This window comes from Paenibacillus sp. MER 99-2 (assembly GCF_023714095.1).
Lineage (GTDB): Bacteria > Bacillota > Bacilli > Paenibacillales > Paenibacillaceae > Paenibacillus.
Window position 1 is genome coordinate 519,043 of record NZ_JAMAUZ010000002.1, and the last position, 230,686, is coordinate 749,728.

Sequence of the window (230,686 nt, forward strand, 5' to 3'; positions counted from 1 at the left end):
TTGTAGTGGCTACGAGCTATGTGCATAGCTTGGAATAGGGACGAAAGGAGAACGAGACCAATGAGATATTTCTTCGCCTCCCGTACAAACAGACTGTTGTCTTCACCGCTAAGAGATATTCGCAAAATGTCTGACAAGGATTATTTCATCTCTCTAGCGGAGGAATTGCCAGCAGAGGAACTGTTCCCGTTTAAACTGCTGGAAGAAGCGGCTGTGTCTGTATTTAGTTCGGGTCCCTCTGCACTTCAATATGGTGAGCCGGCAGGATACAGACCGCTAAGAGAGTGGCTGGACAAGGACTGGAACACGCGTAAAGGCATCCGAACAATTCCTGAGCAGATCCTGTTAACCACAGGAACACAGCAGGCTATTGATCTCGTCATGAGGCTGCTGTTAGAGCCGGGGGATTCTGTTCTAGTTGAACATCCCACATCTCCAGGCTGCCTCGAAGTTTTGGAGATGCAAGGAGCTACTATTGTACCTGTTATGGGTGACTCTGATGGGATATTGCCGGATCAATTGGAACGCCATATGCAGCAGGTGAGGCCGAAGCTGCTTTTTGCTGCACCTAGTTTCTGTAATCCCACGGGTGCGTTATGGAGCATGGAGCGGCGCGAGGCGGTATTGGACTTATGTTCTCGTTATGGTGTGCTGCTTGTAGAGGATGATTCGTACGGTGAATTGCATTTTGATGGACTGCAGACGGAGGATTTCTATCGCAAGTACCCCTCACTCTTCGCATTGGATACAGCAGATCAGGGTGGACATGTCTTGTACATTGGTTCGTTCAGCAAAACGGTTGCGCCAGCATTACGTACAGGATGGGCAGCAGGTCATCCAGCCTTAATTCAGGCAATGGCATCGGTGAAACGGATTGCGGATGGACAATCCAGCCCAATGAATCAGCGACTGTTGTATCAACTGTTAGCACATTCTCCTTTTCGCTGGACCGATCATTTATCATTATTGAACCGGGAATACAAGACCAGGCTTAAGTTGATGCTGGAATTGTTGAAGAGACCTGGCTGGAAGGGCTCCAACTACGATATACCCCAAGGGGGCATGTATTTATGGGTGGAGTTACCTGAAGGATTAGATAGCGGGGCGTTGCTTAAAGCTGCTCTGTTAAAAGGTGTATCTTTTTTACCAGGCTCTCTCTGTTCTACAGGAGAACAAGACCACCGTCATATTCGATTGAACTTCAGTCATCCTGGTCGAGATGAGCTGTTACTTGGCATGAACCTAATCAGCGAGTCCATTGCCGAATTTACGGCACGTAGTTAATTGAACAATAGAAAATAACCAAATATATAGAAGCAAAAAATTGGATCTGCGCCTGAGATGGTTGTTATACGTACATTTCAGGCTGCGGGTTCTATTCCATATGCGTCCGAAGTAATTACGTTATTGCATCCACTAACATTTTTATATATAATGTGTATTAATAAGTTGTGCCCTTATAAATAGGGCGGCAATTTTAATTTAGTGCCTATAGCACTTATCATTTTAAACTAACGGGGGAAACCAAACATGGCTAATATTTTATTTGTTAAAGCAAACGACCGCCCTGCGGATCAAGCAGTGAGCGTTAAATTGTATGATGCATTCTTGAGTGCATACAAAGAATCCCACCCAGGTGACACAGTAACTGAGTTGGATCTTTACAATACAGATATCCCTTACTACGGTAACGATGTAATCACTGGTGGTTACAAAGCAGCTAACGGTATCGAAGCAACTCCAGCAGAACAAAAAGCAGCTGCACTTGCTGCACAATTGCAAGATCAATTTTTGGCAGCTGACAAAGTTGTATTTGCATTCCCGCTCTGGAACTTCACAGTTCCTGCTCCATTGGTAAACTACATCTCTTACCTGAGCCAAGCTGGTAAAATGTTCAAATACACTGCTGAAGGCCCTGTAGGTCTGGTTGGCGACAAAAAAGTAGCATTGTTGAACGCACGTGGTGGCGTATATTCTGTAGAGCCTATGGCTTCTGTAGAAATGTCCGTTAAATATGTAACCAACGTATTGAACTTCTGGGGTATCCAAAACCCTGAACTGGTTATCGTTGAAGGACACAATGCTTCCCCTGATAACTCCGAAAATATCGTTAATGCTGGTTTGAAACTGGCTGCTGAAGTAGCAAACAGCTTCTAATTCAAACGATATTAATTATAAAGAGCCTGTCATTCCTTATAAGGAAACGACAGGCTCTTTTTATTATAACGCCGCTGCGATAATGCGGGGCTTCTAATCATGGTTGAATACAACGAACGGGCTTGTTCGTCCCGTAGTTCAGTCCTCTTTTCCAGCTATATAGGATAATACCTCTTCAGCAACATGTTCCGGCTCCTGTTCACCCTCATTAGAGAAGGCTCCCCCCGAATCGTTACTCCATTCGAGCTCATTCATGCGACGTTCTAGCAGATCCTGTTGATTAAGCATATGTGCATGCGCTGTAAGAGCCTCAATTCCCTTAACAGTAAGAATGTATTTCCCCCGGGATAATCGTTCGAACCAGCCGTAATAATTTTTCTGCAGAATCGATGCGGTCGAACCGACTCCTGTTTGTTTCACTATCATAGCTGGCGAAGCTTCACCTTCGTTCCTTAATGCAGCAGCAACACGTAATGCTTTTTCGCGGTAAGCTGTAATCAAGGGTTGGCGTGTGCTCCCCCCTGTATTGTAATCCCCGGTACGTTCATCGAATTCCTTTAGAAGCCGCTGTCGTCTTACTCCGCCTTTACGAGAAGCTGAGGGGAGCGCATGATTTAGTGTGAGCGGTTCGCAGAGGACGTCAATCAGAGGCGATTTGGTTTTGTAGAACGTAACAGCGATCAAGCCAAGTCCCAGTTTAGTGCAGACTGCGGTCAGTTCACTCCAGCGCTGATTTACCGCGCCTCGTTTGCTTCGATTACGCTCTACAGCCAAATATACGTTTGGACTTAGTTTTAATCGCTGCATCCCTTGTAGAAGGAGTGACAGGTTGAAGGACTTCTTCATCTCCACAATTAGAGGCACGTCTTCATCAGCCCTGATGCCAACCAGATCACAATGTTTGACTTCAGCTCTCACGGTGTACCCCCGCTTCTCGAAGAATGCTTTTACAGGTGGATATAATTCGGTTTCGTATTGTATGGCCATCCTCGCCGTTCCTTTCCAAAGAAGATCCTTTGCCTTACTAAGTGCTGTCCGGTTTCCTGAATTAGAACCTTTATTATAGCATATTCGTTCTTTTTTTTCTGAGGGTCAAGATGTCTGATAGAACAAGGAAAGGGTAAAATTAAGACCTGAGAATTGAAAAAAAGAGGTCAACTTATCCAATTTGCCGCATAGGTATGTAATACACTTTTCACAACAATATCAGACGTTTGGACAGAGGGTGGCGGGACTAATCCGGACCGCAGATGGGTATTCAAGCAGGAGCCGCAATTCTATTGATTTCTTCATACCATTCGGAATGGTTGACAATCACACTAAAGGAGCCATGGGAGGTACCAAGCATGAATATTTTTGAACGCGTTGCGGAACATCGGGCAGAGAGTGACCGTTTGTCATGGAACGGAACATTTGAGGATTACATCGCACTGCTGAGAGAAGATCCGACTCCGGCAATGACGGCTCACGCACGAGTATATCAGATGATTGAATCGTTCGGCGTGGAAGAAGTGGGTGGACAAAAACGATACAAGTTTTTTGAACAAGAGATTTTTGGCTTGGATCGTTCCATTGAGAAGCTAGTTGAAGAATACTTCCATTCAGCAGCACGCCGATTGGATGTACGTAAACGGATATTATTACTTATGGGACCCGTTAGCGGAGGGAAATCTACGCTGGTGACGTTACTGAAACGTGGCTTGGAGAAGTTCTCCCGTACAGAAAAGGGTGCAGTGTACGCCATTGAGGGATGCCCAATGCATGAGGAGCCTTTACATCTCATTCCACTGGAGCTTCGTCCAGAAGTAGAGAAGGAAATAGGTGTTCGAATTGAAGGCAACCTATGCCCTTCCTGCCAAATGAGGCTTCGTACAGAATATGGTGGAGATATTAGCCGCGTGAAGGTGGAACGAGTCGTCATTTCGGAAGATAACCGGGTGGGGATCGGAACCTTCAGTCCATCTGATCCGAAATCTCAGGATATCGCAGACCTCACAGGAAGCATCGATTTCTCCACCATTACCGAGTTCGGTTCCGAGTCTGACCCGCGTGCTTATCGATTCGATGGGGAATTAAATAAAGCGAACCGGGGGCTCATGGAGTTTCAGGAGATGCTGAAATGTGATGAGAAATTCCTCTGGAATTTGTTATCGTTAACGCAAGAGGGTAACTTCAAGGCCGGACGATTTGCATTGATCAGTGCAGATGAAATGATTGTTGCACATACGAATGAATCAGAGTACAAATCGTTTATTTCCAACAAAAAGAACGAGGCTCTGCAATCCCGGATGATTGTAATGCCGATACCTTACAATCTGAAGGTGTCTGAGGAAGAGAAAATTTATGAGAAACTGATTCAACAGAGTGACATGAAGCATGTTCACATTGCGCCGCATGCTCTGCGAACAGCAGCCATTTTCTCCATACTTACCCGTTTGAAAGAAACGAAGAAACAAGGCATGGATCTGGTTAAGAAAATGCGGATGTATGATGGCGAGGAAGTTGAAGGATACAAGGAAGCGGATCTGCGTGAAATGCAAAATGAGTATTTGGATGAAGGGATGTCGGGAATCGATCCGAGGTACGTCATCAACCGGATATCCAGTGCTCTGATTAAGCAAAATCTTCAGTGCATTAACGCGCTGGATATTCTGCGAGCGATCAAGGACGGTCTGGATCAGCATGCTTCCATCTCCAAAGAAGAGCGTGAGCGTTATCTGAACTTTATCGCTCTGGCTCGCAAAGAATACGACGAGCTTGCCAAGAAAGAAGTACAAAAAGCGTTTGTTTACTCATTCGAGGAATCTGCAAAAACATTGTTTGAGAACTACCTTGATAATATTGAAGCTTTCTGCAACTGGTCCAAAATTCGAGATCCATTAACAGATGAGGAGATGGATCCGGATGAGCGCTTGATGCGTTCGATTGAGGAGCAGATTGGGATTTCCGAAAATGCGAAAAAAGCGTTCCGGGAAGAGATTTTGATCCGAATCTCGGCATACTCCCGCAAGGAGCGCAAGTTCGAATATAGCAGTCATGATCGACTGCGTGAAGCGATTGAGAAAAAGCTGTTTGCTGATCTGAAAGACATTGTCAAGATTACGACTTCAACGAAAACTCCGGATGCGACGCAGTTAAAACGAATGAACGAAGTCATTAAGCGATTAATCGAGGAACATGGCTACACTGCGGCGAGTGCCAATGAGTTATTGCGCTATGTGGGCAGTTTATTGAATCGCTGACCGAATATCAGACCATTCCGGATCAGGCTCTTAATGCCTGCTGTGAGGCTCCTTCACGGCAGGATTGAGAGCCTTTTTACATGATTTACGTAGAAATGAAGTGAGTTTAATCACAATTCAGTACAAATTTATGACAAAATAGTTCTAATGGTTTATGAAAAGGTAGGCCATTTAGTCTATAATCTATACAATATTTAGAAATTAAAGTTTTTTATAGTACGTGTTCAAAAAGATCGGTTTTCAGTACCGAGAAGATGGGATGAAGCTAGAAATGCAGTAGCGGAGCGTAGGCAAACTACGTGAGCAACTACATGTTTCCCAAGGAAACAAGCTGCGTAAGCATCCACTTATTTCGGCTGAATTCCATATTCGATGTTGAGATGCCGCTCGCGCATCATTCGTAATCAAAAGCGGACTTTTTGAACAACCTCTTATAGCTTATTAAGGAGTCGATTACATCACTATGAGTATTGCAGCAGGAAGACAGAAACAACTCGATTATATTGGACTAACAAGCAAGGATTTGCAGTTACTTGCCGCTCACCGGCCTGTTTTTGAGAAAGTAGTCAATGAAGTTGTTGATCACTTTTACAGACATGTAGGCAACTATCCTGAACTGGTGGATCTGATTGCTCGATTCTCGAACATTGACCGATTAAAAGAAACACAACGCATGTATTGGTTATCGATGACAAATGGTGTCGTGGATGACGCCTATATTCATCAACGCATTGAGATTGGGCTGGTACACTCACGAATTGGATTGTCTGAAGATTATTATTTAGGTACATATATGGTCTATCTCGATATTGCGACAACCATTTTCCAGCAGGTCATTCCAGAGTCATGGCATCCCATCATTCAGGCACTTAGCAAAATGTTCAATCTGGATTCTCAGCTTGTACTGGAAGCCTATGAGAAAAAAGAAAAAGAAAAGCTGCATCATCTCGCTGCGGATCAACAAAATACGTTGCTGGCGATTACGCAAATTACACAACAGTTGACAGGTATGATCACTGAACTGAATGAAAATGCACGAGCGATCTCCGATGTAGCTATGCAGACGGCAGCTTCCCAGGATCAAGCACATAAATTGCTGGAAGAGTTAACGGGAGAGATTAATCAGATCGGTAAGATGGGAGAACTGATCCGTGAAATTTCAGATCAGAGTCACCTTGTAGGATTGAATGCAGCAATTGAAGCTGCACATGCCGGGGAGTTCGGTCGGGGCTTCGAGGTGGTTGCGAGTGAGGTGCGTAAGCTTGCAGCGAGTTCTCGCGATGCGCAAGGTAAGATTCAGGCTAATCTAGAACAGATTATGAAGAAGCTCAGCCATGTACAGAAAGAATCAGAACATACATCACAGGGGGCACAGAGTCAAGCATCCCGTTCTCAGGAGCTGGCTGTATTCGCCACAACGATGGAGCAATTGGCAGTAGATCTGCAGAAACTGGATCATTAAGTTGTAGATAATACACCTGTTGGAACCGGTATTACCGTTTCTGGCTGTTTTGAGCTATAATGGGTAGACAAACCTGCCGATGCGTTAGCGAAAGCAGTCGGAGACAGGGGATTTATAAGAGGTTGAGGTGATCAGATGGCTTCTATCCATGATGTGGCCAAAGAAGCGGGCGTATCTGTTGCAACCGTTTCCAAAGTGCTGAATGACTATCCGGATGTAAGTGATAAAACTAGAAAAAAAGTCAATATAGCCATCGAACTATTAAAATATCAACCGAATGTGGTCGCACGTGGATTAGTTAAACGTCGCTCTTGGACAGTAGGTGTTCTCTTAACCGTTCCGTTTACCAATCCATTTGTATCGGAATTACTGGAAGGGATCAAAACAGCGCTGGAGAACAGTGGATATGATCTTGTTCGTTTATCTACACGTTTCGATGACCCTGGCTACTCATTCATCAAGCATTGTCGTAGCCGTAATGTGGATGGTGTTGTTGTATTTGGCGAAGGAAGGGAAAACCAAAGTATTCAAGAACTGATTCATGCAGAGATTCCAACGATGTTTGTGGACACCGATTTGTTTGGCAAACGAGCTGGATATATCACAACAGATAACGCGAATGCTATCGGCATGAGTGTTAAACATTTAGTTGAGCTCGGGCATCGCCGGATCGCATATATTTCGGGTACATTAGGATCGGCGGTAGCGAATCTAAGGCTGGACGGGTACAAAGAAGGACTGCGCCTCTGTGATATCCCATATTCGACCATCTATTTGGAGGAATGTGATTATTCATTTGATGGTGGGGGTAAGGCGGCAAGAAGACTATTAGCCCTGAAGGATCATCCTACTGGCATTGTCTGTGCTTCAGACATGTCTGCATTTGGAGCGATTCAAGAAATTGAACGGCATGGTCTGCGTGTACCTGAGGATATATCGGTTATTGGCTTTGACAATACATACTATGCGCAGGTGTTTAAGCCTGGACTAACGACCATTAATCAAAATATATATTCAATTGGAATTAAGTCGATTGAGTATCTGATTGCAATGGTCGAGAATCCAGACTATACCCCCCCGGTAGTTACGGAGCCTTCCAATCTAGTTATTCGTCATACAACAGCACCTGTGCCTGAATAGGTGGCAATATTAACAAAGAGAGGACAGCCAATGGCTGTTCTTTTTTTGTGCTTGGCAATGGTCATGGTAATCAAAATGAAAGACGATAGATATGGAAATAAGTGTTGATTTTCGTGTGTAGGACGTTTAGACTATATACATCAATATTAAACGGATTTCAGATGTGCATATAGCTAGGGATACGTGATGTATCCGCTCGCTGGAGTTTGTGGTTACAAGTTAAATGAAGTGAAGGGAGTGCCTGTCACCGGGACAGAGCACTCGCTTCTTTTTTTACTTTTAACATACATACAAGACATTTGCCGGTTGAAAGGAAAGACGGAGTGGAGCACATACATGGAACGTACAACTCGGAACTTGTTATTTTATCTTACATTATTGCAGCAGTAGCTTCGTACGCAGCACTTGATCTTGCAGGGCGGGTAAGCTTGGCTAAGGGGATGCCAAGAAACGTATGGCTCACCTGTGGTGCAATGTCGATGGGACTAGGGATTTGGTCGATGCATTTTGTTGGCATGTTGGCCTTCACCCTCCCAATGAACGTTTCCTATTCAACGGGTGGAGTCACACTTTCAGTTCTGCTTGCCATCGTTGCATCTGGTGTGGCTCTGCATATCGCGGGTAGAGAGTCTGTGTCGATGAGACAAATCATTGTCGCGGGCTTGCTTATGACTGTTGGGATTAGCAGTATGCATTATGTGGGAATGGCGGCAATGTCCGCATCAATTACGTATGAGATATCTAAGGTGATTTTATCCATATTGATTGCAGCTGGGGCTTCCTTTGCCGCATTGTGGCTTATGTTTTTTTTCAGGCATCGACATTCACGGTTTACATGGGTGTATAAACTGGGTAGTGGACTCATCATGGCAATCGGTATTACGGGAATGCACTACACGGGGATGTCTGCTGCGCAATTTCATAATGGGCATGTCATGGGAAAACACCCTGGAATGCAGATGAACCCCGACATGCTCGCATATCTAATTGCGGCGGGTACGTTTGTTACATTGGGCTTTACCTTATTCGGTATTTTCTTCAATCAACGTCTCTCTCAAAAAGACCAGCGTATCCATGAGAATGAACAATGGTACCAAGCGCTGTATCATAACCATTCGGATGCTATTATATCTGTGGATCGAGAAGGCTACGTCAAAGGCATTAATGCTGCAGTTACTCGTATAACAGGATTTGAAGAGCAATATGTGATTAATCGACGCATTGATCATACTCTCGATAATGTTGAGATTTATTGGCAAAACGATATTCAGCAAGTGGCTTGGGCAGATGGTTTTCTGGATCAGCACAACTACAACGCAACGATGAGAGTCGTGGATGGCCGATTGCGTGACTTGCATATTAGTGTTGTGCCTGTGATGATCGAAGGTAAACATATGGGGAGTCATATTTTGATCAAGGATGTCACAGAGGAGAAGCAGGCACAGGAGGATATTCTTTATCAAGCTCTGCATGATTCACTTACAGGGTTACCCAACCGGCGAAAGCTGGATGATGTACTGGCGGCAACTTTGGCATCCTCTGAGTTAACAGGTAATAAATTCGCGGTTATGGTGATGGATATCGATCGTTTCAAAATGATTAATGATTCGCTGGGGCACTCCATCGGAGATATCTTCTTGCAAGAGGTTAGTGTTCGGATCATGGATGCGATGCAAGCCTGGGATGCCAAAGCCGAGGATAATGTTATGTTGGCTCGTATGGGCGGGGATGAATTCACATTAGTTGTCGCTAATGATCAGAGAAACGAGATTGGCGTGGCTGAGCTTGCAGAGCGAATCGTCAATGCAATTCAATTACCATATCGTCTTAAAGAGAATGACTTCTATGTTACCGCAAGTATTGGTATTGCGATGTACCCCGATCATGGGACGGAAGCGGATAGTTTATTGAAACATGCAGATACCGCTATGTATGAAGTGAAGAAAAACGGTAAGAACGGCTTTCAGTTCTATACAACCCAACTCGATTCAGAGTTATACGAGCGAATTGAGCTCGAAGGATATTTACGTAAAGCGTTGGAGCGCGATGAGATGCTGCTGTATTACCAGCCTCAGATTCGAACGGAGGACAGCCGGATGATTGGTGTGGAAGCTCTTATTCGCTGGAACCATCCACAGAAAGGCATTCTGGCACCCAATGTCTTCATTCCACTCGCGGAGGAGACAGGCATGATCTATGCGATTGGGAACTGGACGCTAAGGGAAGCCTGCAGACAGATGAAACAATGGCATGAGGCTGGTGGGCCGCTCATTCCGGTCTCGGTTAACTTATCAAGCTTGCAGTTCCACCAGACTAACCTGTTAGAGCAGGTGCAACATGCACTGCTTGAAACCGGGCTGGAAGCCAAATATCTGGAGCTGGAGATTACAGAGAGCATGATGATGGACGCTTCTGTATCTGCGGACATTCTTAATGAACTTACCTCGCTCGGCGTGAAGATTAGCCTTGATGATTTTGGTACAGGCTACAGCTCGCTCAGTTATTTGAAGCATTATCCGATCCATAAGCTGAAGATTGATCGCTCGTTTGTCACCGATATTACGGAGAATCGGAGTGATCAGGCAATTGTCGCGACGATTATTTCAATGGCTCAGCATTTGAAGATGGAAGTTATTGCGGAAGGCATTGAGACCAAGGGGCAGCTGGATATCTTAATGGAGAATGACTGCAAAGAGATTCAGGGTTACTATTTCAGTCGTCCTCTGCCAGCTCAAGAGGTTGAAGATCACTTTTTCGTTCCACTGCGGTTAGAAGAGCAATCTTAAAATTAATTCATGCCAAGCGGCAAGTCCCCGTCATTCTACAGGGACTTGCCGCTTTATTTGTTAAACATACATATTAGATTACATAAGAAACTGAATCATTAAATCCATTCGGATTCATCGAGCCATTCAAGTGAGGATATCTCAGAGAAACTTGCGATGATGCTTCTTGCCATCATAGGTGAACCAGATTGGTTTTTCTTCCACACGGGTTTCCAGATGCACTGTGCGTCCCCACAGCTTGTAGAGATAAGGAAGGGTGCGCTCCATATATTTAAGATCCAGCTCGATGCCTTCATATTGATGTTTGAGGACAAGCTCGCCGGTTCGCAAATAGTCTGCGTCTTGAACAACGAGATAAGGAGAGCCGCCGTTCACGCGTGAGAATACAAGTTGATCCCGTATGTTCTCCCAAGACTTGTCGGTAATTTTCCAGTCTGGGCCCTTTTTCTCAAATACATATAAGTCAAGGTCTTCCGTTAATTGTTTGGTCATGTAATTGCGGATAAACGAGGTGTCTGAATCGAATTCGCGAACCTCGAACATTTTGGCACCACCCATACCCGGTTTGCGTCCCAAACGCTCCTGTTCATCCTTCGATGGATGATCCCATCTACGCTCAATATCCTCAAATATTTTCAGTCCCAGATAATATGGATTCAGGCTTTGTTTGGACGGCTGCACGACAGAGGAATTCAGCTTGGCGAATTCAATGGTATCTTCACTACTTAGATCCAATTCACGTATAATGCGTTGATGCCAGTATGAAGCCCAGCCTTCGTTGAGCTAAGGTTCCCTTGTAAAAGTTTATTTATTTTATGAGAAAGTGAGTTAAACTTCTTGGAAGTATTATTTCCTTTGATGTATAATATTTCTATTAATAAGGGCATGTAGTTCATGTAAGTGACCCTCATGACTCCAACAAGGGGAGAATAATATGATAGTAACTAGATACACATCCAAAAAGTCTGCCAATAATCAGGCTACTTGTTATTTCTGTGGAACAACCCTAAAAGAATATATTGAAAATTTACCAGCAGATTTTATGGAATATGACATTCAAAGAGGTATAGTTACCAATGTATACTTAGACAGAATCGTTGAAACTGTTTTAAACAAGGATCACATCCCACCAATCACTATTGTTACTGAAAGTATCGACAATGATGTTGAAGAAAATAACAGAATGATTATACAAGAATTTAAAATTCTTGATGGTCTCCAGAGAACATTTAGACTAAAAATTTTGTGGGATACAGTTCTATATCTTGAGCATCTTCTTATGGATTATCCAACGTTAGCTGAGTTTTCAAAACTAGAGCTATCTCGTAAGTTTGGCAGGGAACTTAAAGAAATTTCTTCATCAACACTAGTGTTAGAGCGTCTAATAAGCAGTGAGAAAGATATGCACGAAATCAAGGATTGTTTCAATGAAATTCAGTGGATTGAGATTTGGGAAGGACTTAGTCCACATCAGGAAATTGAAAAAATGTTACTATTAAATGCAGGTCATAAACAAGTTTCCTTAAAACATCAATTAGAATTACTGTTTTTAAATCTAGTGTCATATTTTGATGATATTAAGAAGGAGTATCCAGAATTTACATTACTTAGAGAGAAAGAGATTAGCTCAATAAGTTTCAGTAAGGGACGTAAAAAATGGGAGTTTCATTTTTCACACTTAATTACTGCATGTTTGGCATTTTTAGAAAAAGACACTATTACCGCAAATGCATCTTTAATTAAAGGAATTCAGGATGAAAAACTTAAGAATGGTGAATTTGTAGGTATAATATCTTACGAACTCTTAGTTGAACTGATTAACTTTTTAATGAAATTTGATACATATCTTGAAAAAAAGTATACGTTGGATGAAGGTATTCAATGGGTTTCTCGCGATACAGTGACAATAGGATTATTTGCAGCGTTAGGTAAATACTCAGAGGATATTAAAGTAAATAATCCTCAAGATGTTTTCAATCAATTTCTCGTTTCGCTTACATCAAGTAACGATAGTGATGTACTAAACATCAAAGATTATAATAGGGAACGAGCTAACATCAATTTGAGTAAAGTTAATGTAGGGGAATATACAAAAAATGCAGTATATTTGGGGGTATACAATTATCTAGAAAATAAACAGCCAATTATATGGTCGGAATGTTTTAGGAGTGTAGAACATGCAAATAACTGACACATCGAAGAAAGCTATAGAGATTTACTATGATAAGTTGGAATCTTTAATTAATTCTGTTATCGCTGAGTATGAACAAAACTTTGAACGTGAAAAAATTACAGAACTAGATAATTATATTGCTGTGTTAAACGATAGCTTAGACACTGTTAAGGATAAAAGAGCTAGAGAAGAACTTGATTGTGAACTTGATGTGATTTATGGAATTTTTAATAAGCTTAAAGATGATTACCCTGCAATATTGAAGGAAGCAATACATTACTTTAGAATGATGTTTGCGCTACTCTCAAAAATTTCTACACTTGACATCAGTGTAGTTCCTTTAATCCCTTTAATTGAAGAAGATATGTTTAAACTTGTACCATTTGACACTTCTTTTGAAAAATTTTACTTCAGTCCAGAAGATACAAGGAAGGCCATTATTGTATTTTCACTTAATGATTTATCTGGAATAAGTGATTTCTTAAATAAATTTAATGTTGAATTATTATTTCATTTACTTGATAAGTTGAGTTCTACTAATTTTGATAGCGGGACTCAGAAATATTTATTAATTGCTAAGGATAGTTCAGAAAATACAGGTAGCCTAAAATCGTTTATGAATTTGTATGAGGTTTCGGTAGGTAAAGAGATTCATAATGCATATAGATATGATCAAATTCCATTAATAAGATCTGATGTTGAATGGGATTATTTAAAAGGTTATCAACAATTTGATGATACAATTTATATTTTAAGCGAGTACAACTACCAAAAAAATATTATTGATAAATACTTAAAACTTTATCAAGTTATTGAGAACTTTATGTTTAGAGAGCCTATTTGTTCTCTTGTAAACTTAAATGGTGAGGTTATGTTTTCAATAAGGGATTTTCAAAATTTATATAAACGTGTTATGGAGAATGAGCTAGGCGCACTAAAAAAGTTTATGAAGTTAGCATTAAAACTGACATATAAAGAAACAGCTTCTTCCAAATTTAAAGACATAGTGTATTTAAGTTGGACAAAATTGATTGATACACCTGATAAAATTGCTGAAATAAATGGAGCCCTTCGGAAACTGGGATATAACGAAAATCACTCAGAAAATATAAATATCGGAAATATCCAGGATTTCTTCTCAGAGGTGATTTATAAGCTTAGAAATTGTATTGTTCATAATAAAGAAACGGAATTCCATTTGACTTATGGAAATTTTTCTGATTATCCTGCTATTGCAAGATTATTAGAAGAATTTTTAATTGTTTGCTTAGAAGAACTTGTATTTAACATGTTAATTAATAAAAGTCAATTAATATCTTATAATCATCCAAATATTAGGCTTTTTTAGGTGAGTTTAAAATATTTACCGATTATTCGAATGTATTTTTTATATTGCTAGATTATGAGCTACTATTTCAATTTTACGTGATGGTGATTATAAACCTGTCAAGTAGACAGCGTGTGAATGAGAAAAATTAATTACGGAGATTTCCTAGTATTATACTGGGGAATTTCCGTTTGTTTTTTAAATTTGATTTGGTTGTAGAACAATATGTATTCACTCACTTGGTGTTTAGTTCCTGCTTTGTTTTTCTCCTTATTCAAGTATATTTTCTCGGTTTTCAAATGAGAGAAGAGGGAATCTTTGATAAAAGAACTATTTAGACTTTTCTACGCATAGAGTGAATTCCTAGCATGCCGTTTCAGTTTACGGTTAAGGGCTTCTAGGTATATTGAAAGCCTTGGTTGTTTGCAGGATTGCACCATTCAAGTCTACGTGCTAACGAGGTCTATCCAGCGTGATCATGAACCAAGGCTAGGAGATTTTATTTAAGAATGATGCCAAACTACAATTTTTGTTATTGTATCAATTCTGAGTGGCAGAGGGATACAGATAAAATGTACTCTAGTACAAATATAGGAAAGGTAGGTAAGGTCGATGACTACTCATCGTTCCTGGCTTATCTGCCCGAAACCAGTGCACAAGCCGATTTAAGTTCACCATAGAGGTATGTTTTCAAATAATCTAAGTTTCTTTCGGATCACATAACAGATACCTTATTGTTTCGTTATCGTTACACCGTTTTGTAGTTGAATCCATGGCTCTTCCTCCGTAAAGTGAACGAATTTGAAAATAGTAAAAATAAGGATGCAGCAAGGGATGGCAAGATAATGCGATTCTACTTCATATTTCTTATGTTTACGCTCGTTTACCACTGATTTGTTTATTTCCCCCACCTGTATAACCTGAGCCTGAAACCGCAACTAAATACAAGATTCAAACAAGACCATGGCGTGATCGCAGATTCTCAATGACTTAAAATCTGGCAGCCGTTACTTGCTACTACTTATTTAGATAATATAAGTACATCAATGCACTCTCTTAAGTACCGATGGTATTACTGTATCGTGGATCGATACATTGTATCCCAAAAATTGTTGGACAAAGAGGAGAGTTATATAATCACTTCATTTAAGCATACTTCCATGAAGTGTAATCTTAGATATTGATGTAATATATAGTTTCATCATGCCAAGCGGCAAGTCCCCGTCATTCTACAGGGACTTGCCGCTTTATTTGTTGATCATACATATTGGATTAAATAAGAAACTGAATCATTAAACCCATTCGGATTCATTGAGCCATCCAAGTTAGGACAGATCAGAGAAACTTGCGATGATGCTTCTTGCCATCATAGGTGAACCAGATTGGTTTTTCCTCCACACGGGTTTCCAGATGAACTGTGCGTCCCCACAACTTGTAGAGATAAGGAAGGGTGCGCTCCATATATTTAAGATCCAGCTCGATGCCTTCATATTGATGTTTGAGGACAAGCTCGCCGGTTCGCAAATAGTCTGCGTCTTGAACAACGAGATAAGGAGAGCCGCCGTTCACGCGTGAGAATACAAGTTGATCCCGTATGTTCTCCCAAGACTTGTCGGTAATTTTCCAGTCTGGGCCCTTTTTCTCAAATACATATAAGTCAAGGTCTTCCGTTAATTGTTTGGTCATGTAATTTCGGATAAACGAGGTGTCTGAATCGAATTCGCGAACCTCGAACATTTTGGCACGACCCATACCCGGTTTGCGTCCCAAACGCTCCTGCTCATCTTTCGATGGATGATCCCATCTACGCTCAATATCCTCAAATATTTTCAGTCCCAGATAATATGGATTCAGGCTTTGTTTGGACGGCTGCACGACAGAGGAATTCAGCTTGGCGAATTCAATGGTATCTTCACTACTTAGATCCAATTCGCGTATAATGCGTTGATGCCAGTATGAAGCCCAGCCTTCGTTCATGATCTTGGTTTCCATCTGCGGCCAGAAATAAAGCATTTCTTCGCGCATCATACTCATAATATCCCGCTGCCAATCCGTTAACACTTCGGAAAACTCTTGAATGAACCACATCACATCTTTTTCAGGCTCAGGTGGGAAGTGATGAACTTGAATTCCGTCCGCAGGCGTTTCCTCAACCTGTCTGTCATCCAGAGCCCATAAATCATCATACCGTCCTTCAGGTTTAGGTGCTTTGTCTCCACGCTGCTCCCGTACTTTCATTTCCATGTAACGTTGTTTGTCCAAATGACGGGGCTTGATAAGCTGTGGATCAACATGCTCCTGAATGGCAATGACCGCATCGATGAAGGCCTCCACGGCCTCCGTACCATATTCCATCTCATAGTTGCTGATCCGGTCGGCTGTTGCTGCCATGCTCTCGACCATATTGCGGTTGGACTTGGAGAAGCGGGCATTGTTTTTGAAAAAGTCACAGTGTGCAAGCACGTGTGCCACAATGAGTTTATTTTGGATAAGGGAGTTTCCGTCGAGCAAGAAGGCGTAACAAGGGTTAGAGTTGATCACAAGCTCGTATATTTTGCTGAGTCCAAAATCGTATTGCATCTTCATCTTGTGAAAGGTCTTGCCAAAGCTCCAGTGGCTGAAACGAGTGGGCATACCATAGGCACCAAAGGTGTAGATGATGTCGGACGGGCAAATCTCATAACGCATGGGATAATAATCTAGGCCGAATCCATCGGCAATCTCCATAATTTCGGCAATGGCATATTCAAGGTCGCGGATTTCATCGGTCATCCTACACTGCCTCCTTCGCGTTTCTGAAAAAAGCTGCGCAAAGCTTTGTACACTTCGCTTTTTTCTTTGATCACATAATACATGAACTGATCCATCTTGATATGGCGATAAGCAGACATGAGTGTACTGCTTCGATTATATTGATTCACTTCGCCATAACCGAACATGTTGCTTCGTTTCATCAATTCGCCGATCAGCTTCACACAACGCTCGTTGTCAGAGGTCAGATTATCTCCGTCAGAGAAGTGAAACGGATAGATGTTGTAGCTGGAAGGAGGGTAACGAGAATCAATAATATCCAGTGCCTTCATATATACGGAGGAACAGATGGTGCCGCCGCTCTCGCCGCGGGTGAAGAATTCCTCTTCGGTGACCTCTTTCGCTTCGGTATGATGGGCAAGGAATACAATTTCCACCTTCTCATATTGACGACGCAGGAAGCGAGTCATCCAGAAGAAGAAGCTACGTGCGCAATATTTTTCGAAAGAGCCCATCGACCCTGAAGTATCCATCATGGCAATAATGACAGCGTTGGACTGAGGGATGATTTTGTCTTCCCAAGTTTTATAACGCAGGTCGTCGGGACTGATATGATGAATTCCGGGGTTACCTGTTGTTGCATTTCGGCGTAAGTTCTCTAAAATAGTTCGTTTCTTGTCAATGTTGGACTGCATTCCTTTTTTGCGAATATCGTTGAACACGACCGTATGTGTCTCGATGAGATCTTTGTCCTTCTGCTTCAGATCTGGAAGCTCCAGTTCTGCAAATAACATATCTTCCAATTCCTCTATACTAACTTCCGCTTCCACGATGTCATGACCGGGCTGATCGCCGGCTTTTTCGCCTTTTCCTGGCTTCTGCGACGCAGGGTCACGACCGATGACGTCACCGACCTGACTATCACCATCACCTTGCCCCACATGTTTTTGCTTCTGGTAGTTATACACAAAACGGTACTCATCCAGACTGCGGATTGGTACCTTGATGATTTGTTTTCCATCAGACATGATGATGTTTTCCTCCGTGATCAGATCGGGAAGATTTTGCTTAATGACATCTTTAACCTTTTGCTGATGGCGCTGTTGGTCCTGGTACCCTTTGCGGTGAAGCGACCAATCTTCCCGGGATACGACGAACGAGTAAGGCTGGTGTGAATTTGACATGTAGGCACCCCCCATTGATTACGCGGCACAGTTTGGCCTGTCGGTAATTAAGTATATTCACGGGCGGGGACGATATGTGATGCGAGAGCATATAAAATGATACAATTATGAGGCGAGTATCTTTGAATCATTCGGAATAGTCGCACCAGATGGGATGTTAAGCCTGATTTTAGACTATTTCAATTGGAATATATGTTTTTGTATAATTTCTCTGCGATAATTTACAAAAAACGGGAACAAGTATGATAAACTTCCTTTAGAATAGAAAAGTGCGAGTTCAAAAGTTGCGTTGCCATAAGGTATGTTTTGTCAGCCTTTAACAGACTTTTGGAATAACCTCGAAATGCAATTGATCTGGCATCCCATGTGAGGATGCATGCAAAGGAAGGGTTTTATTTGGAGAAACGGGCGGTTAAAGCTTGGATTATGTATGACTGGGCTAATTCGGCTTATGCAACAACAGTGCTGGCGGCAGTACTTCCTGTCTTCTATGCCTCAGTCGCTGCAGCGACACTAGACGCGGATACGGCTGCGTCTTATTTGGCGTACACTCATTCCATCGGTATGTTATGTGTGGCTTTACTTACACCTTTACTAGGCACAATTTCCGATCTGTCAGGACGTAAAGGGGACTTCCTTCGGGTATTTGCCATCATAGGCATACTCGCTACACTTGGATTCAGCATTGTAGGGGAGGGAGACTGGCTCCTGGCATCGGTACTGCTCATTATTTCTACGATTGGTTTTGCAGGCGGTAATACGTTCTATGATGCGATGTTGCCTGATCTAGTGCCGATTGAACGGCGTGAGATGGTCTCTTCCAAAGGATACGCATATGGTTACATTGGCGGAGGTTTGCTGTTAGCAATTAACTTGTTAATGATACAACAGCCAAGCTGGTTTGGCTTAAGTAGCACATTAGCGGGTACTCGGCTTGCCTTTATCTCTGTAGCGATCTGGTGGTTACTGTTCTCTATTCCGATCTTCCGCTTCGCTACGCGCCGTCCTGCGGCAAGAGATTTACCACAATCGTGGACAGGGTACGCTAGAGTAGGCGTGCGCAGACTGCGTCAAACGTTCAAACAGATGTTACGTTTTCCTCAATTGATACGCATGCTGGTTGCCTTTTGGTTTTTTAACGATGGAATTAATACCATTATCCTGATGGCTACCATATACGGGACAAGCATTGGTATTGGAACTACGGATCTTATGCTTGCGCTGTTAATTACCCAATTCGTTGGTTTCCCTTGTACGTTATTACTGGGGGCTTGGGCACAGCGTTGGGGAGCCAAACGAGTATTGCTGGTAAGCTTGTCGGTGTACATATGTATTGTCATTCTCGGTTATTTCATGACAGAGGCGCTTCATTTCTATATACTTGCCGGGCTTGTTGGTGTCGTGCAGGGTGTCAGTCAATCTACGGCACGTTCCTTGTTCAGTAATCTGATGCCTTCTGGCAGAACAGGGGAGTATTTTGGATTCGTCAATATAACAGGTAAGTTTTCCTCTATTTTTGGGCCGTTTGTATTTGGACTGGTGGGTCAATTAACGGGTTCAAGTCGTTGGGGAATACTGTCTTTGATTTTCTTCTTTGTTGCAGGTATTGCTTTCTTGTTAACGGTCAAAGTACAGGAGGGAATCACGGATGCCAAGCTTGCAGATCAGGAGGATCAGAAGCAGTGGGGCGGACGTGTACCCAAGGTTGGATCAGATATAAATGTATCGGGGTAACAGCGATCGGCTGCAATTCATGTCATAACCCTATAGAGCTTCAGGTCAGTTCATTCATTGAACAGATCCTGAAGTTTTTTTATTTGGCTACAAGTCATAAATGAGAAGAAGGTCGGAATAGGTATGGAGGGGTGATTACAACACAGCAGGAACGAAGATTCGCACGGAAATTATGAAAAATTGAAAATAAAAGATTGACATGATACATTTTGTATCATAGAGTAAAACTATGAATACATAACGTATCAAAAACGTTGTCGAAAGTACATATATTGTCTAGGCATACGAAATCACGTCTGATCCTCAAGTTTTGCTGAGTATACCAACTGCATGCTTATTATATAAACAAAAGGAGAGGATGCCATTGGTAGATATTCAAGGTAACGGTCTTGTATTTTTACTTTGTGTCCCCCGCAGTGGAAGTTCACTCTCCACCGTCATGTTACAAAATCACAGCCGCATATTTGCTACACAAGAAATGTGGTTCTTGATGAGTCTGGTCGATCTGGCTAAAGTAGACCCTCGCCCGTATGGTGGCAATGCCATCATTCGTCAGTTCTATAGTGCGATGGTATCTGAGGATGTATTTGAACAAGCGTGTCGACAGTTCGCCCTAGAAATCTATAATGGTTTCTTACAAGGCAGCGGGGCAGACTTCGTTGTTGATAAATCTCCGCGTTACTATTACATGCTGGAATGGCTTGACCGTCTTTTTCCACAGTCCAAGCGAATTCATCTCCAGCGTAATCCACTTTCCATTGCTGCATCGTTCAAAAAAGTTAATCGTAACTCAGGCAATGGATTCGAACTCATTCAGAGTTTACAAAGTCCCGAATTGAATATGAGAGCAATTGACCTAACCTTAGGTTTGCTCAGGCTAAATGATTACTTTGAGGTGAAGCATCCTCAAGCTTATGAGATAAAGTATGAACAACTCGTCGCAAGTCCTCAGGACGAACTGGAGAAGCTGTGCAGCTTTCTCGGAATCGGCTATGAACAGGGCATGGAGCAATATGGACGGTTTGTGGATACGACGAAATCCAATATGTTCTACAGTATGGGTGTAGGTGATCCGTTCTTGTCATCACATCAGGCAGCACACAAGGATTCTGTTAACAACTGGAAAGAGATACTGGATTGTCAGGAAGTTGAACTGTATTGCCGAACCATTGGAGCAGATCTGTTTCATCGAATGGGATATAGCCAGCAATTAGAGGAAGCAGAGCAATGGACAGGTGTGCGTTATGAAGCGAGTGCAGATCAAGAGGTTGTAGATCGACTCACACTTCAATTCACCAAAGCAACCGGATGTGAGTGGCAATCACATTACCGAATAAAACCTGAAGCTGTAACCGTTGATTCCGAGCATGAAAGATCAGATGCCACGGATACACAAGAAGCGTCAGCAACCGATCCGACCCTAGCTGCATTAGCAACGATAAGGCAACTGGAAGCTGCATTACGTGCTGCGGATCACCGGTTAGAGCGAGGTTATAACGAGCGTGAGAGATTAAAGTTACAATTGGCCTCTACGCAAAGCAAGATACAGCGGATCAAATCCTTGATTCCATTTGGTCATCAGCTTAGTGCCTGGGCATCCCAGCGCAAGATTCTACGGGGAGGAAAGTCATGAGCGCTATTGCGGGGATTGTTCACACCGAGGGTCAAGAAGCACTGTGGGAGGATAGTTGGCGTCTGTATGCCAGCCTGGGTCATATTCCAGCAGATACTACTGGGGTGTGGAAAGGCAATGAAGCATTCCTGAGTTGCCATGCGCAGTGGATTACACCCGAATCTGTTCATGAAAAAATACCTCTATATGACGAGGTCAGCGGCCTCTCTATTACGGCTGACGCGATTCTGGACAATCGGGAGCAATTAGCAGACCAATTGCAGATATCGAGAAGAGAATTAGTCGAATTGCCAGATAGTGAGTTAATTCTAAGAGCTTATCAACGATGGCAGACAGACGTGACAAGCAAACTGCTTGGAGATTTTGCATTTGCCATTTGGGATGATCGCAAGCGTACCTTGTTTGCAGCTAGAGATATTACAGGCATGAGATCGCTATACTACCGCCATGATGGACAGCGCTTTGCTTTCTGTACCCTCATGAATCCCTTGCTATCGTTAGAGGGAGTTTCCAAAGAATTAAGCGAATCCTGGTTATCCGAGTTTCTCGCCATCCCTGCAATGCATGGTGCAGCAGATATCCAATTGACTGCATATCGGGGTGTGAGACAGCTCCCACCGGCGCATACGCTGTTATTTCGAGACGGTAAGATCGAGTTGAATCAGTACCATCGTTGGGATGAGGTTGAACCACTTCGCCTCAAATCAGATGGAGAATATGTAGAAGCATTCCGCGAGGTTTTTGCAGAAGCTGTAAGCACAAGGTTGCGGACTCATCGGCAAGTGGCTGCAGCTTTAAGTGGTGGTCTGGATTCAGGAGCAGTTGTAGGCTTTGCTTCAGGTACACTGCGAAGCCAGGGGAAAACGCTGAATGCCTATAGTTATGTACCGGTGTCTGATTTCAAAGATTATACACCCAAAACGTTGCTTGCGGATGAGCGGCCCTTCATTCGATCTACAGTGAACCATGTAGGGAACATCTCGGAGAATTATCTTGATTTTGAAGGTAGAAGTCCCTTCAGTGAAGTGGACACATGGCTCGACATGATGGAGATGCCTTATAAATTTTTTGAAAACTCGTTCTGGATTCGAGGCTTCTATGAAAAGGCTAGCCAGCAGGATGCGGGTGTTCTACTCACTGGAGCAAGAGGCAACTTCACGATCTCCTGGGGGCCGGCACTAGAATATTATGCAAGTTTGATGCGTAGTGGACGCTGGCTGAGGTTGTTAAAAGAAATGAAGCAGTATAGTTCACGTACAGGGATGAAATTTTCACGGATTGCCCGAATCACAGCACAAAAGGCTTACCCAGAGAGGTTTCAGAATTCTCGTAATGATGCAACTCCAAACGCAACCAATCAATTAATACATCCGGAATTTGCACAAAAGACAGGCGTATTGGATCGCTTGGGTTCGCTGGTTGTACTACAGGGTGGAGCCCAGGCAGACGCTCTGAAAGTACGGGCGGAGAAGTTCAACAATCTGGCAATTGCGAGCAAAAATGGAGCGATGGCAACCAAATGCTCACTCCGTTATCGTGCCTGGGAGCGAGATCCTACGAGTGATGCCCGCGTGATACAGTTTTGCCTTTCTGTACCGATCGAGCAATATGTTAATCAAGGCACAGATCGATCGTTAATCCGCCGGGCAACTTCACCCGAGCTACCGGATAATGTGAGACTGAATCAGCGTGTGCGAGGTGTTCAACCAGCCGATTGGTTACATCGCATGATTCCGGATTGGGGAGCGTTCACAAGTGAAATCCGGGCATTGTGTTCTGATAGCCGAGTAGCTGGCATATTAAACACAGATCGAATTTACACGGCTCTTCAAAACATACCCCAGCCTCGTCCGGAGCTTGCATCACATCCTGACTTGCGCTTAATGATGCATAGCCTCATTGTATACCGGTACATTCGTCAGTTCTGATATCCATGTGGTATTCAGAAGAGATGCATGATCCTACATGCGCTCATGAAAGGGGGTGAATACAATGCAAATCGAAAAAAAGCAATGGCAAGCACCAGCACTGGAAGTTTTGGAAGTAAACCAAACCCTCGCAGGTAAAGGTTACAGACAAATCGACTGGATCACAGAACACGATGCTGATCTGTATGATCCGCCTGTTTCCTAAGTAAGAATCAATAAGCTTTGTCATTATACTTAAAAGGGCGGAAAGGCAATAGCTTTCTTTTCGCCTCCGCCCTTATTAAGCCACGAATATAAGGGCTTTTTTACATTTTAAGAGGTTGTTCAAAAAGTCCACTTTTGATTACGAATGATGCCTTGAGGCATCTCAGCATCGAATATGGGATTCAGCCGAAATAAGTGGACGTTTTGAATATTCACTTTCACAAACTTGCCAAGAGGAGGCGTTTACTGTTGTCTCTGCGTTATGAAGCCTATGGATTACACTGGATAAGCCAGATTCACATGCCGGAGCTCCGGATTGTGCCGAGTGGTCATGAACCGAAGACGAAGACCACAGACGTATACATCCAGTCCACCGATTTAACCCCCCTGTGGGAGTCATGGGATGTGGGGGACAGTAACTTTGTATGCAGAGATGGGAGCCTTTTTTTTCGGGTAGCTGGAACAGGTCTCTTCTTGATGGAGCAAGGTCAGCGTATCCTGGTATCTCCTGAACCGGGAGCCGAAGAGAAAAAAGTTCGTTTATACATTCTGGGTACGTGTATGGCAGTAACGATGATGCAGCGTGGTATCCTTCCCCTTCATGGGAGTGCCGTAGTCATTGATGGATGGGCGTATGCATTTGTTGGTCACTCTGGTGCAGGAAAGTCTACACTATCGGCCGCACTCGCTTCACGCGGTTATCCGCTTATGACCGATGATGTGGTTGCATTGACGTGGGATGCAGGTGGAAGAGCGATTGTATCGCCAGGGTATCCGCAACAGAAGTTATGGCAAGCCAGCTTGGATGGTTTTGGAATGAATGAGCAGAACTACGCCACCATTCATGCCGAGGTAACGAAATATGCGATACCTGTTCAGCATTATTTTCATGATCGGGCTGTTCCGCTTGCGGGAGTATTCGAATTAGATCCGAGGCCAGAGGAAGCTTCAGCAAGCATTCAAATGACAGAAGTCATGGGATTGGAGCGGTTGCATCTATTGTGTACGCATACGTTCCGAAGCACACTTGTATCACGTCAAGGACTCGCACAATGGTTGTTCGAGACCGTGTCTAGGTTGTCGGCAAGTATAGAAGTTCACCGAATTACGAGGTCAGGCTCTGATTTTACGGCGTTTGAGATGGTAGATCGGATCATAGACCATGTACGCAAAGGAGTGTATACAGAACAATGAATATGACCCAACCAATCCATGAGCAGGATCGTTTCGTACAGAAGGAAGGCCATCTCGTCAGTGATATGGGCGGCGAGAAGGTGATGATGAGCATTCAAAGTGGCAGGTATTACAATCTGGGCAGTACAGGGGGACATATCTGGGAATTGATTGCGGAAGAGCGGACATTGACTGAGCTGGTTAATACACTCGCCTCGGAATATGAGATCGATCCTGAGGTTTGTCGTGAACAGGTTGTGCTGTTTCTGGAGCATTTGACCCGTGAGGGATTAATTAACATCACTCGTGGAGAATAGAAGATGTTTCGCAAAATAGTTCACAAAATCAAAGCGTACTTCTCATTAACAAGCACGCTGCGTCTTATGTTGTGGGAAGCTTTCTTCTATCTCGGAGTGGCGCGAATTCTTAAGGCTATGCCTTTTGCCAAAATTGCTCCAGGGCTCGGCATCCCCATGCATGAGACCCCGATGACTGGCTTGAATCGTAGTCAAATCGTCACCTTACGGAATGTGTCCAAAGCAATTATGCTCGCAAGCAAAATTACACCATGGCAAAGTCGCTGTCTCGTTATGGCTATTGCTGCAATGAAAATGCTAGAACGTCGCAACATCAGTAGTACGCTCTATATGGGAACGGCTCGGAATAAAGAAGGACAGATGATGGCTCACGCCTGGCTCAGAAGTGGGAAACTAATCGTGACCGGAGCTGATACGATGGATCAATACACCGTTGTTGGTGTGTTTGGTAAACAATGTTCAGAGAAGGGGTCTGGGGAGATTGTCTATGAATCTTGAATTTGAAGATTATACAACGGGGTTCCCGCAGGAACTCAAGCTGATGTTGTTCATGATCCAAAGTGATCCAACATCTCAGCCATCCGTATTGGAAGCGATGGCGGAGAACATCGATTGGAATCTATTTATGCGCTTGGTATACCATCATAGGCTATACTCGGTCATTTATCTACAGATCAAACATGCTAATATGTCATTTGTTCCAGCAAATGTCGTGGAGAGTCTTAGACAGGAGTACACAGCGAATACATTTCGTATGTTACACCTGACAGCTGAGATGGAGCAGGTATGCAGTACCTTGGATGGACAAGGGATTCGTAATATCACGTTGAAGGGACCGGCTCTGGCTCATGATCTGTATGGTGATATATCTATGCGTACATCGAAGGATCTGGATATCCTTATTCCTTTGGAGGATGTCGAAGCCGCTGAGGAAGTGCTGGAGAAGCTTGGATACGTCACGAAGGAAGGGCGACGCATTACTGCAGTCCAGAGCTGGAAATGGCGAGAACATCATGTCTGTTATATGCATCCAGTCAAACGAACACAGGTGGAGGTTCATTGGCGCCTGAATCCGGATTCAGGCAAAGAGTCCGATTTTGAGGTGTTGTGGAAACGAAGCCGGTTGAGCACGTATACTCAAACCCCTGTACGAATGCTGGAGAAAGAAGATCTATGGGTGTATTTGGTGACACATGGTGCACGCCACGGTTGGTTCCGATTACGTTGGCTCTTGGATATTGATCAGATGATTCGAACAATGCAGATAAACACCGATCTTTTAATGAAACGCTTGAAAGCGGAGGGACGAGTGGCGATTGGAACGCAAGCTCTGCGCTTGGTCTTAGCTTTGCTGAATACACCTCTGAGTTCGAGCTACCATAATCTGTTATCTATGAATTCAAAAACAGGAGAGCGGCTTGCAAGACACGGTGTGCTGTTTATGCATGAGATGGTTGAAAGCCCTGCACACGTGAAGAGTTACCAGTCCTATCTGTTTGCGCTGAGAAGCCGGAGACAGAAAATGTTTTTTTTCATTGAGCGATTGTACCCAAGCACTTGGGATGTGGAACAGTTTCCGCTCCCACGTTATTTGCACTTTTTGTATTTTCCGTTACGTCCGTTCCTCTGGTTCTGGCGTCGAATGAAAAGGAACACGATGGCGGAAAGGGGATAACACAATGCTTTCAGAACTTCGGTTTTATATGCGGAAATTACGCAGTGTAACTGGACCGGTACTCTATTGGAATCTACTTGGGATGATCAGTATCAGCTTGATGGAAGGCATCGGCATTTATATGTTGGTTCCCATGCTGAGCTTAATTGGTGTATTTCAGATGAACTCGGCCGGAATTCAGATCCCGTGGATCTCTGATGCCTTAAGCGGGTTATCTCAGAACAATCAGTTGCTGCTAGTGCTTGGTGCTTTTGTCGTCATTCTCTCGGGTCAGGCGTGGTTGCAACGTCTGCAGACGATTCGAAACACCAAAATTCAGCAGCAGTTTATACGGACATTACGCCTGGAAACCTATCGTTCAATTCTCATGGCGGGGTGGCCCTTTTTTCTCCAAAAAAGAAAATCCGATTTCAACCATATATTAACGACTGAACTGGCTCGGGTTAGCCAAGGAACAAACATTATGCTGCAGATGGCTGCCTCATTGATCTTTACGGGCATTCAGATCGGGCTTGCTTTCTGGCTATCCGCCAAACTAACTACACTTGTACTGGTCTGTGGATTAGTGCTGTTCTTTGTTCTAAGGAAATTTGTCAAACGTGCCAAGCAAATTGGAGATAAGACATCTGAATTCTCGCAACTTTATTACCACGGGCTGACAGAACATTTTAACGGGATAAAAGATATCAAAAGCAACATGCTTGAACATTCCCATATTCATTGGTTTGATGGCATGTGTAGACGAATTGAACGTAACGTTATCCAGTTTAGTAAGCTTAATAGTGGAACTCAGTTAATCCACAAGGTATCTTCTGCCGTCATTATTGCTGCATTCATCTATCTCTCGATGCGTGTGCTGAATGTACCCCCAGCGAGCCTGCTGCTTATTATTCTTATTTTCTCCCGTCTGTGGCCAAGATTCACTTCGATTCAGTCTAATCTGGAGTATATCAGCTCCATGCTACCTGCATTTCGGATTGTTCGTGAGCTACAGCTGGAGACGGAGAAAAGTCGTGAAATACATAATACCCTCACAGGTGCGGCAGTTCAGTCTGACTCTGATCCGTCTAGTCCTGGTCCGCGTTCCATGCGGGTGAAAGCGAAAGCCCAAGCCCAGACCCAGGCTCAAGTGAGCACAAGTGGTATGGTGGAGGATATGCGTCCCATTCAGCCCTTGGAATTACTGCGCTCCATTAGCTGCGAGAATGTGAATTATCGTTACGAGGGAAGTAATACGTATGCTCTTCATGAAGCGAATGTCACAGTCCCGGCAAAAGGCATGACGGCTATTGTAGGTAAGTCCGGTGCAGGAAAAAGTACTCTGATTGATCTTATTATGGGTCTGATTCGTCCGGAGAGTGGTCAGATTCTCATTGATGGTGTGCCTCTGAGCGAAAGCTCATTGCTGGCGTGGCGAAGTTCGATCGGATATGTGCCTCAAGATCCATTTTTGTTTCATACCAGTATTCGTGAAAATCTACGTTTGGTTGATCCGGATGCCAGTGAAGAGCAGATGTGGCAAGCGTTACAGTTCTCGTCTTCGGCCTCCTTTGTACGGAAATTGCCACAAGGGCTGGATACCGTTATCGGTGATCGTGGAATAAGGTTATCCGGCGGGGAACGCCAACGGTTAGTGCTTGCTCGTGTGATGCTACGCAATCCTTCTGTGCTTGTACTAGATGAAGCGACAAGTGCATTAGACAGTGAAAATGAACAGCATATTCATGAAGCGCTTGAACGATTAAGAGGACATGTAACAATTATCGTTATTGCCCATCGTTTATCAACTATTCGTACAGCCGATCGTGTCATTGTCCTGGATGAAGGCCAGGTTATTCAGCAGGGCGGTTACCAGCAACTGTCCACGGATCCTGTAGGTACCTTCAGTAAACTGCTTAACATGCAGGCAGGTGTAGTGGGTCAGTAGGTGTAGAGCAATAGGTGTTGGTGATGTAAGCATTGCTTGATGTTATGAAATGCAAAGAGGCGCAGATATTGCTGCGCCCTCTGATCTGTAACACGTGTCTGCGAACTGCCACATACAATGTCATACCTTTTACCTTTAAACTTTGAAAATGAAGACTAACGTATGAACTTATCCAATGCTATTGGTGGTTGTAGAGAGAGGAAGTTGCAGAGAATCCGTCTGTTCTAGATGTTTTACAATTTCAGCTACAGCTTCGTCCAGAGAGAGCAGTTCCGTATCGATAATGAGCGAAGGTTCTTCGGGAACATCATAAGGTGCTGAGATTCCAGTGAAATGTGGGATATCACCGTTACGTGCTTTTTTGTATAAACCTTTGGGGTCACGCCGTTCACATTCCTCAATCGAGCAACGAACATAGATTTCAATAAAATCACCAGGTTCGAATAACTGCTTGACCATCTGTCGATCCTCAGCGTGAGGAGAAATGAAAGCAGAGAGAACAATCAATCCAGCATCCACCATTAGCTTAGAAACTTCACCAATCCGGCGTAGATTCTCCTGACGATCCGTGGTGGTAAAGCCAAGATCCCGGTTAAGTCCATGACGCACATTATCCCCATCCAGCACATAACAACGTATTCCTGCGTCATACAAATGCTTCTCTAACGCAAATGCAAGGGAGGACTTCCCTGCACCAGACAGACCTGTGAACCACAGTGTACGGCTGCGATGACCATTGCGAATCTCGCGTTCTTGTCGATCTAAGCTGGATTGTTGCCAGGTAATATTACGTTCTTCTCTCGTCACAGATATCCGCCTCTTCCTATGTAGTATATGTATAATATTTTAACATCTTTTCAAGATTATAGCATCAAATTATACCTATCAATCATAGGCTATGTAAGGTATTTATTCGCAATCAAGAACCTATTTCTGCATCATAATATGGTATGGAATGGAGAGATCACAGGGAGCATGTTAAGTTCAATTTTGATCGCGCTGCAGGTCGTGATTTTAATCTGGTTTGGGTACTGGTTTATCATCTCATTGTTTGGATTCGGTAAAGCAAAACCGATGGAAATGCGTGCTCCTAAGAGTCGGTTCTTGCTGCTTGTTCCTGCTCATAATGAGGAGGTTGTAATCGGAGATCTACTAGATAATTTGAAGATGATTGATTATCCAGCGGAGCTGTTCGATATCTGCCTTATTGCCGATAATTGTTCTGATCTAACCGCCGATATTGGTCGGGAAAAGGGAGTCATTGTGCTGGAGCACTATTATATGCCCGGTGAACCTAAAGGCAAGCCATATGCAATGAAATATGCACTAGATATGATCGACCTGGATGATTATGAAGGAATTTGCGTTTTCGATGCAGATAACTTGGTAACTCCGAACTATCTCAAAGAAATGAATAACCATCTCATCGCAGGTCACCGGATCATTCAATGTTATTTGGATACGAAGAATCCCAAGGATAATTTTATCACCATGTCTTACGCAACCAGCTATTATATGATGAATCGCTCCTGGCAGTTAGCCAAATCTCGATTGGGTCTGGGAAATGCAATTGGTGGTACAGGATTCTGCGTTGAACGCCAATTGTTTAACGAGATTGGTTGGACTGCGCGCAGCTTAACGGAAGATCTGGAGTTCACGATGCAGGCATTGTTGAAAGGTGTTAAAACCCATTGGTCTCATTACGCCAAAGTGTATGACGAGAAACCAACGAATTTCTGGTTCAGTTGTGTTCAGCGTTTACGTTGGGCAAGGGGGCACTGGGACGTATGTTTCAAATATGCTTTTCCACTGATCTGGAGAGGTATCACGAAGCGTGATATGTCTGCGATCGATGGTGCGATGTATCTGCTTAACCCTGGGAAAGTAGTTGTCGCTACGGCGATGAGTATGATGTTTTATATCTCTCTGGTGTTTGGAGATCAATTGTATGATCCGTTTGTGCCGATGTGGTTATATGGTGCGATGATTCTATTTAATGTCATATATATCGGTATTGCACTTCGAGATGCATCTCACAAGATCAATCTATTTAAATCCTATGCAAGTCTGCTGTTCATTAGTTACTCCTACATTCCTTTATTTATGTGGGCGTTGGTTACCTTTACGAAGCGTGTATGGATTAGGACAGAGCACACCAAGAGCACAAGTTTACAAGAGGTGGAGAAAGCTCAAGTTAGTGCTTAATTAACGAGAAAGAGTCATCGGAATCTCAGGCTCCGAGGGACTCTTTTTTTGCTATACTATGAGGAGGCTGAATCGGTTCAAAGGCTCGCAGCAACAACAGCTTAGGTGGAGGTTTCTTTGTATGAAAGTTAGCATTACGAGGTGGTATTCACAGCAAAATCAAGAAACCTATATGCAGATCGCTCCAATCAAGCGAGGCCTATTGTTTAATCTGGCACATACATACGAAGCTTCACATGCAGCAGATGCATATGCTTTTGTTATGGAGAATAAGCAATTGCAGAAGCTTCAGAGGTTGTTGACCCGAAAGAGGACGCAAGAGCAGAGGTTTCCTTCTTCCCTACGAGTAAAATGCAATGATGACGTTAAACGCAAATTAGTTATTCGAAAAGTAGAACAAGTTCAGCTTGGAATGCAGTTACAAATGGATGACTGTACACTTGAGACAAATGGAGAAGATCTGGCGGCTATTCTTAGATTCATTACGGAACAATTGGCTATGTTAAGTGGACAAGAGGATGAAGACCGTCGCTGCCAAGAACGTGTGACGTTGTATTCTCCACAAACAGCAACACAGTTTGAGTATGAAATTACAGGCCGCGGATTCCATATCGTCATGATGCAGAAACACTTAATAGAGGATCAGGTGCGAGGGGGAGCCATATATGAGTTTCACCTCGATATTCAAGACCTACTCCGGTTGCAAACTTGGATGGAGCACAGTTCCTTTCATCCGCTGAGTGAATCCGGAATGACTATAAGGTTATCCGATGTGATGGATATTGACCTCAACGTGATGTGTTCTGAAGAGATAATTCAATTTACTATGATTAAAAAAGGGGTTAACCAGTGCCAGTTTTCCTTCCAAACCGGTGAGGAAATTCAGCAATTCGGTGAATACATTCACGAAGCGATATATCGTTACTAAGAACCAAAATACATATATTTGCTGTCCCTGAGGCATATTACCTGTAGGTGTTTGTACTTGGAATATAAACAATACTCAGGAACAGGGGCGAATTGGATGAAGCGATTGGTGCTTTACGTGCTGTTAGCAATAGTAGTAGCAACCGGCACGCTGCCGGCACAGATTGAAGCATCGCCGGTGAACGGAGCATATCATTTCGGATTCAAAAAAAGTCAAAATGGGCAGTTGCCTTCAATCGATCAGGAAGGTTTTAAAGCGATCTTGGAGCAGAATGATGCCATTTTCTTGGGAGATACCAAGCAAAAAGAATTGTATCTCACGTTCGATAATGGATATGAGAATGGGTTTACACCAGCAATACTGGATGTACTTCGGGATAAAAAAGTGCCTGCGGCCTTCTTTGTTACAGGACATTATCTGAAGGATCAGTCTGAGCTCGTGAAGCGAATGGCAGCTGAAGGCCATGTGGTCGGCAATCATTCCTGGAGCCATCCAGACATGACCAGAATCTCGAATGATAAGATCCGAACAGAGCTGGATCAGGTCAAGTCTGAGATCAACCGCTTGACTGGACAACAGGTGAGTTTCTTACGTCCGCCGCGAGGTATTTTCAACGCTCGTACGCTTGCAGAGAGTCGCGCACAGGGTTATGTGAATGTATTCTGGTCTGTGGCGTACAAAGACTGGGATACCAATGTACAACGTGGCGCGGACTATGCACGTCAGCAAGTGCTGAAGCAGTTGCATCCAGGAGCGGTTATTCTGTTACACTCGGTTTCCAAAGATAATACAGAAGCACTCGGTTCCATCATTGATGAAGCGCGCCGGCAAGGATATGTTTTTAAACACTTGAATGATCTCAAAACCAAAAGCTACTAATAAACTGTAGTTAAACAAGAGTTTGAAGCGCGATGTTGAAAGAGGCTATGCTTTGTTTTTGGAGCACTTTGCGGTTGTGAGTTGTACCTTAACATAGCGTTCAGCAAAATAGTATATCGTTTAAATGCCAAAGGGCATCCTTAGTTATAGCTAAGGATGCCCTTTAATCTGTAAATATAAAAGCGATATAGTAGCAGCGTTCATTTCATCTGAGATGTAACCTTCGGATGTTACAATGCAGTATTATAAATAATACCAATCGTTTTGGGACCACAATGACTACAGATCACACATCCTGCGGTAGCTAGCTCAACGCGGGCACTGGTCTGTTCCTGAAGTGATTTTTGCAAGTCAAGCGCATCTTCCTCTGCCATCGTATGCACAACGATAATCAGATCCTTATCGATCTGCTCCTTATTGCTTAGCGTTTTCTGTAGCATTTGTTCCAGAGCCTTTTCACGTTTACCACGAACTTTGTAAGCAGGAGCCATTTTTCCATCCGTTACGCGAATCACTGGACGAATCTTCAGCAGACTGCCAATCAGATTTTGCATGCCAGAGCATCGACCGCCCTTATGTAAATACTCCAGGGTATCAATGACAAATTCAGTTCGTACATTGGGCTTGAGAGCCTCGATCAGATGAGTGATCTCCTGTAGCGTTTGACCATTCTGCGCTGCATGAATTGCTTTCATAACAAGCAGTCCGATTCCGGACGAGAGATTCAAGGAATCCACAACAGAAATTCGGCCTTCCGGGAATTCGGAGCTGGCGAGCAGTGCATTTTGATATGTAGATGAAAGTTCGGAGGATAAGCTGATGTACAGAATATCGTCCCCTTGGTCTATGTATGGCTGAAAGGCTGTCATGAAGTCTGCTGGAGAAGGCGCAGCCGTTTTGGGGAGGCGTCCATCCCTACTTACACGTTCATATAGCTGCTCAGGTTTAATCTCAACACCGTCTTTCAATGATTCCTCGCCAAATACAACATAGAGCGGAATAATTCCAACGTCATACGTTTGGATCCACGATGGGGTCAGATCGCTGGTGCTGTCTGTGAAAATTTTGATTCGTGACATGTTGATCTCCTTTGGATATGATAATTTGAACAAACAGTTTATGTCATTCGTTTGATGTTTGCAACATGTATGATGCTGCTTTATGAGACAAGCAATGTCTGTGTGATTCGATTACGTCAGGAACATCCCCGCTACAATCAATCCGGCAAAGGCCAAAATCAAAATACCATTAAGTATCGTTCCGATGATGGCGAAGATTTTCTTCCGATTTTTGAGCACAAGACCAATGACACCAACGATAAGCCCAGCCAAATTGAGGATGAGACAAACCAGGATGGAGAGTGAAGCAAGCACGACCGCAGGATGAAAAGCGATTTCCTCAACATTCGCAGGGGTGAACGAACCAAGTGAGCTGCTCAGCGCCATCGCAGCGAAGAAGAACGTTAAAATATAAGCAAACAGAGCAACTAGTCCAAGTATAAAGCTAGCAATCCCTGGACCGGATTGTTTCAATCGGATGGTGTTCGGTTCTTCTGGGTATGGTGTGAATGAGTTGTTATCGTATGAATGTGGTTCATTCGTATGGTTATTATTCATATTTTATGATTTCCCTCCTATCCTGCTGATTAGTTAATGCATGTTATTACCCTTATTTAAACGTAGTGATTCTTGAGTTGGTTTCAAAAAGCACACCTTTTTACTTTTCCATAAAAGTCGATAAAAATCAAGATATCTCAGCACTTTCGCTAGTGTTATCGAGTGAATTGTTATATACAACCCAATTAGGCGAGTACGTTCAGTTAGCCAGCTAACTGGCAAACGATAGTGAGATTCGGGTACAATAAAACATAGTGCAAACTATGAACTTAAAGGGGAGAGAAAGGGAAATGCAACGTAAATGGATGATGCTGGGCGCGATACTTACGATGCTGTCTGTGGCGATTGGTGCGTTCGGTGCACATATTGTGAAGGAGCATATTGATGCCAAAGCCCTTGCTACCTATGAAACGGGTGTACAGTACCATATGATCCACGCCGTCGCTTTGCTGATAGTTGGACTTACAGCAGGACAACTAGGGGAGTCGACGAAGCTTAAATGGTCGGCACGTCTTCTGCTAATTGGTATCATTGTGTTCTCTGGTAGCTTATATGTACTCAGTACAACCGGGATCAAAATATTAGGCGCCATTACTCCAATTGGTGGTGTAGCTTTTATTACAGGTTGGCTGCTGTTCGCGTTAGACGTGTGGCAACGAGGTAAGGGACGATCCTAAACTACTTAAGGATGCTCCCACGTTTCCCTTGAAAAACCACTGCTAATATGGAATACTTCATTAACTGATGCGCTTACACAATGTTTAAAAAAAAGCAGCCTGCATGGAAATGTTATGGGATTTCCATGCAGGCTGCTTTTGATTATACTTTGTTGTTTTTACAAAAACTCATCAATTTCATTGGTTCTGAATGAATAAACCTGCTTCTCATCAACATGGTAAATGCTTACTATGTTATTATCCCGATCAAAATTTAAAATGCGGCAAGGGATACTTTGATGTTTACCATTCTTGTTGTTTACAACAATGCGTGTCAGGCGATTTTCCTTGATCAGTGTGTCGATCCATTCATCAAACGAGTTTCCGCTCTGAGAAGGCTCGGATGATTCCTTCTTAGGAGTGACATCTTTAGGTTGCTCTTTTTTGACTGGAGCAGAAGAAGCATTCGTTGAAGCGCTTTTCTGTACCGTACTGTCCTGAGCTTTTTTTCGTCCATTGTGTAGAGTCGTAATGGATTCTTTTCTAGATTGAATTGTCGCTTCAATAATCTTGCCAAGCTCTATACCGGATTGAATCCGGAAGTCCGCAATCTGTTCCTCTTTGTTCATGAGCTCCAACAGGGACTGCAGTGCCAGTGCATTTGAGCGGTTCTTAATCAGAATATCGACGTTGAATAGATAGCCGATTTCTTCTTCGTTGGATATGGTTTCTTTCATTCATCCCAGCCCCGTTAAAATATATGTGAATACCGTAATACGTCTAACCTACTATATCATTAATGTGGCAATAATCATAGTGTCAAGGCGGAGAAAATGCTATGGAAGAATCGGTCAGAATCATGGTGATTGAAGGGGCAATTATTTTTACTTTTTAGCCATGTTATTTGTATATAAAGTTTGTAATGACTGGTGATTCAGTAGAGTTATAGATGTGTATAGTAATCAAATTCGAAAGATACGTTTTGAAGACTATGAAAGAACATTTAGAAATTGATGGAGATGAACAGATGAGTTATTACGAATTAGCGGCGAATAGAATTAGAAATATTGACCCTAACCTATATATTGGAATCTCGCAGAAAAGATACGAAGAAGTAAGAACTAAAGGGGAGTATGCTGCAGATGCCACATTGATTGCTGAATACTACCGTAGGGTGGGCGTTTTTTTGCAGCATCTCTCCAAAGAATCCACTAGCATTTATGTGGGAATGGATTGGTTAATTGGTTATCGAATTCCTGATGATGCATGGGACAACTTCGTAGTCGATTTTCCTAATTTTAAAGATATTGATCTTATGATTATAAAGCTATTAAGTATGCATTATCTGCGATGGTGCTCTCTGCTTGATGACAAAAATAGTTTTGCATTACAGTACCCAGACATCTATGAACCGATCATAACATTATTTGAAAGAGGTGGTGGACGAATTAGTACCCATCATCATGAACTGGTTGGAGGATTTGGAGGTTTCCCTAAGACCATCTATGCTACGAGAGGGGACATGAATCCTTTTGACATTAGTGAGGCGGCACTTGAAATGATCATTGAAGAGGTAAAGTTCGCGGAAGCATATCTTCAGGTGTATAAAAATGGGGATCTAACTGAACGGAACTGTATTCGTTGCGGCAATCGTCTATTGATCCATTCACACATCACGGAATATGGTTATCCATGGTATAAAATTAAATGTGAGTCTGAGAACTGTTTTGATAGAAATTTCTCATGATTAATTGATAAAAAGATTAAAAGCTTTTGCTAATTTGAAAGTAAATTGATCTTATTCCTTGTATAAGGAGGGGATTATTATGAAGAAGCATTGGGGAAAGTATCTCATTCTTCTTGCAATTATAGTACCTATAGGAGTTGTTACTATATTTTCGCTCCCTCAAGATCGAAAATATATTACCGTAGCCATATTTCCTCCACTATTCTGTGTCTTGTATTATTCGTGGATTGCTTTAGATAAGAGGAGGAATAGGTGAAATAAAGCGGGATTTTCTCTCACTTCAGTAGCGTTCAAAAGAAAAACCAAATGAATAAAAGTTAACTTCAATCTTGGTTACATAAATAGTAAGATTTACAGTATCTATTTTCTTACCACTCTCAATGTAAGCTTTTAAGTCTTTTTGGAAGTTTTGGCTCTCCATGATGGTGTGCTTAAATAACGGTCCTTCAATGTTAATTATAACCTTATAGTGCTCAATAGCGTAATTTGTTATTTTATCTTGTTTTTTAAGCCATTTTCTCAATACAGGCAAGTGTCCACACGACTCTTCAGGGCGAGGCATACAATTATCTTGACCTGCGGAAGAGGAGGTGGATCGGGAGATTATGGTGACGATGGAGCCGATTGTGGTTGGAGAACATGTGTTGGTGGGAGTGGAAGTGGAAGTGGAAGTGAAGCTACCCAAAACAACGCTGCTTACGATTAATACATCCAAGGGGTATATCATGTGTGGAGCAACTACCGTATCTCATTTTGGAATAGAGTCGCAAAGTGCTGGTACACGTCATGGACCCATATGGGACAAGCTCTCATTAGTTTTCAAAAGTGTTTGAAAGGACTTGGGAAACGCTAAAAAATATCATTTGTGACTCGATTTTGTGACGCTTTTTGTGACGTTTGATAAATGGGGCAGGCTGTTGACTGGTATGGATTTGTAATGTGAATAAATCTTTTTTTGTGACGACAATCATATGTTTTTTCTGATTGTCACTAATTAACTCAAAATGAAGGTCTAAAATTGACACAACTAAGATTACCGCAATTTTTGGCAGTGCTGTAGTTCTTGGAATATTGCTTTATCCAATTCAGAATTTAGATGCTCTCAAGGCATTTGGGATGAGTTGAATGGATTTTTGATCGTATGGAATGGTTTAGTGAATATACAAACTTACTTCCAAAACGGAAACAGTGTGTCCACATTGTAAACTTAAATTGGAGGAGTTGAGGTTTCGAGGTTCTTGAACTTACATTTGATATGAAGTTCAATATACACATCCAGATTGCAAATTCAGAGCTCCGTTACGATTCGACTTTGCCGTATAAAATGATAGAAATAAACTAAAATGTCTAAACGAATATGATGGTAAGCAGCATCATGAACCAATCGAATACTTCGGTGGAGAAAAAGCTTTCAACTCTAACAGAAAAAGGACAAAATAAAAGACGATTACTGCAAAGCTAACAGCATCCCACTAATACGTATCCTTTACTTGGAGTTCAAGAACATCGACTCAATAATCACCGAGCAATTAACTGAATTGGGTGTTCTCTCCACTGCTTTGGCTTAGAAAAGTTCCTCTTTGCAAGAACCTAAATTAAACAAGAACCGGAACAATTAAGTCCGGTTCTAAAAAATGTGATATGGTCTACTCACCCAATTCTTTTAGATGCAGTTTATAAATAGGCCATTCTTTTAGTATTGTTTGTTCTTCTGATGTTAATGCATCAATAGACATACTAACTTCATCCTTATCTTTAAGAAGAATACTCACACAAGCGCAAAGGGTATGTTTGCCATTAACAATCGCATCCCTTCTCATGCCCATCAATAGTCTTCGTTCTTCTTTGGTCAATTCTTCTCCTTTCCAAGCTTTTATTTGCAATTTATTCACAATCATGGATTCCATTTTTTCAACGTCTGTGCCATTCGATTTATCATAGATATAGTTTGCCAATTCTAACAATTCAACTTTTCCAGAAATCGAATAGGCATTAATACACTTAATACAGAAATCATCGGTATAAATGTGAACTGTTTCATTAACAAAAGGATCAAACAGATCAAATGAGTTTTGGACTTCTTCTATATTTAGGTTAATAGCCGTAGCCAGAACAGATTCTTCCAATTTAACAAATGGACTATGTTTGTATCGCTCTCCATTCGTACACCGTATCTCAACATCCAAAGAAGTTACAATTGAGCTAAAGGCGTTGTGTAACTCTCCATTCATCTTTAAAAACACTAGCTTATATTTGTCCAGATCAATAGTGAAGAATCCGAAATTAAAGTTTTTAACGAGACTATAGTCTTTATGAAGAACCAAGTTAACTAAATGATGAAGTTGCCACAAGAGATTTTCATCATATCTCAACTTCAAATTGGGATTAATATTTAAAAAACTAAATGTAGACTGTAAATCATCTAAGAAATCTTGATGTCTTTCCCATTCCTCAATTACTTCAGTAAAAACAGGTAATTCAAAAGATTGACCTAAAAATTGAATCTCTAAACCAGAGAATAGATCAAATAGAAATGGTTGTAGTTTCAATTGTGCTGAAATCGTACGAACTTCCAAATGTCCGTACGTGAATTTCCCTTTATTTATATCAATATTTATTTCAAATGTATCTTCCAGTGTTAAAGTCAAGTTGGAATCTTGAATCTGTATTTTAGTGAATAATTGATACTCCTTGTCTCCTACTTCATATTTTACATTTCGATCAAATGCAATTTCCTCTAATGTGGCAAGTGATAGAGGAATGTGTACATTGTTTTTTATCCCATATAAAGCAAATTGCTCTTTGAACAAATCTTCCTGATTGATGATTCCAAGTGAACTTATCTCATAAGAATTAAAATCAGAAACAGTGTAAGGCTTATGTTGTATTATTGCTAATGGCTGCTGTTGTTGCATTCTTAGAAAATTCAGACATAGATCGTAGAGTTTGGTCTCATCAAGAGGACGCAATCGAATAGTTCTAGACTTTTGCCCACTAAAATCCTTCAAAATGCCACTGATCTCCAGTGGTAAAAGAGGTTTATAGAATAATCTTACCTCCCCATTTTCGTTCACCTCTCCTACAAAAAGAAGGACTCCACCAGTTTTAAAGAAGTTAGCGATATCGGCCATCTCGAAGATATATGTAATGTTACTGTTACTAAACTGCTGTACACCTGTTGACTTCACTTGAACTGGTACTTTTCCAACAAAATTCACTTTTTTTTCACTATTATCAGAAAAAACGTCGATATGTCCGTCAAATGAAACATCCTTATCACCAACTGGTATATTAGGAATTAGATGTGAACTGGGACTAACAGCTAATGTGCTGATTTTATAAACCGTAAGCCTCTCTTTCATTGTGTTAGTGTGCATGAGACCAACCCCCTCTACTAATAGTTACATTATACCATGATTTGGAGTTACTACTTGTTGCTGAATAGGTCTGTTTCGTCTATTTCTTTTAACCATGAAAGCATACTCTCACTAACCTTAGTCTGTGAGGAGAAAAAACTATGATGTTTTATCGAAGACTGTAGGTAGATTCAAGGTAACAATAAACTAATAGAGGATATACTTTAGACAGCTAATAATAGCTGCTCTTTACTTTGCCCAACAAACTTTTATGAACTGAAATATTTAATATCAGCATCTAAGCATAGACATGGAATCGTATCAATTGTCACAAATATTCTTTTAAAAATTTAATAACTGCGAATACAGCCAATTAGCTTATTAGGATTCTTTACCTTACTTAGATTCAGGTGTTTCAACTGGTTCAAATAATTCATCGATCTTTAAGTTTAATGCGTTTGCTACAGCAAATAGGTTCTTGATGTTATGTTGTTCGGACTTATCGAATCTAGAAATGTATGGTTGTGGTACTCCCGCAGCAACAGCCAATTCTGATTGGGTAATTCTTTTTTCTTCACGAATTTTATTAAGTTTGCCTTTATATGTGTTCACGTAACTACCTCCTACTGTGTTTAGATTTATATTATACAGTATTCAATAAATATTGAAAATGTAATTGATAATACAATATTCAGTATTTTATATTTAAGATGATCAAGGGAAACACACAAAAAGAAGACACTGACAATCATTCCATCCATCTCACCAGAAAAGGAGCTATCTATCATGACAACCGAGTATATCAGACCAACTTGGACAATTGAAGAGGTTATCGTTGATTGCAACGTAAGCAAAAAGGCTATTGTTCTCATCGACAATTTTAAGTCTATCTTGGTTACTGAAGAGCTGCGCTATGAATTCATGATGCGAGTTCCGTTTGATCCAAATGGTCATCAAGTATTCAATCTTCTGCACGAAATGAGAAAAGAGCAGCTGCGTCTTAATCCAATGTCAGATGAATCGTTTCTTAATATGTACTACCTAAATCCAATTCAAGCATTACGGCAATATTTCAAACATAGCATTGTTCCTGCTCATGAAGAGCGTATTAAGCAATGGAACATCGATTTAGAAGAGTTGGTCAAACTAAAACAAACGGATTACTCAATTCATCTTAATAGGGCGTTGACAGCGTTGTATAAATAGATTCAATTTTGTCAGTAACAGTTTACTCGAACGGTTAACGTTGTGACTTAAAAATCTCTTATAAATTGCAACAAGATTATACATATGAATTTCAGTGAAATGACGATTTGATTCACATTTATAAGGTAGTACTTTAGTTTTGAAGTAAGCACAGTTTGTGAAGAAAAGGGGATAAACATATGAAACCAATACAATTTATCAAGAACCTAATTAAAGAGTATCGTTACAAGCGTTATGAAGAAGAGTATTACAACTTATCAGAGCAAGAGCAGTCTTACTGGTCACTTGATATGTATCAGATGCAACGTGAAGCACTTGACACATTCTTCAAGACACCCTCACCATGCGCTATGTTTACAATGGCGTTAATGGATCACACAAGACAAACACAGCCGCAATGGACAGTGATGATGAAAGTGATGGATGCTAAGAAGAGAAAATTAGGGAGGTTTAAGCCGCAATCATTTGTACTTGAAACGATGTATTCGGAAATGTTTGATGAAATCATGGCTCCATCGGTGTAGGAAAGAGGAAAATAAAATGATATCTGACGGATCATTATTCGATGAGATCATGAGTTTGAGTATTATGGATATTCCGTATCGCACAGTGGGGAAAGTGAAGTGTCAGAAGAAGATGAGAAAGGCGAGAACCATTACAACTTACTTGGATGGTTTGTATCATGACTTGGTTAAAGAGGGATCATGCTTAGACATTACAATTGAATGTAGGATGGAGATACGCAAGGAGTTAACATTGATCAGGAAGCAGAAACGTTTAATAGATCAGGAAATGAGAAGACAAGATATGTATAGTTGATTGAAGGATAGTGCAACGTTGCTCTGTCCTTTTTCGTTATGGTATCTAGTAATACTTTTACCCTGTTCAAAAAAGCATTTCAAAGATATTCTGTAAATAAAGCGAGTTAACTAACGGGAAATTGTGGAGGTTAATTATGGAATATGATTTTTTGCCAGAGAAACATTGGGATAATCATGATTATCTGTTATACCTTTATGATGTTATTGCTGACATGATTAGAAAATCAGATCAAAATAAATTGACTAGTTTTAAATTACAATTTGACAATGAAGAAACAGCACATTCTTTTGAGAATGAGGAAGATATGTTTAAATGGATGGATGAGAATGGATTTCATGAAACCTCGGTTAAAGTATTCGAAAGTCATGTTTTTTTTAGTCTATTAACTGATTTTTGTTATTATTTATATGAGTCACTAAGTTGTGCTAAAAGAGGAAAGGTTACTGTTGCGTATACTTTGCTTAGGAAACCAATACGTGACAATTTACTTTACTTAGAGTGGCTTTTAGATGATTGCGAAGAGTTCTACAACGCTTTCTTGTATGGCCCCATTGAGCAATGCGATGTGGCAAATTACAAGATATTTGATAAGAAAAGGATTCAAAAAATAGTAGATTCTGCTTCAAAGAAAACGTATATGGGTGAACAACTCAATAATAATAATTTTTTGTACACTCTTAGATTCAATAATAAAGATGTAAGAGGATTACAGCGAATTTGGAATCAGTCAATGCACCTTATTACTACCTCTCCAAATTATTTAACTAACCAAGGTAATCTTAATTTCATTTTCACAGACGATAAAATATGGAGTGATTATTGGAATTATTACTACTTAGTAATGCCGCAGTTAATAACTTATTCACTCGAAATCTGTGAGGCAATTTTCACAAAAATTTCTAAAGTGAATGATTTTGATTTATCCTTCAATCGTAGTGTGCGATACGCAAAATATAATAAGACTCTGCCTAGCTTAGAAAGTATTGCGGAGTTAGAGATTTACCCACATGAAATCCTTAATGTACTCAAAGAAAGTGGTGGGGTAGCGGCCTTAACCTGTGAACAATGCAATCAAAGTATTCAAATTGATGACGAAACAATGAAAAAGATTGTAGCAGGTTGGTTCATCAAGTGTAATAGTTGTGGTGAAGATCATAGTATTTGTAGATATATAGTGGATATCGATGTATTAGCTATTTGAACTGAGTAATTAAGCATCCTTCGGGGTGCTTTCTCATGTATACAATATGAATACCTCTGCTTGAAAATGCAAGGATAGAATAAGTAGTAGTCAAACTGACTACCACTTAACACAGTTATATTCAGAAAACATAGGTAGATAGACACTTCTTGTTGTATAATTGTGGTAGAAAAGTGAGTGTGTTAATAGGGATATATCAATTTAGTTTGCGAAGTTATCTGAGTGAAATAATACTTTCATTAAATGTTCCTTACATATGAATAGGGGTTGATCAAAGTGGAATTAGTTAATTCTTGGGAAGACATTAAAAGTAACATGCAGACATTTGATGATTACAGATGGTCAAAGGATTATATTGAATATTATAGAAAAAGGATAAAGAAGGGTATATGCTTTATAGTTTGCATGGATGACAATGGAAACAGAAATTTCTACCCTAGTAGATTTATTGGATATGTTGACAATTCAGCAGAAAAGCATACGGATCATGACGATAAACATGGGCGTTATACCAATGAGATCATTAACACCATCTTAGGTAAAACGCCTGAGCAAAACGAACAGATACTCAAGTATTTTGAAGAGTTTTGCGGAAAAATAGATATTGAATTTAAAGAGCATGGTGCAGTAAAATCTCCTAGAAAGTTTTGGGTATATAACTAAACGAATTCGAATCAGTAAAAGTAGTCTTTCACTAAAAGGAGTGAGATAAAGTGTTTTCAGAAAACGATATTAAACCGCCAGAATATGACATATATGAATTTAAAAATGGATACCTTATACCTGTTCTGAGCATTAAATATTTTCGTGTGATCAGAGAACATGATTATTACATTTTTATTGAAAAGAACGAACAAGAATATATTTTCGATGTAGATGATTATGAGTTATATAAAAGGGACTTAGTAACAAACAACTTCACTAGATGTAAAGTTATTGATAGCTCTATAGGTAAGTTCTTTTTACATTTAAGAAATGGTCGAACCAAATATGTTACTAGTGATGAGTATGTAGCACATCTAAACAGGAAAATTAAAAGATTCTTTAAAGGAAAGGGGTTTATAAGAGATATTTTGAAATAATTCTTTGTTTATATAAGAGTAGTTTTATCTCAACAGAAAGATGAGGAGCATTCATGAATGTACTAGAAACTATATTAACTGCTGTAGCTTCGTCCGCTGCTGTCTCCGCATTAATAACTGCATTATTTAGCAAATCGAACAATGATAAGAATCAGTCTCTCAAATATGTAACCGAAGAGCGCGGAAAATGGAGACAGTTTATAAAAGAAAGTTCTTCAGTGATATACTCTGGAAACTACAAAAATGAAAAAGAAAAAGTCCAACTAATATCCCAATTCATTTTAAGTTTAAACCCTTTAAATGTTAAGGGTAATAAACTTGACCTCAAAATTATTGAATTGTTGAAACAAATTCAAGATGGGGACAACTCAAGAAAGACACTTGATAATTTTAGAGATTGCATCTCTATACTTTTGAAGCATGATTGGGAAAGATCTAAGTCAGAAGCAGGTAAGAGCCGGCGAAAAATAGATGAAGAAAACCTAAAAAAGGTTTTGGGGACTTTCTACTCACTCCCTGAAGAAAGGGACGAGTCAGTTAATAAATGATAATTTAGGTGAAGCGAATCTTTTATAATAAGTTAAACAACAAACTTAACCAATTCTCATTTTACGGAGGACGAGCGATATGGATATAGTGAAAGTAGATAATCCTACTTGGTCTGGAGACATAAAAAGTATTTTGGAAGATGTAGAAGACGGTATCTTTAATAAAATTGATGCTATAGAAAATGATCGACTGGGTCTCGATTGGTGGCAACTTAAAAGTAATGATGAGGTTATTGATGTTTTGTGGATAGACTGCGGAGTAGACGAAATACTATATGACGATCAAGGAGAAGTTGCGGAAATTTCGTTCTGCTTTAGAAAAGAATATCGCAAAGAGGAATGTTAACTGCACTAATGGAGCAAATAGAAGGATTGGTCAAGAGCACCTACGAAGATGCCACACTAATCTTAGCAGTAGTAAAAAAGACAAACCCTCTTCTTGAAAGTGTAGTCAGAACATTAGAAAAACATGGTTACATATCTATCCATAACAGCAACAACGTATTACTTGAGAAAGAGATTGAAAACTCGGATTAAAAAAGCGCCAATAAGATTTAAAAAGATAAGTGAGTTTGATTAATTTTACTATAGGAGGATTAGTTATGTTTGAAGATTTGCTAACAGATAACGTATCACTAATAAAAAGGGACGGACGTATTTTCAACGATATTCCTGCAAGTGTTCAAACTAAAAAAATATTCATTGAAGCTTCAAAAATACCTGCTGAAGAAGGTGATACAGTTAGTAGAGAGTTGCCTAACGGGTTAATTGAGAGGTATATAATTTTAAATACTGGGTATTTCGGTGGTCATTCAGATATACCTGCTCACTACCAGATGGAAGTGAAAAAGGAAACTGCTATTGATCCAGAGAGGCAGTCATCGATGCAGTTTAATATAGGCACCGTGTATGGGTCTACTATTGGAACACAGGGAGACGCACATGTTGAGAATGTTTTCAATTTCGAAAAAGTTGACCAGCTTATTGAAGATCGTGGTGGAGATGATAAAGAAGCGTTGAGAGATATGATTGAAGAAATCAAAGAGTTTTTTGAAGATTCTGAAAAAGTGAAAAAAGGTTCCCTCTCTAAATTTTCTGAGTTAATGGAAAAGCATAGCTGGATCACAGGGGCTGTTTCTCAATTGGGATTAGGTTTTCTCACGGGAAGTTTATTCAAATAAAAGATGAAAATTAAATGGCTATTTTACATCGTGACTTATAAGGATTAGACGTTGGATCATAATAAGAAATGAAGTTAGCGAAAATCGAATATGACATCGTTTAAAGGGGTTCTCTGTATGGTGTTTATATTTTTAGTTGGCCTCTTTGTAATATTTATTAGTTCGATGAACACATATGGTGCAAAGTGGGCGCATATTACGTTCCCAATATATTTAACAGTGGGCTTGTTATATTTTTCTGTTTTGTGTATTGTCAACGAAAAATACTTTATAGGTAGTATCTGTGTGATTGCTATAATATCTTACTTGATGTACTTGGTGCTCGACTTCAAAATTGGTGAAAGGTCACATAGAGACTATCCCTCCGAGTGGGTATCATATCTTGGGTTGTGTCCAGTATTGGTAGCTGTTATTGCATTGTTGTTCCTACCTAATAATATTGTAGTTCTAAAAGATGAAGAAAGCCCCGTCCAAAGTGACAATGTCTATTATAGTAACTGCTCTGAGGCTAGAAAAGCTGGAGTAACACCTATATATGAAGGTCAGTCGGGTTATAGAAAAGGGTTAGACAGGGACAATGATGGGATAGCTTGTGAGTGATTTAGTGAAAGATGTGTTTCAGATGGAGGGATTTGAAATCATGATTAGAATGGATTTGGCTGAAAATGGAGCTGACTCCTTAAAGGCAGCCTATTTAATTATGGAGAAATTACCTATTCTTGAAGATGGACTTGCTCATAACTTAAAGGATGCGGTTATGTCACTAAATCATGGAATTGAAATACTCTTCAAGTTGCTTCTGAAAAATTATGAAGAATATTTGATTTTTACTGATCTTGACAAATACATGACTGCTAAAAAGAATATGTTAGAGAAGGGCAAGGACAATGTTTTGGATGTTAATCCACTTCTCAGAACGATTGCTTTGAGTGAAGCTATTAGAAGAGCGAAATATCTATGTGGGTATGAAATATCAAGTGATTTTGAGGTCGGTATTAATTATATCAACAAAATAAGAAATCAATTTATGCACTATGAAATCAATCTCTCGGATGAAGAGATGCGAGAATTGCTCGTTAAAATGAGGATAGTTTATGACTTGAGCTATGACTTCTTTATTACTTATATCGATGATCTCTCTTTAATATTGGAGGAAGCTAGGTATGAAATTACTGTCGATGATTATTCTGATGAAATTGCTGAGATGCATCGTAGTTTAATTGAGGAAGATCTTGCTGAGCAGGCATATGATAGATACCTAGAAGAAAAGTACGGGGTATAGACTTGTTGAAATGCCAGTTTAATTAAAATTTTATTAGGAGGTATTCATTTGAAAGACCAATTCCTAAGACTAATTTCATGTTTTACTGAGGAAGATAACCTAAGAGGACACATTGAGAAGCAAGGGAAAGATTTTATAAATATTACTAATAGATTTAACGCGGTATTAAATCTTAAAAACGATGTCGCTTTCGTGAGTGAGTATAAAGGTAAGATTATCGCTCCTGTACCACTTGCTTCAGGAGGCGGTGAAATAAAAATCGTGGTATTTGGTTTAAATCCTCATTTAGATACAAAAGAATCAAACAAAACAATTATTGAAAAGGAATGCGCCGGAGATACGTGGGAGGAATATTCATCTTACTATAACTCTGATGGAGTCTTTAAACATGTGGCATTACCAATTGGAAAGTACTACAGAGAAATAACACCCCTTGTTACTTCATTAATTCAAAAAGAGTACATAAGCTGGCTAGACTTCAAATTACCCAGCAAAGAAGAAACGAGCAAAAAAGTCATTAAGGCACTTGAAAACTTTTGTGCAGCAGAATTCATCCCTTTTCATTCACATAAATTTAAGTCCTCTACTTCAAAGATAGAAAAGTTGTTTGTTACAATTCCTCAATTCAGAGAGTACTTAATATCACTTTTAGAAACCATCCATGACTCCCTTACTGATGATGGCTGGATTGTTTGCAATGGGAGTGATTCTTGTAATACTTTTCTTGATATGATAGAAAAGAATGAAAAGTTGGGAACTCTAAAACTTATAAAGGATTTAAAGAAAGAAAGAGGTTATTCATTTTATTACTGGGGCAATCGTCAAGTAATCTTACTCCATCACTTTTATGCGGCTGCAGGAAAAGGTCTTAAGCTCAGTAGTAATGTTGAGAAAAAGTATATGATTGAAGATGCTATCGCAACCTTTAATCAATATTTATATAAAATATAGATTTGAAAAAGGCACTCAGGTTATTAATTCCTGGATGCCTTTGTTTTGGCTCTTATATTATTGGGGTAAACTTTGATGGGAATTCTCCCTTGAGATATGTACTATAAACTTCCTTTTACGAAGAAATTTTTCAAAGCTTCATTACCTCTTTTATGATCCTCTGGATCACCAGACACTTTGATAGTAATCTTGAATCCTCGGCTATTCTTCTCAGTAGACAAGTGCTTTGATCCGTCAGAATATTCAATATAATCATATAAATCACCATCGAAAATAACTTGCTCTCCGGGATAGGAAACTATAGTTACTGGCTTTTCCATATATTAATCTCCTGAGTATTGTTTGTTATTTTAATATATTCAATATAGGTAGAAATTATGCTAATTTTCTATAATAATTTTGTATTGTAAGAGTACTTTTGGTTTGGATTCAAAATTTACTATGGTCTAGTCTTCCATTATGGTAATTATCGACATTGGTCACAATCAATATAATTATGAGATATTGCTTAAATAAGTCATCATTATAGATAATCCTGTTACGTTGCGATTGAAATTATAAAAAAATGCTAAAATCGCTTGTCCTGTCTAGCTTTTTTTGAAAACCAATCGTTGATTTATAAATTTTTCCAATATAGAAAAATCGTTGATAATACTAGCATTTTAAGGCGTTTCGGAGTATCTACGATTACACTTATGATCTAAGAAAAATCTAATAGCTAAAGAAGTGAAAATGTTGATATGAAAGGATATTTGGGCAGTTGTGGTATCGTTTAAGATTACAAACACGATCAATATGATTGTTAAATATGTTCGAGACCGTATTGGTACGTTTTACTGATTGAATAGATATGGTTAAAAGTATACTTTGCGGTCTCACATACGTTCCGTCATTGCGCTAGTACCCTTAAATAAAAAATTAATTGTTGAAACTTGTGTCTCATATGTATTGCCGCGATATAGATTTGATACTGATGTGCGACTCGAACTAGTGTCTGTTACATTTCAAGGAGTAGTTCCTGTGCTAGGATAATAAGTCTAGCTTGAACTAGAACTTGAAGACCCACCCCCGCACCAATATTCACTCACATAAGTCCCATCTTTACGCTAGTATCCTTTTACATACGTTCTTGCATCCACATGATCTGAGAAATAGAGTAATGCTGGTGAAAGAAGGACTAGACTAAAAGCACTGATAAAAATGTCTTGAAATTTTCAACCTGCTACACCACCTGTTTTTATTTTGAATGAAAATATTCTAACAAAAAGGACTCACGTCGAATATCACTATAATTCTGACCAAAGTCTGATTTTATAGACGCTATAGTTTTTAAGATCGATGTTATAATAAAGAGGATTACAACATTAATTGCTCTTTCTCTACATAAATCCCTTTTGATTAAAGCATAACAAGGATTTATTCATATACACTTAATTTGTTCAACATAAATTACACCTCAATTGATAGTTGTGTCTAATAATTGGTACAGTTCATAATTATTTGATTGTGCTCATAAAGTACTATTTATGAGTATTTTTCAATCAGCAGATGTCCATGCACGGTATTGAACATTGAATTAGATAAGTTAACTTAATTTATTAAGTATAAGTATAAGAAAAAGAGTAAGTTGTTAACAGATAAGTAAATTGAGTTTGATAGAGTTGTTTTTAGTTTAAGGTTAAAAAATCAGTCTAATAAAAAATTAAAGGACTCAATGGACTTCGTCTCCAAATGATGGCTTGTTTTGTTCAATCGCTGCAACAAAATCCTCTTTTTTTGGACGATTCACGTAGAATGGATTTTTTTTCTTTGGTCCAATAAAGTAAATTTTTTCATTGTTTAGGATTGTAGTTTCTTCAATGATAATAAAGCCTTGATCAAATTTATTGTGAGAAAATGTCAAAGATTTAAGCAGTAATTTATTGTTGAATGTAATTTTATGAATCAGCAATGGAACATATTGATATTTCTCGAGATAAATCCAATGATACGTTATATCGTTTTTCTCAGCTAATCTAATATTTATCGGCATTAATATAAGGTAAACTATAAAGAGGAGGAATAGATCGAAATAGCTAGCTATAATATCTTCTTTATTTAATACTAATGCAGTCATGTTTATAAGAAAATATCCTATTATAGTTACTATTATAGATAAAATTATGACTTTAATTAGTTGACGATAAAGAGCTCTTCTCGGAGTGAACAAAATTCTTTCATGTTTGTTTGCCAATAACAAAAGTATACCTGAAATAATGACCAGGGGAGAAAAAGTAGGAATTAAAAATTGTAACCAGTTTTCTTTTAAAACTTCAATCATACGATCACCGCTTTCTTAATTATCAATGTTTTATATCGGCAGATATTAAGATTGTATTAAATAAACGAACATAATTAATTGATATCTGATGGGGAGGATGAATGATGATCTAAATGTAAGACTGGATTAAGATAGTGTTTTAGATATGACTAGCTATGATTGTTAAGAATGTTCTACGGTTAAGATTAAAAGGACTCAAACGGAATATGGTAGGTGATTATACCAGGGAGTTTTTTAATTTTTTTATATAAGATAAATACAGAATCTCTTCTAAATGCTACAACTTAACTAACTACAAGGTCAGATTCAAATAAATAACAATTAACAAGTGGTCGAAATTGAGGTTTTAGTATTACGACTCGAAGTAAATGTTAAGTATAATACAGAGTTTAAGAGTAACAGGATTTAAATAAATATCAATGGATAGACTTGAACAGAATCTTATTTCAAATAAATAATCGAACTGACCATTGAATGGTTTATTAACCCACATTTCTCGACACACGGCAGGTGTCCACACGACTCTTCAGGGCGAGGCATACAATTATCTTGACCTGCGGAAGAGGAGGTGGATCGGAAGATTATGGTGACGATGGAGCCGATTGTGGTTGGAGAACATGTGTTGGTGGGAGTAGAGGTTAAGCTGCCCAAAACAACGCTGCTTACGATTAATACATCCAAGGGGTATATCATGTGTGGAGCACTCGATGTGGGATTACTTAATGAGGTGCTGGGAGATCGCAAAATTATTGCAGCTCGGGCAGTAGGTGTGCGTACACTGGAACAATTGCTGCATGCTCCGATGGAATCGGTGACAACGGAAGCCCAAGCTATGGGAATTAAAGTTGGCATGACAGGTGTAGATGCATTATTGAAAATGATCTAAGCATCGAAATGAACGATCGCATCCAATCCAATCTAATATGATTACCATCCCAATTTCAGTATTACTTCAACCCAACATCAATCCAATATCAAACTAACTTCAATGTTTACACCAAAAAAAGGCTCCCTTCAGGGAGCCACATTTCTTTTTTGAACGAATCGTTTATTTCATTAACTTAATTCAAAAATAAAAATTAAGCTTCATCTTTTGCAAACAATGCAGCCAGATTCTCTTTGAAAGGCGCACGCACGACACCTTTTTCCGTAATGATGGCTGTGACGTATTCGTTCGGAGTGACATCGAAGGCTGGGTTAAATACTTTAACACCCTGCGGTGCGGTACGTTTGCCAAAACCTTCTGTAACTTCCTCTGCTGCACGCTCTTCAATTGGAATAAGATCGCCAGATGGTGTAGACAGGTCAATGGTGGATAGTGGGCTAGCTACATAAAAAGGAATGTTATGTGCTTTGGCAAGCACTGCAACGCTGTACGTTCCGATTTTGTTTGCTACATCACCATTCGCAGCCACACGATCTGTGCCGACGATAACGGCTTGAATCCATCCCTTCGACATGACCATTCCGGCCATGTTATCACAGAGCAGTGTAACGTCAATGCCAGCCTGTTGCAATTCAAATGCAGTCAGGCGTGCACCTTGAAGTACAGGACGAGTTTCGTCCGCAAATACTTTAAGGTTGATACCGCGTTCTTGAGCAAGATACATTGGCGCAGTTGCTGTGCCGTATTTGGCTGTCGCGAGTCCACCGGCATTACAGTGCGTCAGCACACCCATACCATCTTCGAACAGTGGGAGTGCATTTTCGCCGATCATACGGCATACTTCTTCGTCTTCTTTTTGAATGAGAAGAGCTTCAGCTTCAAGAGCTGCATTACCATCCTCAATCGATGTGCCAGCTTCTGCAAGCTCATTGGCCTTTTGCATCATACGATCCAACGCCCAGAACAGATTCACTGCCGTTGGACGAGATGTTGCCAAGTGAGCACAGATGGATTTTACATGATCCAGCCAGCCTGGTGTTGCTAATCCATCATAAGCTTTAGCGCCTAGAACGACGCCAAATGCAGCAGCAATTCCGATCGCAGGAGCTCCACGTACTTTCATGGAATGAATCGCTTCCCATACTTCCTCAGGTGTGTACAATTTGAGCATCAGAATGGTCTCGGGTAGAAGACGCTGGTCAAGCATTTCAAGCTTGTCCTGTTTCCATATAAGGGAGGACAAAGGCTGGTGTTCAGAAGTTGTCATGGGTGTGCCTCCGTTTTTACTAAATTTATGATTTAAGTGCAGAGACAGCTGTAGACACGGTGTCTAACAGTTCTCCGATGGTGTTCAAGCGACGATTGCTCTTAATTAGAGCTTTACCGATGGCGAGTGCTTTGCGCTGTGCACGTTCACGTTCTATTGCATCTTCAATGGTATCGATATCCGCTACGTGTGCAAGACCCACAATACGGCGTACCATTTTCGCACCAGCGAAGCCAGCCGTATCCCGGAAAACCTTTTGTACATAGTGATCTTGATATCCCGGAGCTTTTGCCATAGGGTCGATTAGATCATTCACCCACAGTGCACGGAAACGGCTCTCAAATTCAGTCCACACGTCCCGAACCATGTCTAGCAACAGAGCTTCACGCTCTTGAAGTGCTTGGCTATCTTTGATCGATCCTGGAAGGGAAGCATAATTAAGCAACAGGTTCGCAATCACTGCACCAATATCGAAGCCCATCGGCCCGTAATAGGCAAACTCAGGATCAATGACTTTAGTGGATTCCGGTGTTACAAAAATACTGCCTGTGTGCAGGTCGCCATGAAGGAGCGCTTCACCATGAGTTAGAAATTTCTCGCGCAATAAAGCGACTTCTAAGTGCAGTTCTCCATCCGTACGAAGCGCCTCAGCCTCGTCCTCAATAGAAGGTTCATAATTATTTTTCTCAGCGATCCGATAGGGCTCATCGAATATCAAATCCTCGGTTATTTTACACTGATCTGGATTGATAAATCGACCTTGTTTTTCTTTCTTCAGTTGTTGGTTCATGCCGAGGTCTGAAGTAAAGAAGAGCGTTCTTGCCATAAATTCACCGATGTGTTGTGCGAAAAGCGGATAGCTTGTACCCTCTATAAGACCTTTGCGCATAATCACATGATCACTCAAATCCTCCATTACCGTTAATGCAAGATCGTCATCGTAATGATACACCTCAGGCACCATTCCCGGGCAGAGACGATACTCTTCCTGAAGAATTTCACGCTCAATGCGAGCCCGTACAAGAGACAATGGCCATGATTCTCCTACGACTTTCGCATAAGGAAGCGCCTGTTTGATAATGATACTTTTATCGGAGTTCTGATCTGTGATATGGAAAACCAAATTCAGATTGCCGTCACCGATCTCACGACATTCTAGATTCGAATCTGCCGTAAACGGATCAGGTAATGTTCGCGCCAATTCGATTGCTTCCTGGGGTGTTAAAGGGTGATATTGGGACAAGAATGCCACCTCCATATATATGAAGAAACAGGAAAACCCACTTCTTTGCTTGGTATATGTCAGTATATCGGAATTAGCTCGGCTTTTGTACCCTTTTTTTGATACCGGCGATGTCAATCTTGTTTCACACTTCAGGGACGAGGGTAAAAACAAATAGGCCGGACGGTTGAAGTAAAACGCCCGACAAGGCTTCCCGCAAGCAGCGGTGCCGATTAGCTAAATCTCTGTTATACAGGGGCAGAATGACTCTGCTTTCTCGTATAACGGACTAACTTTAAATAAAGGATGGGATTCAAATGGCTACAACTAACAAAACAAATCAAACAAAAACAGTTGAACAATTACTTAATCGTCAAGTGGCAAACTTGAACGTCCTTTACGTCAAAATTCATAACTATCACTGGTATGTAAAAGGCCCTAATTTCTTCACATTGCACGTTAAATTTGAAGAGTTCTATAATGAAGTGACTGTACAAATGGATGAAATTGCTGAGCGTATTCTTACACTCAAAGGCAGCCCAGCAGCTACAATGAAAGAATATCTGGAGCTCTCTTCTATTCAAGAAGCAGCGGGCGGGGAAGATGCGAAACAGATGGTGCAGAACCTGATCGAGGATTTTGCAACGCTGTCTAACGAATATCAAGAAGGTATTGAAGCGGCAGATGCTGCTGAAGACCAACCTACATCAGATATGCTGACAGGATTCAAAGCAGATCTGGAGAAACATATGTGGATGCTTCGCTCCTTCTTGGGCTAAAACATCGTTTATTAACCATTACTGTAGTACCTGAGTATGTACTAGTACACGAATCGTCGCCTTTCCTACGTTATGGAGAGTTGTCAGGTAGGCGCATTAACGTCTATACTGCTGACAAGACCGATTCGGGGAGGGGAGCATATGATAGGTAACAATATACCGGCATTAAAAGAGTGGGCTTCCACGATCAAGGCTTTAGAAGACGGTCGCCAAATTATGGTGATGCGTAAAGGCGGGATCGTGGAGGAAACTAGACATTTTGAGCTGAAAAGTCCAGCGTTTGTTCTGTATCCGACTTATGAACATCAGCGTAAAGAACTGATCAAGTCCTCTGATCATCCATATGTTGAGGAATCATTGGCCGAATGGGTGCCCGAAGCCTCGACAATCCGCATCACCTCTTATGCCGAAGTGGTGCAAGATGTGGAGATTAGAGATCAGGAGACGCTGGATAAACTTCTAGATTTACATATGTGGACTGCGGATTTTGCCGAAGACCGCCTCAAGTGGAAACGAAAAGATCCGCTCCATGTATTATTGCTGCGTGTGTACCGTTTGAATGAACCGATGGAAATTCCAATTTTGTCAGAATACAATGGTTGTCGTTCATGGATTTCCATTCCGAATGGTTCTTTGCCGAGCGAAATGACGCCGGTGATGGACGTTGCGGATTTTGACGAACAGGTACGGAAGGTTAATGAATTGCTCAAAAATGAAGAATAAAGACAAGAAGGGCTTGTCCATCATATGGATAAGTCCTTTTTTTTGTAGGAGGACATGCTATGACAAAAGATGAGTTACAGTGATTTTTGTCACTGTTTATATACTGTCAAGATGTATTCTCATTTGATTCAAACCTACTTTTATTATAGAATCAGGTAGAATAATGTTTTCTCCAGAGGACAAGAGTTCTCGGAAATGACTTGATAATCAATGAGAATCAGTTTAGAATTATTCTAAAGTGTTCTTGGCTTTACAGATTACAGTACCCTAAGAAATTCAGAGGAAGCTCTGTTCAGATATTAATAGGCGCTTTTTCGTTTTCGACAGCAAACATCAATTTAATCAATGGAGGGAAACAATACACATGGCTACGAATTTCGTCATTGAAGGTCTGAAAGCGACGATCGAAGGTAAGGAAATCCTGAAAGGAATCAACTTGGAAATGAAAGGTGGAGAAATCCACGCAATCATGGGTCCAAACGGAACAGGTAAATCTACACTGGCTTCCGCGTTGATGGGACATCCTAAATATGAGGTAACTGACGGTGTAGTAACACTTGACGGTGAAGACGTACTGGATATGGCTGTAGATGAGCGCGCACGTGCTGGCTTGTTCTTGGCAATGCAATACCCAAGTGAAATTGCTGGTGTTACGAACTCCGACTTCTTGCGTAGTGCAATCAACGCACGTCGTGGCGAAGGAAACGAAATCTCCTTGATTAAGTTCATTCGTCAAATGGAAGGTAAAATGAAAGAGCTCGATATGAATCCTGAGTTCGCTCATCGTTATCTGAATGAAGGTTTCTCCGGTGGTGAGAAAAAACGTAACGAAATTCTGCAAATGATGCTGCTTGATCCAAAAATCGTAGTACTTGATGAAATCGACTCCGGTCTGGACATCGACGCTCTGAAAATTGTTGCAGACGGTGTAAATGCAATGAAGAGCGAAGATCGTGGATTCTTGATCATCACTCACTATCAACGTCTCTTGAACTACATCACACCTGACTACGTTCACGTTATGATGCAAGGTCGCATCGTTAAATCCGGCGGACCTGAGCTGGCTCAACGTCTGGAAGCTGAAGGTTATGACTGGGTAAAAGCAGAACTGGGAATTACAGATGAAACTGTAGGTCAAGAAGCGTAATAGACAAAACGGAGGAGGATCATTTCATGACAACACAAACAATTCTTCCGGTTGAGTCTGAAGCGCTTCGTACCCTGTCGGAGAGCAACAATGAACCCGGCTGGTTGACTGAGCAACGGCTTGAGGCTTTGAAGCTTGCAGGTGAGCTTGCGCTTCCTAAACTGGAAAAGCAAAAAATCGAACGCTGGAATATCAGCGAGTACGGCACATATAAAACGAACGGAGCAATTACTTCTTTGGAAGAAGTACCTGCTTCAATTAAAGAGTTGGTTCAAGACCAAGCTGAAGGTAGTCTGGTGATCCAACGTAACTCTGCTACAATCTACTCCAACCTGTCTGCTGATTTGGCAGCAAAAGGCGTAATCTTCACAGATCTGGCATCAGCTGTTCGTGAACATGGAGATCTGGTAAAACAGTATCTGGGCACAGCAGTAAAAGCGGATGAGCATTCTATTGCGGCACTACATGCAGCACTTTGGAATGGTGGAGTTTTCCTCTATGTTCCAAAAAATGTTGAGATTGAAATCCCATTGCAAGCCGTATTGCTTACAGATGATGCATCTGCAACATTTGCACCTCACGTGCTCGTTGTTGCTGAAGCAAACAGCTCTGTTACTTATGTAGACAACTATGTATCCGGTGAACTGTCCGCACCTGTTTTCCATAATGGAGTTGTGGAAGTATTCGTTAAATCCGGTGCAAAAGTACGCTTCGCAACAGTACATCAGTTGAATGTGAACGTAACGGACGTTTCCTTCCGCCGTGCAGTGGTAGAGAACGACGGCTCGATCGAATGGATCGTTGGTGAAATGAACAATGGTGACACAGCAAGCAACACGATGACTGTGCTCAAAGGGAATGGATCCAGCTCCGATTCCAAAGTAATTGCTGTCGGTTCAGGTTCACAGAAGATCAACTACACGACAGAAGCTCGCCACTTTGGTAAAAACACGCCAAGCCAAATGATTACGCGTGCAGTTATGCGTGAAGAAGCTTCTGCGATTATCAACGGCATTACGAAGATCGAGAAAGGTGCTACAAGAGCGGATGGACAGCAAACAGAGAAAGTACTGATGCTGAGCCCTAAAGCACGTGGAGATGCCAACCCGATCCTTCTGATCGATGAAGATGATGTAACAGCAGGTCACGCAGCTTCCGTAGGTCAAGTGAACGCGGAGCAGATCCATTACTTGATGTCGCGCGGGATTAACCGTACGGATGCGGAACGCCTGATCATTTATGGCTTCCTTGCACCGGTGGTGGCGGATATTCCTTTGGAAGCACTGCGTACCCAATTGCAGTCCCTGATTGAGAAGAAGCTGGGACAATGAACCCATCCATTCGCGAGCAGTTCCCGATCCTCCACCAGGAAATTAACGGACATCCGCTCGTTTATCTAGATAGTGCTGCAACTTCACAGAAGCCTCGTGCTGTGATTGAAGCAGTTAAGCATTATTATGAATATGAGAACTCGAATGTGCACCGCGGTGTTCATACCCTTGGTAGCCGTGCCACAGACGCTTATGAAGGCGCGCGTGAAAAGGTTGCTAAGTTTATCAATGCACGTCGCACGCAAGAGATCATATTCACACGTGGGACTACGACAGCCCTGAACCTAGTGGCTTCATCGTATGCCCGCGCGAATTGCAAAGAAGGCGACGAAATTGTTATTACGCAGATGGAGCACCATAGCAACCTGATTCCTTGGCAGCAAGTGGCTAAGGAGACAGGTGCAACATTGAAATACATTCCACTTCAGCCTGATGGTCATATTGAATTGGCTGATGTGGAGAAGACGATTACGAACAATACCAAAATTGTAGCAATCGCGTACGTATCCAATGTGATGGGGTTAGTCCATCCCGTGAAACAAATTGCTGAAATTGCACACCGCAATGGTGCGGTCATCGTGGTTGATGGCGCACAGAGCACACCGCACATGAAGGTGGACGTGCAGGATCTAGATTGTGATTTCTATGCGTTATCCGGCCATAAAATGTGCGGTCCAACCGGAATCGGTGCACTTTACGGCAAAAAGGCGCTGCTGGAGTCCATGGAACCGGTTGAGTTCGGCGGTGAAATGATTGATGATGTAGGTTTGTATGAATCAAACTGGAAAGAGCTACCTTGGAAATTCGAAGGTGGAACGCCAATTATCGCTGGTGCGGTAGGCTTGGGCGCTGCTATCGATTTCCTAGAAGAGATTGGCATGGATGAGATTGCGCATCATGAAGGCGTGCTGGCAGCTTATGCTACGGAACGTTTGTCCGAAATTGATGGACTTACGATCTATGGACCAGCTAAACGGCATGTCGGTGTCGTAACCTTTAACTTGGGAGATGTTCACCCCCATGATGTGGCAACGGTGTTAGATGCGAGTGGCGTAGCTATTCGTGCTGGACACCATTGCTGTCAACCGCTAATGCGCTGGCTTGAAGTGAGCTCAACAGCTCGTGCCAGTTTTTATCTATACAATAACGAACAAGATGTGGATCGGCTTGTCAGCGCCTTAATCCAGACAAAGGAGTATTTTGGCGATGCAACTTGATGATCTGTACCGGCGTGTCATAATGGACCACTACAAAAACCCGCGTAACCGCGGAACGTTTGATAATGACGCTGTCACGGTGAATTTGAATAATCCAACGTGTGGCGACCGGATTTCACTGCAACTTATGCTGAAAGACGGAATCGTTCAGGAAGCCAAGTATACGGGCGAAGGCTGTTCCATCAGCATGTCTTCGGCATCGATGATGTCTGAGGCAGTTAAAGGTAAAACGATGGAGCAGGCACTCGATATGGCTAACCGTTTTTCCTCACTGATGAAAGGGGAAGAAGTCGATTTCGACGATTATGAAGATCTCGAAGCCCTATCCGGTGTGAACAAGTTCCCTGCACGCATCAAATGTGCCACTCTGGCCTGGAATGCATTACGCAAAGGAATCGACGAAGAGGACAATGTACAATAACGATAGGGAGGTAGAGTAAGATGGCTAAAAAAGCACCAGAAATGGAAGAGTATAAATATGGTTTTCGCGATGAGCACGAATCCATCTTCAAAACCGGTAAAGGTCTGACTGCAGAGATCGTTACTGAAATTTCTCGGATTAAGAATGAACCAGAATGGATGTTGGAATTCCGTTTGAAATCCTTGAAACAATTCGAGAAAATGGCTATGCCTAAATGGGGTGGAGACCTCGACGGATTGGACTTCAACGATATTCAATACTATGTTCGTCCTTCTGATAAGCAAGGGAAAACATGGGAAGAGGTTCCTTCTGAGATCAAAGAAACCTTTGATAAATTGGGTATCCCTGAAGCAGAGCAGAAGTTCCTTGCAGGTGTATCGGCTCAGTATGAGTCCGAGGTGGTATACCACAACATGCAAAAGGAATTGGAAGATCAAGGTGTTATCTTCATGGATACCGATACAGCTCTGAGAGAGCACCCGGAAATCCTGCGCGAATATTTCGCTACCGTTATTCCACCAGCAGACAACAAGTTTGCTGCGTTGAACAGTGCCGTATGGTCCGGAGGAAGCTTCATCTACGTGCCAAAAGGCGTGAAATGTGAAGTGCCTCTGCAAGCCTATTTCCGGATTAACTCCGAAAATATGGGACAATTCGAGCGTACATTGATCATTGCGGACGAAGACAGCTTCGTTCACTATGTTGAAGGTTGTACAGCTCCGATCTACAGCACAAACTCACTTCATAGTGCGGTTGTTGAGATCATCTGTAAGAAAAATGCCCGTGTTCGTTACACAACGATTCAAAACTGGGCACCAAACATCTACAACCTCGTTACCAAACGTGCGGTTGCAGAAGAGAATGCAACGATGGAATGGGTCGATGGTAACATCGGTTCCAAACTGACAATGAAATATCCTGCTGTTGTTCTGAAAGGCCGTGGAGCGAAAGGTTCCGTTCTGTCCATCGCTGTAGCTGGTAAAAATCAGCATCAGGATGCAGGTGCAAAGATGATCCACTTGGCTCCAGATACAACATCAACGATCGTTTCTAAGTCCATCAGTAAACATGGTGGTAAAGTAACGTATCGTGGTCTGGCTTCCTTTGGTCGCCAAGCTGAAGGCGCGAAATCCAATATCAAGTGTGATACGCTCATTCTCGATAATGAGTCCACATCCGATACAATTCCTTACAATGAAATCATGAATGACAACATCATGCTGGAGCATGAAGCGACGGTATCCAAAGTATCCGAGGACCAACTCTTCTACCTGATGAGTCGTGGTCTGACCGAAGCAGAAGCAACACAGATGATCATCATGGGCTTCATCGAGCCGTTCACGAAGGAATTGCCAATGGAATACGCGGTAGAAATGAACAGATTGATCAAATTCGAAATGGAAGGCAGTATCGGTTAATCTTTGTCTGACAAGGGTTAATGGGTAAGATGGGACGCTTGCGTCCTACATCCGTCCTGAATAAATTTGATGTAATGCAGATTAAGATCGAGGATTCTCCTCGGTCTTTTTTTGTTGTCTAAAAGTGTGTTTTATTTTGTGTGAAACGGTCGTAGATGCATGCTAAATGTTGATTTTTTGGTATAAAATAGGATCATTCGCACAAGCCATCTCATAGATTCAAGCATCTATTGATAGAAAAGGATGTGACATGATGAGCTTAAATCCATTTGAGGGATATCGTATTACCAGCTCATTTGGTTATCGTATTCATCCCATCCATGGCGGGCAGACATTTCATCGGGGTATTGATCTGGTCACAGAGCCCTGGAATGGCCCTGTCTATGCTTTTTTGGAGGGAGTCGTACGATTTGCTGGTGAAGGGGTTACAGGCTCAGGATTCGGGGGCTACGGGCTTACAGTAGCGATTGAGGATCATCGAGGTTACTTGCATTGTTATGCTCATCTGTCTAGAATTGCGGTGAAGGTTGGGCAACATGTTCAGCAAAAGCAACTCATCGGCAATCAGGGCAGTACGGGTCAGAGCACAGGACCACATGTGCATTATGAAATACGTAAAGTAAGCAGCCCTTCATATGGATTCACAGCGAGTGAGAATGGTGTTGTCGAGCCAGAAACATATCTGAAGTCCGAATATCGCTCTATGGTGGAGGAAGAGGAGGCACAGCCAATGACAAGTGAGGAGAAACAGAGGTTTGACTCTATGCAGAGAACATTGGAAGCTCAGGCGTCCTGGATCAAGCAGCAGCAAAATCGTGCCAACATGCCTTGTCCCCCCTGGGCAGTAGATGCATACAATTATTACCGTTCATTCATCATGACGGATACAGGGAGTTATGATTTTTGGAGGCTGCTTGTCATCATGTACCGTAAGGAGAAAAATATTAACGTAAACCCGAATGCAACCACTTAAGAACTAAGGAACGACCTTGCGAGCGATCACTCCAACTATGATATACCCATGTGATAATTTAGAACATAGTCTCCAAGCAACTCATCACGTAACTGAATTTAGGCGGATAACTATTTATGGAATATTGCCAATTCGCCCGGTTCAAAAAAACGCGGTTGTCATATGTTAGGGTATACCTGATGAAGAGGAGGCAATCACATGAGCGAAGTAGGATATGGTTGTGGTGGCAACAATGTAGGTGGCGTGGGTGGTTACAACCCATTCACATCGACAGGCGCAATCTTAGTATTGTTCATTCTGTTGGTTATCATCACTAAAGCATTCTGTGTATAATAACTAACTGTTCTTCAAAATACAAAAGGGAGGCCGGTTTAACGGCTTCCCTTTCATATGTTATAAAGACGAATTATGATTACATACTGAGACCCTGAAATGTCTTCAAAAAATCTCGATGTGTCTGTTTTGGTGCCTAATACATGCTACTGAACATAAATCTCAACAATCGCAACATCTCTTTCCTTCGCTAAATCGATAAAGGCAGAGGATGTCTGTACGAGTGGACGGAAGTAATCCGCTGGATTATTCATGACAATTAAGCCGGTCTGACCCGTAGTGAGAAGAACTCGTTTACCAATAAAATTAGGAAGCATATGTTTAATGAGTTCCTGAGTTACTTCTCCGTTTAATTGACCAAAGCTAAGGCTGTATAGCTCGCATAAGACAGAGATCAGCTCTTGTTTGGTCTGATATACCCGATTGGTTGTCATGGCGCTGTACACGTCAGCTACAGCCGTAATACGGGAGTAAGGATGAATCTCATCTCGTTTTAGTCCGTAAGGATAACCGCTTCCATCCTCACGTTCATGATGCTGTAATGCTACGGTTGCAAGAAGTTCATCTTGAGTGGACTCCATAATAATCTCATATCCATATAAAGTATGCTTTTTCATTTCTTCGAATTCTTCCGGAGTTAATTTCCCCGGCTTATGTAACATTTCAGGAGGAATCTTCGATTTGCCGATGTCGTGCAAATAACCAGCTTTGGCCACAGTCAAACACTCTTCTGGATTATACCCCATCCAACCCGCGATATAGAAGGCAAGCATGCCAACTTGTAACGAGTGGGTGTACGTATATTCGTTATCACCATCCATCATGAGAAGAAGGGAAACGACATCTTTTTGTTTTTCAAGCTGAGATGTTAAGTTAATTAAAATATGATCGACCTGAGTCTCATCAATAAATCCCTTCTCCAAGGCTTGCTTGAACAACGTTTCAGTACCTTTGATCGTATCTTCAAACAGGTTAGTTAAAAGACGGGTTTGATCGGAACGTAAGGTTTGTTCATTAGAGTGTGAATCGGATGGTGTATGCTCTACATCTGCGTAATCGATTCCGTGTTGAAGCAATTTGGCAATATCATCTTCGCTAAGCGTGGAACCTTTCACCAGCATGTGGAGACCTGAACTGTTGTATACGTCATTTATTAACAGGTCGCCAGGTTTAAGATCAGTAACATGCACTCTCACGTATAAACCACCTTTTCCTCGACTAATATCGACACATATGATTATAATAACAAGAAAAAAATGGGTTGACAACGACTTATTTACTAATTTAATTAGTAATTCAAGAGGTAGAATAACTAATTATTGTTGTTGTAGAGGGTTCCAAGGACCCAATTGATGACCCTTCCACTCGGAACCATCTTCCCATATTTCTTTTTTCCAAATCGGCACAGTTTGCTTTAATCTCTCGATAGCATAACGACTTGCGTCATAACAATCGCTGCGATGCGGAGAAGAGACCGCAATGACCACACTAATCTCAGCGACATCTACTTGTCCAATTCGGTGGCTTATTGCGCATAAGACTCCAGGCCAGCGCTCAGAAATTTCATCGCCGATCGCTGCCATCTGTGCTAGAGCCATGGGGACATAAGCTTCGTATTCCAAGTGCACTGTCCGTTGTTCGCCCGTCATTTCACGCGTAGTTCCGACAAAAGTAAGAGCAGCACCGTGATTAGCGGTGATGACGAGATTGGTCGTTGCTTCCACAGAGAGAGGGGATGTGGTGATGTGATATCGCCCATCTGGAGTAGTAGAGGAAACCCCGTGCTCGGAATTCCGATCCTCCGTACCGTCACCTCCAGATACAGGAGGTATCAAAGCAATCTCATCTTGAGCCGATATAATAGTATCGGCAGGAGCGTACTGTTGGTTTACAGCAAGAAAGGAAGTACGAATCTGAGAAGCGAGCTCTGGGTATGTTTCAGCTAATTGTTCCTTCAAATGAGCAGCCGTTGGTTCGGCTCCATCGTATTCATATTCAATCAAAGAAGTGCCGAGACGTTCAGCAATACCTGCAAATAGTTGAATGTTCAATTTCATGAGAATGTTCCACCTTTTTTTCAGAATCTAAACCCTTTCAATATATCATAACGAGACGGAAAATGTTATGCTTATCTATTAGAGGAATGAACGTTTTAAACGGAATTAGAAGGAGGCGGTGGGATGAGCACCACGAATACACAAGTGTTAACAATACTGCATACGAATGACATTCATAGTCATTTTGGTGCCATGAGTTCGATCGCCGCCATGATTGAAAAAGAGAGAGAACAAGCTGAGAACGTTTTGGTTCTTGATATAGGAGATCATATGGATCGTAAGGCTGTGGAAACGGAAGGTACACTTGGAGCAGCCAACGTCGACGTGATCAATCTTACTGGGTATGATGCGATTACAATCGGGAATAACGAAGGACTAACTATAACACCTGAACAGCTGGCAATAACCTATTCAGGGCTTCAATGTCCCGTAGTTTGCGGGAATGTTGTCGAACATGACACTGGGCTTGTACCGTCATGGATGCAAACGTCGCTCATCGTGACTAAGGGTGAATTTCGTATCGGTTTGTTAGGGGCGACGGCACCATTCACTACGTTTTATGATTTGTTAGGATGGGATCTGCTTGATCCGATAGAGACGTTAAGTCAGCAAGTCGCTGAATTATCTCCTAAGGTGGATGTCATCATCGTTTTATCCCATTTGGGTCTTTCGACAGATCGGAGATTGGCAGAGCAGGTTGAAGGCATTGACGTGATTTTGGGTGGGCATACACATCATGTACTTGAGGAGCCCCTGATGATTGGCAATACCACCATAGCAGCAAGCGGCAAGTTTGGGGAGTGGCTTGGTAAAGTGGTCTTAGAGCGTCAGAACTCTGCAAGCAAGCCTGTACTAGTAAGCAGTGGATGCGTTCCAGTGACAACAACACTTTTGGAAGAGCAGGTTACCCTGGCGATCGCTACGAATCGTGCCGAGGCAGAGAAATCATTAGAGCAGACAGCTGTAATGGTGGACAAGTCACTTTACGTTCATTATGAGCGTGAATCCCCTTTTGCCAGCTTGCTTGCACAAGCGGTTAGACAGGCTACAGGTACCCAAGTGTCTCTGGTTAATGCAGGACAGTTACTTGGAGATCTTCCACAGGGAGTGATTACCAAAGGAATGTTACATTCCCTATGTCCTTCTCCGATCAATGCTTGTACAATATGCTTAAAAGGAAGCCACATCCGTGAAGCACTTGAGCAATCATTGCTGCCAGAGTTTACGGATAAACCAATCATTGGTTTTGGATTTCGTGGGAAGGTTCTAGGAACGTTATCCGTGGATGGAATGGACATTGAATTTGATCCCCAGAGACCGGCATATGAGAAAATTCGTTCCATACGTATTGCAGGTAGCCCTATCCAGGAGGAGCAACAATATGTGGTAGGTACGCTAGGGATGTTTACTTTCAATGTGGGATATCCTTCACTCGCTCTGGGTACAGAGACGAATTATTATCTTCCAGAATTCTTGCGGGATCTAGTGGAAATAGAATTAAAACGACCAGGAGCGCTGGACGATTGTCTGCGACCTCGCTGGCGAGAAATATAACAAGTACTTGCCTTCTGCTATAGCGGCGGCTAGTTGCAATTACATCTACGGAGCGGGAGAGGATAGGCTGTGCGTTTAGTACATATAAACTTTTTGCAGCCTGGCATGAAGCTGGGGAAACGAATATATAGTGAAGAGGGCTTGGTACTGCTCAGTGAGGATGTTGAATTAACTCAGCGATTAATTTCTCGAATGAAAGATCTGGGGATTGGATATGTCTATGTTAAAGATGCAGCAACAGAGGATATCGTTGTACCGGAAATGTTGCAGGAGGAGACTAAACGTAGAGCACTGGTTGAGATTAAACAGCAGTTCCAGAACATGTCTGGCTTTCGAACGAAAAGCCGGATTCCGCATTTTGGCAAAACGCTGACTGGATTAATGAATACGATTCTGGAGGACATCGGTAGTCAGAAGGAAGCAATGATTATGCTGATGGACATGAATTCTGATTTTGACCTATATAATCATTCATTGAATGTTTGCGTATATACATTGGTTCTCGGGGTAGCATCGGGTTACAACAGACAACAATTAATGGAGATTGGCCTGGGTGCATTGTTACACGATATCGGAAAAACACAGATACCTTCAGAAGTACTGTACAAGCCTTCCAAATTAACTGATGAGGAATTCAAACTTATTCAGCAACATACTACATATGGACATCGTATCCTCAAAGACGAACCGGGCATACCACTTCTTGCTGCACACTGCGCTCTCCAGCATCATGAACGAATTGACGGTAGCGGTTATCCTTTCGGCTTAAAAGGTAATGGAATTCATGAATATGCCAAATGGATTGCACTTGCGGATTCATATGATGCGATGACAACGAATCGAGTGTATCAGCAAGCCTTATTACCACATCAAGCTGTGGAAGTACTCTATACCGGTTCTTGTACGCTTTATGAACAACGGATGCTTGAGAAATTTCGAGATTGTGTTGCAATCTATCCCATCGGAATGACGGTTACGTTAAGTACAGGTGAGGTCGGAGTGGTGTCCTCAATCCATCCACGTTTCCCGCAGCGCCCAGTTATTCGAGTGCTGAAAGATACGGAGGGTCAGGTTTTGCATGCACCATATGAGATTGATCTTTCTACTGCATTGTCAGTCATGATTACAGGTGTGGAGGGCGCGGATGAGATGCCTTCGATGCCAGTTAGTGGACAGTATTTGGATAGTTGACATCCAACTTAATAAGTACCAGGCGCTTCTATCGTGATATCTGGGTTGAATAGACTCAATATACAGGAGCGTTTTTTGTCTTTTAATTGTACCCTTTCCATATAGAGGTTGTGCAAAAGCTTGCTTTTTAATGATGAAAACAAGTCTGGTTGGGTGATCCACATCGAAATGGAACTTACAGAAGAAAATGTAGTCTGCGTAGAGCGGTTTCCTTATAGAGGTTGTTCAAAAAGTCCGCTTTTGATTACGAAGGATGCCTGAAGGCATCTTAGCTTCGAATATGGGCTTCAGCCGAAATGTCCGTTGCTCACGTAGCTTAATCTACGCTCCGCTACTCCATTTCTATCTTCATCCCATCTTCTCGGTACTGAAAACCGACCTTTTTGAACACGCACTTACACGAAATAGACAGACCCGTTCCTCCGAGGGGTTCAAAATTGTGCTATGATAAAAGATAGCTCCAAAAAGATGAAGTCGGAGTATGATGTAAATAAAAATTTTTAGGTTAATAAAAGGAATAAGGTGAAAAACAATGACCATGCTAAATTCAGGATCGGTTCAACCGATGCCTTTATCGCCGACGAATGATCCATGGGATCCAATCGGTTCTTTGCGTACATATGGACGCCATGTACTGACCAGTGTAGAAATGACCGTGACTCATCTATGCAATATGCGCTGTGAGCATTGTGCGGTGGGTGACATGCTCACGATGCGTGAGGCTCCGGCACTTCCATTGCCTTTGATGTTGAAACGTTTAGATGAGGTCGAACATCTGCAAACGATTAGTTTGACAGGTGGGGAACCAAGTTTCAGTCAGAAAACGGTGGATGAGATGATTATTCCACTGCTCAAATATGCGAAGGAGCGTGGCATAAGATCGCAGATCAATTCCAATCTTACGCTAGATCTGAATCGATATGAGAAGCTGCTTCCTTATTTGGATGTCATGCACATTTCCTTCAATTATCTGAATGCAGATGATTTCCATCAGGTTGGATTTGCGAACAGTGGCAGACCGGTTAAACGTGAAGTAGCGGTGAAGATGTACGAGAAAATGATTGAAAACTCACGTGAATTGAGTGAAGCGGGCATGTTTATCTCGGCCGAGTCCATGATTAATTATCGTACGCATGACAAGCTAGAGGGTATCCACCAGTTGATTCGTGAGATGGGCTGTGTACGACATGAAGTGCATCCGATGTACAATTCGAACTTTGCCTCCAGCCTGCCTGTCCTGTCTCTTGATCATATGCGTGCGGCGATTCATCGACTGTTGGACGTGCGTGATAAGGAGATGTGGATGCTGTTCGGTACACTTCCATTCTTCGCATGTAGTGCTGCAGAACAGGATCGTGAGTTGATTAATCGTCTGCACAGTGAACCTAACGTAACAGTGCGTAATGACCCGGATGGTCGTAACCGTGTTAACGTAAATATGTTTACAGGTAATGTGTATGTGACTGACTTCGCGGACATCCCTGCCTTTGGCAACATTCGAGATCGTAAGCTGGATGATGTCTTCCATGAATGGTCTGCAGAGCATCCGCTGAACCAGACAGTGAATTGTCACTGTGATATCGCATCCTGTTGCGGTCCTAATCTGCTGGTGGCAGATATGTATTATAAGGGTGTAGATTTCAAATCAAGAAAGGCAATTACACGCTGATCTTCCAGGTGCATTCCTGAATAGATAGAAAAGGGGAGTTTCGACTTGGATATTCATACCGAATTTCATCTTGGGCAGTTACTGTTTAACTTGGTGTGTGTGTTTCTGCTCGTCTTCTTGAATGGTGTATTTGTCGCAGCGGAATTTTCTCTCGTTAAAGTGAGACAGACCCGGCTGACACAATTACAGAGTGAGGGTAATCGTCTGGCGGGTTATGCGTTAAAAGTGAACGGCAAACTGGATGCCTATCTATCGGCAACCCAGTTCGGTATCACATTGACGTCCCTTGGACTTGGATGGCTCGGTGAACCAGCAATATCTGAATTGCTTGTTCAGCCCCTGATGACCAAGCTTGGTGTGGCGGATACAGCGCTGATATCGACGGTTTCGGTTATCGTAGGTTTTAGTATTATTACGTTCCTGCATATCGTGCTTGGTGAGCTTGCACCTAAATCACTGGCAATTCAAAAGACGGACGGTGTTGCTCTTCTGTTGTCAGCACCGTTGCTCCTTTTCTATAAAATCTTCTTCCCATTCATCTGGGTGTTGAATGCGTCAGCGAATGCGTTGCTCCGTCTTGCTGGAATTGAACCTGCAAGCGAAGGAGAAGCACATTCGGAGGACGAGCTACGCATATTGATGAAGCAAAGTGCGAAGAGTGGTGTTATTGATAAAGATGAGATCAAGCTGATGGATAACATCTTTGACTTCTCTGATATGCTCGCCCGTGAGATCATGTTACCGCGAACAGATATGGATTGTCTTTACACGAATCTGCCTTTGGAAGAGAATCTGAAGATCATCAATGCGACGAAGCACTCTCGTTATCCGGTAGCGGTGGAGGACAAGGATGAGATCATTGGATTTATCCACATTACGGACTTGTTATTGGCTGAACCAGAACAACAGCGTGATCTGGCTGCGCTCGTTCGTCCGATTCTCAACGTTCCGGAATCCATGGAAATAAGTCATGTGTTACGGTTGATGCAGAAGAAACATTCCCAGATGACGTTGGTGGTTGACGAATATGGCGGTACAGCCGGCTTGTTAACAGCCGAAGAGATTCTGGAAGAGATTGTCGGAGATCTATATGATGAATTTGAGGACGAGCGTCCACATATGGAGCGTAACGGTGATTCTTTTTCAATCGATGGTCGATCTCTTATTGAAGAGGTTCATGAATGGACTGGAGCCGTTATCGAGGATGATGAAGTAGATACCATTGGTGGTTGGCTGTTCAAGGAGCTTGAAGGTAGTCCTGTTAAAGGCAAAACACGCGAACGAAACGGATACGTATTCGAAGTGGAGGAAGCCAGTCGATTGCGAATTACCCGGGTGAAGGTATACAAGCGTGCAATAACGCAGGACGAAGACAAACCAGACAATCAAGATAAATAATTAAAGTGAATCCGTGAGATGATTAATCATCAATAATGTTGACCTTTGTGAAGCTGCCCTGTTGGGGGAGTGGAGCGAAGGTCTTTTTTTAGCTTTTACGGAAAAATACGGATTAACCCACATGATTGAGACATATGGTTATAGAGACGGGAAGCGTAGGGATATGAAGAAATGTTGAAAGGAGGTTTATGGTATGAAAGATCCGCAGATTCGTGCTTACAGGCCATTTATTGGGCCATTTGATCCATGCGAGCCTAAGGAGATTCGGACGTATCTGGTTCCTCCCCAATTGTTTATTCCTTTTCAGCCCATGGGTTGGCCTCAGTACAGTCCGGCAGAAGCGCTGAGAGTAGGAACGTTATGGCCTGCATTGTACAGTCCATACACATCGGCGAGAGCTAAGGAAAAGGGGGTGTAATTGATGGAATCTGAAGAGGTAGCGAAGGTTTGTGATGCTAAATATTATGAGTTGCTTGAAGAATTACAAGCGTTAGATTTTGTATTGGTGGAGCTTAATCTATATTTGGATACACATCCTGGAGATTATCAGAGTATTGAGCAATACAATAAGTTTTCTCAAGAGCGAATGCGAGTGGCACAGGAATTTCAGCAATTATACGGTCCATTAATGAACTTTGGCCATGCCTTTTCCAAATATCCGTGGGAATGGTCTCAGACGCCTTGGCCTTGGCAAGTGTAGAAGTAGTGGGCAGAAATTAGATCATGTGCATAATGAGCAATTGAAATTTTTGTTTTGATTGATTTTGGGGATACGAAGATCGAGGCGTTTTGGGAGCCTATGAGCTGGAATGAGAGTTAGATTTGAAACTGAACCAAATGGATGATAAAGGGGGAGCCCTGTGTGTGGGTGTATGAGAAAAAATTGCAGTATCCCGTTCGGGTAAGTAAATGTGACCCTCATATGGCTAAACTACTTATGGAGCAGTACGGCGGTGCCGATGGAGAATTGGCTGCGGCTCTACGATATCTGAACCAACGTTATACGATTCCTGATAAGATCATTGGTTTGTTGAATGACATCGCTACGGAAGAGTTTGCTCACCTGGAAATGATCGCAACCATGATCTACAAGCTAACCAAAGACGCCACCATTGAACAGTTGGATCAGGCGGGGTTAGATGCTCATTACGTAAGCCATGATCGAGCGTTGTTTTATAATAATGCTGCAGGCGTGCCTTTCACAGCCACATACATTCAAGCTAAAGGCGATCCGATTGCCGATCTCTATGAGGATATTGCAGCCGAGGAGAAGGCACGGGCTACTTATCAATGGTTAATTGATATGACCGATGATGTCGACCTGCAAGATAGTCTGAAGTTTCTACGTGAACGGGAGATTGTGCATTCTCTGCGATTCCGCGAAGCCGTGGAGATTCTGAAGGATGATCGGGAGACGAAGAAGATATTTTAGGGGTTAGGTACCGGTTATCAGTAGATTTGAATAAAGAGCCACTCCTTTATTTTGAGGAGTGGCTCTTGGGGTAGAAATAGTTTTTAAGTACATAGATAATTTCTAAATCGATGATGATGTTTTTTTGTCATTCCATTTATAAATAAATATGTTTATATATTCAATTAAGTGTTAGATTTTATAAATAAAATTTATCTATGAAAAATTGAAATTAAATCGTCTTGCTTTTGGAATCACAAGGATATCGTATTTTTATTTGAATTGAAAAAGAGCAATAGGGATACCTCTCTCTTCATTCCTGATTAACTAACCTCTTTGATTAATCCCTCGTTATTATTCCGCACATTCCCTACTGCAGAATCCACCTTATAGGCACTCATTTCAGCAGCGTCATATGGTCTGAGTAGTCCCAGAATGCTATCCTTATTCGAATCCTTATTTAACCATTCCGCTTCATCCTGTGACCGAAGAATGACTGGCATCCGATCGTGAATGTCTGCCATAAGGTTATTAGGTTCTGTAGTGATAATTGTGCAAGTTGACAGCTTATTTCCGTCCTGATCGATCCATGTATCATATAGGCCGGCAAGAGAGAATATTGAATTGTCCTTCATCAGAATCCGCATTGGCTGCTTACTCGAGCCTTCTTTCTTCCACTCGTAGAATCCATTACAAGGCACAATACATCTCTTAGAACTAATCAGTCGCTTATAAGCTGGTTTTTCTGCTAGTGTATCAGCTCGAGCGTTGATCATCTTACTCCCGATTTTGTCATCCTTTGCCCAAGAAGGTACAAGACCCCAACGTAGTGAGCCCAATCGATTCCCTTTACTACTCCCAATGATTGTCGGAATATACTGCATTGGTGCAGCGTTATAGTTTGGCTTATATTCAAATCCTTCTGCAATTGATGCCATATAACGTTCCATGATGTCCTCTAGGGGATCTATTATAGTAAATCTTCCGCACATACTTACTGCCTCCTTTGAGACGATATACTATGTAATTTTACTCAAAATATTGAGATTAGAAACGGGTAATATGTGGAGTTGAATATCCAATATAAAATAAAAATTCAAGAAATTAGATGATTTTTATAGATCAGCAATTTTATGTTTAGACAGCGAAAATAATTAACTTTATGATATGTGGATTAAAACTTTAATGAAAGGAATTATTTTATGAGCAGAAAAATATTGCAAACATGTTTGTTGGGATTTATTTTGTTTTTATTGAGCTTAAATGTAGCATTCGCAGATGAAGGAGAATACTTAACTGTAGAGGGAATGCAGGGAGTATCCCCGCACAAGGATACAGTGATAACTGTAAGTGGTACATATAGTTCGAACTATGGAAAGAATTCTATTGATGGTAAATTAAATACTCTCTGGAATGCAGGGGCTTATAAGGGGAATATTCAATATGTTTTTCCTGAGCCAATTAATTTAAGCTTTATTCAGATAGCCGCATATTCTAATCCTAAATCAAATAATTATTACACGATTTATGGTCTGAAAGATGGAAAATGGACAGCGGTTAGTTCTAAGGTAAGTAGGTATGTAAATGCATCAGTTACAGTAACAGACCCGATTGAAATTAAACCAGGTGAATATGATGGTATTAAAGTAGAAGTAGATGGTGCAGCTTCATGGGCTCATGTTAACGAACTTACCTTAGGCATAATTGAATCTACCAATCCTATTCAGTTTAATCTTCAAGCTACTGGAGGCAATACTCAGGTAGGTTTGAAGTGGGACGAATTTGCTTCTGCTGAAAGTTATACAATAAGATACGGCACTGAGTCAGGGAAGTATACAGAAACAGTAACAGCAACAAAAGATGAATATGGAAATTTCGTTATTCCCGGACTGACGAATGGGACTACGTACTACTTTGTTGTGAGTGCCGTTATTGATGGTGTTGAATCAGAACACTCCAATGAGGCATCTGCAGCTCCTCAAGGGCCGGTCGTTGAACCAGAAGAGCCATCAGGTAACCGAGCGATTCTTGTCGTGACTATGACTACCGGTCTTGAGAAGGAATTCGATTTGAGCATGCAAGAAGTTAACAGCTTTATCGACTGGTATGAAGCGAAACAAGCGGGAAGTGGAAGGGCGTCATATGCAATTGACAAGCATGACAATAACAAAGGTCCGTTCAAGAGCCGGAAGGATTATATCCTGTTTGACCGGGTACTGACATTTGAGGTAAGTGAATACTAAAAGTGATAAGGCTTCATCAGTTATATACTGATGGGGCTTTTTAATTTGAGAACATTCAAGCTAAAGGAGATCCAATTGCAGACGTTAACTCAAGACAAATACATATATAGAACTTACGACTAAACATCTATACATCTATACATCTATACATCTATACATCTATACATCTATACATCACATCGTTTGATCTAACCAAGCAGAATCACTTTATAGAATCTTGACACGAAATTTATATAATGATAGTTAAATAGAAACATCAACAAATGAGCAGAGGAGAGAGCCGATCAATGAGCTATGAGAATGCACTTCAACGTTATATTCATGCGACCAACACACATCAGTTTGAGAATGTTAAACAGTTACTACACCCGAATGCGGTTTATTGGTTTTCAGATCGAACGTGCAAGACGATGAATGAAATTCAAAGTTATTTTGAGAACTCGTGGGAAATGATTAAGGATGAAGTTTACTCCATTTCGGATGTACATTGGCTAGTTACTGAAGAGAATACGGCAACAAGCATTTATACATATCATTATGAGGGATTGCTTAACGGAAAGTTTGTAGCTGGCAGTGGTAGAGCGACAAATGTTTTTGTCAAAATAAATGAGGAAGAGTGGAAAATCATCCACGAACACCTCAGTGGTCTTTAGTGTATATTCCTAACACATAGTCGTAGCAATATCCAACTATAAAAAAATGGATTAATTTATCTAGATGACCACTTAGATCAGAAATATGAAGCAACTTATGACAAACAGAAAGGAAGCTATTTACGAGAACAGAGAACATGATCAAATAGAAACGAACTGGCTACCTTTAAACAGGGTGGATACCATGTGATTCTGTCTTACATTTTATACATATAATTGCTATAATAATACTTATTGTGTTAAATCAAGAATTTCCCTCAAACTTCACAGGATACTTGTATCGCTAACGCTAGACACAATGCATACTTTAGGAGTGAGCGGATGACAAGAAGCATATTTAAGAGCATGCCGATGTGGTTTATACTCGTAGCAATTGCAGTGTTTGTTCTCCTTTCAGTCAATTTCTTTTACTTGAATACTGCGGTTAACATGATTGCATTAACAATCTTGAATGTTGCCAACGCCATTCGATTGTGGAAAGCTGAACGGAGTATGGCCATCGTATTGTTAATAGTGGGTATTGCTTGTGGGCTGTATCTCATCAAGTACTTATTGAATTGAACTCTCAATGAGCACTACAAAAAAATTGGTCGTCCACTTTGGACGGTCTTTTTTTACGCATAATAAAAAAACAACCGCCATTGTAGTTAACCAATGAACGGTTGCCTTCATTTTATTTAATAGTCAACTATTTAATATTCAACGACCATGGCAACATTTTGCCACCCAGCACCGACAGTCCAGAATAACACTTTGTCACCACGCTCAATCTGTCCTGAGGCAATGGCTCGGTGTAATGCAATGAATGGACTGCTCGTGGATGTATAACCGAACTCATCTCCGATGTATACCGCAATGTCATCTGTTATGCCAATGTTCTCCGATACAGCACGGATATTGGCGATGGACAGTTGAGAGAAGCAAGCGGCTTTGATCTCACTCGGTGCAATTTCATTACGCGCGAGCAACGTTCGAATGGATTCGGAAGCGGCATCTACACAGATGGAATCATCGAAGGGGGTGAATTTTACGTGAAAAGCACCCGCATCTACTCCGGTTTTACCCAGTTTCGCTAAGCCTTCAGCAGGAAAGAGAGAGTTACCATACACACAAGTATCTGTCTGATAGATGGAGTCAATGAAACCGACACTTTGTTCTTCGCGCTCCACGATTACGGCTGCCGCAGCATCCCCGAAGTTAGCGAAGTATACCGGATCATCTGGGTTTGCATGAGGAGCTACATAATCCGAACCGATAATGAGCGCGCGACGAATTCGTGGATTGCCTAACATCTGGCGGCTAACCTGTTCGAAGGCAGCGGTCATTCCAGCACAGTTCGCATTGCTATCGATACAGATGGTATGAGAAGCTCCGTTAATCAGACGATGAATCATTAAGGAATTCGTAGGGAAGATATACTCTGGTGTCTGGCTTGCATAAGCAATGAGGTCAATATCTGCACCCGTGAGTCCAGTCTTCTCTAGAACATTGCTAGCAGCTTCGAACGCCATACTGAGTGAGTTTTCATCTTCATTGTCAATCTTATAACGCTGATCGCGCCCAAGTGCTTTTAACAACCCGCGAATATCTACACCTCTCGCATCAAAATGTTCAATATAGAAGTCATTGCCCACCTTGGTTGATGGATGATAGATATCGATGTCTACAATACGAATTCCTGCCATCTTCGTTCTCCTCCTGTGCGGGACGGTGTATCCAGAGCTTGTCCGCCTGGTATTTTAAGTAGTTGTTCAAAAAGTCCGCTTTTGATTACGAAGGATGCCTGACTGCATCTCAGCGTCGAATATGGGATTCAGCCCAAATAAGTGGAGGCTTACGAAGCTTGTTTCCTTCGGAAACAATGTAGTTGCTCACGTAGTTTTGCCTACGCTCCGCTACTCCATTTCTATCTTCACCCCATCTTCTCGGTACTGAAAACCGTCCTTTTTGAACTTGCATTTTAAGTTGTCACAGTAGATATGATTTCGAGGTTGTCCAGACCAACCGAGCGGCCGAGTCGGGATAACTGCATTTTAAGAATAGAATTATTCTCAAGGGTCAGAACGATTTTTTTGTATCCGTCTTTTTTGAACATCGCGAGGCAGCCTTCGAGCAATGGCACAATTTCTGGAGCAGTAACGTTCAGTTTTTTGCAATCAATATTCAAGTTGTACTCTTGGGTGTTAATCTTAGCAATGGTATCTTGATACGCAGAGATTGAACGCAATCCGTCTTCCTGTGAAAATGAACCTTCTAGCTCAATGTTTAATACCTTGTTTGCTGCATCCGTTTTAAGAATAAAACTTCCCATGATTGTTCTCTCCCTTTAAATGAGTTAAGGCTATCCCGATAGCAAATTCACAGACTTTCAGTTCTTGTAGACGACATATGACCTGTGGGCTATAACGAAGGATAATTTAACCATATTATAAAGGGATTGATGTAAGAAGATCAATAAAAAAAGTCGAATCATGTATAAAAATGTAGAAAAGTGAATTACTGGATTTCTTCGAGTGTTGCGAGCAATATATTAAACGCGCTAATGATGCGCGGAGCACCGACACATGGGGCTAAATGTAGCAAAGTTCCTTTGAGTTGATCCACGGTTATTCCAACACTTAGAGCCATTGCATAATGCACACCTAACTGCTCGTATTGTCCCTGTGTAATTAATGAAGAGATGATGGCGACTTCTTTCCACTGATCTGTTATCGTTGTTCGTTGAAAAATATCCCCGTAGGCTGTCCCCATAATGAACTCAGCCAATTCAGGAAACTGTTCCTTGATCGGATTCAGCGCACGCGCACCATATTCTCCGGATAACTTGGTAAAACGTTCTAGACCCTGAGTTACTTGTTCACTCATCGCTGTTCCTCCTAGTTCAAATTAAGTGTACGATGCGCTGTTGGTGGAATCTCATCACGATCTGTAAGCAGTTCAATGACCGTAACTTGATTTAGTTGTTGGGCTTCCTTAAGCGCGACGGTGAATTCGGCCTGTGTCTCTGCTCGGAAGGCCACAGCGCCAAGAGATTCTGCAAACTTCGATGCGTCCATTGGAACCTCGAATAACGTGCCATCAATCCGTCCGGTTGTTTTTTGCATACCTTTGAGTGCCATATCCAATTGCTTGTTGTTCACCACGATGAAAATCACCGGAAGCTGGTTGCAGACGGCGGTATTAATTTCAGTGCCTAACATCATGAAGCAGCCATCACCTGTAATACATACGATCGTTTCTTCAGGTGAAGCGGCTTTGGCTCCGATCGCCATACCGATGGCATTACCCATGCAAGCGAAGTAGGCATCGAATACGAAACTTCCAGGTTTCTTGACTTTGTACCGCTGAACTGCATGGAATCCGTGGCTGCCATCATCCACGAACAAGGTGTGGTCATATGGAAGGATATCGCTCATGTCCTCTAGCACAGATGCCAACGATAACTGAGATAATTCAGGGAGCGGAAGGGAATACTCCGCAGGTGGTGTCTCCCTGTTCAGTGCTTGAAGTTGTTCTGTATGTTCTGTGAGGTGCCCAAGAAGGTAGTTCATATTATCTTTAAGATCGCCGGTGATATGTAAGGTTTTTGAGTTTAGAATTTTACCAACGAAGGTAGGATCACTATCAAACTGAATGAGGTGTGCCGGGTGATTCTCAGGCTTAAGATTACATATCGTCATATCACTTAAACGTGAGCCAAGTACAATAAATAGATCACTCTGATTCATTAGATCATCTGCATGGGGGAAACCTCCGACTCCGCAAGGGCCGTGATATAACGGATGATTCCAGGCAATGGCGCCTTTGCCACCAGGTGAAGTGATGACGGGAATATGAAGTAGTTCTGCCAGATGTAATAGTTCATCATGAGCATGTGCGCGGCTAACGCCTTTACCAGCAATAATTAATGGGTGTGTAGATTGTTGAATTAAGGGGAGGACTCGGTTTAGATTGGTGATGCTAATCATAGGTTCAGGTTCGGGAAGAATGATTCGGCATTGCTCCAAAAGCTCAGTCTGTACATCAAACGGAAGACAGAGATGAACGGGTCCTTTGTTCGGACCCAGCGCAATGGAGATTGCGTGATTGAAAAGTGTGGCGAAATGGTCTCCACGCTCGACTAACTTACTAAACAATGTGGCAGGTCTGAACATCTCAGCTAGATCAGCTAAATAAGAGGAGGAATCCTGGCACTGAGGAAGCCCTAATTCCTGTATGGACTGATGTCCGGTAATGAATAATACAGGCAGGTTGTTCGCCTTCGCATGGGCAGCAGCGGTTAGTAGATTGGTTCCGCCTGGACCTGAGGTTGCAAATGCTACACCCAACTTCCCAGTCTGAAGTGCATAACCTGATGCGGCAAATCCAGAACTGGATTCATGGCGTCCGGGGATGAATTCCAAACCATAATCGACCATCTTCAACGCAGCAGGGCAAATGGATTTTCCGATAATGCCAAAGACATGGGTGACGCCTAGATTACGCAAAGCTTCCGCTAAATAATCTGCAACGGTTCTCATTTCGGCACCTCGCTTCATGAAATAGGTTTGTAGACCTAAAGGCCTGATTCCTTTTATTGAGGGGAAATCACGGTATTGGGTTGTAATAGGAAATAAATGCTTGATACTAGGAAGAGTATCTTTTTTTGTGGTTTTTTGTCAATAGATTTTTAAGATTATTAATTTTTGATTCTTAGGATGGTTGCGCTTAAAGTCTTATCAGATATGAGAAAAAAATATAGTAAAAAAAATCTGGAACAAAATACCTATTATTTTATAATTACATTTAATGTAAAATAATGACTGAAAATGATGGTTTTTAACTGAATTAAACATAAAAACAAGAGCAAGGTATCGCTTTTCGTATCTATGCAAAAAGGAGTGGCGCTTTATCACTTTCTGGTATACTAGAATTCGATTGGAGTGATATCAATGAAAACGATAAAAATGGCTGTAATTGGACTAGGTAAAATGGGCTTACATATAATTCATCAAGCCAAGAACGAGCACGTAGACATCGTTGCCGTGTGTGATAGCAATGAGCAGGCTCTTGCTGATTATGCAGCCTCAAACCCTGAGACAAGTACATATACGGATTATCGCCGTTTGTTAGATGAACACGAGATTGATCTGGTGTACGTTGCGGTGCCACCCAAGTATCATTATGCAGTCGTGATGGAGGTGCTTCAGCGTAAAATCCATATCTTCTGTGAGAAACCTCTGGCTAACAGTGTGGAGGAAGCCGAGGCTATGCTTGCTGCAGCGGAGCAGTCAGGTGTGGTTCATGTCATCCATTTCTCCATGCCTCATGAACCTGCGGTTCTTCATTTGCAGAAGCTAGTACAGGAAGGCACGACGCTTGGTAACATTCGTAAAATCGAACTGATTCTCCAGTTCCCGCAATGGCCGCGAGCTTGGCAACAGAATCCATGGATTACGACCCGAGATCAGGGTGGATTTATTTTAGAAGTGGGTATTCACTGGATTCATGTAATCCAGACGGTGTTCGGAGGACTGAATGTGGTTAGCAGTCAGGTACAATATCCCGATGATTCGAACGGTTGCGAGACAGAGATACATGCTGAAATGCAGCTTGGAGACGGTACTCGGGTAGAGATGAACGGAATCTCACACTTTGCGGGTGAGGAACGCGTATCTATGGTGGTGTATGGAACGGAAGGTACAATCGCACTCGAAAACTGGGATCAACTGATGAGTGGACGAATTGGAGCGTCACTAACACCTGTTACTGTCGACGAATCGTTAAGTGAATTACCTGTGCTGAAACATGTAATTGCACGCATTCAAGACAGACCAGGCAGAATATATGATTTCAGAGCTGGACTTGAAGCACAACGAATTTTGGAGGCACTTCGAAGTAAGTAACTTGAGCGATATGAAGAAATAATTGAAGGGATACCTTCTGGATCTGCTTGATCATAAAATGAACGATACAGAAGGTTTTTCCTCTCTACACAGGGTTTCAATGTGCTCCAAAATCAAAAAAAGAAGCAGTTGCCGAATTCAGGCTGCTGCTTCTTTGTATTTAAGTTTAGTAAATTAACTTCCTCATTACACTCATTAAGCAAGCTTAAATCGGTTCACGAGCTGATCCAACGCATCGGACATTTGGTTTAACTGTTTAGATGTATCGGTCATTTCCTGCAAGGAGGCCAATTGTTCCTCGGTCATGGCGGATACTTCTTCGGTTGCTGATGCAGTGTCTTCGACCACAGCGGATACGGCATGAATAGAAGACATAACAGCTTGACTGCCTGCTGTGAGCTCTTCCACCACAGCGGAGATGTCCACCATTTCCCCACTTAGATTATGAATGTGTTCTGTAATATTAGCAAAGGCATGTCCAGCATCCTCTATTGTTCGTAATCCTTCTGTGACATGAACGGTATTAGAGTCTACAATCTGAACCGTGTTCTGAACGCCTGCAAGTACAGTTTCAAGGATGCTAGTAATATGTTTGGCTGAGGTAGCGCTCTGGTCTGCCAGATTGCGAATTTCGGTGGCGACAACAGCGAACCCTTTACCATGTTCTCCAGCTCGTGCGGCTTCAATTCCAGCGTTAAGAGCAAGGAGATTGGTTTGTCTAGCCGTTCCTGAGATTGATTCTGCAATGGAGATGACCTGATCCGACATTTTAGAGATGTCATTAATGGACTCCTGAACGGAGCGGAATGATTGTTCAATGGTTCCCATTTTACCCACTGCATTATCAATACGCTCTTGTCCATCCAGCGCGATGGATTCCGTTCTTACAGCACGTTCAGCTACATCGGCAGTAGAAGAGGATACTCGGTTTAGTCCAGTCAGCGATTGCCCCATGGCAGCAACCATCGTTTGTGTCAGAACGACTTGTTCATCTGCACCTTCGGCGACTCGTTCCATGGCGGTGGCAACTTCCTTACCTGCAGAGAGATTATCCGACACACCTTTATCCAATCGATCAGAAGCCGTACTCAGGATGCTGGCATTGTTCTGAATCTCAAGCATCATGTGTTGCAATCCGAGCAGCATTGCATTAGCCGCATCTGCGAGTTCACGCGTCTCATCCTTCATATGGGTCGCAATCCGGAGGGTTAGGTCTCCGTTAGATGAGCCAATGTCGTTCAGTGCACTGGTGACGCTACGAATGTTTTTGACAATAGAGCGTGACAGCGTCAGAGCTGCAATGATTGAAATCAAGGCAACAAGGATGAGCGCACCGTATAACTCTATATTAAGTAGCTCGTTTTTTTGTTTGAGTGCTTCGGTACGTTGTTCGGTTAACGCTAGTTCATTAGTGCGGAACGTCATGAGTGAATCACGAATTTGATCCATATCCTGCTTACCAGGATCATTCACGAAGAACGCCTGCACGGTGGACATATCGTTAGCTCGTCGTGAATCAATAACGGGTTCGCCTGCAACCTGTACCCAATTGTTCATAACATTATGTATATTCTCAAGCAAGACGAGCTGTGCTGGATTATCAGCAATGAGTGCTTTGAGTTGTGTGGTGATCGTTTCCTTCTGTTCTAGACCTTCGGTGTAGGGAACGAGATAGCTGTCCTGTCCTGTAATGACATATCCTCTTTGCCCTGTCTCCATATCTACCATCGTTTTTTCCAATTCATACGTCAAATCATGCACTTTCATATCGTGATCGACCAGAAAATCAAGCTCGTGTTGGAGCTGGTTAATGCTATTTTGGATCAATACAATAGAACCGGCTAGAACAGCCAGCACGAGCAAATAGCCCAAACCAATCTTGTAGAAAATTTTAAAGGTTCTGCGCTTTACCATGTTTGTTATTCCTCTCTGTCGGGTATATATATTTGTCGAAAAAACAGGAAAAACATAAAATAGGGACTTTAGATGTAGGGTCTGAATGACTATTTTCAGTATTATACTTAAACTCAATCACTTTGTATATAGTTTGTTTACTTTATGTATAATGTTATCTTTTGAATTGTATAATGTTTGCGAAGTGTGTTTTACATTGTCGGTTTACACTTACAAACGTTTATGTTTATCATGGGGAGGGAAAGATTCCGAATACATATCCCAATCCGAAAGGACGTTTTGATATGACAAAAGAGAAGGCACTGCTTAAACCGGAAGCAATGATATTTGATATGGATGGCACACTATTCCAGACAGAAACATTGTTATTGCCTGCCTATCACCAATTGTTTGATACACTGAGAGCCGAAGGGCACTTCGAAGGAGAGACACCTCCTGAGGAACGGATGCTTGGAAGTCTTGGTATGTTACTTGAAGATATTTGGAAAGTAGTTATGCCTGAAGCATCAGAGGCAGCACATCGCCGTGCGGATGAATTATTGCTTCAATTGGAGATTGAAGGACTCGATCAAGGAAGTTCTACCCTGTATCCTAACGTTAAGGAAACTCTAACAGCGCTCAAGGAGCAAGGGGTGCGGTTATTTGTAGCGAGTAATGGACTTGAGGATTACGTCAAAGGTGTGGCGTTTGCTCATGAGATCATGCCTTTGTTTGAAGGGGTGTATAGTGCCGGTCAATACCAAACGCCTTCCAAAGTTAATCTTGTTCAGATCCTGCTTGAGAAACATCGGATTCAGGATGCGTGGATGGTAGGTGACCGTTCATCGGATGTAGAAGCTGGGAAAATGAATGGGCAGACCGTCATTGGCTGCGCCTATGCTGGTTTTGGTAGGGATGAAGAACTGGCCGGATCGGATGTACTGATCTCTGATTTCACAGAGCTACTTCGTCTGTATAAGGAAGCAGAATAACCGTATAAAACATTTCACATTTTTATTGTTGTTAACAAGGTATAACCTGCATTTCCAATGAAGTTTTGTTGGAGATGCAGTTTTTTTTGTTTTATGCTCCTCATATTCTTTCACATTCTTTCGCATTCGCTCAATTCATTCACTCCCTCACGTTCATTTATCTACAATCTACAATCACTCAGTTACATTCTCCCCTGTAAAAAGTGGATTTCCCCATCCCGCTTCACACGGTGCTCGCTCTATACTTCTTGCAAAAGCTAGTAAGGGGGTCAATGTTGATGAAGCCGAAAAAAGTGCATGCGTACCTGTTCATCTTTCCCAGTCTATTTCTAACTCTCGTGTTTGGGGTGTATCCCCTCTTATGGGCTCTACGTTATATGTTCTACGATTATCAAGGTATTGGAACGCCCGTATTTATTGGACTCGGCAACTTTGCCCGCATTATGCGGGATACACAGTTCTGGTCTTCTGTTGGCAATACAGGCGTCTATGCATTAGGTAAACTCGTGGTCACAATCCCGCTAGCTCTGACGCTCGCGATCATCTTGAATCGCAAATGGAAAGGGCGTTCGCTGCTGAGAGCTGTGTACTATCTTCCAACCATTTTCAGTGCTTCGGTTATGGCGATCGTTTTCTTTATTATTTTTAATTCGTACAACGGCATCTTGAATCAACTACTCGTGAAGTATCATGTGATCTCTGCCCCAATTGGCTGGTTGGATGCGGATCATGCCATGATGACAACCATAATCATTGCGATCTGGGGAGCTGTAGGGAACTATATGTTGCTGTTTATCGCCGGTCTGCAAAGTATTCCTGAAGAACTGTACGAGGCAGCATCGCTGGATGGAGCGAATGAGTTCCAGAAACTTAGAAATGTAACGATTCCACTGCTCGGTCCTGTGCTGCAGATGATTATTATGCTGGCGATTACCACCGCACTCAAAGGGTACGAGAGCATTATGGTATTAACCGAAGGAGGCCCATATGGCAAAACGGAAGTGATGTACTTGTATCTCTTTAAGTTGTTATTTCCGATCTCAGCTGATACACAATCACTCCAGCAACTGGGTTACGGCAGTGCAGTAGGATTCACAACGGCCATTATTGTAGGCGCTGTCACGCTCATTTATTTCTGGATATCCAAGAAGCTTAATGATGTTTATTAACAGCAGACAGGAGGAACCGAACATGTCACAGATTGTTATGAAACCAAGTCTTTCACCCAAATGGATTCAAGGATTAAAGCGAACACTTCTCACGATTTTCCTGCTTCTGATTGCTGTCCTGTCGCTGTTTCCGATTCTATTAGTCCTGCTGGGCTCTTTCAAAACGAATCAGGAATTAACGGGCGGTGCAACGATATTGCCTAAGGTATGGCAGTTCTCTAATTATGCTCAGGCATGGCGAACAGCCAATTTCTCAGGATTCACGCTCAACAGCGTTTTTGTTAGTGTCACTGCAACAACAGGAATGCTGTTGGTTTCATCCATGTCGGCGTATGCCGTGGATCGGGTGAATTTTAGAGGCAAGAAGGCGTACTCCGTATTGATGGCATCTACCTTGTTTATATCCATCGGAGCCGTGGTTCTGCGTCCGCAGTTCGATCTGATGGTCAAACTAGGCCTGAATCATACCCTATGGGGCGTCATCATTATTTTAATTAGCGCCCATGCCGCGACGTACTTCATTTTAGTGGGCTTCTTCAAAAGCATCCCGCGTGATCTGGATGAGGCCGCCATGATCGATGGCTGTAATTTTTACACCGTGTATTGGCGCATCATCCTTCCACTGCTTCGTCCCGGTTTGGCGGTTGCAGGACTTGGAGCATTTCAGAGCTCGTGGAATGAGTACATCTTGCCTTTTGTATTTACGATGAACAATCCCAATTTGCAAACCTTACCTGTAGGCTTGGCGAATCTGCGTTATGGCATCGGAGCTGCCGCTGAGGTTCAACTCATGATGGCTGGGGCGTGTCTATCCATATTGCCACTGCTCGTTGTGTATATTTTTGCGAACAAATCATTTATGCAGGTGACATTAGGCGCGGTCAAAGGATAGGTGTAATTTCCTTAAAATGGGAACGGTATTATGGGATATTCTGCTGTGCTATACTCTTGTTAATCTACAGTGGCAGAGCTGATCCGTATCCGAGGAGTGAACGCCGATGAACATGAACTTCTATAAGATGACTCTGAAAAAAAGGATACAACTGTTGTACATTTTCCTCGTAGTGTTATGCATCAGTGTAACAGGAATTAGCTCGTATTTATTTGCTGCTCGCAGCATTGAACGGAACGCGCTTGAACTGAAGCAGGGAATCCTGAATAAGTCTGTGCAGGTAATGGATGAACACTTAAGGCATATCGTTGTATCTTCATATTCTTTTATGCTGAATGAGACCTTCACTCAGGTGATGCGAGATGTTCGCAACAATAATGACTCCCACTATTATCAGAATCTTTCACTCCTGCAGACGTCATTTACGCAATTGAAGCTTGTAGAGCCCTTAATTGATACGACCTTTTTAACAACACCAATTGGTGATTTTTATTCAACCAAAGATGTACCGAACCGGGATGATGGATTTGATAAGCAATACGGGCAGCTTGTGAAGCAGCAGGGCTGGAATACGATGTGGTTTGGTTCGCATCAAAGTCAGTTGTTCCAGGCGAAGGATCATGTGCTGTCACTCTTACTCAAACCGATTGTGGTTGATAATCACTCATTGTCGAACGTGTATATGGTGGTCAATATGAAGGAAGAAGCGATGAGGGATATTCTGGATCAGGACTTGATGAATAACTCAATTCAGTTGTTTTTGCTGAACAAAAATGGTGCACAGGTCATTCGATCAACCTCCCAGGATGTGAGTTACCTTACTGACCCTGAATTCAGCAGCGAGATTAATCGTGGTACTGGTGGAGATTTTAGGTATACGAGTAGCCAAGGAGAGGACATGCTCGTTAACTATTCTTCGTTATCGATGAATGAGGACTGGGTGATGGTCAGTGTGCAGTCCAAAGCAGATTTATTGTCTCCGCTGCGCAAAATTCGCTGGCTCGTTATTGGCATTATGGGTTTTTGCATTGTGCTCGCTCTGGGGCTGTCGAACTTGCTGGCATCCGCGCTGCTCAAGCCGCTGAATAAGCTACGCCGTTTAATGGTTGAAGTTCAATCGAACGATCTGGATGTACGCTTTCGCAGCAAGTACGATGATGAGGTCAGTGCGGTTGGGCATCGTTTTAATCGCATGCTGGATCAGATTCAGGTTTTGTTCGAGGAGGTACGAGTAACTGAGCGGGATAAACGACGGTTTGAAGTGAAAGCGCTTCAAGCACAGGTTGATCCTCACTTTCTGTACAACACGTTAAATACGATGTTCTGGAAAAGTGAGAGTGGTGAGAAAAAAGACGTTAGTGAAATGATCGTATCATTGTCACTGTTGTTCCGACTCGGGTTGAATGATGGGAAGGACATGACCAATGTAGAACAAGAGATTAGGCACGTGGAGCAGTATCTACAACTTCAACAAAAGTGTTATGAGGATCTATTCATTTATCGTATTGAGGTGGGTGATCCATCCTGTTATTCCGTAGAAATATTGAAAATATTGCTGCAGCCTTTAGTTGAAAACTCGATCTTGCACGGATTTAGGGATAAAGATGAGCTTGGCGTCATTGTGATTAAAATTAATCGAGATGATGACCTGCTGACACTAGAGGTTGCTGATAACGGTTGCGGTATGGAAACGGCTGAGGGGCAGCTCAGGGGAGGAGCCGAAGGCAGACGTCAAGGATACGCGCTCGCTAATCTCCATGGCAGACTAAGCCTATATTACGGAGATGCCGCTTCAGTTGTATTTGAGAGCAGCATAGGCGTCGGAACGAAGGTCATCATCACGATTCCAATCACCTGAGGAGGGGTAGTATGGATCATTTGACGGTATGTGTAATGGATGATATTCAGGCGGTTGTAAAAGGTATATCTTCGACCATTGCTTGGCAAGATCATCAGGTACAAATTGTAGGTACAGCCAACAATGGCGAACAAGGGTGGTCGCTTCTTATCGAGCAAGAGCCGGATCTTGTCATTACTGATATCAAAATGCCCCGCCTCAGCGGGCTTGAATTGATGAAACGGGCATCGGATGCTGGGCTACGCACCAAGTTTATTTTCATCAGTGGATACTCCGACTTCCGTTATGCCCAGGAGGCGATTAAACTAGGGGCTTCCGATTATTTACTCAAACCTTTTACTCCTGATGAAATATTAGGCGCAGTGCTCAAGGTAAGAGAAGTGATTGAAGGTGAGCAGGCACAGTCGAGACAGCTTGAACAATTGGAACAAAAGGTTGAGAGCAGTAGCGTGCATATTCGTCATAGCTACCTTCTGGGACTGCTTCGTCATGAAGTTGGTGGTTTTATGAATGAGAATCGCTGGAATGAACTACAGATTGATCTCGATTCTTCGAATCTTGAGGTTATGGTCATAGAAGTCGACGGGTATACCCGGTGTGAGAATACAATGCACCTGGATGCCGAGATCGTGCCTTTTGCAGTTCAGAATATTGTGGAAGAGACACTAAATCGCCATACCAGAGGTGTTGTATTACGCGAGAGCAGATACCGGCTTGTGGCGATGTTCAATACACCTGCATCCATGACAGCTCCAGAGCTGCTGGAGGAATGTCGGCTCAATGTGCAACAGTTCAGCAAAAAGACGATTTCCATCGGTTTGGGCACGATTGCCCGAAGACCGCAGGAAGTGTGGAATGCATATGCACATGCCGATAAAGCCATTGGCTACCGATTTTATAGTGAGGGAAACTGCATCTTCCAATATGCAATCGTTGAACGTCAGGAGTGGGTAGCCCCTGCTTACCCTTTGGAGAAGGAGAAGGAACTCTTTTATGCGCTTAAGTGCGGCAATGAAAGCACCTGTCACCGGATCATTGATGATATTTTGGAGGAATGGCAGTTTTCGGAGGGGTATCCTGAGCCACTTACGATGATTCGTCTGTTGTCTGGGCTTGCGTTTGCCATCTATCGTGCCTTTTGTGATGAGATTACGGAGGAAGAACGCATGCGTTTAGAAGCTGACCTGATGGTGCTTGAGGAGATGCGCTCGTTGACATTTGACGGTTGGAAAGGGTACATCAAGCATTTCAGCAGTATGGGCTGTGAGATCATGGATAAGAAGCGGCTTACGGATGTGAAGCAGGCTATTCATAAAGCTCAGGAATTTATCAGTATGAACCTGGAAGAGAACCTGACGTTGAATCTTTGCGCTCAATCAGTTCACCTAAGTCCAAGTTATTTTGCCAATGCGTTCAAGAAAGAAACGGGCATGACCTTGATTCAATATATTACGAAAATGAGGATGGAGAAGGCCAAGGATCTGTTGGTTGCAGGCATACAAGTACAGGAGATTTGTCAGATGCTCGGTTACGAGGATCGTCCGTATTTCAGTGGTTTGTTCAAAAAGTATTGTGGTATGACACCTACGCATTTCCGTCAAATGTATCTGAATTAATGAATGCAGGGAACATCATTTGTCCCCCCATTCATAGTTATAATGTCCCTCACATCATCTACATTTGAGCGATTATCATTACGTTATCGGGTAACCTGACAGGTTGTCCAGACAAGCATAGGGGGGCATTTCAATGGTTAAGAAATGGATGATGACTACACTGAGTGCATTGCTCGCATTGAGTTTGGCAGGTTGTTCTACCAACAGTGCAACAACAGCAAGCACCGGAACGGGTGGCAGTGATGGAACAAGTACAGAAGGGAAAACCAAGGTCATCTACTGGACGCCCGATCGCCATGATGCTGATTTTATGAAAACCAAAATTGATGAATTCAATAAAACCAATAAAGATAATATTGAAGTGGAAATGACCGTGATGGGTGACAATTACCCACAGGCGGTAGATATTGCTTTTGCAAGTAAACAAGCACCGGATGTGCTGCAAGTCAATGATTTTCAGACCTATTATCAAAAGGGATATCTTGCTCCAATTGATGGGTATATGAGTGAGGATATGAAAGCTACATTCAAAGACAGCCTGATCGATAACAAGAATACAATAGATGGAAAAATATATACTCTTCCGAATACCGGACAAGTATGGAGGCTTGTGTATAACCAAGATATTTTCCAAAAAGCCGGGATCACAAGTCCGCCTACAACGTTGAGCGAAATGGTGGAGGATGCGAAGAAAATTACGGAAGCTGGGAAAAGTGAAGGAATCTATGGCTTTGCTAGCCCGTTCAAAAGTGGAAGCGGTTTCTGGAGAGCGGCCAACACCATCGCAGGAGCCAGTAACAACTACGGTATCGATGGTTACAACTACCGTACAGGTCAATTCGATTTTGGCATGTACAAGGATGTTGCACTTGCGCTTCGCCAGATGAGTGAGGATGGAAGTATGCTACCAGGGGTTGAAAGTCTGGATATTGATCCGCTGAGAGCGCAGTTTGCACAAGGCAAAATTGGGATGTACATCAATCATTCGGGCGAGCCGGGGGTATACAAAGACCAATTCCCTACCGAAGAGAACTGGGCTGCTGCTCCTGTGCCCACAAGTGATGGAACGATCAAGGGTGCTTCGCAAGTTATAGGCGGTTCATATATCGGGATCAGTGCAGATTCAACGCAAAAAGAAGCGGCGTGGAAGTTTATGGAGTATGTGTACAGCAAAGACCTACAAAGTGAGTATTACGAAAAAGGCTATGGTATCTCCCTGATTCCAGCGGTATTAAGCTCAGGCAAGAAGCCAAACATTCCTGGCATTGAGGGCTTCCTGCCGAAGCGCTATGATGCGATTTTCCCTGCGAATCCAGGGGTAGTAACGGAGAGTTCACTGGAAGGAACCAAATGGACGGATGCATTCTCCATCTTTGTCTTCACGGGCGGCGATATCGATAATGTGATCAAAGATCTGAATAGCAGATACAATGCTGCACTGGAGAAGACCAAAGCGGCAGGGTTAACCAATATAAGCGCCGATCCTTCTTTTGATTCCTCTAAGCTTCAAGGCAAATTATCTACAGAAGAATAGCAGTGTGGTGATAAGTAAATATAAGCGGCCGGTGTCTACGTACTCCGGTCGCTCATTCCAGAGGAGAGGGGCAAAAACAATGATATTGGAAAATGGAGCGATTCCTGAACAAGTCATTAACGCAACGAGCTCTCGTAAAATTTTGGGTATGGGCGGAACATTGATGATGGTAGAGGTGAGCTTTGCGAAAGGTGGAATTGGTGAGGTTCACTCTCATGATCGGCATGAACAGGTAAGCTATATCGTCAAGGGCAGCTTTGAGGTTCAAGTTGGTGAGGATACACGCATCCTGAAAGCAGGGGATAGTTTCTATGCTGGCTATAACGTCCCACATGGGGTGAAGGCACTGGAAGATTCCATCATTCTGGATGTGTTTACGCCATTTCGTGAGGATTTCATTGAGGAGCCCCAATGAGTGATTTCTTCCTTTCGACAGTTGAACTGCATGAAGCGGCTGCTTATTATGAGAAACATTTCCCAGAGGAGGCACGAAATTCGGTAACGATTGCTAATCGTGCCATAATCAATGAATTTATCGTGCCTTATACGAATGATCTGAGTCGCTGGATTCCAATGGGAACCCCTGTAGATTGGCTTCATAATCCAACGAATGATCTGGAATTTACGTGGGGCATGAACCGACATTGGCATATGATTGATCTGGGCAAGGCGTACTTGATGAAAGGCAATCCATTGTATGTGTCCACCTTTATGGCTCACTTTCGAAGCTGGAGAGAACAGAATCCGGTACCTGCTCAAGTGCCTTATGATGAGGCCGTCTTTTTCCAAAAGCCAGGTCCTTGGCGTCTACTAGAGACTGGACTGCGTGTACAGTCATGGGTAGCTGCCTATAAATACATGGAGGATAGTCCACTACTTGACGCCGACTTTCAGGCAGAATTCAGGCAAGGTTTAGAGGAGCACGCCGAATTTTTGACTAGTTATCTAGGAAGCACGGAAATCAATCACGCGATCATGCATATGCAGGGATTATTCATGATCGCAATCTTTCATCATGCCCACCCGAGAGCTGCTTATTGGCGGCAGGTAGCGGTGGAACGACTGGAGTTGTGTCTGCTTCACCAGATTAATTCAGAAGGAATACAAGTTGAACTGACAACTCACTACCATAATGCGAGCATTGAAATGTTTGGAACTCCTTATTTACTGGGGAAAATAGCGGGTCATCCTTTCTCGGCATGGTATGGTGAAGGCCTACGCAAAATGGGTTCGTTTACCGAAGCGTTAATCCGGCCAGATCATCAATCAACCGGAATCGGCGATTCCGACTGGGTCAGCGATGGAAGGCAGCGATTAACCCTGCTCGGTGCTATTCTGGAGGACGATCATTGGATCGGTCGCGGGGCAGAAAGCGCAGAATGTCTCTGGCTTCTCGGCGCAGATCAGTATGAACGATGTATGACACTTCAGAAGGCTAACACGCCTTCATTGTCAAGCTGTGCTTTTCCGCAGACAGGGTATTACGTGATGAGAGACCATCGTCAATATCTCTTCTTGGATGCTGCTTCTATGGGCGGAGCGCATGGACATGCAGATGCTTTGAACATGGAGTGGATGTGGGGTAATCAGCTTTTGTTTACAGATACCGGACGTTATACGTACGAGGAAGGCGAATGGCGACACTATTTCAAAAGCACACGAGCCCACAATACAATTACCGTGGATGGGCTTGATCAGACTCCATATGTATCAACACAGCAATGGGGGGAGCCTGAAGCAGTAGCTACGACATTCCGCTGGGAGAGTAACGAAGGTTATCATTTTGTAGACGCATCACATAACGGTTATAACCGCTTACCCGATCCGGTTACACATCGCCGCTGGATTTTATCAGGCGTGGATGTTCCTCTGCTCCTTGTTGTGGATTGGCTGGACGCGGAAGAAGAGCATGTATTAGAGCAACAATTTCACTTGCATCCAGATGCTCGTCTCACATGGCAAGGTGATGTAGCTGACGAGCGAGTAGCTCACATGACGTATTCAGAAACGGACACCACGCTTTCCATGCAATGGATGACAGCAGGTATACCCGAACATGCATTTCAGCTTACGCAGCAAACGGGCTGGGTATCCGAAATATACGGCTCCAAGCTAGAAACCACGGTGATCCAAGGCAAAGCTTCTTTTACAGGTTCAATCGGCATTCTTACGCTATGTTTGCCCGCCAATCAGCAGACTGACCAGATGACAGAGGTAACCTCGTGTAAACTGGAACCTGAACGGATGCGAATGAAAGTGGCGTACAGGTATGGTGACGAAGGTGGAGTCATCGTAATTGATAACGACACAGTGCAATGGACAGTTGAAAAGGATTCGATTCAATCCCCATGATTGGAATGAGTGGTAACAGAACGGTGAGAAGGAGTGGATGTTCACATAAGTGACATTCACTCCTTCTGCTGTAACCAACCATTTATCTGGTTTTCCGGATTTTTCTCATCCGTGTATTTTTCTTCACCGTCGTTATGATGCTACCTTCTTTTCGAGGGATGCCTGGTTTCTTGTTGCGGTACACCCATAATGCGTAAACCAGAGGCTGCGTAATGGCCTTTTGATATATTTCACGTTCACCAATACGAGCAAATACCTCGCGTGCAGGTTTGGGATTCACCTCAAGCAGATAGATCCGTCCACTTTTATCAATGGCTAAGTCTAGCGCCAGCTCACACAAATCCCCATACGTATCCTCCAAAAAGGAAGCCACATCAATGCCGAATTTCTCAGCGGTTGTGTTAATCTCCATTCGCTGGTCTTCATCCGTAATCCATTGCTTCATCAATCGGTTCATGGCTACCGCCTGACCCCCGCCATGCAGATTGGATGTGACACTTTTCTCCGCTCCCATTCGCCCGGCGCAACCTGTCAGTTCCCACTGACCCTCGCCGTTCTTTTGAACAAGCATGCGGTAATCATGCACACGCCCGTTGGGAAGCTGGAGATGGATACCTTCTTGAACCAGATATTTATCTTTCATGTTCCAGTGCTGGAGCAGGGAGCCAAGTCGAGATAGATGGACTTTACGCGGTGTAATGATCCGCCTTTTCTGATCCCGCCCCTGAACCAAAACCATATTGGGTTCACCTTTGCTACGTTCAATGCGCAGAATGCCACGCCCACCGGTTCCATTAATCGGTTTTAGGTAGATGAGAGAAGCGCTTTTCAACATGCGATTCACGTCGGACATATCCTGGAACAGTACGGTATCTGGCAGATGCTCGCTAAAGGCGGGTTTACCTGAGAGGGTCTGATGAATCGTCCACTTGTTGCGTAATGGACGATTCAAAAATAGGAGATGCCCATATTTTTCGCGAAAAGCAAGAAGCTGCTGAAATCGACGATTACGCTGTATCCGACAACGATCGAAGATCATATCGGGGAAAGGACGCCACTCTCTGGACCATCCTTTCTCCGGATGAAACACCATCGCTTCAATCTGCTTACCTCCAGAATGTACATCCGCAGGTGTGAACACATATATATCGAGTCCTCGCTTGCGTCCTTCGAGGATCATCCTGCGATATATGCTTCGTTCTTCTAAGGCTCGGTGTTCGTTCAGGTATAACGTCATAATGCCTAGAACAGGTGAGGACACAAACAATCACCTTCTTTAGCTTTTATTCCTTTCGAGTAAGTGTTCAAATAAGTGTTATCGTTTAGACTGACGAGCAAGATAGGCACTGTAGTGGAAAATACGTTCCAGTGACCTCCGTCTAATCTGTGGTTCATCGAATTTCATTGGCTTCGCATTGGCTTCAAAAAACCAGATTTCGCCGAGATCGTCTATGCCAAGATCCATGGACATCTCGCCAAGGGTGTGCCCTGATCCCCGCTCAACTTGCCTAGCAATCATCAGTGAGGTGGATTTTACCCTTTTCATCATTGTGCTGGTTAATTCCTCACCGAAGATCTCAGTCAGCAGTTGTTCCGGATCCTCGACGCTACCTCCACGAGGGACATGTGTTGTAATGCTGCGGGAACCGGCCAACCTCGCACCGACGCCCGAAACACTCCATTGACCTTTACTATTCTTCTGCACAAGTACCCGTAGGTCGAAAGGGCGTTTGCGAGAGGAAGCGAGTTCAATGCCTTGCTGCATAATGTACGGGGTGTGACCCGTCTCTCTACGAATGCGAGCCCATAATTTTGCAAGTGTAGCTGTTTTGTATGTGGTGCTTTTTCTGGAACTTTGGACTTTGAGCCGATAAGGGAGCCGATCCTTTTCTTGAAACTTGAGCATCATGATGCCTTTTCCTGCTTTGCCGCTCTCTGGTTTCAAGTACAGATAAGGATAGCTTTTGAGCACTGTAGCAAGTGCGGATGCACTGCGCATACGGCGAGTGTATGGAATTAGGTTTTGAGTCGATTTCGACTTTTTGAGCCACTCGAACAGATTCCACTTGTTGAAGAAAAAAGGATTATACAATTCAATCCCGGATTCCATGCATTCAGCGATTTTACGTTGAACCGATGGTTTGCGCTCATCTTCCCGGCTGGGTATACGGTTATACAGGACATGGGGAAGTGGGAAGGACTGTGAAGTCCATTTTCCACTTCCTTTGTGGTAGGTGTAACCCTTAACGGTAGGACCAGCCACATTCAGATCGCGAACGGTCACGATGTACACCACATAACCCATACTTTCTCCGGTCTGTATAATGTCTTGAAAATTTTGATGATTCCCCCTGAACATCCGTTGATCATCATGCATCGTCAAAACGGCAATGACAGGTTTAAAATCATCGTGAAGGCTCATCAAATGTCGTCCTTCTTCCTGAATTTGCTCAAGTACAGGCAATGTTCCAAGATGTGCTCCACTGATGATTTTCCCTCCACTCGGAGTGAAGGGTGACGGAAAATGGAGCGTCCGGGTTTGGCGTTCGCTTCGAACATCCATACATGTTCCTCCTGATCGATGCCCAGATCAAAGCCAATCTCACCAATCAAATGCTGGTGCTGGGTTTCAATCGCCTGGGCCAGTGTAATAGCGACGGATTTGGCCTGCCCTAGCACTTCTCCCGCGCGGTCACCGAAGTTACGGCTGAGCGCCTGCTCAGGGGTCATTAGAGAGCCGCCGTTTTTGATATGTGTTGTTACGCTACCCCGACCTGCCTTCTTGGCGCCGATACCAACGACGACCCACTGATTGCTGCCGTTTTTGTGCATGTGAAAACGAAAATCAATCGGGCAATCATCTATTTCGATTAGACGGATTCCCTGTTGAACGACGTAACCACGGAGCTGCTTGCCGTGTCTGCCTTGCAACATCCGCATCAAACTATTGAACGAGCCAAAACGCAAAAGTGCATTGCCGCTTTTTTTGCGATAACGTGCAAAATATCCCCGTTTAGGCGAGTAGGTCAGACGATAAATCCCATTGCCGAGACTTCCAGCCGTCGGTTTATAGTAGACAAATTGATGGCGTTCAAGCATTTCCTTCATTTGCTCAACTGTAGGGTTTGTAATGGATTCGGGAATATAACGTCCTGCAGACGGGTCATTCTCCAGCAATTTATAGATGTCCGATTTGTTGAAGAAGCTCCAGTTAAAGAAAGGAATCTTCCGCCGGATGAACCGTTCACGCAGCTGGTTAATTGCAGGCGAAAAATCGGAACGTCGGCTCGGCAACCGATTATATACAACGTCCGGCAACGGTACAGTTTTACGTACAAAGCCCCCGTTTTCATTCAAAAAGTACCCGGACACCGTCTCATTTTGCCAATTAATATCTCTTGGTGTGAAGGCATAAATATAAGATTTACGACTCCCTTCACGAAGCAATTGCTTGATAAAACCGGTACGAGAGCTGAACGGATTCGTACTGGTTCCCGGACCGTCAGACAATACGCCGATCAGTGGTCCAAGCTGAACCTCATCGTTTTGCAGGTTACGCAAGTAGATGCTCCCACGCTTGGGGACATTCATCAGATTGCGGATGCCTGAGGCAAGATAGAGATGTTTACCCGCCTTCTTAATTGGTTTGATCGTAGCGGGTACGCGGTCTCGGCCGAATCGCAGGTTTATCGTTTTTTTGCCAGACAGGTTGAGACTCTTCATTAGTGCGTTGGACACATATACCACCTTATCCGGCTGTTGTGTGAAATGCAGATTGCAAAAGGTCAAACTCATGATTTATCCTCCTATCCTGAAAAGATCCTTCGGCTCCATGGCGAGCGGGCGCTGCAGGCCTTAGCCGCCGTGAATCGGGATGGGTTTCAGGCCAGCTTTGCTGGATGTATTCGGCATTTTCATTGTTGGACGGTAGACGTCCGTGAGCACATGTTGTTGCAGCAAATAATGAGCATAGGCAAGTGGTTCGGTATACGTCATTGTATGCATCTGCGGATTATCCGCCATTGCAAATGCGGATCGACCTGGTTTGGAATTCACTTCGAGCAGCCAGAGACGACCGTCAGTGTCTGCTCCGAAATCAATGCCAAGTTCAGCCAGCCGACCAAATCGGCTCTCCAGCAGAGGAGGAATTAGAGTAGCCGCCTGCTTGATCCTCTCCAGCAAAATAGCGGTATGAGATGAACCATATCGATCCATCAGATAAGACTGCACAGGATGTGCTGTACCTCCACCATGCAAATTAGAAGTGAGCGATCCTTCAATTCCCTCACGCACCATACATCCGGTCAGGGACCAATGTCCGTTTCCGTTTTTTTGTACTAGGGCGCGAATGTCAAATGGATGCCCGTGATGGCTTAGATTAAGATAAGGCTGCATAATCATGCTGTGGCGGGTCATAGCTGATTCGACCCAGTTACGTACCGATTGATGTGTACGAAGTACATAGCTAAACGCCACATTGCTGGAGTCTCGACCATCTACGCTCCATAAGCGGCCCTTTTCTTCTGAAACGAGTCGGAATGTATCTCGTCCGTGAGTTCCAGCCACCGGTTTGAAGAACAGTCCTGATGGCCAGCGATCTAACCAAGGCTCCCACTTCACACCAGGTTGTAGGAGGAGTGTAGGTGTGAGTAAGGAACGGATTGCTGGTTCACGAGATAACGCCCGATGCACCTTCCATTTGCCAGGTAGCGAAGTTGACCAGTAACGCACTCGCTGTCCGCTAGTTGACGCTACAAGATAATGAAGCTGTTGGCGTACTTGTTTGGGGACAGGTCGCAAGCAACGATCCATCAGCAGATGGATCTCGGGAATTGGATCTTTCTTCCATTGCCCGTACCGATACACATATCCATGCGTAGGCAGCTTGCGTGTCACCTCGCTTGATATGACGAGAACAAATATGTTGAGATTGAACTTAGAGCTTTTCAAACTAAGACGCCTGCAGAAGAGTTCATCTGCGAAGGGAGCGGTTCCTTCCTCGCCACGAACCAGTATCGCCATGGTTTTGGGCGGATGCCATGGGAACATTGCTCTACACCTCCTGTTATAGATGACTCTTCAGAATCCGGCGAGATAGCTTGAATATTCCAACATCGCTTTGACCGAAGGTCGGATTTTGCTCTCGCTTAGCGGTGTATTATCATTTTTGGATGGCTTCGAATTGACCTCCAGCAGCCAGACGCGTCCTGAGGTATCCAGAGCCAGGTCAATCCCGAGTTCACCAAAATGCGCGGGAATCGCTTGCTCAATCCCTTTTGCAATATCAAGTGCAGCCGTGTGAAGTCCAGCATAGGCTGAAGCTTTGGCTGCACTGGACAATGCCGTCTTGGCTACAGCTTCCTTGACGGTGCTTAGACTGCCGCCTCTTGCCAGGTTGGAGACATAGTGACTTCCACCAGCAATGCGAGCAACAATGGAAGTGACACTCCATTTGCCTAATTTGTTTTTCTGCACCAGAGCACGGAAGTCTACAGGTCTGCCGCTATTATCGATCAAGGTCAATCCCTGCTGGATCTGGTAACGGGTTGTTTTCATTTTTCCAGACAGACTGGCATACAGTTTATCCAGTGAAGTATAGGTCTGTTTGCGAGTACCTCCAACGCTTGTAGCCAGAGTAAGGAAGCTTCCATCGTTCTGGCGGGAAACTCGAATGATCCCTTTGCCGAGAGATCCGCGAACAGGCTTCAGGAAAACGACGGGATACCGGTTGCACATCGTTTTGAGCATGGAAGAGGTTTTGAGCAGATGAGAATCCGGCATCACTCTTTTGAGCGTTGTAATGGACTTCAGAGCATCGAACACTTCATTTTTGTCCAGAAATTTTTCATTAAAGGTTTGAGTACCGTAGAGCGATTTTACTTCTTTCATGAAATGCTGTACGCTAGGTTTGTTCTCAAGCTTACGGGACGTCAGCCGGTTATTGACGACATCTGCTACAGGCAGAATGGTCTTTTTCCAGCCGTCATCGTACACCCAGCCTCGCATTTGACCTTTGGTCGTTCCAATATCCTCTGGTGTAAAGAAGGATACATAGGCGCCTTGCTTTCGACAGGCGTTCACCAGTTCATGACAGAACATCGTGATGGAGCCGAAGGGTCGATCAGGCTGATCGGGGTAATCCTGGCTCACTAACACACTGATGAAGGGTCCAAGGCGTAGCGTACGACTGGCGGAACGATAAGATACGCTAAGCACAGAGCGGGGCACAAGGCCAGTTTGGCTGGCTACCGTCTGATTGATGCGTAGACCGTCATAGCGTGGAACCGGGATGACGGTAACTTCACGGCGGAAAGAGCCAAATTGTAACTGAAGCGGCCTTCCCGAAGGGATCTTTAATGCTTTGAGTACCCCTTCGCCCAGCATGATGACGTCGTCCTGCAGGATGCCCGAGCCGGTAACCTGAATCGTTACTTTTTTTTTGGACATCACGGATCTCCTTCCGGGCGGCAACTTGATGTCTGATCTCGAATTGAAGTGGCATCTGAACATGGCATGTGCTTCATCATATGAGGACATATATCCCTTGGTGATTGACCCAATTGGATTAAATACATTTCATTTGTGTCAGGTGATGGAGGGCTTGTTTTGACTTGCCTTGTTTGACAGTAGTTATTTACGTGTATTAACACGGATGAACGTTGCGATGAGAATGTGATGAACAAACGAACAACAACTCATATCCGAGGAGGAATTATAGTGAACATTTATGACAAAGCCAATGACTTGGCAAAAGCCCTGAGAGAAAGCAATGAGGTGGAGGAAATTACCTCTGCAATGAAGTTGATTGAAGCTGACCCAGAAGCAAAACGTATGTTGGATGGCTTCCGTGACCAGCAAATGGAATTGCAACAACGTATGATGAGCGGGGATATGCCTGCACCAGAAGAGATGGAGAAAATGGAGAAGCTGTTTGAGGTACTGAGCCTTAACCTGAACATCCGTCGTCTATTTGATGCTGAGCGTCGTCTGAGTGTCATTATTGAAGATGTGAACAAAATTATCGCTGATAGCCTTGGTCACTTGTATGGTGGCTCAGAAGCGTAAGGTGAAATATAGATTGAATTAGAGACTCACTGTTTATAGTTCAATCTGTATAGTAGCTCCATACGCTCGTATATACATCGATTTATGGCTATACGAATGCATTCTAACGATTTGTCCAAACCTTTCATATTACAGCGATCCGGTTCATAGACTAGACATATAGAGTCGATCAAGAACGAAGGAGCTGTGAATAGTGAAAAGGTTGAAAAAAGCAAAACATGTGATCTATCTGTTGATTGCCTTGTCGATGTTAATTATTGCCTTGCCGCGAATTTCCTTCGCAGGTGGGATGGATTGGGTGAACATTTTTGGTATCGTATGGGTGTTATTCTCCCTGTTAATCATCGGTGCTCACTTACATTTCATCCTTGGTGTGGATGAAGAGAAGAAGCGTGCTCTTGAAGCTGTTAGACGCGCCAAGTTGCGGCAATGGGAAATGAAGCTGATGGACAAGCAGGAACAGAGTAAATCGGTATAAAAGTCGTTCACGAACGAACGTATAGTAGATTAAGCATGGTTAGGTGCGTAGTGTAGGATTTGGAGCTACTGTGAAAAGGCCGTATTCTCTTCTAGAGTGAAGAGATGCGGTCTTTTTTGGTGCCCTTTTTCGAAAAAAATGAAGGTGTCCTTGAGCTAATAAAGAGGTTGTATACATAAGGAGAGACAATGGGGTTATTTTCCTCTGCTCGTGTTATAATAGATACAGAATAGTACAGATGCATCTTCGGGGGTGATACAGTTTGGACGGACAGGAAGAGAACGTAACGAAGCATGAACAACTGCTGCAGCATATCGAACAATTGAAGGTTGGCAGTAAAATATCCGTTCGTGGATTAGCAAGAGAGCTTGGGGTAAGTGAAGGGACAGCATATCGTGCGGTGAAAGAGGCAGAGAATTTTGGAATGGTTGTAACCAAGGAAAGAATCGGAACCGTTCGAATCGAGAAGAGACCACGGGGCATGACCGAGCAGCTTACTTTTGCCGATGTGGTGACAATTGTAGAAGGGCATGTGCTCGGTGGTAGTGACGGACTTGCCAAACCGCTCCATAAATATGTTATTGGTGCGATGAAAGAGCAAGCGATGGCTCGTTATATTGATGCAGGAAGTTTGCTGATCGTCGGAAACCGTGATAATGCACACTCACTTGCCCTTGAGCAGGGAGCCGGTGTATTGATTACCGGGGGCTTTGGAACAAGTCGAGAGGTACGTCTGCTGGCTGATGAGCTTGGCCTACCCATTATCTCGTCCAGACATGATACGTTCACTGTAGCTTCTATGATCAACCGAGCGATCTTTGACCGACTGATCAAGAAAAAAATTATGCTGGTTGAAGATATCATCGGCCAGAAACCACGACTTCAGGTACTTAAGGTGACCAGTTCAGCCTCGGATTTCCACAAGCTGGTTGCAGAGACAGGAGAACATCGCTTTCCCGTGGTGGATGAATGGAACCGTGTCATTGGCATTGTGAGTCTCAAAGATGTGAGTGAGCTAAAAGAGGATCAGAGCATTGAAAAATGCGTAGTACGTCGCCCGGTTACGGCCTCATTGCAAACCTCTCTCGCTTCGGCCGCTCAGATCATGACTTGGGAGGGAATTGATTTCTTGCCCATCGTGGATCGGAATCGCAAATTAATTGCCTCCGTCACACGCAAGGAAGTCCTTCAGGCGATGCGGGACGCTCAGAAGCAACCCCAGCTTGGGGAGACCTTCGATCATCTGATCTGGAACGGGTTCGCCGAAGAACGTGGAGAGCAGAATGAACTGATGTTTCATGGATTTATTATTCCGCAGATGGCGACGGATCTTGGAACCATCTCAGAAGGAGTTCTCCTCAACGTCATGACACAAGCTGGACGCCGCGCTGCATGGGATGTGACAGGCAACGACCATGTTGTGGATAATGTGACCACTTATTTTGTCAGACCCGTGCAGATTGAGGATCAGATCCTCGTTCGCCCGATTATTTTGGAGACAAGCCGCCGCACCTGCAAAATGGATATTGTGATTACGCGTGATGGAAATGTCGTATGCAAAGCGGTCATGACCCTACAATCGATTGATCATGCATAGCGTCGTGTTCCCTGTTGTGAGTGGTAGTGGAATGCCGAAGAGGATATCCCCTCATCGTATACATCAACCGTTATGAAGTACGGGATTAGAGATGTATTCGATGTAGTGAGATATCCTCTTTTTTTACTTTAAACGTATGGAATATACTTGGCGGATAATAACTACACGGACGGACTGGATGGATGAGGTGATCTGCCTTCTGCCTGTTGCTGTAGTCGGGCATAGTGACTACGGTTGCGTAAACCGGCAAACAGATTGTATGCACCCACCAGCAAAAATAGCGCTTCCACAACGATGGATAACGTTGAACCGCTAAAGACGAACATGAGGATTAGAGCCAGTACGATAAGCATTGCACCCATCCAGATGTTAGTCCAGGAACGATAGACACCTGTGGTAGCAGGATGTGTGCTTCGGTGGGAACGAATGCTATTTACGGCTGCGCAGACCAGAGTCAATGTAAAGATGGTGATAAGGCTGTATTTGAGTACTTCAATAAACACGAATACCAGGCTCCTTTTCTGGAAAGCATTTACTGCCCTTATTGTATCATGCCATTTGCAGACAAGGGCAGTTTTTTTGCTGCTGTACTCGTGAATTTACATTCTTGAAAATACTTCTGCGGGTCAGGATGGAACATGTTGACGAATCTGAACCCAGACCTGGAGGACACCTTCCATTACTAGCATCGTTTTTACTTGAACGATATAATCTTTCTCTCGAACGGTATAAACCTTTTGATTCAGCATAATCCGGGTCATTTTACTATATTCGTCGATGTTGAAAACGTCTCGTCCACGAAGCGCCTCCAATTCATCTCCGAGTTTCTGCAATAACACTTTTAATGAAGCCTCGTCTGGCCCCTTGTCAGAATCCTCTGCCCGAACTTTAATTTCTTTGATGACGGTTTGGCGTTTACTATATTTTTTCAGCGTTTTGATATCTTTCTCATTCTGATGAAGTTGCAGCTGCAATTCCTGATTGTTCAACCACAATGTATTGTAACTGAGGTGGAATATACTGTTGTAAACAATGGCTCCTGCAATCATGCCAAGAACAAAAACAGCAGTCATTCGCATTAATGGAAGGTAGTTGGAGAACGGCGGAATTCTCATGAACCTTGCCTCGTGACCATATCAGCCACGCCCTCCGCCGCATACCCATTTCACAAACTCGGTTCCCATATGAGCGCCCATAAATGCAGAGATGAGGTACAAGATTTGTTTCACCGCCGGTGATAGATTACCATCAAAGAAATTACTTTCAATGACACGCATAGGATCAATCGTACCTCCGACTGCCGCTGCAAGCGCCCATATTTTTATTTTGCCTGAAATATCTAGCATCGTCTGTGTAGGCGGCTGAAGTGATATGACGGCTCCAATCCCTCCAAGCATTGCACCGCCAAGTACGATCCCAAACGCGATAAAGAAATCAAGAATAGCTTTGGACAAAAATGTGCTCATCTAGCAACACTCCTTCTCAGGCCCTGTACGCGTCTCCAAATCCGAGTTCGAATAGGAAGGCGGCTTGTACTTCTATTGTATGGGCGTGCCCCCGGACGTTATGATAAAATAGAATAATAAAGTATTTGGTCTCTATTGATGCATTAGCGATTTAGAAGAGAGGTAGCAACAGAAATAACTTTTTTATTGAAATGAATTGCATGACTTCTTAAAGGTATTATGAAACCAATTCATTATATGAGTTATTGCGTATTGCAATAATAGCGGCGAAAGGAAGAAATAACATGAGTTCTTTTGTGCATTTGCATGTTCACAGTGAGTATAGTTTGCTGGACGGCGCTGCGCGTATTTCGGATCTCGTGGACAAAGCTGCAGATCTCGGAATGACATCACTTGCGCTAACGGATCACGGCGTGATGTATGGCGCGATTCCTTTTTATAAAGCGTGCGTAGCACGGGGCATTAAGCCGATTATCGGATGTGAAGCGTATATGACTGCTGGCTCTCGCAAAGAGCGGGGGAGTCGCAAGGATCAGCCGATACATCATTTGATTTTGCTGGCGAAGAATATGACGGGTTACCGTAATCTGATGAAGCTATGTTCGATTGGTCATTTGGAAGGTTTCCATTATAAGCCACGAATCGATATGGAGAGCTTACAGGCACACCACGAGGGTATCATTTGTTTAAGTGCGTGTCTGGGTGGAGAGGTTCCACAGCATTTATTGCACGGACGAGAAGAGGAAGCACGGCGTGCAGCGCTGCGTTACAAAAACATTTTTGGAGAAGACTTCTATCTTGAACTTCAGGATCATGGTCTTTCGGAGCAAAAACGTGTGAATCCACAGCTGATCAAATTAGCCGCTGAGCTGGAGATTCCGCTCGTAGTGACGAATGATGCTCACTATCTGTCAGAAGAGGATGCCGAGCTTCAGGATGTGTTGATCTGCATTGGGACAGGTAAAACCGTTGATGATGAAACTCGGCTGCGAATTGGATCGAACCAGCTATATCTGAAAAGTGGGGAAGACATGGCGCGTTTGTTCCCTCATGTGCCTGAAGCTATAGCCAATACCGTTCGCATTGCGGATTCATGTGAACTGGAGCTGGAGTTTGGCAAATCTATTTTGCCTGAATATAGACCTCTTCCAGAGGGGCTAAGCCCGTCTACGTATTTGCGTCAATTATGCGAGGTAGGCATGGAAGAGCGGTACAGTAACACCGTGCGGTGGACAGACAAGGAGCAACGTGCAGAGCTGGAGCAGCGATTGGATTACGAGCTTCGGGTCATTGATAGCATGGGATTCTCTGATTATTTCCTCATCGTGTGGGATTTTATCGCCTATGCTCACCGTCAGAACATTGTGACAGGGCCTGGTCGGGGTTCATCCGCAGGTAGTATCGTCGCTTATACGCTGAAAATTACAGATGTTGATCCTATGAAGTACAACCTGCTCTTCGAGCGGTTTCTGAATCCAGAACGGATCTCCATGCCCGATATCGATATTGACTTCAGTGATGAGCGTCGGGACGAAGTCATTGATTATGTTGCGGCCAAGTATGGAAAAGCACATGTGGCGCAGATTATTACCTTCGGTACAATGGCTGCTCGTGCAGCGGTACGTGATGTTGGACGGGCACTCAACGTGCCATATGGTGAAGTAGATAAGGCCGCGAAGTTAATTCCGGCTCAGCTTGGCATCAACATTCAGCGGGCGATGGAAACGACGCCTGAATTGATGACGTTATATGAGACTAAACCGAAAACGCGTGAGCTGTTGGATATGGCGATGAAGGTAGAAGGTATGCCACGTCATGCCTCCACACACGCAGCCGGAGTGGTCATCTCTCGTGATCCGCTGACAGACGCTGTGCCGCTTCAAGAAGGCAGTGAGGGCACTGCTCTGACGCAATATTCTATGGAGAATTTGGAAGCCATCGGATTGCTCAAAATGGACTTTCTCGGATTACGTACCCTTTCGATAATTGAGCGCTGTCTTCGTTGGATTGGAGAGCATGGAGAAGTGCCAGATTTTCGCCATATTCCAGATGATGATGCACAGACGTATGAGATGCTGGGGCGCGGCGATACGATGGGCATATTCCAGTTAGAGTCTGCGGGAATTCGGCGTGTCATGAAAGACATGAAACCGAGTGTATTCGAGGATATCATCTCCGTTCTGGCTCTGTATCGCCCAGGTCCAATGGAGTTTATATCCAAATATATTCAGGGTAAGCACGGTCAGATTGCAGTGGATTATCCGCATGCTGATCTGGAGCCAATCCTAAAAGATACCTACGGTATCATCGTCTATCAGGAGCAGATCATGCAGATTGCTTCACGGATGGCCGGTTTCTCCCTGGGAGAAGCCGACTTGCTGCGCAGAGCTGTTTCGAAGAAAAAACGGGAAGTGCTGGATCTGGAGCGCGGGCACTTTGTTCAGGGTAGCCTGAAACAGGGATATACTGAAGCTGAGGCAGACTTGGTCTATGATATGATCGTCAAATTTGCAAACTACGGTTTCCCACGTGCCCATGCCGCTGCTTATGGTGTACTGGCTTTCCAAACGGCGTATCTCAAAGCCCATTATCCCGTGCATTTTATGGCATCCATGCTAACAGCAGTGATGGGTAGCCACCGGAAAGTTGCGGAGTATGTCGTGGAATGTCGGCGGATGGAAATAGAGGTATTGCCGCCTGATGTGAACGATAGTGGTATTCTGTTTACACCTGTCTTTACCTCATCTGAGCAGCAGGAAAGTAACGCCACAACACAGACCGCCCAGACTACGGAAGAGGAAGCTATGAATCATCATGATGATGGTTATGACCATTCACATTACGGTGATGCACCTTTGCCAGATGATCCGGGGCCTGAGCCTGGTGAAGAGGGTGCTGCTTATGAATGGCAGGCATCTACTGCAATAACCGAATCTTCTCCGAAGCACGAAGGAACGGGCATTGTCACAGCTTCTACAGCAGAACATACGAAGGATGAAGAAAATCGAGCTTCACAGCCAGCAGTTTCACTCTTAGATGCAGAGACAGCGGTTGAATCGGAAGAGAACGTACAGAGCTCCATGACGTCGGGTGCCATTCGCTTTGGTCTTGCTGCGGTCAAAAACGTAGGTACCCAAGCGATGGAAAGCATCATGATGGTGCGTAAGGAACGTCCTTTTGACAGCTTGCTCGACTTTTGTCGACGTGTGGATCTGCGGGTGTGCAATAAAAGGGTAATTGAATCGCTGATTCAGGCGGGAGCTTTTGATTCGTTGCCTGGTCATCGCGCACAGCTGCTTGCCATGCTGGATGAAACGGTAGAGGCAGCGCTGAAATGGCGTAAGGAACGTGAGGACTTGCAGATTCAATTGTTTGATTTTGTGGAGACACCGAATTGGGAGATTGAATATCCGGAAATTCCGCCTTTCTCTGCCAGTCAGCAGTTGGAGTTAGAGCGTGAATTACTCGGTCTGTACCTCTCTGGACATCCGCTGGATGATTTTGAGAAAATTCTGGAATCCAGCGGTGCAGATCGAATTATGGAGCTGACCGAGGCGGCCGACGATACGATGGCGGTTGCAGCGGGCATGGTTGTGTCTGTGAAGTCGATCACGACGAAACAGGGGAAAGCAATGGCGTTCATGGAGCTCGAAGACCAGATTGAACGCTGTGAAGTGGTTCTCTTTCCCGAAGTATGGCGGCGAAGCCAGCAGGTGATCGGGAAAGGTGAACTGCTCGTCGTGCGCGCCAAGGTGCAGCAGCAGGACGAAGGGTTTAAGCTGCTGGCTGAGGAGGTGGCGCCGCTCACACCGGCGGCACTGGAACAGCAGCTACGCAGTCGTGAACGGCGCGCGAAGCCCGGCAGCGGTGCACGTCCAGCGGCTGCGGCGAAGCAGCCAGCTGGTGCGGGTGTTGGAGCCGGAGCGCAGCATAGCGGCGTAGGCTCTGCAGCAGTGCGCGGTAGCGATGCTGCAAGGGGTGACGCAGCCGGGGCGGGAAGCGCTCCGATTGGACGCCCCGGTGCAGGCAGTGCGGAGCCGGCTCGTCGGCCTCAGGCAGTGGAGCAGCGGGTGTTTGTGAAGATTAGCCCGCAGGCTGAGACTCCGGAGCTGCTCGCGCGATTGAAACAGCTTCTGGAGCAGCATCCAGGACCTGTAGCCACCGTTCTTTTCTACGAGCAGCAGCAGAAGCTGCTCGCACTGAGTGACGGCTACCGGATTAAGCCTTCACCAACCCTCTTTGCCGAAATGGAGAACATGCTCGGTGAGGGAACGGTCAAAATTAAATAAAGGCAGCAGACCACCTGTCTGTCTACACAACATAAGAAGAACCTGTTCGATGTCAATGAACAGGTTCTTTGTATTTTATTTAGTAATAGTTACCAGCTGGATTGAAGTGGTGTGGCTTTTTTTATGAACATTTTGTGAGTATGCTGCATACACTTGAGAACACCGAAGAACCTGGGGTTCTCCGGGGGAGTGAGGCGGGAGGTCGAGATATGTCATATGAAATCGTAGAAGCTATGCTGGCCCGGCGGGGTGTACAGATTGAAGCGATCGCGGAGATTGTATATCATCTGCAAAAAGGGTACCACCCGGAACTGACCATGGATGATTGTGTCATCAGTGTTAAATCTGTGCTGCAAAAACGTGAGGTGCAGTATACGCTGTACACGGGCATAGCCCTTGACGAGCTTGCAGAGAAACGTTTATTGCCTCAGCCGCTACAGGCTATTATGGAAGCGGACGAATCCTTGTACGGAGTGGACGAGACTCTGGCGCTTGGCATTACACATGTATTTGGTATGATTGGTTTAACTAGCTTTGGTTATCTGGACAAAGAAAAAATAGGCATTATTCATGACCTGAATGAGCACGGATCGGCCATTCATGTGTTTCTGGATGATCTTGTAGCAGGGCTTGCAGCTGCTGCTTCCGCTCGTATTGCACACAAAAATATTAAAGCCAAGAAATATCCCAGTGATGTATAAACAAGCAATGACGTATAGGTTGTAATGTTAAGATTTGTCCTTTGTAGAGGTAGAGGTGCAGGTCTTCCATGATGTAGTATTCGCTTGGAAGACCTGTGTATGTGTACAAAACGCTTCAAAATGCAAACATCTCATTGACCGTTTCGGTTGTCTTTAGGGAGCAAATGTCCTTTATAATCCTGTTTTCTACCGATAGATCGCGAACCCTTTCTTGCAGAAAAAAAGTGAGGTATGTTATCATTAGTCCAATATACGGGCTCTGAACATTAGCTTAGGGGGCGGACATGGTATGTGGACGGTGATTTACATTGCACCGACGGCAAAGGTTGCGGACAAGATCAAGACCAAGCTTTCGGAAGAAGGTTTTCTGGTACAGACCCGTCCCATCAGTTTATCCAAACAGCAATTTGAGATTCGCGTTCCTTCAGGGGAACTGGAAGAAGTCCAGGAAGTGCTGAATTCAATTCTGCATTCCTGATCGTTCAACATCAGACACGCCTTGGCGAATGAGAAAGTACCATTGGTACATAGGGCTGACCGCGTAAGCGGAGAGAGAGGAATCGACTTGCATGTGCTGTATGCTGCTGTCCTTCCTTCTTTTTTTGTTAGGACAAGAACCGATCTCGTTGCATTCGGAGACCCTACCAAGATAGATTCAAGCATCTGCGCAACAATCTTTCGGTAATTGCAGGTAACATCAAACGTGCTGACAGAAGCCGCTGATCCTTGCCTTATGCCGGTGGATTTTTTTGTTGTGAGTGCTGGACAAGACCCACGGCAGCTTGTGGGACGTAAGCGGTTTACCGTCGTGCGTGGAGAAGTCGTCATTGACGATAACTGCAAGTTGCGGCTAATCAAATCAACGGCTGGAGAGGTGTAGTTGTGTTCAAAGATATATTCCAGAAGAAAAGGAAGTACGCCACCATACCTTCCGAGCGTGCGCTTCAAGGCGAAGGTCAAGAAGTGAGTGAGCGCCCAAAACGAGAAATACCTGAAGGGCTAATGAACAAGTGCAGCAAGTGTGGCACGATTCAATATAGTAAGGAACTAGAGAAGAACCTGAAGGTTTGTCCTTCTTGTGGTTACCATATGCGTCTTAACGCCATGGAACGTATCGCGATGATTCTGGATGAGCAAGGATTCGTGGAACATGATGCGGATATGGTATCGGTAGATCCCCTTGGCTTCCCAGGGTACAGCAGCAAGCTGGAGCAGCAACGTCTGAAATCCGGCCTGAAAGAAGCCGTTATTACAGGTGAGGGTACGATTGAAGGTTTACCTGTTGTCGTAGCGGTTATGAGCTTTGACTTCTTTACAGGTAGTATGGGTTCAGTGGTTGGAGAGAAAATTACTCGTGCCATTGAATATGCTACTGAGAAGCGTCTGCCTATTATTATTTTCTCTACATCAGGTGGTGCTCGGATGCAAGAGAGTATTCTGAGCTTGATGCAGATGGCCAAGACGAGTGCAGCGTTGTCCAGATTGGATGAACAGGGTGGCCTGTATATTTCAGTAATTACAGATCCGACTACGGGCGGTGTTTCGGCGAGCTTTGCGAGCTTGGGCGATATTAACATTGCTGAACCGGGAGCTGTATTTGGCTTTGCCGGCAGAATTGTTATTGAACAAACGATTCGTCAGAAACTGCCTGATGATTTCCAAACAGCAGAATTTAATATGCAGCATGGACAGTTGGACTTGGTGGTTCACCGGAAGGAACTTCGTACAACCCTTGCCAAGCTTCTAGATATGCATAGTGAAAAAGGAGGGGTCTAAATGGCGGGTGAGTTGCCATATGAAGCGCCTCTGGTTGAGATGCGCAAAAAGATTGAAGAGCTCGTACAGTTCGGACAGGAAAAAGGCATCGACTTCACAGACGAGATTGCGCGTCTGGAGGAGCGTTATCATAGACTGGAAGAAGAAATATACTCTGGGATCACAGCGGCTCAGAAAATGCATCTGGCTCGTCATCAGCAGCGTCCAACAGCCCTCGATCTAATCCAGTTGATTTTCACGGATTTCATTGAGCTGCACGGTGACCGCATGTTTGGTGATGATCTGGCTGTTGTTGGTGGACTAGCGAAGCTGGATGGCAAGACAGTGACCGTCATCGGACAGCAGCGGGGGAAAGATACAAAAGACAATATCGCCCGCTTTTTCGGGAGCGCTCATCCGGAAGGATTCCGGAAAGGGCTGCGCCTGATGAAACAAGCAGACAAATTTGGACGTCCAATTATTACGTTTATTGATACTAAAGGGGCGTATCCGGGTAATACTGCTGAAGAGAGAGGTCAATCGGAGGCTATTGCTCGTAACCTGATGGAGATGGCAAAACTGTCTGTGCCTGTTATTGTTGTCGTTATTGGTGAAGGCGGAAGCGGCGGCGCACTTGCTCTGGCCGTGGGTAACCGTGTGCTCATGCTGGAGCACGCCATCTACTCGGCGATCTCTCCGAATGGAGCAGCTTCGATTCTGTGGAAAGATGCATCCAAGGCAGACCAGGCTGCAGAAGCCATGAAGATTACAGCCAAAGATCTACTTGAAATGAACGTTATTGAGGACATCATACCTGAACCTCGTGGCGGGGCTCACCGGGATTATGAAGCATCTGCGGCTGCCATTCATGAGGCTCTCATCCGTCATCTGGAAGAGATGAAAGGGTGGAGCAGCGACCAGTTGAAGCAGGATCGCTATGAGAAGTTCCGTAAGATTGGCTCGGTCACATTTGAATCTCCAGTCCCAGATCAAGCTCCTCAGCCACCTGTAGAAGTGGATGTTGTGAATAATTTGTCGGGAAATGCTGAATGATGTGACGAATTTCCTATACAAATGAACGAAAGTATAGTAAATTTAATAGTTGGAAAAAGAAAAAGACATATACAGAGAGACCTTTTAAAATCGGAGGAAACCCAAAATGCGCAAAACGAAAATTGTATGTACGATTGGCCCATCCAGTGAGTCACTGGAAAACACGAAAAAATTGATTATGGCCGGTATGAATGTGGCCCGTCTGAACTTCTCCCACGGTGATTTCGATGAGCACGGCGGACGGATCAAAGCGATTCGCCAAGCATGCGAAGAACTGAACAAAACAGTAGCGATCCTGCTGGACACCAAAGGACCGGAAATTCGGACAGGTAAACTCGAAGTTGAACCAATCGAATTGGTTCAAGATGAGTACATCACTTTGACAACAGAAGAGATTCTGGGAACCAAAGAACGTCTTTCCATTACGTATGCAGATCTCCCAAATGATGTTGAGCCGGGATCTACAATTCTGATCGACGACGGTCTGATCGGACTGACTGTGGTGGAAGTGCAAGGCACCGAGATCAAATGCCGTATCGTTAACGGTGGTTCGATCAAGAGCAAAAAAGGTGTTAACGTTCCGGGCGTTGCTATTTCTCTGCCGGGTATCACTGAAAAAGATGCTAATGATATCGTATTTGGTATCGAGCAAGGTGTCGATTTCATCGCGGCTTCTTTTGTGCGTAAAGCTAGTGACGTACTTGAGATTCGTGAATTGCTTGAAAAGCATAATGCTGGACATATCCAAATCATCTCCAAAATTGAGAACCAACAAGGTGTTGACAACTTGGACGAAATCCTTGAAGTGTCTGACGGTCTGATGGTTGCTCGTGGAGACCTGGGTGTTGAGATTCCTGCTGAAGAAGTACCATTGGTACAAAAACGTATGATCGAAAAATGTAACGTTGCAGGTAAACCGGTTATCACTGCTACACAAATGCTGGATTCCATGCAACGTAACCCACGTCCAACACGTGCTGAAGCAAGTGACGTGGCTAATGCAATCTTTGACGGTACAGATGCAATCATGTTGTCTGGTGAGACGGCTGCGGGTAAATACCCAGTTGAATCCGTTCTGACGATGTCTCGTATTGCTGAAAAAGCTGAATCTGCTCTGCCTTACCAAGAGCTGTATCTGAAACAACGTGTTGCTCAACAAACAACTGTAACAGAAGCAATCAGCCAATCAGTTGCATTGTCAGCTCAAGATCTGAACGCAAAAGCGATCATTACTTCAACTGAATCAGGTCATACTGCACGTATGATCTCCAAATATCGTCCAGAAGCACCAATCATCGCTGTAACAACAGAAGACAGAACTTCCCGCCGTCTTGCACTGGCTTGGGGTGTAACACCTGTCAAAGGTAGATTGGTTGATTCTACAGATGCATTGTTTGAAAATGCAATTGAAGGCGGAGTGAAATCCGGACTTGTTAAAGAAGGCGACCTGGTTGTAATTACAGCTGGTGTACCTTTGGGTCGTTCCGGTTCCACGAACCTGATCAAAGTTAGCCAAATTCCTAACCAAGCTTAATGGTTGGATAGGAAATAATGATGTAAAGAATGGCAATGAAGCAATGGGGCGTTATGTCCCATTGCTTTTTTCCATCTATGTAGCAATTGTGCAACCACAACACATTCAGACTCGTATAACGAAGGGAGTAACCTCATGAAGCAAAATGAAACAGGGAATTGGTATGCGGCGAACCTCCGCGTGCGTTATCAAGAGAGTGACCAGATGGGCGTAGTTTACCACGCAAACTATTTAAATTGGTTTGAGATCGGTCGAACTGAGATGATTCGCCAAATGGGGTATACATATCGTAAAATGGAGGAACAGGGGTTACTGCTTCCCGTAACCGGGCTGGATGTGAAATATCATAAACCTGCAAGGTACGATGATGAAATTATGATTTTCACCCGAATTACTGCATTTAGCGGTCTACGACTGAATTATGAATATGATATAAGACGAGTGACTGCAGATAATGGTGTGGACAGCATAGGACAACGAGTGTGGTCATCGGATGAATCTAGGCCAGGAGAACGATTAGTCACAGGCTCTACCCAACATGTATGGGTGAACGGGGACTGGAAGGTAGTAAGGCTGGATAAGGCGGCCTCTGAGCTCTACAGTGCACTTGAGAAAGTGTGGCTCTCAGGAAAGGAGTAATACGAATGCGTAGATGGATGTGGGCTGTACTGCTCATCGTTCCCGTTATTGAACTGTTTGGTTTTATTCTTATGAGCGACTGGATCGGAGCGGGAAAAACACTGCTTCTTATGATTCTCACGTCCTTGATCGGTATAGCAATGCTGCAATTTGAAGGACGGAAAGTGCTTGTGGATGCCAGAAATGAGATGGAACGAGGTAAAGTACCTGGCCGAAAAATGGTCGATGGACTATTTGTTTTCGTTGGCGGCTTTTTGCTACTAATTCCGGGTTTTGTAACGGATATCATCGGTTTTACTTTGGTGTTTCCAGTAACACGTTCGGTGTATCGTCTATTTTTCTTAGGATGGCTTGAGAAAAAGATGAAGAATGGCAGCATCAAATTTTATCGCCGTCCATAATGATAATATGTATTTGAACAAAAAAAGGCTCCACCCGTGCAGATTCATCTGCCGTGTGGAGCCTTTACTCATACTCTAAGTAACCTCACTGTACGCTTCATCGGACCCTTCCGTTGATGATGTATGTTCGCAGATCCCGCAGCACATTGGCTCGATTGAATGCATCGAGAATCACCAGGCTTACCGGCCCAATGATCAAACCAAGCACGCCAAATAGCTTCAATCCTACAAACATGCCCACGAGTGTGGCAAGAGGATCTAGTCCTACACTACTAGCTAATACTTTAGGTTCAATAATCTGTCGTGCAACCAGCACAATCAGATAGATAACAGAAATGCCAATTCCCAGATACAGATCCCCGTTCATAATGAGATAGGCTGCCCACGGAACCATAACTAATCCGACTCCAAGATAAGGTAACAGATCAACAAGCCCGATAAGAAGTGCAATCGTGAAGGCAGACTTGACCTGCAAAATCAGTAATCCAATCATCACAAATACAGCAGTAATGGAGATCATAATGAGTTGTGCTCTTGCATAACCGAACAAAGCTTTCTTCAAGTCATTCCATATATCAGTGATCGGTTTGCGAATGGAGGAAGGCACCCAGCCGGATACAGTGATGCTATGACGGGTCCAGCTTTTGCTTATAAAGAACGTGGAGAGAAGCACAACGATTAGCACTGCACCCATGTTAGGAAGCGAAGTAAGTAGATTTAGAATCATGTTGAAGAATCCAGTGACGAGATCCGTAACCGCGGTTCCGACCGTCTCTGTTGTTTTGCTGATATTGCTGTTGATCGTTTCCTGATAGTTCGGATTTTCTTTGTAAAATTCATTAATCTGTGTAATCAGACTTTGGATCGTATCATTCTCCGTCCAGCGGATAAATACGGCCTTAATTTCATCAACATGGAGATCGAAGCTTGTAGTTAAGGAAATAACCTCTTTCACCATACGGGTTACAGCAGCCGATAACACGAGTACGATAGCCCCGAAATATACGATCAATGATAGAGTGACAGCGAGCCAGCGTGGGAACCGTGCTTTATGTTGAAGTAGCTTAACAAGAGGGTTCATAGCATAGGCGATGATCCAGGCAATTGCAAAAGGATACAACAGGGGAAACAGCAGATAAATGGCCACTGCGATGAGGATCGTCGCAATAATAACCCATAATCCGCGCAGTAGGCGCTTCAATATAATTCTGTCCAAACCTCACGTCTCCTTATCTAATAGTTCATTCAGTTCCATGAAGGTATCTAATTAATATAGAGCAAATAGGACATTTTGAAACGCTGATTTCGTGAAAATGCACAAGATTTGTATTCTTTTGCCTAGAGTATGCCAGATGGCAGGGAAGAATAGCAATAAAAAGAATGGTTTGATCAGCGCTACGTCAAAACTATATATGTAGAATAAAATGTAAACCTTGGTTGTGTAAAGGCTTTCAAAAATGCTTTATCGACCTGATAAATATGTTTGATGTGCAAAAGAGCTTCCGTCATGTTCACATAAACGACAAAATCCAGTATGATTATATAAGTAATTATCGATTGACAGATGAAAAACCCGAATTTTTACTTCTTTACTATTTTATGAAATGTAAATGTTTACAACACCAGGAATGCTTATGGAAAGCTTCATTAGGCTAGTGTTTTTTGATTTCGTTTAATAAAGGAGAGAGTAATATGACAGCTACCAAAGGTCTGGAAGGCATCGTTGCAACAACCTCCTCGATCAGCTCTATTGTAGACGGTGTACTTACATACCGTGGATACAATATTGATGATTTGGCAGAGCATGCAAGCTTTGAAGAAGTTGCTTATTTGCTGTGGTTTGGTAAATTGCCGAACGCAAATGAATTGAAATCCCTTCGTAAAAGCTTGAGTGATTATGCTCCGATTCCAAGTGAACTCGTTGCACAAATCAAGTTGTATCCCAAAAACATGAGCACGATGGCAGCTCTTCGTTCTGCTATTTCTGCCCTAGGATTATATGACGAGCAGGCTGACGAAATGACGGCTGAGGCGAACGAGAACAAAGCGGTTAAATTGCAGGCTCAATTGCCAACAATTGTTGCAGCTATCGCTCGTATTCGTCAGGGTAAAGAACCTGTAGCACCAAAAGAAGGCGCTTCCATTGCCGAAAACTTTTTATATATGTTGACTGGTGAAGAACCGTCAGATACAGCAGTAAAAGCATTGGATCAAGCGCTCGTATTACATGCGGATCACGAGTTGAATGCTTCCACTTTTGCAGCGCGTGTAACGGTTGCGACGTTGTCCGATATTTATTCCGGCGTCACTTCCGCTATCGGGGCGTTGAAGGGGCCGCTACATGGCGGTGCTAATGAAGCTGTAATGAAGATGCTGAATGAGATTGGCACCCCGGATCGCCTTGAAGCAGCAATTCAGGAAAAACTGAATAACCGTGAGAAAATCATGGGCTTTGGACACCGTGTGTACAAAAATGGTGACCCACGTGCGAAGCATCTGCAGAAGATGTCTAAAGAACTGGGCGACATGAATAATGATACACGTCTCTATGATATGTCTGTGAAGATTGAAGAATTGGTTACAGGTCAAAAAGGTCTGAAGCCAAACGTAGACTTCTACTCTGCGTCTGTCTATACACAGTTAGGCATTGAGCACGAGTTATTCACACCAATCTTCGCGATTAGCCGGGTATCCGGTTGGACTGCTCACATTCTCGAGCAGCTCGCAGATAACCGTATTATTCGTCCTCGTGCTGAGTACACTGGACCAACAGAACAGAAGTACATTTCAGTCGAGCTTCGCTAATTACGTCAAAACCAGTATAATAATGAAGGATGGGGCGAAGGGTGCTTTCAATTAACGAGAGTTGGTTGAAAACAAAGACCCTTCCCTCGATTAGACAAGCGGTATGAATCATACCTAAACTCACACAACGATCAAGGAGGAATTGTAACTATGAAATTAGAAAAATTCGCTCATCCAACTGAAGGAGAAAAAATCCAGATCGATAATGGTGCACTGCAGGTTCCTAACAACCCGATCATTCCGTTCATCGAAGGTGACGGTACAGGTCGCGATATCTGGAAAGCTTCCAAACGTGTATTGGATGCAGCAGTTGAAAAAGCATATGACGGCAGCAAAAAAATCGCTTGGTACGAAGTATTTGCTGGTGAAAAAGCATTTAATACATACGGGGAGTGGTTGCCGAACGATACGCTCGAAGCTATTCGTGAGTACATCGTAGCAATCAAAGGACCTCTGACTACACCAATCGGTGGTGGTATTCGTTCCCTGAACGTAGCACTTCGTCAAGAGCTTGATTTGTATACATGCCTGCGTCCAGTACGTTATTTCGACGGCGTACCTTCCCCGGTTAAACGTCCTGAATTGGTTGATATGGTTATTTTCCGTGAAAATACAGAAGATATCTATGCAGGTATCGAATATGCAGAAGGTTCCGATGAAGTGAAAAAAGTAATCCAATTCCTGCAACAGGAAATGGGTGTTAACAAAATCCGCTTCCCTGAAACTTCCGGTATTGGTATCAAACCAGTTTCTTCCGAAGGTTCGAAACGTTTGGTTCGTGCAGCGGTACAATATGCAATCGACCATAACCGTAAGAGCGTTACATTGGTACACAAAGGTAATATCATGAAATTTACTGAAGGTGCCTTCAAAAACTGGGGATATGAAGTGGCTGAAGAAGAGTTCGGCGATAAAGTATTCACTTGGGCTCAATACGATATCATCAAAGATAAAGAGGGTACAGATGCAGCGAATGCAGCTCAAAAAGCAGCTGAAGATGCTGGCAAGATCATCGTAAAAGATGCGATTGCTGATATCGCTCTGCAACAAGTATTGACTCGTCCAGGCGAATTCGATGTTATCGCAACATTGAACCTGAACGGTGACTATCTGTCCGATGCACTTGCAGCGCAAGTGGGCGGAATCGGTATCGCTCCAGGAGCTAACATTAACTATGTAACTGGACATGCGATCTTCGAAGCTACACATGGTACTGCTCCTAAATATGCTGACAAAGACGTCGTGAACCCTGGTTCCGTAATCCTGTCTGGCGTAATGTTGCTTGAGCACCTGGGCTGGCAAGAAGCTGCTAACCTGATCTACAAAGGTATGGAAACATCCATTAACAATAAAACAGTAACGTATGACTTCGCACGTCTGATGGACGGAGCAACTGAAGTGAAATGTTCTGAATTCGCTGATCAAATCATTAAAAACCTGTAAGGGGAGATGTGAATCGTGACTATTCAGCGCAAAAAAATCACAGTAGTCGGTGCCGGTTTTACCGGTGCTACGACTGCACTGATGCTTGCCCAAAAGGAACTCGGAGATGTCGTTCTAGTAGACATTCCTCAACTGGAGAACCCGACAAAAGGTAAAGCACTCGATATGCTGGAGGCAAGTCCTGTTCAAGGCTTCGACAGTCATATCGTCGGAACTTCCAACTATGAAGATGCTGCAGGTTCGGAGATTGTTATTATTACGGCTGGAATCGCCCGCAAACCGGGCATGAGCCGTGATGATCTGGTCAATACGAATGCGGGAATCGTGAAGTCCGTCTGTGAAAATGTGAAAAAATATTGCCCTGATTCGATCGTCATTATTCTGAGCAACCCGGTAGATGCAATGACTTATGCAGCGTATAAAACTCTTGGTTTTCCCAAAAACCGCGTAATTGGTCAGTCAGGCGTACTCGACACTGCCCGTTATTGTACATTCATCGCACAAGAATTGAACGTATCTGTTGAAGATGTACGTGGATTCGTTCTTGGCGGTCACGGGGATGATATGGTACCCCTTGTTCGATATTCAAGTGTTGGAGGCATTCCGATCGATACGTTAATTCCAGCAGACCGAATTGAAGCGATCGTTCAGCGTACACGCGTTGGCGGTGGTGAGATTGTGAACCTGCTTGGTAACGGTAGCGCGTATTATGCCCCAGCAGCGTCCCTTGTGCAAATGACGGAAGCCATCTTGAAGGACAAGAAACGCATCATTCCGGTTATTGCCTATCTTGAAGGTGAATATGGCTATAACGATCTGTTCTTGGGTGTGCCGACGATTCTAGGCGGTGGCGGGATCGAGAAAATATTTGAATTGGATCTGACAGCTGAGGAGAAAGCAGGGCTGGATAAATCTGCTGAGTCTGTTCGAAATGTCATTTCCGTTGTAAATATCTAAGTTTGAAAAGATTTTGAACAAGAATATGGAGAAAACCCCCGAAAAACCGGGGGTTTTCTTTCTTTTGGATAAGTTCCCCAGTATAATGGTATGTGATGTATAGCACACCGAATTTATTGAGGAGGATGGAAATTTTGGGAATGATTATGTATCTGCTTCATATTGTTGGAGCACTGTCGTTAGGCTTCTACCTGATTCTGCCGTTCGTAGTTGGTAGGATCCGTAAGCTGAATGTAGCAGCACAAGAGGGCGCATTCACATCACTTCGATCCTTGAATCGTATCGCTCAGTATGGACTGATTATCCAGCTTCTGACTGGGGGTTACCTGATGACCAAAGGGGAGTACTCTCACTTGTGGATGGGTGTAGTGGTTGTCCTGTTGCTTGCAATGGCTGCCATCGGTGGAATCATGGGGAAACCGCTGCGTTTGGCTGCAGAAGGTGTGAAGAGCAACCGTGATGTAAGTCCAGAACATGGCAAGATTCGTATGTTCAGTACACTACTTGCTGTATTCTTACTTATTATGGTGTATCTCATGGTGGATAGCAGCGTAATCTAAGAATGAATCAGTATTACAATACGTAAAGCGTTCTAACCTGATTTTTTGGCCTTGGTCAATTGTGCCAGCATAATGACGATGGGACAAGTTGAACTGGCTGGTGTCAGGTGCACATACAAACCAAGATGTAAAAAAACAGACAGCCCTCAGACTGTCTGTTTTCTTTTGTTTAAGGTATTCGCAACTCAGATGTATTAACTATTGCTGAGGGACTTAATTATAGATGTGTTCCAGAATGGAGCTGTGTGATGCAATACTTATTATTATTCGGAGTGTTGAAAATCAGTTTAATTTGGCTCGGTCATGTGAATTAAGCGAGACTCGCGCTGTAGGCAAATACAGCATTTCGCCCATTACGCTTCGACTCATATAACGCAAGATCTGCATCTCGTAGTAACGATTCTAATGAATCTTCTTCCCCGCTGTACTGTGCAACCCCGAAGCTTGACGTCAGCGAAATGATTACACCTTCAACCTCAAGCGGCTCATTGAACAACGCCGTTCGTAGCTGTTCAGCAAGCTTTTGTCCATCCTGAAGGGATGCGCCAGGCATCGCAATTACGAATTCTTCTCCACCATATCTGGCAAATAACGTATCAGAGTTCAGATAACGGTTACATACCGTGACAACGTGAATAATCGCTTTATCGCCTACATCATGTCCATAGGTATCATTAATTCGTTTGAAGTGATCGATATCAAACAAGATAAAGGCAGCTGGTCGCATGGTTAATCTGGCATCATTCAGAATTTCCTTTCCCTTATTCAAAAACTGCGTTCGATTATAGATTTTGGTAAGCCCATCAAAGTAAGCCATTTGTTTTAGCTGTTCCTGGAGAAAACGCTGTTCGGTTATATCAATCAGCATAATTAAAATTCCAACGATCTGAGCACCTTTATTAAAAACATAGGATGTTCTAACCTGATAACATACGGTATGTCCTTCTAACTGCCAGTATAAGTCGGTCTGAAGACCTTCTCTACCATACTCCACTGGAAAGGTTTCCCCCGCGAGGCCAAGCCAGATATCGTCCCACCTTTTTCCGATCATACTCACTTCAAGTTCAGGCAACATGAGACACATCGCTTTATTGTAATCCACAAGACGGTTGGAACTATCAAGTACAAGTACACCTTCGCGCATGCTCTCAAATATGCTGTCTTTGGCAATCGGAACGATCGTAAGCAGACGTGAGGATAAAATGGCCCAGATATACATGGCAGATGTGATACACATCAGGACCGGAACGGGATCTAATCCACCCGGAGTAAGACCCAGCAGATAAACGAAGGCAGCGACCATCGGAATAAGCTGTGAGGTGATTAGCGTGAGTAATTGCTTGCGATACATTTTCTTCGTATGTTTCCATTGCCCAACGAGAATAAGACAGGCACAGAGTAGACACGAGAAGGTAAACGCCCCTTGTACAACGTACCACTGGCCTATGGAGATATTCATGAGGGGGACTCCTGAATCGATTTCAAGCCAAACCTGTTTGTAGAATAAATGATGATAATCATTGGTGGCTACCATGAAGAGCGTAATGGAAGGGATGATGAACATGGCAATGGTTGCTTTTCGAGATAAAGTTCTCCCGGTGTATTGAATCATGAGAAGCACGCCGAGTGAAGCGGAGAAAGGCATACCCATATACTGAACAACTGTCCAGAATTTCATCTGCTCCAGTGTATTGCTGGCTAGCTGAATCGCATATCCGAACGTATAAACGCTAAGAGCTGCTGTGTAGAGCATGAATATTTTGGAACTAGGAATTTCAGCTCTTCTAAAATATGAATATAAACACAAAAAGACATTCAAAACGGCTGAAGTGGTCACAAGTGTTATATATGAATCAATGTTTGATCCCATGGTCTGTTCTCCAAATCGTAATGATTTCTAAAAACTTATCTGTATACTGTACATTGTACATCAGCCAAAGCGGCATAGGAATACAAATTACGATATGAAACAGTGCTTTTTTGAAAATAAAACGAACTTTATCGCCTAGTATATGGTTAAACGGTGAAAAACATCGAAAATACATAAAATTACAGTAATATCATTCCAATTCCATACATTTGCTTGTTTAATTCGTAGGCGAAGTGGTAAGTAAATTTAGAGGCAACATGCTGAAGGTTGTCAGGAAGAAGATTGAAGATCAGAATAATCTGTCCTGTTCATGCCATCCTACACAGTGAGACAAGAGTCAATATCCAATTCAGTTTAATGAGAGGAGAATGCTTTATGTCAACGCAAACACAGACCCAAAAAACAATGCCAGCCCAGCATCAGGATCAGCAGCCTGGTATTGAATCAGAAATGCATCCTAGACCGGAGTTTGAAAAACCTGAATATAAAGCAGCCGGAAAGTTGATAGGTAAAGTGGCGTTAATCACGGGTGGAGATAGTGGTATTGGACGAGCTGTAGCAGTTACTTATGCAAAAGAAGGTGCTGATGTCTCGATCGTGTATTTGAACGAGCATCAGGATGCCGAAGAAACGAAGCGACAGGTTGAGCAGGAAGGAAGAAAATGCATTTTGATCGCTGGAGATATTGGTGACAATCAATTTGCTCAAAAATCTGTGCAGCAGACGATTGAGCAACTGGGTAAGCTTGATATTGTTGTGAATAATGCTGCTGAGCAGCACCCGCAGCAACAGTTAGAGGATATAACACCTGAGCAACTGGAGCGTACGTTCCGTACCAATATTTATGGAATGTTCTATATTACTCAGGCGGCTATGCCACATCTCAAAAAAGGCAGCACGATCATTAATACAACATCCATTACGGCTTATCGTGGCAATCCATCCCTGATCGATTACTCATCGACCAAAGGTGCGATTACGTCGTTCACACGTTCCTTATCTATGAACGTTGTGGAGAAGGGAATTCGAGTCAATGCCGTTGCACCTGGTCCGATCTGGACACCTCTGATTCCATCAACGTTTGATGAGAAAAAGGTGAGTGAATTTGGATCAACTCAGCCGATGAAGCGTCCAGGGCAGCCTGATGAACTAGCTCCTGCTTATGTATATCTGGCTTCAGATGACTCTTCCTATGTGAGTGGCCAGGTCATGCATGTCAACGGCGGCGAAGTAGTGAACGGCTAATCAGCCTTAACCCAAGATGAATTAGACATGACGTCCCTTTATCAGCCTAGCTGGTCGGGACGTCTTTTTATATATGATTGAGAATACTTACAAAAAGATCGAAAATCCATGGAGAATTTACATAGAACAGCATCAGACGTAATAGTTACATGATATTTTATTTAGATGTCTATTATAGTTGTCGCTTGTTCCCATTGATCTATAACATAACAGCAATAACTATGAACGAGGGCAATAGTAAAGGAATTTTATAAGTTGATCGTCTGCGTTAATGCCCATATTGTCGAAAGAAATCTGTGATAAGATAGACAAACAGACTTCGATAGGGGGAACCAGCGTGAAAATTAGCAAACAAAATGCATCACATTATATATGGGGGAATCAATGTGACGGATGGCATCTGCTACAGAACGAAGGATTGAGCATCATCCATGAGCGAATGCCAGCGGGAACAGTTGAGATAAGACATTATCACTCGGTTAGCCGACAGTTTTTTTTCATTTTAAGTGGTACAGGTTATATGGAACTCCAAGGTGAGGAATTCGAGCTTGAAACGCATGAGGGGATAGAGATTCCTCCAGGTGAGCCTCATCAGATGCAGAATCGAAGTGCAGCGGATGTTGAGTTCTTGGTCATTTCTCTGCCAGGTACACGTGGAGATCGTATTGAGTTGAGTTGAAGTACGCAAAGTTATACTTTCGATAAATCAACAATAAAGGAAGAGATTGATGAGACCATTTCGAGTTCGCCTATCCATCATCATGATGGTTCTAATCGGAGTATCCGTTATTGTAGCGGGATATACGATGGGCAGAGTGTTTAAGACTACACATACCACAGCGTTGGAACAAACGATGGTGCGTGAGATTAATTTGTTAAAAGCGACATTTCCGTTTCACGATGCAAGCGATCCGACATCTCCAGAGACCAGACAGTATTATTCTGCGCGTGCAATTGAACTCGATCGGCTGACAGATTCGCGAGTAACTTTTATCAATAAGGACGGAACAGTCATCGGTGACTCGGAGAGCGATCCAGCCAATATGGATAATCATCTGGAACGTGAAGAAATCAAGGGTGCGATTGGAGAAGGATATGGTCAGGCCATTCGATATAGTGAGACGTTAGGGCAGGACATGCTCTATGTCGCACTTCCTGTCAATTCCGATCAGAGTGACATGGTTGAAGTACCAGGAGGTAAATTCGACGGTTATATCCGTTTATCCATGAGCCTTGCTGCTGTCGATCAAGGACTTCAACGTGGTTGGGTGATCACATTTACAGCCCTTGGATTGTTGTTTCTCATCGTAGCCCTTGTGAGTTATCGTGTGGCTCGAAGCTTAACCTCGCCGATAGAGCATATCATCAAGGTCGCTCATCGAATTACTAAATTAGAGTACGACGCCAGAGTTGATGTCACACGCCGGGATGAGATCGGTCAGTTGGGGCTTGCGATTAACGGAATGGCCGATAGTCTTCAAACCCAGCTCAAAACGATTCGTGATAATGAGGCATTGCTGCAAAGTGTCCTTGCCAATATGACAGGTGGCATTGTCATGATTGACGCAGGGCAGTCTATTGCACTGGTGAATCGAGAAGCAGAACGGATGCTCGGCATTCAGGCTGCACGAGTTACGGGTAGGCCGTATGTAGAATTAAAGAAACACTATGAGCTAACACGTTCCATTGAGGAGAGTGTCGCTCTGCAAGAACGAATGCATGAGGAAGTCAGTGTATTTAATCCAGAGGAACGATTGATTCGTATTGATGGTGTGCCGATGACCGAAGACGATGGTAGTTACCGCGGAATGTTATTCCTTCTTCAGGATGTAACGGCAATTCGCAGGCTGGAGTCGATGCGAAGTGAGTTTGTAGCCAATGTATCCCATGAGCTGAAGACGCCTGTAGCAGCGGTTAAAGGTTTTGCTGAAACGTTATTAAGCGGTGGTGTGCAGGATAAGGAAACAGAACGCTCATTCCTGAAAATCATCTATGATGAAGGGGATCGACTGAACCGACTAATTGGAGATATTCTGGAGTTGTCCAAAATTGAATCCAAGCGTGCTCCGTTGCAATGTTCACCTGTTCACGTACACTCCTTTTTTGAAATGGTTCTGGGAACACTATCCACCGTGGCTGAGAAAAAACAGATTCGAATGCAGATGGTTGTGCCTGAGGAACTGTATATCGAGGCGGACGAGGATAAGATGAAGCAGATCTTCATCAACTTATTGTCCAATGGCATCAATTACACCCCTGAAGGTGGACGCGTGAAATTACAAGTGACAGTAGAGCATGAGGATGATGAGGAGCAGGTCGTATTTGCGGTATCTGATACCGGCATAGGTATTCCGAAGAACGATTTGCCACGAATCTTTGAACGTTTCTACCGTGTAGATAAAGGGAGATCACGGAACTCGGGTGGTACAGGACTTGGATTATCCATTGTTAAACACCTTGTTGAACTCCACCACGGCAAACTTTCCGTAGAAAGTGAACTCGGTCTGGGAACAACGTTTCGTGTCATTCTTCCGTTAATTCAGGATGAAGAAGTATAGGCCTCTGGAATCGAATTGTAAAAAGGTGTTTATTTCTTTACACTCAGTTAACAAATAGATGATATGATAGGAAATGTGTTGTGGCTATAGAACAACCTATAAGAAGTGAGGTTGTTCTCGAAGTTGGACTGTTTGAACGCGCACTATAAGGAGAGAAGGGGTATCATGGCACAGCGTTTGCTTGTAATTGAAGACGAACCTACATTATCAAGATTACTCACGTATAACCTTACACAGGAAGGCTATGATGTAACAGCAGAGGATCACGGATCTTCTGGATATGATCGAGCATTATCGCAGGAATTTGACCTGATATTGCTAGATCTGATGTTGCCAGGAATGAATGGTCTAGACATTCTGAACAAATTAAGAGTTCAAGGTGTAACGACACCGGTGATCATTCTGACAGCCAAAACCGGTGAAGCTGAGGTTGTACAAGGTCTGAAATCAGGAGCAGATGATTATATCACCAAGCCATTTGGCGTATCGGAATTGCTCGCCAGAGTAGACGCAGTGTTAAGACGATATTCCAACGGTGAGGACTTGCCTCAGCCAGAGGACAAAGAAGGCTCGCGAATTGTATTGGGTGAACTGGAGATTTATCCATTGAAGTATGAAGTAACGCTTGGTGGACAGTCCATTAGTTTGCGGCCGAAGGAGTTCGAGGTGCTTCTCTATCTTGCGAAGAAACCGGGCGTTGTGCTCACTCGCGATGATCTGATGAATGCGGTCTGGGGCTTCGATTATATCGGAGGTCAACGTACAGTCGATGTTCATGTAAGCTCATTGCGGAAAAAGCTAGAGTTAGATCCAGAATCGGTTCACATTGATTCGATTCGTGGTGTAGGTTATAAATTGGTTGTAAAAAGAAAAACTCCCCATCATTCGAGTTAACGATGATTGGGGAGTTTTTTTTACAGTGATTTTACATAAAGAATTATTTTCCTTCATGAATGAGGAGTAGCATAAATTCGAATGAGTGATACTTTATACCTACATAATGCACCGCAGGATGGAGTTCATACGTAAAGGAGAATGCGCATTTATGCCTATGTTGCTTGAAATGAGGCCAATTGACCCGTTAGAACAAGACAGCCATGTACAAGAGAACATAACTGATATGAAGGAAGTTGAAAAGCCTGAAAGGGCACTTCTTAAGCATCCGTTATCCATTCGTGATTACTGCCGTGAAGTTCCGGTTGTATATGTACATACCACTTGTGGGGAAGCGGCTGGCATGTTAAATGCAGATGAGGCATATCCATGTATTGTAATGTGTGATGAACAAATGAAGCCGCTTGGTTTGTTAATGAGGGAGACGTTATATCGACTCCTGAATGGACGTTTTGCAGCAGATTTATTTTATCGTAAAGCAGTCCAAAATGTAGTCGATCCAATGCCGGTTATTGTGGATGTTTCCGCAGACGCGCCGAGCATCATTGATATCGCCCTGAAGCGAGAGGAGCAGCATTTTTATGACTGTATCCTGGTTACGGAAGAGGGCAAGCTAATAGGCGTGCTAACGATGCGGGATATGATGTTTCTATCACGGAAGCTGCAGCATCAGGCAAGTGAAGAACGTGCTAGAACAATCACCGAATCAAGACAGGAGATTGCTCGCATTAACGATTCGGTCACAAGTCTAGTACAGGCTGCAGGACAAGCAGGTGAAGAAGCACAGCGGATTATGCAGTTGTCCGCAGAAGGAGAGCGAAGCCTCACACAAGTCGAAATGTCCTATCAACAGGTCTACAGACATATGGAGGGGCAACGTCAGCATGCAAATGTAATGTTGGACTCGATTCAAACTGGAGCAGGGATGGCAAGTTCAATCCGATCGTTGGCAGATCAAAGTGCATTACTCGCTATGAATGCATCGATCGAAGCTGCCCATGCAGGTGAATACGGTCGCGGCTTCCAAGTGGTAGCCGGTGAAATTAGATTACTTGCCAAGCAGACTCGTGAGGTGGCAGGTAATATGTCGTCTTTGCTTGAAGGTATTGGTGACTTGACGAAACAGACCGTTGAATCGATTCGGGCAAGCGCCGCAGAGATTGATGACAGTTCAACACATGTTACTGCTGGAGAGGTTGCTTTCAGGGATATGAGCAGCGCTGTTGCAGGGATGTCTCGGATTGCAGAGGGGATAGCAGAAGAGGGAGAGAAAGCAGCAGATATGGCTACACATATTCGTACACAGTTAAAAGTGATGGTGCATGCTCAATAAACTTCTCCTTACATATTTTCTTAACATCATAATGGATATAAGGCATCCATCGTTGCTGTGATCAGACCCTGCTGGGTCATAGCGTAGAAGATGTCTTTTTACATTCCGTTAACATGAAAGTGATACGGTTTTTACAATCGGAAGGTAGGATGTTAAAGATGGCCAAGAAGCTTGTTCTGATCATAGTAATTGGGCATCAACGTAAAGGGACTAAATTTCCCTGCAGCGAAGGAGAAGTGAGCATCCATGAAAGACCTCATTCACATTGATAAACTTAATTTATACTATGATACGCATCATGCGCTTAAAAATATATCGATGGACTTGCCGGAGCGAACGGTTACTGCGTTTATTGGTCCTTCAGGTTGTGGTAAATCCACATTGCTCCGTACATTGAATCGGATGAATGACATGATTCCAGGTGTTCGTGTGGAAGGACAAGTTCTGCTGAACGGCTCGGATATTTACAGCAACGAGATCGAAGTTGAAACGTTGCGCAAGCGTGTAGGGATGGTGTTCCAACAGCCGAATCCTTTTCCAAAATCGATCTACGATAACGTATCTTATGGCCCACGCCTCCACGGAGTAACGCAGAAAGCTGAGCTGGATCAATTGGTGGAGCAAAGTCTGACACATGCAGCTCTGTGGGACGAAGTGAAGGATGTACTCAAAAAGTCAGCACTTAGTCTATCTGGTGGTCAACAGCAGCGTCTGTGTATTGCACGTGCACTTGCTGTTCAGCCTGACGTATTACTTATGGACGAAGCAACCTCAGCCCTCGATCCAATTTCTACGCTTAAAATAGAGGAGCTTGTTAAGGAATTGCATCATAAATATACAATTGTTATGGTAACCCACAACATGCATCAGGCCGCGCGGGTATCCGGTCGGACAGTGTTTTTCCTGAATGGTGAAGTGGTGGAAGCCGCGGATACCGAGACATTGTTCTCCACACCGCAGGATTCCCGAACCGAGGATTATATATCCGGTAGGTTCGGTTAAGTAAGCTGATTGGAATGTTCCCGGCATATCCGGAGATGATGGACGAGGGGGATGGAACCTATGATTCAAAGAAAAGAATTTGATCAAGAGCTTGAGGAACTGCGTACATTGCTTCGTGAGATGGGCGAGCACGTAGGAACAGCACTGGATGGAGCAATCGAGAGTCTACAGACGCTGGATGTGGAAAAGGCTCAGGTCATCATCAAGAATGACGCAATTCTGAATGCGTTGGAAGACAAAATCATGGAACTTGGTTCCAAGCTCATTATTACACAGCAGCCGGTTGCCAAGGATCTGCGCCGCATTATTGTTGCTTTCAAAATCTCCAGTGATCTTGAACGCATGGGTGATCTTGCACTGGATGTAGCCAAAGTAACACTTCGTATGGAAGGTCAGCAGTTGATTAAACCTCTTGTTGATATTCCGAGAATGGCAGAGATTGTTAAAGTAATGATCGATGAATCCATCGAATCCTTCTTGAAGGAAAACACAGATCTGGCTTACAAAATGGCTCAGACTGATGATCAGGTTGACCAGCTGTACAGCCACATGATTAGTGATCTATACACGTTCATGACAGATCATCCAAACCGGGCTTCACAAGCGATGCTGTTGATGATGGTAGGTCGGTACATTGAGCGTATCGGTGACCACGCAACCAACATCGGTGAGAGTACGGTATATCTGGTCACGGGCAAACGTCCGGATCTGAATCAGTAATTGTAATTTACAAGCATACGATTGGAATTGGGGACTTACACGCACGGAATGAAGGAGCTTTCTCAGGACACCTATACATATAGGTAGTTCATAGGGAAGGTTCCTTTCTTTTTTGTTGTTGCAGGCGTGTATGGTATCATGAGAGTAGATATAGAATTTGAAGTATGACCATATGATACGTGAGGTGCTGGAATGGACAAGTTTATTCTTATAGATGGAAATAGCATTATATATAGGGCGTTTTTTGCAATGCCACCACTGACCAATTCAAAAGGATTACATACCAATGCGGTGTATGGTTTCACCACAATGCTGTTAAGGCTGCTTGAAGAGCATAAGCCAACACATGTGATGGTGGCATTTGATGCGGGCAAGGTGACTTTCCGCCATGAAGGATATCAGGAGTACAAAGGTGGCCGCGAGAAAACACCGCCTGAATTATCAGAGCAGTTCCCATTGCTAAAAGAATTGCTGCAAGGATTCGGCATTGCACAGTTTGAGCTTGAAGGATTCGAAGCGGACGATATTATCGGAACGTTGACCAAACGTGCGGATGAAGCGGGAAGACAGGTGCTCGTTGTATCGGGTGACAAGGACATGCTGCAGCTTGCCTCAGACCATGTTCATATCGGGTTAACACGTAAAGGTGTAACGGATATTGAATTGTATGACCCTGCCCAGATTAAGGAACGTTATGGCTTGACTCCATTGCAGATTATTGATCTGAAAGGTCTGATGGGCGACACCTCTGATAACATTCCAGGCATTCCTGGGGTTGGAGAAAAAACAGCATTAAAGCTGTTGCATCAGTTCGGTTCGGTGGAGGATGTACTGAATGGCACAGCTGAGCTGAAAGGTAAAATGAAAGAAAAGATTGAAGCTCACGCCGAAGACGCTCGGATGAGCAAGCAGTTAGCCACGATCCACCGCGAGGTTCCACTGGAGCAGACGTGGGAAGATATGCAGTTTGCTGGTTTACAGGAAGAAACAGCAGGGCCAGCACTAGCGAAGCTGGAATTCAAGTCATTGCTTGAACGTCTAAACTTCAGTGGCAAGGTAGACGTAGCAGCAGCTGTGCCAGCAGCTGAGGTCATATCTACCATTGCTACAGAGGAAACGATTGAAGAGCTATTTGCATCGCTTGAGACGATTAATGTTATCCATGTGGAAACGCACGGAGATAATCCGCATCAGGCGGAATTGGTTGGGATTGCATTAGGTGCAGGCGAAGAATATATCTTCTTGTCTCCCGAATTGCTTCAATCAAAGGCGGCATCTTCTGTAAGAGCGTGGCTAGGGAATCCGGACGAGCCGAAGCGAGGGTATGATCTACATCGCGTAGATCTTGCGCTTCATGCGCATGGCATTGAATTTGCGGGAGCAGCTTTTGATGTGCAGTTGGCTGCATATCTGCTTGACCCAACAGAGTCGAACCAGACGATTAGTGGCTTAACTGCCAAATACGGGCTACCTTCTCTGGTAGAGGATGATATCGTTATGGGCAAAGGTGCTAAGTATAAAGTGCCTGAGGCTGAAGTATTAGGTGATTTTCTATGTCGTAAAGCAGCGGCGGTGGCAGCCATAATTCCACTACAGGAGAAGGCGCTAGAGAGTGATGAGATGAATGCGCTGTTCCATGAGCTGGAGATGCCATTATCACGTATTTTGGCTGACATGGAGAAACAGGGGATTAAGGCAAATACGGCTGATTTGCAAGCATTGGGTCATGAATTCGAAGAACAGATTGGTCGGTTGATGTCGGAGATCTATCGCTTATCAGGTACAGAATTTAACCTTAATTCACCGAAACAGTTGGGTGAGATTTTGTTTGATAGATTAGGTTTGCCTGTAGTGAAGAAGACCAAAACGGGTTACTCCACCGATGCGGAAGTATTGGAAAAGCTCGCTCCGTATCATGAAGTAGTGCAGCATATTTTGCAATACCGTCAGTTGGCGAAGCTGCAATCCACTTATGTGGAAGGACTACTGAAGGAGATTTCACCGCGAGATGGCAAAGTTCATACGTATTATCGTCAGACGATCGCGGCTACAGGCCGCCTGAGCAGTCAATTCCCGAACCTGCAGAACATTCCGATCCGGATGGAGGAAGGTCGTAAGATCCGGAAGGTATTTGTTCCTTCCGAGCCTGGCTGGACGATTTTGGCGGCAGACTATTCCCAGATCGAATTGCGTGTACTTGCACATATCTCGGATGACGAGCGGTTAAAGGAAGCTTTTGTACATGATATGGATATCCATACGAAGACGGCCTCTGACGTATTTGGGGTGAAGGCTGAAGAGGTGGATAGTGATATGCGTCGATCAGCCAAGGCGGTAAATTTCGGAATCGTGTATGGCATAAGCGACTACGGTTTATCTCAGAACCTGAACATTACGCGTAAAGAAGCTGCGCAGTTTATTGATCAATACTTTGAAGTATTCCAAGGCGTACGTCGGTATATGGATGATATTGTGAGGGAAGCGCGTAAGGATGGATACGTCAAAACGTTATTGGAGCGTCGTCGTTACCTTCCTGAAATTAATGCAAGTAACTTCAATATACGTTCCTTCGCTGAACGTACAGCGATGAATACACCAATCCAGGGAACAGCAGCAGACATTATCAAGCTTGCCATGGTTCAGATGGATGAGGCGTTACGTGAGCGTAACTTGAACAGTCGTATGCTGCTCCAGGTACACGATGAGCTTGTATTCGAAGTGCCGGCAGATGAACTGGAAACGATGAAAGAGCTAGTACCAGCTGTCATGGAAAAAGCGTTAGAGCTGTCTGTGCCGCTCAAAGCTGAAGTGAGCTACGGGGAGAACTGGTACGAGGCGAAATAATAGATAATGGTTGCATGGAAAGTGGTGGGAGCTACCGATATTTTACAATTGGTTACGCCCATGCTTTTGACACAAGAAAGGGTGCCGCTGAGCCTCATCTTCCGTTATAATATAGGGGAGGTGAGAACATCATGCCGGAATTACCGGAAGTCGAAACAGTCAGAAGAACTTTGAATCAACTTATCGTAGGCAAGACCATTGATCGAGTTACAGTTAGTTTGCCGCGTATTATTCAGCGGCCGGACGATATAGATGCTTTTGCATTAGAACTCGCGGGACATACAGTGATCGGTGTGGAGCGCAGAGGGAAGTTTTTACGTATTTTGCTGGACGGGCTGGTGCTTGTCTCTCATCTTCGGATGGAAGGGCGCTATGGTGTGTACCAGCAGAACGAAGAGGTAGAGAAGCATACACATGTAATCTTCCACTTCACCGACGGAACTGAATTGCGTTATAAGGATGTACGCCAGTTTGGCACGATGCATTTGTTCAATGCGGGAGAGGAGCTTGTCTCCAAACCCTTGTTGAAGCTAGGTCTAGAACCGCTTGATCCGGCGTTTACGGTTGCTGCCTTTCGCGATGCCGTTGGCAAACGGACAACCAAGATCAAGGCGGTATTATTGAATCAGGCATATGTCGTCGGGATTGGGAATATATATGTGGACGAGGCTCTGTTCCGCGCAGGTATTCATCCAGAGACGATTGCCAAAACATTGTCTGAGGCTCAGCTAACGGTGTTGCACGAAGCGATTGTGTCCACATTACAGGATGCGGTTAATGCAGGTGGCTCATCGATTAAGTCTTATGTGAATGGTCAAGGTGAGATGGGCATGTTCCAGCATCAATTGAAGATATATGGACGTAAAGCCGAGCCTTGTCATAATTGCGGTACAATGATTGAGAAAAGTGTGGTGGGTGGCAGAGGTACACATTACTGCCCGAAATGCCAACCTATACTTTAGTTGCATCACTACGCTGAGCCTGAAGTCATCATTACTTTTCGAACGATCTCTTAAACTGTAGCACCCTTGGATTCCTCCTTCCATATACTGATATGGCAGAAATAAGCGGGCGAATACCCATACTGACATCTGTCGGTTGGAATGGATCCGCACAGGGGAGGAATCCGGGGTGCTGCATCATTTTATTTCGTTACTGGCGCTTGCTTTGGCGCTTAGTTTAGATGGTTTTGGAGTCGGGATTACATATGGGCTGCGCAAAACCAAGATTCCGTTGTTGTCCATTGCTGTTATCTCCATTTGTTCGGGATTAGTTATTGCCTTGTCTATGCAGGTGGGAGTGCTTCTCTCACGAGTAGTTTCACCGAATGTAGCATCCGAAGTTGGTGCTGTAATCTTGATTGTGATTGGTGGATGGTCACTATTCCAGCTTATTCGCAAGCAGAGTAAGGAAAAAGCGGAGACAGACGAAGGTACGGAGGAAGACTCGGCAAGTGAGCATGTGGAGCGTAGAGCCATCGGAACATCAGCCTTGACAGAGCAAGACGTAACTTCCAAAGGAAGGAATCAGGTTCTTGCACTGGAACTGGAGCAATCTGCTTCAGGCGGATCTGTGGAGCGGATGGTCTTCACCTTAGAACTTCGAAAATTAGGCGTCGTGATTCAAATACTACGAAGTCCCTCCAAGGCAGATATGGATAATTCGGGAAGCATCTCGACTCAGGAAGCAATGTGGCTGGGGATTGCTCTATCACTGGATGCATTCGGTGCAGGACTTGGAGCAGCATTACTTGGATTTCCAACGTTGTGGACAGCACTTGTCATTGCATTGTTCAGTGGAGCGTTTCTGTCACTTGGGATGAAGGTTGGACTTCGTTTTGCTGCGTTGCAATGGATGCGTCGCTTGTCCGTGTTGCCAGCACTGTTATTAATGTTTATGGGAATAATGAAGCTGTTGTGAGGTGAAATGATGAATATTGGCTTAACCGGCGGAATCGCCACAGGAAAGAGCAGTGTTTCCGCCCTTCTTGCCAGTAAAGGAGCACTGCTCATTGATGCAGACGTTATTGCCCGGGAGGTTATGATGCCCGGGCATCCTGTTTTGGCTGCCGCTGTTCAGCGGTTCGGACAAGCCATTCTTCATGAAGACGGGACGTTGGATCGCAAGAAGCTAGGTAGTATTGTTTTTCAGCATCCAGAGGAACGTAAAGCGCTTGAGGCTATTACCCATCCGGCGATTCGCCGAGAGATGAGAGAACGAGCGGCTGCATATGAGCAGGCACACCCGGATAAGCTTGTCGTATCGGATATTCCGTTATTGTACGAGTCGGGTCTGGAAAAAGGGTTCGATGAAGTCGTCGTTGTATACGTACCTAGAGAGTTACAGCGAGAACGATTAATGAGCCGGGATGGGTTGACTGGTGAGCAGGCTGATGCCCGGATTGCAGCCCAGATGGACATTGAGCAGAAGAAACAGCTTGCCGATATCGTGATTGATAACAGCGGATCATGGGCCGATACAGAGCAACAAGTCATATCTCTCCTTCAAGGTAAGGGTTTAATATGAAATGGCTGCGTAAGAAACGAGTACTGTTGTTGATGTTTGTTTCCTTCGTTCTAGTGCTGTTCCTGAATACGAACTGGATGGCGTGGTTCTACCCGATTCAATATAAGGATGAGATACGGGCACAATCCTATAGCTATGAGGTAGACCCGTTTCTAATTGCTTCGATCATTAAGGTAGAGACTAATTTCAAAACGAGCTTGGAATCCAAACGTGGTGCCATCGGACTTATGCAACTCATGCCTGATACGGCGAATTGGATTATGGAGCAGGCCAAAATTCCGGGTACGTCATTAGAAGAACTGAAGCATAAGCCTGAAAGGAACATTCAGCTTGGTACTTGGTATCTGAAGAACTTGTCCGATCAGTTCGATGGCAATGAAGCGGTTATGATTGCTGCATATAATGCAGGACCTGGTAAAGTAAGTAGCTGGCTCCGAGATGGCGTGTGGGATGGTTCTTTTGATACAGTCAAGGACATTCCTTTTGGGGAAACCCGGCACTATGTACAACGCGTTATTTATTATTATAATCAATATGTTAAGATCTATAATACGTTCTAGTTCGGATATATCGTGGGATGCTGTAGTTAGATGCAGGTGACTTGTGAAAAAAACGAATGGCATCATGCACGGTACAAGAGCCGGTTATAATAGTAGAAGCACAGAGCAGACCGGTTGTTCACCGGTCGCCCCATGCTCCTCTATAATACCGTATTACGATGCAGATATTATTGGTATTGACCTGCCAATTGCTGTTCTGCAATTGTTACCAGACGCTTCGTGATGTATCCACCGATCGAACCGTTCTCGTAAGAAGTCATGTTACCTTGGTATCCGTCTTGTGGGATGCTGATTCCGAGTTCTTGAGCAACTTCGTATTTCAGTTGTTCCAGGGCTGCGGAAGCTTTAGTTACCACCAAGTTGTTGGAGTTACCGTTGCTTTGTGCCATTGCTGTTCACCTCCTCGCGGTTGGTAAAAGTATTATGTGTCGTAGATACCATTTTCATTACAAAATGCTTACAGGGAACTTATGGAAAAAAGTCAAACATGGGAAGTGATCGAAAAATGAAATGTCCTTATTGCGCTTTTATGGGCACCAAGGTGCTTGATTCCCGTCCGGCCAATGAAGCAAAATCCATTCGTCGTCGTCGTGAATGCGAGCAATGTAGCCGCCGATTTACCACATTTGAGATGGTGGAAGAAACACCGCTGATTGTTATTAAGAAAGATGGAAGCCGAGAAGAGTTCAGTCGGGATAAAATTCTCCGCGGACTTATTCGTGCATGTGAGAAACGTCCAGTCTCGGTGGAGACACTTGAGATGATGGTTTCTGAAGCAGAGAAATCTTTGCGTAATACCGCTGATGCGGAAGTGGAGAGTCGTCAGATTGGTGAGTTATTGATGGAACAGCTCTTTCCCGTGGATGAAGTGGCGTATGTTCGCTTTGCTTCGGTGTACCGTCAATTCAAAGACATCAATATGTTCATGAAAGAATTGAAATCATTGCTGTCCAAAGAAGACCTCGAGGATTAGATGCCTAGGCAAAGGGAGAAGAGCAAGCTGGGGTTACGATACGTCATCATGATTGTGTTCCAGATAGGAAGATTGTTCTTCTCCAGATCCTTTGGGCAGCTTTGTAGGAGCAGAAAAAGATATTGACAGTAAAACACCGATTGAATATGATAAAAGGGTCGCCTGCGTAAGGTTGCAGAGGTGGACGAGTTATTATTGTATATCTTGGGGCCTTAGCTCAGCTGGGAGAGCGCTTCGCTGGCAGCGAAGAGGTCAGGGGTTCGATCCCCCTAGGCTCCATACTTAAAGAACCCGCTAAACACAAGGATTTTCTCGTGTTTGGCGGTTTTTTTTATGTTAAATTGCAGTTTTTATATACAAAAAAAATTCAGTGCACACGAAAAAATTTAAAGCTGATGCTTCTATCACTAAAGGAAGCCTTTATTTTCACACTCGTGTGCAGCTCCCAGTACCTTGGTGCCGCACTTCATGGCAAGGTTGGTCAGCTTGGTTAAATATAGTAGAACCCACATAAGGGTTCTGTTATGATGATGGAAGGTTTATAAGTTTATGGCATACAAGCAACTAAATATGATAGTAAAGGAGTGAGCTTTTTTTTAGGTACATCTTACATCTTGCTGGAGAGATACATAGTTAGAGCTAGAGGAACAACCATTTTTTAGATCAAAGACTTCTTATAACAATAGCTACGAAGAGAATGGGGAATATAGAGATATGAAACGAATTGTATTGCGATGGTCTGCTGTGACGATGGCGTGGCTTGTGATATTTATGCTAGCGCCTAATCTGACATCAGCAGCAGGACTTGTTTTTCCAGAACGGGATGAGGTCAAGCGAACATGGAATCAACTGCAGGACATGAATGTTGGATTAAAGACTTATGATACGGAACCTTCCTTTAAAGCACCATATGAGATCGGAAAAGTGAATCAGACAATGCTTGAACAAGCCTTGTTAGCTACGAATCTTGCTCGTGCCTTGGCAGGATTGCCAAGTGATGTACAGTTGGATGACGATTTGAATGCGTTGGCACAGCATGGTGCGGTCTTACTGGCTGCTACCGATAAGCTGTCTCACTATCCTGAGAAACCAGCAGATATGACAGATGATTTCTATAACAGAGGCTATGAATCCACTAAAAGTAGTAACCTGTCAAGCGGAAGAGATAACTTAAGTAGAAATGTATTAGACGGTTATATGCCAGATACAGGTAGGAATGCAGATCGAGTAGGACATCGCCGTTGGGTGCTCAATCCTTCTTTGCAGAAGGTGGGTTTTGGTATCGCTGGTGGATATGGTTCAATGCAGGTGTTCGACAAGTCTCGTGCTGAGGCAGTGAATTATGATTACATCGCCTGGCCGGCAGCAGATTTCCCGCAGCAGTTATTTGGCGGTTCTCACCCATGGTCTGTCACGTTGAATCCCGACAAGTATGAGAAGCCTTCTTTGCAGAATGTAAAGGTACAAGTCACTGATCTGCAAAGCCAGAAAAAATGGGTGCTAGATAGTACAAATAACGATCTAAACAATGATCTATACTTGAATGTGCAGTTAAGTGGGTTCGGCGTGTCTAACGCTATTATTTTCCGTCTGGACGGAGTAGAGGACTACACAGGGAAATACCAAGTTGACATTACTGGCTTGCGTACGTTGGGTGGACAGGCTACCGAGTTATCTTATACGGTAGACTTCTATGATTTATCCCAGCACTTCTATCCGGGCGAGACGGAGAAATGGAACCTGCAATTTTCTGTTGAGAAAGGTTGGTCGTATGAGACACGTACGGGAACGAATTATTTTGATGAAGTGAATCGTCCTTATATTGAAAAAGGAAGCACGCTCGTTCCACTAAGGCTTGTAAGTGAGTCACTAGGACTCGACGTCGAGTGGGATCCAGTTGATCGAGTCATTCGGATCTCAGATGATAAGAAGGAAATTGTTCTGAAGACGGACAGCCAGCAAGTCCGGGTCAACGGGGTAGAAACGACAGTTCCCGTAGCTCCAACTGTTGGTCGGGGTGTTACCTTTGTGCCACTGCGATTTGTTTCTGAACAGTTGGGTCTGTCCGTTGATTTTGAGGAGAGTACCAAGTTAGTACGAATTGAGCGGGAGTACGTGCACTAAGTCGCTCTTTTAATTGTGGCAGTTTTTTGATCAGACTGTACTAATTGTTATGAGAAGCGGAGATTCCCGGCACATATGCTGAGAATCTCCGCTTTTCACTTTGCTAAGAGAGGCTACTAACCGCTTATAATAGCGTTATTCCGTATGTGCTACTGCTCTGATCTCGACTAATTGTTCGGGGAAAGCTAAGTAGGTAACACCAATAAGGCTACCAGCAGGACGATGGTGATCCCCGAGGTATTCTTTAAAAATCTCAATAACTTGCCCTCCATGTTCCTGTGCGTTAGTTAGGTACACTTCAACATAAGCGAGATTGTTTTTCGTAATTCCGAATTCTGCTAACACGTGATCCAGGTTGTCCAGGGTTTGACGCGTCTGGGTTTCGATACTACCAACTCCAACGAACTCACCTGTTGCATTATGGGAGAATTGACCCGAGATGTAGAGGGTACCGTTGACACTGTATCCTTGTGAAATACCGTGATCCCAGAGATTATGATTATACGTTTGAACTGCATTCATATGTTTCTCTCCTTTACTTGAAAGTAAGGCTAAGTATAAACTTGGGACATAGAATAGGATAGTACGCACTTTAAAGATAGGTACTATCTGAAAGGATAGTGTGAAATGATGGGAATATCCGATTTGAACGGCGGAGATACGAATATTGCAGATACACCCTTTGGTTATACGATGTCCCTAATTGGAGGGAAATGGAAAATGATTATTCTCTATCTCTTAGCGGAAAAACAAACGGTTCGCTTCAATGAAATGAAAAGGCAGCTGGGGGGAATCACATTTAAGACGCTAAGCTCACAACTAAAAGAGTTGGAGGCCGATGGGATGGTTCAGCGGAAGGAGTATCCACAAGTGCCGCCCAAAGTCGAGTATAGCCTCACAGACAAGGCTAAGACGTTGTTGCCCGTGTTGGAACAGTTGTGCGATTGGGGAGTTAAGAACCGCAGCTAGAGTTATGGCGAAAGTCTCAAAAGTTTGGTAAGAGCACCGTCACATCATGTGATGGTGTTTTTTAGTTTTTATCATTTTGATAGCTTGAAAGCCTTGAGAACTAGTGGTTTAGCCTATGCTAACATTCCAACCCACGCACCTAAAACTGCATACATGATGCCATTGAGTAGCTTGTGTCTTTGCCAAGAGAGAATAAAAAATCCGTTTTGAGAAAATATATCCTTAAGTTAGACTTGCGCAACTACTCTACTCACTTAAGGAGCATTGAGATGGTCGACATTTTAGATTACCGGGATATGCCCTTCAGCACGGAGCTAGCAGCGAATGTAGACATCATCAAGAAGATTTATAACAATTCATCGGATATTAAAACAAGAACGTTTCCGCTCGCCAGCAGCGTAGATGCTTTTCTAATGTTTATCGACGGAATGGTCAATGAGTCGCTTCTTGACCTGCACGTTCTGGCACCGTTGCTACAAGCGCGTGCTGGTGATTCCCAGATTGACTTTGCCTACATATGCTCGATCGTCACTACAAGCCAGCTAACCATCGTTACGAGTTTTGAAGATCTGCTTAACCACATTTCAAACGGAAGCGTAGCGCTGTTCGTGGATAAGCTGCCATTCGGCATTAGCGTCGGCGTACCTGGTTGGCAGCAACGTGGCATTGAGGAGCCTGCGGCAGAATCGATTATCCGCGGACCTCGTGAAGGGTTTACCGAAACATTAAGTGTCAACACCTCGATGCTGCGGCGCAAAATTAAAGATCCCGCACTGAAGTTAAATCCGATTCAGGTTGGGCGATATACGAAGACCGCTGTCCTGATTGTGCATATTGATGGAATCGCCAATCATTCTCTGGTGGAAGAGGTCAGAAGACGCATTGAGAAAATTGATATTGATGGCGTGCTGGAAAGCGGATATATCGAGGGTCTGATTGAGGATCATCCGTATTCGCCATTTCCGCAGATTCAGGTTACGGAGCGTCCTGATGTCGTTAGTGCCTCATTGCTCGAAGGGAAAATCGGCATTATGGTGGATGGTACACCATTTTGCCTCATCGCACCTACAACTTTTTTTGCTATGCTGCAATCGCCGGAGGATTATTATCAGCGCTATATTATCAGCAGTTTCATTCGCTGGCTTAGATTTCTGTTTCTTATCATCTCGCTGCTTCTACCCTCGCTATATGTGGCGGTGCTGACATTCCATCAGGAAATGGTACCTACCTCACTGCTGCTCAGCATTGCGAAGTCACGGGAAGATATTCCTTTCCCAGCACTTGTGGAAGCACTGCTGATGGAGGTTTCCTTCGAGGCATTGCGAGAAGCCGGTGTACGCTTGCCGAAGCAGGTAGGTTCCGCCGTCAGTATCGTCGGTGCGCTTGTCATTGGACAAGCGGCAACCTCCGCAGGGCTTGTCTCATCACCAATGGTTATGGTCGTTGCCATAACGGGCATCGCTTCTTTTCTACTGCCCCAATACAGCGCTGGTATTGCCATTCGTCTATTGCGGTTTCCCATTATGTTTTTATCGGGGATGTTTGGTCTGCTTGGGCTGATGCTTGGCGTAATTGCCATCATTATTCATCTATGTTCCATTCGTTCACTGGGTGTTCCCTACTTGCAACCACTTGCGCCAATGAAATGGAGTGAGATGTTAGACAGCTTCATGCGGGGGCCGATTTGGAGCAATACGAAACGACCAAGCCTGACTGGGAAGAAAAAAACGATTCGGCAATCCGCTTTCGATCGTCCCGATCAAGGAGAAGAAGGAGCTTCCTCATGAACAGGCGGGTGCGTATTGCCTTACTTTTGCTAGTCGTCCTGTTACTGTGTCCTTTGCTGAGCGGCTGTTGGGATCGTAAGGAAGTCAATGACTTGGCGCTTGTAACAGGTGTAGCCATTGATCAGCGGGATGACAAGACGATTGAAGTCAGTATACAAATCTTCATCCCTCAAGATTCAGCGCAGGGTCAGTCACCTGGGGAAGCGTCAGGCGGGACAGGTACAACTTTTGTACAATCAGCCTCCGGTGTAAATATTGCCGATGCATTGTCCCAGTTACAGATGAAGTTTTCACGCAAAATTTATTGGGGGCATGCTGAAGTATACATATTTGGCGCAGACAAGGTAGAACACGGCATAAAGGAGGATATGGATTTCCTTATGCGGGATTCAGAGCCGCGTGAGCGAGCTTATGTCTTTGTTAGCAAAGGTAAAGCCAAAAAAGTACTGGAGATGCACTCCATTCTGGAGCGAAATACATCTGAAGTTTTGCGTGAGATGGCTGTTAACAAAACGAGCATCACCTCGTCGATGGCACATTTGATGGAGATGTTAGAAGAAGAGAGCAAGACGGCGTTGCTCCCCTGGGTTGAGTTGCTGCAAGCACCTAATCAGGACGACCCTTCAAAAGGCGTCGGTTATATCAATGGAACAGCGATCTTGCATGACGGTAAGCTGATCGGTGTATCCGATACTCGAGTAACCAGAGGTATTCTTTGGGCTATTAACGAAATGGATAATGCGATTATTACCATACGTCCAGAACATTCGGATGGTACGTTGTCGGTACAGTTGCTGCGAAATCGCTCAAGAATTAAGCCTGTTTTTAGAAACGGCGAGTGGTTCATTACAATCCATGTTAATTGCAAGAATCAATTAATTCAGAATACAACGGACATTAACACCGATCAGAGTAGCAAGAGTCTGCACAGGATTGAAAAGCAGCTTGAAGAAAATATTGAGGAGCGTATTTATCTGGCAATTGATGAAGCCAAAAACAAATACAAAACGGACATTTTCAATTTTGCTGGCGCTTTTCACCGTAAATATCCTCGCATATGGAAAAAGCATGAGAAGGATTGGGAGGCTATTTTTCCGCAAATCAAGTTCACGGTTATAGTAAAAGCGGATATTTTACGTCCCGGTATGTTTAGCACCCAACAATCCAAATAGAGAGGAGTAGGCCCCATGAGCAAGGAGAAGATCAGCGGCAATCAAATTTTTTGGATGATCTCTACGATGCAGATTGGTATGACCATTCTACTCACTATCAATCCTACCGTTGCTATTGCCAAGCAGGACGCCTGGATATCCATATTGCTCTCCAGCATGTTCTCCGTGGGGCTGGCCTATATCTTGACTCGCATCAGTATGATGTATCCGAATGAATCCCTCATTACCTATGCACCTAAGATTATGGGCAAGATTCTAGGGCATTTTATCATTTTGCTATACGTTTTGTACTGGTTTACAGTGCTAGCGATCATATTGAGACAATATGGCGATTTTATGATTGGTACGATTCTTCCATTGACCCCAGTCATTATCCCGATTGTTGGTATGATTATTGTGGCGGTTTACGTATCATTCGCTGGGATTGAGGTGCTGGCCAGATGCAGTGAGGTATTGGGACCGCTCATTCTGCTCGGCATTATGGTGCCCTTGTTGCTCAACATGTCACAGGTTCAGGTTCATAATCTGGTGCCAGTCATGGCTGACAACAATCTATTAGTGCTGGTCAAAGGTGCTCTGCCAACTGCGTCCTTTCTAGGGGACAACATATTGCTCATGATGATTTTACCTTTTCTCTCTCATCCACGCGATGGTGTGAAAGGAGCTGTACTCGGATCAGTGGTAGCAGGTCTCTTTACGCTATTGTCTGCAATGCAATGTGTCGCAATTTTTGGCTACTCAACTGCATCCAGACAAACATATCCGTTTCTCAATCTAGTGCGCTTTGTTTCCTTCGGTTTCTTGCAAAATCTTGATTCAATCGTTGTCGCGATCTGGATTATGGGGATTTTTATCAAAGTATCGCTTTATTTGTTTGCAGCCTCTTACGGGACTTCTCAATGGTTGGGCATCAAGCGTTGGCGCATTTTTATATTTATCGCTGCTCCAATTGCGATTGTGCTCTCGATGATACCACGTGACTTCGTGGATAGCTCCATTCTTTTTCCTAAGCTAGTGGCTGTACCGTTTAATCTACCTGTGAACTTTATTCTGCTGCCACTCTTGTTATGGATTGTGGGATCTATTCGGAATCGAAAGAAGAAGAGCGGGGAGCAACAGCGGAATTCAAAGGAACAAGAGGTTTCATAAATGGTTTCGAGTTAAGATAGAGAGTTCAGTTGATTAATATGGTACATCTCTAATACACTTCATCATATAAAATTGAATTTTAATTGGGCTATTATTCTATTTAATGATGAGGGGAAATCGACAAGCATGAGAGGATTTGTGGTTGAACTGCAGAAGGTATGCATTTGCCTGTTTTGTAAGCGCTATAATTTCTCGTAGACAAGGTACATAAGTCGTGATATATTGTTTCCGTAAGAAACAATATTATGTTTAATGAATACAAATTGATGTTGACTTAGAATCATGGATTGTTGATTCACAAGCACTCAAGCTACAACATTTCGATGACTTGAACTCAGTGAAAGGGACGGGATGAATATGAATACGATTGAGACTAAGATTAAATCTTTTGACGGAACTCAGCTTTATTTCAGTAAAAATGTTGTCAGTGATGTGAAGGCCGCGGTCGTTATCGTTCATGGGTTATGCGAGCATGCTGGGCGCTATGATTATGTAACGGAACAACTGAATAAACGTGGGGTTAGTGTGTATCGGTTTGACCATCGGGGTCATGCCAGATCAGAAGGGCAGCGCACGTTCTACAGTGATTTTCATCAAATCATTGATGATGTCAATGTCATTGTTGAAGCAGCATTGCAAGAGAGCGGTGATATCCCGATATTTGTGATTGGACATAGCATGGGCGGCTTTGCAACTTCTGCGTTCGGGACGAAATACCCTGGCAAAGTAAAAGGTATTATCCTTTCAGGAGCACTCACTCGTTACAATACAAAGGTTGCCGGAGAACTGCCGCTTGACCTTCCACTTGGCACGTATTTTCCGAATGAGCTTGGAAGTGGCGTATGTAGTGATCCAGAGGTTGTATCCGCATACAATAATGACCCGCTGGTTGAGAAGCAGATTTCTGTAGATCTGTTCAATAGCTTGGGGTATGGGGTAGCGTGGCTGAAGGAACATGCGAAGCAATTTGTTGATCCGGTACTTGTTCTGCATGGAGCGAATGATGGACTGGTGAGTGAACAGGATTCACGTGACTTTTACGGAGATATTGCCTCGACCGATAAAACGTTGAAAATTTACGCACACCTCATGCACGAGATCTTTAACGAGCCTAATCGTGATGAAGTTATTGAAGAAGCGATAACGTGGATTGAAAAACATATCTGATTTCAGTACATTTAGAGAGAATTTGAAGATGAAAGGGATTACCGATGAAATTGGAATGGATGGGCAACCATCGAGCACTCGTTGAGAAGATTATCAAATATGGCAATGCATATTCTAACACCTATAAGCTGCAGCGAAGTTATGGTACAGATGTGATGTTCTCGGCTTCACAGATTCAGACTTTGGAGTACATTCTTGAAGCTGAGGATAAAGAAGAGAAAATGTCCGAAATGGCAGCACGTCTTGGCGTTAGTCGCAGTACGTTCTCCAAGAACGTGAAAAACTTGACTGAAAAAGGCTTGCTGGAGAAGTACCATCTAAGCGGCAATCGCAAAGACATCTATGTTAAACCTTCTGCAAAGGGACGAGAAGTGTATGCCGAGTACACGGCGTTTGTGCGTAAGCTGTGTTTCGATGAGATTTTTAAATACGCTGATAACATCTCAGCGACTGACCAGGAACATTTTATTCGCATTCTGGATAAGTTAGCTGATGTCTTAGTCTGGTATGGTGAGAAAGAACAGGAGCCACGCAAGCTTGTTAAGATTGACCCAGTTGACGGTTAAACGCATTTTAATCGATCTGTGATGATCATTATATCTCATCGTATAAGGAATTTTCCCAGGTCCAATTGGCCAAGAGGGAAGATTCTTTTTTTGAACTCGCCCATTCCCTCCGCGAATGTCCTTCATACAGTATAGGGTACTTTCGTGGAGTGGGAGTCAACAAATGGTCAATGGGGAGAGTGGCATATGGTGAAATCATCAACAAAGCTTACCGGACGGGTTATTTATAAAGGAGATCCAGGTTATGAGGCGGCACGTAAAAATTGGGATCCTCATACCGACAGAAAACCTAAAGTCTTCGTTTTTGCCCAAAAAACGAAAGATGTATCCAATGCCATCAAGTGGGCTCGTGAAAATAACGTACCTATCAGACCACGGAGTGGAAGGCATGCACTTGAAGTGAATCTATCGCAGGTGAATGGTGGCATTGTTATTGATGTTAGTGAACTGAATACCATTAAGCTGGATACCAAAAAGGGAACAGTCGTTGTGGGCACAGGAAATCGAGTGGGGCGAATCGCACATACGCTGGCGAAAAAAGGCTTCATCGCTCCATTTGGTGACAGCCCGACGGTAGGTATTGGTGGAATTACGTTAGGTGGTGGGATCGGGCCACTCCAGCGCACCATTGGATTAATTAGCGATAACTTGCTCGAACTTGAGATGGTGGACGCTAACGGAAAAGTCATTCGGGCAAGCCGGAATTGTAACGCAGATCTCTTTTGGGCATCTCAGGGAGGCGGCGGAGGTAACTTCGGGGTATACACCAAATACAAATTCAAAGTACGTCGTGCACCGGCAAAGGCTACGGTATATCGGATTACTTGGCCGTGGGCTCAATGGGAGAAAGTTCTGAAAGCTTGGCAAAAGTGGGCTCCGTCCGTGGATACAAGACTGGGCAGTGAGTTGTCCATTGGACCTAAAAAGGGTGGAAATGTGAGTATGGAGGGGTTATTTCTTGGCTCCAAAACAGAAGCACTTCGCTTGTTAAAGCCACTCACCAGTGTCGGAACACCAACGCAAACGATTATACGCTCGGTGCCTTATCCTGATGCTGTAACCTTCCTGTTGCCACCAGATCCGGTACTTACTCAAAGGTATAGTAACCAGTTCTCTTCGGGTTTCGCCAAACGACCATTTCCAGACCAAGCGATCAAGTCGATGCGTAGATTTTTGGAAAATGTAGAAGGGGAGTTTGCGGGATTCTTTTTCCTCAACTGGGGCGGAGCAGTAAGTCGTAAATCACCTAGGTCTACAGCGTTTTTCTGGCGCAAAGCGAAGTTTTATGTTGAATGGAACAGCTCGTGGACGAAACCATCTCAAGCCGCCAAAAATATTGCAATCGTACGTAACACACGCCAAAAATTACAGCCATACATTGTAGGTTCATATATTAACGTACCAGACCAAGGCATCAAGCATTATGGACCTGTGTATTATGGTGCAAACTACGCCAGATTACGGAGAGTCAAAGCCAAGTATGATCCCAAAAATGTGTTCAACAACCCGCAAAGTATTACTCCTGCTCGTCCCATCAAGTAAGTAACTTCAATACTAGTATAGTTGAAAACCAAACTATCTAGTGTATGTGCTGTTTGTTGCAATCTATAAACATGAAAAAGCCACATGAAATCATCATTAGATGAGCTTCATGTGGCTGTACTGTTCTATACATATCGCATGCATAGCTTGAATATGCAACACAGAGGGAATATTAGTGTTTAACAGCTTCTCCAGCAAATACTTCAACATTCATTGGTGCAGCCATGAAAGCTGCAGCTTGTTGAACGAAAGCTTGGAAATGCGCACTTGCGTTATGAGCAGCTGTAGCTGCTTCATCTTTCCACAGTTCAACCATCGTATATTTTTGTTCTTGCTCTGTATGTTTCAACAATTCATAGCTGATGTTGCCTTCTTCTTGGCGTGTTGCAGCGATCAATTCTTTAGTTGCAGCAAGGAAAGCTTGCTCTTGATCCGGTTTAACTTGCAGGTGTGCGTGAATGATAATCATAATAGTCTACCTCCGTTGTAATGTATATTTGTTGGCTCGAATGGTTGTTACTCCTGTAAAGTGGGAAGACAGAGACCATTTTGGCCATATCTAACTAGAATTTAACTAGAACCAGCAATAAATGTAGCTAAGATTATGCCCAAGTTGTGATTGTATCTACAGGCAAACGATAGGAAGGATGACCTTCTTTAGCAGATTTACCAATCGAGATCAGCATTACTGGTTGATAACGTTCTTTGTCCATTCCGAATGTTTCTGCGATTTGATCTTTCTCGTAACCACCGATAGGGTTAGTGTCATAACCGTGTGCACGAGCAGCCAGCATCAATTGCATGGAAGCAAGACCAGCATCAATCAGGTTAACGTCACGCAGAGCTGCTGCAGGCATATTATCATAATAAGGTTTAACAAATTTAACTTGTTGATCTTTGACATCCTGTGGCATGAAACCATGTTCCACAGCTTTGCTGAAGATCTCTTCCAGGTGTTCAACATTGTTCATGTCGATAAATACACCAATGACAGCAGCAGAAGTCAGCACTTGATTTTGGTTGAATTTAGCCAGAGGAGCAAGTTTTTCTTTACCTTCCGGTGTGTCTACAACAAGAAAACGCCACGGCTGCATATTAACAGAAGAAGGTGCACGTGAAGCTTCTGCCAGAATCTCTGTCATTTCTTCACGACTGATTTTAACTTCAGGATCGTAAAGTTTAACGGAGCGACGGCCGTAAGTTATTTCGTTAAAATCATTTGTTTTTTGGAATTTGCTTTCAATTGTACTCATGTATATTTCTCTCCTCTATATATAGGTTGGTTAGAAGTTGTTTTGCATACGTTCCAAGTAATCAGCGAGTGCAAGCACTTCTTCTTCACTAAAATCTTGTAGAATCTGGTTAATAAAATTGGTTTTCTCTGTCTTATAGCCTTCAATCTGCTTGCGACCATGATCTGTCAGACGAACAAAAGTTACCCGGTTATCATCGGGGTTCTTACGTCTGGTCACCATCTGATCCGCTTCTAGTTGCTTTAGGTGGCGTGTAATGGCAGCACTATCGATATTGATGATTTTCTGAAGCATGGACTGATTGATCTCATCGACCTGATCCAATTCATGCAAAATCTCAAAGCGAGAGGAGCTGATACCTGTACAGCGTTCGAACTTGGGACTAATTTTGTTACCCAGTACATTCAGCAGATTGATGATCTGTTCTTCTTTGGAAACCATACGTGTCATGACTAGACCTCCCGGGTGAATCTGAATCATGAACAACGGCGTATGTTAACAAATAATTAAAGTTGCCAGTATACAATGCCATTGCCTAATGATTACTACGTTGGCTGCTGTCGATCATTGATGGATCAATATTTGAGGCATCAATCATTGACGGCTCAATTAATATATCATGCCTTTTATGGATTTGCAACAGGTTAACAAAAGATGGAGTTTGTATAGTACGCAGCTGAAATATCTATGTGGATGTAGTTTATCCGTTTGAAGGCAAACATATTGGCTGTATTTCATTGAGAATTATTATCATTTAAACTATAATAAAAGGAAGTCTATATATTCGAACAATACGTATAGACCGGTTCCTTATAGTTAAGGTATAACGTTAAAAGCTGTGCCTGGACAGGAGAATTTACGAAAAAGATGAATTTAAATGATCATATCCTTCTATGGAATCATGTTTTTATCAAAATTTTGGATGTTCGAAAAAATACTTTAGAACCTGGAGAGAAGCTAAGCCATTATCAATTGCCCGCAAGTACTTACTTATATATGATTGACGGAACCGCAAGGGTAAGAATGGATCAACAGCTTTATATTATCGATGGTTTCCATGTCGTTCATGGAGGTAAGCTTGCCGCGCTAGAGATAGAGACCGATTCAGGTGTTGCTTATTATATGATTTTGTACAAAGCGGTTCTAACATTGCCCTGTCGTATGGAAGTCCAATATCTGATGGAGCATGAGCGTCCATTCCAGGATCAGTTCGCTATGATTCCTGCCAACCCGCTGGATATGTATCAATGTATTGAAGCACTTTATTGGGAGTGGGAGCAGCCTAGCAAACTGGCTAAACTACATGCCAAAGTGTTATTCCAGCAGTGGGTTTACGCTTTATTGGAGGATTTACATAAACGGTCTATTCAGCCTTCCAAACCGGATTTGGTGACAAGAGCGGTCGAATATATGAACACGCATCTACATGAACCTCTTGGTTTGGACAAGATGGGGGAGGAATTGGAATGTAGTGTGGGGCACTTGTCTAGACTATTTAAACAAAAGTTAAATGTCAGCCCTATTCAATATCTGGCACAGAGACGTGTTGAGAGAGCTGCATACCTAATGACTCATACCGATGCGACGTTGCAACAGATTGCCGAACAGGTTGGTTATCCAGACGCCCATTCACTGAGTAGGAGCTTCAAGAAGATCCAGGGACTTTCACCTCTGCAATACAAAAAGAAACAGCGTATGAATGGAGCCAAACAAGCGATTACTTTTCAAAAAAAGCATGATTTGCCCCATTTGATGCAAGAAAATGCCCTTCAACCTCTTAATTCTCACCTTTATAATGATATTGATTATCAATATCATAAGAATGTTGGAGGGGAATTATTTATGCAAGGAAAATTTAAAATGACAGCATTGTCGATGTTGCTATGTTTCACGCTTTTGCTCGCGGCTTGTTCAAGTCCTGCACCGTCTGCAAGCAATACGCAACCAGCAACGACTACATCTACGGCACAATCCAGTAATCAGGCAACGACGGACGGAAAATCAGCTACGTCCGCAGAGACGCGGACAGTGTCAACGTTGCGAGGTGATGTTGTCATTCCAGCCAATCCGCAGCGTGTAGCCTCAGATCAATATATGGGATACTTGTTGAAGCTCGGCATCATCCCTATCGGTGTGAGAACATTTATGCTAAACGAATCGTGGATCGAGAAGTCCGGTATCTCCGAAGATATTATCGCAGGCATTGAAGATTTGGGCGGGGAATTCCCGATGAATCTGGAGAAGTTGGTTTCACTTGAGCCAGATCTTATTATTGGTTCAATTGACAAAAATATCGAGGATTATGAGAAAATTGCGACGACCGTCTTTTTACCTTATTGGGAAGGGGAGACGACCTCAGGGCCACTGGAGAAGCTGCGCCGAATCGCTGGTGTGTTTGGGAAAGAGCAGGAAGCGGAGAAGTGGATTACTGCGTACCAAGAAGACGTCGAAGAAGCGAAGCAGCAGATTGATGGAATTATCAAAGACGGTGAGACCGTATCCATCGTACAGGTTGGTAATAAAGCATTGTATGTTATGGCGGCAGAAGGTGGAAATTACGGCAGTTCTACCATCTATGATATGTTGAAGCTTCCGCCTACTCAGCAAGCGCTAGATATGAAGGAAGGATTCGTGAATATTTCTCTTGAGGTACTGCCCGAGTACATTGGAGATCATGTCTTCATATATGGTTCACAAGATGAAGGGGCTAATGAAGTATTGAACAGTGAAGTATGGAAACACCTTCCTGCTGTGCAGAAAGGACAGGTCTATGCGTATGGCTCCTTCGGAGACAAAGGGGACGAATTCGTGATGGAAGATCCATACTCCCTGGAATTGCAGCTAGATACAATCAAGAATCTGTTACTGAATGCCAAAAAGTAGATTGTTATTCATGGATTAGTGAATTTGATCCAAACAGGAAAGGAAGTCAGCATGGAAGAAATGGATTGGATAAAACGACTGGAGCAGCTGTATTTCTCTGCTGTGCATGTCCGTCAATACGGCAGCAAGCCGGGAGAAATTCAGCGAAGAACCTGGAATAGATTTGCCATATGTAGAGTTATCGCTGGAAAGGGAACTCTTATGATTAATGACGTTGTACATACAGTGTCACAAGAGGAATGGTTCCTGTTAAAGCCTGGCATGCATGTGGAGCTCCAGACGTATACGGAGGCACCCGTCCGATATCAGATCATTTTATTTTCGTGTGTGGCACTTACTCGCAGTCAGAATAATTGGCATGCGTCCACGTTTGATTTTCCTGTTATGGGCAAGCTTCACATGTCTTCCAATACACAAGATATTCATGAGCTTATGAATGAACTGGTAAGTGGTAAACGTCCTACAGAGAGTCCAGTAAATCTACGTAGGAAGCATCTTGTGCACCAGTTATTGATACAGCTAATGAATCAGGTCAAGCAAGCAGCTCCACCTGTCGCAGGTATGGATCTGGCTCTTGAATACATGAAGGATCATTATACCGAAGATCTTCGCATGGAGCAGATGGCCCAAATGGCGGGGCTTAGCATGAATCATTTTACCAGAACGTTCAAACGGCAACTTCATATGACGCCAATGGAATATATATTGAAACGACGTATGGCTAAAGCCAAACAATTGCTGTTCTCCTCCGATAAGATTAAAGCGATCGCAGAGCAGGTCGGTTATAAGGACGAGCATTATTTCAGCAGGATGTTCAAGAAGAAGGAAGGCATTGCTCCAACCCTGTATATGAAAAAGAAAGTAAATCGTATCGCTACCACGTATTACGGGTTGGATGATTACGTCATTACGCTTGGTCTGACGCCGGTATCCGCTCTATCCTACGATCAGAGAGTGGCACATCCAGTTGCTATTCCTATGCTCCAAGCACATCGTCATCAGGGGATTATGTTAAACAGCTTCGATGAGAGTTACGACAAGCTGCGAAGGTTGCAACCAGATTTAATCATTACGAGTGACCGACTAGAGCCTAATGAAGCACTGCATCACATTGCCCCTACGACTCTGCTGGAACACAGTAATCATTTTGATGAAAGGCTTCTGTACATGGCTGACATTATGGGACGAACTGAACAGGCTGAGCGGTGGATTGAAGAGCATGCAGAACTAAGTCAGCTGCTTCGAGGGCGCATTCAATCGAGATGGGGAAAGCAGCGTGTGATGTTTCTTCGGGTGACCGCGAGGTTTTACCGAATGTATGGACGCAATAGCCAGACAGGGGCTTTACTATACGATGATCTAGGGTTTCATTTGCCATATCGATTTCCAGAGAAGCAGTGGGCTGTTGAAACTCAATTTGATGCTTTGCGCTTATATGAGGCAGATCATATTTTTGTCATGGTTGATCCGACGGCTGAGGCTCGCGCTCAATTTCGTCAGTTGCAGAGTTCGGCTGAGTGGCTAGCATTGAAGGCAGTTCAAGAGGGTCGTGTATACAATGCAGAGGATATCTTCTTCAAAACGTTAGGGCCCACAGGTCGCATGTGGTCTATGAGATATGTAGCGGAGCAGCTTGGTATTACTGCACGGTGATATTGTCCAAGTGAAGAGAGTGAAATAATCCATGGTAAGCAAGAACTCTTTTCCCTACTATAGTGATAATGATTATTATTATTAAATAGTAGAGGGGTTTTACTAGAATGTTTAGACAGAGAGCATCATGGATCGTACTGATAACCCTGCTTGTGTTTGTTCTAGCGGCATGCGGGAAAACGTCGGAAGTAGCGGAGACTACACCTCAGGATCAGGACACATCGGCAGAACAGAGTGGTACCCAGTCGATTGAACATCTTAAAGGAACAGCAGTTATACCACAAAAAATTGATCGTATGGTCGTCTTGTCTGCTTCTTATATTGATCACATGTTGACGATAGGTGAGAAGCCAGCAGGTGTTAATGTAGAAGTGCGTTATGGAGGAGATTACCTTCCTTATCTTGCAGATCAGTTGGCTGGAGTTCCAATCGTAGGTTCTGCAGACAGCCCTAACTTAGAAGCTATTCTTCAGATTGATCCAGATGTTATCTTAATTGAGAGCCGAACTGCTGAGAACTCGTATGAGCAGTTGGAGAAAATTGCGCCGACCATCGTACTTGGTACCGAATGGCTGGATTATACGGATGATACCACCTATTGGACACAGGACTTGTTAACTATTGCAGGGATGTATGACAAGGTCGATCTGGCCAAAACAAAAATTGCTGAAGTGGAACAACAATCCAGCCAGCTTAAAGCAAAAATTGAACAAATGGATGAGAAGAAATTAGCTTATCTGCGTGTAAGAGAGAAAACATTACAGATCTATGCGGCAAAAGGACATCCAACCAATACGCTGTTGTATCATGATCTTGGATTTGAACCTACTGGAGTGACACCAGCCGAACAACGTGAGGATCTGTCTATGGAGAAGATTGCAGATATTGATGCTGATTTTGTAGTTCTGGAGGTTGACCCAAACGCTGAGGATTATCTAAATGGCATTAACGAAAGCTCCCTTTGGAAGAGTGTCCCTGCGGTCGTTGCGGATCAGGTCTATACAACGGATTCCTTCTGGTTGTTCAAGGGCTGGGGAGTTATCGGACGTAGTGAGATTATCAACGAAATTGAAGATATGATTCAATAGATGGGACGTTATCCAGGTTCAGATCAAGATTCAGCTCCGAAACACTCCGAGCTAGTTGAGGCATTACAACACTTTTTTGTGACGAAGATTAGAAATTCATGGGAGACTTCCGAGTATTCCTTTACGGTGAAAGATCTGCTCAATGAGGAGCGACGAAAATCGTTTCTACGTGAACAGGCTACACAGCAGGGGCTTAAACTTGGAGGCACGGGAAGTGCTGCTGTTGGCACACTTTTTGCGAAGCGTTATTCGGTATGGGTTCTGGCTGTCGTCTCTGCATTCAGTCTGTATGACACCTTACTCCAAATTGAAAACGATGTTGTACGTGTGGAACTGACTGGATCAGGAAGAATGCGTTATGAGAGTCAGTTGGAGCAGTGCTTAGTTGCAAATGCAGATCTTACTAAGCGAAGATCTCAGCTCACCATGCTTAAAGGAAGACTGCAGCTACATCTGGAAACGATCTTTAAGGGTGTAGCTGATGATACGGGAGCGAGTGAGAAGGTCATGTGGGCACTTATTGCACACAATGTGCAACAGCTGTATGCACAAATGATCCATGATGAAAGCATATGGAAAACGGCTGAACGATTAACACGAATACAAGAGGATCGCAGCGTATGGGTTGCTCCGCAAGGTGATACAGAATCTCCGTTTGCGAGTAAGCTAAAATGTTTCGAGCATCCCAGGTGGCAAGGACAGCCGCTTTTGATACGCCGATATTGTTGTTTGGCCTATCAGGTTGGAAGCGGCAGTCATGCGCATGGATACTGCAACAGTTGCCCGAAGTTAGATTCGGAATCCCGATTGCGCAATCTTCTACAATCGTGAGCTAATACATTTGTACCGCATTGTGCGAATCTGTTTCAACTGCTCCATGTTCTCTTCAAAAGTAATATCTGAGGCTCTAGCCAGACCAAGTCCAAAATCTTTTTTATACTTAAATGGGGCTTCCGGATATAGCGCAATAATATGAAGCTGGTTCCACCAAGGGTAGTCTGGATGATGAGTCCATACCTGTTCAGTCTCCAGTGCGTAGAAGCTATGGCACCATCTTCGTTCATTACAAATAAAATGCATGGCTGGTCCATTTCGCTGCATCATGATGTCGCGGAATTGTTCCAATTTATTGAACTCCACATCAACATATTCAACAACCTGCAGCGGCTTAAGCCAGCGTCTGCGGGTTTGTTCACTTTGAATAGGGAAATGGCTACGTGGCGTACTGGAGAGCAATTCCTGACGAACGACGACAGCTTCAGGAAACGGTTGTATACGATCTAGTTCGTTCTGAAGCGAATCGACTTGCTCGCGATGATGAAGTTGCAGAACATGTAGAATGTTCCATACGGGAAAATCACCGTGTTTTTCAGTCGTTATTTTTTGTGTGTACAATTTATAATCTGAAATCATCGTATTCCGATGGCGCTTATAAACGGGAATAACTTGGGTTTCAAGGTATGTGCGATATGGTTTAAGCCTCTGCTTGGGGATGTGAAAGGTGAGTGCAACGTAATAAATATGATCTAGGGATTCCATGTGAACTGCTCCTTGTCGAGGTTAGATATGATTACAAGTTAAAGGATCTTGTTGATGTATATGTTACATGGTCTGCTGATGCACTTGTTAGCTCAATCGGGAGCTTGAATAGCTGAAAAAGGAGGATGCACATGACGACATTTGATGTTCCAGAACATGTAGGGAGTGGGCTGTTTCAATCGTTAAGGCTGGGATCACAAGCCACATGGTCATGGTCAGATCTTACCCCACGCCGGAATACATTCGTAGACGAGCAAGGTGAACATGCAGGGGTTGTGCTTGCTTTTAACCTTATGGGTGAGCAGAGATGGCGCAATCGAGATACGGGGCGTGAGCATCTTTTACCAGAGAATTATTTCGGGATATACGATGGTGGTGCATATGCGGCGACCAATACATATGAAGAAAATGAGCGCAGTATGCAAATGGGGTTCCAGATCGCTCCTGGATTCTGTTCCATACTGTTCGAGAAGATTCGGGAGACCGGAGCAATTAGCAACTTCAATCATGTGCCTAGAATAGCCGGAATGGACATCCCGCCTGTAGCCCGTCGTGTTATACAGGACATGCTGGGATGTACATATTCTGATGACCTTCGTGAACATTATTTGCAAGCCAAGTTGACGGAATTAATCGTCGTGCTTACTGGAGAGCTGACCGATCGCCCACAGCCGCAATTGCCAGAGATAAAGTTAAGTGATTCCGACCGGGCTGGGCTGAAGGAGGTAAAGCGAATACTAAATGCTTGTTATGCAGATTCACCTACGATTCCGGAGTTGGTTCGACCCGCAATGATGAATGAAAATAAGCTGAAACGAGCATTCAAGCAGCAATACGGGAAGTCCATTCATGCATATGTCATTGAGAAACGAATGGAGAAAGCGCACGAGTTGTTGGAAAGTGGCAAAGTTAGTGTATCAGAGGCGGCTCATCAGGTAGGGTACACGAATACAAGTTACTTCATCAGCAGATTCAGAAAAATGTACGGTACTAATCCGGGCACACTGAAATGATGGAGTATTTTGGTTTTTAATATGAATGACGCACAGAGCAAGTCCCTTGCATAGAGTGTACTATTGCCAAATTCGGAGATTGGACGTGGAGTACAAGAAGGAGGGATGATCTGATGAGCTATTCATATAAAAAGAAGTGCAAAAATGTTTCAAGCCGCCGAGGCAGACGAAAAGTTAAAAAATCAACAGTGCGCTTCATCCAAAAGAAAAAAAAGAAGTTATCTCACGTAAACAGGTGTAAACGTAAAAAGAAGAAAAGCCACAGAATTCTTCTCCTTCGAGGACCACGAGGTTATCCAGGGATTAGGGGAAGTACTGGAGCAACTGGTACTACCGGAAAAACGGGAGCTACAGGCTTGGTAGGTACGACCGGTGTTACCGGCTCAACAGGAGTTACTGGTATTACTGGAGTAACCGGAGCTACGGGCGCGACTGGTACTATAGGTATAACAGGAATCACTGGAACTACAGGCGCGACAGGAACCACAGGTTTAACCGTTGTAACAGGAAGTAGTGGTTCAACAGGTGCCACGGGAGTCACCGGATTAACAGGAACTACGGGTGTGGGTATAACAGGAGCAACTGGTGCAACGGGCACTACAGGAACAACAGGTGTCACCGGGGCAACAGGTAGTGCGGGTGAAAGTATAACAGGAGCGACTGGTGCAACTGGCTCTACAGGAACTATGGGAGTCACCGGAGCAACTGGAAGTACGGGTGAAGGAATAACAGGAGCGACTGGTGCGACGGGCATTACAGGTACAACTGGGGTTACCGGAGTAACCGGAAGCACGGGTGAAGGAATAACAGGAGCGACTGGTGCGACCGGCTCTACAGGAACAACGGGATTTACTGGAGTAACCGGAAGTACGGGTGAAGGAACAACGGGGGCAACTGGTGCAACAGGCACTGCAGGCGCGACGGGAGTTACCGGAGTAACCGGAAGCACGGGTGAAGGAATAACCGGAGCGACTGGTGCGACCGGCTCTACAGGAACAACGGGAGTTACTGGAGTAACCGGAAGTACAGGCGAAAGTATAACGGGAGCAACTGGTGCGACCGGCTCTACAGGAACAACGGGAGTTACTGGAGTAACCGGAAGTACAGGTGAAAGTATAACGGGAGCTACCGGTGCGACTGGAACTACAGGCGTGACGGGAGTCACTGGATCAACAGGAAGTACGGGAGTAGGCACAACGGGAGCAACTGGTGCAACCGGTACTGCAGGCGCGACGGGAGTCACTGGAGTAACAGGAAGTACAGGTGTCGGTATAACAGGGGCAACGGGTGCAACAGGAAGTACTGGAGTCACTGGAAATACGGGTGAAAGTATAACGGGAACAACAGGTGCAACCGGTACTACAGGAACAACGGGAGTCACCGGAGCAACAGGAAGTACGGGCGTAGGAATAACAGGAGCAACTGGTGCGACTGGCACAACAGGGGTTACTGGAGTAACCGGAATAACGGGAGCAACTGGTGTGACTGGAACTACAGGTGCTACAGGTGCGACGGGAGTTACCGGATCAACCGGAAGCACGGGTGTCGGTATAACCGGAGCCATTGGTGCGACCGGTGCTACAGGCGTGACGGGAGTTACCGGAACAACAGGAACAACGGGAGTCACTGGAGTAACCGGAAGTACGGGTGAAGGAATAACAGGAGTGACTGGTGCAACTGGTGCTGCAGGTGCGACGGGGGTTACCGGAGCAATAGGAAGTACGGGTGTCGGTATTACAGGAGAGACTGGTGCAACAGGTACTGCAGGCGCGACGGGAGTTACTGGAGCAACCGGAAGCACGGGTGTGGGTATAACGGGAGCGACTGGTGCAACAGGTACTGCAGGCACAACAGGGGTAACTGGAGTAACAGGAAGTACAGGTGTTGGTATAACCGGAGCCACTGGTGCGACCGGTGCTACAGGCGTGACGGGAGTAACCGGATCAACAGGAAGTACGGGTGTGGGTATAACGGGAGCAACTGGTGCAACGGGCACTGCAGGAACTACGGGAGTCACCGGAGCAACCGGAAGTACGGGTGAAAGTATAACAGGAGCGACTGGTGCAACTGGCGCAACGGGTACTGCAGGCGTGACGGGAGTCACTGGAGCAATAGGAAGTACAGGTGTGGGTATAACAGGGGCAACTGGTGCAACTGGTGCTGCAGGTGCAACGGGGGTTACCGGAGCAACAGGAAGTACAGGAGAAGGGATAACGGGAGTGACCGGTGCGACTGGAACTACGGGTGTTACGGGAGTCACCGGAGTCACCGGAGCAACGGGAAGTACAGGCGAAGGAATAACAGGAGCGATTGGTGCGACCGGCTCTACAGGAACATCAGGAGTCACTGGAGTAACAGGAAGTACGGGTGAAGGAATAACAGGAGCGACTGGTGCAACGGGCACAGCAGGAACAACAGGAGTCACAGGAGCAACAGGAAGTACAGGTGTGGGTATAACGGGAGCTACTGGTGTAACTGGCGCTGCAGGAGCAACGGGATTCACTGGAGTAACCGGAAGTACGGGTGAAAGTATAACGGGAGCAACTGGCGCTGCAGGCGCGACGGGAGTAACCGGAGTAACCGGAGCAACGGGAAGTACAGGCGAAGGAATAACAGGCCCAACTGGTGCAACAGGTACTGCAGGCGCGACGGGAGTTACTGGAGCAACCGGAAGCACGGGTGTGGGTATAACAGGTGCGAATGGTGCGACGGGCATTACAGGTACAACTGGGGTTACCGGAGTAACAGGAAGTACAGGTGTGGGTATAACGGGAGCGACTGGTGTGACCGGTGCAACAGGTGCGACGGGAGTTACCGGAGTAACAGGAAGTACAGGTGAAGGAATAACAGGAGCAACGGGTGCAACTGGCGCTGCAGGTGAGACGGGAGTTACCGGAGTAACTGGAAGCACGGGTGAAGGAATAACAGGAGCAACAGGCGCAACTGGTTCTGCAGGAGCGACGGGAGTCACTGGAGTAACCGGAAGTACGGGAGTAGGAATAGCAGGAGCAACTGGTGCGACTGGCACTACAGGCGTGACGGGACTCACGGGAGCGACAGGAGTTACCGGTATTGCAGGTGCGACAGGAGACACTGGAGCGACGGGAAGTACAGGTGTAGGAATAACAGGAGCGACGGGTGCAACCGGCACTGCAGGAACAACGGGCTCGACAGGAAGCACAGGTTTAACTGGTGTAACAGGAAGTAGTGGTGCAACAGGTGCGATGGGAGTCACTGGAGCAACAGGAAGTACAGGAGAAAGTATAACAGGTGCGACTGGTGTGACTGGCTCTACAGGAACAACGGGAGTTACTGGAGTAACAGGAAGTACGGGTGAAAGTATAACGGGAGCGACAGGTGCGACCGGTATTGCAGGTGCGACAGGAGACACTGGAGCGACGGGAAACACAGGTATAGGTATAACGGGAGCGACAGGCGCAACCGGGACTGCAGGTGCGACAGGAGACACTGGAGCAACCGGAAGTACAGGTATCGGTATAACGGGCACTACAGGAACGACGGGAGTCACCGGAGTAACGGGAAGTACGGGTGAAGGTATAACGGGAGCAACTGGTGCGACCGGCACTGCAGGTGAGACGGGAGTCACCGGAGTAACGGGAAGTACGGGTGAAGGTATAACGGGAGCAACTGGTGCGACCGGCACTGCAGGTGAGACGGGAGTTACTGGAGTAACAGGAAGTACAGGAGTAGGAATAACCGGGGCAACTGGTGCGACCGGTACTACAGGCCCGACGGGGATCACCGGAGCAACGGGAAGTACAGGAGTAAGTATAACAGGAGCGACTGGTGCGACCGGCATTACAGGTACAACTGGGGTTACCGGAGTAACCGGAAGCACGGGTGAAGGAATAACAGGAGCGACGGGTGCAACCGGGACTGCAGGTGCGACAGGAGCGACGGGTGCAACCGGGACTGCAGGTGCGACAGGAGCGACGGGTGCAACCGGGACTGCAGGTGCGACAGGAGCGACGGGTGCAACCGGGACTGCAGGTGCGACAGGAGTTACCGGAGCAACAGGAAGTACAGGTGAAGGAATAACGGGAGCAACTGGTGCAACCGGTACTGCAGGTGAGACGGGAGTTACCGGAACAACAGGAAGTACGGGAATAGGAATAACAGGCCCAACTGGTGCAACCGGGACTGCAGGTGCGACGGGAGTCACCGGATCAACAGGAAGTACAGGTGTTGGTATAACGGGAGCAACTGGTGCAACCGGCATTGCAGGCGTGACGGGAGTTACCGGATCAACAGGAAGTACGGGTGTCGGAATAACGGGCACTACAGGAGCGACGGGAGCCACCGGTGTAACTGGAAGTACGGGAGTAGGTGTAACCGGAGCAACAGGTGCGACCGGCACTACTGGCACGACGGGAATCACCGGAGCAACGGGAAGTACGGGAGCAACTGGTGCAACTGGTACTGCAGGTGAGACGGGGGTTACCGGATCAACAGGAAGTACGGGTGTCGGTATTACAGGAGCGACTGGTGCAACCGGCATTGCAGGTGCGACGGGAGTTACCGGAGTAACGGGAATTACGGGTGTGGGTATAACAGGAGCAACCGGCACAACTGGTTCTGCAGGAGCGACGGGAGTCACTGGAGTAACCGGAAGTACGGGTGAAGGAATAACAGGAGCAACAGGTGCGACTGGCACTACTGGCGTGACGGGACTCACCGGAGTAACGGGAATTACGGGTGAAGGTATAACGGGAGCGACAGGTGCGACTGGCACTACAGGCGTGACGGGACTCACGGGAGCGACAGGAGTTACCGGTATTGCAGGTGCGACAGGAGACACTGGAGCAACGGGAAGTACAGGAGAAGGAATAACGGGAGCAGCTGGTGCGACCGGTACTACAGGAACGACAGGGATCACCGGAGTAACAGGAAGTACGGGAGTAGGAATAACGGGAGCAACTGGTGCGACTGGGACTGCAGGTGCGACAGGAGTTACCGGAGTAACGGGAAGTACAGGTGTGGGAATAACAGGAGAGACGGGTGCGACCGGTATTGCAGGTGCGACAGGAGACACTGGAGCAACGGGAAGCACAGGTGTGGGAATAACAGGAGCAACCGGAGCCACAGGTTTGGTAGGAACGACAGGTGATACCGGCTCAACTGGAAGCACCGGCACAACAGGAGCTACAGGGAGTACAGGAACCACGGGAGGACCAGGAAACACAGGAGCAACAGGAAGTACAGGTGTAGGTATAACGGGAGCGACGGGTGCAACCGGGACTGCAGGTGCGACGGGGATCACCGGAGTAACGGGAAGTACAGGAGAAGGAATAACAGGAGAGACGGGTGCGACTGGCACTACAGGCGCGACGGGAGTCACTGGAGTAACGGGAAGTACAGGAACAACTGGCATCACCGGAGTAACCGGAGAAACTGGAGCGACAGGTGGGGCCGGATCTACAGGCGTGACGGGAGTCACTGGAGCAACAGGAATTACAGGAGAAGGAATAACGGGTTCAACTGGAAGTACCGGAACGACAGGAGTTACAGGGAATACAGGCGTGACTGGACTCACGGGAGTAACAGGAAGTACGGGTGAGGGAATAACGGGAGCGACAGGTGCGACCGGCACTACAGGCGCGACTGGTGCAACCGGCATTGCAGGTGCGACGGGAGTTACCGGAGTAACAGGAAGTACAGGTGTTGGTATAACGGGAGCAACTGGTGCAACCGGCATTGCAGGTGCGACGGGAGTTACCGGAGCAACGGGAAGTACGGGTGAAGGTATAACAGGAGCAACTGGTGTGACCGGTGCTACAGGTACAACAGGAAGTAGCGGTTCAACAGGTGCCACGGGAGTTACTGGAGCAACAGGAAGCACGGGTGTCGGTATAACCGGAGCCACTGGTGCGACCGGTGCTACAGGCGTGACAGGAGTTACCGGAGTAACAGGAAGTACAGGAGTAGGGATAACGGGAGCAACTGGTACAACTGGTACTACAGGCGTGACGGGGTTCACAGGAATAACAGGAAGTACGGGTGAAGGTGTAACGGGAGCGACTGGTGCAACCGGCTTTACAGGCGTGACGGGAGTCACTGGAGTAACGGGAAGTACGGGTGTCGGAATAACAGGAGCAACTGGTGTAACGGGCTCTACAGGAACGACGGGGACCACCGGAGCAACAGGAAGTACAGGTGTGGGTATAACCGGAGCGACAGGTGCGACCGGTACTATAGGAACGACAGGGGTCACCGGAGCAACGGGAATTACGGGTGTCGGAATAACCGGAGCAACCGGTGCAACGGGCACTACAGGAGCGACGGGAGCCACCGGAGTAATCGGAAGTACGGGAGTAGGTATAACAGGAGCAACAGGTGCGACCGGCACTACAGGAACGACGGGAACAACGGGCGCGACAGGAACCACAGGAACCACAGGTATAACTGGTGCAACGGGAAGTACAGGAGCAACAGGTGCGACGGGACCGAACTTTGCCACACAAGGATTCTCTGCATTCCTTGCAACTCTTTCTACAGCAACAAGTACTCAGTTAACCAACTGGACGACTACTAGTCCTTATTACGGCAATGCCAACTTTAATGCAACGACAGGCAATTATACAGTTCCCGTGACGGGAAGGTATTCTATTGAAGCTACAATCAATTATGCAACGACCGCGGCCATAGCCTTATCGTTAGGTGCTGGGGTTAACCCTGCTTTTCTTGTCCAAAGAACATCCCCCACAGTAACGACACTGGTGAGTGGATTATTACCGATTTTGAATGTGGCGGTTACACTACTAACGCTACGCGCGGTCCTAGGAAGCAGTTCGGTTACATTAGCAGTGGAAGTGGAATTAAACGCAGGAGATGTGATTGGGTTGTTCTATGCTGCAAATGGATTGACGGTCACGTTAAATCTAGGTAGCGGTGCAACAAATGGAATTGTATGGTCAGTACACCAGATGACCTGATTACTGCTTCAGAGTCATGAGCCTATAGACAAATCCGTAAAGTTGTATTAACTTAGTTTGAAGATATTCGAAATATCTGTTTGAACATTGCAGTAACAAAAGTGAGGTGAATGTCATGATTCCTATTTTGGGACGTATCAACGAATTAAGTAGAAAACAACGTAGCAGCACTGGGCTGACGCAAGCAGAACAACAAGAACAGCAAGAACTGAGAAAAGAGTATTTGCAGGCGATTCGAGGTCAAGTACTTACAACCATGTTAGGCGTGTCCGTTGTCGATCCACTGGGCAATGACGTGACACCTGAGAAATTAATTATTGAAAAAGTGCAGCGCCGTAAACAGACGGAGCATTGGACTCATAGTGAAGACAGATCAAGGTAATTTCTTGGTCTGTCTTTTTTGTATTTGTAGACTTACTTGTACGAGGAAGAAAAGTAAACCAGCTATCTCCATCTTTGATGAGGTGCTTCGTGTAAATTAACAAGTATGATCCTTATTTTTAGACTTAATGACAAGAAATCTATCATCAACTTCAAATGAAGTATCACAACTCATATAATAACGCTAATCTATTTCCATACGGACATGAGAAATAATGAGGAAAACGAACAAAACGAACAAAACGAACAAAACGAACAATGAATGAAAAATAAACTGACAGTCTTGCACCAGGAAAGGGTTGATGCGTTGTGAGCCTTGAAACATTGAATGAACGTGTTATGCATGATCTTGCTTGTTTGTCATATGGTGGTGCAGACTGGACGTGTACAAGAGAACATACAGAAGGTCATGTGTATGATGTCGTTATTGTGGGCGGGGGACAGAGTGGACTTGGGGCTGCGTTTGGCCTTCTTCGTGAACGAATCTCCAACATCGTTGTTATTGACGAGAACGAAGCTGGATTCGAAGGGCCATGGGAGACTTATGCCCGAATGGTTACGTTGCGTACGCCTAAACATCTGACCTCCATTGATCTGGGCATCCCATCGTTAACCTTTCGTTCCTGGTGGGAAGCGCAGACCGGGCGTGATGGCTGGGAAGAGGTAGATAAAATTCCCCGTGGGGATTGGATGAACTATTTACGCTGGTACCGGAAAGTATTGAAGCTTCCTGTGATGAATGAGGTGAAATTGACACTGGTTGAGCCTACGGAACATGGAGTATACCGACTTCGGGTAAATAGAGCAGGACAGAAAGATATCATCCTTGCACGTAAAGTGGTGCTTGCGACTGGAATTCAAGGGGGAGGCGAGTGGCATGTGCCGCCGATGATTGCAGATAAGTTGCCTCGGGAGCTGTATGCACATACTTCTGAAGTGATTGATTTTGAACGAATGAAGGGGAAAAAGATTGCTGTGCTTGGTGGGGGCGCCTCTGCTTTTGATAATGCAAGCCATGCGCTCGCTACCGGTGTGGCAGAAGCCCATGTATTCGTACGCCGAGAACAGCTTCCCCGTGTGAATCCGATTCGTCAGATGGAGCAGTCAGGCATGATTGAACGTTTCCATGCCCTGCCTACTTCAGATAAATATGCGGTCATCTCACATTTCTTCAAGTTTAATCAGCCGCCAACGAATGATACGTTTAATCGAGCAGCGGTCTGGCCTGGATTCAGACTACATCTGAACTCGCCATGGCAGAATGTCCAGGTTCAAGGCAATGAGGTAATTATCACAACAGAGCAAGGAAGCTTCACGTTTGATTTTCTAGTGATTAGCACAGGCTTAATCAGTGATCCGGCTCTTCGTCCAGAGCTGAAATTAGTGGAAGGGCATATAGCACGCTGGGAAGACCGTTACGAGGCACCTGTAGAACATCGGAATGCTTTACTTGATGCCCACCCTTATTTAACTCCAGGCTTTGCGTTGACAAGTCGAGATGAGGAGGGAGCTTCTCAGTTACACGGACTCTTTGTGTTCAATTATTCTGCACTGGCAAGCTGCGGTTTATCCGCGTCGGCTATATCGGGAACCAGAAGTGCAATCCCGAAGTTAGTATCCGCCATAGCGGATCAGCTCTTTTTGGACGATCGAGATATGATATTACAACGCTTTTTTGCTTATAATGAGCAGGAGTTCACAGCCACATGGGCAGAGAATGCTTCACTGAAATGAAAGTCATTTTGAAGCGATAGGAATTTGTAGAGTGATTTAGGTCTGTTCGAGACTCGAATCATTTAATATTACCCAGTAACTTCAGAATACATTTAGTTGAGTATACTAAACGTGTGCGAGGAATCAGCATACGTTTTTTTGCTTTTTTTGTGCAATAATCTTACACTTCCCGACGATTTGTTGTAAAATGTCGATTGGAACACGTTAGAAGGCAGGTGTATGTACTAGACATGGTTGAGGTTCAAATGAGTTATGAACAATTCAGAGCACATCTAAAAAAAGCTTCGCGGCAGCGTAACGTACCGATTATTAAAATCGTTGCCTTTCAAGAAAAGTATATGAAGATTGAAGAGGTTCAATTTTTCGATGTAGAGAAAAACTACATGAGTGTTCAGGCATGTAATACCGTATGGATGAATCTGGGGAATAAGTCGTTTCACAACCTGGTGTCTCAATACTTGAATGATTTTAAGAATATGGAGAACCTTGGACGAAGTTCATTCGAGAATTTGATCAGAGAATTATATGATACTGCTGTGCCTATACTTATAAACTATGATCCAAATCAATACTACACGTCAGCCCAGTTGGCAGAAATTTTGGCAATCGACGAGGGTAAGCTGATTGAGCAACTGGAGATGGGACGTTACAAAGGTGCGTTCATCAATGAAGAGGGGCAGTGGCTTAAGCCTAAACCGCAGATGAATGGATAAAGGGAAATCCTGTAGTGCAGCAGAACGTTGCATTTCAGGATTTTTATCGTTCTATTATAGAATCTATATCGTTCAGGTTTTGAATGAATTTGAACGTTTGGGGTTATTATGGTTCAATATTGAAAGGTTAGCACGTCGAAATTTGCATGTTTTTGAAGGTTTATAAATTATTTTGAATGAAAATGATTGTTTTTTGCTGGATTTATGATACTATAGAAGCAGTTGGAGGAATGAAGATGCTGACTGAAGAACGATATGCTGCAATTATAGAGCGCTTACATTTACAGGGAATTGTGAAATTACAGGAGCTTGTCGATGTACTTGGCGCCTCTGAATCAACAATCAGGCGTGATCTTATCGATTTGGAAAGTCGTCAGATGCTCAAGCGAATTCATGGCGGCGCTGCATTGGTGAATGAGAAGTCATTGGAACCTGGCATGGAAGAGAAAACGTTCAAAAACATCCAACAGAAGGTGACGATTGCTCGTTTGGCTGCTCAGGAAATCCAAAATGGCGAATGTGTCTATCTCGATGCAGGGACAACGACCCTTGCCATGATTCCATTTATTGAAGCAAAAGATGTCACGGTTGTGACGAATGGACTTTCTCATGTAGAAGCCTTGGTAAGCAAGCGGATTCGTAGCTACCTGCTTGGGGGCATGATGAAAATCCATACAAAAGCTGTGATAGGCAGTATTGCGTTACAGAACATGGATAATTTCCGCTTCGATAAATGTTTCCTTGGAACGAACGGGGTAGATGCCGAAATGGGGTATACAACTCCCGATCCGGAGGAAGCCTTGATTAAAAGGCGTGCACATCAGTTGTCGGGAAAATCTTACGTGCTGGCTGACTCCAGCAAAATCGGGGAAATAACTTTTGCCAAATTGTTTGATTTGGAAGAGGCAGATCTGATTACGGAGCAGTTACCAGAACACTGGCGGCTCTTAATCGCCCAGAAAACTAAAATAATCGAGGGATAACATGATATATACGTTAACACTTAATCCTTCCATCGATTATATCGTGGAAGTGGATGATCTGAAACTTGGTGGACTGAATCGAATGAACCGGGACTTGAAACTTCCGGGTGGTAAAGGGATTAACGTATCCCGCATTCTGAATCAGCTTGGTGCCACAAACACAGCATTTGGATTCCTTGGTGGGTTCACAGGACGTTTCATTAATGATCGATTGCAGGAAGAAGCGATCCGCACTGATTTTGTTACCATTTCAGATGACACACGCATCAATATTAAGTTGAAGCATGGTGAGGAGACAGAGATCAACGGACTAGGGCCTGCGATTAGCTCCGAAGAGTCAGAGCAATTGCTTCAGAAGATGTCAGGACTACAGCAAGGGGATATCGTTATTCTTTCGGGAAGTGTACCACCTGCTCTAGGGTCTGATTTCTATGATCGTTTGATCAAGGTATGTAAACAAGCTGGCGCCGAGTTCGTAATTGATACAACAGGCAAGGCGTTGATGGAGGCTCTTGTCCATGAACCATTGCTTGTGAAGCCGAATCATCATGAACTTGCAGAACTGTTCGGCGTAACGATTGAAACGCGTGAAGAACTCATAACCTATGGTCGCAGACTATTAGAAGCAGGCGCTAAGCATGTCCTTATTTCCATGGCTGGTGAGGGAGCACTATTCATTACGCAGGAAGAGGTTCATCATGCCAATGTTCCAAAAGGTGTCGTTAAAAACTCGGTAGGTGCCGGAGATTCCATGATTGGTGGATTTGTGGGTACTTACGTTCTGAACGGTGATTTGCTGGAAGCCTTCCGTACAGGTGTTGCATCTGGAAGTGCTACTGCGTTCTCTGATGACCTTGCCACTAGAGATCTTATCGATGAATTACGCACGCAAGTCAGCATTACTAAAATTTAGTTGATCTACAGAAGGTTTGCATTGTATACATGATCGGCCTGCGAATGCAGGTCGACTGAACCTAAGGGAGTGTACCAAAATGAGAATAACAGATCTGATGATCCAAGAAACGATGATCATGGATTTACAAGCGACAACAAAAGATGAAGCGATTGATGAATTAATTGCGAGTCTGAACAAAAGTGGACGAATCAATGATCCCGTATTGTTCAAAGAGATGATCTATAAACGTGAAGCTGAATCCAGCACAGGTATTGGCGGCGGAATTGCTATGCCACATGCCAAAACATCCGCAGTTAATGAACCAACGGTTGTATTTGCAAAAAGCCGTAAAGGTCTTGACTTTGCAGCATTGGATGACGAGCCAGCTCATGTGTTTTTTATGATTGCAGCACCAGAAGGTGCGGGTAATACACATTTGCGTACACTTGCTGCACTTTCCAGGTTGTTGATTGATAGCGATTTCATCTCGCAGTTGATGAGCACGGATACACCGGCAGAAGTTAGCGCATTGTTCGATGCCAAGCAAGCTGAAGAGGCGAAGAAAGAGGAAGCTAAAGAGAAAGCAAAAGCAGAGAAAGCGGCCGCAGCGGCAGCTAATGCATCAGCTAACAAAGAGCAAAACTCTGGTGTGATTGTTGGGAATGCTGACTCTGAGGACTTTGTCGTTGCGGTTACGGCGTGTCCAACAGGCATCGCCCACACGTTTATGGCAGAAGATGCACTTAAGAAAAAAGCACAAGAGATGGGCATTAACATCCGTGTAGAGACGAATGGTTCTGAAGGTGCTCAGAATGTTCTGACTGCTGATGAAATTGCTCGTGCCAAAGGCGTTATCGTGGCAGCAGACAAAAATGTAGAGATGGCTCGTTTTGATGGGAAGCCGGTTCTGCAAAGACCTGTAAGTGACGGTATCCGCAAATCCGAAGAACTGATTCGCAAGGCCGTTAACGGCGATGCACCGATCTATCGTAGTCAGGGTGCAGCTGGCAAGAATGACGAAGCCACAGCAGGTAAAATGAGTGTAGGTAGCAAAATCTACAAAGACCTGATGAACGGGATTTCTCACATGCTTCCATTCGTCGTGGGTGGTGGTATCCTGCTGGCGATTTCCTTCCTGATTGAGCAAATTGCAAGCCCGGAAAACCCACTTGTACAATTGCTGCAAACAATCGGTGGTGGCACAGGTGCATTCCACTTCTTGATCCCTGTCCTTGCTGGTTTTATCGCGATGAGTATCGGTGATCGTCCAGCCTTAATGCCAGGTATGGTCGGTGGTTTGATGGCCGTGAACTCTAATGCTGGTTTCCTTGGCGGACTTGCTGCCGGTTTCCTAGCAGGTTATGTCATCATTGGGCTGCGTAAGGCACTCAAAGGATTGCCAAAAGCAATTGATGGTCTGAAACCAATCCTGTTGTACCCGGTGCTTGGTCTGTTGATCGTGGGTGCCGTGAGTTACTATATCTTTGATCCAATCTTCGGTTCCCTGAACACATGGCTTGTTGATGCACTTGGTAATATTGGTACAGGTAATGCAGTACTGCTTGGCTTGTTGCTTGGTGGCATGATGTCCATTGATATGGGTGGACCGTTCAATAAAGCGGCATATACTTTTGCGATTGGTGTCTTCACATCCAGTGGTAACACAGATGGTGCTTGGATGGCTGCTGTTATGGCAGGCGGTATGGTACCACCATTGGCGATTGCTTTAGCAACAACATTCTTCAAATCTAAGTTTACAGATCAAGAACGTAAATCTGGTTTGACGAACTACGTACTGGGATTCTCGTTCATTACAGAAGGTGCTATTCCATTTGCAGCTGCAGATCCGCTTCGTGTACTGACATCTTGCATCCTTGGTTCGGCTGTTGCGGGTGGACTGACACAATTATGGAGTATTAACGTACCGGCTCCACACGGAGGAATCTTCGTTGCATTCTTGGCAAACCATGCCCTGTTGTTCCTGCTTGCAGTAGCAATTGGTGCAGTGATCTCAGGTCTGATTCTGGGATTGTGGAAGTCGAAATTGCCTAAGGTTGTAAAATAATAAAACAAGTTCAACAATAGCTTAATAATTAAATGAGCACTTTCTGAGTAACGTTTACTCGGAAGGTGCTCTTTTTTTGATTGTTACTTTGTTCAGGGGTATGTTATGATTTAGTAGTTAATTAATGAAACTTAGTTTCATACAATGAAACATAAAAGTAGTGAAACAAAAGAAAATGCATTAAGGTGTAAATCCAGCGAAGTCATACCAAACAGAACGGAGGACATTCTATGTCTAATGAGATCAAAGGACAGGTTCAAAAGCAGTTTGCCAGTAATGCATACAAGTATGTAACGAGTGCTCGGCATGCCAAGGGTGAGGATCTAGCATGGCTGGTTGCATCGTCTGAAGTGAACTCTTCGATGAACGTACTTGATATTGCTACAGGTGGAGGACATGTTGCGAACGCATTGGCACCGCTTGTAAGCCGTGTGACTGCATTAGATTTAACCGAGGAAATGTTACAGGTAGCCCAGCAATTTATTCATGGGAATGGACATACCAATGTCGATTTTGTAGCAGGTGATGCGGAGCAGCTTCCTTTCCCGGACAATACCTTTGATCGCGTAACCTCTCGGATTGCTGCACATCATTTTCCGGACGTTGCTGCTTTTGTTAATGAATCATTACGGGTCTTGAAGCCAGGTGGTAAGTTGCTGTTCATTGATAACGTTGCACCTGAAAGTGATGTTTATGACCGTTTTTATAATGATATTGAGAAATGGCGTGATCCAAGTCACGGTCGTGCTTGGCGTAAGTCAGAATGGATCTCGATGTTCGAAAAGGCAGGCTTCCGGATTGACGCTATGGTGACCTTTGAGAAGCCTTTCCAGTTTACGGACTGGTGTGAACGTGCTGCCTTGCCCGCAGAGGCAATGAGAGAGTTGGAATCCAGCATGTTACATGCTGAAGAACAGATTCATAAGTACTTTAAGCTTGAAAAATCAGCGGATGGGAGTTTACTAAGCTTTGAGGGAGAAAGTGTGTACATTCAGGCTCGTAAACCTTAATAGTTTGTAAAGTGAGTTTATTCCACTGGTACACACAGTGATTATACTTTGAGGGTAATCTTAGGTACTTATTCTAGTTTAATTTTCCAAGACAAATAGGTAGACATACCCATCATCTGTATGGGGCGTCTACCTATTTTGGGATAGAGTTCATTTTCAGTTCATGATCTATGTTAAGCTACATCTGATTTACGGTTTTAAGATGACTTTAGGTACACTCGTCTTCATGATCGTTGAAGATTTTGTAGGCTTCGCTGGCATTTTCTAGCGCAATGCGGTGGGAGATAATCTCCGTTGGATCAAACTCTCCAGCCGTGATTTTACGGAACAATTTTGGCATATAGTGAATAACGGGAGCTTGTCCCATTTTTATATTGATGTTTCGTTCAAACAGATTCCCCAGAGGGAACATGTTGTAAGAGGAACCGTAGACGCCGGTAAGGTGAAGAGTACCGAATTTCCGCACGGCCTTCATGCCAATCTCAATGGCTCCGAGCGAACCGCCATGAAGTTTAAGCTTTTGCCCAATTTCCTCTAGCGTCGACTTCTTGCCGTCCATGCCAACACAGTCGATGACAACGTCAGTACCTCCCTGAGTGATTTCACGGATATACTCGCCCATATCATCGTATTCTTCAAAATTATATACTTCTGCATCATTCATGCGTTTGGCCTTGTCCAGTCGGTAGGGAAGACGATCCACAGCGATAACTCGCTTCGCGCCCTTCATCCAAGCGAATTTCTGTGTCATGAGCCCGATGGGACCACTTCCTAACACTGTAACGGTATCCCCAGGTTTTACACCAGCGTTCTCTACACTCCAGTATGCAGTGGGTAGCACATCGGATAAGAACAATAGTGCCTCGTCCTCCAATTCACATGATTCAGGAATAACAAATGGCATGAAATTCCCATACGGTACACGCAACAGCTCTGCCTGCCCTCCGGGATAATTACCGTAACGATCGGTAAAGCCGAGATAACCACCGGTATGAATTTCCGGATTCTGATTGGAATTATCGCATTGGCTCTCCATGTCGTGGTTGCAATAAAAGCAGTCTCCGCAGGAGACGTTAAAAGGCAAGACGACGCGATCTCCTTTTTTCACCTTCGTTACTTCGGAACCAACCTCTTCCACAATGCCCATGGGTTCATGACCGATAACGTAATCCTTTTGCGCGGGGAGAGCCCCCTGATAAATATGAAGATCAGACCCACATATTGCGGTGGAGGTAATGCGAACGATAATGTCATCCTTTTGTTCCAAACGTGGATCTTCAACCTGCTTCACCTGAATATCCTTAATACCTTGAAACGTAACAGCTCTCATTGCAAAATTCCTCCTTAAAGTTGATTTCTCTCTTCTTTACCCAATAATTTCTAATCTAAAAATAATATGATCGTTTAGACGACAGGCCATTTCTGTTTACGTAAAGCATCGAGCAGTTCAGCAGACGCATTCAAATTATCACGCACCAGTTCCCGCGGGGTTAAGGCCATCCATTGATTAAGCGAAATATCTTCGAAACGATCACTTCTGAAAATCTCCAAAAACCATAGTGTGTCCTTACCCGTATTTTGGATATAATGCCCCATGGCTACAGGAACGTACCCTACATCGCCAGCCCGATAGTCAAATGTTCGAGCAACACCATTGCCTGCAAAAACCGTCATTCGTCCTTGTCCGGTCAAATAATATTGCCATTCATCTGCATTAGGATGCCAATGAAGCTCACGCATGCCTCCAGGCTTAATCTCAACAAGTGCGGCAGCTACCGTCGTGGAGATCGGGAAGTTGCTTGAATCCACGATACGTACACTTCCTCCAGGAGTGATGATCGGTGTCTGAGCTAACAAGCGATGTTTGAAGGACAGAGGAACGGTGCCATAAGGTGACTGAACTTCCTGACTTGCGAGAGAACCGGGAATCTGATCTTGAAAAATGTACACCTGTTCTGCTGGCATGCCTTCAAATGCGGCTTCAGGTACACCGAAATTAAGAGACAATACATCAGGCGGTGTGTGTGCAAACCAATCGGAAATGGATAATGTGTTGAGATCTGAGAAGGCTCCATCATCGAATACGAGTAAAAATTCACAGCCCTCATCCAGTCCCTGAATGGAATGAGGTACACCCTTAGGAAAGAACCATAGATCGCCTGGACCAACATCAGCGATAAAGTTGCGCCCATTCTGATCAACGGATGTAATCCGTGCGGTGCCTAGAATCATATAAGCCCACTCCGATTGTTGATGCCAATGCAGTTCCCTTACTCCTCCAGGGGTAAGACTCATATTTACTCCTGCAAGTGTAGTTGCAATAGGAAGATCCCGAACCGTGATCTCACGTGACCACCCGCCATGATTCAACTGCATATGTGTATCGGAGAAGGACATTCTCAGATTAGGTAACAATCCGTTATCTGTAGATGGAGGTACGAGCATATCCGGATTCTGCAGGTCTCGCACCACATCGCGCGGCCCCAGGTCCGGCCCGCCTGCGCCATCTTTTCGTATCGGCTGAGGTACAATGAATGGCTTACCATGCTTCGGTGTTCCTTTGTTCATCACGTACAATCCCTCCTTGAAGTAAGCACATGGAAATTAAACGTTAAGAACCTCATATTCATCTGCTCACCATGTCTTTCTTACACCTATGAAGGAGAGCTTGTTGATTATGTAGGACATGAGTATAAGAATTGAGACACAGACCTCCGCAAAAAAAGTAGAGTTTACTCCAAATGTGATATATTAAGAAGGAACTAGAGCAAGGTTTAGATCGTATGTAGCAAGTAGATTGTAGACGGACAAGAATTCTAGAACAGAAGGGAACAACATCATGGATTACTGGGGCATACTTGGCATAGAACCTACCGAAGATTTGATTGCAATTAGGAAGGCGTACACGGCGCAGTTAAAACATAATCATCCAGAAGACAATCCAGAAGGTTTCAAGGAACTGCGAGCAGCTTACGAGCAGGCGAGAAAGATTGCATCTACGGGTATGATTGCTGCAACAACAGACACATATTTAGAACAGGTTCATACAGATCATGTAGATTTAAACACACCAGATGAAGCACATTCACAGCAAAATATACATACGGAAAACCATTCACATGGCAATGTGAAGCAGGAAGATTCCTTGGTGGAAGCGGTGCATCAATTCATTGATCGAACGATCACGCTTTACGAAGATTTCGATTCAAGACTTCGCTACGATCTATGGTTGGAGCTAGTGGAAGATGAGCAATTCTGGAGCATTCAGATTCGGGAAATTTTGCACACGGAATTGTTAATGGTACTGAGTGAACGTAGCTGGCTGCCAATCTCGGTATGGAGGCTACTAGATGAGACGTTTGAATGGACAGAAAATGAATTTCAGTTAACTGAGCGATTTTCCTCGTCGTTCCTCAGTCATGTTTATTACCAGTGTCATAGCCCTTACGACTTGCAGTTCGAACACTTGCAACAGGCAGTTGCAGAGGGGCTACAGGTAGATGAATATCTATATCTCCGTGAATATGCAAGGCGGGCACTTATCCATCAAGACTTGAATATTGCGCATGAAATGCTGGGCAGAGCATACGAGCTGTACGAACAAGATCCTGTATTGTTACGCTTAATTGGAAGATATTCGATCAATGTGGAGGACTGGGAGACTGCACTCCATATGTATACAAGACTTGCTGTCACATTCCCTAATGATCCGCAGATTCTGCGCCTCTTGGCAGACATGTTGCTGAAGGGTGGGCACACGGAAGAAGCGTTATCTGTAAATATGAAATTATCTGAAGCCGTGGAGCCGGCAATTTACAGTCCAGCATTATCGTCTGCAGCGCAATGTCTGATACTATTAGGGCGCCATCGTGAGGTTATTGATTTATATCAAGCGGCGTTAGAACGCTTCCCGGCGGATTTGGAGCTGAGAACTCGTCTATGGCTGATTCGAAATGAATATGAGCTAGAACGCATTGCAAATTTGGAAGCTGAGCTTCAAGATAACCGTTTCTCTGTAACGGAGCAGGTTGAGGAGTTAATTGAGCTTTACCTTGAACGCAAACAATCAGATAAGGTTTTATCGATGTTTACTCAGTTTGGCTCCGAGGTGAAGTTGAGTAGTAATGCTTGGTTCCAGGCTGCTCGAGCTGCATATGCTACGGATCTTAATCTTGCTCTAACGTATCTCAATCAGGCTATACAAATTGCTAATGCGCAAGCTGTTGTCCATAAGGAAGCTTTGTATTTGCGAACAAAGGTCAATTATAATCTTGATCGCTATGAGGAGATGATTCCTGACGGTTTAACTCTGAAAGAATACATGCCAGAGGAGCCGGAAATCTATTTTCATCTCGGTGAGGCCTATCGTATGGTGGAGCAGTATGAAGTGTCTATCACGAATTATTTGCAGGCAAAATCAATCAAGGGTGGCGCAGGCTACGATTATGGGTTAGCGTTCAGTTACTATCACTTAGAACAGTATGATCATGCTATAGCTTGTTTTGAGTCTTATAGGCATGAAGTTGATGTGAGCGCTAGCCTGTATCATTATCTTGGAGTTTCATATATGAATGTTGACAAGTTCGAGGAAGCTGAGGCGTGTTTCGAAGCCTGTCTGAATATCGAAACTTATCCAAGCACGTTGTATCATTTATTCAATGCCTATAGAAGGCAGGGAAAGATTGACTTAATGCTGTCTACGATTGATCAATATTTGGAAACGGGAGACACTTCTTATCGAGGTGAAGCTCTTGGTGCAGCGGCAGATTTACAATTTGCGAGGAAAAACTGGAGCATTGCCCATGATTTCTTCATTGAATTTCATCATGATATCCCAGAGAGTCTTTATCTTCAGAAAATGATTGCGGTATGCCTGCTTGCAGACCGTAAATTCGATGAAGCTGCGATATGGCTTCGAAAGATCCAACATCAGGAGCCTCAGAATCCGTGGGCACTCCTGCAGATGCTCCGCATTTTAGCGGAACAGAAACGTTGGGAAGAGCTTGATCATGCAATCGTGCATTATTATAAAACGGTAGAACCTACTAAGATCGACGGTTACAGCTACTTTTATGGTGGTTTACACTTGTATGAGGCACGTAAATACGATGTTGCTCGAAAAATGTTCACTCGTGCATACGAATTTGGTTTGCGAGGGGATACCTGTAGTTTGCTGAGCCTAACCTATATGCATCTTGGAGAAGGAGAACAAGCACTTGCTTATGCGCAAGAGGCTGTAACGGATCGACCGCATCATGCGGATTATATTGCACGTCTTCAGGATATTGAAGAACGTCTGAGTCAGCGTGGAGCCTGGTTCAATAAGCTGAAATTCAATCTATTCCAGGGTGGACTGAAACAAACGGAGCCTCTGCAATTCCCGGATCTTTTGAATGATGAAGAGCTTAGACCGTATTATAACGTGGAGGTATTCAACGATGCATTCTTTGCTTGATACAAGACAGCAGTGGACATTGGCAGCAGGCGCCATTTTGCTAGAAGCGAACCATTTGGAATTCGCTGCAGGATACGACATTGATTTGTTAGAGGGAAAAAGAGAAGGGATCACCGAAATGCTTGATCGAGCATGGAGCAGTCGAGATGAAGAATCATTTCGCAGGCAAGTGGAAAGTTTCCGTGAGAACAGGGGGCACGGGGCTGACTTTGACCAAGATCGAGCATTGCTATCTGTCATGAACTACGAGGAGCAGGAAAATTATATTGTTGGCATAATTGATGAGAAGCGCGCTGCACAATTTAGAGTGATACAATTCTATGACAGCCGCCTGAATACAGCAGGAGTCAGCGCTTGGGATTGGGGCAGAGCGATATCGATTACTCGAATGGCAATGCAGATCGGTTATATGGATGAGGAAATGGCCTGGGCATTTATGTTTGAAATGGCGCAGCGGATTCAACGGGCGTATTCAAGCTGGACAGAATTTGCACTCGCATATATCATTGGCCGTCAATATTGGTCAGAGGAGTTCGATGAGGATGGCGCCTTAGAGCACTTCTCTCTGATTGAACATTTATTTGAGCGACCAGACAGTCCTTGGAATCTGATGCGTTGGGAAGAGGAGAGTATTGCTCTGCCGTTTGAATTAGAAAGAGAGGGGTGAAGCGTTGACACTTCAACAATTAAAATATGTGATTGAGGTAGCCACGCGTGGCTCCATGAACGAAGCGGCCAAACGCTTGTTTATATCACAGCCAAGTCTATCGAATGCGATCCGTGACCTGGAACAGGAACTGCGAATTACGATCTTTGAACGAACCAATAAAGGCATCTCATTATCCAAAGAAGGCGTCGAATTTCTAAGTTATGCGCGCCAAGTCGTGGAGCAGGCGGAATTGCTGGAGAATCGTTACCTTAATGCGAAGCCCTCTCCACAGCATTTTTCTGTATCCACTCAGCACTACGCATTCGCTGTGAACGCATTTGTTCATCTGGTTCAGCAATATGGTCAGGAGGAGTATGAACTAGCGTTACGGGAAACGAAAACATACGAGATTATTCAAGATGTCAAAAGTCTTCGCAGTGAAATTGGTATTCTCTATTTGAATGAGTTCAATGCGAAGGTCATTAATAAACTGTTGAAGGATGCAGGTCTCGTATTTACGAGCCTGTTTACTGCGAAACCACATATCTTCATCAGTGTGCAGAACCCGCTTGCGAAGCAATCCTCCGTTGCGATTGAACAGCTTCAGGACTACCCCTATCTGTCATTCGACCAAGGCGAGTACAATTCATTCCATTTTTCAGAGGAGATTCTGAGCACGTTATCTCATCCAAAAAGCATACAGGTTAATGACCGTGCAACGCTATTCAATCTGTTGATTGGCTTGAATGGATATACGATCTCGACGGGTGTGCTTAGTGCGGACTTAAATGGTAATGAGATTATTCCAGTTCCGTTAGAGTGCGAAGAGACAATCAATGTGGGTTGGATTAGTCACAAAAGTACCTCCTTGTCTAATCTGGGCGTTGCATATGTGCAGGCATTACACGAAGCCATTGGACATAATGAAGCTTGAGGTTCATGTAGGCGCTAAAACACCGTTACCGGAGCTTATCCGAGCGGTGTTTTTTTTGTCTTTTAGTTTACTGGATTCGTGCGTTATCGTGATTTGATCTATAATAAGTATTTTATAGGTAATGGAAGGGTGGATATGTGGTGAGAGTTTTGTATCGCAATAAAAGTGAACAACATGAGCTGAAGGTCTACGACACGAAGCGTTTATATGAAGAGCAAGGACATTTTCGAGTGCTGGAGTTCTCCAACGAAGCTGTGCAGGGGGCAATGGATCTTGATCAGCCTGCACGAATGGTATTGGAATATCCAAGAGCTATGGTTCACCTGATGGAACATAATGCATCTAGCTATGAATCAGTGTATATCATAGGACATGGGATTGGTACGTTGCCTTCATATTTGTCGGGTAAGCAGGTGAAGGTAGCAGAGCTTGATGAAGAAGTGGTAGAGATCAGTCGGACATTCTTTGGTTATGAGGGGGATCAAGTAAGTGTAGGTGATGGACGAGAATTGTTGCAGCAGGAGCGTTCTGGAGCATATGATTATATCATTGTTGATGCTTTTACATCTGAAGGAACTCCCAAACAACTCATCTCCATTTCTTTTTTCGAGATTGTTAAGATGAAGTTAAGTGCAGAGGGTATGGTCATAATGAATGTATTTGGCCGTGCAGGCAATGATAGGCTCGTGAATGCAATCCATACAACCTTATGTGAGTTATTTGAGTATACTCGTTCATTTGCATTGCCAGTTGAGACAGAAGACGAGCAGCAGAACAGAATCCTCGTAGCTAGTGATCAGCCAATTGCCTTTCAGGCCAGACACATGGCGGGATTTGTTGAACAGGAACTGGGAGAAGGATACGTGATTCAGGATTAGATTGAAGCCGCATGATCCATTCAATGATTGGATTGGGTTCATTAAATTGTCACTCATTCGTGAGTTATTGTAATTTCTTCACAAACTTTTTATTTCTTCTTAACATCATTCGTATAGAATGGTAGACATATGTCTTTTCAAGAAAAACCGGGGGAAGTAATAATGACCGCACAGAACAAAGTAGCAACATGGAGAAATAAAATAAGAAATGTGAAGAAAATTAGCCTGACGGCCTTATTGGGTGGGCTTGTTACCATTGCTGTTCTAATGACGCTAACCATCATATTTATTTCTTTTTATACATCTCAGAAACAGTCGCTAATTGATAACACACTGGCTAGTAATTATTCTAGTGCTACACAGATGAGTCAGACGCTTGATTCGTTGTTTCAATCGATGCAAAGCAGCCTGGAGTATGCAGCGCAATCGTTCTCTGATGTAGATTATACGGACACTGCTAAAATCGGAGAGACACTTGATCTGATTCGGGGCAGCAGTAACTACTTCAACTCGTTGACGTTTGTGGATGAAACGGGACTTGTTCGAGGTGTCTCGCCAATGGGAGCCAGACTGGGTCAACATATCAGCTCTACGGCAGCTAAGAATGCATTGCACTCCAGAACGCCATATATATCGGAGCCTTATGTCACGCCAATTGGCCAGCGCAGAATTGTATTTCTGAGTCAACCGATCTTTGGTTCGGATCGAACTTTTGAAGGTTATGTGAGTGGAAGTATTTATTTGCAAGAGGGCAACATTTTAAGTCATTCGTTTGGAAGTCAGTTGAAATCAAGCAACGGTTCCTATTTCTTTATCGTGGACTCGAAGGGTACACTTCTATTTCACCCCGATACGGAGCGGATTGGTGAGAATATCAGTAACAATACGGTTGTACATAAGTTGTTAGATGATCAACAAGGGAAAGAACGATACAAGAATCTGTCAGGTCTCGACTCACTTGCGGGTTATACTAAAGTTCCGACTACGGGCTGGGGAGTGGTAGTAGTTTCGCCAACCAAGATTGTATTCGACCAGCTTAGTCATCATATTCGCATGTTGCTGATCTATACATCAGTTCCTTTTGTGGTTCTGACTTTGATTGTCATTCGTGTTGCTCGTAAATTGGCCAGCCCTTTCGTCATTCTTGCAGATTTGGTTAACCGGGTGGATCAAGGCAAAGTGGACTTACCTGTGATGAAGCCACACTGGAATCGTGAGGCGGATCTGCTTACACAAGCTGTACTCGGTGCACTTGCGAGCTTTCGCAAGCAGACGGATCAGCTGACGTACGACGCTAGAACGGATGTATTAACAGGCATGACGAATCGCAGAACATTTGAAGAAGTCATTCAGCATTGGATCGATGAGGAGATTCCTTTTTCACTTATCGTTATCGATATAGACCGATTTAAGTCGATTAACGATACTTATGGGCACCATACAGGGGACATCGTTTTGAAGCATATTGCTGATCTGATCCGACAGGCGGTACGACCTCAGGATGTATGCTCCCGCTTCGGAGGAGAGGAGTTCGTTGTGCTGCTGCGACAAACGAACTCCAGTACTGCTTACCAGGTGGCTGAATATATTCGTTCCAGTGTAGAGAATAGTGCAATGCCTATCGATCGGACTGTCACAATATCGGCAGGTATAGCGGAATATCCTATTCATTCTGCGGCGTCGATGGAGTTATTTCATTTGGCGGACACGGCTTTATATCAGGCCAAAGAAGAAGGACGGAATCGGACGATCACTATTCAATCCGTAGAGAAATAATGCAAATAAAAGAAGCTGCTTCGTATATACGGAGCAGCTTCTTCGTTATTCTGCTTGCTGTGATTTGGCGATAACTTCGTTCGTGTATTGTTCTCCCCAGTCTCGCATGCTGTAAATAATCGGTCGTAGTGTTTCACCAAAGGGAGTTAACGAGTACTCCACTTTAGGGGGGACTTGAGGATATACTTCTCGGTGTACGATACCACTATTTTCGAGCTCTCTTAACTGTAAGGTGAGCATTCGCTGTGTGATATCGGGGAATAATTTGCGTAACTCATTAAATCGTAATGAGCCTGAGAACAGGTGATATAAAATAGCGCCTTTCCACTTTCCCCCAATGACACTAAGTGTGACTTCTACAGAACAGCCATATGGCTTGGGACAAAGGTTAGCGGAATTCTGTTTCATGGATTGCACCTCCGATTCAAGGTTGATGATGCAGTATCTATATTGATACTACAACCTTAAATAGACTGTATACTTCTAATGACAGCATATCATGGTTATGACACATTATAAACCCTATGATGATATTAAGAGAATGAAATGCTCCCCAATAAAACGTAGAAAAAAAGTCGAATAAACCTCGAAGATCGCAATGCGAAACATCGAGGTTTATTGAAAAGTTAGCTCTTAGTTGATATTGGTTTTTCATTGTTTTGTCCTTAATGAATAGCGTATAAACGTTATTTTAATGCAACAAGGATCGCGTCACATAAGTCCATGGTTTTAATATTATCTTGACCATTAGAATGTGGCTGAGAATGATTGCGGCAGCATTCCACAAAGTGCTCCATCTCACCGACAAACCCTCTTAAATAAAGGTCTCGATAGGCACCGGACATGGGAGAAGCAGAAGGGGTGTACACGATATCCTGCTCCGCTAGAGATTTCCAGGGCAGATTGTCGAAGGTCTGAGAGGAATGGATTGTAAGTGTAGCGAGTTCATCTGCTGACGCAAATCCGTTGTTGAAAGTTACTAGTACGTGTTCACTTTCACGTGACCATGCACTCATGCCGGCAAAATATGCACTGCCTACGATTCCGTTATCAAACAGGAAGGAAATACTCTGATTGATGTGCTCGCCATCCCTGAACGTTGTACCCGTAACCTGCACCATTTCACCGAAGAGGAACCGCATCAGATCTACCATATGAATAGCGGCGAGTTTGATGAACTGCTCTTCATCTTTGCAGAAGGGAGTGCTATCGACAGCGAATTTCATCTGGAATGACCGCACTTTCCCTAGATCCTCGCCATCGATCAATTCTTTTAATTTCAGATACACGGGGGCATAACGTTTCATAAACCCAACCATAAGCAGTACACCTGCTTGATCGGCTGTGTCCGAAACCATCTTGGCTTCTGCAGCATTCCATCCCAGTGGTTTGTCCACATAGACGTTTTTGCCTGCGCGGATACACGCCAGCGTTAAAGCGACTTGATCCTCTGGTTGTGCCACGACAACAACACCGTCACAGTCCTCATGCTCAAGCATAAGTTGTACATCGTCATAAGCCTGTCCCATGCTGCCGAAGCGAAGAAGAGCGGCCTGAGAACGCTCCAAACTCCGGGTTGCAATGCCTTGGATAACGGCTCCGGCTTCAATAGCAGAAGGATAGATATTAGTAGATGCATGAAATCCTGCACCGATAAAACAAAGCTTTATTGGATTCAATGTGACTCTCTCCTTCGTCGTAATTATGAATGCCCATATCATTAATGGATGGATTGGAATGAATTGTACGAGCTAATTCTGTCTTAACGATAGGAGATTCTATTCATTTAAAAAAGGACATATGTCCCAATAACTAACCAAATGAAAACGTATTGCATTCTACTTCCATAACATGTATACTCTACATTACGGCACAACATCTTGTTGTTCGTCCGATTGCTTTTCATTGATGATGAAAAGATACATATTATGCGGTCGTGGCGGAATTGGCAGACGCGCACGGTTCAGGTCCGTGTGGGCTAACCCCCCGTGGAGGTTCGAGTCCTCTCGACCGCATCTAAGTTGATAGAAAGACCCGATCATTGCGATGAAGCAATGATCGGGTCTTTCTATGTTATGAGGCTGAATTCAGCCTTTTCAGCCATTCATACGATGCCTAGACTTGGCGATGACTAGTCCGGTAATAGCTCCAATCATTCCGAAGATTGCGACACTACCCATGACACCATAGCTTTGGAGACGAAAGAGAAATGCGACACCACTGCCAAATGTCGTTCCTGCTAAAAATCCGAGAGAAATACCAATATCCTTATCTAATTTCATTTGATCACCTGTGTTTTGAGAGTTGTTAGGGTATTGTGTGGATTTTCCAGTGAATCTATACAACGGATCTATCCAGAACAGGAAAATATGTTAAAAAGGCTCTGTATTCCTTAAGGAATAACAGAGCCTTTTGGTTGCTCGCTAATTTTAGTTATTGTGACGTTCTTTCAAGATGACATCTGCGAACAAAATGGTCTTCGGAATGCGGAAAAATTGCTCCGCTTGTTCTTGAAACGCGGCAGAAGGCAGCGTTCCCTGATGCAGCCATTTGCGGAAAGTGCCGGGGTGAACCCCGATCCAGTGGCTGACATCTGTCACCGACAAATCATGGACCATACACAAGCCTGTCAAGATACGGTTACTTACCGGAGAACGGGTCACCGTACGCTTCATGAAACGGGAAGGCTCGGGTTGACAAATAACTGGACTTTGGCGCACAACCTCTTCATTAAAAAGAATGTGTCGTGGATATCCAAGTAATTGACAAGCCTTGTCCAAATTCGTACTGCCGGGTATCCGCCCTTCATACACCCACGCGCTTACACTGCGTGAAGAGATGGACAAGTCTTCGGCGAGCTGGGACAACTTAATATCATTGGCCATCAGCACAGCTAGAAGAACACGGTTGCGGATTTGACAGCGTGTCGGTTTGCGGAACCGTTTAACACGGACGCCTTTTCCCAAATATTTACGGTTGATCAGAGACCACGCCTGGATGGAATGTTGTTCTGGTTGATTAGGCATATTTCCTCCGATTTTTTTAACCAAATACTACAATAAGAGTTGGGGTACTTTCAAGTGTCTGTTGAACTGAATCGATTTTGAGAGGAGAAAGAGTTGGTCTGGAAGGAGGAGTTACGAACTAGTGGGTGTGCAAATTGCATCCTAGTATATTCCTAGATTACAATGATTCACTAAATTTACGAGAACAAATGAAGTGTATTGAATAATAAAGTGATTCTTAAGAACTATTTATAGGACTATTTTACTTTTTCCTGTATTTTGTTGATGCGGTGCGGTTTATTTACCTTATTTCCCCAAGATTATTGGATTTTCGTTAATGACTTGTTTTAGCAATGTGCACAAATCTGAAATGGAAATCCGCAAGTTTAACTAGGTGGTTGGCTTGTCAAAATCTCGTATTCTTACATATCTTGTAGGATGACTACAGGGGAGAGAGGTGGGAAACGTGTATCCAGCCGTTAATACACTTGCTGCAATTTCGGGAGCGTTCGTGACGTTTGCTTTTGGAGGATGGGATCAATTGCTTAGTCTGCTTGCGATTGCGATGGCTGTCGATTATATAACGGGTCTCGCAGCCGCCGTGAGAACAGGGACAGGGTTAAACAGTAATATTGGATTCTGGGGGCTTGCACGAAAGGGTTTGATGCTAACGGTTATTCTATTAGCGCATCGGATCGATCTTTTGATGGGAACGGATATTATTAAAGGCGGCGCGATATACTTTTATCTAGTGAATGAACTGATCTCGATTACTGAAAACTATGCCAAGATTGGTCTTCCATTGCCGAACAAACTTAGACAGGCTATTGCTATACTTAAGAAACAGGAAGAGTTGTCTGATAAGGAGTGGGCGAAGCCTCGCAACACAGATAACCAGGAACCCAAACCGGAGCAGGAGAAGCATGATAAACAGGATAAACCTGTCGATCGCACCGAAGAACCCAAAGAAGATCAATCCACAAAGTAAACATTGCTAGATCGTGTACTGCTTTATTTGACTCGTTCATCTAGAGAACGTTTTCAAGTATCCTTTCGTAATAGATGACGTTATGATATATTTTGAATACATGAAAAAACATTTATTCCACTAATAATTCACAAACGAGGTGTTTGTTCGATGATTAAACATATTGTCCTGTTCAAAATGAAAGATCGTTCACCAGAACGCATTGAAGAAGCTGCCAATGTGCTTCGCAATTTGCAAGGTAAAATCGATGTTCTTGTATCGCTTGATGTAGGTGTAGATGTGCTTCGCTCAGACAGATCTTTTGACATTTCACTAACTGCGGAATTTGCATCTCTTGATGATCTACAAGCCTACCAGGTACATCCACTGCATCAAGAAGTAATTAAATACATGAATGAGGTTAGAGAACAATCGATCGCTGTTGACTACGAATTTTAATTTAGGTATCTCATTCTAGAGCGGTTAAAGGAGAGCGGGTATGAGCGATTTAAGAGACGTTATGGAATTTTTATATATTTTTATCGTGTTCCTGATCGCTTGTCCTGTGATGATATTTTGGTTGAAACGAAGAGGCAAACGGAACCGATAATTCACTGAACAGGAAGTGAAATGTATTGTATTACGTAAATAGAGAGCAGATTGCCCATCGGCTTGCTGCGGTACCGGAAGTAGCTGAGGGGCTACGACTTTCAACACAAGCCTGGGATGGCGGTCTTATGATGGGATTAGTGCAAGAACGTTGTCTGCATCTGGCGATTGAGATCGTCACCGATGTAGGAAGTTATCTCATCGATGGTTTTATTATGAGAGATGCAAGCAGCTATGATGATATTATCGAGATTAATCATGAAGAGAAGGTATTTGACTCCTCGATATACGAGGTGCTTCGTCAGCTCGTTTCTTTGCGGAAACCACTCGTACAAGATTATTTCAGTTGGAATCGAGCAGAACTGCATCCACTGAGTTCGGACCTACCCGAAATACTTGAACGCTTTGCAGACCAAGTGAGCGCTTATGTAGATCGAGAACTCGATCCTTTTACGAATCAGGCAGATCGAGGGACAGAGTAAGGAATGAGGGGAAGCAGCATGACAGATATTCAGAATGAACAATATAAAGAAAATGACAAACAGAATGCGCCGTCCGGATTTCATCCGGTTTATATGGTGGAGTTGTTGTTTAACAAGTTGCCGGTAATTGATCATGTTCGTTTGCAGGAAGCGTTAAGTCGTTATACGGGACAAGTTCGAGTGAATGTGAAGCAACAAACTGCAGACACGAATCGGGACAAGCAAACGCAAGAAACGAATCCGCAGGATGGGACAAGTGCTGCAGCAGAGGCCACTGCAGAAATGCTGGTTTTCTACCATCTGGATTATAAGGTTTCATTCCAGGAAGGGGATATCCCGGCGCAAACCTGTATGCTGGCTGCCTCTGAGGTGAAGGATCTCTCGCGCTTTGCAGGTGCACTTCAGCAAGCCTGGCATTGGACAGAGGCGGAGCAGGTTGTGCGTGAAGCTAAGTATTCGATTAGGATTCATGATATGTTTACTGCAGCTATGCCACGCAAACAGCGTTTAGGGCTATTTCAGAAGATGTTGCAGGCAGTGCTTGAGGTCTTGCCGTGTGAGGCAATGTATTGGTACGGCAGTGACAAACTTGTTGAGCCAACAGCGTACAAGCTATCACAGGAGCGTGAAGAGCATCTTTACGCTGCGATGAACGTTAGAATGTACCAAGCTGGTGGAACAGAAGAACTGCGTGAACTTGTGATGGATACGGTTGGACTGTCTGCGCTTGGGGTTCCTGATGTCCAATGTCATTTCACGGGTCTTGACCCAGATACAGTGGCTCAAACCTTGCTTGGAGCAGCATACTACATATTCGATCAAGGTGATGTGCTACAGGATGGACAAACGCTCGGTTCCTCAGGAGGAAGACGCTGGCGATGTGAACATCAGGCCGCACTGATTGCTCCAGGACGTTATGTCATTGACCTTGATCCCGGGGATACTGTTGAAAATTCTCCGTTGGAGCCAGCTCAGCATAACCGTTAAGCATGACGGTAAGAGTATGACCATGAAAGTTTTTTTGAACTGAGGTGTGTCAGGTCAAGCCCTTGCTGACTATACTGCATCAACAGAGTAGGCATTCGCCCGGTTACTCAGTCACGACACCAGTGGTTGTAAACCGGACTTAACTCGAAGAAGAGGAGAGATGTTGCGTGAAGGATTCAAACAAAAGTTTATTGTGGGGCGCATTAATCGGCTCAGTTGTTGGTTCGGTAACCGCGTTATTGCTGGCACCAAAATCCGGACGTGAGCTTCGTCAGGATATTTCCGAAGGTGCACGTCAGGTGACGGAGAAAGGTCAGGAGTTGGCTGTTAAAGTTGGCGAGCAGAGCAGTCAGATCGTAACCAAAGTGAAAGAAACAGCTGACGTTGTCATCCAGGACATTCAATCATGGCGCAACTGTGCAGACGGTAAGGAGTTACGGGTTTCTGCTGTTATTACAGATTCGAATGCTCCAATTCAGTCTGACAGTGACATCGTCGCAAATGAAGCGGACAGCGACGTCGTAGCTAAATTGACTACAGATGATTCTAAGGACGATAATTAAGCCACGCTTGACATAAGCAGCAGGCTTTCCTCATGAAGATGGAGGAGAGCCTGCTTTGTTGTGTGCGCTAATCGCGAGAGAGGTGCACTGTGGGGTTTTTATTTGAACCCAGTGATAAAATCGGGTAAGATGGTGGTACCTTTTTGCCTGAAATGTCATACGGTAGGAAGAAAGCAATGGAACTTTATTAGATATCAGAACCAATTCAATGAAGAAGGAAGCGGTGTGTTCGTGCAGCAAGCAATCGCTATATTAGACTCAGGTGTAGGAGGATTAACGGTCGCTAAGGAAGTGATGCGTCAACTCCCGCGGGAAAAGGTCATTTATTTTGGAGATACTGCCCGGACACCGTACGGACCCCGTTCGTCCGAACAAGTTAAACAATTCACGGAACAAATCGTAGATTTCTTAATCCAGTTTGATCCGAAGGTCATTGTTATCGCCTGTAATACGGCTACAGCAGCAGCGCTCGACTATATTCGGGCTAAAGTGAATGTTCCAGTGATCGGCGTCATTCATCCAGGAGCGCGTGCCGCTATTACAGCTACACGCACAGGGCGCATCGGTGTCATTGGCACCGTAGGGACGATTGGAAGCGGTGCTTATACCTCCGCACTTAAACAACTGTCACCCTATATTGATGTAGTCAGCCAGGCTTGCCCGGCACTTGTACCATTAGTCGAGCAAGGTGAATTCCGTTCCGAACAGACGACATTGACGGTGGAGCATTCCTTAAGCCAGATCAGGCAACAGCCGATTGATTGTCTCATTCTAGGCTGTACCCATTATCCATTCTTGATGGATACGATTCAGGAAGTGATGGGACAGGAAGTGAAGCTCATCAGTTCTGCAGATGAGACGGCGAGGGAAATCAGCACGATTTTGTATGATAAACGGAAATTGGCGAGTGGAGATGAAACTCCAGTTCATCAATTTTTCTGTACAGGGGATCCGCGTATGTTTCAAAATATTACAAGGCAATGGCTCGGGGAACAAATCTCAAAAACGCCTGTTGTATGGCAGGTCACGCAATTATCCTGATTATTTTCAGTGTAATCATATTTACATGACCCAATATAGTTTCTTATTCATCCCAGAGGCCGATGGCTCTGGGATTTTTGTCATCTATGGAGCGGTGAAGAAGACTGCGAAACATGTCACATGATGGACGAGCGGGTGAGCATACATATAACATGATCAGGACATAGAGGGAGAACAGCAGTCGTGAGAGTAGAAGCAAGAGGAATAGATCTGGCTCAGAGAAAGGAGATTGCCCATGGAAATACAGTGGATCATTGTTCAGCCTGGAGACACGTTGGCTCGTATTGCGTCAGCACATCACATGACGAACGAACTGCTTGCTGGACTAAATCCGGAAGCGGCGTCTCAGCCTTATTTGCTGGCTGGACAGATGTTACGAATCTTGCCCGGCACTGGGCGAAGATATGCGGTTCAACCAGGTGAGCAAGTAAGTACAATTGCAGCTCGTTTTGGTCTGAGCGAAGATGAATTACGTCAAGACAATCCTGAAATCGCCAACGTGATTGATTGGTGTGGTCGGTGCATTCATATTCCTGAATTCGGAGGAAAAACTATAGTCAGGTTGAAGGGAGAGTATGGCTTCCGTGAATTACATCGGGATATTGCATTACTGAGCAGCCATTATCCCTTTGTGGAGACAGGTTCGATCGGCACAAGCGTGATGGGTAAACCTTTGCATTATTTACGAATTGGTCAAGGTTCGAGACATATCCATGTCAATGCTTCTGTACATGCCAATGAATGGCTAACCACAGCTGTTGTTATGCGTTTTATTGAAGAGTATGCTAGAGCCTACAGTACTCATACGCCGTGGCACCGTTTTGATCCTCAGCGTTGGATGAAGGAAACGACACTGTGGGTGGTTCCAATGGTTAATCCAGATGGCGTTGAATTAGTGCAGGAAGGTGTTGTGAACCAACATCCACACGCTGAACAACTGCTCGCTTGGAACGCAGATCGAGCTCACTTTACTCATTGGAAAGCAAACATAAGGGGGGTTGATCTGAATGATCAATTTCCAGCTCACTGGGAGGAAGAGGCGGCGAGAAGGGGAATCACGTCACCTGGCCCTCGTGATTATGCAGGAACGGCTCCATTATCTGAGCCGGAGGCGCTGGCTCTAGCTGAGTGGACGGAGCAGCATGAGTTCGATGTGGTCGTATCCTTGCATAGCCAAGGGCAAGAGATCTACTGGAACTATCGGGATTTGGAGCCTAGAGAGAGTGCGCCGTTGTCCAGAAGGCTCGCGAAGGTATCCGGATACAAGGCTGTAAAATTAGGTGGTAGTGATGCGGGGTATAAGGACTGGTTCATCCAGGAGTACCGCAAGCCTGGTTTTACAGTAGAAGTTGGCCTTGGAGTCAATCCACTACCCGTAGAGCAATTTAATGATATTTGTGTAGAGGTTGGTATGTTGCTGGCAGAGCTGCTATCCTATGAAACTAGTGATTGAGCCGACAGGAAGTGAAACGATAAGGTTGTACCGTTCGTATAACAGACACAGGTGTCGTTACTTGGCCTGTTTGCTAAGTTTGCTATAGAGTTAATTTCCGAAAAAAGTCCGCTTTTTGGCATTCGTTGTTCCTTCGGTCAATGGCTTCGGATCGAAGGAATAGCCATTGTGTCAGAGTTTTCACTTGTAATAAATAGTCAGCATGAGGAGGGATCGTATGAAGTGGAGAAGGTTGTTGTCATTTAAACGATGGTCGGAAGTGTTTAGAAGGCTACCGCGTCTATTACGGGCATCAGAAATTCCTTTACGTGAAAAGTTGTTATTTATTATTCCTGCGTTATTATACTGGGTTCTACCTGATGTGATGCCGTTCATGCCAATTGATGATATTGGGGTCACACTTATATTGATGAACTGGTTTGTAAGCCGTGCTGAACGTAAATATCCAGTGCTTCGGTCCAGTACACCATCATAAAAATATGAAAAATACATCATTCTAGCACCTGTCTAGAATCATTGTTATTGCGAAGAGCCAAAACTTTCTTTACAATAGATGCTGGAGTTTAAGAATGCTGAAATTGTTGTAACCAGCAATTACGATATAGGAGATGAAGCACATGAACTGCAAAATCACTCGCAATGCGGCTAAAGTATTGAAACTTGAATTGGACAAGCCTGAGAACGAAGGCAAAAAATTGCGTGTTGTAATTACACACGCACACGGGGATCATGCTCACTATGGACTTGATCTGGATACGCCAAAAGAGAATGACACTGTGGTATCTACGGATAAAGACATCGATGTCATTATCGAGAATGATCAACCATTGCTGGATGGCGTGAAAATCGATTACCTGTATCTTCCTCAAGAAGGCTTCGTTATTACGAATCCATCCAAAGGCAATCACGGCGATCACTAGGAACTTGAAGAAGGGGAAATCATGGCTAACGATATCCGCGTATGCGAAAAATGTAACCACATTCGGTTGAAATCAATCGTGCCTAAGCTGGAGAAAATGGCTCCAGACACAGAGATCAAGATTGGATGTAAATCCTATTGTGGTCCTTGTGCGAAACGTGCCTTCGTTTTTATTAACGGTCGGTACATCAGTGCTCCTTCAGAAGAAGAAGTGCTGGCAAAAGTAGCGAAGTTCGTCAAATAAACGATGTATAATTATGCGAGCATAATATGCTTGTTAGAGAGAGGCCACTGGCCTCTCTTATTTTTGTTTAAACTTGAAGTCCGGCTTCATTTCGTGTATTTCGAAGGTGTCTTCACGGATCTCAAGAGCAATCACACGATCTTCTTTTTGCAAAAAATGCACATGTCCTAATCGTTCGTTTTCGATTTCGCTCCAGCCTTCTTCGGCTAGTTTCTGAAAGTAATCGGATGGAGGATAGAGACCTTGTTCTCCGCCTATATTTTTCAGTTCATATGTAACAGCTACATTAACGTTCGGATTTCCTGAATTCGTTGTTAGTTTAATTTGTTTAGCATTGGCTGGAACGGGAAATTGGGCATTAATGGATGAAGCTGTATATCCGGTGATCTCATACCCTGCCCGATTGCAGGCAGTCATTAGACCCACAAGACATACGAAGATGAGCAACATAAGCCATTTACGCAAAAGTGATTCCTCCTCCTAAGGCGACTTATTGTCAATAACGGAATGAATAAGTATAAAGTTACGGTATTTCTACGTTTAAAAAGATTGTTTGTCTTAAGACAAAAGAAAAAGTGTATCCCTTTTTGCATGTGCCTGAGAAAAAGAGAATAAGGGAGCCTTGGGTTAACCATCCTATAGAGGTAACAGGAACATGATCCCAAGGAGGAATAATTATGCCGAAGCGTTATGATTCCAGTTTGCAGGCGGGTACAACCGTATCTCAGGCGCAGAATGCGGTGAACAAACTTCACTATGCTGTTTCTCAAGCAATGTCTCATCCAACAGAACAAACCATTGAACAGGCAAGTCGTCGTTTGGCTCACACCGAACAGGCGATGCGTCAAGCGGAGCGTTCCCTTGGTGGTCAAGGCGTAGAATTGGCGGAAGAAATGTTCGCCGAGGAGAAGAGAAGGTTGAACTCAATCCAGAATCACAAGCAGCCAAAGGATTTCTAGACGTTCCTGTCACCAAACGAACTCGCAGAGCCAACCGCTTTGCGAGTTTTTTTGTATGTAATCTCCGATTATTCCGCTTGAAATTTTGTCAGAAGGTTAATAGACCATGAGCAGGCAAATTCCAAACGGGAGGTAGACGATGACAAAACATATTACAGACTGCACGATACTGAACAACGGAGTGACCATGCCATGGCTGGGATTCGGAACATATAAAGCAAAGGGAAAAGAAGTTCAGCAGGCGGTTGAAACGGCTTTGGAGGTAGGATATCGGAGTATAGATACGGCTTCCATTTACGGAAATGAAGAGGAAGTAGGACAAGCCATTGCGAGCAGTGGTGTTGCTCGGAATGAATTGTTTGTCACTACCAAACTTTGGAATGAGGATCAAGGTTTTGATTCAACCCTTCGTGCATTTGAGGCGAGCCAGAAGGCTTTAGGACTTAATGTCATTGACCTATACTTAATCCACTGGCCTGGACGAGATCAATATAAGGATACGTGGAGAGCATTCGAACGTTTATATAGTGAGGGAAGTGTACGTGCCATTGGTGTAAGTAATTTTCAGGTACATCATTTGCGCGATATCATAGATGAAGGCGGCACAGTACCGGCCGTGAATCAGGTGGAATTACATCCCGGCTTGATCCAGCAGGAACTGCAGGACTTCTGCGGGGAGCAAGGCATTCAGCTTGAGGCGTGGAGCCCAATCATGAAAGGCAAGCTAAATAATGAATCCACGTTAAAAGGAATTGCCCAAAAGTATGGCAAAACGCCTGCGCAAGTAATTTTGCGCTGGGACATTCAGAATCAGATTGTGACCATTCCGAAATCCGTGACACCGGAACGTATTCGTGAAAATGCGGACATATTTGATTTTGAATTAACGCCGGATGAGCTACGACAGATTGATGCCCTCGATGCGGACAAACGGACAGGGCCACATCCGGATCAACTTTTCTGGGATTAAGGAGTAGGCTCGGTTGTAATACGAGTGTTTAATCATTAGTTAGTGAGGATATGGAACGGATCGTTCTTTTCTTATTACAATGAGCTGTGTGTATGTTATATATAAAAAGCAGCAGGATTGGGAGAATTCCCTTCATCCTGCTGCTTTTGTGTTTATTTATTATTTTGAATCGCGTTGTGGAACTTCGCAGCCTTCTTCTGTACATACTCCGCTATTTTCATCGTCTGCTGCACTTGACTCAACCATCGTGAACGGGGAGCGCTCGTCCCATGCTTTCTGGATGGCATCAAGGAACACCTCATCAGGCTGTGCACCGGAGATAGCGAATTTACGATCCAGTACGAAGAATGGTACGCCGCGGATGCCGAGCTGTTCGCCCTCAGCTTGATCTGCACGAACTTGTTCGGCAAATTGATTGCTCTCCAAGATGACAGCAGCTTCGCTACGATCTAATCCTACTTCTTCAGCCAGTTGGAGTAATACTTCATGATCTCCAACATGTTTACCCTCGATGAACACAGCTTGGAATAACCGCTCACTCAGCTCAAGTGCTTTGTCTTGAGATTTAGCCCAGTGTGTCAAGCGATGAGCAGCGAAGGAATTGGTAGGAACCATTGCATCAATGTTGTACTCCAAACCTGCTGTACGCGCATTGGCATTCATCTGTGCATTCATGCCTTGTGCTTGTTCTTTACTAATGTTGTATTTAGATACTAAATAGTCGGTGTTGGTTTTGCCTGTGTGTACTTCAGCATTAGGATCAAGTTCGAAGCTCTTGAACTCGAATTTCACTTCATTCCGGTGTGGGAACTGCTCCAATACATTCTCTAGACGACGTTTACCAATATAGCAGAAAGGGCACATAAAATCAGACCATATCTCAATATTCATTCGAATAACCTCCATTTTTCTGTAAATCAGCTTTAAATGAAACTATCATAGTTACAATTATATAGCGACTTTATATTTTTCGCAAGGGTGCATTTTGTATGGGATAAAAGAAAGAAGTGCCGAAGACGTATATACTCTCGCATCAGCACTTCCGTTTTATTTTACAGCTCCTCACGCAAGCGTGCGATTAAATCATACGTAATGACTGTGTCCGACACACGAAGTCGTTTCGAAGCTTCATCATGTCCTGCTCGGCAGGCATTAATGTCCGTTTCCCCACGGGTGGACAAGTCATAACAGGAACCGTGCTCATAGATGTAATCATCAGACGGAATGTAGAACACAGAACCATCCGTAAACGCACCATTACGCAACACCACAGTACGACTAGAGCCATCGTAAACATCATTCCCCATATGGTAGTAGGATTGATCGGATAAGCCCAGTAAATGGAGTGCAGACGGCGTGATATCAAGCTGCCCTGCGGGTTCATCAATCGTTCCAGCTTCGGCTCCATCCGGTAGATGTACAAGCAGTGGCACCTCATTCATAATTTGCTCCATATCAAGCTGATTTAATGATCTGCCTAGAAATTTTTCGTATTGTGCCTGTTCCTTAATGGAATTATCGTGATCGCCATAGAACATAAATATGGTGTTATCCCATAATCCGCGATTTTTTAAATCCTCCACCAGACCACCCAGAGCTGAATCTACATAATGAACCGATTGCAGGTAATTCCCAAACATGGTCCCTTGGAATTCCCCCACATCAAGCTGCTGTTTATCAACAGGTAGTGCATATGGATGATGACTGGAAAGCGTAATAAGGAAAGAGTAGAAGGGCTCGGAAACCTCGCTATCCATTTTCTCAACAGACTGTCTGAAAAAAGAGACATCGGATAAAGACCAACCAAGCGGATCATCCTGTGCAAAATCATTTTTGCTATAAAATTTATCGTATTTCATCTGTTGATACATCGTATAGCGATTCCAGAATCCACTCTCATAGGCATGAAAGACATTCGTGCTGTATCCAGTGTCCTTCAGAATTGAGGGTAAGGAATCATAGGTATGGTCGGCGTAACGTACAAATGCTGAGCCGATAGGTAGGGGGTGTAACGAAATGTTAGCTCCAAAATCGGCATCCGATGTCCGTCCCTGTCCTGTCTGGTGATAGAAATGACTGTAATACTGGCTTTCCTTCATCAATTCGTTGAAATGTGGCGTAATCTCCTGACCACCGATACTTTGGCCAATCATGAAATTCATAAATGCTTCGCCTTGAACAACGATAACGTTACTCCCTTTATATTTACCGAACAGTGGGCTATCAGTCTGTGGTAGTTGATTCTGTCTTTCGGCAAAAAAGGATTTGACCAGATCTACATCAGCAGGATCAGCCTCAGGTCCTGACCCAATCCGATCTTTGGCAAAGTTGTAGAGATCATAACCGTGAAAAGCCAACAATCCAGTTACGTTGTACATGGATACGTTCCACCAATTGTTATCGAACAGCCCTTTAGCCCAGGTTTTGCTGTAATAATAGATGGGACCGACCGCAAGGGATAATCCAAGCACTAGAGCGATGCCTCCGGCTGTAAAATGACGGCGTGTGCGAGCCTTGTTGCGAGTGTGTCCGTAAGGTTGATTACTGTATCCATACAGGCTTGTGCGATTCGCACGTGTACGTCTGGTTAGGAGGCGTGCAACGCCATAGATTACGAATGCAATCCAGTCTGCAAAGAACAGTAGGTCACCAGGTTGAAGTAATGTGGCGATACTATCTCCTAGTGCATCCACCTGTTTAACTTGCAGAAGCACGGGGATGGTAAGGAAATCCTGGAAATAGCGATAATAAACCATATCTGCATAGATGAGTGCTGTAAGAATTAGGTTTAGTGCGATCAGCGAGATCTTAAAGCCTTTACGTGGCAGCCACCATGTCCAAAAGGAAATGAGGAGCAGGGAACCGATCGCGATAATTTTGTCCAACAGTCCCATCGTAATGTTGTAAGCATGCAGGTTGTGGTGTAGCCACATTAATTTGAGCAGCATGAGTGCAATGAATAACAGATAGAGCGATAAAGGATGATGTAAAAGTCTGCGTAGCATGCTGCTACGTGAAGACGAAGTGAAAACCATGAATGATGTCTCCCTTTGTTAAAGTTTTGTTATCGGAATGTAAACGGAGCTTCATTCATTATAGCGTGGCTGGGTTGCTTTTCAACCAGCGGGGTTTGTCTAACCAGTGATTAAGACTAGTATTACGCTGTGTAGTATGGAAATTTCTAAGAGAAACCATACAAGTAAGCATAAAAAAGAGCGTCCACTCCTGTAAGGAGCGAACACTCAAATATCACATTTTGATTAAGCTTGGGTAGATTTATTACGTGGAGGGAGTGGTCCCAAATACTGATAATATTGGGTCTCAATTCGTCCATTAAATAGTTTGCGGCGCTTGTCCGCTTTGTGCCCGAAATAATCTTCAAATGCTTTGGTGGAGGTGATTGCAAAGAACGACCATGTTGGCATCTCCAGGTAAGAACGTCCAAGGGAACGAAGTAACTTCTGCACTTCTTTTTCTTCACTCAAGCGTTCACCGTAAGGTGGGTTGGTAATGATTACGCCATATTCCCCTTGTGGTTTTGCGCGGTGGGCTGGCAGTACGCTGACTTCGATATCTTTGGCAAAGCCTGCACTTTTGATTGCCGCTTGTGCGACTTCAATCGCTTCTGGGTCGATGTCGCTTCCTGAAATCTGAAGAGGGACATCATCACGTACTGCGTCAAATGCTTCCTCACGTGCTTGTTCCCATAGTTCAGCAGGAATTACGTCCCAATTCTCAGAATTAAACGTGCGACGAAGCCCTGGTGCGATATTCCAGCCAATCATTGCCGCTTCGATCAGCATCGTGCCTGAACCGCAGCATGGGTCGTAGAACGGGCGGGAAACATTCCAGCGGCTAAGCTGAATCAGAGCAGCTGCCAGTGTTTCTTTCAGCGGCGCTTCGGTAACAAGTTTACGGTATCCACGTTTGTGAAGTCCGGGTCCTGTTGTGTCCAGCGTAATGAGGGCGCGGTCATTCAGTAGAATAACTTCAACCACATAACGTGCTCCATTTTCGGGGAACCATTCGGTGTGATGCGTCAGCTTTAGCTTTTCAACAATCGCCTTTTTGACAATACCTTGTGAAGCTGGCACACTGCTTAGTTGTGATTTCTGCGAGCGTCCTTCCACCGGGAATTCACCATTTGCGGGAATCCATTCTTCCCATGGCAGTGCTTTGGTGCCTTCAAACAATTCATCAAATGTGGTTGCAGGGAATTCACCCATGTTAACCAGCACGCGATCCGAACTTCTCAGCCACAGGTTACAACGACAAATATCAATATAATCTCCTGTGAAAAATACTCGGCCATTATCGACCCTGGCATCCTCATATCCCAGCTGTTTCAGTTCCCGGGCAACAACGGCCTCAAGTCCCATTGCAGAGGTTGCAATCAATTGCAATCGAGCCATATGAATTCATTCAACTCCATTTCGAGCCGCAGGGGCTTGTCCTCTGGCGGCGATATAGTAACGGTGCGGCCTTGCCGCTTGCCGTGAAAAAACTTACAATGAGTAATGCGGTCTAACCCGCATAGACTTCAATGCAGATCATTCGTGTGTAATGCATGTATTACACTGTGTTGAATAACAAACATTCATTATAAAACATTGGCATCCATATGGAAAGCTATCCAAGGGCATTTATATGGAAAGCAGTCCAAGTATGCAAGGAGGAACTTCGTGGTGAATCTGACACCTGACGAATATGTAAATCAATTATTTCAAGAGGATGAGCTCTTGTTAAAAGTAAAAGAGGCCATTCGCGCGAATGGCATGCCGGAGGTTTCGGTGGCTGCGGCGTATGGACGACTACTGACCTTCCTGGCAAAAACCTCGAAGGCGGAAGCTGTACTCGAAATTGGCGTGCTGGGCGGGTACAGCGGCATCTGCCTGGCTCGTGGCTTAAGCGAAGGGGGAACCCTAACTTCTCTTGAGCTGAAAGAAGAGTACGCAGCGATGGCTCGCGGACATCTGGAGGAGGGTGGCTTCGGCGGGCAAGTCGAATACCGAATTGGTCCTGCGGCAGACAGTCTGGAGCAATTGGCTCAGGAAGAGCGTACCTTCGATTTCTTCTTTATTGACGCAGATAAGGAAAATTATCCGGTGTATCTCGATTATGCGATTCGTCTTGCACGTCCAGGTGCGGTTATCGTAGGGGACAACTGTTTCCTCCGCGGCCGTACACTTAATCCGGACAAGCAAGGTCCGGCTGTGCTTGCTGTACGTCGTTTTAACGAGCAGATGGCAAGTGACCCACGTCTTGTCACGACGATGCTGCCAGACTATGACGGCTTGGCGCTGGCTTGGGTGAAATAGATCCACTGAACTCAGTTGAAAATTTGGTTTAAAGCGCAGGAAAAAAAAGGCTGAAGCAGGATGAACCTCTGCTTCGGCCTTTTTCACGTACATCTGGCAAATATTCTTTACTGACTTTTATACCTCTGGTGTGCCGTATGTTTCGAACCATTTTTTGATCGTATCAAAATCATCACTGAAGGATAGTCCAAGCATTAATAGAATCCGAGCTTGTTGTGGGCTGAGATTATCCCCGGCAATAATGCCATTACCGCCGCCATAGACACTACCCGAGCCTGTCCGTGTCGTCGTTACGAAAACAACTCCTTCTTCGATCGCTTTTGTACGAGCTTGCCCCATCGCTCTGGAGATACCGCCCGCCCCTGTACCCGAAGTAACGATACCTTTCACTCCGCTCTTCACGAAGCCTTCAATAGCTCCGCCGCCTGCTTCCTGATAGGAGATGGCAATCTCCACTTTGGCGAGATCGGTTTTAGTGATTTTGCTAAGGTCGAATACAGGCTTCGCTGTACCTTCCGGTTTCATCGCCCGAGCAGGAGCTCGGTAAATCCGAATGTTTTCTTCATCAATATAACCTACAGCACCGAGCATTGGCGTTTCAAAGGTGTCTGTCCGATAATCATTGCTCTTTGTTACACCGCGTGCGAGCTGAATGGTATCGTTGAGCATCAACACGGTGCCGAATGATTGGGTTCGACCGCTTCCGGCCAGTTTGATGGCATTGTAGAGATTCGCTTGGGCATCAGAGCCAATTACCGTCCAAGGTCGCATCGAGCCTGTGATGACAACGGGTTTATCGCTTTGAACCGTCATATCGAGGAAGTAGGCTATTTCCTCCATTGTGTCAGTGCCTGTAGTTACCACCACGCTATCATATTGAGCCAGGGCTTTATCTACAGTCTGAGACAAGTCGTACAGATCAGCCATGGTATAGGAGCCTGAACCTGAATTGCCAAACTGTAGTGTGTTTACATCCGCTATTTTCTGTTTGTCCGGCAAATCTTTGACCATGTCAGCAATGAGAAGTGTGCCTGCCTTGTAATTTTGGAAGCTGGTTGCGTCTTCCGATTGTCCGGCAATTGTTCCGCCTGTACCGATCACAAGCACATTAGGGAGTGAAGATTGTTTGGCAGATTCGGGTACTGCCGGGATGGTGGTATTGCGTGCTGGCGTGGCTGGAGCGCTCTGAACAGCGCCTGTTGTGCCGTTTACCTCTACCGTAGCGGCCTGAGCAGCATAAGTTCCAATAGGGGACAGAGTAAGGGTTAGTGCGGTTAATGCGGCAGTACTCCAAACGGCCCAAGGGCGAAGGTGAGATTGTTTTTTCATGCTGACACGCTCCTTCAAGTGATTTTGTGTGAGGTATTCTCTTTTTTTTATGTAAATAGATTGAGATGATTTTATTTTATGTTAGATAATATGACAAATGAAGGTTTTGTTAGAGATAACGATTACATTCATAGAATTATAGAGTAATAATGGTCTTTTGTACGGTAAATGACATAATGAAAAGTATTTAATTCCGGATAATGAATAATATCAGCTAGTTTGTTTATTTGATTTTGAGATATTAATGTTAACTAATATTACATATAATCTTTTCGACAAAATTAAGGTAGTTTGGAGCAGGAGATGGGACGAGAGGCTTATTTACGCTATTTGAGTTGGAATCGATATCCAGTTGTGGTTATAATGAAGATGAACATATATGTAAATAAATATATATTATTGATTGGAGGAAACACGATGAAACAAGCGCCCCGAAAATATGCCAACTATATTCCTATTCGGGAATTGCACAGCAAGGAGCGGCAACTATTTCCCTTTCAGGTGTATGCAGAGCTTCGTGAGAACACTCCAGTCCGATACGATGAGCATCGTGAATGCTGGGATGTGTTTCAATATGAAGATGTACAGTATGTATTAAAAAATCCTAAGCTGTTCTCTTCTGAGCGTAACCGCGCGAGTTCCAGCATGTTAACGACAGATCCTCCGAAGCACAAACAGCTTCGTGATCTGGTCAATCAGGCTTTTACCCCGAAGGCTATAGAGGCGCTGGCGCCGCGCATTCAGGAAATCACAGATGAGCTGCTGGCTCCGCATTTGTCCAAAGGAAGGATGAATCTGATTGATGATCTCGCAACACCGCTACCCGTTATCGTCATTGCTGAACTGATTGGAGTTCCGGCTACAGATCGCCTTGAATTCAAGCATTGGTCTGATGTGCTTGTGAAGGGCGCAAGCGATGACAGTGAAGAGGCATTTCAGGAGTTGGCCAAAGAGAAACAGCAGAATATGCAGGAGTTATACGCCTATTTCACAGACATTATGGAACAGCGCCGTTTAGAGCCGCAGGACGACCTAATCTCCTTGCTACTCGCTGCAGAGATTGAGGGTCAGAAGTTAACGGAGGAAGAAGTGGTCAATTTCTGTATTCTCTTGCTGGCAGCCGGGAATGAGACAACAACCAACCTAATTGCAAACGCAGTGCGCATCCTCTCTGAACAACCCGCATTACAGGTTGAATTGCGTGAGCATCCGGATCGGGTCGTGAGTGCCGTAGAAGAGACGCTGCGTTATTATCCGCCGATTGTGGCGATTGGACGTGTGGCGAGGGAGACGGTGAAACTAGGAGGCCATACGATTAAACCCGGTGAACAGGTTATATCCTGGGTTGGTGCTGCCAATCGAGACGGTGCGCGGTTTGAACATGCGGATGAATTCGTATCGAATCGTAAGCCGAACCGACATATGGGATTTGGATTCGGAATTCATTTCTGTCTAGGTGCACCGCTGGCTCGGCTCGAAGCGAGAGTTGTGCTGCACACGCTGCTTCTGCGTATGGAACGAATACAACTAGTCCCTGATACGGTATTGGAGCCAATTCAAAGCGCCTTTGTCTTTGGCGTCAAGGAATATCCGATTCAATTTCACGAACGAAGATTATAAACGAAAATAAAAGAAAAGCCGCTCCCAGGCCTGAAATGGCGCTGAAGCGGCTTTTTGCTGCATGTTGTGCTCACATGCTGCGAACACTGCACATGGCTCTGCGATGCTACTGTACCAAACTTATATTATGTTCAGCTCTGTTCAATACGAACAGGTCTTTTGTACAATTTGAACCGCACCCAGACCATGTTGAGAAGTAGCAATCCACCAGAGACGATAAACAAACCTTCGATGCCGATAAATCCGGCCATGAAACCACCGATGATTGCACCTAGCATGTTTCCAAGCGCAAGTGTACTCGTATTGAAACTAAAAGCACGGCTGATCATCCCATCTGGTGTGTACGAACGTATCAGGGCATTCACACTTGGCAACAATCCACCCATAAATACCCCCATTGCAAACCGAACTAAGATGAGCTGCCACACGCTCTGCACAAATGCTTGGGGAATTAACATAAGCCCAGTCCCGATGAGAGAGAAGGTGAGCACCTTGTGTGCCCCGATCCGGTCACTTAATTTGCCTAGGAATGGTGACATCACCATATTGGACATGCCGGTAACTGCCCCTACGAGTCCTGCCCAGAACGCAACATTTAGAGCCGAACCATGAAGCTCCTGCACATATAGTGGCAACAGAGTCATTGGGCTAATCATGGCAAACTGTAGCAGGAACGTTACGGCGAAGAGCACAGGTAATTGTGGTGATTTATTCAGTTCTTTCAAACCGGACAATACGGATTGTTCAGGCAGCTTGGCTGCTTCTTGGCGATCAAACTTCTCTCTTACAAGGAACATAGCAAGCATAGAAGCGGCGAAGATTAATCCACCTGTAATATAGAATATAGGCCGAAATCCTACAGCATCAGCTAACAAACCGCCCATGAGTGGACCTAAGATTGTACCGGCAACTTGTCCAGACTGACTGATTCCCATGGCGAATCCCATACGATCTTTGGGTGTTGTTCCCGAAATGAGGGAGACTGCGGCAGGGTTGAAGCCTGAGATTGTACCGTTCAGAAGGCGTAATAGGAGCAACTGCCAAGGGTTTTGTGCAAGACCCATCAACGCGATAACGATCGCCATCCCGAATCCTGAGCGCAGTAGCATAATTTTGCGCCCGTATTTATCGGACAGCTTGCCCCATAAGGGTTGGAACAAAAAGGACGTGAGGAAATTGGCTGCAAAAATAAATCCCGCCCAGATGCCAATTTCATGCTCGCCCACCACGCCCAGATCCCTTGCGAGGTAAAGGGACAAAAATGGGGTAATCATGGTCATGCCCGAGTTGACCAGAAACTGTCCAAACCAAAGCACAATGAGATTAACTTTCCATGTTTTCAAAGTGCTTTCACTTCCTTTCAAAGCTTTTTCTGTAATTCTCGAAAAACACCATCTAACTATTATAACACAATTGGCATATGGATGAGGGGTGTAACGAATGTCATAGTATTGTCATTGGAACACATCTATACGAGGTTGTTACAGAACTTCAAAAAGGGCATAATGGTAATTATGAGTCCAAAAACTATTGGAGGCTTCTTACATGAGCTATAATGATCGTCTGATTCTGGCGAGTTTCAAACAACAAGTTGACCGTGTTCCAGTATGGTACATGCGGCAGGCTGGACGTTACGATCCCGAATATCGCAAAATTAAAGAAAAATATTCTTTGCTCGAAATTTGCCAGCGGCCCGAGCTCGCGGCTGAAGTAACCCTCATGCCCGTCCGTAAATTAGGCGTGGATGCGGCTATTTTGTATTCAGATATTATGAATCCGGTTGCTTCGCTTGGCATTGATTTTGATATTGTCAAAAACATTGGACCGGTCATTGATAATCCGATTCGGACAGCGGCTGATGTGGAGCGTTTGCGTCCCATTGACGTTGAAGGTGATCTGTCACATATATTAGAAACTATTCGAATTTTGGATAAAGAATTAGATGTGCCGCTCATTACGTTTGCCGGTGCACCGTTCACGATTGCTAGTTACCTGATTGAGGGTCGACCTTCAAAAGGCTACATTCGAACCAAAACGATGATGTATAGTGAGCCGCAAATGTGGCATCAATTGATGCAAAAATTAGGTGATATGGTAATTACATATGTTCGTGCACACATTGCCAACGGCGGTAAGGCATTCCAGTTATTTGATAGCTGGGTAGGCGCGCTTTCACCAAATGATTTTAGAACCTATGTGTTGCCTACGATTACTCGTATCTTTACCGAATTGTCCGATTTGAATGTACCGAAAATTTATTTCCCTGGTGTAGCCTCAGGCGAACTGCTGCCTACTTTGGTAGATCTGCAAGCAGATGTTATTGGATTGGACTGGAGAGTATCTATCTCAGAAGGCCGCAAAAGATTAGGTGGTAAGTTTGCCGTACAGGGTAATCTGGATCCGTATGTGTTAACTGCGCCGATGGAATTGCTTAAACAACAGGCAAAAGTAATCATTGATCAAGGTATCCAAGAGCCGGGTTATATATTCAATCTGGGACATGGACTCTTTCCGGAAGCATCGCTTGATAAATTGAGAGAGCTGACAGCATATATACATGAATATTCAACAGAAGCTTTAAAAACTGAGGTGACTATTACTAATGACTAATACTGTAGGCGTACTCGTGATGTCGTATGGCACACCTGAAAATATGGAGAGCATCGAGGCTTATTACACACACATTCGAAGAGGCCGTGCACCTGAGCCGGAGCAATTGAAGGAACTTAGTGATCGCTATGAAGCAATTGTGGGGGGCGTGTTCCCCCTTCGGGAAAACACCGACAATCAAGTTCGGGCGCTGCAAGAGACATTGAATAAGGACGAGCGTGCAAGTCAGGTAGAGTTCAAGTGTTATCAGGGGCTCAAGCATGCTTATCCTTTCATTGAAGATGGTGTGGAGCAGATGGCAAAGGACGGAATTCAGTCGGCTATTGGGATCGTACTTGCTCCCCATTATTCCACAATGAGTGTAGGCAGCTATATTAAGCGTGCACGTGAGAAGGCGGAAGAAATGGGCATTCAGATGTCCTTTGTCGAGAGCTATCATCTGCATCCGAAGCTGATTCAGGCTCTGTCTTCACGCGTAAGTTCGAAGTTGGATATGTTCGAAGAGGCAGGAGCCAAACGTGGGGATGTTCGTGTATTGTTCAGCGCACATAGCTTGCCAGCACGGATTGTAGATATCGGTGACCCTTACCCGCAACAGCTATTGGAAACGTCTGAGGTCATTGCTTCCCGTTTGGGCATCACGAACTGGCAATTCACTTGGCAGAGTGCCGGTCGTACAGCAGAGCCTTGGCTTGGTCCTGATATTTTGGATACACTTCAGGAGCTTTCCCGTGAGCAGGTGGAGGATGTGTTAGTCGCTCCAATCGGTTTTGTATCAGATCATCTGGAAGTGCTGTATGATCTGGATATTGAAGCCAAAGCAATTGCTAAAGAGATCGATATGCGCCTCATGCGTACGGATTCTCTGAACAGTGATCCACTCTATATGGAGACGCTCAGTGACGTCATTCTAAGCCAGTGGCAGCAAGGAACGGATGTGTAATGGAAGATAAGAAACGGCGTGTCGTCGTTGTAGGCGGCGGACTAACCGGCCTCAGCGCGGCATTCTATATACGGAAACATTATCGGGAAGCGGGGTTTGAACCCGTGATCACTCTGGTGGAGAAAAGCTCCTCCATGGGCGGTATGATTGAGACTCTTCACCGTGACGGATTTGTTATCGAAAAGGGACCTGATTCGTTCCTTGCTCGCAAAACTGCGATGATTGATCTGGCTAAGGAACTTGAGATGGATCATGAACTCGTCAGTCAAAATCCGGAGTCCAAGAAGACATACATCATGCAGCGCGGCAAGCTTCATCCGATGCCAGCAGGACTCGTTCTGGGTATTCCAACGGAGCTTAGACCTTTTCTGCGGAGTGGTCTGGTATCCCCTGCAGGTAAACTGCGTGCGTTAATGGATTTCTTCATTCTTCCCAAACGTACAACAGAAGATGAGTCGTTAGGCTATATGATTGAACGACGTCTAGGCACAGAGGTTCTTGAGAATTTAACAGAACCATTACTTGCAGGCATTTATGCAGGGGATATGCGCCGATTAAGTCTACAAGCTACTTTTCCTCAATTCGGAGAGGTTGAGAGGGACTATGGCAGCCTGATTCGAGGTATGATGACAGGTCGTAAGCCTGCAGAAACTCACACAGGCACGAAAAAAAGTGCTTTCCTTAATTTCCGTCAAGGCCTTCAAAGCCTGGTTCATGCACTTGTACATGATCTACAGGATGTCGAGCAACTGATGAATACTTCAGTACAAGCATTGAATGTTCAGGCTGGAAACGACGCTAGATATACGGTGCAATTGGACAATGGTAAGAGCCTTGATGCGGATGAGGTTGTAATTACAGTGCCTACGTATGTAGCATCATCGTTACTGCAACCCCATGTGGATACGGCAGCACTTGATGCGATCAATTATGTATCTGTAGCCAATGTGGTGCTTGCCTTTGAGAAAAAGGATGTAGAGCACGTATTCGATGGTTCGGGTTTCCTCGTTCCGCGTAAGGAAGGCCGCAACATCACTGCCTGCACATGGACATCAACAAAGTGGCTGCATACTAGCCCAGATGATAAAGTGTTGCTGCGCTGTTATGTTGGCCGTTCCGGGGATGAGCAAAATGTGGAGCTTCCGGATGATGCACTCACTGAATTGGTGATGAAGGATCTTCGAGAGACAATGGGCATTGAAGCCACGCCGATTTTTGCTGAGATCACTCGACTTCGTAAGTCGATGCCGCAATATCCGGTAGGTCACTTAGAGCATATCTCTGCATTGCGTGAAGAGCTTGGCAAACAGTTGCCTGGTGTTTATATCGCGGGTGCGGGTTATGAAGGTGTGGGGTTACCTGACTGCATCAGACAGGCAAAAGAAATGTCGATGATAGCGGTACAGCAACTTGCCGCGAATTAACAGAGATTGAATGTTCGAAAGAAACTCTTTTGAACCATCTCATAAAGAGCTGTCTTGAGCGTAGATTTTCTACAGGAAAGACAGCTTTTTTTTATACCATTCCATACCATGGCTGGTATAATGGTTAAGATTGCTGTATAGAAGAGGAGTTGCCTATGTATCCGCCAAGATCTCAACGAAGTGAAGTAAAGAAAAAAACGAGACGTACTCGCAAACGGATCGTTTGGGTCATTAATTTGTTGCTGATAGTTATGATCGGACTTGTATGCTTGTATTATGCCATTGAAATGAGAGAGCAGGCAGATCGTACGGTGGAGGAGACAACGGTCACTCCAGAGTCCTCCGGTGAGGTTGAATCTCAAGGAGGTGACTCGTTAACGACACCTGAGGCAACCCCTGAGACGGATGATACGGCAGAAGAGGAGCCGGCTGTGTCCAATGACCAAGATGCTGAAGAGACTAGTAATGACCAGACGGACAACACGGAAGAAGCCGCCAACACGGATACGAATAATACGTCTGGAACGGACGTAAAGCAGCCGGCCAAACCGTCTAAGTCAGACAGCTCTACAGGAAATGGGAGCTCGGCAGCAGCACCAGGGAACCAAGAGCCTGTTCATTCAGCTAATGATGTAACGATTCATTTTGTCGGGGACATACAGTTCTCGGGAAAAGTAGCTGAGCTGCTGGAGAAGAATGGATACGATTACCCCTTTCAGAAGTTAGGAAACCTCTTTAAGGATGACGACCTGACGATTGGAAACTTGGAAACACCGGTAACGACTGGTGGTACAGGTGCAGCGAACAAAACATATGTTTACAAATCCTCGCCCAAAGCGTTAGCGGCTATGGCAGATGCGGGATTTGATGCGGTTAATCTCGCGAACAATCATATTTTGGATCAGGGTGTAGAGGGTTTAGTGGATACGCTAGGTTATTTGAAGGAATATGGAATCGCTCACACCGGAGCAGGCATGAATCAGGATGAAGCATTTGCACCGGCATATTTGGAGCGTAAGGGAATGAAGATTGCATTACTTGGCTTCAGCCGTGTGGTTCCTGAGACAAGTTGGAAGGCGGAAGGCAATCGAGCTGGTGTAGCTGAAGCCTACAGTTCCACTGCCGCAGTAAAAGCCATTCAGGATGCGCGCAAAAATGCAGATCTCGTTATTGTCGTGGCGCATTGGGGAGTAGAGCGAGTAAGTACACCTAATGATGACCAGACTCGCTTGGCACATGAATTTGTAGATGCAGGAGCAGACCTTGTTATAGGGGGGCATCCGCATGTGTTACAAGGTATGGAATACTATAAGGGTAAATGGATTGCATATAGTACAGGGAATTTTATTTTCTCCAAATCAACCACAGAGGAAACGTGGAAAACGGCTGTATTTCAAGCTCGCTGTAGTGCAGAAGCTAAATGCAGCATGAAGGTGATTCCTTACGAAGCTGCACTGGGTCAGGCTATTCCTATGCTAGGTGAAGCTAATAAGTTACTGCTACAGCAGATGACGAAGCTTTCGCCAGGTGTTCGATTTGATGCTAGTGGTGTTGCTACCCCAAGTTAATTAGTATTGAGCATATTGATGAATGTAACTGTAAGTCATATATGAATGAAGCTAGAACGTTGCGGAGGAGTGGATCAGATTGAACAATAGCTGTGTCGCGCATCGTGGGTTTTCTTCCATTGCACCAGAGAATACGATGGCAGCCTTTGAACTTGCTATGGAGCAGCCCCAAGTGCAATGGATCGAACTGGATGTACAATGTTCACGTGATGGTGTTCCTGTTGTCATTCATGACTTTACCTTCAATCGAACTACAGATGGAGAGGGTCTAGTACGGGAGACCGATTGGTCTGAGATTCAAAGGTTAGATGCAGGATCTTGGAAAGGAAAAAGTTATGCAGGAGAACGGATTCCCTCCCTTGGCGAGGTGCTTGATCGTTGCTGTGGCAAGGTTCGACTGAATATTGAGCTGAAAACGCAAGGTGATATGTATCCTGATCTTCCTGCCGCCGTCATTCATGAAGTGCGACAAAGACATATGCAGCATGATGTGGTGCTGACTTCCTTTGAACCGAAAGCATTAGCTAAAGCGAAAGAGATCGCACCAGAGTTTCAAACGGGATTGATCATTGATGCTCGTCCAGGCGATCTGTTAGCTCGATTGAAACAATTGCAGTGCAGCTTCCTGTCCATCGGTTATACGAATGTGGATAAATCCTTGATGCGTGAGATGCAACACGAGGAGATTCAGGTGATGGCTTGGACAGTGGATGACAAAACGATTATGAAACGCCTCGCGGCAATTGATCCTACGCTGATGTTATGTACGAATTGTCCTGATGTGTGGGAAAAGGCGTTCCACGAAACGACGCGTCATTTCTTCAGACCCTAATTTGCAATCATTTCGAAGTGAATTATAATATGTATTTATATGAAATAGTAAAATACATTCTTAATCTGTGCTAATGAATCTGGTAAAGGTGGTTATCTAACGATGCTGACAAATATTCGTAACGTATACTGTGTAGGACGCAATTATAAACTGCATGCTGAAGAATTGGGTAACGCGGTACCAGATGAGCCGATGATTTTTATGAAACCTTCTCATGCGGTTGTGCCGCTTAATGGAGAAGCAATGGCATTGCCTTCTACCAAAGGTGAAGTACACTATGAAGCCGAATTAGTGATTCGGATCGGACAGAACTACCAGCCAGGAGGCTCTATTCTGGATCTAGTTGATGCGTATGCTTTCGGTATCGATTTTACATTACGTGACGTACAGTCGGTGATTAAGAAGAAGGGTCACCCATGGACTGCGGCCAAAGGTTTCAAAAATTCAGCGCCGATCACGGAGTTTCAAACCTTCACAGATGTAGATTCATTACAAAAGGCTGATTTTACGCTGAGTAAAAATGGTGAAGAGGTTCAGCGCGGTAATATTCGTAATATGATTTTCGATCTCCAGACGATTGTGGACTACGTGGGACAACACTACGGTCTTGGAGAAGGTGATGTCATTTTCACCGGTACACCCGAGGGTGTCGGATCAACTGTAGCTGGCGATGTACTTGAACTCACTTGGAATGGCGAGTCGGTTGGTAAGTGTACGATTGTAGCAGCTAATTAAACATAGAGCATTTGATTGAGAGTAACATTAATAACAAGAGGGGCGTGCAAACGCTCCTTTTTTATATGCCAATGAGATTGGGAGTGCTGTTCGAGCCCGCTAAATGTCTGCTGCACTTATATGGGTAGGTATGAGGTATTAGCGCTCTCAGTTACCAATGATATGAGTTCTGATTGTTGTGCAGTATACTGTTCCAAGCTGATACTTCCATTCGCAAGTCGCTCATCCAACTGTTTGCTAAGCTGGGTAACTTGTAGAGCGATGACCGCATCGATATCACCATCGTTTTGCTCAGCGATCATTCGTAGCGATTTACCGGCATACAAATCTCGAACGAATTCGGCGTCCGTAGTTTGATTAAGAGCATGAAGCAATGCATCCTCATTCTGTTCACTCTGATCCGTTGCATTCATACTGATAATAGACCATTTGGCAAGGGGAATCGGTGTAATGGCGGACTTACTCCAAGCTGTTCCGGCAAAAGACATCGTTACAATCATCGTACCAACAATGATTACACGTTTCATATTCATAAAGGTCATCCTCATTTCAATTTGGAATTATAGTTCATTTGGTATGTACTTGCTCTAGATATAGTGTAATTGAAAAACCTGAACTCAAACTTAAATAGAGATAAAACCTGTGTGGTAATGAATTCCATATCTTAAGCGAGGTTTCTTCGCTTATTCGGCTGGTGAGTTCGTATTTCGGCATTAGGATCAAACCGTGGTATAATTAGATTTCAAAAATATAAATGACGTCATGTGGGCGCTGTGAGCTACCATGTGCAGGAGAATGTATGAACTGGATCATTGGCGCGGTGTGCGCTTTAATCGTAGCTGGAGCAGCCTACCGAAAAAAATCACTCACCCAATCTGGCAGTCTTGCGGCTGTGTTGATGGGAACGATTTATTATGGGGCAGGTAACCTGTTCTGGTTTGGAACGCTGCTATTATTTTTCATCACCTCAACGCTACTCTCCAAATATCATAAGGATCGCAAGCAGGAGCTGGAGAAGTCCTATGCCAAAACAGGAAACCGGGACGCTGGTCAAGTGCTGGCTAACGGTGGTATAGGCATGGTGCTATGTCTAGCAAACTGGATTGCTCCACATCCATTCTGGATGTATGCATTTATCGGTGTAATGGCTACCGTTACATCGGATACATGGGCAACGGAGTGGGGAAGTTTGAGTCGTAGACCACCACGCTCAGTAGTGACATGGAAGGTGCTTACACCCGGTACTTCGGGAGGCGTATCCTGGCTAGGAACTATGGCTGCTGCTGTGGGTGGAGCCTTAATTGGATTAGGTGCGTTTTTCTTTTCTTGGATTGCAGGACTGGAAGGACTAGGCTTGTTCGGTTGGATGAGTGTTGGACTAGTCGGTGGTCTTGGAGGCGCATTTGCAGATTCTTATCTAGGAGCGACGCTCCAGCATATGTACCGTTGTACAGTGTGTGGACGCGAGGTGGAGGTTGCTGAACATTGCGGTCATTCTACAGTGCATTCACGTGGATGGTCATGGATGAGTAACGATCTGGTAAACGTGCTAAGCTCGCTTATTGGCGGATGTTTGGCTATTGTATTGGGGATTATTTTGGCGTTGTAGGGAGGGAGTACTGTTGAGTACTGTTCAAGGAGACAAATCAGAGGCTATTTTGGATGCGGCTTATGGTATCTTTGGTTCAAAAGGATTTTATGAGACCAAGATGTCCGATATTGCAGATGAGGCCGGCATTGCAAAGGGCACGATTTATTTATATTTCAAAAGCAAGGAACAATTATTTATTGCTGTATCGAAGCGGGACTGTAATAGCTTTATTAGCCGTCTTGATTATGCTTTGAAATCCAATGATAATACGGGTGACAAGCTTGGTGCTATCGCGAAAACGCACTTAACTTATTATTATGAGCGGCGTAATCATACGAAACTATTTTTTATGGCACCTAACAATGACCCTGATCTGATGAAGTTTATGAAGGGGTTCATGAATGAATATATGAGTATGGTATGTGAGGTGCTGAAAAGCGCCAATGTACCTGAGCCTGTGCTCTTAGCTGAGGCTTATATAGGAATTCTGGATCGGCTGAAAATGGACATTATGCTTAATCCTGAGTTTAACGAGGATGATCTGAACAAACGCATTTCCTTTGCAGCGGCACTGTTCCTGGATGGCTGCCGTTCGTTTATTCAAGTATAGAACGTAGTAACAAGATATATAGAATATCAATTTACAGAGAAGTAGGTACAAACGATGAACATAATGACTGTAGAGCAAATTTCCAAAAGCTATGGCGAAAAAATATTGTTCAAGGATGCCTCATTTGGTATGGGGGATCAAGATAAGATTGGTGTCGTTGGGGTAAATGGAACAGGAAAGTCAACGTTTCTACGTGTAATAGCAGGTATTGAACCTGCGGATGATGGACAGATTGCCATCGGGAATGATGTACGCATTCAATTTCTAGCGCAAAATCCTCAATTTAATCCAGACAATACCGTACTGCAACAAGTATTTGAAGGCGACAGCCCTGAGATGAAGACAGTGCGTGAATATACCGAGACGATGGAATTACTGGAACTTAATTCTTCCGATCCTGCCTTGCAAGAGCGACTGATGCGTTTGAATCAACAGATGGAACACCTCCAGACCTGGCAGATGGAGAGCGAAGCCAAAAGCATTCTATCCAAGCTGGGCATTCGACAATTCGACGCACGTATGGGCACATTATCTGGAGGACAGCGTAAAAGGGTAGCTCTAGCTTCTGCGTTAATTCATCCGTGTGAGCTGCTTATTTTGGATGAGCCAACCAACCATATTGATAATGACTCTGTTGTGTGGCTAGAGCAATATTTGCAAAAACGTCGTGGAGCTCTCTTGATGATTACGCATGATAGGTACTTCCTCGATCGTGTTGCTAATGTGATGCTTGAGCTAGATCATGGACGATTATTCCGGTACGAAGCGAACTATACGCGTTTCCTAGAATTAAAAGCAGAGCGAGAAGAACGTGAGTCAGCATCCGAGCAGAAGCGGCAAAATCTGCTGCGTACAGAGCTTGCTTGGATTCGACGTGGTGCAAAAGCTCGTACAACCAAACAAAAAGCGAGAATTGATCGCTATGAGCAATTGAAGGATCAACAAGGGCTGAACCGCTCCGGTTCAATGGACGTTTCGGTTGGCTCGACCCGTCTAGGGAAGAAGATTCTAGAGATTGAGCATTTATCCAAATCAGCAGGTGGACGTAAACTGATTGAAGATCTGAGTTACATCGCTGTACCAGGAGATCGAGTGGGGATCGTTGGTCCGAATGGTAGTGGTAAATCGACGCTGTTACAGATGATTTCCGGTAAGCTGGAACCGGACGCAGGTGAGGTTTCTTTGGGGCCAACCGTTAATCTCGGTTACTTCACACAGGAACATCAGGAGATGGATGAAACATTGCGGGTTATTGAGTACATTAAGGAAGTTGCCGAGAACGTGAAAACGGCTGATGGCTCGCTAATTACCGCTTCGCAGATGTTAGAACGTTTCCTATTTACCCCAACAGCTCAATGGACGCCAATCTCTCGGTTGTCGGGTGGGGAGAAGCGTAGACTATATTTGCTTCGTGTATTAATGGCTGCACCTAACGTTTTATTGCTCGATGAGCCAACGAATGACTTGGATATTCAGACTTTGGCTGTACTAGAAGATTATCTGGATGATTTCCCTGGCGTTGTCTTCGTCGTATCCCATGATCGATACTTCTTGGATCGTACGGTAGATAAGGTTCTCTCCTTTGAAGGTGAAGGTGCTGTAAGGGTTCATGTGGGCGACTATAGTGAGTATGCGGAATGGATGTTAAAAAACGTGACATCTACTACGGCTGCGTCCTCTCAGACAAAAAGTGGGGTGGAGAATGTTGATTCCAAATCTTCAACGGATGAGCGTAAGTCGGCTACTTCTACAGCGAAGCCTAAGCTGAAATTCAGCTTCAAGGAACAACGTGAATATGATCAAATTGATGAGAATATTGAGAAGGCTGAAGCTAATCTGGCTCGAATTAATACCGATATGGAGGCAGCCTTCAGTGACTCCGCCCGTCTGCAGGAGTTGATGGCGGAACAGGCAGAGGCCGAGCGTCATCTAGAAGAACTGATGGAGCGTTGGACGTACTTGAATGAATTGGCAGAGCAAATTGAGCAAAACAAATCGTAAGATTGCTTTGCTTCTTAACTAGAATGGTAAGTGCAAGCTCATAGCTTGAAAGTTCAAACAAAAGTTGAATTAAACCCTGAAACTGTAGCCTTTTTTCAAACGCAACATGATGTTGCCTGTGAAAAAGGGCTTTTTCTATTCAGGCTAGGTTATTTAAGTCGGTTTAATTGTTTCATTTCCTTTTTCAGCTGATCTTTAATGCGAACGCATTTATTCAAATGTAAAAAATTATGTCTTGTCGCTGGCATTAGTACAAGTCCGGCGATTGTTTTCTTGCTCCAATATTCAGCAATACCACTTGCTTCTTGAAGAATAGCCTTTTCATCAAACAACTTTTTAATCCTACTATCTTGTACTTTATTTCTAAACTCGCCTGGCTGCAGTGACGAAACGATTTGTCGGGTTTGTTTTCCTACGGCGATCCTATATTCTAACAATGATTCTATATTGATCAGTGAACTTAATTCTGCAATATCATCATCACTCATACTGTTTCCGCTATGGGAAAAACGGATGTTCATTTTTTGTAGCCATTGATCAGAATGAAGTACCTGTTGACTGTCAGCAACTAAAATATTCATTGTTATGTCCTCAACTCTTGCGATATGCCAGAGATGCCATACGATTGAATTTTTTGTATCTCGAGCGCGTACGGGATACTTCCTTAAGTTACTTTCATCCATATGTTCTAGAACAATGTCCTCTAAGGTATGGATACGATCCTTACTCATTTTCGATGAGTATAACAAGGCATGGTGATCGAGAAAAAGCTTAATCGTTGGAACATGTTCATTTGCATTTAAAATGATTTCGGTTAATTGCTTATGGTTTTCGTTCCAAGTCCTTCTTTGCTCAATATTCATTAAAATTACCTCCAGAATAAAGTGGGAAGAAATTCAGTTGCTTCACAAGCAAACGATACCTCACCAAGACCTGACCAAGATCGTCTCTATTTCAAGAAACAAACAGGAAGAAACTAACATATTATTTTTTTATTCGACGCTATGTTTCGTATTCCTTGCTGTCTAAATAACGAAATCATGACAAGTGATTGGCTGAATAATTGGCTGTCACACCGTTTAAGTACTCATCCATCGTTATAGTCGGAGGTGATCATTGTCCGCATTTTTGGATGAACTTATTTGATCTCTCCGAAAATGTGAATTGCATTATTATGAAACGTTTCTCCTTTCATTACGTTGTAATAAGTAAAGAATTCCATAGGAGGGAGCCGGTACCACATGAGTTATAAAGAATTGAATGAGCAATTGGCGATTCTGAAGGAAAAGGGGAGAATTTACGAGAAGTGGAAGAGTAGGCTCGCGAAACTAAACGAGGAAGAGAACGAGTGGAAAGCGAAAGTAGAGCGGCGCATGGAGCATTTGGAAAAGGAACAAAGCGATGTAGATCGTCTTAATAGCATGACATTGTCGGCATTTTTCTATAATTTAATTGGTAAGAAACAGGAACGGTTAGAGAAGGAAGAGCTGGAGCTCATGGAGAGCAAAGCTGAGTATGATACGGCATACCGGATGTTACAGGATGTTCAAGAACAGCGGTTGCAGGTGCAGCGTGAGCTGGATGGACAACGCGAACTTCAATTTTGGGAAAGTGATTACAAGCAGCTATGGGGCAAGAAGGAGCACCACCTGCTCGCCAGAGATCATGAGCTGCAACAGATGGCAGAGGATCGCGAGCATGTCATCGGGGAATTGAAGGAGCTACAGGAGGCGGAGCGAGAAGGTAAACGTCTAATGCTCGCCTTGGATCGTGCGGCAGAGGCTTTGAAGTCGGCAGGGAACTGGGGAGTGTACGACATGATGGGTGGCGGTATGATATCTACTCATATTAAGCGTAGTCGGATGGATGATGCACAATCTGCCATCAATGAAGCCGGACGACATCTGAAACGTTTTCAGAAGGAGCTGGATGATGTCAAAATGGCGGTCAAAGCCGATTTAGAACTCGGAGGCTTACTATCGTTCGCTGATTATTTTTTCGATAACCTCTTCGTGGATTGGATGGTTCAGGACAAAATTCGTAAAGCTGAATCTCAGGTGCAGGAAGGACAAAGTACGATTCGTCGTACCATGCATGTGCTCAAAAATGAAATACGTGCACATCAGGCAAGCAAGGAAAGCTTGGAGCGTCGTTATCATCAACATATTGAGCTTGCCTATTAGCTTCATGCTCCTATATTCTATAAAAAAATCTAAAATAGGGTACGCCTTGCTATCCATGAAGTTATGGTGCAAGACGTACCCTATTTACGTTAAATACCGGTTACTGATTATTCAACTTGATAAGACGGACAGAAGATGGTAAGTGCTTCTTTTTACATTATGAAATTGCCTATTGTATGACGTTTAGCTTATTTGGTTGTTATATATGCCGTGAGCAATCGCGCGGTGTTTAACACTGCGTCTTTATGAGTACGCTCCATGGAGTGAGAGGCGTGAACCCCTGGGCCAATGAGTGCAGCTCGAATGTTGTTGCCGGCACGTAACGCAGCGGAACCGTCTGATCCATATTGTGGATAAATGTCGATGACATAATCCATGTTGCTCACTTTTGCTAGCTCGATTAAGCGGCTTGTCATCTCATAGTCGTATGGACCCGAAGAATCCTTGGCACAGATCGATACATCGGTTTCTTTACAGCTGAGATCATCACCCATAGCTCCCATATCTACAGCGATCATTTCGCTAATCTCGGCAGGGATATAGGATGCTCCGTGCCCCACTTCTTCGTAGTTGGAGATTAACAATGACACGTTATGTAGAGGCTTCCAGCCCTCGCGGTGAGCAGACTCCAGTATGCCAAATAAGGCAGCTACGCTGGCTTTATCATCAAGATGTCTTGATTTGATATAACCACTTGGTGTAATGACAGCTCTGGCATCGAAGGAAATGAAGTCTCCGACACAGATACCTAGTCCTAATACATCCTCCTTGGAATTAACGACTTCGTCAATTCGAACTTCCATGTTACTCTCTTTACGTTCGAAGGTACGTGCATCGGGATAGACGTGTACAGAGGGATGAAGAGAGAGAATCGTGCCTGTGTAGCTTCTACCATCCCGAGTATGAATCGTGCAGTATTCATTTTCAATACTCTGCATGGAGAATCCGCCAACAGATGTTAGTTTCAAAGTGCCGTAGGAAGTAATTGAGCGTACCATTGCACCTAGGGTGTCAACGTGTGCGCTAAGTCCAATCGTTTTGGATGAATCTTGTCCAGCCAGCGTAAGGATCGCTCCGCCTTTATTGTTTAATTCAAAAGGAATGGATAATTTGTCTGCTTCCTCACGAATCATCTCGATGATGTGGTGTGTATATCCACTTGGACTCGGTGTATCTAGCATTTTTTTAAGCAAAGTTAAGACATAGGATTCATTAATCGTAAAAGACATGGTATAACTTCCTCCTTAAAAATCATTGTTGTGGAACAAATACAGCCTGTCTGGCAGGAATGTTGGAGCTCACCCATTCCTTAGGCCAGCAGGCTGCCTGTTTTTTACAACGTACCTGTAGGATTTCCTTTACGCTGGCTTTCGATAGAGTCATTAGCAACAGAACTTTCCGGTTCAGTTGTTTCAAATGTATCCATTGAAGCGTAGGAATCGAACGTGTCAGTGCTTGATGTGGGTGCGGCATTCTCTAATTCAGCTACGCGTAGCTTCAACTGTTTGTTCTCACGTTGCAGTCGATATTGGCGATAGATGCCGTATGACCCTACAATAATTCCACCGATCAGCGTACAGCCGAGAATCAGTAGAATTAGCGGGATTTGGAACGTGTTAAAGAGCAGGTTAACCTCTACCGAATTCACATTAATGACAGCAAATATTCCGGTTAAGAGTGCAAAAACAAGACCTGCGATAAGCGCCCATTGCATTTTCATGGTGGTGCCTCCTTGTTGAACAATTCAGGACTAAGATACATTACCCCATTAGCCTGAGGTTGTATCCTGCAATGATTATAAAATCCCCTGCCCGAATGGGCAAGGGATGCAGGTCGTAAGGATGGAACAACAACCTTATTTGGTTAATTCCTCCATCTGCTCGATCAATTCTTTGAAGACGCTCATAGCTTCACGGATCGGCTGCGGTGAGGACATATCCACACCAGCTTTTTTCAGGATGTTGATGGAGTAATCGCTACCGCCACTCTTCAGGAAACCGAGATAGCGATCTACTGCAGGCTGACCCTCTTCCAGAATTTGCTTCGAGAAGCTAGTTGCAGCTGAGAAGCCTGTAGCATATTTGTAAACGTAGAAGCTGTTATAGAAGTGGGGAATACGAGCCCATTCCATTTCAATTTCTTTGTCTACTGCCATGTCTTTACCATGATATTGTACGTTCAGATCATAATAAATCTCGGATAGCAGCTGTGGAGTGAGCGCATCGCCTTGCTCCGCACGTTCATGAATGATCTTCTCGAATTCGGCAAACATCGTTTGACGGAAGACCGTAGTACGGAATTGATCTGCATAATAAGTTAATAGATACAACTTCTCTTTTGGATCGGTTGATTTGTTCAATAGATAATCCATCAACAATGCTTCGTTCGTGGTCGATGCAACTTCAGCAAGGAAGATGGTGTATTGCGCATCACGGTACGGAAGCGTTGTATCTGAGTAATGAGAATGCAGCGCATGACCCATTTCATGAGCAAGTGTAAACATGCTGTTCAGATTATCCTTGTGATTGAGCAGGACATAAGGGTGCGTGCCGTAAGCTCCCCATGCATAAGCGCCTGAGCGTTTATTTTCATTCTCATATACATCGATCCAGCGATTATCATAACCTGCCTGAAGTGTATCAGCATAATCCTGCCCCAGTGGCTTCAAGCCATCTTTGACGATTTGTTTGGCTTCATCATAGGTGATATCCATCTTGTACTCATCTACGAGTGGAGCGAACAGATCATACATATGCAATTGATCAACACCAAGCAATTTCTTACGCAGATCCATGTAACGGTGCAGCAAAGGAAGGCTTTCGTGAATGGTATCCACGAGGTTTGTGTATACATCCTTCGGAATGTTGTCGCCGTAGAGGGACATTTCCAGAACAGAAGGATACTTGCGTACGTCTGAATAAAACATATTTTTGGTTACATTGGCATTCAGGGCAGCAGCAATCGTATTTTTTTGTTTGCCATATGTTTCATATACCGCCTTAAAAGCGCGTTCGCGAACTTCACGGTTCGGATTTTCTAGGAATTGAATGTAACTGCCATGTGTCAGTTCAACTTCATTTCCTTGTTCATCCTTAATTTTTGGGAATTTGAGATCGGCATTGTTCAACATGCTAAAAATCGTTTGCGGAGCTTGAGAGAGGTTACCCACTTGAGCCAGTAAAGCTTCCTCTGTTTTGCTCAGAACATGCGCTTTTTCCCGTTTCATTTCTTCTAAAGTGAACTTGTAAGCTTTAAGTTGCTCATCAGCAATTAATGCATCCAGTTGATCGTCTGGAAGTGCCAAAATCTCAGGTGTTACAAACGAGAGGGCTTCCCCAACTTGAACACTCAGCTTTTGCGCTTTTTGGGAAAGGTTTTGATATGTAGGATTAGCTGTGTCTTCATCTTGGTGCATGCGTGCGTACACAAAAAGACGCTCGATTTTGAGAGATACCTCATCTTCCAGCTCGAAACATGCGTTTAATGCTTCGGGTTTATCCAGTTTGCCTTGAAACTCGGAGGCTTTCTTCGTCAAAGAAGAGACTTCTTCATACTCTTGATCCCAAGCTTTCTGATCGGCAAACAAATCTTCCAGTTTCCAAGTATGTTCAGTTGGTACCTCGGAACGTTTCAATAATTGACTCATGGGAATCCTCCTTAATGGTAATGATGAATCTATGGATGAAACAGTCTTCGCCTCGACCGCTGAAATGGGCAGAGACGAAGGAATTAAGCTAAGTACCAGCAAAATAGCGAATGATCTGCGGTAGTTCAACGTATTTCCTCCTCAGTCATACCAATATTTCGTATAGTATGACCTGGTACACGTTGAAATATTTGAAAAGCTAAGCCCCCATATTGTAGAGGAAATATACAATTAGGAAGAAAGCAAAGCAAATCATAAGAGTGGCGATCAGGGCCATGCCTCTTCTCAGTCGATCCGGGATGGAATTACGTCCCAGAATCAGCACAATTCCTAGGGAAAAGGCGAGAATAATAAATATGACGACATTACTTGAATCGAGCTGCATCAATCTAGACCTCTTTGAAGGCAGCCATAAGCTGGCGCCATTCATCCTCACGGTTCTCGAAATCGGCTTTTGGGAAACGGCGTTCAGCCCAATGCATTAAGGCTGGACGGCTTAAGAACGTATGACATTCCTCGCCCCATTCTTCCGAGATTTCACGAAGCACGAGATACTTGCCCTGTACTTCTACAGTCATCATATTCCATTTGTCTGTTTTGTATATTTCATGTTTTTTTATCATAGGTAGTCTCCAAACTAACGGTTTTGGTAAAATGATACCGTACCCTACGATTCAAAGCAAATTTTTTCGGGATTTATAAAAAAGAAAAATTGCAAAATGGAGGGGCTTACAGTATAATAAGGGTATTCGCCATAGATGGCGATATTTTTAGGAGGTTGTTCATTTGAAAGGTACAGTTAAATGGTTTAATGCAGAAAAAGGCTATGGCTTTATTTCAGTTGAAGGCGGCGAGGACGTATTCGTACATTTCTCCGCAATCCAAGGCGACGGCTTTAAAACATTGGAAGAAGGTCAAGCGGTAGAATTCGAAATCACTGATGGAAACCGTGGTCCTCAAGCAGCTAACGTAACTAAATTGTAAGAATATTTCCGGTCAACGGACTTCTTATAAATGACTTATAGCTGAATATAAGAACACAAGCACAGTCCCCACCTTGGAGGCTGTGCTTTTTTTGATGATTCTTTATCATTATGTGTAATTTGACGCATTTAATTCAGATTGCTGAGAATCTGAATGATCTTCACCTTTATCAACCTGTTCGACGTGTGCCGCTGAATAATAACTTTAGGCCGAATCCAAGCAACGCAGCTAGAGAGAAAGCCATCGCGGTTAAATAAAAGGTTTGTCTACCAGCATGTTGAATCAGTAGTCCGCCTAGTGTTCCACTAAGCAAACCGGCTAAGCTTGACCATACGATCGTAAAGAGAGCCATGCCTGTGGCGCGGTATTCATCCGGTACAAGGTTGGTAATGTATCGAACTGCGGTAACGTAGAATATGCCGAACGTCACACTGTGCATAAATTGAATCGCAACCACTGCTTCAGGCGTATGAGAGATCGACATCAGCAATAGACGTAGGGCATACATTAGAGCAGCAAAGGCAATCAGCGGCAATTCCTTATACCGACTACCGTATTTGCTTAGCAACATGAAGATTGGAATCTCGCTTACAGAAGAGATCAGTAGTGACCAGCCAATTAAGCCTTCGCCAGCGCCCAATTCTTTGAGCGTAATGGTGAGAAAGGCTTCATTCATTCGATGACCCATGGCAAGCAAAAAAACACAGGCGAAAAAGCTCAGCACCTCTCGGCGTTTTAGAATAGCCCATAACCCTGAAAGCTCCATCTTCGTGCTACCACTGGAGGGTTGATCCTGTAAACGCAAACTGATGAGCAGTGTAGTTCCAGCTAAGACGATACATAACCACATGGTCCAACCTACTCCGAACGAACCGAGAAAGTAGCCGATGGTAAGAGCGAAGAAAGCATACCCAATTGAACCAAACACACGAATGGTCGTAAAATTTCTACCATATTTATTAGCGGTTGTAATCGCCATCGTGTCTGCAAGTGGGTAGATTGGATAATAGAAAAAGTAAAATAAGGACACAAGTATAAATACTTCCCCAAATGTTGTTGCGTTGGCTAGCAAAATACCTGTAAGAAACTGTCCTGCGAGCAAGATGATCATGACTTTACGCACTGTTTTATATCGATCACTCGCCATACTCCAGAACATGTTGGAGAATACGGATACAAGTGGACCGATCCCGTACAAGTAACCGATCTCTGCGCGAGAAAAACCAAGGTGGCTAAAGAATAGCTGGAAATAAGAAACCACCAGTACTGTTGAACCGAAAATAGTGAACATCAGTGCCCGCAGCCAGGTTTGATCTGGGCGGGCGTTGTGACTTAATTTCATGTTGTGAAAACTCCAATCCTAAATAACTTTCCAGCACTAACCTTTGAGTGAAGTCGACTTCCTAGAAGATCGAGTAGACATCGAAGGTTCTTTGGTCGTACGCCGAATAACCAACCATACGATAACTAGTTCCGCGAGTAACCCCAGAGATTGTGCGACGGCTCCAATCATGCCATTCCACGCCGGGAAGATGCTCACTAGAATAAGCAGAACGATGATCGTGCAGATTGCATTGGCTGTTTGTGAGCGGAACATCGTTTTGGTCTGTCCTCGTAATAAAATTAGCCCGTTGCTGTAATCGAGAAAAGGCGAGATCAGAGGAAAGAGCACAAAGGCGCGCAAGGTCCATAGACTTTGCTCTAACAGAGTACCCTGAACACTCATGACATTTTCCATCACCCATGGACCTAGGGGTGTGTATGCAATCGATACGGTCATGGCAAAAGGGATAAATCCGGTGACGAGTGCAAATTTTTTGACTAGTTTCGCGTCAATCTCATAGAAATTGAGCACAATTTGGTGAATGTACGTAAAAAAGCTCAGCATCAGCTGCATCAAACTGCTGGCAATAGCAAAGGAAGAGATCGCTAAAGCAATACCCGTTGTTTTGCCAAGCACGATATTAATGACCGGTCCGATGAAGAGTGCGACAAAGCTGGACAGCAATAAAGGTTTGTAGAATCGAAATACATCATTTCTCGTTTCGACGGGATGATCTTCGAGCTTTGCAGGCATATTTCGTTTAATGTTATTTCCCTCAATGAAGCTGACCAACGCCTCAATCATCATACCTGCAGCAAAAATGATGGCACCTACACGTCCGCTATTAATCGTATCAGTATATATAAAATAGAGAGACAGACCGTACATCCCGGCTAATCGAAAGATCATGCCGATGGTCAGCCACTTCGTTCGATTATTTGTTATGATAATGCCTTGATAAACGTTACGGATAACAGAGAAAATACTGACGTACATCAAAATTTCATAAACATCAATAACATGGGATAACAAATCAGGACTAACGCCAAATAAATATTTGAAAACACCTGTACCAATAGGGGAATAGACAATGGCGAATCCGATCAAAAGGACACAGGCGAGAAATATTTTGGTTACAAAGGTGAGTGCTTGAAAAGAAAGTCGGTCCCGAACGAGTGCAGAGCAAGTTTGCCGTAACAAGGTCGAGGGGCGTTCGGTGAGAGTAAGCAGGCTACCGGCAATGGCATAGCTTGCAATGATCGTCTCTGGGTGAGCAGAGCGGGCAAGCGTGCTGTTGATGATAACGTGAGAGATGGTGACTAGAGAGGCAGATATGCCGAGTGGCACAAAAAAAGCAAATAACCGTCTCCACGAGAGCGGTTCACTTGACGTCATGTGAAGGACTCCTTTGATGATTCAAATAAAGCTAGTATATCACAAACCCTTGACAGTGTAAGCGATTTTTTGCCCTGATTATGCGCTACATCATTTGTACAATTAAGGGGTTCATATTATAATAGGATTGGTTAAAAATCGCTCTAATACGTATCAACCAAGTGGAGGCACATTTATTTTGAGCCAATCAAATCAGAGTCGTCATCAATATCCACGAAATTCATTGGATTTGATGAGAAAGGTGTACAAGTACACGATTCCGGAAACGCGGAAAAAATTAGATGAGTGGCGTGAAGAGGCTGAGAAGATTCCGAATGAGGAATTGCGCAATCAGGCACTCGCCAGCATCAGGGACAAGCAATTCCACTGCGAAGGCGGTACGGTCTATGCTTTGCCCGATATGCCGAAGAGGCATATCTTAATTCCGCTAATTGTTGCTTACCAAACAATCAGTGATTATTTAGACAATCTGTGCGACCGCAGCACATCGATGGATCCGAACGACTTTCGTCTGCTCCATCAATCCATGCTTGATGCGGTAGATCCCGAGGCGACACCAGTCAATTATTATGCTCTTCGTGAGGAGCAGGATGACGGTGGGTACTTGCGGAATCTGGTGACTACATGTCAGGAGTTGACTCGTCAGCTACCTGGGTATGCGTCCGCCAAGCCTCAAATTCAGGATCTGGCAGGCCTATACACGGACCTGCAGGTATATAAGCATATCAAACCGGAACTGAGAGAAACGGCTTTGCTCGAATGGTGGTCGGAGCATCGTCACCGCACACCTCAGTTTCGTTGGAACGAATTTGCCGCCGCTACTGGCTCTACGCTGGGCGTATTCATGCTGTTTTTGGCTGCGAGCGATGAGCAGCTGACTGAAGAACAGGCAGCCTCAATCCACACCGCCTATTTTCCGCATGTATGCGCATTACACATTATGCTCGATTATTTAATCGACCAGGATGAGGATCGTGTCGGGGGAGATCTCAACTTCTGTAATTACTATGAGAATGTAGAGACGATGCTGGACCGAATTGCTTTTATTGTGGAGATGGCGCGCAGTGATGTGCAGAACATTCCGGGAAGCTCCTTTCACCGAATGATCATTGAAGGATTACTTGCCATTTACCTGTCTGATCCCAAAGTAAGCGAACAACATGAAGTTCGCGCCATTTCCAAGCGTTTGATGAAGAATAGTCCAATGACAAGAGTGTTTTTCTTTATCTTCAGTCGCTGGATTCGAAAGCACATGTAAGTCAGGCGATTTGTTGCGGGAGCCTGAAGTGAAACTAGAGGAGGAAGAAACATCATGACAGCAGTAAAAAAAATCGCAGTTTTAACGAGCGGTGGCGACTCACAAGGGATGAACGCGGCCGTTCGTGCGGTGGTTCGCAGCGGACTATTTCACGGTCTTGAGGTATATGGTGTGCAGCGTGGTTACCAAGGCCTTCTGAACAACGATATTTTCCCAATGGATCTCCGTAGTGTCGGTGATATCATCCAACGCGGGGGAACAGTTCTACAATCTGCGCGTTGTAAAGAGTTCTACACAGCTGAAGGTCAGGAAAAGGGAGCGGATATTCTTCGTGCTCGTGGCATCGACGGTTTGGTTGTTATCGGTGGAGACGGATCATACAATGGTGCCAACAAGCTGAGTAAGCTCGGCATCAACACAATGGGTCTTCCAGGAACGATTGACAACGACATCTCATTCACTGATTACACTATTGGCTTCGATACAGCAGTAAGTGTAGTTGTTGATGCAGTTAACAAATTGCGGGATACGATGTCTTCCCATGAGCGTTCTTCTATTGTTGAGGTTATGGGTCGTCATTGCGGCGATATCGCTCTGCATGCAGGGCTTGCTTCTGGTGCGGAAACGATTCTCGTTCCTGAAGTACCGTTTGACATGGATGAAGTAGCAGATCGGATGAAAGCTAACTTCGCTCATGGCAAACGCCACAGTATCATCATCGTTGCAGAGGGAGTAGGTAAAGGTGAGGATGTTGCAAAAGAATTAATGGAGCGTTGCCCTACGTATGAACCACGTGTAACGGTGCTGGGTCACATTCAACGTGGAGGTACACCAACGCCATTCGACCGTAACTTGGCAAGTCGATTGGGTGACTTCGCCGTTCGTAGCCTGATTGCAGGTGAGACGGATAAAGCTTGTGGTATTATCAAAGGTGAGCTTGTCCTCACTGATATTGATAAAGTTGTTAATACGAAAAAAGATTTTGACGTGGAAACGTATGAACTGGCACAACGTTTGTCCCAGTAATAAATAAATAACAACAAAAGAGCACAGCCCTTATCGAGGGGCGTGCTCTTTTTGCGTTTGCACACTTATGCTTCAGTGGCAGCTTTTCGCTGTACCAAGAACAATCTCCAAAGCAAAGCTACTGCCCCGACAGCCAGACCTGTAATCAATCCAATCCAGTAGCCAAATGCACCAAGTGACGTATAAGTAGCCGTAATATATCCAACGGGCAGTCCAATGATCCAATAAGCTATAAACGTAATGATTAGAGCAGGGTTCACATCCTTATACCCTCGAAGCGCTCCCTGTGTCGGCGTAGCAATGGCATCTGATATTTGAAAGAAGATCGCATAGATCAAAAAGTGCTGTGTTAGTGCAATAACTTGCTGATCATTCGAATAAAGACCGGCAATCTGTTCGCCGAACACAAGTAATACGACGGCGGTTAACAAGGACAGTACAATCGCGCCGCCGATGCCTAGAAGGCTATATTGTTTCGCGTCTTTCACTCGCCCTGCACCTGCTTCAAAGCCTACAAGGATCGTAAGAGCCATACAGATGCTTACAGGTAACATATAGAGCGTAGAAGCGAAGTTTAGGGCGGCCTGATGAGCAGCGATCGTAATGGTATCGAAACGGCTCATTAATAACGTAACAGCTGCAAAAATGGAGGTTTCAAAAAAGGTAGCGAATCCGATAGGAATACCGATTTTGAGCAGTTCTTTCCACTTCCCAAGAGATATTCTAGACATTTGACGGAAGATACCATACTGAGCGAATGGCTCTACCCGATGAACAACGAAAAGGCTGATTAGAAAGATGAGCCAATAGGTAAAGGCTGTTGCTACCCCAGCACCTACACCGCCTAATTGAGGGAAGCCCCAACGTCCGAAAATAAGCAGATAGTTCAGTAGAATGTTCACAGGTAATGAGGTCAACGTAATTAACATGCTAATTCGCGTCTGTCCGAGAGCGTCCATAAAGCTACGGAGAACGGTATACCCGAATAAAGGCGTAATTCCAAAGGCGAGAGCACTCAAGAAGTAAAAAGCAACCTGAGCCACTCGTGGTTCCAGCGGCATAGCATTTAAAATTGGCTTCAGCAGCAACGCACCTGCGGCAAGAACGAATAAACTGACCGCAATACCAAGATACAAAGCCTGTATAACATTGTAACCGATCTGATCCTTACGTTTAGCACCGAGTAAATGGGAAACAACAGGTGTAATTCCGATTAGAATACCACTAAGGCCTGTCTGTACAGGCATCCACAGACTCGTACCAATGGCTACACCTGCTAGATCAGAAGGAGAAAATTTGCCTGACATGTTGGTATCGAAGAATGACATGGCAGATAAAGCGATCTGTGTGGTGAAGATGGGTAGAAATATGATCAAAAATTGTTTTGCTTTCTGCGAAAAGCTTGTTGTGGTCATGTTCACGTGAAATGCCTCGCTATTCTCATAAAGTTATCATCATCGTGTTATTTCTGGACAGCTACTTATTGTAGATGATTTTATTGCGTTTGAACAGAGAAGAGCAGAGCGGCATGAAAAACCCGCTTCGTCGAATACGGAGCGGGCTGTATTTTATATTATTTATATAATGATTTAGAATAAGTGCCTTTCCAGATATCTATTCGTAATTAACTCCTGGCGTATAACGATTGGATGCATTCCAGAGCAGATATTCATCCACATTCATGTCTTTCATGGCTTTGATCTGGTCTTCGACTTGTTTCTTCCCGTATTTCACGTAATGCCCACTGCCTAACCAGCTAGCCGTAAAATCTTGAATCCACGGCCGTATGATCGGTTTAAGCTCCTCGGTTGGATCCAGTTTCTTATGTGTGTCTTCCATGGATCCTTTAATCGTTGTGTAGGGGTCTTTATCTGGATCCTTCACACCATACCAGCCTGTAGAATAATGACTAGGATACACCATGGGTGAGATGACATCTACATTCTCTGATATCTTCACAAAATCCTGTCCAATCCCTTCAGCTGCAGGGACAGATGCAGCATATCCGAAAATATCGACAGATACTCTAACGCCTAATGGAGCAAGCTCCTTGCGAGCGTATTGCACGAATTCAGCTACAATATCAACCCGTGATTTGTCTGTTTTCGTATATTTTAACGTATCCGCGCGATTCTCAAAGCCTTCCGGGAACCGAACATAGTCAAATTGAATTTCCTTGAATCCAAGTTTGGCTGCTTCCTTGGCAATTGCAACATTGTAATCCCATACCTCTTTGCTGTAGGGGTTCACAAAGCTATCGCCCTTACTGTTAGCCCAGACGCTCCCGTCTTTGTTCTTGAATGAAAGTTCTGGATTCTTTTCAGCCAAAATCGTATCTTTGAAAACGACGACTCGCGCGATGGGATACACGTCATGTTTCTGTAGTCTTTTCATTAGTGCATCAATATCCCGAATGAAAGGTTGGGATGTACCCATTTCAAGTAACGTTTTATTCTCTGTTGGGTATGTAATATATCCTAGATCGTCTTTGATATCGATGACCATGGAGTTTAATTCTGAATTGTCTATTAGCTGCAATAATTCCTTCATGCGTGCTCCACCAGCGCTATAGGCAGTGACATAGATACCTTTGACAATGGGTGCATCGGGTTGAGGGTCGATTTTAACCAGAGGATTGTCTGCGTCGATTACCACTTGATCTTGTTGAGATTGAATAATTGCTGTATTGAAGTTATTCGTTATCGATGGAGATGCCTTTACTCCCTGATCTGACGTTACCGAAGAGCCGCTGAAGCTTCCCAAGGCCATGGCAAGTAAGGCCCAAAACATATTCATTGCATTCCACTCCCTTTATGTGCTTCCGTATCTGTATTATATAGTGAACCCCTCCCGGATTTTAACCTTATTATCCAAGTGATGAAACATGTGTAAAAAATGAAAACCGCTTCCTGATAGGGGATAACCCTCACAAGAAGCGGCATGAACAATCTAAAAATTATTGAATGTAAATATCGTTCTGATGCTCACAAATACTGTACTGAATGATTTCTATTGCATCTCCCTGCTCCAAGATGCCCAGCCCATCTCGGAGAACAATCAGTGAGTCGAGCTCATTCGGTTTCAAGAAAGGGAGCATTTCCGGGCACCATTTGTTGACGATCTCAAACAGTTTTACCGTTTCCATATCCACAATAATCACCCTTTCCTACTCGAATTCCAAAATGGTATGTCATTCGGCGCGAATCGGAAAAGCAAAGTGCCTGTGAAATTGAAGGGCAGATCCTGCTATACATCATATTTAGGAGCCGTGCACGATTATTATACCACATTTATGATAATTGTTAACCGTACAGGTGTCTTAACTTCGACGGAAGGAACCCATAACGCCAACCGTTTCTACAATATTCACAAATGCTTTTGGATCGGTTTCTTTAATGATTCGTTTGATCTCAACCAGCTCATATCGAGTCGTTACAGTCATTAACATGTCCTTTTCGATATCGGTATATGCTCCTTGGGTTTTGATCTTCGTAACACCCCGTGGACGAACAAGCAATTTCTTCAGCATCGCTTCGGTTTCGTTTGTAATAATGTACAGTGTTACTTTGACATGGCTGATATGGATCAGATCCAGCACTTTACCCGTGATATAGATGGATACCATAGATGCCAGGGCAATTGTCCAGTTATCACTCAAGTAACCTGCGAGCATAATGATAGCTCCGTTCATACCCGCCATAACGGTACCGATGGGAAAGTCGCGGTTGCGTGTGAAAATGGAACCGACAATATCAAGCCCGCCAGTTGAACCACCCACTCGGAACGAAATGCCTGTGCCCAATCCAACAAGAATACCACCAAACACACAGCTAAGCAGTGGATCTGGCGACACAGCAAAAACAGGCAGCAAACCGATAAACCAGGAGGTCGCTGCTACAGATACAATACTTAATATAATGAAACGTCGTCCAAGAATAAACCAACCTGCGATGAGCAAGGGAATGTTAAGAACAAAATACATTATACTAAGATTCAGGGTTGTGAAATAACCTAGAAGCATGGAAATACCGGATACCCCGCCGCTAAGCATTTGATGGGGAATTAAGAACCAGTTGAAGCCGCAGGCAATAGCTGCAGCACCCAAAATGATCACTAAACAGTGCCAAATTATTTTGGGCAATTTAATCACCTCATTTATATTTAAAACCAGATTGCTGGTAATCTTGAATTGTTTTGTGATATAATGATTTGTGGATATTCTTGAGTAGGAAACTTTTTCCAAATGTATCAATAAAATTTGAAATGTTTCAAACGCATGTGTGTAGTTTTAGTCTTATGTTGGGGACCCATACACAAATTATAATGAATTGTGATAATAATTTGACGAGATGGGATACCCTATAAATATTAACGCTACTTAAGAATACAGACAACAAAGTGGATTGTCCACCATGTCCACCATATAGAAGGAGTATGAATAATTTTGACAAATTTAAATTTCGCAGATTTCAATCTTGAACCACTGGTGCTGCAAGCCATCACTGAGCTCGGGTTTGAGGAAGCAACACCGATTCAATCCAAATCGATTCCTATCGCACTTCAAGGCAGAGATTTGATCGGTCAAGCTCAAACAGGTACAGGTAAAACAGCAGCATTCGGTATTCCATTGATTAGCAAAATCTCCAAGACTGACGACAAAATCCGCGCCCTCATCATGGCACCTACACGCGAACTTGCGATTCAAGTTGCCGAAGAAATCGAAAAACTCACTCGCTTCAAAGGTTTGCGCTCCCTGCCAATCTACGGAGGACAAGATATTGTTCGCCAAATCCGTGCACTGAAAAGAAAACCACAGATTATCATTGGTACACCTGGACGTCTCCTAGACCATATCAACCGTAAAACAATCAAACTTGATGATGTACAAACTGTTGTATTGGATGAAGCAGATGAAATGCTCGACATGGGTTTCATGGAGGACATTCAATCCATCCTGAAACAAGTTCCAGACGACCGTCAAACAATGCTGTTCTCAGCAACAATGCCTCCTAACATTCAAAAATTGGCTCAACAATTCCTGAACAACCCTGAGCATGTGTCCGTAATTCCAAAACAAGTTAGTGCACCTCTGATTGACCAAGCTTATATCGAAGTGCCTGAACGTCAAAAATTCGAAGCGTTGAGCCGTTTGCTTGATATGGAATCTCCAGAACTTGCAATTGTATTCGGACGTACGAAGCGTCGTGTTGACGAATTGGCTGAAGCGTTGCAAAAACGTGGATATTCTGCTGATGGTCTTCATGGTGACCTTTCTCAAAACCAACGTGATACAGTAATGCGTAAGTTCCGTGACGGCAGCATTGATGTACTCGTTGCAACTGACGTTGCTGCTCGTGGTCTCGACGTATCCGGCGTAACACATGTTGTGAACTTTGACCTTCCGCAAGATCCTGAGAGCTATGTTCACCGTATCGGACGAACTGGCCGTGCTGGTAAAGAGGGTGCTGCTTGGTCATTCGTTACACCGCGTGAGATTGATCACTTGCACTTTATTGAGCGTGTAACGCGTCATCGTATCCCACGTAAACCGTTGCCAACTTTGGCTGAGGCTGTTGAAGGTAAACAACGTTTGACGGCTGAGCGTTTGCTTGAG

The 230,686-nt window shown here is 44.1% G+C and carries 206 protein-coding genes, 2 tRNA genes and 4 pseudogenes (1 of these 212 cut by a window edge); 148 read left to right on the top strand and 64 right to left on the bottom strand.

What is annotated here, in order from left to right; genetic code table 11:
* Nucleotides 1-60: 60 nt before the first annotated feature.
* Both M3636_RS13355 and M3636_RS13360 read left to right on the top strand, forming a co-directional pair.
* The gene (locus tag M3636_RS13355; protein ID WP_128101112.1) at nt 61-1,284 is read left to right on the top strand and encodes an aminotransferase-like domain-containing protein; all 1,224 of its coding nucleotides are present in this window, start codon (nt 61-63) and stop codon (nt 1,282-1,284) included.
* Between the two features lie 246 nt (nt 1,285-1,530).
* The gene (locus M3636_RS13360; RefSeq protein WP_056698444.1) at nt 1,531-2,157 is read left to right on the top strand and encodes an FMN-dependent NADH-azoreductase; all 627 of its coding nucleotides are present in this window, start codon (nt 1,531-1,533) and stop codon (nt 2,155-2,157) included.
* 138 nt (nt 2,158-2,295) lie between these two features.
* Here M3636_RS13360 and M3636_RS13365 read toward each other — a convergent pair whose 3' ends face one another.
* Entirely contained in the window at nt 2,296-3,144 is an 849-nt protein-coding gene (locus M3636_RS13365) for a DUF2161 domain-containing phosphodiesterase (protein WP_251382848.1), read from the bottom strand.
* Nucleotides 3,145-3,503: 359 nt separating this feature from the next.
* Here M3636_RS13365 and M3636_RS13370 point away from each other — a divergent pair, with 359 nt between their 5' ends.
* The 4 genes from M3636_RS13370 to M3636_RS13385 all read left to right on the top strand — a co-directional run bounded on the left by M3636_RS13370 (nt 3,504) and on the right by M3636_RS13385 (nt 10,787).
* Entirely contained in the window at nt 3,504-5,399 is a 1,896-nt protein-coding gene (locus tag M3636_RS13370) for a PrkA family serine protein kinase (RefSeq protein WP_128101113.1), read from the top strand.
* Between the two features lie 463 nt (nt 5,400-5,862).
* On the top strand, nt 5,863-6,861 hold the full coding sequence (locus tag M3636_RS13375; protein ID WP_251382849.1) for a globin-coupled sensor protein: 999 nt from the start codon (nt 5,863-5,865) through the stop codon (nt 6,859-6,861).
* Nucleotides 6,862-6,996: 135 nt separating this feature from the next.
* Nucleotides 6,997-8,001: a LacI family DNA-binding transcriptional regulator gene (locus M3636_RS13380; protein WP_145409583.1), complete on the top strand. Its 1,005-nt coding sequence runs from the start codon at nt 6,997-6,999 to the stop codon at nt 7,999-8,001.
* 323 nt (nt 8,002-8,324) lie between these two features.
* Nucleotides 8,325-10,787 carry an EAL domain-containing protein gene (locus tag M3636_RS13385; protein WP_251382850.1) on the top strand — a complete coding sequence of 821 codons (2,463 nt, stop codon included), beginning with the start codon at nt 8,325-8,327 and terminating at the stop codon, nt 10,785-10,787.
* Between the two features lie 141 nt (nt 10,788-10,928).
* Here M3636_RS13385 and M3636_RS13390 read toward each other — a convergent pair.
* Nucleotides 10,929-11,570: pseudogene (locus tag M3636_RS13390) on the bottom strand (SpoVR family protein); the annotation flags it as partial.
* A 151-nt stretch (nt 11,571-11,721) separates the two neighbouring features.
* Here M3636_RS13390 and M3636_RS13395 point away from each other — a divergent pair.
* Nucleotides 11,722-12,978, top strand: a complete 1,257-nt coding sequence (locus M3636_RS13395; RefSeq protein WP_251382851.1) for a hypothetical protein — start codon at nt 11,722-11,724, stop codon at nt 12,976-12,978.
* Nucleotides 12,965-14,308 (top strand): hypothetical protein, encoded by a 1,344-nt coding sequence (locus M3636_RS13400; protein WP_251382852.1) that lies wholly within the window; start codon nt 12,965-12,967, stop codon nt 14,306-14,308. Before M3636_RS13395 ends, M3636_RS13400 begins: the two co-directional genes overlap by 14 nt.
* 1,314 nt (nt 14,309-15,622) lie before the next feature.
* On the opposite strand, the gene M3636_RS13405 is transcribed toward M3636_RS13400, so the two are convergent.
* Together M3636_RS13405 and yhbH are read right to left on the bottom strand one after the other, a co-directional pair.
* Nucleotides 15,623-17,059 carry a SpoVR family protein gene (locus M3636_RS13405; RefSeq protein WP_145409586.1) on the bottom strand — a complete coding sequence of 479 codons (1,437 nt, stop codon included), beginning with the start codon at nt 17,057-17,059 and terminating at the stop codon, nt 15,623-15,625.
* Nucleotides 17,056-18,222 carry a sporulation protein YhbH gene (yhbH, locus tag M3636_RS13410; protein ID WP_128101118.1) on the bottom strand — a complete coding sequence of 389 codons (1,167 nt, stop codon included), beginning with the start codon at nt 18,220-18,222 and terminating at the stop codon, nt 17,056-17,058. Before yhbH ends, M3636_RS13405 begins: the two co-directional genes overlap by 4 nt.
* A 396-nt stretch (nt 18,223-18,618) precedes the next feature.
* On the opposite strand from yhbH, the gene M3636_RS13415 reads away from it, so the two are divergent.
* From M3636_RS13415 to M3636_RS13455, 9 genes are all read left to right on the top strand, one after another.
* Nucleotides 18,619-19,956 (top strand): MFS transporter, encoded by a 1,338-nt coding sequence (locus M3636_RS13415; RefSeq protein ID WP_251382853.1) that lies wholly within the window; start codon nt 18,619-18,621, stop codon nt 19,954-19,956.
* Nucleotides 19,957-20,314: 358 nt separating this feature from the next.
* Nucleotides 20,315-21,589 carry a sulfotransferase family protein gene (locus tag M3636_RS13420; RefSeq protein WP_483311519.1) on the top strand — a complete coding sequence of 425 codons (1,275 nt, stop codon included), beginning with the start codon at nt 20,315-20,317 and terminating at the stop codon, nt 21,587-21,589.
* A complete protein-coding gene (locus M3636_RS13425) occupies nt 21,586-23,517 on the top strand; it encodes an asparagine synthase-related protein (protein ID WP_251382855.1) in 1,932 nt (643 codons plus the stop codon). Before M3636_RS13420 ends, M3636_RS13425 begins: the two co-directional genes overlap by 4 nt.
* A 64-nt stretch (nt 23,518-23,581) precedes the next feature.
* A complete protein-coding gene (locus M3636_RS13430; RefSeq protein WP_174715277.1) occupies nt 23,582-23,722 on the top strand; it encodes a paeninodin family lasso peptide in 141 nt (46 codons plus the stop codon).
* Nucleotides 23,723-23,970: 248 nt separating this feature from the next.
* A complete protein-coding gene (locus M3636_RS13435; protein ID WP_251382856.1) occupies nt 23,971-24,915 on the top strand; it encodes a phosphoenolpyruvate carboxykinase (ATP) in 945 nt (314 codons plus the stop codon).
* The gene (locus M3636_RS13440; RefSeq protein WP_128101124.1) at nt 24,912-25,211 is read left to right on the top strand and encodes a lasso peptide biosynthesis PqqD family chaperone; all 300 of its coding nucleotides are present in this window, start codon (nt 24,912-24,914) and stop codon (nt 25,209-25,211) included. The genes M3636_RS13435 and M3636_RS13440 overlap by 4 nt, the downstream gene beginning before the upstream one ends.
* Nucleotides 25,212-25,214: 3 nt before the next feature.
* Nucleotides 25,215-25,709 (top strand): lasso peptide biosynthesis B2 protein, encoded by a 495-nt coding sequence (locus tag M3636_RS13445; protein WP_128101125.1) that lies wholly within the window; start codon nt 25,215-25,217, stop codon nt 25,707-25,709.
* Nucleotides 25,699-26,886 (top strand): nucleotidyltransferase domain-containing protein, encoded by a 1,188-nt coding sequence (locus M3636_RS13450; protein ID WP_251382857.1) that lies wholly within the window; start codon nt 25,699-25,701, stop codon nt 26,884-26,886. Before M3636_RS13445 ends, M3636_RS13450 begins: the two co-directional genes overlap by 11 nt.
* 4 nt (nt 26,887-26,890) lie before the next feature.
* Nucleotides 26,891-28,813 carry an ABC transporter ATP-binding protein gene (locus M3636_RS13455; protein WP_251382858.1) on the top strand — a complete coding sequence of 641 codons (1,923 nt, stop codon included), beginning with the start codon at nt 26,891-26,893 and terminating at the stop codon, nt 28,811-28,813.
* Between the two features lie 168 nt (nt 28,814-28,981).
* Here M3636_RS13455 and cysC read toward each other — a convergent pair whose 3' ends face one another.
* Complete coding sequence (gene cysC, locus M3636_RS13460) at nt 28,982-29,620, bottom strand: adenylyl-sulfate kinase (RefSeq protein ID WP_128101128.1); 639 nt, start codon at nt 29,618-29,620, stop codon at nt 28,982-28,984.
* Nucleotides 29,621-29,788: 168 nt separating this feature from the next.
* On the opposite strand from cysC, the gene M3636_RS13465 reads away from it, so the two are divergent.
* The 3 genes from M3636_RS13465 to pdaA all read left to right on the top strand — a co-directional run bounded on the left by M3636_RS13465 (nt 29,789) and on the right by pdaA (nt 32,825).
* Nucleotides 29,789-31,018: a glycosyltransferase family 2 protein gene (locus M3636_RS13465; protein WP_251382859.1), complete on the top strand. Its 1,230-nt coding sequence runs from the start codon at nt 29,789-29,791 to the stop codon at nt 31,016-31,018.
* A gap of 121 nt (nt 31,019-31,139) precedes the next feature.
* Nucleotides 31,140-31,946, top strand: a complete 807-nt coding sequence (locus tag M3636_RS13470; protein ID WP_251382860.1) for a hypothetical protein — start codon at nt 31,140-31,142, stop codon at nt 31,944-31,946.
* A 96-nt stretch (nt 31,947-32,042) separates the two neighbouring features.
* Nucleotides 32,043-32,825 (top strand): delta-lactam-biosynthetic de-N-acetylase, encoded by a 783-nt coding sequence (gene pdaA / locus M3636_RS13475; RefSeq protein WP_251383075.1) that lies wholly within the window; start codon nt 32,043-32,045, stop codon nt 32,823-32,825.
* 230 nt (nt 32,826-33,055) lie between these two features.
* On the opposite strand, the gene M3636_RS13480 is transcribed toward pdaA, so the two are convergent.
* Nucleotides 33,056-33,904 (bottom strand): DegV family protein, encoded by an 849-nt coding sequence (locus M3636_RS13480; protein ID WP_251382861.1) that lies wholly within the window; start codon nt 33,902-33,904, stop codon nt 33,056-33,058.
* A 111-nt stretch (nt 33,905-34,015) separates the two neighbouring features.
* Nucleotides 34,016-34,441, bottom strand: a complete 426-nt coding sequence (locus M3636_RS13485; protein ID WP_145409600.1) for a hypothetical protein — start codon at nt 34,439-34,441, stop codon at nt 34,016-34,018.
* 290 nt (nt 34,442-34,731) lie between these two features.
* Between M3636_RS13485 and M3636_RS13490 the strand changes: the two genes are divergently transcribed.
* Nucleotides 34,732-35,118 carry a DUF423 domain-containing protein gene (locus M3636_RS13490; RefSeq protein ID WP_239292188.1) on the top strand — a complete coding sequence of 129 codons (387 nt, stop codon included), beginning with the start codon at nt 34,732-34,734 and terminating at the stop codon, nt 35,116-35,118.
* Between the two features lie 158 nt (nt 35,119-35,276).
* Here the strand turns inward: M3636_RS13490 and M3636_RS13495 are convergent, their stop codons facing one another.
* A complete protein-coding gene (locus M3636_RS13495) occupies nt 35,277-35,834 on the bottom strand; it encodes a hypothetical protein (protein WP_251382862.1) in 558 nt (185 codons plus the stop codon).
* 290 nt (nt 35,835-36,124) lie between these two features.
* On the opposite strand from M3636_RS13495, the gene M3636_RS13500 reads away from it, so the two are divergent.
* Nucleotides 36,125-36,844, top strand: coding sequence for a hypothetical protein (locus tag M3636_RS13500; protein WP_251382863.1), 720 nt, complete (start codon nt 36,125-36,127; stop codon nt 36,842-36,844).
* 280 nt (nt 36,845-37,124) lie between these two features.
* On the opposite strand, the gene M3636_RS13505 is transcribed toward M3636_RS13500, so the two are convergent.
* Complete coding sequence (locus tag M3636_RS13505) at nt 37,125-37,406, bottom strand: hypothetical protein (RefSeq protein WP_251382864.1); 282 nt, start codon at nt 37,404-37,406, stop codon at nt 37,125-37,127.
* A 43-nt stretch (nt 37,407-37,449) separates the two neighbouring features.
* Between M3636_RS13505 and M3636_RS29765 the strand changes: the two are divergent.
* A pseudogene (locus tag M3636_RS29765) lies at nt 37,450-37,590 on the top strand (YunC family protein); the annotation flags it as partial.
* 900 nt (nt 37,591-38,490) lie between these two features.
* On the opposite strand, the gene M3636_RS13515 reads toward M3636_RS29765, so the two are convergent.
* Together M3636_RS13515 and M3636_RS13520 are read right to left on the bottom strand one after the other, a co-directional pair.
* Complete coding sequence (locus M3636_RS13515; RefSeq protein WP_251382866.1) at nt 38,491-40,221, bottom strand: hypothetical protein; 1,731 nt, start codon at nt 40,219-40,221, stop codon at nt 38,491-38,493.
* Nucleotides 40,222-40,596: 375 nt separating this feature from the next.
* The gene (locus M3636_RS13520; protein WP_251382867.1) at nt 40,597-40,812 is read right to left on the bottom strand and encodes a helix-turn-helix domain-containing protein; all 216 of its coding nucleotides are present in this window, start codon (nt 40,810-40,812) and stop codon (nt 40,597-40,599) included.
* Between the two features lie 174 nt (nt 40,813-40,986).
* On the opposite strand from M3636_RS13520, the gene M3636_RS13525 reads away from it, so the two are divergent.
* From M3636_RS13525 to M3636_RS13575, 11 genes are all read left to right on the top strand, one after another.
* On the top strand, nt 40,987-41,406 hold the full coding sequence (locus M3636_RS13525) for a hypothetical protein (protein ID WP_251382868.1): 420 nt from the start codon (nt 40,987-40,989) through the stop codon (nt 41,404-41,406).
* 179 nt (nt 41,407-41,585) lie between these two features.
* A complete protein-coding gene (locus tag M3636_RS13530; RefSeq protein WP_251382869.1) occupies nt 41,586-41,930 on the top strand; it encodes a hypothetical protein in 345 nt (114 codons plus the stop codon).
* 431 nt (nt 41,931-42,361) lie between these two features.
* The gene (locus M3636_RS13535) at nt 42,362-43,429 is read left to right on the top strand and encodes a hypothetical protein (protein ID WP_251382870.1); all 1,068 of its coding nucleotides are present in this window, start codon (nt 42,362-42,364) and stop codon (nt 43,427-43,429) included.
* Nucleotides 43,430-43,705: 276 nt separating this feature from the next.
* A complete protein-coding gene (locus M3636_RS13540) occupies nt 43,706-44,092 on the top strand; it encodes a hypothetical protein (RefSeq protein WP_251382871.1) in 387 nt (128 codons plus the stop codon).
* Nucleotides 44,093-44,142: 50 nt separating this feature from the next.
* Nucleotides 44,143-44,511, top strand: a complete 369-nt coding sequence (locus tag M3636_RS13545; protein WP_251382872.1) for a hypothetical protein — start codon at nt 44,143-44,145, stop codon at nt 44,509-44,511.
* Between the two features lie 53 nt (nt 44,512-44,564).
* Nucleotides 44,565-45,059, top strand: coding sequence for a hypothetical protein (locus M3636_RS13550; protein WP_251382873.1), 495 nt, complete (start codon nt 44,565-44,567; stop codon nt 45,057-45,059).
* Between the two features lie 79 nt (nt 45,060-45,138).
* Complete coding sequence (locus tag M3636_RS13555; protein WP_251382874.1) at nt 45,139-45,405, top strand: hypothetical protein; 267 nt, start codon at nt 45,139-45,141, stop codon at nt 45,403-45,405.
* A 256-nt stretch (nt 45,406-45,661) separates the two neighbouring features.
* The gene (locus M3636_RS13560) at nt 45,662-46,240 is read left to right on the top strand and encodes a hypothetical protein (RefSeq protein WP_251382875.1); all 579 of its coding nucleotides are present in this window, start codon (nt 45,662-45,664) and stop codon (nt 46,238-46,240) included.
* A gap of 117 nt (nt 46,241-46,357) precedes the next feature.
* Entirely contained in the window at nt 46,358-46,840 is a 483-nt protein-coding gene (locus M3636_RS13565) for an excalibur calcium-binding domain-containing protein (protein ID WP_251382876.1), read from the top strand.
* Between the two features lie 40 nt (nt 46,841-46,880).
* Nucleotides 46,881-47,522, top strand: coding sequence for a hypothetical protein (locus M3636_RS13570; RefSeq protein ID WP_251382877.1), 642 nt, complete (start codon nt 46,881-46,883; stop codon nt 47,520-47,522).
* A gap of 48 nt (nt 47,523-47,570) precedes the next feature.
* Nucleotides 47,571-48,473: a hypothetical protein gene (locus M3636_RS13575; protein ID WP_251382878.1), complete on the top strand. Its 903-nt coding sequence runs from the start codon at nt 47,571-47,573 to the stop codon at nt 48,471-48,473.
* Nucleotides 48,474-48,574: 101 nt separating this feature from the next.
* Here the strand turns inward: M3636_RS13575 and M3636_RS13580 are convergent, their stop codons facing one another.
* A complete protein-coding gene (locus M3636_RS13580; RefSeq protein WP_251382879.1) occupies nt 48,575-48,793 on the bottom strand; it encodes a hypothetical protein in 219 nt (72 codons plus the stop codon).
* A 1,391-nt stretch (nt 48,794-50,184) separates the two neighbouring features.
* Nucleotides 50,185-50,793 (bottom strand): hypothetical protein, encoded by a 609-nt coding sequence (locus M3636_RS13585; RefSeq protein WP_251382880.1) that lies wholly within the window; start codon nt 50,791-50,793, stop codon nt 50,185-50,187.
* A 583-nt stretch (nt 50,794-51,376) separates the two neighbouring features.
* Between M3636_RS13585 and M3636_RS13590 the strand changes: the two genes are divergently transcribed.
* Entirely contained in the window at nt 51,377-51,679 is a 303-nt protein-coding gene (locus tag M3636_RS13590) for a YunC family protein (RefSeq protein WP_251382881.1), read from the top strand.
* 193 nt (nt 51,680-51,872) lie between these two features.
* Here M3636_RS13590 and mtnA read toward each other — a convergent pair whose 3' ends face one another.
* Nucleotides 51,873-52,946, bottom strand: coding sequence for an S-methyl-5-thioribose-1-phosphate isomerase (mtnA, locus tag M3636_RS13595; protein WP_251382882.1), 1,074 nt, complete (start codon nt 52,944-52,946; stop codon nt 51,873-51,875).
* Between the two features lie 25 nt (nt 52,947-52,971).
* On the bottom strand, nt 52,972-54,189 hold the full coding sequence (mtnK, locus tag M3636_RS13600) for an S-methyl-5-thioribose kinase (RefSeq protein ID WP_251382883.1): 1,218 nt from the start codon (nt 54,187-54,189) through the stop codon (nt 52,972-52,974).
* 296 nt (nt 54,190-54,485) lie between these two features.
* Here mtnK and M3636_RS13605 point away from each other — a divergent pair, with 296 nt between their 5' ends.
* The 9 genes from M3636_RS13605 to M3636_RS13645 all read left to right on the top strand — a co-directional run bounded on the left by M3636_RS13605 (nt 54,486) and on the right by M3636_RS13645 (nt 62,510).
* Entirely contained in the window at nt 54,486-54,947 is a 462-nt protein-coding gene (locus tag M3636_RS13605) for a Dps family protein (protein ID WP_056698356.1), read from the top strand.
* Nucleotides 54,948-55,088: 141 nt separating this feature from the next.
* Nucleotides 55,089-55,670 carry a DUF1802 family protein gene (locus tag M3636_RS13610; RefSeq protein ID WP_128101141.1) on the top strand — a complete coding sequence of 194 codons (582 nt, stop codon included), beginning with the start codon at nt 55,089-55,091 and terminating at the stop codon, nt 55,668-55,670.
* A 364-nt stretch (nt 55,671-56,034) separates the two neighbouring features.
* A complete protein-coding gene (sufC, locus tag M3636_RS13615; protein ID WP_056698351.1) occupies nt 56,035-56,817 on the top strand; it encodes a Fe-S cluster assembly ATPase SufC in 783 nt (260 codons plus the stop codon).
* 26 nt (nt 56,818-56,843) lie between these two features.
* On the top strand, nt 56,844-58,148 hold the full coding sequence (gene sufD / locus M3636_RS13620; RefSeq protein ID WP_251382884.1) for a Fe-S cluster assembly protein SufD: 1,305 nt from the start codon (nt 56,844-56,846) through the stop codon (nt 58,146-58,148).
* Nucleotides 58,145-59,365 carry a cysteine desulfurase gene (locus M3636_RS13625; RefSeq protein WP_251382885.1) on the top strand — a complete coding sequence of 407 codons (1,221 nt, stop codon included), beginning with the start codon at nt 58,145-58,147 and terminating at the stop codon, nt 59,363-59,365. Before sufD ends, M3636_RS13625 begins: the two co-directional genes overlap by 4 nt.
* Nucleotides 59,355-59,786: a Fe-S cluster assembly sulfur transfer protein SufU gene (gene sufU / locus M3636_RS13630; RefSeq protein ID WP_056698341.1), complete on the top strand. Its 432-nt coding sequence runs from the start codon at nt 59,355-59,357 to the stop codon at nt 59,784-59,786. Before M3636_RS13625 ends, sufU begins: the two co-directional genes overlap by 11 nt.
* Nucleotides 59,787-59,806: 20 nt before the next feature.
* The gene (gene sufB / locus M3636_RS13635) at nt 59,807-61,204 is read left to right on the top strand and encodes a Fe-S cluster assembly protein SufB (protein WP_128101144.1); all 1,398 of its coding nucleotides are present in this window, start codon (nt 59,807-59,809) and stop codon (nt 61,202-61,204) included.
* Nucleotides 61,205-61,454: 250 nt separating this feature from the next.
* A complete protein-coding gene (locus tag M3636_RS13640) occupies nt 61,455-62,177 on the top strand; it encodes a M23 family metallopeptidase (protein ID WP_251382886.1) in 723 nt (240 codons plus the stop codon).
* A 198-nt stretch (nt 62,178-62,375) separates the two neighbouring features.
* On the top strand, nt 62,376-62,510 hold the full coding sequence (locus tag M3636_RS13645) for a YjcZ family sporulation protein (protein WP_217363773.1): 135 nt from the start codon (nt 62,376-62,378) through the stop codon (nt 62,508-62,510).
* A gap of 146 nt (nt 62,511-62,656) precedes the next feature.
* Here the strand turns inward: M3636_RS13645 and M3636_RS13650 are convergent, their stop codons facing one another.
* Together M3636_RS13650 and M3636_RS29545 are read right to left on the bottom strand one after the other, a co-directional pair.
* Nucleotides 62,657-63,706: an HD-GYP domain-containing protein gene (locus tag M3636_RS13650; protein WP_128101146.1), complete on the bottom strand. Its 1,050-nt coding sequence runs from the start codon at nt 63,704-63,706 to the stop codon at nt 62,657-62,659.
* A 120-nt stretch (nt 63,707-63,826) separates the two neighbouring features.
* Entirely contained in the window at nt 63,827-64,567 is a 741-nt protein-coding gene (locus tag M3636_RS29545) for a molybdenum cofactor biosynthesis protein (protein WP_145409624.1), read from the bottom strand.
* A 123-nt stretch (nt 64,568-64,690) separates the two neighbouring features.
* Between M3636_RS29545 and M3636_RS13665 the strand changes: the two genes are divergently transcribed.
* The 7 genes from M3636_RS13665 to M3636_RS13695 all read left to right on the top strand — a co-directional run bounded on the left by M3636_RS13665 (nt 64,691) and on the right by M3636_RS13695 (nt 71,811).
* Complete coding sequence (locus M3636_RS13665; RefSeq protein WP_251382887.1) at nt 64,691-66,121, top strand: bifunctional metallophosphatase/5'-nucleotidase; 1,431 nt, start codon at nt 64,691-64,693, stop codon at nt 66,119-66,121.
* Nucleotides 66,122-66,190: 69 nt separating this feature from the next.
* Nucleotides 66,191-67,312 (top strand): HD-GYP domain-containing protein, encoded by a 1,122-nt coding sequence (locus M3636_RS13670; RefSeq protein WP_251382888.1) that lies wholly within the window; start codon nt 66,191-66,193, stop codon nt 67,310-67,312.
* A 532-nt stretch (nt 67,313-67,844) separates the two neighbouring features.
* Nucleotides 67,845-68,981, top strand: coding sequence for a radical SAM/CxCxxxxC motif protein YfkAB (gene yfkAB / locus M3636_RS13675; RefSeq protein WP_251382889.1), 1,137 nt, complete (start codon nt 67,845-67,847; stop codon nt 68,979-68,981).
* Nucleotides 68,982-69,026: 45 nt separating this feature from the next.
* A complete protein-coding gene (locus tag M3636_RS13680) occupies nt 69,027-70,379 on the top strand; it encodes a hemolysin family protein (protein WP_128101150.1) in 1,353 nt (450 codons plus the stop codon).
* A 193-nt stretch (nt 70,380-70,572) separates the two neighbouring features.
* Nucleotides 70,573-70,797: a spore coat associated protein CotJA gene (locus M3636_RS13685; RefSeq protein WP_128101151.1), complete on the top strand. Its 225-nt coding sequence runs from the start codon at nt 70,573-70,575 to the stop codon at nt 70,795-70,797.
* A 3-nt stretch (nt 70,798-70,800) separates the two neighbouring features.
* Nucleotides 70,801-71,079 (top strand): spore coat protein CotJB, encoded by a 279-nt coding sequence (locus tag M3636_RS13690; protein WP_128101152.1) that lies wholly within the window; start codon nt 70,801-70,803, stop codon nt 71,077-71,079.
* A gap of 162 nt (nt 71,080-71,241) precedes the next feature.
* The gene (locus M3636_RS13695; protein ID WP_128101153.1) at nt 71,242-71,811 is read left to right on the top strand and encodes a manganese catalase family protein; all 570 of its coding nucleotides are present in this window, start codon (nt 71,242-71,244) and stop codon (nt 71,809-71,811) included.
* 302 nt (nt 71,812-72,113) lie between these two features.
* On the opposite strand, the gene M3636_RS13700 is transcribed toward M3636_RS13695, so the two are convergent.
* Complete coding sequence (locus tag M3636_RS13700) at nt 72,114-72,782, bottom strand: SOS response-associated peptidase (RefSeq protein WP_251382890.1); 669 nt, start codon at nt 72,780-72,782, stop codon at nt 72,114-72,116.
* Between the two features lie 210 nt (nt 72,783-72,992).
* On the opposite strand from M3636_RS13700, the gene M3636_RS13705 reads away from it, so the two are divergent.
* From M3636_RS13705 to M3636_RS13715, 3 genes are all read left to right on the top strand, one after another.
* Nucleotides 72,993-74,033 (top strand): fibronectin type III domain-containing protein, encoded by a 1,041-nt coding sequence (locus M3636_RS13705; RefSeq protein ID WP_251382891.1) that lies wholly within the window; start codon nt 72,993-72,995, stop codon nt 74,031-74,033.
* A 287-nt stretch (nt 74,034-74,320) separates the two neighbouring features.
* The gene (locus M3636_RS13710) at nt 74,321-74,686 is read left to right on the top strand and encodes a YybH family protein (RefSeq protein ID WP_251382892.1); all 366 of its coding nucleotides are present in this window, start codon (nt 74,321-74,323) and stop codon (nt 74,684-74,686) included.
* Nucleotides 74,687-75,007: 321 nt separating this feature from the next.
* Nucleotides 75,008-75,247, top strand: a complete 240-nt coding sequence (locus M3636_RS13715; protein WP_186323539.1) for a hypothetical protein — start codon at nt 75,008-75,010, stop codon at nt 75,245-75,247.
* A 131-nt stretch (nt 75,248-75,378) separates the two neighbouring features.
* Here the strand turns inward: M3636_RS13715 and M3636_RS13720 are convergent, their stop codons facing one another.
* The 4 genes from M3636_RS13720 to M3636_RS13735 all read right to left on the bottom strand — a co-directional run bounded on the left by M3636_RS13720 (nt 75,379) and on the right by M3636_RS13735 (nt 79,206).
* Entirely contained in the window at nt 75,379-76,371 is a 993-nt protein-coding gene (locus tag M3636_RS13720) for a 3-oxoacyl-[acyl-carrier-protein] synthase III C-terminal domain-containing protein (protein WP_251382893.1), read from the bottom strand.
* Nucleotides 76,372-76,646: 275 nt separating this feature from the next.
* A complete protein-coding gene (locus M3636_RS13725; RefSeq protein ID WP_251382894.1) occupies nt 76,647-76,997 on the bottom strand; it encodes a hypothetical protein in 351 nt (116 codons plus the stop codon).
* A 185-nt stretch (nt 76,998-77,182) separates the two neighbouring features.
* On the bottom strand, nt 77,183-77,551 hold the full coding sequence (locus M3636_RS13730) for a carboxymuconolactone decarboxylase family protein (RefSeq protein WP_251382895.1): 369 nt from the start codon (nt 77,549-77,551) through the stop codon (nt 77,183-77,185).
* Between the two features lie 11 nt (nt 77,552-77,562).
* Nucleotides 77,563-79,206: a thiamine pyrophosphate-binding protein gene (locus tag M3636_RS13735; RefSeq protein ID WP_251382896.1), complete on the bottom strand. Its 1,644-nt coding sequence runs from the start codon at nt 79,204-79,206 to the stop codon at nt 77,563-77,565.
* A 411-nt stretch (nt 79,207-79,617) separates the two neighbouring features.
* Between M3636_RS13735 and M3636_RS13740 the strand changes: the two genes are divergently transcribed.
* A complete protein-coding gene (locus tag M3636_RS13740) occupies nt 79,618-80,571 on the top strand; it encodes a Gfo/Idh/MocA family protein (RefSeq protein ID WP_251382897.1) in 954 nt (317 codons plus the stop codon).
* A gap of 195 nt (nt 80,572-80,766) precedes the next feature.
* On the opposite strand, the gene M3636_RS13745 is transcribed toward M3636_RS13740, so the two are convergent.
* Nucleotides 80,767-82,485: a methyl-accepting chemotaxis protein gene (locus M3636_RS13745; RefSeq protein ID WP_164848654.1), complete on the bottom strand. Its 1,719-nt coding sequence runs from the start codon at nt 82,483-82,485 to the stop codon at nt 80,767-80,769.
* A 284-nt stretch (nt 82,486-82,769) separates the two neighbouring features.
* On the opposite strand from M3636_RS13745, the gene M3636_RS13750 reads away from it, so the two are divergent.
* The 8 genes from M3636_RS13750 (at nt 82,770) to M3636_RS13785 (ending at nt 92,877) form a co-directional block, all read left to right on the top strand.
* Nucleotides 82,770-83,456: an HAD hydrolase-like protein gene (locus tag M3636_RS13750; protein WP_128101162.1), complete on the top strand. Its 687-nt coding sequence runs from the start codon at nt 82,770-82,772 to the stop codon at nt 83,454-83,456.
* A gap of 278 nt (nt 83,457-83,734) precedes the next feature.
* Complete coding sequence (locus M3636_RS13755; protein WP_128101163.1) at nt 83,735-84,625, top strand: carbohydrate ABC transporter permease; 891 nt, start codon at nt 83,735-83,737, stop codon at nt 84,623-84,625.
* 37 nt (nt 84,626-84,662) lie between these two features.
* On the top strand, nt 84,663-85,517 hold the full coding sequence (locus M3636_RS13760; RefSeq protein ID WP_483311522.1) for a carbohydrate ABC transporter permease: 855 nt from the start codon (nt 84,663-84,665) through the stop codon (nt 85,515-85,517).
* 106 nt (nt 85,518-85,623) lie between these two features.
* A complete protein-coding gene (locus M3636_RS13765; protein ID WP_251382899.1) occupies nt 85,624-87,375 on the top strand; it encodes a cache domain-containing sensor histidine kinase in 1,752 nt (583 codons plus the stop codon).
* 11 nt (nt 87,376-87,386) lie between these two features.
* Nucleotides 87,387-88,991, top strand: coding sequence for a response regulator (locus M3636_RS13770; RefSeq protein WP_251382900.1), 1,605 nt, complete (start codon nt 87,387-87,389; stop codon nt 88,989-88,991).
* 133 nt (nt 88,992-89,124) lie between these two features.
* Nucleotides 89,125-90,525 (top strand): ABC transporter substrate-binding protein, encoded by a 1,401-nt coding sequence (locus M3636_RS13775; RefSeq protein WP_251382901.1) that lies wholly within the window; start codon nt 89,125-89,127, stop codon nt 90,523-90,525.
* Nucleotides 90,526-90,604: 79 nt separating this feature from the next.
* Nucleotides 90,605-90,940 carry a cupin domain-containing protein gene (locus M3636_RS13780; protein ID WP_251382902.1) on the top strand — a complete coding sequence of 112 codons (336 nt, stop codon included), beginning with the start codon at nt 90,605-90,607 and terminating at the stop codon, nt 90,938-90,940.
* A complete protein-coding gene (locus M3636_RS13785; RefSeq protein ID WP_251382903.1) occupies nt 90,937-92,877 on the top strand; it encodes a heparinase II/III domain-containing protein in 1,941 nt (646 codons plus the stop codon). The genes M3636_RS13780 and M3636_RS13785 overlap by 4 nt, the downstream gene beginning before the upstream one ends.
* A gap of 82 nt (nt 92,878-92,959) precedes the next feature.
* On the opposite strand, the gene M3636_RS13790 is transcribed toward M3636_RS13785, so the two are convergent.
* Genes M3636_RS13790 through M3636_RS13810 form a run of 5 tightly spaced genes read right to left on the bottom strand, consistent with a single transcriptional unit; the run spans nt 92,960 to nt 99,324 of the window.
* The gene (locus M3636_RS13790) at nt 92,960-94,138 is read right to left on the bottom strand and encodes a YheC/YheD family endospore coat-associated protein (protein WP_251382904.1); all 1,179 of its coding nucleotides are present in this window, start codon (nt 94,136-94,138) and stop codon (nt 92,960-92,962) included.
* Nucleotides 94,139-94,192: 54 nt separating this feature from the next.
* Nucleotides 94,193-95,299 (bottom strand): YheC/YheD family endospore coat-associated protein, encoded by a 1,107-nt coding sequence (locus M3636_RS13795; RefSeq protein ID WP_251382905.1) that lies wholly within the window; start codon nt 95,297-95,299, stop codon nt 94,193-94,195.
* Nucleotides 95,299-96,672: a YheC/YheD family endospore coat-associated protein gene (locus M3636_RS13800; protein WP_251382906.1), complete on the bottom strand. Its 1,374-nt coding sequence runs from the start codon at nt 96,670-96,672 to the stop codon at nt 95,299-95,301. Before M3636_RS13800 ends, M3636_RS13795 begins: the two co-directional genes overlap by 1 nt.
* A 60-nt stretch (nt 96,673-96,732) precedes the next feature.
* Nucleotides 96,733-97,926 carry a YheC/YheD family endospore coat-associated protein gene (locus tag M3636_RS13805; RefSeq protein WP_251382907.1) on the bottom strand — a complete coding sequence of 398 codons (1,194 nt, stop codon included), beginning with the start codon at nt 97,924-97,926 and terminating at the stop codon, nt 96,733-96,735.
* A gap of 30 nt (nt 97,927-97,956) precedes the next feature.
* Nucleotides 97,957-99,324: a YheC/YheD family endospore coat-associated protein gene (locus M3636_RS13810; protein ID WP_251382908.1), complete on the bottom strand. Its 1,368-nt coding sequence runs from the start codon at nt 99,322-99,324 to the stop codon at nt 97,957-97,959.
* A gap of 270 nt (nt 99,325-99,594) precedes the next feature.
* Here M3636_RS13810 and M3636_RS13815 point away from each other — a divergent pair, with 270 nt between their 5' ends.
* The 3 genes from M3636_RS13815 (at nt 99,595) to M3636_RS13825 (ending at nt 102,017) form a co-directional block, all read left to right on the top strand.
* Nucleotides 99,595-99,942 carry a YlbF/YmcA family competence regulator gene (locus M3636_RS13815; protein ID WP_145047816.1) on the top strand — a complete coding sequence of 116 codons (348 nt, stop codon included), beginning with the start codon at nt 99,595-99,597 and terminating at the stop codon, nt 99,940-99,942.
* A gap of 193 nt (nt 99,943-100,135) precedes the next feature.
* The gene (locus M3636_RS13820; protein WP_251382909.1) at nt 100,136-100,420 is read left to right on the top strand and encodes a hypothetical protein; all 285 of its coding nucleotides are present in this window, start codon (nt 100,136-100,138) and stop codon (nt 100,418-100,420) included.
* A 262-nt stretch (nt 100,421-100,682) separates the two neighbouring features.
* Nucleotides 100,683-102,017: a DRTGG domain-containing protein gene (locus tag M3636_RS13825; RefSeq protein WP_251382910.1), complete on the top strand. Its 1,335-nt coding sequence runs from the start codon at nt 100,683-100,685 to the stop codon at nt 102,015-102,017.
* Nucleotides 102,018-102,178: 161 nt separating this feature from the next.
* Here the strand turns inward: M3636_RS13825 and M3636_RS13830 are convergent, their stop codons facing one another.
* From M3636_RS13830 to M3636_RS13840, 3 genes are all read right to left on the bottom strand, one after another.
* On the bottom strand, nt 102,179-102,520 hold the full coding sequence (locus tag M3636_RS13830) for a YtpI family protein (RefSeq protein ID WP_251382911.1): 342 nt from the start codon (nt 102,518-102,520) through the stop codon (nt 102,179-102,181).
* A 123-nt stretch (nt 102,521-102,643) separates the two neighbouring features.
* Complete coding sequence (locus tag M3636_RS13835) at nt 102,644-103,132, bottom strand: sporulation membrane protein YtrI (RefSeq protein ID WP_251382912.1); 489 nt, start codon at nt 103,130-103,132, stop codon at nt 102,644-102,646.
* A 21-nt stretch (nt 103,133-103,153) separates the two neighbouring features.
* Complete coding sequence (locus M3636_RS13840; RefSeq protein ID WP_251382913.1) at nt 103,154-103,483, bottom strand: YtrH family sporulation protein; 330 nt, start codon at nt 103,481-103,483, stop codon at nt 103,154-103,156.
* 284 nt (nt 103,484-103,767) lie between these two features.
* On the opposite strand from M3636_RS13840, the gene M3636_RS13845 reads away from it, so the two are divergent.
* The 9 genes from M3636_RS13845 (at nt 103,768) to M3636_RS13885 (ending at nt 113,855) form a co-directional block, all read left to right on the top strand.
* Entirely contained in the window at nt 103,768-107,772 is a 4,005-nt protein-coding gene (locus M3636_RS13845) for a DNA polymerase III subunit alpha (RefSeq protein ID WP_251382914.1), read from the top strand.
* Between the two features lie 209 nt (nt 107,773-107,981).
* Entirely contained in the window at nt 107,982-108,473 is a 492-nt protein-coding gene (locus tag M3636_RS13850; RefSeq protein ID WP_128101180.1) for a phosphatidylglycerophosphatase A family protein, read from the top strand.
* Nucleotides 108,474-108,762: 289 nt separating this feature from the next.
* The gene (locus M3636_RS13855; protein WP_017689496.1) at nt 108,763-108,951 is read left to right on the top strand and encodes a hypothetical protein; all 189 of its coding nucleotides are present in this window, start codon (nt 108,763-108,765) and stop codon (nt 108,949-108,951) included.
* A gap of 225 nt (nt 108,952-109,176) precedes the next feature.
* Entirely contained in the window at nt 109,177-109,353 is a 177-nt protein-coding gene (locus M3636_RS13860) for a hypothetical protein (protein WP_162248944.1), read from the top strand.
* 2 nt (nt 109,354-109,355) lie between these two features.
* Entirely contained in the window at nt 109,356-110,249 is an 894-nt protein-coding gene (gene accD, locus M3636_RS13865; RefSeq protein ID WP_056695477.1) for an acetyl-CoA carboxylase, carboxyltransferase subunit beta, read from the top strand.
* Nucleotides 110,250-111,281: an acetyl-CoA carboxylase carboxyltransferase subunit alpha gene (locus tag M3636_RS13870; protein WP_251382915.1), complete on the top strand. Its 1,032-nt coding sequence runs from the start codon at nt 110,250-110,252 to the stop codon at nt 111,279-111,281.
* A 106-nt stretch (nt 111,282-111,387) separates the two neighbouring features.
* Nucleotides 111,388-112,815, top strand: a complete 1,428-nt coding sequence (pyk, locus tag M3636_RS13875; protein WP_128101182.1) for a pyruvate kinase — start codon at nt 111,388-111,390, stop codon at nt 112,813-112,815.
* A 135-nt stretch (nt 112,816-112,950) separates the two neighbouring features.
* Complete coding sequence (locus M3636_RS13880; protein ID WP_128101183.1) at nt 112,951-113,454, top strand: acyl-CoA thioesterase; 504 nt, start codon at nt 112,951-112,953, stop codon at nt 113,452-113,454.
* Nucleotides 113,455-113,459: 5 nt separating this feature from the next.
* Entirely contained in the window at nt 113,460-113,855 is a 396-nt protein-coding gene (locus M3636_RS13885) for an FxsA family protein (protein WP_285858885.1), read from the top strand.
* Nucleotides 113,856-113,952: 97 nt separating this feature from the next.
* Here M3636_RS13885 and ytvI read toward each other — a convergent pair whose 3' ends face one another.
* Nucleotides 113,953-115,071: a sporulation integral membrane protein YtvI gene (gene ytvI, locus M3636_RS13890; protein ID WP_251382916.1), complete on the bottom strand. Its 1,119-nt coding sequence runs from the start codon at nt 115,069-115,071 to the stop codon at nt 113,953-113,955.
* A 476-nt stretch (nt 115,072-115,547) separates the two neighbouring features.
* Between ytvI and citZ the strand changes: the two genes are divergently transcribed.
* The 4 genes from citZ to M3636_RS13910 all read left to right on the top strand — a co-directional run bounded on the left by citZ (nt 115,548) and on the right by M3636_RS13910 (nt 119,620).
* Nucleotides 115,548-116,660, top strand: a complete 1,113-nt coding sequence (citZ, locus tag M3636_RS13895; RefSeq protein WP_251382918.1) for a citrate synthase — start codon at nt 115,548-115,550, stop codon at nt 116,658-116,660.
* A gap of 150 nt (nt 116,661-116,810) precedes the next feature.
* Nucleotides 116,811-118,103 carry an NADP-dependent isocitrate dehydrogenase gene (gene icd, locus M3636_RS13900; RefSeq protein ID WP_251382920.1) on the top strand — a complete coding sequence of 431 codons (1,293 nt, stop codon included), beginning with the start codon at nt 116,811-116,813 and terminating at the stop codon, nt 118,101-118,103.
* 15 nt (nt 118,104-118,118) lie between these two features.
* Nucleotides 118,119-119,060, top strand: a complete 942-nt coding sequence (mdh, locus tag M3636_RS13905; RefSeq protein ID WP_128101187.1) for a malate dehydrogenase — start codon at nt 118,119-118,121, stop codon at nt 119,058-119,060.
* A 134-nt stretch (nt 119,061-119,194) separates the two neighbouring features.
* On the top strand, nt 119,195-119,620 hold the full coding sequence (locus tag M3636_RS13910) for a hypothetical protein (protein WP_251382921.1): 426 nt from the start codon (nt 119,195-119,197) through the stop codon (nt 119,618-119,620).
* Nucleotides 119,621-119,930: 310 nt separating this feature from the next.
* Here M3636_RS13910 and M3636_RS13915 read toward each other — a convergent pair whose 3' ends face one another.
* The gene (locus M3636_RS13915; RefSeq protein ID WP_251382922.1) at nt 119,931-121,490 is read right to left on the bottom strand and encodes a histidine kinase N-terminal 7TM domain-containing diguanylate cyclase; all 1,560 of its coding nucleotides are present in this window, start codon (nt 121,488-121,490) and stop codon (nt 119,931-119,933) included.
* Nucleotides 121,491-121,865: 375 nt separating this feature from the next.
* Here M3636_RS13915 and M3636_RS13920 point away from each other — a divergent pair, with 375 nt between their 5' ends.
* From M3636_RS13920 to M3636_RS13975, 12 genes are all read left to right on the top strand, one after another.
* A complete protein-coding gene (locus M3636_RS13920; RefSeq protein WP_251382923.1) occupies nt 121,866-122,735 on the top strand; it encodes an SDR family oxidoreductase in 870 nt (289 codons plus the stop codon).
* 337 nt (nt 122,736-123,072) lie between these two features.
* Nucleotides 123,073-123,414 (top strand): cupin domain-containing protein, encoded by a 342-nt coding sequence (locus M3636_RS13925; RefSeq protein ID WP_251382924.1) that lies wholly within the window; start codon nt 123,073-123,075, stop codon nt 123,412-123,414.
* Nucleotides 123,415-123,463: 49 nt separating this feature from the next.
* Entirely contained in the window at nt 123,464-125,293 is a 1,830-nt protein-coding gene (pnpS, locus tag M3636_RS13930) for a two-component system histidine kinase PnpS (RefSeq protein ID WP_251382925.1), read from the top strand.
* A gap of 165 nt (nt 125,294-125,458) precedes the next feature.
* Complete coding sequence (locus tag M3636_RS13935; protein ID WP_128101191.1) at nt 125,459-126,187, top strand: response regulator transcription factor; 729 nt, start codon at nt 125,459-125,461, stop codon at nt 126,185-126,187.
* Between the two features lie 151 nt (nt 126,188-126,338).
* Nucleotides 126,339-127,520, top strand: a complete 1,182-nt coding sequence (locus M3636_RS13940; RefSeq protein ID WP_251382926.1) for a methyl-accepting chemotaxis protein — start codon at nt 126,339-126,341, stop codon at nt 127,518-127,520.
* Nucleotides 127,521-127,766: 246 nt separating this feature from the next.
* A complete protein-coding gene (gene pstB / locus M3636_RS13945; RefSeq protein WP_251382927.1) occupies nt 127,767-128,522 on the top strand; it encodes a phosphate ABC transporter ATP-binding protein PstB in 756 nt (251 codons plus the stop codon).
* Nucleotides 128,523-128,582: 60 nt separating this feature from the next.
* Nucleotides 128,583-129,242 carry a phosphate signaling complex protein PhoU gene (gene phoU / locus M3636_RS13950; RefSeq protein WP_251382928.1) on the top strand — a complete coding sequence of 220 codons (660 nt, stop codon included), beginning with the start codon at nt 128,583-128,585 and terminating at the stop codon, nt 129,240-129,242.
* Nucleotides 129,243-129,434: 192 nt separating this feature from the next.
* Nucleotides 129,435-132,086, top strand: coding sequence for a DNA polymerase I (gene polA / locus M3636_RS13955; RefSeq protein ID WP_251382929.1), 2,652 nt, complete (start codon nt 129,435-129,437; stop codon nt 132,084-132,086).
* A 131-nt stretch (nt 132,087-132,217) separates the two neighbouring features.
* Nucleotides 132,218-133,048: a DNA-formamidopyrimidine glycosylase gene (gene mutM / locus M3636_RS13960; RefSeq protein ID WP_128101196.1), complete on the top strand. Its 831-nt coding sequence runs from the start codon at nt 132,218-132,220 to the stop codon at nt 133,046-133,048.
* 169 nt (nt 133,049-133,217) lie between these two features.
* On the top strand, nt 133,218-134,006 hold the full coding sequence (locus tag M3636_RS13965; RefSeq protein WP_128101197.1) for an MntP/YtaF family protein: 789 nt from the start codon (nt 133,218-133,220) through the stop codon (nt 134,004-134,006).
* Between the two features lie 9 nt (nt 134,007-134,015).
* Nucleotides 134,016-134,612, top strand: a complete 597-nt coding sequence (gene coaE / locus M3636_RS13970) for a dephospho-CoA kinase (RefSeq protein ID WP_128104387.1) — start codon at nt 134,016-134,018, stop codon at nt 134,610-134,612.
* On the top strand, nt 134,609-135,172 hold the full coding sequence (locus M3636_RS13975; protein WP_128101198.1) for a lytic transglycosylase domain-containing protein: 564 nt from the start codon (nt 134,609-134,611) through the stop codon (nt 135,170-135,172). The genes coaE and M3636_RS13975 overlap by 4 nt, the downstream gene beginning before the upstream one ends.
* Nucleotides 135,173-135,339: 167 nt before the next feature.
* Here the strand turns inward: M3636_RS13975 and M3636_RS13980 are convergent, their stop codons facing one another.
* Entirely contained in the window at nt 135,340-135,561 is a 222-nt protein-coding gene (locus tag M3636_RS13980) for an alpha/beta-type small acid-soluble spore protein (protein WP_053783555.1), read from the bottom strand.
* Nucleotides 135,562-135,677: 116 nt separating this feature from the next.
* Here M3636_RS13980 and nrdR point away from each other — a divergent pair, with 116 nt between their 5' ends.
* From nrdR to M3636_RS13995, 3 genes are all read left to right on the top strand, one after another.
* A complete protein-coding gene (gene nrdR / locus M3636_RS13985; RefSeq protein WP_128104388.1) occupies nt 135,678-136,145 on the top strand; it encodes a transcriptional regulator NrdR in 468 nt (155 codons plus the stop codon).
* A 206-nt stretch (nt 136,146-136,351) separates the two neighbouring features.
* Nucleotides 136,352-136,424: transfer RNA gene (locus M3636_RS13990), tRNA-Ala, on the top strand.
* Between the two features lie 435 nt (nt 136,425-136,859).
* Nucleotides 136,860-138,269: a stalk domain-containing protein gene (locus M3636_RS13995; protein WP_251382930.1), complete on the top strand. Its 1,410-nt coding sequence runs from the start codon at nt 136,860-136,862 to the stop codon at nt 138,267-138,269.
* A 135-nt stretch (nt 138,270-138,404) separates the two neighbouring features.
* Here M3636_RS13995 and M3636_RS14000 read toward each other — a convergent pair whose 3' ends face one another.
* On the bottom strand, nt 138,405-138,791 hold the full coding sequence (locus tag M3636_RS14000; protein WP_251382931.1) for a RidA family protein: 387 nt from the start codon (nt 138,789-138,791) through the stop codon (nt 138,405-138,407).
* Nucleotides 138,792-138,899: 108 nt separating this feature from the next.
* Here M3636_RS14000 and M3636_RS14005 point away from each other — a divergent pair, with 108 nt between their 5' ends.
* The 7 genes from M3636_RS14005 to M3636_RS14035 all read left to right on the top strand — a co-directional run bounded on the left by M3636_RS14005 (nt 138,900) and on the right by M3636_RS14035 (nt 146,621).
* Nucleotides 138,900-139,238: a winged helix-turn-helix transcriptional regulator gene (locus M3636_RS14005; protein WP_251383078.1), complete on the top strand. Its 339-nt coding sequence runs from the start codon at nt 138,900-138,902 to the stop codon at nt 139,236-139,238.
* Between the two features lie 269 nt (nt 139,239-139,507).
* The gene (locus tag M3636_RS14010) at nt 139,508-141,025 is read left to right on the top strand and encodes a spore germination protein (RefSeq protein WP_251382932.1); all 1,518 of its coding nucleotides are present in this window, start codon (nt 139,508-139,510) and stop codon (nt 141,023-141,025) included.
* Nucleotides 141,022-142,197: a Ger(x)C family spore germination protein gene (locus tag M3636_RS14015; protein WP_251382933.1), complete on the top strand. Its 1,176-nt coding sequence runs from the start codon at nt 141,022-141,024 to the stop codon at nt 142,195-142,197. The genes M3636_RS14010 and M3636_RS14015 overlap by 4 nt, the downstream gene beginning before the upstream one ends.
* 15 nt (nt 142,198-142,212) lie before the next feature.
* Nucleotides 142,213-143,346: a GerAB/ArcD/ProY family transporter gene (locus M3636_RS14020; protein WP_251382934.1), complete on the top strand. Its 1,134-nt coding sequence runs from the start codon at nt 142,213-142,215 to the stop codon at nt 143,344-143,346.
* A 357-nt stretch (nt 143,347-143,703) separates the two neighbouring features.
* A complete protein-coding gene (locus M3636_RS14025) occupies nt 143,704-144,513 on the top strand; it encodes an alpha/beta hydrolase (protein ID WP_251382935.1) in 810 nt (269 codons plus the stop codon).
* Between the two features lie 44 nt (nt 144,514-144,557).
* A complete protein-coding gene (locus tag M3636_RS14030) occupies nt 144,558-145,079 on the top strand; it encodes a MarR family winged helix-turn-helix transcriptional regulator (RefSeq protein ID WP_128101207.1) in 522 nt (173 codons plus the stop codon).
* A gap of 186 nt (nt 145,080-145,265) precedes the next feature.
* Nucleotides 145,266-146,621, top strand: coding sequence for an FAD-binding oxidoreductase (locus M3636_RS14035; protein WP_251382936.1), 1,356 nt, complete (start codon nt 145,266-145,268; stop codon nt 146,619-146,621).
* A gap of 172 nt (nt 146,622-146,793) precedes the next feature.
* Here M3636_RS14035 and M3636_RS14040 read toward each other — a convergent pair whose 3' ends face one another.
* The 3 genes from M3636_RS14040 to M3636_RS14050 form a co-directional block, all read right to left on the bottom strand.
* Nucleotides 146,794-147,090 (bottom strand): putative quinol monooxygenase, encoded by a 297-nt coding sequence (locus M3636_RS14040; RefSeq protein WP_128101208.1) that lies wholly within the window; start codon nt 147,088-147,090, stop codon nt 146,794-146,796.
* 133 nt (nt 147,091-147,223) lie between these two features.
* Entirely contained in the window at nt 147,224-147,874 is a 651-nt protein-coding gene (locus M3636_RS14045) for a nitroreductase family protein (RefSeq protein ID WP_128101209.1), read from the bottom strand.
* A 30-nt stretch (nt 147,875-147,904) separates the two neighbouring features.
* The gene (locus tag M3636_RS14050) at nt 147,905-148,324 is read right to left on the bottom strand and encodes a MarR family winged helix-turn-helix transcriptional regulator (protein ID WP_056695410.1); all 420 of its coding nucleotides are present in this window, start codon (nt 148,322-148,324) and stop codon (nt 147,905-147,907) included.
* A 417-nt stretch (nt 148,325-148,741) separates the two neighbouring features.
* Between M3636_RS14050 and M3636_RS14055 the strand changes: the two genes are divergently transcribed.
* From M3636_RS14055 to M3636_RS14070, 4 genes are all read left to right on the top strand, one after another.
* Nucleotides 148,742-150,757, top strand: coding sequence for an AraC family transcriptional regulator (locus M3636_RS14055; RefSeq protein ID WP_251382937.1), 2,016 nt, complete (start codon nt 148,742-148,744; stop codon nt 150,755-150,757).
* 51 nt (nt 150,758-150,808) lie between these two features.
* Entirely contained in the window at nt 150,809-152,410 is a 1,602-nt protein-coding gene (locus M3636_RS14060; protein WP_251382938.1) for an AraC family transcriptional regulator, read from the top strand.
* A 107-nt stretch (nt 152,411-152,517) separates the two neighbouring features.
* Nucleotides 152,518-153,498: an ABC transporter substrate-binding protein gene (locus M3636_RS14065; protein ID WP_251382939.1), complete on the top strand. Its 981-nt coding sequence runs from the start codon at nt 152,518-152,520 to the stop codon at nt 153,496-153,498.
* On the top strand, nt 153,499-154,329 hold the full coding sequence (locus M3636_RS14070) for a (2Fe-2S)-binding protein (RefSeq protein WP_251382940.1): 831 nt from the start codon (nt 153,499-153,501) through the stop codon (nt 154,327-154,329).
* On the opposite strand, the gene M3636_RS14075 is transcribed toward M3636_RS14070, so the two are convergent.
* The gene (locus M3636_RS14075; RefSeq protein WP_251382941.1) at nt 154,318-155,037 is read right to left on the bottom strand and encodes a hypothetical protein; all 720 of its coding nucleotides are present in this window, start codon (nt 155,035-155,037) and stop codon (nt 154,318-154,320) included. The genes M3636_RS14070 and M3636_RS14075 overlap by 12 nt on opposite strands.
* Nucleotides 155,038-155,168: 131 nt before the next feature.
* On the opposite strand from M3636_RS14075, the gene M3636_RS14080 reads away from it, so the two are divergent.
* The 9 genes from M3636_RS14080 (at nt 155,169) to M3636_RS14120 (ending at nt 170,784) form a co-directional block, all read left to right on the top strand.
* Nucleotides 155,169-156,050 (top strand): helix-turn-helix transcriptional regulator, encoded by an 882-nt coding sequence (locus M3636_RS14080; protein ID WP_186323521.1) that lies wholly within the window; start codon nt 155,169-155,171, stop codon nt 156,048-156,050.
* A 356-nt stretch (nt 156,051-156,406) separates the two neighbouring features.
* Complete coding sequence (locus tag M3636_RS14085) at nt 156,407-163,003, top strand: beta strand repeat-containing protein (RefSeq protein ID WP_483311520.1); 6,597 nt, start codon at nt 156,407-156,409, stop codon at nt 163,001-163,003.
* Nucleotides 163,004-163,118: 115 nt separating this feature from the next.
* Complete coding sequence (locus tag M3636_RS14090; protein WP_251382942.1) at nt 163,119-163,385, top strand: DUF896 domain-containing protein; 267 nt, start codon at nt 163,119-163,121, stop codon at nt 163,383-163,385.
* A 308-nt stretch (nt 163,386-163,693) separates the two neighbouring features.
* The gene (locus M3636_RS14095) at nt 163,694-165,118 is read left to right on the top strand and encodes an NAD(P)-binding domain-containing protein (protein ID WP_353056293.1); all 1,425 of its coding nucleotides are present in this window, start codon (nt 163,694-163,696) and stop codon (nt 165,116-165,118) included.
* Between the two features lie 230 nt (nt 165,119-165,348).
* Nucleotides 165,349-165,831, top strand: coding sequence for a hypothetical protein (locus M3636_RS14100; protein WP_128101217.1), 483 nt, complete (start codon nt 165,349-165,351; stop codon nt 165,829-165,831).
* A gap of 236 nt (nt 165,832-166,067) precedes the next feature.
* Nucleotides 166,068-166,814 (top strand): DeoR/GlpR family DNA-binding transcription regulator, encoded by a 747-nt coding sequence (locus tag M3636_RS14105; protein WP_128101218.1) that lies wholly within the window; start codon nt 166,068-166,070, stop codon nt 166,812-166,814.
* Between the two features lies 1 nt (nt 166,815).
* Nucleotides 166,816-167,727 carry a 1-phosphofructokinase gene (gene pfkB / locus M3636_RS14110; RefSeq protein ID WP_251382943.1) on the top strand — a complete coding sequence of 304 codons (912 nt, stop codon included), beginning with the start codon at nt 166,816-166,818 and terminating at the stop codon, nt 167,725-167,727.
* A gap of 79 nt (nt 167,728-167,806) precedes the next feature.
* Nucleotides 167,807-169,774 carry a PTS fructose transporter subunit IIABC gene (locus tag M3636_RS14115; RefSeq protein ID WP_251382944.1) on the top strand — a complete coding sequence of 656 codons (1,968 nt, stop codon included), beginning with the start codon at nt 167,807-167,809 and terminating at the stop codon, nt 169,772-169,774.
* A gap of 230 nt (nt 169,775-170,004) precedes the next feature.
* On the top strand, nt 170,005-170,784 hold the full coding sequence (locus M3636_RS14120) for a class I SAM-dependent methyltransferase (RefSeq protein WP_128101221.1): 780 nt from the start codon (nt 170,005-170,007) through the stop codon (nt 170,782-170,784).
* Between the two features lie 189 nt (nt 170,785-170,973).
* Here the strand turns inward: M3636_RS14120 and M3636_RS14125 are convergent.
* Nucleotides 170,974-172,114, bottom strand: a pseudogene (locus M3636_RS14125) (zinc-dependent alcohol dehydrogenase).
* 74 nt (nt 172,115-172,188) lie between these two features.
* A complete protein-coding gene (locus tag M3636_RS14130) occupies nt 172,189-173,352 on the bottom strand; it encodes an oxalate decarboxylase family bicupin (RefSeq protein ID WP_251383081.1) in 1,164 nt (387 codons plus the stop codon).
* A 271-nt stretch (nt 173,353-173,623) separates the two neighbouring features.
* On the opposite strand from M3636_RS14130, the gene M3636_RS14135 reads away from it, so the two are divergent.
* From M3636_RS14135 to M3636_RS14155, 5 genes are all read left to right on the top strand, one after another.
* Complete coding sequence (locus M3636_RS14135; RefSeq protein WP_251382946.1) at nt 173,624-176,239, top strand: J domain-containing protein; 2,616 nt, start codon at nt 173,624-173,626, stop codon at nt 176,237-176,239.
* Nucleotides 176,223-176,906, top strand: coding sequence for a DUF1266 domain-containing protein (locus M3636_RS14140; RefSeq protein WP_251382947.1), 684 nt, complete (start codon nt 176,223-176,225; stop codon nt 176,904-176,906). Before M3636_RS14135 ends, M3636_RS14140 begins: the two co-directional genes overlap by 17 nt.
* 4 nt (nt 176,907-176,910) lie before the next feature.
* Entirely contained in the window at nt 176,911-177,822 is a 912-nt protein-coding gene (locus M3636_RS14145) for a LysR family transcriptional regulator (RefSeq protein WP_145409430.1), read from the top strand.
* A gap of 140 nt (nt 177,823-177,962) precedes the next feature.
* Entirely contained in the window at nt 177,963-178,700 is a 738-nt protein-coding gene (locus M3636_RS14150) for a spermidine synthase (RefSeq protein WP_145409429.1), read from the top strand.
* 162 nt (nt 178,701-178,862) lie between these two features.
* Nucleotides 178,863-180,476 (top strand): sensor domain-containing diguanylate cyclase, encoded by a 1,614-nt coding sequence (locus M3636_RS14155; protein WP_251382948.1) that lies wholly within the window; start codon nt 178,863-178,865, stop codon nt 180,474-180,476.
* Between the two features lie 45 nt (nt 180,477-180,521).
* Here M3636_RS14155 and M3636_RS14160 read toward each other — a convergent pair whose 3' ends face one another.
* Both M3636_RS14160 and M3636_RS14165 read right to left on the bottom strand, forming a co-directional pair.
* Nucleotides 180,522-180,884 (bottom strand): winged helix-turn-helix transcriptional regulator, encoded by a 363-nt coding sequence (locus tag M3636_RS14160; protein ID WP_056695373.1) that lies wholly within the window; start codon nt 180,882-180,884, stop codon nt 180,522-180,524.
* A gap of 278 nt (nt 180,885-181,162) precedes the next feature.
* Nucleotides 181,163-182,155 (bottom strand): Gfo/Idh/MocA family protein, encoded by a 993-nt coding sequence (locus tag M3636_RS14165; protein ID WP_145409427.1) that lies wholly within the window; start codon nt 182,153-182,155, stop codon nt 181,163-181,165.
* 251 nt (nt 182,156-182,406) lie between these two features.
* On the opposite strand from M3636_RS14165, the gene M3636_RS14170 reads away from it, so the two are divergent.
* A tRNA-Leu gene (locus M3636_RS14170) sits at nt 182,407-182,491 on the top strand.
* An 81-nt stretch (nt 182,492-182,572) separates the two neighbouring features.
* Here M3636_RS14170 and M3636_RS14175 read toward each other — a convergent pair.
* Together M3636_RS14175 and M3636_RS14180 are read right to left on the bottom strand one after the other, a co-directional pair.
* Nucleotides 182,573-182,821: a hypothetical protein gene (locus tag M3636_RS14175; RefSeq protein WP_251382949.1), complete on the bottom strand. Its 249-nt coding sequence runs from the start codon at nt 182,819-182,821 to the stop codon at nt 182,573-182,575.
* An 84-nt stretch (nt 182,822-182,905) separates the two neighbouring features.
* The gene (locus M3636_RS14180; RefSeq protein WP_128101228.1) at nt 182,906-183,502 is read right to left on the bottom strand and encodes a helix-turn-helix domain-containing protein; all 597 of its coding nucleotides are present in this window, start codon (nt 183,500-183,502) and stop codon (nt 182,906-182,908) included.
* Nucleotides 183,503-183,938: 436 nt separating this feature from the next.
* Here M3636_RS14180 and M3636_RS14185 point away from each other — a divergent pair.
* The 10 genes and pseudogenes from M3636_RS14185 to M3636_RS14230 all read left to right on the top strand — a co-directional run.
* Nucleotides 183,939-184,364, top strand: a pseudogene (locus tag M3636_RS14185) (phage holin family protein); the annotation flags it as partial.
* Between the two features lie 255 nt (nt 184,365-184,619).
* The gene (locus tag M3636_RS14190) at nt 184,620-184,907 is read left to right on the top strand and encodes a Dabb family protein (RefSeq protein WP_128101229.1); all 288 of its coding nucleotides are present in this window, start codon (nt 184,620-184,622) and stop codon (nt 184,905-184,907) included.
* Between the two features lie 176 nt (nt 184,908-185,083).
* Nucleotides 185,084-185,539, top strand: coding sequence for a DUF86 domain-containing protein (locus M3636_RS14195; protein WP_128101230.1), 456 nt, complete (start codon nt 185,084-185,086; stop codon nt 185,537-185,539).
* 18 nt (nt 185,540-185,557) lie between these two features.
* On the top strand, nt 185,558-186,526 hold the full coding sequence (locus tag M3636_RS14200; RefSeq protein ID WP_251382950.1) for a DUF4261 domain-containing protein: 969 nt from the start codon (nt 185,558-185,560) through the stop codon (nt 186,524-186,526).
* A gap of 167 nt (nt 186,527-186,693) precedes the next feature.
* Nucleotides 186,694-187,089 carry a YtxH domain-containing protein gene (locus M3636_RS14205; protein ID WP_128101232.1) on the top strand — a complete coding sequence of 132 codons (396 nt, stop codon included), beginning with the start codon at nt 186,694-186,696 and terminating at the stop codon, nt 187,087-187,089.
* A gap of 231 nt (nt 187,090-187,320) precedes the next feature.
* Entirely contained in the window at nt 187,321-188,130 is an 810-nt protein-coding gene (gene racE, locus M3636_RS14210) for a glutamate racemase (RefSeq protein WP_145409464.1), read from the top strand.
* A gap of 241 nt (nt 188,131-188,371) precedes the next feature.
* Nucleotides 188,372-189,583 carry a M14 family metallopeptidase gene (locus M3636_RS14215; RefSeq protein ID WP_251383082.1) on the top strand — a complete coding sequence of 404 codons (1,212 nt, stop codon included), beginning with the start codon at nt 188,372-188,374 and terminating at the stop codon, nt 189,581-189,583.
* 217 nt (nt 189,584-189,800) lie between these two features.
* Nucleotides 189,801-190,058, top strand: a complete 258-nt coding sequence (locus M3636_RS14220) for a hypothetical protein (protein WP_251382951.1) — start codon at nt 189,801-189,803, stop codon at nt 190,056-190,058.
* A gap of 142 nt (nt 190,059-190,200) precedes the next feature.
* A complete protein-coding gene (locus M3636_RS14225) occupies nt 190,201-190,503 on the top strand; it encodes a hypothetical protein (protein WP_056695357.1) in 303 nt (100 codons plus the stop codon).
* Nucleotides 190,504-190,524: 21 nt separating this feature from the next.
* Entirely contained in the window at nt 190,525-190,746 is a 222-nt protein-coding gene (locus M3636_RS14230; RefSeq protein WP_056695355.1) for a YuzB family protein, read from the top strand.
* Between the two features lie 57 nt (nt 190,747-190,803).
* Here the strand turns inward: M3636_RS14230 and M3636_RS14235 are convergent, their stop codons facing one another.
* Nucleotides 190,804-191,211 carry a hypothetical protein gene (locus tag M3636_RS14235; protein WP_128101234.1) on the bottom strand — a complete coding sequence of 136 codons (408 nt, stop codon included), beginning with the start codon at nt 191,209-191,211 and terminating at the stop codon, nt 190,804-190,806.
* A 212-nt stretch (nt 191,212-191,423) separates the two neighbouring features.
* Between M3636_RS14235 and M3636_RS14240 the strand changes: the two genes are divergently transcribed.
* The gene (locus M3636_RS14240) at nt 191,424-191,705 is read left to right on the top strand and encodes a hypothetical protein (RefSeq protein ID WP_128101235.1); all 282 of its coding nucleotides are present in this window, start codon (nt 191,424-191,426) and stop codon (nt 191,703-191,705) included.
* A 139-nt stretch (nt 191,706-191,844) separates the two neighbouring features.
* Nucleotides 191,845-192,675 (top strand): aldo/keto reductase, encoded by an 831-nt coding sequence (locus tag M3636_RS14245; RefSeq protein ID WP_128101236.1) that lies wholly within the window; start codon nt 191,845-191,847, stop codon nt 192,673-192,675.
* A 159-nt stretch (nt 192,676-192,834) separates the two neighbouring features.
* Here M3636_RS14245 and M3636_RS14250 read toward each other — a convergent pair whose 3' ends face one another.
* The 3 genes from M3636_RS14250 to M3636_RS14260 all read right to left on the bottom strand — a co-directional run bounded on the left by M3636_RS14250 (nt 192,835) and on the right by M3636_RS14260 (nt 197,087).
* Nucleotides 192,835-193,566, bottom strand: coding sequence for a DsbA family oxidoreductase (locus M3636_RS14250; RefSeq protein WP_251382952.1), 732 nt, complete (start codon nt 193,564-193,566; stop codon nt 192,835-192,837).
* A 161-nt stretch (nt 193,567-193,727) separates the two neighbouring features.
* On the bottom strand, nt 193,728-195,710 hold the full coding sequence (locus M3636_RS14255; protein WP_251382953.1) for an LTA synthase family protein: 1,983 nt from the start codon (nt 195,708-195,710) through the stop codon (nt 193,728-193,730).
* A gap of 225 nt (nt 195,711-195,935) precedes the next feature.
* Complete coding sequence (locus tag M3636_RS14260) at nt 195,936-197,087, bottom strand: THUMP domain-containing class I SAM-dependent RNA methyltransferase (protein ID WP_145409421.1); 1,152 nt, start codon at nt 197,085-197,087, stop codon at nt 195,936-195,938.
* Nucleotides 197,088-197,360: 273 nt separating this feature from the next.
* On the opposite strand from M3636_RS14260, the gene M3636_RS14265 reads away from it, so the two are divergent.
* Complete coding sequence (locus M3636_RS14265; protein ID WP_128104394.1) at nt 197,361-197,993, top strand: O-methyltransferase; 633 nt, start codon at nt 197,361-197,363, stop codon at nt 197,991-197,993.
* Between the two features lie 117 nt (nt 197,994-198,110).
* On the opposite strand, the gene M3636_RS14270 is transcribed toward M3636_RS14265, so the two are convergent.
* A complete protein-coding gene (locus M3636_RS14270; RefSeq protein WP_251382954.1) occupies nt 198,111-199,322 on the bottom strand; it encodes an asparaginase in 1,212 nt (403 codons plus the stop codon).
* A gap of 417 nt (nt 199,323-199,739) precedes the next feature.
* On the opposite strand from M3636_RS14270, the gene M3636_RS14275 reads away from it, so the two are divergent.
* Complete coding sequence (locus M3636_RS14275; protein WP_251382955.1) at nt 199,740-200,942, top strand: cytochrome P450; 1,203 nt, start codon at nt 199,740-199,742, stop codon at nt 200,940-200,942.
* 131 nt (nt 200,943-201,073) lie between these two features.
* Here M3636_RS14275 and M3636_RS14280 read toward each other — a convergent pair whose 3' ends face one another.
* Nucleotides 201,074-202,285, bottom strand: coding sequence for an MFS transporter (locus M3636_RS14280; RefSeq protein ID WP_128101241.1), 1,212 nt, complete (start codon nt 202,283-202,285; stop codon nt 201,074-201,076).
* Nucleotides 202,286-202,487: 202 nt separating this feature from the next.
* On the opposite strand from M3636_RS14280, the gene hemE reads away from it, so the two are divergent.
* The 6 genes from hemE to M3636_RS14310 all read left to right on the top strand — a co-directional run bounded on the left by hemE (nt 202,488) and on the right by M3636_RS14310 (nt 209,054).
* Complete coding sequence (hemE, locus tag M3636_RS14285) at nt 202,488-203,552, top strand: uroporphyrinogen decarboxylase (protein ID WP_251382956.1); 1,065 nt, start codon at nt 202,488-202,490, stop codon at nt 203,550-203,552.
* Nucleotides 203,545-204,495, top strand: coding sequence for a ferrochelatase (gene hemH / locus M3636_RS14290; protein WP_251382957.1), 951 nt, complete (start codon nt 203,545-203,547; stop codon nt 204,493-204,495). The genes hemE and hemH overlap by 8 nt, the downstream gene beginning before the upstream one ends.
* Nucleotides 204,495-205,919: a protoporphyrinogen oxidase gene (gene hemY / locus M3636_RS14295; protein ID WP_251382958.1), complete on the top strand. Its 1,425-nt coding sequence runs from the start codon at nt 204,495-204,497 to the stop codon at nt 205,917-205,919. Before hemH ends, hemY begins: the two co-directional genes overlap by 1 nt.
* Nucleotides 205,920-206,074: 155 nt before the next feature.
* The gene (locus tag M3636_RS14300; protein ID WP_251382959.1) at nt 206,075-207,487 is read left to right on the top strand and encodes a CapA family protein; all 1,413 of its coding nucleotides are present in this window, start codon (nt 206,075-206,077) and stop codon (nt 207,485-207,487) included.
* Nucleotides 207,488-207,566: 79 nt separating this feature from the next.
* Complete coding sequence (locus tag M3636_RS14305; protein WP_128101244.1) at nt 207,567-208,319, top strand: glycerophosphodiester phosphodiesterase; 753 nt, start codon at nt 207,567-207,569, stop codon at nt 208,317-208,319.
* Nucleotides 208,320-208,421: 102 nt separating this feature from the next.
* A complete protein-coding gene (locus tag M3636_RS14310; RefSeq protein ID WP_251382960.1) occupies nt 208,422-209,054 on the top strand; it encodes a fumarylacetoacetate hydrolase family protein in 633 nt (210 codons plus the stop codon).
* A gap of 116 nt (nt 209,055-209,170) precedes the next feature.
* On the opposite strand, the gene M3636_RS14315 is transcribed toward M3636_RS14310, so the two are convergent.
* Nucleotides 209,171-209,587: a hypothetical protein gene (locus M3636_RS14315; protein ID WP_251382961.1), complete on the bottom strand. Its 417-nt coding sequence runs from the start codon at nt 209,585-209,587 to the stop codon at nt 209,171-209,173.
* A 266-nt stretch (nt 209,588-209,853) separates the two neighbouring features.
* On the opposite strand from M3636_RS14315, the gene M3636_RS14320 reads away from it, so the two are divergent.
* The 3 genes from M3636_RS14320 to M3636_RS14330 are packed head-to-tail and all read left to right on the top strand — an operon-like array spanning nt 209,854 to nt 213,256.
* Entirely contained in the window at nt 209,854-210,663 is an 810-nt protein-coding gene (locus M3636_RS14320) for a DUF92 domain-containing protein (protein ID WP_128101247.1), read from the top strand.
* 13 nt (nt 210,664-210,676) lie between these two features.
* Complete coding sequence (locus tag M3636_RS14325; RefSeq protein ID WP_128101248.1) at nt 210,677-211,255, top strand: TetR/AcrR family transcriptional regulator; 579 nt, start codon at nt 210,677-210,679, stop codon at nt 211,253-211,255.
* Between the two features lie 54 nt (nt 211,256-211,309).
* Entirely contained in the window at nt 211,310-213,256 is a 1,947-nt protein-coding gene (locus M3636_RS14330) for an ABC-F family ATP-binding cassette domain-containing protein (RefSeq protein ID WP_251382962.1), read from the top strand.
* A gap of 149 nt (nt 213,257-213,405) precedes the next feature.
* Here M3636_RS14330 and M3636_RS14335 read toward each other — a convergent pair whose 3' ends face one another.
* Nucleotides 213,406-214,119 (bottom strand): DinB family protein, encoded by a 714-nt coding sequence (locus M3636_RS14335; RefSeq protein WP_251382963.1) that lies wholly within the window; start codon nt 214,117-214,119, stop codon nt 213,406-213,408.
* Between the two features lie 378 nt (nt 214,120-214,497).
* On the opposite strand from M3636_RS14335, the gene M3636_RS14340 reads away from it, so the two are divergent.
* Nucleotides 214,498-215,439 (top strand): hypothetical protein, encoded by a 942-nt coding sequence (locus tag M3636_RS14340; RefSeq protein ID WP_251382964.1) that lies wholly within the window; start codon nt 214,498-214,500, stop codon nt 215,437-215,439.
* Between the two features lie 188 nt (nt 215,440-215,627).
* Here the strand turns inward: M3636_RS14340 and M3636_RS14345 are convergent, their stop codons facing one another.
* The 5 genes from M3636_RS14345 to M3636_RS14365 form a co-directional block, all read right to left on the bottom strand.
* The gene (locus M3636_RS14345) at nt 215,628-216,668 is read right to left on the bottom strand and encodes a M42 family metallopeptidase (protein ID WP_128101252.1); all 1,041 of its coding nucleotides are present in this window, start codon (nt 216,666-216,668) and stop codon (nt 215,628-215,630) included.
* A 104-nt stretch (nt 216,669-216,772) separates the two neighbouring features.
* Entirely contained in the window at nt 216,773-217,159 is a 387-nt protein-coding gene (locus M3636_RS14350) for a LapA family protein (protein WP_128101253.1), read from the bottom strand.
* A gap of 135 nt (nt 217,160-217,294) precedes the next feature.
* The gene (gene pepF / locus M3636_RS14355; protein ID WP_128101254.1) at nt 217,295-219,085 is read right to left on the bottom strand and encodes an oligoendopeptidase F; all 1,791 of its coding nucleotides are present in this window, start codon (nt 219,083-219,085) and stop codon (nt 217,295-217,297) included.
* 199 nt (nt 219,086-219,284) lie between these two features.
* On the bottom strand, nt 219,285-219,470 hold the full coding sequence (locus tag M3636_RS14360) for a hypothetical protein (RefSeq protein WP_056700245.1): 186 nt from the start codon (nt 219,468-219,470) through the stop codon (nt 219,285-219,287).
* 4 nt (nt 219,471-219,474) lie between these two features.
* Complete coding sequence (locus M3636_RS14365) at nt 219,475-219,708, bottom strand: hypothetical protein (RefSeq protein ID WP_056700248.1); 234 nt, start codon at nt 219,706-219,708, stop codon at nt 219,475-219,477.
* A gap of 163 nt (nt 219,709-219,871) precedes the next feature.
* Between M3636_RS14365 and M3636_RS14370 the strand changes: the two genes are divergently transcribed.
* Nucleotides 219,872-220,069, top strand: coding sequence for a cold shock domain-containing protein (locus tag M3636_RS14370; protein WP_056700251.1), 198 nt, complete (start codon nt 219,872-219,874; stop codon nt 220,067-220,069).
* Nucleotides 220,070-220,238: 169 nt separating this feature from the next.
* Here the strand turns inward: M3636_RS14370 and M3636_RS14375 are convergent, their stop codons facing one another.
* The gene (locus M3636_RS14375; RefSeq protein ID WP_128101255.1) at nt 220,239-221,411 is read right to left on the bottom strand and encodes an MFS transporter; all 1,173 of its coding nucleotides are present in this window, start codon (nt 221,409-221,411) and stop codon (nt 220,239-220,241) included.
* A 36-nt stretch (nt 221,412-221,447) separates the two neighbouring features.
* Nucleotides 221,448-222,788, bottom strand: a complete 1,341-nt coding sequence (locus M3636_RS14380) for a polysaccharide biosynthesis protein (RefSeq protein ID WP_128101256.1) — start codon at nt 222,786-222,788, stop codon at nt 221,448-221,450.
* A gap of 178 nt (nt 222,789-222,966) precedes the next feature.
* Between M3636_RS14380 and M3636_RS14385 the strand changes: the two genes are divergently transcribed.
* Together M3636_RS14385 and pfkA are read left to right on the top strand one after the other, a co-directional pair.
* Nucleotides 222,967-224,046 carry a tetraprenyl-beta-curcumene synthase family protein gene (locus tag M3636_RS14385; RefSeq protein ID WP_174715278.1) on the top strand — a complete coding sequence of 360 codons (1,080 nt, stop codon included), beginning with the start codon at nt 222,967-222,969 and terminating at the stop codon, nt 224,044-224,046.
* A 54-nt stretch (nt 224,047-224,100) separates the two neighbouring features.
* A complete protein-coding gene (gene pfkA / locus M3636_RS14390) occupies nt 224,101-225,072 on the top strand; it encodes a 6-phosphofructokinase (RefSeq protein ID WP_145409405.1) in 972 nt (323 codons plus the stop codon).
* A 65-nt stretch (nt 225,073-225,137) separates the two neighbouring features.
* Here the strand turns inward: pfkA and M3636_RS14395 are convergent, their stop codons facing one another.
* The 4 genes from M3636_RS14395 to M3636_RS14410 form a co-directional block, all read right to left on the bottom strand.
* Nucleotides 225,138-226,487, bottom strand: coding sequence for an MATE family efflux transporter (locus tag M3636_RS14395; RefSeq protein WP_128104396.1), 1,350 nt, complete (start codon nt 226,485-226,487; stop codon nt 225,138-225,140).
* A gap of 199 nt (nt 226,488-226,686) precedes the next feature.
* Nucleotides 226,687-227,868, bottom strand: coding sequence for a putative glycoside hydrolase (locus M3636_RS14400; protein ID WP_251382965.1), 1,182 nt, complete (start codon nt 227,866-227,868; stop codon nt 226,687-226,689).
* 160 nt (nt 227,869-228,028) lie between these two features.
* Nucleotides 228,029-228,217 carry a hypothetical protein gene (locus M3636_RS14405; RefSeq protein ID WP_174715279.1) on the bottom strand — a complete coding sequence of 63 codons (189 nt, stop codon included), beginning with the start codon at nt 228,215-228,217 and terminating at the stop codon, nt 228,029-228,031.
* A gap of 174 nt (nt 228,218-228,391) precedes the next feature.
* On the bottom strand, nt 228,392-229,213 hold the full coding sequence (locus M3636_RS14410; protein WP_251382966.1) for a YitT family protein: 822 nt from the start codon (nt 229,211-229,213) through the stop codon (nt 228,392-228,394).
* Nucleotides 229,214-229,516: 303 nt separating this feature from the next.
* Between M3636_RS14410 and cshA the strand changes: the two genes are divergently transcribed.
* On the top strand, nt 229,517-230,686 hold the 5' portion of the coding sequence (gene cshA, locus M3636_RS14415; protein WP_128101260.1) for a degradosome RNA helicase CshA. Its footprint extends 405 nt past the window's final position; only the first 1,170 of its 1,575 coding nucleotides appear in the window; the start codon lies at nt 229,517-229,519; its stop codon lies off the right edge, out of view.

Excerpts from the sequence above, each read along its gene's own strand:
- M3636_RS13490 (WP_239292188.1), top strand. The coding sequence starts at position 34,732 with ATGCAACGTAAATGGATGATGCTGGGCGCGATACTTACGATGCTGTCT.
- M3636_RS14380 (WP_128101256.1), bottom strand. The coding sequence starts at position 222,788 with ATGACGTCAAGTGAACCGCTCTCGTGGAGACGGTTATTTGCTTTTTTT.
- M3636_RS13690 (WP_128101152.1), top strand. The coding sequence starts at position 70,801 with ATGGAATCTGAAGAGGTAGCGAAGGTTTGTGATGCTAAATATTATGAG.
- M3636_RS13400 (WP_251382852.1), top strand. The coding sequence starts at position 12,965 with ATGCAAATAACTGACACATCGAAGAAAGCTATAGAGATTTACTATGAT.
- M3636_RS13705 (WP_251382891.1), top strand. The coding sequence starts at position 72,993 with ATGAGCAGAAAAATATTGCAAACATGTTTGTTGGGATTTATTTTGTTT.
- M3636_RS13560 (WP_251382875.1), top strand. The coding sequence starts at position 45,662 with ATGTTTGAAGATTTGCTAACAGATAACGTATCACTAATAAAAAGGGAC.
- yhbH (WP_128101118.1), bottom strand. The coding sequence starts at position 18,222 with ATGTCAAATTCACACCAGCCTTACTCGTTCGTCGTATCCCGGGAAGAT.
- M3636_RS13565 (WP_251382876.1), top strand. The coding sequence starts at position 46,358 with ATGGTGTTTATATTTTTAGTTGGCCTCTTTGTAATATTTATTAGTTCG.
- M3636_RS14360 (WP_056700245.1), bottom strand. The coding sequence starts at position 219,470 with ATGCAGCTCGATTCAAGTAATGTCGTCATATTTATTATTCTCGCCTTT.
- M3636_RS14090 (WP_251382942.1), top strand. The coding sequence starts at position 163,119 with ATGATTCCTATTTTGGGACGTATCAACGAATTAAGTAGAAAACAACGT.
- mtnA (WP_251382882.1), bottom strand. The coding sequence starts at position 52,946 with ATGACAACTTCTGAACACCAGCCTTTGTCCTCCCTTATATGGAAACAG.
- M3636_RS13365 (WP_251382848.1), bottom strand. The coding sequence starts at position 3,144 with ATGGCCATACAATACGAAACCGAATTATATCCACCTGTAAAAGCATTC.
- M3636_RS14320 (WP_128101247.1), top strand. The coding sequence starts at position 209,854 with ATGAACTGGATCATTGGCGCGGTGTGCGCTTTAATCGTAGCTGGAGCA.
- M3636_RS14230 (WP_056695355.1), top strand. The coding sequence starts at position 190,525 with ATGGCTAACGATATCCGCGTATGCGAAAAATGTAACCACATTCGGTTG.
- M3636_RS14405 (WP_174715279.1), bottom strand. The coding sequence starts at position 228,217 with ATGGAAACGGTAAAACTGTTTGAGATCGTCAACAAATGGTGCCCGGAA.
- M3636_RS13370 (WP_128101113.1), top strand. The coding sequence starts at position 3,504 with ATGAATATTTTTGAACGCGTTGCGGAACATCGGGCAGAGAGTGACCGT.
- M3636_RS13640 (WP_251382886.1), top strand. The coding sequence starts at position 61,455 with ATGATGAGCTTAAATCCATTTGAGGGATATCGTATTACCAGCTCATTT.
- M3636_RS14030 (WP_128101207.1), top strand. The coding sequence starts at position 144,558 with ATGAAATTGGAATGGATGGGCAACCATCGAGCACTCGTTGAGAAGATT.
- M3636_RS14035 (WP_251382936.1), top strand. The coding sequence starts at position 145,266 with ATGGTGAAATCATCAACAAAGCTTACCGGACGGGTTATTTATAAAGGA.
- M3636_RS13805 (WP_251382907.1), bottom strand. The coding sequence starts at position 97,926 with ATGTTCCCATGGCATCCGCCCAAAACCATGGCGATACTGGTTCGTGGC.
- M3636_RS13610 (WP_128101141.1), top strand. The coding sequence starts at position 55,089 with ATGATAGGTAACAATATACCGGCATTAAAAGAGTGGGCTTCCACGATC.
- M3636_RS14270 (WP_251382954.1), bottom strand. The coding sequence starts at position 199,322 with ATGAAAAAACAATCTCACCTTCGCCCTTGGGCCGTTTGGAGTACTGCC.
- M3636_RS14260 (WP_145409421.1), bottom strand. The coding sequence starts at position 197,087 with ATGGCTCGATTGCAATTGATTGCAACCTCTGCAATGGGACTTGAGGCC.
- M3636_RS13835 (WP_251382912.1), bottom strand. The coding sequence starts at position 103,132 with ATGAGAATTCCGCCGTTCTCCAACTACCTTCCATTAATGCGAATGACT.
- M3636_RS13585 (WP_251382880.1), bottom strand. The coding sequence starts at position 50,793 with ATGATTGAAGTTTTAAAAGAAAACTGGTTACAATTTTTAATTCCTACT.
- M3636_RS13420 (WP_483311519.1), top strand. The coding sequence starts at position 20,315 with ATGCCATTGGTAGATATTCAAGGTAACGGTCTTGTATTTTTACTTTGT.
- M3636_RS14200 (WP_251382950.1), top strand. The coding sequence starts at position 185,558 with ATGACAGATATTCAGAATGAACAATATAAAGAAAATGACAAACAGAAT.
- M3636_RS14275 (WP_251382955.1), top strand. The coding sequence starts at position 199,740 with ATGAAACAAGCGCCCCGAAAATATGCCAACTATATTCCTATTCGGGAA.
- nrdR (WP_128104388.1), top strand. The coding sequence starts at position 135,678 with ATGAAATGTCCTTATTGCGCTTTTATGGGCACCAAGGTGCTTGATTCC.
- M3636_RS13750 (WP_128101162.1), top strand. The coding sequence starts at position 82,770 with ATGACAAAAGAGAAGGCACTGCTTAAACCGGAAGCAATGATATTTGAT.
- M3636_RS13785 (WP_251382903.1), top strand. The coding sequence starts at position 90,937 with ATGAGTGATTTCTTCCTTTCGACAGTTGAACTGCATGAAGCGGCTGCT.
- M3636_RS14180 (WP_128101228.1), bottom strand. The coding sequence starts at position 183,502 with ATGCCTAATCAACCAGAACAACATTCCATCCAGGCGTGGTCTCTGATC.
- M3636_RS13775 (WP_251382901.1), top strand. The coding sequence starts at position 89,125 with ATGGTTAAGAAATGGATGATGACTACACTGAGTGCATTGCTCGCATTG.
- M3636_RS14225 (WP_056695357.1), top strand. The coding sequence starts at position 190,201 with ATGAACTGCAAAATCACTCGCAATGCGGCTAAAGTATTGAAACTTGAA.
- pyk (WP_128101182.1), top strand. The coding sequence starts at position 111,388 with ATGCGCAAAACGAAAATTGTATGTACGATTGGCCCATCCAGTGAGTCA.
- M3636_RS13720 (WP_251382893.1), bottom strand. The coding sequence starts at position 76,371 with ATGGCAGGAATTCGTATTGTAGACATCGATATCTATCATCCATCAACC.
- M3636_RS14160 (WP_056695373.1), bottom strand. The coding sequence starts at position 180,884 with ATGAAACAGAATTCCGCTAACCTTTGTCCCAAGCCATATGGCTGTTCT.
- M3636_RS13455 (WP_251382858.1), top strand. The coding sequence starts at position 26,891 with ATGCTTTCAGAACTTCGGTTTTATATGCGGAAATTACGCAGTGTAACT.
- M3636_RS14000 (WP_251382931.1), bottom strand. The coding sequence starts at position 138,791 with ATGAATGCAGTTCAAACGTATAATCATAATCTCTGGGATCACGGTATT.
- M3636_RS13770 (WP_251382900.1), top strand. The coding sequence starts at position 87,387 with ATGGATCATTTGACGGTATGTGTAATGGATGATATTCAGGCGGTTGTA.
- M3636_RS14070 (WP_251382940.1), top strand. The coding sequence starts at position 153,499 with ATGGGACGTTATCCAGGTTCAGATCAAGATTCAGCTCCGAAACACTCC.
- M3636_RS13570 (WP_251382877.1), top strand. The coding sequence starts at position 46,881 with ATGATTAGAATGGATTTGGCTGAAAATGGAGCTGACTCCTTAAAGGCA.
- M3636_RS14045 (WP_128101209.1), bottom strand. The coding sequence starts at position 147,874 with ATGAGTACAATTGAAAGCAAATTCCAAAAAACAAATGATTTTAACGAA.
- M3636_RS14065 (WP_251382939.1), top strand. The coding sequence starts at position 152,518 with ATGTTTAGACAGAGAGCATCATGGATCGTACTGATAACCCTGCTTGTG.
- sufC (WP_056698351.1), top strand. The coding sequence starts at position 56,035 with ATGGCTACGAATTTCGTCATTGAAGGTCTGAAAGCGACGATCGAAGGT.
- M3636_RS13430 (WP_174715277.1), top strand. The coding sequence starts at position 23,582 with ATGCAAATCGAAAAAAAGCAATGGCAAGCACCAGCACTGGAAGTTTTG.
- M3636_RS13800 (WP_251382906.1), bottom strand. The coding sequence starts at position 96,672 with ATGAGTTTGACCTTTTGCAATCTGCATTTCACACAACAGCCGGATAAG.
- M3636_RS13975 (WP_128101198.1), top strand. The coding sequence starts at position 134,609 with ATGAAATGGCTGCGTAAGAAACGAGTACTGTTGTTGATGTTTGTTTCC.
- M3636_RS14075 (WP_251382941.1), bottom strand. The coding sequence starts at position 155,037 with ATGGAATCCCTAGATCATATTTATTACGTTGCACTCACCTTTCACATC.
- M3636_RS14190 (WP_128101229.1), top strand. The coding sequence starts at position 184,620 with ATGATTAAACATATTGTCCTGTTCAAAATGAAAGATCGTTCACCAGAA.
- M3636_RS13450 (WP_251382857.1), top strand. The coding sequence starts at position 25,699 with ATGAATCTTGAATTTGAAGATTATACAACGGGGTTCCCGCAGGAACTC.
- M3636_RS13425 (WP_251382855.1), top strand. The coding sequence starts at position 21,586 with ATGAGCGCTATTGCGGGGATTGTTCACACCGAGGGTCAAGAAGCACTG.
- pepF (WP_128101254.1), bottom strand. The coding sequence starts at position 219,085 with ATGAGTCAATTATTGAAACGTTCCGAGGTACCAACTGAACATACTTGG.
- M3636_RS13590 (WP_251382881.1), top strand. The coding sequence starts at position 51,377 with ATGGTGACGATGGAGCCGATTGTGGTTGGAGAACATGTGTTGGTGGGA.
- phoU (WP_251382928.1), top strand. The coding sequence starts at position 128,583 with ATGATTCAAAGAAAAGAATTTGATCAAGAGCTTGAGGAACTGCGTACA.
- M3636_RS13995 (WP_251382930.1), top strand. The coding sequence starts at position 136,860 with ATGAAACGAATTGTATTGCGATGGTCTGCTGTGACGATGGCGTGGCTT.
- M3636_RS13810 (WP_251382908.1), bottom strand. The coding sequence starts at position 99,324 with ATGTCCAAAAAAAAAGTAACGATTCAGGTTACCGGCTCGGGCATCCTG.
- M3636_RS14395 (WP_128104396.1), bottom strand. The coding sequence starts at position 226,487 with ATGACCACAACAAGCTTTTCGCAGAAAGCAAAACAATTTTTGATCATA.
- M3636_RS13845 (WP_251382914.1), top strand. The coding sequence starts at position 103,768 with ATGAGTTCTTTTGTGCATTTGCATGTTCACAGTGAGTATAGTTTGCTG.
- M3636_RS13935 (WP_128101191.1), top strand. The coding sequence starts at position 125,459 with ATGGCACAGCGTTTGCTTGTAATTGAAGACGAACCTACATTATCAAGA.
- M3636_RS13685 (WP_128101151.1), top strand. The coding sequence starts at position 70,573 with ATGAAAGATCCGCAGATTCGTGCTTACAGGCCATTTATTGGGCCATTT.
- M3636_RS14010 (WP_251382932.1), top strand. The coding sequence starts at position 139,508 with ATGGTCGACATTTTAGATTACCGGGATATGCCCTTCAGCACGGAGCTA.
- M3636_RS14020 (WP_251382934.1), top strand. The coding sequence starts at position 142,213 with ATGAGCAAGGAGAAGATCAGCGGCAATCAAATTTTTTGGATGATCTCT.
- M3636_RS13760 (WP_483311522.1), top strand. The coding sequence starts at position 84,663 with ATGAAACCAAGTCTTTCACCCAAATGGATTCAAGGATTAAAGCGAACA.
- M3636_RS13795 (WP_251382905.1), bottom strand. The coding sequence starts at position 95,299 with ATGAGCCTTCACGATGATTTTAAACCTGTCATTGCCGTTTTGACGATG.
- M3636_RS14105 (WP_128101218.1), top strand. The coding sequence starts at position 166,068 with ATGCTGACTGAAGAACGATATGCTGCAATTATAGAGCGCTTACATTTA.
- M3636_RS13725 (WP_251382894.1), bottom strand. The coding sequence starts at position 76,997 with ATGGGAAGTTTTATTCTTAAAACGGATGCAGCAAACAAGGTATTAAAC.
- M3636_RS13765 (WP_251382899.1), top strand. The coding sequence starts at position 85,624 with ATGAACATGAACTTCTATAAGATGACTCTGAAAAAAAGGATACAACTG.
- M3636_RS14255 (WP_251382953.1), bottom strand. The coding sequence starts at position 195,710 with ATGGTTTTCACTTCGTCTTCACGTAGCAGCATGCTACGCAGACTTTTA.
- M3636_RS14080 (WP_186323521.1), top strand. The coding sequence starts at position 155,169 with ATGACGACATTTGATGTTCCAGAACATGTAGGGAGTGGGCTGTTTCAA.
- M3636_RS13375 (WP_251382849.1), top strand. The coding sequence starts at position 5,863 with ATGAGTATTGCAGCAGGAAGACAGAAACAACTCGATTATATTGGACTA.
- M3636_RS14240 (WP_128101235.1), top strand. The coding sequence starts at position 191,424 with ATGCCGAAGCGTTATGATTCCAGTTTGCAGGCGGGTACAACCGTATCT.
- M3636_RS13445 (WP_128101125.1), top strand. The coding sequence starts at position 25,215 with ATGTTTCGCAAAATAGTTCACAAAATCAAAGCGTACTTCTCATTAACA.
- M3636_RS13940 (WP_251382926.1), top strand. The coding sequence starts at position 126,339 with ATGCCTATGTTGCTTGAAATGAGGCCAATTGACCCGTTAGAACAAGAC.
- M3636_RS13870 (WP_251382915.1), top strand. The coding sequence starts at position 110,250 with ATGGCGGGTGAGTTGCCATATGAAGCGCCTCTGGTTGAGATGCGCAAA.
- M3636_RS13495 (WP_251382862.1), bottom strand. The coding sequence starts at position 35,834 with ATGAAAGAAACCATATCCAACGAAGAAGAAATCGGCTATCTATTCAAC.
- pnpS (WP_251382925.1), top strand. The coding sequence starts at position 123,464 with ATGAGACCATTTCGAGTTCGCCTATCCATCATCATGATGGTTCTAATC.
- M3636_RS14015 (WP_251382933.1), top strand. The coding sequence starts at position 141,022 with ATGAACAGGCGGGTGCGTATTGCCTTACTTTTGCTAGTCGTCCTGTTA.
- icd (WP_251382920.1), top strand. The coding sequence starts at position 116,811 with ATGAAATTAGAAAAATTCGCTCATCCAACTGAAGGAGAAAAAATCCAG.
- M3636_RS13915 (WP_251382922.1), bottom strand. The coding sequence starts at position 121,490 with ATGGGATCAAACATTGATTCATATATAACACTTGTGACCACTTCAGCC.
- M3636_RS13470 (WP_251382860.1), top strand. The coding sequence starts at position 31,140 with ATGAAAGTTAGCATTACGAGGTGGTATTCACAGCAAAATCAAGAAACC.
- M3636_RS13885 (WP_285858885.1), top strand. The coding sequence starts at position 113,460 with ATGCGTAGATGGATGTGGGCTGTACTGCTCATCGTTCCCGTTATTGAA.
- M3636_RS13530 (WP_251382869.1), top strand. The coding sequence starts at position 41,586 with ATGAAACCAATACAATTTATCAAGAACCTAATTAAAGAGTATCGTTAC.
- M3636_RS13850 (WP_128101180.1), top strand. The coding sequence starts at position 107,982 with ATGTCATATGAAATCGTAGAAGCTATGCTGGCCCGGCGGGGTGTACAG.
- M3636_RS13780 (WP_251382902.1), top strand. The coding sequence starts at position 90,605 with ATGATATTGGAAAATGGAGCGATTCCTGAACAAGTCATTAACGCAACG.
- M3636_RS14300 (WP_251382959.1), top strand. The coding sequence starts at position 206,075 with ATGTATCCGCCAAGATCTCAACGAAGTGAAGTAAAGAAAAAAACGAGA.
- M3636_RS13405 (WP_145409586.1), bottom strand. The coding sequence starts at position 17,059 with ATGACCGATGAAATCCGCGACCTTGAATATGCCATTGCCGAAATTATG.
- M3636_RS13715 (WP_186323539.1), top strand. The coding sequence starts at position 75,008 with ATGACAAGAAGCATATTTAAGAGCATGCCGATGTGGTTTATACTCGTA.
- pdaA (WP_251383075.1), top strand. The coding sequence starts at position 32,043 with ATGAAGCGATTGGTGCTTTACGTGCTGTTAGCAATAGTAGTAGCAACC.
- M3636_RS14040 (WP_128101208.1), bottom strand. The coding sequence starts at position 147,090 with ATGATTATCATTCACGCACACCTGCAAGTTAAACCGGATCAAGAGCAA.
- M3636_RS13580 (WP_251382879.1), bottom strand. The coding sequence starts at position 48,793 with ATGGAAAAGCCAGTAACTATAGTTTCCTATCCCGGAGAGCAAGTTATT.
- M3636_RS14350 (WP_128101253.1), bottom strand. The coding sequence starts at position 217,159 with ATGAAAATGCAATGGGCGCTTATCGCAGGTCTTGTTTTTGCACTCTTA.
- pfkB (WP_251382943.1), top strand. The coding sequence starts at position 166,816 with ATGATATATACGTTAACACTTAATCCTTCCATCGATTATATCGTGGAA.
- M3636_RS14340 (WP_251382964.1), top strand. The coding sequence starts at position 214,498 with ATGAGTTATAAAGAATTGAATGAGCAATTGGCGATTCTGAAGGAAAAG.
- M3636_RS13440 (WP_128101124.1), top strand. The coding sequence starts at position 24,912 with ATGAATATGACCCAACCAATCCATGAGCAGGATCGTTTCGTACAGAAG.
- M3636_RS13665 (WP_251382887.1), top strand. The coding sequence starts at position 64,691 with ATGAGCACCACGAATACACAAGTGTTAACAATACTGCATACGAATGAC.
- sufB (WP_128101144.1), top strand. The coding sequence starts at position 59,807 with ATGGCTAAAAAAGCACCAGAAATGGAAGAGTATAAATATGGTTTTCGC.
- M3636_RS13755 (WP_128101163.1), top strand. The coding sequence starts at position 83,735 with ATGAAGCCGAAAAAAGTGCATGCGTACCTGTTCATCTTTCCCAGTCTA.
- coaE (WP_128104387.1), top strand. The coding sequence starts at position 134,016 with ATGAATATTGGCTTAACCGGCGGAATCGCCACAGGAAAGAGCAGTGTT.
- M3636_RS13740 (WP_251382897.1), top strand. The coding sequence starts at position 79,618 with ATGAAAACGATAAAAATGGCTGTAATTGGACTAGGTAAAATGGGCTTA.
- M3636_RS14060 (WP_251382938.1), top strand. The coding sequence starts at position 150,809 with ATGGAAGAAATGGATTGGATAAAACGACTGGAGCAGCTGTATTTCTCT.
- M3636_RS14130 (WP_251383081.1), bottom strand. The coding sequence starts at position 173,352 with ATGAACAAAGGAACACCGAAGCATGGTAAGCCATTCATTGTACCTCAG.
- M3636_RS14100 (WP_128101217.1), top strand. The coding sequence starts at position 165,349 with ATGGTTGAGGTTCAAATGAGTTATGAACAATTCAGAGCACATCTAAAA.
- hemH (WP_251382957.1), top strand. The coding sequence starts at position 203,545 with ATGACTAATACTGTAGGCGTACTCGTGATGTCGTATGGCACACCTGAA.
- sufD (WP_251382884.1), top strand. The coding sequence starts at position 56,844 with ATGACAACACAAACAATTCTTCCGGTTGAGTCTGAAGCGCTTCGTACC.
- M3636_RS13525 (WP_251382868.1), top strand. The coding sequence starts at position 40,987 with ATGACAACCGAGTATATCAGACCAACTTGGACAATTGAAGAGGTTATC.
- M3636_RS14245 (WP_128101236.1), top strand. The coding sequence starts at position 191,845 with ATGACAAAACATATTACAGACTGCACGATACTGAACAACGGAGTGACC.
- M3636_RS13855 (WP_017689496.1), top strand. The coding sequence starts at position 108,763 with ATGTGGACGGTGATTTACATTGCACCGACGGCAAAGGTTGCGGACAAG.
- polA (WP_251382929.1), top strand. The coding sequence starts at position 129,435 with ATGGACAAGTTTATTCTTATAGATGGAAATAGCATTATATATAGGGCG.
- M3636_RS13745 (WP_164848654.1), bottom strand. The coding sequence starts at position 82,485 with ATGGTAAAGCGCAGAACCTTTAAAATTTTCTACAAGATTGGTTTGGGC.
- M3636_RS13980 (WP_053783555.1), bottom strand. The coding sequence starts at position 135,561 with ATGGCACAAAGCAACGGTAACTCCAACAACTTGGTGGTAACTAAAGCT.
- M3636_RS13730 (WP_251382895.1), bottom strand. The coding sequence starts at position 77,551 with ATGAGTGAACAAGTAACTCAGGGTCTAGAACGTTTTACCAAGTTATCC.
- M3636_RS14335 (WP_251382963.1), bottom strand. The coding sequence starts at position 214,119 with ATGAATATTGAGCAAAGAAGGACTTGGAACGAAAACCATAAGCAATTA.
- sufU (WP_056698341.1), top strand. The coding sequence starts at position 59,355 with ATGCAACTTGATGATCTGTACCGGCGTGTCATAATGGACCACTACAAA.
- M3636_RS14250 (WP_251382952.1), bottom strand. The coding sequence starts at position 193,566 with ATGAATATTGAGATATGGTCTGATTTTATGTGCCCTTTCTGCTATATT.
- M3636_RS14025 (WP_251382935.1), top strand. The coding sequence starts at position 143,704 with ATGAATACGATTGAGACTAAGATTAAATCTTTTGACGGAACTCAGCTT.
- M3636_RS13395 (WP_251382851.1), top strand. The coding sequence starts at position 11,722 with ATGATAGTAACTAGATACACATCCAAAAAGTCTGCCAATAATCAGGCT.
- M3636_RS13735 (WP_251382896.1), bottom strand. The coding sequence starts at position 79,206 with ATGAGAACCGTTGCAGATTATTTAGCGGAAGCTTTGCGTAATCTAGGC.
- M3636_RS14365 (WP_056700248.1), bottom strand. The coding sequence starts at position 219,708 with ATGATAAAAAAACATGAAATATACAAAACAGACAAATGGAATATGATG.
- M3636_RS13505 (WP_251382864.1), bottom strand. The coding sequence starts at position 37,406 with ATGCCTCGCCCTGAAGAGTCGTGTGGACACTTGCCTGTATTGAGAAAA.
- M3636_RS13535 (WP_251382870.1), top strand. The coding sequence starts at position 42,362 with ATGGAATATGATTTTTTGCCAGAGAAACATTGGGATAATCATGATTAT.
- M3636_RS13515 (WP_251382866.1), bottom strand. The coding sequence starts at position 40,221 with ATGCACACTAACACAATGAAAGAGAGGCTTACGGTTTATAAAATCAGC.
- M3636_RS13880 (WP_128101183.1), top strand. The coding sequence starts at position 112,951 with ATGAAGCAAAATGAAACAGGGAATTGGTATGCGGCGAACCTCCGCGTG.
- M3636_RS14400 (WP_251382965.1), bottom strand. The coding sequence starts at position 227,868 with ATGAATATGTTTTGGGCCTTACTTGCCATGGCCTTGGGAAGCTTCAGC.
- M3636_RS13645 (WP_217363773.1), top strand. The coding sequence starts at position 62,376 with ATGAGCGAAGTAGGATATGGTTGTGGTGGCAACAATGTAGGTGGCGTG.
- M3636_RS14315 (WP_251382961.1), bottom strand. The coding sequence starts at position 209,587 with ATGAATATGAAACGTGTAATCATTGTTGGTACGATGATTGTAACGATG.
- M3636_RS13625 (WP_251382885.1), top strand. The coding sequence starts at position 58,145 with ATGAACCCATCCATTCGCGAGCAGTTCCCGATCCTCCACCAGGAAATT.
- M3636_RS14375 (WP_128101255.1), bottom strand. The coding sequence starts at position 221,411 with ATGAAATTAAGTCACAACGCCCGCCCAGATCAAACCTGGCTGCGGGCA.
- M3636_RS14055 (WP_251382937.1), top strand. The coding sequence starts at position 148,742 with ATGAATTTAAATGATCATATCCTTCTATGGAATCATGTTTTTATCAAA.
- M3636_RS14115 (WP_251382944.1), top strand. The coding sequence starts at position 167,807 with ATGAGAATAACAGATCTGATGATCCAAGAAACGATGATCATGGATTTA.
- hemY (WP_251382958.1), top strand. The coding sequence starts at position 204,495 with ATGGAAGATAAGAAACGGCGTGTCGTCGTTGTAGGCGGCGGACTAACC.
- M3636_RS13700 (WP_251382890.1), bottom strand. The coding sequence starts at position 72,782 with ATGTGCGGAAGATTTACTATAATAGATCCCCTAGAGGACATCATGGAA.
- mutM (WP_128101196.1), top strand. The coding sequence starts at position 132,218 with ATGCCGGAATTACCGGAAGTCGAAACAGTCAGAAGAACTTTGAATCAA.
- pfkA (WP_145409405.1), top strand. The coding sequence starts at position 224,101 with ATGACAGCAGTAAAAAAAATCGCAGTTTTAACGAGCGGTGGCGACTCA.
- M3636_RS14330 (WP_251382962.1), top strand. The coding sequence starts at position 211,310 with ATGAACATAATGACTGTAGAGCAAATTTCCAAAAGCTATGGCGAAAAA.
- M3636_RS14220 (WP_251382951.1), top strand. The coding sequence starts at position 189,801 with ATGAAGTGGAGAAGGTTGTTGTCATTTAAACGATGGTCGGAAGTGTTT.
- M3636_RS13840 (WP_251382913.1), bottom strand. The coding sequence starts at position 103,483 with ATGAGCACATTTTTGTCCAAAGCTATTCTTGATTTCTTTATCGCGTTT.
- M3636_RS13550 (WP_251382873.1), top strand. The coding sequence starts at position 44,565 with ATGAATGTACTAGAAACTATATTAACTGCTGTAGCTTCGTCCGCTGCT.
- M3636_RS14310 (WP_251382960.1), top strand. The coding sequence starts at position 208,422 with ATGCTGACAAATATTCGTAACGTATACTGTGTAGGACGCAATTATAAA.
- M3636_RS13480 (WP_251382861.1), bottom strand. The coding sequence starts at position 33,904 with ATGTCACGAATCAAAATTTTCACAGACAGCACCAGCGATCTGACCCCA.
- M3636_RS13605 (WP_056698356.1), top strand. The coding sequence starts at position 54,486 with ATGGCTACAACTAACAAAACAAATCAAACAAAAACAGTTGAACAATTA.
- M3636_RS13920 (WP_251382923.1), top strand. The coding sequence starts at position 121,866 with ATGTCAACGCAAACACAGACCCAAAAAACAATGCCAGCCCAGCATCAG.
- M3636_RS14155 (WP_251382948.1), top strand. The coding sequence starts at position 178,863 with ATGACCGCACAGAACAAAGTAGCAACATGGAGAAATAAAATAAGAAAT.
- M3636_RS14005 (WP_251383078.1), top strand. The coding sequence starts at position 138,900 with ATGGGAATATCCGATTTGAACGGCGGAGATACGAATATTGCAGATACA.
- M3636_RS14345 (WP_128101252.1), bottom strand. The coding sequence starts at position 216,668 with ATGTCTTTTACGATTAATGAATCCTATGTCTTAACTTTGCTTAAAAAA.
- M3636_RS13710 (WP_251382892.1), top strand. The coding sequence starts at position 74,321 with ATGAGCTATGAGAATGCACTTCAACGTTATATTCATGCGACCAACACA.
- M3636_RS14135 (WP_251382946.1), top strand. The coding sequence starts at position 173,624 with ATGGATTACTGGGGCATACTTGGCATAGAACCTACCGAAGATTTGATT.
- M3636_RS14120 (WP_128101221.1), top strand. The coding sequence starts at position 170,005 with ATGTCTAATGAGATCAAAGGACAGGTTCAAAAGCAGTTTGCCAGTAAT.
- hemE (WP_251382956.1), top strand. The coding sequence starts at position 202,488 with ATGAGCTATAATGATCGTCTGATTCTGGCGAGTTTCAAACAACAAGTT.
- M3636_RS14140 (WP_251382947.1), top strand. The coding sequence starts at position 176,223 with ATGCATTCTTTGCTTGATACAAGACAGCAGTGGACATTGGCAGCAGGC.
- M3636_RS14050 (WP_056695410.1), bottom strand. The coding sequence starts at position 148,324 with ATGACACGTATGGTTTCCAAAGAAGAACAGATCATCAATCTGCTGAAT.
- M3636_RS29545 (WP_145409624.1), bottom strand. The coding sequence starts at position 64,567 with ATGAAATTGAACATTCAACTATTTGCAGGTATTGCTGAACGTCTCGGC.
- M3636_RS13355 (WP_128101112.1), top strand. The coding sequence starts at position 61 with ATGAGATATTTCTTCGCCTCCCGTACAAACAGACTGTTGTCTTCACCG.
- M3636_RS13555 (WP_251382874.1), top strand. The coding sequence starts at position 45,139 with ATGGATATAGTGAAAGTAGATAATCCTACTTGGTCTGGAGACATAAAA.
- citZ (WP_251382918.1), top strand. The coding sequence starts at position 115,548 with ATGACAGCTACCAAAGGTCTGGAAGGCATCGTTGCAACAACCTCCTCG.
- M3636_RS13380 (WP_145409583.1), top strand. The coding sequence starts at position 6,997 with ATGGCTTCTATCCATGATGTGGCCAAAGAAGCGGGCGTATCTGTTGCA.
- M3636_RS13500 (WP_251382863.1), top strand. The coding sequence starts at position 36,125 with ATGAGTTATTACGAATTAGCGGCGAATAGAATTAGAAATATTGACCCT.
- M3636_RS13485 (WP_145409600.1), bottom strand. The coding sequence starts at position 34,441 with ATGAATAATAACCATACGAATGAACCACATTCATACGATAACAACTCA.
- pstB (WP_251382927.1), top strand. The coding sequence starts at position 127,767 with ATGAAAGACCTCATTCACATTGATAAACTTAATTTATACTATGATACG.
- M3636_RS13360 (WP_056698444.1), top strand. The coding sequence starts at position 1,531 with ATGGCTAATATTTTATTTGTTAAAGCAAACGACCGCCCTGCGGATCAA.
- yfkAB (WP_251382889.1), top strand. The coding sequence starts at position 67,845 with ATGACCATGCTAAATTCAGGATCGGTTCAACCGATGCCTTTATCGCCG.
- M3636_RS13465 (WP_251382859.1), top strand. The coding sequence starts at position 29,789 with ATGTTAAGTTCAATTTTGATCGCGCTGCAGGTCGTGATTTTAATCTGG.